The sequence below is a fragment of the Acinetobacter indicus CIP 110367 genome (assembly GCF_000488255.1).
Taxonomy (GTDB): domain Bacteria; phylum Pseudomonadota; class Gammaproteobacteria; order Pseudomonadales; family Moraxellaceae; genus Acinetobacter; species Acinetobacter indicus.
Map to the genome: position 1 here is coordinate 1 of NZ_KI530755.1, position 230,686 is coordinate 230,686.

The following is a 230,686-nucleotide window of genomic DNA, read 5'->3' on the forward strand; positions in this document are numbered from 1 at the left end:
TTAGCTAGTTGGTAGGGTAAAGGCCTACCAAGGCGACGATCTGTAGCGGGTCTGAGAGGATGATCCGCCACACTGGGACTGAGACACGGCCCAGACTCCTACGGGAGGCAGCAGTGGGGAATATTGGACAATGGGGGGAACCCTGATCCAGCCATGCCGCGTGTGTGAAGAAGGCCTTTTGGTTGTAAAGCACTTTAAGCGAGGAGGAGGCGCTCTAGGCTAATACCCTAGATGCGTGGACGTTACTCGCAGAATAAGCACCGGCTAACTCTGTGCCAGCAGCCGCGGTAATACAGAGGGTGCGAGCGTTAATCGGATTTACTGGGCGTAAAGCGCGCGTAGGTGGCTAATTAAGTCAAATGTGAAATCCCCGAGCTTAACTTGGGAATTGCATTCGATACTGGTTAGCTAGAGTATGGGAGAGGATGGTAGAATTCCAGGTGTAGCGGTGAAATGCGTAGAGATCTGGAGGAATACCGATGGCGAAGGCAGCCATCTGGCCTAATACTGACACTGAGGTGCGAAAGCATGGGGAGCAAACAGGATTAGATACCCTGGTAGTCCATGCCGTAAACGATGTCTACTAGCCGTTGGGGCCTTTGAGGCTTTAGTGGCGCAGCTAACGCGATAAGTAGACCGCCTGGGGAGTACGGTCGCAAGACTAAAACTCAAATGAATTGACGGGGGCCCGCACAAGCGGTGGAGCATGTGGTTTAATTCGATGCAACGCGAAGAACCTTACCTGGCCTTGACATACAGAGAACTTTCCAGAGATGGATTGGTGCCTTCGGGAACTCTGATACAGGTGCTGCATGGCTGTCGTCAGCTCGTGTCGTGAGATGTTGGGTTAAGTCCCGCAACGAGCGCAACCCTTTTCCTTACTTGCCAGCATTTCGGATGGGAACTTTAAGGATACTGCCAGTGACAAACTGGAGGAAGGCGGGGACGACGTCAAGTCATCATGGCCCTTACGGCCAGGGCTACACACGTGCTACAATGGTCGGTACAAAGGGTTGCTACACAGCGATGTGATGCTAATCTCAAAAAGCCGATCGTAGTCCGGATTGGAGTCTGCAACTCGACTCCATGAAGTCGGAATCGCTAGTAATCGCGGATCAGAATGCCGCGGTGAATACGTTCCCGGGCCTTGTACACACCGCCCGTCACACCATGGGAGTTTGTTGCACCAGAAGTAGGTAGTCTAACCTTAGGGAGGACGCTTACCACGGTGTGGCCGATGACTGGGGTGAAGTCGTAACAAGGTAGCCGTAGGGGAACCTGCGGCTGGATCACCTCCTTAACGAAAGATTGACGATTAGTAAGAATCCACAACAAGTTGTTCTTCATGACGATGTATCTGAGGGTCTGTAGCTCAGTTGGTTAGAGCACACGCTTGATAAGCGTGGGGTCACAAGTTCAAGTCTTGTCAGACCCACCACTAACGACAAGCAAGCAATTGCAGAGCGAATAGAAATCAGAACATTGACTTAAATGATAAGCTGGGGACTTAGCTTAGTTGGTAGAGCGCCTGCTTTGCACGCAGGAGGTCAGGAGTTCGACTCTCCTAGTCTCCACCATAGATTATAGAGCTTAGTAAGTTTATGCTTATTAATCTCTGTGATTTATCACAGTTGACTGCAGTCCGACGAGGATGCAGTGAATCATTAACAGATTGGCAAAATTGAGTCTGAAATAAATTGTTCACTCAATCAATATACGTTAACGCGTTGTTATGACGGGTTGATGAACGTAGATTGAATTGAGAACTAGCAAATTAACTGAATCAAGCGTTTTGGTATATGAATTTAGATTGAAGCTGTACGGTGCTTAAGTGCACGGGACTTCGAACTGTAGATTAAATAGATAATTGATTATTTATTTAATTGTCTTAATCCTACTTGTAGGGATTAACGACTGTTTGGGGTTGTATAGTCAAGTAATTAAGTGCATGTGGTGGATGCCTTGGCAGTCAGAGGCGAAGAAAGACGTGATAGCCTGCGAAAAGCTCCGGGGAGGCGGCAAATATCCTTTGATCCGGAGATGTCTGAATGGGGAAACCCACTTACCATAAGGTAGGTATTGCAACATGAATACATAGTGTTGCGAGGCGAACGAGGGGAAGTGAAACATCTCAGTACCCTTAGGAAAAGAAATCAATTGAGATTCCCTCAGTAGCGGCGAGCGAAAGGGGAACAGCCCATTAAGTTATGTGTGTTTTAGTGGAATGCTCTGGGAAGTGCAACCATAGTGGGTGATAGTCCTGTACACGAAAGGGCACACATAATGATGACGAGTAGGGCGAGGCACGTGAAACCTTGTCTGAATATGGGGGGACCATCCTCCAAGGCTAAATACTCCTGACTGACCGATAGTGAACCAGTACCGTGAGGGAAAGGCGAAAAGAACCCCTGTGAGGGGAGTGAAATAGATCCTGAAACCGCATGCATACAAGCAGTGGGAGCCGACTTGTTCGGTGACTGCGTACCTTTTGTATAATGGGTCAGCGACTTACATTCAGTAGCAAGGTTAACCGCATAGGGGAGCCGTAGGGAAACCGAGTCTTAATAGGGCGTATAGTTGCTGGGTGTAGACCCGAAACCAGGCGATCTATCCATGAGCAGGTTGAAGGTTGGGTAACACTAACTGGAGGACCGAACCCACTGTCGTTGAAAAGCCAGGGGATGACTTGTGGATAGGGGTGAAAGGCTAATCAAGCCTGGTGATAGCTGGTTCTCCCCGAAAGCTATTTAGGTAGCGCCTCGGACGAATACCATTGGGGGTAGAGCACTGTTTCGGCTAGGGGGTCATCCCGACTTACCAAACCGATGCAAACTCCGAATACCGATGAGTACTATCCGGGAGACAGACTGCGGGTGCTAACGTCCGTAGTCAAGAGGAAAACAATCCAGACCGCCAGCTAAGGCCCCAAAATCATAGTTAAGTGGGAAACGATGTGGGAAGGCATAGACAGCTAGGAGGTTGGCTTAGAAGCAGCCACCCTTTAAAGAAAGCGTAATAGCTCACTAGTCGAGTCGGCCTGCGCGGAAGATGTAACGGGGCTAAAACTATGTGCCGAAGCTGCGGATGTATACATTGTATACGTGGTAGGGGAGCGTTCTGTAAGCCGATGAAGGTGGATTGAGAAGTCTGCTGGAGGTATCAGAAGTGCGAATGCTGACGTGAGTAACGACAAAACGGGTGAAAAACCCGTTCGCTGAAAGACCAAGGGTTCCAGTCCAACGTTAATCGGGGCTGGGTGAGTCGACCCCTAAGGCGAGGCCGAGAGGCGTAGTCGATGGGAAATTGGTTAATATTCCAATACTTCAGTATAATGCGATGAGAGGACGGAGAAGGTTAAGTCAGCCTGGCGTTGGTTGTCCAGGTGGAAGGCTGTAGGCATGCATCTTAGGCAAATCCGGGGTGCTCTATGCTGAGAGCTGATAGCAAGCTAGTTTACTAGCGAAGTGGCTGATACCATGCTTCCAGGAAAAGTCTCTAAGCTTCAGTTACACTGGAATCGTACCCGAAACCGACACAGGTGGTCAGGTCGAGTAGACCAAAGCGCTTGAGAGAACTCTGCTGAAGGAACTAGGCAAAATGGTACCGTAACTTCGGGAGAAGGTACGCTGTTGACGGTGATGGGACTTGCTCCCTGAGCGGTTGACAGCCGCAGAAACCAGGCCGCTGCAACTGTTTATTAAAAACATAGCACTCTGCAAACACGAAAGTGGACGTATAGGGTGTGATGCCTGCCCGGTGCTGGAAGGTTAATTGATGGGGTTAGCGTAAGCGAAGCTCTTGATCGAAGCCCCAGTAAACGGCGGCCGTAACTATAACGGTCCTAAGGTAGCGAAATTCCTTGTCGGGTAAGTTCCGACCTGCACGAATGGCATAATGATGGCGGCGCTGTCTCCAGCAGAGGCTCAGTGAAATCGAAATCGCTGTGAAGATGCAGTGTACCCGCGGCTAGACGGAAAGACCCCGTGAACCTTTACTGCAGCTTGACATTGAACTTTGACCTTACTTGTGTAGGATAGGTGGGAGGCTTTGAAGTTGGAACGCCAGTTCCAATGGAGCCGTCCTTGAAATACCACCCTGGTAATGTTGAGGTTCTAACTCTGTCCCGTGATCCGGGACGAGGACCATGTCTGGTGGGTAGTTTGACTGGGGCGGTCTCCTCCTAAAGAGTAACGGAGGAGTACGAAGGTGCGCTCAGCGTGGTCGGAAATCACGCGTAGAGTATAAAGGCAAAAGCGCGCTTAACTGCGAGACCCACAAGTCGAGCAGGTACGAAAGTAGGTCTTAGTGATCCGGTGGTTCTGTATGGAAGGGCCATCGCTCAACGGATAAAAGGTACTCTGGGGATAACAGGCTGATACCGCCCAAGAGTTCATATCGACGGCGGTGTTTGGCACCTCGATGTCGGCTCATCTCATCCTGGGGCTGAAGCAGGTCCCAAGGGTATGGCTGTTCGCCATTTAAAGAGGTACGCGAGCTGGGTTTAGAACGTCGTGAGACAGTTCGGTCCCTATCTACCGTGGGCGCTGGAAATTTGAGAGGATCTGCTCCTAGTACGAGAGGACCAGAGTGGACGAACCTCTGGTGTACCGGTTGTGACGCCAGTCGCATCGCCGGGTAGCTATGTTCGGAAGGGATAACCGCTGAAAGCATCTAAGCGGGAAGCCTACCTCAAGATAAGATTTCCCTAGGAATTTATTCCTCTAAAGAGCCGTTCGAGACTAGGACGTTGATAGGTTGGGTGTGGAAGCATAGCGATATGTGAAGCTGACCAATACTAATTGCTCGTGAGGCTTGACTATACAACACCCAAACAGTTGTTGTATCAAGCTGAATTCTAAACTAATCCTTGATTTAGTTAATGCGACACAATAAAATTCAGACCCAATAGCCAATCCGTTAATAACTCATTTGGAACAAAGTAAGGCATTACATGCAAAAGCATCAAGCTTAAGCAAAGTAACTAAGACCCGAACAAGTCCATAACAGTTGTGCTGGCGACAATAGCAAGAGTGAACCACCTGATCCCTTCCCGAACTCAGAAGTGAAACCTCTTAGCGCTGATGGTAGTGTGGGGTTACCCATGTGAGAGTAAGTCATCGCCAGCTCATTAATTCAAAATCCCCCTAGCTTAAACAGCAGGGGGATTTTTTTATGCAGAAAATTTGTGTGCTTAATAAAGCAAAATAAAACTTATGTCTAATGAGAATAATATATAAAACTTTAATTATTAATAGGATTGTAGACTAATGTTCAATTCTTATTTTCTGTAAATTGTGTGAAAGTTGCACCATCTACTCCACTAGCAAAGTGTGGATGAAGAAGGCTCGAAATGAGGGTCTTCATTATGGGTTGCTATGGAAGTTCACTGAAACACAGACTCACAGGAGGTGAGGAATGACACATCAAACTATTAACGTAAATGATGTCATTGATCACGCAAAATTTAAACCATTTCATTTTAATGTAGTGGCATGGTGTCTACTGATCATTTTATTTGATGGTTATGATTTAGCCATTAATGGTGTGGTATTGCCTTTATTAATGGACGAGTGGGGCTTAAGTGCGGTGCAAGCCGGTATGCTGGCCAGTACTGCATTGGCAGGGATGATGTTCGGTGCCATGATTTTCGGCTCATTGGCCGACAAAATTGGCCGTAAAAAAGTCATCATGATCTGTATTGTGTTATTCAGTGGTCTGACCTTCGCAGGTGGCTTTGCTTCTAATCCGACAGAATTCGGTATTTTGCGCTTCCTGGCCGGTTTAGGGATTGGTGGGGTGATGCCTAACCTGGTGGCTTTAACCTCTGAATACGCGCCAAAGAACATGCGTAGTACGCTGGTGACCACCATGTTTAGTGGTTATGCAGTGGGTGGGGTGATGGCAGCATTATTGGGTGCCTGGTTAACCCCAAGCTTTGGCTGGGAAATCATGTTCTTTATTGCCGGTATTCCACTGTTGCTGTTGCCAATTATCTGGAAATTCCTGCCTGAATCGCTGATGTTTATTGTGAAAGAGAACAAGCAGGAACAGGCGCGTCCAATCATGGCCCGCTTGGCCCCAGAAGTGCAGATTAGCAATGAAACCAAATTTGAACTGCATCAGGTCGATGTGCCGGAAGCAGCCAACGTGGTAAGCCTGTTCAAACGTGGCCGTGCGTTAAACACCTTATTGTTCTGGTTAGCGTTCTTTACCTGCTTGCTGACCATGTACGCCTTAAGCAGCTGGTTGCCTAAACTGATGATGGCGGCAGGCTATTCAATGGACAATAGTCTGATGTTCATGATGGTGATGAACGTGGGTGCCGTGGTTGGTATTGTCGGCGGTGGTATTCTGGCTGACCGTTTCCATCTGAAACCGGTGTTGATGTTCCTGGGGATTATGGGCGCGATTGTGATGAGTCTGATGGGCTTCCAGTCAAACCAGTTCTTGCTGTACATCTTGGTATTCTTGGCGGGTGCAGCGTCAATCGGTTCACAAATGTTGCTGTATAGTTATGTGGCGCAATACTATCCACTGGCAGTACGTTCAACCGGAATTGGCTGGTCATCTGCAATTGGCCGTATGGGTGCGATTGTTGGACCAATCCTGATTGGTGGCTTACTCGGTATGAACCTGCCAGCACACTTCAACTTTATTGCTGTCGGTTTACCGGTATTGATTACCGCAATTGCCGTGGCGCTGATCATGAGTGAAGATGAAGCAGAACAGATTAAAGCAGGCAAAGCGGCGATTGCCAAAGCCTAATTGGTATTAAATGAAAAAAGCCTCCATAGATTGGGGGCTTTTTTTATGGCATTAAGAAAACAAAAACCACAGATAAAAAGAAACCCCATCATCCTGACGGGGTTTCTTCGTATTTCGTGCTTTAGGTATAACTCCTGTCGTACCTCACGATCCTGGTGCGCAAACTAATTATTGTTGTTTTCCGTTTGGGAAACGTCCTGTTTCCTGATGAATTTAGAATACGAAAATTCTGGGTTTGCTCCTAGCCTCAATTGTCTTCATTCGGTGTAAGCCAAAACGGACAAAGTCCGGCAGGTTACGCAAGTGTTCTTGGTCAAAACTGGCTTTGGGCTACAATCAAAGTATTGTCTGTTCTGTTTTAGGAAATGTCATGGCAAAACTACAACAATATTTGACCTGGCCTGCGGCATTGCTCATCGCAGGATTAACCACCGGATGTAATGCCCAGACCGAGCCTGCCAATTCAGCGAAAGCCGCCCAAAGCAGTGAAACTAGCAAGACCAGCCAGTCTTATCAGCTGGAACGGGTGGCGCGCTTACAGGAACCGTGGGCGATGGCTGAGCTGCCCGATGGCCGCTTGTTAATTACTGAAAAGCGTGGACGACTCAAATTGTTTAACCCGAGCAATAAACTGCTGCTTGAGGTTAAAGGTGTCCCCAAAGTTGCCTATGGCGGGCAGGGCGGTTTGGGTGATGTCGCGCTGCATCCACAGTTTGCCCAGAATCGCTGGGTCTATTTAAGTTATGTAGAAGCCGGCACGGGTGGTTATGGTGCGGTGGTGGCGCGTGCCGAGCTGGATTTAAAAGATGCGGCTCAGCCACAGCTAAAAAATATACAGCAGATCTGGGCCCAAGTGCCGAAAGTTCCGGGGCAGGGGCATTATGCTCACCGGCTGTTGTTTGATCAGGCCGGCTATTTGTGGGTCAGTTCGGGAGAGCGACAAAAGTTCGATCCGGCACAGGACCTGAACTCCAATTTAGGGAAAATTTTACGTTTAAATGCAGATGGCAGCGCTGCGCCAGATAATCCGTTCCGTGCTCAGGGCCAGATTGCGGCACAGGTATGGAGTCTGGGGCATCGGAATCCTTTAGGTATGGCGTTTGACCCGGCGGGGCAGCTGTGGGTGATTGAGATGGGACCCAAAGGCGGAGATGAGCTGAACCGGATTGAAAAAGGCGCCAATTATGGCTATCCGCTTGTGTCCAATGGTGATCATTATAGCGGTCAGCCAATTCCGGATCATGCGACCCGGCCAGAATTTAAAGCGCCAGAACTGGACTGGACCCCGGTCATTTCACCTTCGAGTTTAATCTTTTACCGTGGCGATCAGTTTCCACAGTGGAAAAATAAGGCCATTGCCGGAGGATTGTCGTCGCAGACGATTATTGTGATTGATACCCAGGCTCAACCGGTACGTGAAGTACAACGGCTGGACATGAAGCAGCGTATTCGCGGGGTGATTGAAGCGCGTGATGGTCATTTATGGGTCATTGAAGATGGCAAAGGTGCCAGCTTGCTGAAAATGACAGCCAAATAATGAATTCGTAGATAATAAAAAGCCCCGACGTCCTGTCGGGGCTTTTTAGATTCAGTTCTCAGATATCACTCCTGTTATATCTGTGCGTGCATCCTGCATGCGGCTTATGATTATTGTTTTATGCAACGAGACCTCCTGTCCCGGTATGGTTTTAATATACGTCAGGCGATCAGAACCAACCAGCCGTAAAACCCGACAAGTACTGTACGCTCAGGCGTACAACAGCGATTGATTTAAAATAGCGCATCATCCACACCAACCAGAAAATAAAGGACTGAAATAAAAGAAGCCCGAACATCCTGTCCGGGCTTCTCTGGATTCATTATTCCGGTATAACTCCTGTCGTACCGATCAGCATCCTGCTGTTGTTGCTTTTATTGTTATTGTTTTGATTTAAGAGACCTCCTGTCTCTGTATGTAGGTACTATAAAATGAAAGCGCGCCGCACCCTAGTCGCAGTTCACCACAGCTGCTGTAAGAAAATGCTTACAGGGCTGCTGCCGTTATGAGCTGACATATTGAATCAGCTTGTCGACCACCTGTTTCAGGGTCTTGTCATCAAATTCATTTGGTTCAAAGCTTTCGCTACGGTTACGGCTAAAAATATCGCGGATTTCCACCACTGCATTGCTGTCAATCAGTCCCAGCTGGGTGCCGACCTGACGGATCTGGTCAATCGAGCGTGATCCATTGGTGGCACCATAGCCGATATAAGCCGCCGGTTTGCCTTGCCACTCTTTGCCCAGATAATCCAGCGCATTTTTCAAGGCCGGGCTATAGCCATGGTTATATTCGGGGCTGATAAAAATAAAGGCATCGCCCTGGGCAATTTTGTCGGCCCATTCCTGTTGACGCGGCTGGTCATAAATACCGCTTAGCGGCGGATTCGGACCGGCAAATAGTGGCAGGTTCCATTCTTTTAAATCGACCAGCTCGGTCTGCACGGTACTAAAGTTATAGCTTTTAATGGCCTGCTGTACCCAGTGTGCGACTTTAATGGCGGTACGTCCCTCGCGTACACTGCCAACAATAATCTGAATATTCATGTTTTATCCTGTGTTGTTTTTGCTGTAGGGATCAAATTAACGTGAATTGCGTTAGCCTGAATAGAGTCAGTTTGTATCTGCCTCATGAAAATGGCATAAAAAAAGCTCCCGAAGGAGCTTTTCAAAAATATGGAACTTTTATTTCAGTTGAATGCCTTGCTGGCCCGCTGGGGTGACTTTAAAGATTTCCACTTCAAAGGTAATGTCTTTACCGGCCAGTGGATGGTTAAAGTCGACTTCGGTGATGTCATCATTGACCGATTTGACCACGCCATACAGGCTTTGTTTGGCCTTATCTTCAAACTCGATCATGTGGCCTTCAACCGGACGCTGTTCAAACTTGACGGTGTCAAAGGTTTGGACATTTTCCGGGTTCCATGGACCAAAAGCCTCTTCGGGCGGCAGGCTCACGGTACGACGGTCACCAGCACGCAAGCCAAACAGGGCTTTTTCAAAACCCGGTAACAGGCTGCCATCGCCCATCACCAGACTGACCGGTTCGGCACGGCTACGGGTATTGTCAATTTCCGGGCCGCTTTCAATGGCCACAGAAAAATGAAGTTCAACTTTAGAACCCGCTTCAATACGGGTGTCTTCGTTCGGATTGATAAATTCAGTCATGTTGCGCCTGCGCACGTTGAATACGGTGTTTTTCCAGGAAAAACGTATCAATAAGAAGCAAGATGGTGCCTAAGGTAATGGCACTATCTGCAATATTAAAGGCAGGGAAGTGGCTGTTGTTGTAGTAAACATGAATAAAGTCGACCACATAGCCCAAAGCGACCCGATCAATCAGGTTACCAATGGCCCCGCCCAGAATCAGGGCAATGGCCAGCGGTAATACCAGCATGTTCTTTGGCATACGCATCAGCCAGAACACAAAGATCACGGAGACCAAACCTGCCAGTGAGGTGAAGAAATAGCGTTGCCAGCCACCCGCATCGGACAAGAAACTAAAGGCTGCGCCATAGTTATGCAGTAATGTCCAATTTAAAAAGGGCAGCACAGGCACCGGATCTGCATAATTCAGATGGGTGACTGCAATCCATTTGGTCCATTGATCCAGAATAATCGCCACAATAGACAGTCCGATCCACCACAAATTGTGCGGATAGAACTGGAATAAGCCCTTTTTCGGTTGTGGATTAGGCATATTTTCTCTCTTCGCCTTGGCCTGTCGGGAGGTTAATAATACAACGACCACATAAACCTGGATGTGCAGGATGTGTATTCACATCTGGCAGGACGTGCCAGCAGCGTACACATTTCTCGCCATCTGCGGCAGAGACTTTCACGTTCAGACCGTCAAGATCAGAAGCTTCGCCTTGTGCTGCATCAAACTCATTCACAATCACCTGAGAAGTAATCAGGACAAAACGCAGTTCATCGCCCAGTTTATCCAGCACCGCTTTCAGCTCGGCATTGGCCCACAGCTCCACTTTGGCAGACAGGTTAGAACCGACAGTTTTTGCAGTACGCGCCGCTTCAATAAACTTGTTCACGGCAGATTTTACGGTAATTAAAGTCTGCCATTCGCTTTCAGCCAGCACGTTGGCTTCAGAGGCCACCGGCAGCTCATACCATTCAGCGGTGAATACATATTTCTCTGACTGCTCAGGAATCAGTGGCCACGCTTCTTGGGCAGTGAAGCTCAGGATTGGCGCCATCCAGCGTACAAAGGCCTGTACCAGGTGATACAGCGCAGTTTGTGCAGAATGACGTGCTTGCGAGTCCGCTTTGGTGGTGTACTGACGGTCTTTGATGATGTCGAGGTAGAAACCACCCAAGTCATTAATACAGAAGTTGGTCAAGGCGCTGGTGACGATATGGAAGTTCATATCTTCATAGGCTTTCTTGATGGTTTCTTGTACTTCAGACGCACGTTGCAGGATGTATTGATCTAGCGCAATCAGCTGATCCACCGGCAGGGCATCAGTCGATGGTTTAAAGCCGTTTAAGTTGGCCAGCAAGAAACGCAGCGTGTTACGAATACGGCGGTAACCGTCTGAGGCACGGCTAAAGATTTCTTTACCGGCGGTCATTTCATAACGGTAATCCGCAGAGGCAATCCAGAAACGTAAGCCGTCTGCACCCATGTCTTTAATGATGTCTTGCGGGGTAATGATATTCCCGAGTGACTTCGACATTTTGCGGCCTTTTTCATCGACCACGAAACCATGCGTTAACAAGCCTTTGTATGGCGCACGTTCATTGATCGCAATCGAGGTCAGCAGTGAAGACTGGAACCAGCCACGGTGCTGATCCGAACCTTCAAGGTACAGATCGGCCGGATCTTGCAGCTCTTCACGTTCACGCAGCACGGCATAGTGGGTTGTACCCGAGTCAAACCAGACGTCTAAGGTGTCACGTACGGCGTTGTAGTGTTCAGCATCATCACCAATGAAGTCTTTGGCTTCACGGTTATACCAGCCATCAATACCTTCCTGTTCGATCAGTTTAGCCACTTCTTCGATCAGTTCAGGGGTACGTGGATGCAGTTCGTTGGTGTCTTTATGCACGAAGAACGGGATTGGTACGCCCCAGGTACGCTGACGCGAAATACACCAGTCCGGACGGCCTTCGATCATTGCCTGAATCCGGTTTTTACCCCAATCTGGCACGAAGCTGATCTCGTTTTCAATTGCATTCAGGGCGCCTTGGCGTAAACCTTTGGCATCCATGCTGATAAACCATTGTGGTGTGGCACGGAAGATAATCGGGGTTTTATGACGCCAGCAGTGCGGATAGCTATGCTTGATAGGATGATGTGCCCACAATTTGTTGGCTTCGCCCAGCGCGGCAATAATTTGCGGATTGGCTTTATAAATATGTTCACCAGCAAAAATTGGCGCAGTCGGTAAATAGACACCGTTGCCGCCCACCGGGTTGTCGACTTTCAGGTTATATTGCAGGCCGACTTTATAGTCGTCTACACCGTGGCCTGGTGCAGTATGCACGGCACCTGTACCGCTGGCATCGGTGACGTGTTCACCCAGAATCACCGGCACTTGACGCTCAGTAATTAACGGATGTTGCAGCACCAGATTTTCCAGTTTGCTACCGGCAAACTCGGCCAGCACTTCAACCGAGCTGAAGCCATAACGCTGGGTCGCAGATTCTACCAGTGTTTTTGCCAGAATAAAGTTTTGCTCGGCCTGTTCTTCACCACGCGCCTTGACCAGTTGATATTCAAGTTCGGCATGTAATGCCACGGCTTGGTTGGCTGGCAGGGTCCATGGGGTGGTGGTCCAGATCACGATATCGGTTGAGTCTTTAACGTCAACACCCAAACGTGCAGACAAATCAGCTAAGTCAACCACTGTAAAACCGACGTCAATTGCATCGGATTTTTTATCTTCATATTCAACTTCAGCTTCTGCCAGCGCTGAACCACAGTCCAGACACCAGTTCACTGGCTTCAGGCCTGGCTCGATATGACCGGCTTTGGCAATGGCACCCAGAGAACGGACAATATCTGCTTCCTGCTTGAAGTTCATGGTCAGGTATGGGTTGTTCCAGTCGCCGAACACGCCCATACGGATAAAGTCTTTCTTTTGTAGTTCGACCTGGGTGTAGGCATATTCACGGCAGGCTTTACGGAAGGTCGAAGCATCAACTTTGACGCCGACTTTGCCAACTTTTTCTTCAACTTTCAGTTCAATTGGAAGACCGTGACAGTCCCAGCCTGGCACATATGGCGCGTCAAAACCGTCCATGACACGACTTTTAATGATGATGTCTTTCAGGACCTTGTTGACCGCGTGACCAAGGTGGATTTGACCATTGGCATACGGAGGGCCGTCATGAAGCACATATTTTTTCTTGCCGATACGCGATGCACGAATCTGCTGATAAATGTCATCGGCATACCACTCTTCTAACCATTTCGCTTCACGTACTGCGAGGTTTGCTTTCATTGCAAAGTCAGTACCTGGGAGGTTCAGTGTGGCTTTATAGTCCACTGCATTTTCAGGAGTTTGCTTATCGCTCATGCAAGTTGTCTTCCAATTTAATCAGCCATTTGACTGACACGTTTTACAGTAAAAATGTGAGTTATTCAAAAGGGAATTTTGGGGTGCTGCGGCGAAACTCAAGCAGTTTCTCCACATCATCATCAATTCCAGCTTTTAAGGCTTCAAGCGAAGGATAGTCCTTTTCGCCATGTAAATAGTTTAAGAACGTCACCCGCATTAACAGGCCATACAGATTAGCAGAAACCTCGGGGAAATGTACTTCTAATCGCCATTCCGGATGGTCCTGTTTGATGGCTGGTCGGGTGCCGACATGACCGGCGCCAAACAGCGCGGTCGGGTCATAGCCGGCAATTCCCGGCTGGTTCGGATTCTCTGCCTGAACTTTGGCTTGTAAGGATTCAGTTTCACAGAGCACTTCCACGCCATAAATCCCGTTCAGGCAGGGTTTATGCCGGTTCAGACGGACATTAATGGTTGGAAAATCAATGGTCCGGCCAATCTGGTCGCCGTATTGTACCCGGCCAGTAATGCTATACGGGCGCCCCAGCAATTTGGCTGCCAGCGCTAAATTGCCGGCCTGCAAGGTCTGACGGATCCGGGTCGAGCTGACCCGTTCACCATCGGCCAGAATAGTGTTTAAGTTGGTGACCTGAAAGCCGTATTGCTGCAAAAACTCGCTATTGCCCTGACGGTTTTTGCCAAAATGGAAGTCATCACCCAGCACCAGACTGTGGGCATTGAGTTTATATTTGAGTATGTCGGCAAAGGCTTCGGCGCTTAAGCTACGGAAATAATTATCAAATTTAGCAACCGCGATATAGTCCACGCCCAGCTCGGTTAAGTATTCGACTTTTTCTCTTAAGGAGCTGATGCGTGGCGGCGCTTCATAGCCTTTAAAAAATTCCAGCGGCTGTGGCTCGAAAATCATCACCAGGGTTTTCAGCTGCTGGGCTGCTGCCAGCTGTTTTAGCTGGGCAATCATGGCCTGATGTCCCAAATGCACGCCGTCAAAATTACCGATGGTAACGGCAGTTTTTTCCAGTTGAAAATCAGGCGCTAAAGCATTCAGACGGAGGAGCTGCATGGGCAAAGAATGACGTTATACATTAAGAAAGGCTATATATTGCCATATTCTCACACATTCGTCTTGTTGTTCTGTTTTTATGCAAAATTTTTCTTGCTCATTTTTGACCGGTGCCACAGCACTGGCGGGTTTTTATCAGGAGCGAATGAAAATGGAAACGCGTAGCCAGTACTGAAAAGCTGCATAGATATGAAAAAAAGTGGAGTCGTTGGAAGACCTGTCATTTCAGGGATAGCTTTTATTTTTCTGCCTTTTGCTTTCTAATGTGGCTCCCAGCAACTGCGGTAGAGAAGCAATAATGTCGGATCTGGCCTTAATTATGGCATTGCCAAGTGAATCCAAAGGTCTGTTTGAACAGGCTGGCATCGAGGTGCATTATAGTGGTATTGGCAAGATTAATGCTGCCTTTAAAGCCTTTGAGGTAATTCAGAAAACTGGCTGTAAAACCCTGTTAAATTTAGGTACGGCCGGCAGCTCCTATTTTAATGCGCATGAGCTGGTGGAAGTGACCCAGTTTGTACAGCGTGATATGGATGTATCGCCGTTGGGTTTTCAGGTCGGAGTGACGCCCATGGATGACGATCATCCGGCGGAAATTCATTTGCCGCAGCATTTTTCCCATTTACCGGCTGGTATTTGTGGCACCGGTGACAGCTTTGAAACTGGTACACCGAAAGTGGCCTGTAATCTGGTGGATATGGAAGGCTATGCGTTGGCCAAAGTCTGTAAAAAACTGGATGTACGGCTGATTTCCGTCAAATATATTACCGATGGCGCCAACGATACGGCACATCTGGACTGGGAAGAAAATCTGTTGCTGGGGGCGAAAAAATTATTGTCGTTATATCAGCAGAGTGGTTTTTAGTTCGGCGACCATAGCAAACTATGGTCGTATGCCAAAATCATGCTCAATCGTCGATTGATTCTGAGGGAGGTGCGGTATTCAGTTCTGGACGCGGCACAATACCATAAAGCATCAGATGCACGGTATGCTGGATAATGCGCTGCTGCATGCTGCGGTTGCGCAGGGTTTTGCCGGTGACCATTTCCATTTGCGTCGCGAAGTCTGCATAGTTCTGGGTCAGGGCCCAAATATTCAGAATCAGCAGTTCAGGGTCAATATCTTTGGAGATTTTGCCTTGTTCCTGCCAGTTGCTGATGACTTTGGCTTTACGCTTGACCAGTTTTTTCAGCGGACCTTTCAGGATTTCCAGAATATGCGGGGCACCCTGAATCACTTCCAGCGCAAACAGGCGTGAAGCTTTTGGCTGGGTGCGAGACACTTCAATCTTTTGCAATAAGTAGTTGGTGATCGCTTCTTCAGGTTCAAGCTCGGCTTCCAGCATTTGCAGTGGCGCCAGCCATTTCTGTAATACAGTGGTCAGCACTTCTACATATAACGCTTCTTTATTTTCATAGTAATAGAAAATATTCGACTTATGCATTTCTGCAATCTGAGCGATTTCATCTAAGCTCGCCCCATTAAAACCGTATAAGGAAAATACGTCGAGTGCTGCGTTCAGCAACTGATGTCGTTTTTGAGTACTCTTTTTTTGTTCCATTAGCAATTAAAAAACAATGAAAAGGGGGAATCACGAATTGTACGTCAAATCATCAGTTTTGTGCATCCTCGTCTATTGCAAATTATGATAAATGCAGCAGAATTTTGTAGATTAACTAATAATTTACCCAGGATTGTTAAATTTAAGCCCTATAAAGCACACTTTTTGAGTCTGGCGAAAAATATAACTGAAGGCTTGATTTCAAAGATTTTTTATTCTTTTATTTTAAATGAAAATATAAGACATAGTTTATAGAAATAATCCTACATCTCTTTGGGCCTATGTCACAAAAGTTTCATAAACCGAGATGAAGTTTTACCGTTATTTAAAACCTACTCAAACCTACTCAATGTGGGTTTGATGTTTAATTCCTACTTCACCATCAAGAACCTAAAGCATTTGCTTTAGGGATTACCTCAATTCCATAGGCTGTCACGGTGTAACTCACCGCCTTAATCACCACTTATGCAGTGATTAAATCTTTATCCGCATATCGCAGGATATTAATTGATGCATTAACATCACGATTTTGGATGGTTTGGCAAACTAAGCACTTCCACTCTCGCGCAGAAAGTGTGAGAGATTGATTTAATTCACCACAGCACGAACACATTTTACTACTTGGGAAGAATCGACCAACCGAAAGTACCGATTTTCCATGCTGTTTGGCTTTATAAATCAACTGCCTTTTAAACTCATAAAAACCCATATCGGATATAGCTCTTGCGAGTTTACGATTCCTCAACATGCCTTTAACATTCAAATCTTCAATTGCAATCACATCAAAACGTGTTACCAAATCCGTTGTGACTTGATGAAGATTATTCTTGCGTAGACAGACAATTTTATAGTGCAGGCGAGATAGCTTGGCTTTTGCTTTTTCTCGATTCTGACTACCTTTTTTCTTACGACTAAAAGACTTGTTGAGTCGTCTTAGTTTTGCAAGCTGTCTTTTAAGTGGTGCGTTAGAAGGAATAACCTCACCATTTGAAAGGGTGGCAAGATTAGAGACACCCAAATCAACACCGATACTTAAACCTGTTTTCGGTTTAAGCTTTTCGATCTGGGTGAGTTCGACAGCGATTGATACAAACCACTGACCACCTTGTTTAAATATTTTGGCCGAGAGAATTTTACCCTTATAGCGCAGATTCTCAGTCATTTTCACCCAACCCAAATTAGGGATTTTAATAGACCGACCCTTGACGCTAAATTGATCATTTGATAATGAAAAACGGTCATCCTTGCCTTTTTTTCTTGGCTTGGGGTATCCTGATTTGCCGTTAAAAAATCTATCAAAAGCACTACCCAACTGCTTAATCGCCAACTGTGGTGCGCACTTAGTCACTTTCTTCATGAAAGGATATTTTTCAAATTTAAAAGTGTTTAGGTGTTTTCTTAATTTACTCTCTTTAGGTCTATTAAGAAGCATTTCATTCACCGCAACATCATAATACTCACACTGATCTCGATATTCCTTATCAGCCTTGTATTGTCGCTGCCACTCTCTTAAAGCCCAATTATACGACAAACGAGCAACACCACTTGCCTGAGCAAAATGGCTTGCTTGTTTATTATTGGGCATCAATTCAATGATATGCCCTCGTATAAATCGACTCATAGTGCTTCTTTGACCGCCTGTATTAACTTTTGGTTCTTTTTACTTCGGCTTCCATATAATCGTGCTGAAAATACAGTGATAATTTCCAGGACATCTTGAGCCAGTTCATCCTCAAAACTCAAATTTTCACCCTGATTAATAATTACAATTTCAACATTCCGAGCTTCACATAAAGCAAAAACCAATTCAGCACCAAAACGTAATAATCGATCTTTGTGGGTTAAAACCAATCGACCAATTTCATTATTAATAATTCCATCCAAAAGAGCCTTAAGCCCTTTTTTGTGATAATTCATCCCTGAGCCTAAATCACTAATAATCTCAAATGTCCATCCCTGCTTGGCACAGTACATTTCCAAAACTTGTTTTTCTCGCTCAAGATCAGCCTTTTGATCGTGACTAGATACTCTTGCATAAGCAATAGTTTTTCGGCTGTTCTGGATTGATAGATCATGGATAAGTTCAGGTGTGATCTTGCTTAGATCGTAACGTCTGTGATTTTTTGGGGTTCTATCTGCGACTAAAGTGCCTTCCTCATCCCATCTTCTTAGGGTTTGGATGGAAACACCCAGTGTTTTAGCTGCAACACCAATACTAACATATCTACTCATTTGTAGATAATAATATAGAAATAAGTAGATTTCAATTAGCAGTTATTAACCCTTAAATTGAGCCGGAATTTAAGGGTAAAGCTGCGGGGGCAGGCTCAGACCAAAATTAATCCTCATGTGGCCAAGACTGCATCTAGCACCTGCTGCTCCAGTTCGGCAAAGGCAATACTTTTTTGCCGCGGGCGCGGTAAATTGACCTGAAAGGTTTTGGCAATATGACCACGATCGAGCAGAATAATCCGGTCGGCCAGCTGTACCGCTTCACTGACATCATGGGTGACTAAAATGGCAGTAAAGCCCTGTTCGGTCCAGAGCCGTTCAATCAGCTTCTGCATTTCCAGACGGGTCAGGGCATCCAGTGCACCTAAAGGTTCATCCAGCAATAAAATCCGCGGTTGATGCGACAGGGCACGTACCAACGCGGTACGTTGTCGTTGACCGCCAGACAGTTGCGAGGGCCATAGCCCGGCTTTGTCTTTCAGACCGACTTTTTCCAGCAGGGCGCTGGCATGTGCGTACTGGTCTTTGCCCAGACCAAGCTGCACATTCTGCTCGATGCTGCGCCATGGCAGCAGACGCGGGTCCTGAAACATCACCCGGATATCATCCGAGGTAATGCCTTCGCGGATATGCCGTGCCGACTTAAATTTGATTTCGCCGTAGCTTGGTTTTTCCAGATCGGCAATTAAACGCAGCAGGGTGCTTTTGCCACAGCCACTGCGTCCGACAATGGCCAGAAATTCGCCCGGCTGAATATGCAGATCCAGGTCTTGCAGCACCTTCACCGAACCATAAAACTTGTGTAACTGTTCAATCAGGATTTCCGCACCTGCCACCGCCTGCGGCTGAATATCCGGATTGCTGCGCAGTTTCGGGCTGCTGTGCTCGGCATGCAAGCCAGCAATTAAATTACTCATCTTCGCTCACTCCTTATTTCTGGTAGCCGGCATGCCAGCGCAGTAAATAGCGTTCCAAAGCCACGGCCAGTACGTCGGCCAGTTTACCCAGCAGGGCATACAGCAGGATGCCAACCAGCACGATATCGGTCTGTAAAAACTCACGCGCGTTCATAGTCATATAGCCAATCCCGGACTGGGCGGAGATGGTTTCGGCGACAATTAGCAGCACCCAGACCAGACCTAGAGAAAAGCGCAGACCGACCAGAATCGAAGGCATTGCACCCGGCAAGATAATTTCCTTATACAGTTGCCAGCGGCTCAGGCCGTAGCTTTTGCCCATTTCAATTAGTTGTGGATCGACCGAGCGAATGCCATGATAGGTATTAATATAAATGGGAAAGAACACACCAATCGCGACCAGAAATAATTTGGCTGTTTCATCAATCCCGAACCAGAGAATTACCAGCGGAATCAGCGCCAAAGCCGGAATATTGCGGATCATCTGCAAGGTGGTATCCAGCAGGGTCGAGGCGGTTTTGGAGGAGCCATTTAACAGACCCAGCAGCAGGCCCAAACCACCGCCAATCAACAAGCCGAGGAGGGCACGTCCGGCACTGACCTGAACGTGCTGCCACAGCTCGCCACTGACCAGTAAGCCCCAGAAGGCACTAACCACTGCCGTTGGTGCCGGTAAAATCCGGCTTTCCAGCAGGCCGGTACTTGAGGCCAGTTGCCAGAAAGCAATCAGTAATAATGGCACCAGCCAGGGCAGCATCCGCTGCCCAAATGATGTTCCACGTGAAACTTTGGCCTCTGCCAGCTGCTCCAGGGAAATGGTTTTACTCATCAGGCCGGCTCCTTCAGCTGTTTGCTCGCCTGGCTGTCTGCGGCGACATAGTTATTCGCAACAATTTCCCCAAACGGTCCGGTCAAATTCGGTTGGGCCAGTTTCTTGCGGGTTTCCAGCGGCAACAGCGGGAACACCAGTTCGGCAAAACGGATGGATTCTTCCAGATGCGGATAGCCGGAGAAAATAAAGGTGCTAATACCCAGGTCGGCATATTCCTGAATACGGGCCGCCACTGTTTCAGGGTCACCGACCAGTGCCGTACCGGCTCCACCACGTACCAGGCCTACGCCTGCCCAAAGATTTGGGGAGACTTCCAGTTTGCTGCGATCGCCATTGTGCAGTTCAGCCATACGGCGCTGACCGACGGAATCCATCGCTTTAAACTTGGCCTGTGCTGCGGCAATGGTGGCATCATCGACATACTGGATCAGCGCGTTGGCTGCTTGCCAGGCTTCTTTATTGGTTTCACGTACAATCACATGCAGACGGATGCCATAGTTTAGACTGCGGCCTTTGGCCGCGGCTTTGGCACGTACCGTTTCAATTTTTTCTTTTACTGCTGCCGGCGGTTCGCCCCAGGTTAAATAGGTGTCGACCTGATCGGTGGCCAGCTCAATGGCTGCATCGGAAGAGCCACCAAACCAGAGCGGTGGATATGGTTGCTGGACTGGTGGATAGAGCAGCTTGGCTTCATCGACCTGTAAACGTTCGCCGTGGAAGCTGAACGATTCACCTGTATGCGAGCGGGTTAAAATTTCACGCCAGATGGTGGTGTATTCCGCAGCCGTTTGATAACGCGTGGCATGATCTTCATAGACACCATCACCTTTCAGTTCCTGTTCATCACCGCCCGTGACCAGATTCAGTAACACCCGGCCGCCAGATAAACGGTCAAACGTCGCCGCCATACGCGCTGCTAAAGCCGGTGTGGTCACGCCTGGACGCAAGGCCACCAGAAATTTCAGGTTCTGGGTCGCATCAATTAAACTGGCTGCAGTAATCCACGGATCTTCGCAAGAACGGCCGGTTGGAATCAGCACACCTTCATAACCTAAATTGTCCACTGCCACTGCAATCTGTTTCATATAGGCATGATCGACCTGACGGCCACCTTTGCTGGTACCTAAATAGCGGCTGTCACCATGGGTGGGAATAAACCAGAAAATTTTCATATTATCGTCCTTTATTTCAATGGGATTACTCGGTCATCGATCTGCAGTTGGAGCCGTCCAGACAATGGGCTGGACCTCAATCGGTTTTGGAATCAGCTTGAGCTGATAGAACTGGTCAGCAATTTTCTGCTGAGCCTGAATGACCGTCGGATTTAAGCTTTGAATCGGTGATGGTTTCAGGCGGCGGTCAAAGGCGTTTTTGGCGACCGCCGGGTCCAGGCCGGTATTTTTCTGATAAATTTCTAGGGCCTGAGACTGGTGTTTAACAATCCACTGATCCGCGGCATTCAGGGCCGTCAGAAAGCCGGTGGTGGCCTGTGGATGTGCGGCAATAAATTTGGGATTGGCCACATAAAACGAATAGGTCTGGTCAAACTCACCGGTCTTGATCAGCGGGCGGGCCTGTCCATGCAGTTCAGCCGCAGACAGGAACGGGTCCCAGATGGCCCAGGCATCAATCGACTGCTTGTCAAAGGCAGCACGTGCATCGGCCGGTGGCAGCCAGATTGGCTGAATATCTGACCAGTTCAAGTTGGCTTTGGCCAGCACTTTGGCCAGAAATTCATGGGCATTGGAGCCTTTTTGCAGGGCAATACGTTTGCCTTTTAAATCCTGCAGGGTCTGTATGGCACTTTGCTGCGGTACCACTAAGGCCAGCGAATGGTCGGCATAGACTTCATAGCCGACATAGTTCAGCTCCTTGCCAGCCGCCTGGGCAAAAATGGGCGGGGTATTCCCCACTGAACCATAATCGACTGCGCCAACGGCCAGGGCTTCCAGCATTTGGGGTCCGGCCGGAAATTCTTTCCATTCAATTTTGGCTCGTGGGAACTGCTGTTCCAGCAGTTTTTCATCACGTGCCACCAGTAAATTTAAGGAAGATTTCTGGTAGCCAATAGAAATGGTTTTCACCGCCTGTTCAGTTGAGTTGTTGTCTGTTACCGCCTTGTGGGCTTCCGGTTTCTGGCAGCCGCTGAGACCCAGTCCCAGCGTGGAAATGCCCAGCAGCGCCCAGGTTGTTAATTTACGCATCTTTTATTCCTCATTCTTGTTGTGTCGACTGCGTATTCAGCAGGGCCGCCTGAATCTGAATTTGCTGTGGAATCAGCTTTTGCTGATAAAAGGCATCAGCTACATATTGCTGTTCTTTGGCCACGTCACTAGAGATGGCCTGTACGCCAAAGCCCATACGGGAAATTGAAGTTTTTAAGACCTCGACATCCAGGCCGGTCGGTTTTTGCAGTAGTTGAGCCGCTTCATCCTGATGCTGGGCCACCCATTGTGTGATGCTGTTCAAGCTTTGCACCACGGTGTCTAGAACCTGCGGATGCTGCTCGGCAAACTGACGATCCGCCAGATAGAACTGATGGTTGCTGACCAGATTTTCGCCGGTGGCAATGACCCGTGCGCCAATCTGATGTTCGGCTGCGGCAAAGAATGGGTCCCAGATCACCCAGGCATCCACCGAACCACGTTCAAAGGCTGCGCGGGCATCGGATGGGGGTAAATACACCACTTGAATATCGTGCAGGCTAAGCTGGTTGGCTGCTAACAGCTTCAGCAGCAGATAATGCACATTGGAGCCTTTGTTCAGAGCAATGCGTTTGCCTTTTAGATCCTGCACCGACTGAATGGCCGAATCTTTAGGCACAATTAAGGCCTCAGCTAGCGGCGCTTTAGGCTGGTTGGCCACATAGACCAGTTTGGAATTGGCTGCCTGCGCAAAAATGGGCGGTGCTTCGCCGGCTTCACCAAAGGCCACACTGCCGACATTTAAACCTTCCAATAATTGCGGACCGGCTGGAAATTCTACCCATTTCACCTGTACACCCTGGGCTTTTAGGGCCTGCTCCAGTTCACCGCGCTCTTTGACAATCGGTAAAATGCCGTATTTCTGGAAGCCGATATTCAGGGTAATGTTGTCCGCGTCTTTGGGGCTGCTACAGGCAGTCATGAACATGGCACCCGCCACCACGGCAGATAAAATAGCGCTTTGAGTTGAAAAAATACGGCGTAGGCTGCTCATGAAAATACCTGCTCTCGGAAATTAAAAAAATTCAAAAGTGGAGAATGAGAGCTACCTTAAAGATTTTTCTTTTTCGAAAAAAATAACAAATCAGGAATTTCTAATCAGGAAAAAAGATAAATAAAGATGTGCAAATCTTATGCATAAATCTGATTTATAAAATGGATAATCTATTAAAAGTTAAAATATTAAGTAGTTGTATTTAAAATATTTTTATTAAATTGAAGGCGCAGGAATAAGCTTATACTAATTCCTGCTAATACCAGATGCAGCACAATTGGGCCAGCTGCAGATAAGCATATGCCAAATTGAGCTAAAGCCGGCCTTGAACAGACTAGGTGAGTGACTTTTTACAGACCAGTGAATTACGCTGGTAGTTGTATAAGGCTTGGCGGGCATTGGGTAAGTCATCGACACTGGCCGGCTCAAAGCCCTGTTCCAGAAACCAGTGCGCAGTGCGGGTGGTCAGAATAAACAGCTGCTGAATACCAAGGCTACGGGCTTTATCTTCCAGATAATGCAGAATCTGGCTGCCACGATTGGATTTACGATAGGCCGGATGTACCGCCACGCAGGCAATTTCCGCCGAGCGCAGTTCATTGTCGCTGACCGGTAGCGGATACAGCGCCGCACAGGCCAGAATGGTGCCATCACGTTCAATCACCGCAAACTGTTCAATTTCATTTTCCAGCCGTTCCCGCGAACGGTAGACCAGCACACCTTCTTCTTCCAGCGGGCGCAGCAGGCTGATGAGACCGCCGACATCCTGAATATTGGCGGTGCGCACTTCTTCATAATGGGCATCGGTAATCATGGTACCGGCACCATCGCGGGTAAACAGCTCTTCCAGTAATGCGCCATCAGAGGCATAGGAAATCAGATGTACCCGGTTCACGCCCTGAGTGGCAGCATCCTGTGCACCGCGTAAATGCAGGGCCATTTCCGGCTGGCTGGCCTGATACAGACCAATATAATGATTGAGCTGGGATGGGCGGATTTCACGTTGCAGCTGTCCCTGTTCATTCAGTAAACCCTGCTGTTTGCCCAAGAAAATCAGTTTGTCAGCTTGCAGGCGAATCGCGGTTTTGGTGGCGACTTCTTCAGCCAGTAAATTAAACACTTCGCCCGTTGTGGAATAGCCGGTCGGGCCGAGCACGACAATATTATGATTGTTCAGATGACGCTGAATGGCATCGGTATCGACACTGCGCACTTCGCCGGTCAGCTGGAAATCGACTCCATCGCGAATACCATAGGGTTTGGCGGTAATAAAATTACCTGAGACCACATCAATGCGGGCGCCGTACATCGGCGAGTTGGCCAGTCCCATCGACAGCAGGGCTTCAATCTGCAGGCGAATTGAACCGACTGCATTCATGACACAGCTTAACGATTCGCGGGTGGTAATGCGCCGTTGCTGATGAAACGGGGTGTCGATCTGGCTGGCCTGTAAATTCTGGTTAATCTGCGGGCGGGCACCATGCACCAGTACCAGCCGGATACCCAGTGAATGCAGCAGGGCAATATCGTGAATAATATGCTGGAAATTGTCATGCAGGACCGCTTCACCATCAAACATCAGCACAAAGGTTTTATTGCGATGGGCATTGATATAAGGCGCAGAATGTCGAAACCAGTGCACATATTGCAAAGTTGTGCTGTGTGATGTTTCGGTAGAATTCAGGTGCATGCCGGTCTCAATCAAGCAAAAGTCTTATAGCGGATTCTAATCAAAAAATACCGGGGCGTAAGCTGAAAAAATAAAAAAACACCTGAACGGGGTGGTTCAGGTGTAAAGAGGGAAGGGAAAATGAGACGAAACCCTTAGCCCATAATGCGAATAATCCGGTTGGTACGTTCGTTGATCATCACGTAATCGCCATTAATTTTGTACCACTGCTGATAACGGCCGGTGTTTGGTAAACGACGCGCTTCGCGGTCACTGACTTTATAACGGGACTGGTCATAGGCACGCGGTAAGGTCTGGCCCACACGCCATTCACGGCTTGGATTCACACGCACAACCGGACGTTTATGATCACGGTCCCAACGGCTATCCTGATGTTTGTAGTGGGTTGCCGCACGACGGTCATGATCACGATGATCAGGCGCAGCCATGGCTGTAGTAGCCATAAACGCACTTAAAGACAGGGCAATGGTGGTTAATACTTTTTTCATGACGCTCACCTTTGAGTCAAACTGTATATCTCTGGAATACGTCCAAATTAACCAGAAAGTTGAGATAAAGGATGAGAGCAATTGAGATGAATTGTGAAAATCATGAAGAAAAAGCGGAGAGCCTGAAAGCCGGCTAGCATCTGCCCTACAGCCAAAATAGCAGCTTAAAGAATTGCCGATATAAAAAAGCCCAAACCGATGTTTGGGCAACCGAGGAGTGAGACTGAAACGGTTGGAGTGCAGCTTAGAAAGACAGGATTTTAAGAATACTGTGGGTATCGGCATTGACCAGAATATAGTCATTATTGACCTTGTACCACTGCTGCTTGCGGTCCGGTTTAGGCAGGTTATGCTCTTTATATTCGACCTTGTAGCCATTGCCACGATAATGCTGCGGCATCACATAACCGGTTTGCCATTTATGCTGCTGTAAACGCTGATAGCCCCGTTCTTCACGCTGGCGGCGTTTTTCATAAACCTCTTTCGATTCACGATATTCACGATGTTTTTTGCCCTGACCGTGCTGACGTGACTGTTCATAGCCGCGTCCCGGATTGTCAAATTGAGGTGCAGCCGCAGTGATCCCGCTGGCCAGCAACGCACTGAAAGAGATCGCCATAACTGTCACTATCTTTTTCATGTGAAAAAACCTCGTTTATCGTCTTTTATTTCACTGTGTCTTACTGTACGAAAAAAATGCAGAGAAACTGTGAAGAAAGATCGTTAATTCTTTATCGAAAGCAGAGATATTTTGGATATTATGCTGGAAAAGTAACAGATGATGAAAGACTTATCTGTTGTCACGTGAACTGGTTATACAACATTGGGCGCAAAAAGCCTAGCCCGTATTGCCGGGATTCTGCCCGCAGTCAGTTCCATTGCTGGCTTAAGTCCTGCAAGGAGTCGATGGCATGGGCCAGACATTCGGCCTGCTGGCCATCTTCAAGTACAGCCAATAAGCTGGCGGGCAGTTGTAAGTGTTCAATGGAACGGATAATGTCATTTTTACGTTGCTGGTCGGCCATGTGCTGCTCCTTTCATTGATTCATTGCGGTTGAGTAGCAGTATAGGCCGGATGTTTCAATTTGAAAAACCGAATAATTTTATAAAAATGATTTAAAAATACGATTTATGGTCTGGTAGTGTATAAAATTTAGCAGCGCATAAAAAAGGACCCGCAGGTCCTGGATTCAAGCATGTGCTTAGTAGGCATATTTCAGGTCGGTATAGTCGGTCAGTGACTTCTGGATATGCGCCTGAATAAATTCGCGTACATCTTCGGCGCTCATTGGCTGGCCCTGTTTGGTAATCACATGCTCGACCGGGGCTTGGCCATCGACCAGAATCCGGTAGACAAAGTTTTTATAGACGGCATAGTCCTCGGCCTGTTTATAAATACCGGTGATATAGCTGTAGTGATGTTCAAAGTTCAGATCGGTATGCGAAAAGATAAACTGGTCAAACAGTTTCAGGTTTTGCCCGGTCTCGAGTGCCTGTAGTTCATCGAGAATACTGGCTTCAAATTTCATGCCGTATTTTTCAGAAATGGCTTGACCATTAATCAATAAAGACACCATGCCATCTTCATGGGTCGTTACTGTGATATTGCTAAAGTCAGACATGGGCATCTCGGGATAATCAGAAACAGGGCTTTAGTATCGGCAAATTTTGCTGAAATTCAAGCCGACTTAAGCCCAAACCGGTATATTTACGCAAAGTGGGAGCAATTACAGCTTTATGGATGGGCATAAAAAAGGAAGCACAGGGCTTCCTTCATGGATACAGCAAGGGCATTAATCCTGCGCATCAATACTCTGGCCGTTCATGTGCAGACTGTCATCGCCCATTAAATATAAATAGGCTGGCATGATTGATTCCGGTGTCGGCAAGGTTTTCGGGTCTTCATCCGGATAGGCTTTGGCGCGCATGGCGGTGCGGGTCGCGCCCGGATTAATGCAGTTATAACGGATATTCGGATGTACATTTTCCTGGGCAAACAGTTTGCTGACCGCTTCAATGGCAATTTTAGACACCGAATAGGCGCCCCAACGCTCACGTCCTTCTCGACCGACGCCCGAACTGGCAAACACCACCGAAGCATGTGCCGATTTTTCCAGTAAAGGCAGCAGTTCCTGGGTCATGACAAAGGGTGCACGCAGGTTGACGGCCATCACATCATCCCAGACATCAGCCGGATAATGCACCAGTTCGGTCCGTTCACCCAGAATGCCGGCATTGTGCAAAATGCCATCCAGACGGCCAAACTGCTTGTCGAGCGTATCGACCAGCAATTCATAATCACGCGATGACGCACTGGACAGCTGGAGCGGAAGAATGGCTGGCTGCGGCGCGCCTAAACCTTCAATTTCATCATAGATGACTTCCAGTTTATTCAGGGTGCGACCATGCAGGACAACGGTTGCGCCGTGCAGTGCAAAGCTGATCGCGGCTGCACGTCCAATACCGTCGCCCGCACCTGTAATCAGGATCACGCGATCTTTGAGCAGATCAGGGCGAGGTTGATATTCTGAATATTTCATGATCGACCTCCGTTTTTTGCTGTAATTATGAAGTGATTGAATGTTGTTGCTGTGACAGCATCTGGTGCAAGACCTGATGTAATTCTGTGACATTATTCACTATACAGTCTGCCTGCCAGGCTGTTAAGTCATCTTTGTGTTGTAAGGGTAAATAGCCATAAGCCGCCAGAATGGTGTACATGCTGGCATTGCGTCCGGCATCAATATCACGTGGATGATCGCCGACATAAATACACTGCTGCGGTTCCAGTCCCAGCTGTGCTGCGGCCAGATACATCGGTTCCGGATCGGGTTTGGTCTTGCTGACATCTTCCGGGCAGACCAGTACCGCACAGCGTTCGGTCAGGTTCAGGGCTTTTAACAGCGCTTCACTGAGCCAGCGTGGCTTGTTGGTGACAATACCCCAGGGAATTTGCTGCTGTTCCAGCTGCTCTAGCAGTGGATACATGCCTTCAAACAGGTCGGTTTCTACCGCAATATCGGCGCCGTAAAGGTCTAAAAAGCGCTGGCGATGGCCTAAAAAGACCGGGTCTTCCACTTCCAGCTCCGGATATACCAGCTTGACCATGGCGCGTGCGCCTTCAGAGACCTGGGTGCGAATCTGCTCGGCGGCGACAATGTCACAGCCTTTATCGCGGCACATGTCTTGAATAATACGGATAAAGTCGGCCGCGGTATCAATTAAGGTGCCGTCGAGGTCAAATAAAACCGCTTTCATTGGCCACCTTCATTCAGGGTATGCACCATATAGTTGACATCAACATTGGGCGCCAGCCAGTAGCGTTTGGTCAGTGGGTTATAGTGCAAACCGGTCATATCTTTCAGTTTCAGGCCGGCATTGCGAATATCGTGTGCCAGTTCGGACGGCTTGATAAATTTATGATAATCATGCGTGCCTTTGGCCAGCATGCGCAGCACATATTCCGCGCCAATAATCGCAAATAAATAGGCTTTCGGATTACGGTTAATGGTCGAGAAGAACACATGGCCGCCCGGTTTGACCAGCTTCTGGCAGGCCTGAATAATTGAGGCTGGATCGGGTACATGCTCCAGCATTTCCATACAGGTCACCACATCGTACTGGCCAGCCTGTTCTTCTGCCAGTTGCTCAACCGGAATCTGGCGATATTGAATATTTTCGACGCCTTCCTGCTGGGCATGTAAACGTGCCACATTCAGCGGCGCCTCGCCCATATCAATCCCGAGTACATCGGCACCACGGCGCGCCATGCTTTCCGAAAGAATGCCGCCGCCACAACCGACATCCAGCACTTTTTTGCCAGCCAGTCCGCCTGAATGTTCATCAATCCAGTTTAAACGGAGCGGGTTAATTTGATGCAAAGGGCGGAACTCAGAATGCTGATCCCACCATATAGCTGCGAATGCTTCAAATTTGGCAATTTCTTGCGGATCAACATTCAGTTGCGACATTGGTGTCACCTCAATCAAGTTATTATGATTTCAAAAAGTCTATGCTGTTTAGTGTAGCGTTTATTCTGGAAAAAGCGATAAAAGCCGTAAAAAAGTTCACAGAAGCAAAACGAAAACGGCATAATTGATTTATAGTGTTCGCATAAGCTAATCATAACGATTTATGAGGACAATAAGTTCAATGAAAAAGTTTCTTTTGGGTAGCCTTGCAACCGCAATGTTTGCAATTTCAGGTGGCGCATGGGCGGCCAATTTTGTTGAAGGCCAAGACTATCGCGTACTGGCCAATCCGGGCAAAGTCGATGTGCCGGGTAAAATTGAAGTCCGTGAATTCTTCTGGTATGGCTGTGGCCACTGCTTTACCTTGGAGCCGCATATGCAAGCCTGGCTGCGTAAGCTGCCAAAAGATGTGAACTTCGTGCGTACTCCGGCTGCCATGAACCAGGTCTGGGAAATGAATGCGCGCGGCTATTATGTGTCGGAAGCACTGGGCGTCCGTAAACGTACCCACTTGCCGTTATTCCATGCCATTCATGACAAAGGCCAGCAGATTTTTGACCAGAAATCCCAGGCCAAATTCTTTGTCAAATACGGTATTCCTGAAGCCAAGTTCAACAGCATGTTTAACTCTTTTGCGATTACCTCCAAAGTGGCACAGGCCAATAAACTGGCGCGCCAATACCAGCTGACCGGTGTGCCGGCAGTGGTGGTTAATGGTAAATATGTGGTGTCGGGCGATAACGGCAAAGTGATTCAGGTGGTGAATTACCTGGTCGATAAAGAACGTAAAGCCAAATAAAAGCCCAACATGATGTTAAAAACCCGCTGTTTAAAGCGGGTTTTTTAGTGCTGCGGTTTCAGGCATTGTGATGTTTGGTCGCTCCCAATGGCTGATACCACGAAACAGCAATTGCACCTGGATAATGGTCTGCTCGGTAAACTGGTGCTGCTGCTGACTTAAAGCCTCGCCTTCAAACTGGCGACTGAGGCCGATCCAGCTCATGGCCCAGTTAAAGGACAGGTTAATTAAAATATTGGCCAGTACTTTAAAGTCTTCCGGATGTTCAAAATGCTGCACGCTTTCCACCCGTTTCAGGTCATTGGCAAAATCATCAATTAAAAACTCGATTTCCCGGGCAATGGCCTGACGCACCGTGGCCGAGCCGCCCCAACGCTCGGCAATTAAAAAAATCCATTGCTGCGGATGCTGATCCACTGCTTGAAAAAACAGTTCAACGCTGGTCCGGGTTTTGGCATTGGGCAGATATAAATAGGCCTGACCCAGCTGATGCAGAATGCTTTTTAAATGCAGCGCCACCTGATCGACCAGTTCTGCGCCAAGTTCATCCATATCCTGAAAATGCCGGTAGAACGCCGTTGGCACCAGCCCGACATGGCGGGAAATCTCCCTTAAGCTGATGCTGCTAAAAGAGCGCTCGGCAGTACTTAAGGTCAGGGCCGCATCTAAAATGGCCTGACGACTTTGCTGCTTACGTTCTTCCCGAATCGACATGTCACATCCCTGATACTGTTTAAAAATTCATCTCTGTGGCTATTATAGAGCAGAATCGGCCCGGGCAGCAGCCATGCTGTTGCATTGGCTGTGCAGGGCCCGCTTTTCTGTGGCGAGATTGTGTAAAAGCCGACCCGGGGACAAAACCTGTGCGCTTGCATCTGCTATACTGGCCGACAATTTATTTGAGTCAAAATAAGGACAACTTATGCGTATCGACCAACGTACCCTAGATCAATTGCGTGATGTCAAAATTACCCGTAATTACACACGTTATGCGGAAGGTTCTGTCTTGGTTGAATTTGGTCATACCAAAGTGCTGTGTACTGCCAGTATTGATAACTCGGTACCGCGCTTTTTAAAAGGCAAAGGCCAGGGCTGGGTAACTGCAGAATATGGCATGTTGCCACGTTCTACCCATACGCGTAGTGACCGTGAAGCGGCACGGGGTAAACAGAGCGGCCGTACTCAGGAAATCCAGCGTTTAATTGGCCGCAGCCTGCGTGCCATGGTCGATCTGAAAAAACTTGGTGAAAATACCATTACCATTGACTGTGATGTAATTCAGGCCGATGGCGGTACCCGTACTGCCGCGATCACCGGTGCAGCGGTGGCGCTGGTCGATGCCATGAATGTACTGCTGGAAAGCAAAAAAATTAAACAGGACCCGTTAAAAGGTCTGGTCGCTGCTATTTCTGTGGGTATGTATCAGGACGAAGTATTGCTGGACCTGTGCTATGAAGAAGATTCAAACTGCCAGACTGACCTGAATGTAGTGATGACCCAGGCCGGTGAATTTATTGAAATTCAGGGCACTGCTGAAGATAAACCATTTACCCGTCTGCAATGTAATGCCATGCTGGAAATGGCCGAGCAGGGCATTCAGGAACTGATCAAAAAGCAGCAACAGGCCTTAGGCTGGTAAACACTGCAAGATTAGAACAATATATTTATAAAACGCATCTCCGGATGCGTTTTTTTGTGATTGAAGCAAACGTAACCAGCGGCTGTGCGCAGATTCATCTTCATAACAAAAACCAACATGCTGAAACCGAGCTTCATGGCTTACTAAAACTCGCAGTGATTTTTTTAAAACAGCAAAAAAGAGGGATGTACCATGAAATACTTGATGATCTTACTGGCGATGGGCGCCTTTGGTTTAAGCGCGTGTGATACGGCCAATGACCGTGATGGTGATGGCACCATGCTGAATCAGGACCGTGATGGCGACGGCCGTGCAGATGATTAAAGTCTTGCGGCCATCGACTCACCCTAAATGAATAAAAAAGGTGCCTCATGAGGCACCTTTTTTCGTTATCGACAAATATCGAATTGCGATTAAGCATTAAAACGCATGGATAAATCGACCGCTTTGACATCTTTGGTCAGAGCGCCCATAGAAATATAATCGACACCAGTGCTGGCCACTTCACGCAGGTTGGCAATGGTGATATTGCCCGATGCTTCCAGTTTGCAGCGACCGGCAACATGCTTGACTGCATCAATCATCTGTTGCTGGCTAAAGTTATCCAGCATCACGATATCGGCCTGAGCGTCCAGAGCCTGATTCAGCTCATCCCAGGTTTCAACTTCTACTTCCACCGGTTTGCCCGGTGCAATTTGATGGGCTTTGGCAATGGCCTGGGCAATACCGCCAGCAGCCATAATATGGTTTTCTTTAATTAGGAAGGCATCAAACAGCCCCAGACGATGGTTTTGGCCGCCGCCTACAGTGACCGCATATTTTTGTGCAATCCGCAGACCCGGCAAGGTTTTACGGGTATCCAGCAGTTTGGTGTGCAGGCCATCGAGCTGTTTCACATATTCGGCGGTTTTGGTGGCCACGGCCGATAAGGTCTGGACAAAGTTAAGGGCAGGGCGCTCTACGGTCAATAAACTGCGTGCAGAACCGGCCAGCTTTAAAAAGGCTTCATTGGCCGCCACGCGATCACCATCCTGTTTCAGCCATTCAATCTGAACGCTTGGATCGTACTGCTGGATTAAGGCATTCACCCAAGGCTGACCAGCCAGCACCATGTCTTCACGGCTGATAATGGTGGCGGTGGCCTGTTCATCTTCCGGGGTAAGTAAAGCGGTAATATCTGCCTCGCCAATATCTTCCTGCAGGGCCTGCTGAATATTGATCTGGATAGATTGCTCCAATAAAGATTGTGGTATGCTCATTGCCTGTCCTTATCTCTTTACCCATGAAAATTGCGCGATATATTAGCACTGTTCGGCTGGCCCGATGCGCTTTTTCGCGGCTTTTTTGTCTGATTTGAGATTTTCAGCTGAAAGTTTAAGGATGGGCTAAATTTTTATACTGAAAAAAATATCAGGATCATTCTATGCAGCAGGCGGCTTCTTTTCAGGTCATCCAGGGACAGTTAAAAGGTGCGCGGCAGGTGCCTTCACCGAATTTTAACCAGCGTCCGCAGCAGACCGAAATTCAGCTGGTGGTGATTCACAATATCAGTTTGCCGCCATCACAGTTTGGCGGCGGTTATATCGAACAGTTTTTTCAAAACCGGCTGGACTGGTCGGCGCATCCTTACTTTCAGACCATTGAAGGGATGCAGGTCTCGGCGCATCTGCTGATTTTGCGTAGCGGCGAAGTGCTGCAATGTGTCAATTTCAATGACCGCGCCTGGCATGCCGGACGTTCCAGTTATCTGGCCAAGCCGGAATGTAATGATTATTCCATTGGTATTGAACTGGAAGGCAGTGATGATCTGCCCTTTGAAGCGATCCAGTATCAGGTACTGGCGGAAGTGGTGTCGGCCTTGCAGCAGGCCTATCCGAAAATCCAGCGTCATCTGGCTGGACATTCCGATATTGCCCCGGGGCGCAAGACCGATCCGGGACCTTATTTTGACTGGAGCCGGTTCCGGTCTTTACTGCGTGACTGCAACAGCAGGATAGAAGCAGCATCTTCATCAATTCATAACGAAACTTGTGCTTAGGTTTCTTTACAATAGCGGCTAAATTTTTATTTGGGTGGTTCCGATGGCGCTTTGGCGATCGACCTTTATTGTCAGTGCGATGACCATGCTGTCCCGGGTGTTGGGACTGGTGCGGGATATTGTGTTATTAAATGTGTTTGGTGCGGGAAAGGATTTCGATACCTTTGTGGTGGCCTTTCGTATCCCGAACTTTTTCAGGCGACTGTTTGCTGAAGGGGCATTTTCCCAGGCCTTTATTCCGGTTCTGACCGAATATAAAACCAGCCGCACCCATGCCGAAGTGCAGATTCTGATTAGCCGGGTGTTTGGCTGTCTGGCCTCGGTGATGAGTCTGCTGACACTGGCTGCTATGGTGGCGGCGCCGGCGGTGATGTACGTTTATGCGCCGGGTTTCCATAGCGATCCGGAAAAATTTGCGCTGGCCACGGACATGTTCCGCCTGACCATTCCCTATTTGCTGTTTATGTCGCTGACCGCTTTTGCCAGCAGCATCTTAAACAGTTATGGCTCCTTTACCACGCCGGCCTTTGCACCGGTGCTACTAAATCTGGCCATGATTGCCGGAGCCCTGTGGCTAACGCCGTATATGGCCGAGCCGATTATGGCCTTGGGCTGGGCGGTGATTATTGCCGGAGCCTTGCAGCTGGCGATCCAGATTCCGGAATTATGGCGTAAAAAGCTGCTGATTCCGCCAAAAATCGACTTCAAGCATGAAGGCGTTGAGCGCATCATGAAGCTGATGCTGCCGGCCCTGTTTGGGGTGTCGGTGACCCAGATTAACCTGTTGCTGAACACCATCTGGGCGTCATTTATGCAGGATGGTTCGGTATCGTGGCTGTACAGTGCCGAACGGATGACCGAGTTGCCGCTGGGCCTGATTGGGGTGGCAATTGGTACGGTGATTTTACCATCCTTGTCGGCGCGCCATGCCGAGCAGAATCAGGAAAAATTCCGTGGCATGATGGACTGGGCGGCGAAAATTATTGTGCTGGCTGGTGTGCCTGCCAGTATTGCACTGTTTATGCTGTCGACCCCAATTATTCAGGCCCTGTTCCAGCGCGGCCAGTTCACCTGGGAAGATACCCAGATGACGGCCTTGGCCCTGCAATGTATGAGTGCCGGGGTCATCGCCTTTATGCTGATTAAAGTTTTTGCTCCGGGCTTTTATGCCCAGCAGGATACCCGCACCCCGGTTCGGGTCGGTTTAATGGCGGTGGCAGCCAATGCCATTTTAAACGTGGTGTTTATTGGGCTGTTTAAACTGATTGACTGGGAAGCCGAGCACATGGCGCTGGCACTGGCATCTTCAGGTTCCGCGCTGGTCAATGCCGGTATGCTGTATTTCTATTTGCATAAACGCGATATTTTCCGTTTTGGTGGGCACTGGAAAAAACTGCTGTTCCAGTTTGGCACGGCCAATGCGGTGATGGTGGCTGCCTTATGGTACGCCTTGAGCTGGTATAACGGTGATGTATCGCAATGGATGCGTGTGCTGGAAGTACTACTGCTGTGTGTGGTGGGTGTGGCAGCTTATGCTCTTGGTCTGCTGGCCACTGGTTTTAGACCGCGTCATTTAAAACCTTAATTACTGAGAGCTGAGCGCGAAAGTTGTTTAGCTCCTATAAAAGAACCCTTTGAGCCGTTGAGTCTCAAAGGGTTTTTTTATGGGCTTTTATTGAAAGATGAGGCTGCATGAGCAGCACAAGCATCTTTATTTATTGATCACTTCCAGCAGTTCGACATCAAAAATCAGGGTGCTGTTCGGTTCAATCGCATCGCCAGAACCAATCTGGCCATAGCCCAGATTCGCCGGAATAAAGAAGCGGTATTTAGCCCCTTCACGCATCAGTTGCAGGCCTTCGGTCCAGCCCTGAATGACTTGTGTGACCTGAAACTCAGCCGGTTGCTGACGCGCCATCGAGCTATCAAACACGGTGCCATCAATCAGGCGGCCTTCATAATGCACGCGTACTTTGGAGCTGGCTTTCGGTTTTTTTCCGGAACCGGATTGCAAGACCAGATATTGCAGCCCCGATGAAGTGACTTTCACCCCATCCTTACGCGAGTTTTCCGCCAGAAAGGCCTTGCCAATCATGTGATTGGCTTCGGCGCGCTGTTTAAGCTCAATCAGCTGTTTGGCTTCGGCCTGCTTTTTGAACTGCGTCAGAATACGGGCCATGTCTTCATCGCTCAGGCTGGCTTGCTGGCCCAGTGAAGCAGCTTTTAAACCGGCCACAAAGGCATCCAGATCCATACCTTTTAAGGTGTCGACATTGCTGCGCCCCATTAAATAACCAAAGCTGTAGCCCACCTGCTGTTCAGTGGAGCTTTTGGTGGTCACCGGTTGAGCCAGTGTGGCCGCGCTACACAGGGCGAGGCCGAGCAGGGTGATCGTTTTTTTCATATTATGCGTCCCTAAACAACGAAGGAGAGCCAGGCTCTCCTTGTTTTTATTTTACTTCAATCAGCTCAACATCAAAGATCAAGGTGCTGTTTGGTGGAATCATGCCCGGCACGCCCTGTTCGCCATAACCCAGTTGTGACGGGATATACAGCGTGGCTTTCGAGCCTTCTTTCATCAGTTGCAGACCTTCGGTCCAGCCTGGAATCACCTGGTTTAACGGGAACTCGATTGGTTCACCACGTTCAACCGAGCTGTCAAATACTTTGCCATCGACCAGTTTACCGGTGTAGTGTACTTTTACCACAGAGCTGGCTGTTGGCTGTTTGCCATTGCCTTGCTGGGTAATTTTATATTGCAGACCTGATGCGGTGGTTTGTACCCCTGCCTGTTTGGCATTTTCAGTCAGGAAGGCATCGCTGGCCGTTTGTGCCTGCTGGGCCTGATCAGCCTGTTTTTGTTGCAGTTCCTGCTGGAACTGTTCATAGGCCTTTTGTAATTCTTCTTCAGTATAGGCTGGCTGCTGACGCGCATGACCTTCACGGACACCGGTCACAAAGCTGTTAATGTCCAGCTCTGGTGGAGTTTGATGGGCAACTTCATAGCCTAATGCATAGCTGATTTTTTCAACCGCAGACGCATTTGCAGATGCTTTTGAGGATACAGTGGCAGGGTGTTGAGTTGCATAATAAACAGGAACAAGTGCAGCACCGCCTAAAATTACAGCAACAGCAATGGGTAAGGCTTTACTCATAGGTTTTCTCAAATCATTTTATCGTGTCAAAGCTGCTTTCATGTTAGCAGACTTTTTGAATCAAACCGCTGACATCAATCATTCGGTTTGGCTAATTAATATATGCGCATCGTTAAGCATATGCCATAACAGACTGAATATCTAACACATTTTTTATACAATCGGGGCCAGCCGCAGAGGCGGCCCAATTTATTCGTGAGTAATTGTATCTATTATAGATTTGGCTTCAAAGCAGATTAAAAATCTGCTTTCAGCACCACCCGGTAACGCGCCCGGCCAGCATGTAAATGTTCAATTGCCTCGTTAATCTGCGACATCGGGAACACTTCAACCTGCGGCGCCAGCTGTTTGCGGGCGGCAAATTTCAGTAACTGGCGCAAGGTCGATGGTGAACCGGTCGATGAACCTGTCACCGCTTTGCCACCACCAATTAACGCACCAGCCGAGACCTGTAACGGCTCTAAGGTCAGGCCCAGCATATGCAGCGTACCATTTGGTGCCAGGGCAGACAGATATACCGGCCAGTCCAGGCTAACATTCACCGTACTTAAAATCAGGTCAAACTTGCCGCGCTGGGCTTTCAGGGCAGCGCTGTCACGGCTATTCACCACATGATCGGCGCCCATGGCTTTTAACTCTGCGGTTTTCTCCAAGTTGGAACTGAAGGCCGTAATTTCACAGCCCCAAGCTTTGAGCAGTTTAATGGCAATATGCCCAAGGCCGCCAATTCCAATCACCCCGACATGATGCACCGCCTGAATCTGGTGCTTAATGATCGGATCAAATACGGTAATACCGCCACAGAGCAGCGGGCCGGCACTTTCCGCATCCAGATCATCCGGTAAGGGAATGACCCATTGCCAGCCGGCGCGGACCTTATCGGCAAAACCGCCGGCATGTCCGACAATGGTGGCGACACTATCGCCGGTACATTGCACCTGCCGGCCGGACAGGCACGGATCACAGTGCTGGCAGCTTTCAGCCGTCCAGCCAATGCCAACGCGCTGGCCCACAGATAATCCTTTGGCTTCACTTCCTAACTGGACAATGGTACCAATAATTTCATGCCCGGCCACCACCGGATAGACCGAAGAACGCCAGTCATTGTTAATCACCGATAAATCGGAATGGCACAGGCCACAATATTCCACCTGAACTTCGACCTGATGCGGCAACAGTTCGCCAGCATCAAACTGATATGGCACCAGCGCTTCGCCGGGTTGCATGGCGGCATAGGCACGAATGGTAGTGTTGCTCATGATGAGTGCTCCTCGGCTAAAGGGGGAAGAGATTTAAAGGCGCAGTGATCTTCATGGTCGTTGACCATGCCGACGGCCTGCATAAAGGCATAACAGATGGTGGGGCCAACAAATTGAAAGCCCTGCTTTTTTAAAGCTTTAGACAGTGCCACACTGGCTGCAGTATAGGTCGGGGCGCTGCGATAATCGGGCACGGTATGCTGCTCGGGCTGATGATCGACAAATTGCCACAGCCAGTCGACCAGATTGATACCTTGCTGCTGCAGCTGGAGCCAGGCCTGAGCATTGGTGCGGATGGCTGCGAGTTTGGCCGGATGCCGGATTAATCCGCGATCCTGTAATTTGTCCTGCAAGGCCTGATCAGACAACGCGGCAATATCGGCAATGGAATATTGAAAAAAATGCTGACGGTAACATTCGCGTTTTTTGAGCACGGTAATCCAGGCCAGACCGGCCTGCTGGCCTTCCAGACATAGCATTTCAAACAGCTGCGCTTCATCGTGAAGCGGGCGGCCCCATTCCTGGTCGTGGTAGGCGATATAGAGCGGATCTTCGGAGCACCAGCCGCAGCGTGTTCGATCCATAGATGATGCTCCTGTACGGGTTTAAAGCTGGAAATGAACCCATTGATCCTGACGGTTATCCCAGTAAGACAATTCCGCCTGAGGCAGATCGGCAAAGGCAATCCAGACATCCTTGCCGGATTTATCGGCATAGCCGGTGCTGATCAGAAGTGCATCTTCAGTAATTTCCATGATCCAGCCCTGATGACTCTGGCCGTTCAACATAATTTTCTGTTGATTCCCGGATTCGGCAAATTCGACCAGTCGATTGATCAATGCTTCTGACATGTACACTTCCTAAAGCAAACTAACGTAAATAGGGATAGGGATTGACTGCACCGCGACCTTTGCCATTTAAATACAGGCCATAATGCAGATGCGGCGCGGTATGGCGGGCGTTGCCGCTATTGCCGACATAGCCAATTAGATCGCCTTTCTTGACATAATCTCCGACCTTCAGGCCACGTTTATGCCGGTCCAGATGGGCATAATAATGCCAGCTGCCGCCCGGTCCCAGAATCCATACCACTTTACCACCCAAATTGTTATTGCGTAAGTCGGCAATGAGGCCTTCGGTGGCGCTGTACACCTTGCTGCCGCGTGGTGCCAGAATATCAATGCCTTCATGCAGGCGACCGCGACTGCGTGACGCGCCCCAGGTATCTTGCAAGTGCTGACGTTTGACGCCCTGTACCGGCACTGGCAAGCGGGTTTTAAGTGGCATGTGCTGCAGTTTTTTGACCATGGCCGGCGGTAGGGGCGCCGCAGGTTTTTTCGGTGCCGAGGTACAGGCTGCTAGCAGAATCAGACTGAAGAAAACACAGCAGAGTGAAATCGAGCGAAGCACAGCATCTCCCTGATGATTATTATGTCGATGGTATTCGAATTCCAGTCTTTGACTATGTCATAAATCGGCGGCCGAGATCAATTTTTTCATGGCGGTCGGCAGTCCACGTGCAGTAGCCTGTGCCGGCGTCATCCATTCGGCGTCCAGCTCAATCGCCAGATGTTCCTGCTGGTCCGACTCGACCGGAATTACACTGGCATCCAGCAGCCAGGTAAAGTGGGTAAAGCTGTGTGAAATCTGCAGCTGCTGTTGTCGCTGTTTCAGACCCAGACGCTGACAGAGCGCCTGAAACTGCGCTGGATCATCAATAATCGGCAGGCACCATAATCCGCCCCAGAGGCCGCTATTCGGCCGCTGCTGCCACAGCCACTGGCCATCACTGTGTAAGAGCAACACCTGGGCCTGTCTTACGGGTACGGCTTTTTTCGGTTTTTTAAATGGTAATTCGGCTTCTAGGCCCTGCTGGTGGGCCTTGCAGCGCTGCTGCATCGGGCAGTACAGACATAAGGGTTTTTTCGGGGTACAGATGGTGGCACCGAGGTCCATAATCGCCTGGGTGTAGTCATGATTACGCTCGGTCGGACACAGCTGTTCTGCCAGCTGCCACAAGGCCCGTTCATGTACCGGTTTGGACAGATCATCTTCAATGGCAAAAAAGCGCGCCAGCACCCGTTTGACGTTGCCATCCATAATTACGCCGTATTGTCTGAGACCCAAAGACATCAGTGCGCCTGCGGTCGAGCGGCCAATGCCGGGCAGGGCCATCCACTGTTCCAGATTTTCCGGAAAATGTCCTTGCTGGGCCACTATGCCGGCCGCTTTATGCAGATTGCGTGCCCGGGCATAGTAACCGAGTCCGGCCCAGTATGGCGCCACTTCATCCCAGGAGGCACGGCCTAAGCTTTCCACATCGGGAAAACGCTGAATAAAGCGCTCGAAATATTGCAGCACGGTTTTGACCTGGGTCTGCTGCAGCATGATTTCCGATACCCAGACTTTATACGGGTTATCGGCCACCTGCCAGGGCAGGTCATGGCGACCGTGTACATCAAACCAGGAAAGCAGGGCATGGGAAAAAGAAAAGGCAGACATGAGAACCGGAACTGTTAAGCAGTCGCCTAGTATACCCAAATCTTGCCGATGCAGCAGGCAATAAAAAAGGTGATGCCGCGGCATCACCTTCTGTTTTGGTAGCGGCAAGGCTTAGATGCTGCCGCTCATCCCCCAGCGTTGATCCAGCTTGAGGATTTGACCTTCATAGCGCGGAATAATGTGGATATGCAAATGCTGCGATGGGCTGCCAAACACATCGCCATCGTTAAAACCGACATGAAAGCCCGCCGGTTGATGGCGCAGCTGTAATTCATTCCGCGCCAGTTCCAGCAGCGACATCAGGCTTTTACGTTCTTTGTCGGTAACATCAAAAAAAGAACTGACATGACGTAGAGGGATAATGACACAGTGGCCTTTAGACAATGCGTTCGGTTCGGGTAGAATCACGCCATAATCATTTTTGGCAATGACATCATATTCATCAAAGTTGCAATATGGGCAGTCTTGTTCGGTCATTCTTCTATCCTCTATTCAAATTCATTAATCTTTTTCAATATATATGGCCTCATGCCAGAATCAGGCCAAACGGCGTTGTAATAATTGGTACATGGCATCCAGGCTTTGCTGTTCTGCTACCGGGCTATAGCCGAGGTCGACGCCATTGGCTTTGGCACGTTCATCGGCCAGCGGGTTACTAAAGCCGTGCTTGGCATCTTCAAACACAATCACGTCATGTTCTACCTGGGCAGCGTGCATTTCTTCACGGAAGCTGGCCACATCATCCAGCGTTACCATGCTGTCCAGTTCACCATGCAGCACCAGAATTTCTGCCTGCACCTTGCCTTCCTGCGCTGGTTCTCTGGCCGCCAGAATGGCATGGAAAGTCGCAACGGCTTGCAGGTTGGCGCCTGAACGGGCCAAATCCAGCACCACTTTGCCGCCATAACAGAAGCCAATGGCTGCCAGTTTAGCCTGATTTACTTCCGGTTGGGCAGCTAAAGTGTCCAAAGCCGCAGACGCACGAGTCACAATTGTATTCGGGTCTTCAAAGGTCTGGCTCATCCATTCATTGGCCTGGGCAGCCGTGGTGGTATTTTTCTTGTCGCCATACATATCAATGGCCAGGGCGGCATAACCATGTTCTGCCAGTTCGCGGGTACGCTGTTCAATATATTCATTTCGGCCCCACCATTCCGGTGCCACAATCACACCCGCGACTGGTGCATCGGTTTCGGGTGCAGCAAAATAACCGACCAACTGGCTACCATCTGCCGCCGTATACTGAATTTCGCGAGTTTTGATTGCTAAAGTCATGCGTCCAATCCTTGTGTTTTTTGAAATAATTCGATTAAAACATAAAAATGAGACAGCGGTTTGAAAAACATTTCAATGGGCCTAAACAAATGTGAGAAAATATTTTTAAGTTATTTTTCAAAGAATAATCTGTCTGTATCTGCTGTCGGTCTAAACACAGGCATAAAAAAAGAAGGATTTGCATCCTTCTTTTTTGTGAGGGTCAGGGTATAAGAAACTATACCTTGCCGCGGGACAGGAAGCCGACAATTGCCAGAATAACAGCAATAACCAGCAGAATGACCGCGAAATCTTTAGATAAACCAGCGACACCACCGAAACCGAGTAGACTGGCAATAAGTGCGATTACAGCGAAGATAATGGCCCAACGAAACATAATTTTTCTCCATGTGTTTTTATACTTCTTGATCAAGTATAGGGGCAAGTCGCTGATTTGATTGTTTTGCTTTTGTTTATTAAGTGTTCAACTATTTATTTAAGTCTATGATTCTATTGTATCTATGACATAGCACATGCTTTTGTAGAAGACTGTTATAATAGACCGGTTATTTTGTAGTGTTGTGCATCATGTCTGATCAGCTTCGTCCCCAATTCTGGAAAAATTATCCGTTAACAGCCTTAACCCAGGCAGAATGGGAAGCGCTGTGTGATGGCTGCGGCTTATGTTGCCTGGTTAAACTGGAAGATGAAGACAGTCATGAAGTCGCTTACACCAAAGTGGCCTGCAAGCTGCTGGATTGTACGACTGCCCGCTGTTCGGACTATCCGAACCGGCAGCAACAGGTGCCGGACTGTATTCAGCTGACGCCGGAAAAGCTGGACAGTATTCACTGGCTACCGCCAAGCTGTGCCTATCGCCGTTTAAAAGAAGGTAAAAACCTGCCGTCCTGGCATTATTTAAATACCGGTTCACGTCAGAGCGTGATTCGCGCCAAAAAATCGGCCGCTGGCCGCTGTATTTCTGAAACGGAAGTCAATGAAGAAGAAATAGAAGACTATATTGTGCGCTGGGTACGTTAAGTTTTTAGGCCGTCTGTATCTTTAAGAGCAAAATTGGCGATTTAAACCTGATAAAATAACTGCCTACATTTAGACTCAGTTTGCCGCAGCAAGCGCTAAAAAATCGGCTATTGAAATACTTCATTTTGCCATAACATAGTACACTCAGCCGCAGCTTTGTACAGAAAACCTTCTATGTCAGACAGCCATATTCCACTTCCTGAACGTTTGCGCCCGCGCGATCTGTCGCAGATTATCGGTCAAGATCATCTTCTGGGGGAGCAGGCCCCGTTACGTCAAATGATTGATCAGGGCCATTTGCCTTCGATTATTTTCTGGGGACCACCAGGCGTTGGAAAAACCACCATTGCCTTGTTGCTGGCGCAGGCGGTTGATCGTCCTTTTGTCAGTCTGTCTGCGCTCAATACCGGGGTTAAGGAATTACGTGAAGTGATTGCCGATGGCGGCGATTTACTAACGCCGGTGGTGTTTATTGACGAGATTCACCGCTTTAATAAATCCCAGCAGGATGCCTTATTAAATGCAGTCGAGAAGGGCAAAATTACCCTGATTGGTGCCACCACGGAAAACCCGTCTTTTGAGGTGAACAGTGCCTTGCTGTCGCGCTGCCAGGTCTATACCTTAAATGCACTGAGTGCCGAGGCCATCCAGCAGCTGCTGACCCAGGCCGTCCAGAATGATAGCTTCTTAAAAGAACGTTATATCCAGATTGAAGAGTTTGAAGCACTGGTGCAGTTTGCGGCGGGTGATGCACGTAAGGCGCTGAATTTACTCGAGCTGATTGCCGGCACCTTTGAGCCGGACACAGAAAACAGTATTAACAATGCCCTGGTCGTGAAAGTGGCGCAGCAGAATATTGCCCGTTACGACAAATCTGGCGAGCAGCATTATGATCTGGTCTCGGCCTTTATTAAGTCGATTCGCGGCAGTGACCCGGATGCGACTCTGTACTGGATGGCGCGCATGCTCAAGGGTGGAGAAGACCCGCTGTTTATTGCGCGGCGTATGCTAATTGCTGCCTCGGAAGATATTGGCAATTCCAACCCAAATGCCTTGTTGCTGGCCGGTGAATGTTTCCGCGCAGTGCAGGTGATTGGTATGCCGGAAGCGCGGATTATTCTGGGCCAATGTGCAGTCTATCTGGCCACCAGTGCCAAAAGTAACAGTACCTATCTGGCCATTAACAAGGCGCTGGACTTGGCGGAAAAAACCGCCAATTTGCCGGTACCGTTACATTTGCGTAATGCGCCGACCAAGCTGATGAAAGAGCAGGGCTACGGGGTGGATTATCTGTATCCGCACAATTATCCGGAGCATTTTGTATTGCAGGATTATTTGCCGCCAGAATTAAAAGGCACCAAGCTGTATGAATCGGCGCGCAATAAACGCGAAGTTGAAGCCGAGCGTTTACAGCAGCGGCGCTGGATGCAGCAGCAACAGTAGCAATAAAAAAAAGCCCAATTCAGAGGGATGAATTGGGCCAAACTGGATGTTAGATTGGGAGAGAACATCCGCGAGGATTAACGAAACTGATCGGCAGTCACTGTAAAATTTACCGTGTCTTGCCTATGTGCTTAAGCATAGGTCAAAACTAAAAATATGTAAAAACGATCATTTTTATAAGTTGAATTTGTTTTTTCGATTGAGAGTGAGAAAACTCAGCCAATAAAAAACCGGATCAGCTGATCCGGTTTTTTTATCGTTCATCTTGGAGATGATCAGATATTGTCGAGGTTGATGCCTAAACGTGCCGCAACTTCTTCATACGCTTCAACCACACCGCCTAAACCTTGACGGAAACGGTCTTTGTCGAGTTTTTTCCTGGTGTCTTTGTCCCATAGACGGCAGCCGTCTGGAGAGAATTCATCACCCAGCACGATACGGTCGTGGAATACACCAAATTCAAGTTTGAAATCGACCAGAATCATGTTGCCGGCATCAAACAGGGCTTTTAGTACATCGTTAACTTTGTAAGTCAGTTCTTTCATTTGTGCCAGCTGCTCAGCAGTCGCCCAACCCAGCGCAATCGCTTGAGATTCATTGACCATTGGATCGCCTAAGGCATCATCTTTAAAGAACAGTTCAAATGTTGGCGGGGTCAGTTCCTTGCCTTCTTCGACACCGAGGCGACGGCAAAGAGAACCAGCTGCATAGTTACGGATTACGCATTCAACCGGAATCATGCTCAGCTTTTTCACTAGCACTTCATTTGGGGTTAGCAGTTTTTCAAAATGCGTTTCAATACCGGCTTCAGCCAGTTTTTCCATAATAAAGGCGTTAAAACGGTTGTTCACCTTACCTTTACGATCTAGTTGTTCGATCTTTTCGCCATTGAACGCAGAGGCATCGTCACGAAAGACTAAAATCAGGTGGTCTTCACTATCTGTGGTATAAACAGATTTCGCTTTACCAGTATAGAGCAAGGTTTGTTTTAACATGAGGGAACCTTTTTCAGAAAAAAATGCCTAGTAATGTCTAGGCTGGCCAATTTTGGTAAATCTGGGCCAACAGGTCTGCAGCTTTTTCTTTGTCTGCAAAACTGTTGTCGGCGTTGAACACAGCCAGGTTGTTACTTGTACCGACAGAGGTGAGTCTTAAGACGTAGGTCTGTTGATCGACCGAGATGGTGACTTCGTAACGGTTTTTGCTCTGACCAATAATGCTATGGTTCAGGCTGCTGAGTGTGGCAAGCGTATACTGCCAAATTGTAGCAGAATTTCCATCTATTTTGAGCAGTGGATTTTGATTTCCATCTACAACCGGTTGTGGACGACCTGGCGCGGTGTTGTCCTGTACAGCAGCGGCCTGAGTTGGCTCTACGGCTGGAGGACGAGGAAGTGCGAAACGGTTGCCACGGCTGTTTTCCAGCTTCGGTGCATGTTCAATGGCCAGTGGGTCAACCGTTGGTGCAGGATACAATGGCGTTGCTGGTCGGGCCACAGCACCTTCAGGATATTGTAAGGGCGCAAGGGTGGTGGTGTCTTTATAATCCAGAGAGCCATTGCTGATGGCTAAAGAACTACAACCTGCCAAACTTACCACTGAAAGTGCAGCGATTAAACCAAAACGTAATTGCATAATATTGTGCTCTTATTAAATGACACCCGAAGCCTGTAAAGCTTCACGTAACGGTGCGCGATATTGTTCTGCAAGTGGCGTTAATGGCAGGCGGATGCCGGTACCAATTAAGCCCATTTCATGAAGTGCCCATTTCACCGGAATTGGGTTTGATTCACAAAATAGAATATTGTGTAAATTTGCAACTGTATTGTTACGTGCTTCAGCGCTGTCATTGTCGCCGGCAATGGCTGCGGCACAAACTTCGCTCATGACTTTTGGTGCCACATTGGCCGTAACCGAGATATTGCCTTTGGCACCAGCCAGCATTAACTGATAGGCAGTGGCATCATCACCTGAATAGACAGTCATGTCTTTACCCGCCAGACCGGCCAATAATTCACGGCCACGTGGTACATCGCCAGTGGCATCTTTAATGCCCACAATTTGTGGAATGTCGGCCAGACGAATAACTGTTTCATTGGACATATCAACGCCAGTACGGCCCGGAACGTTATACAGGATTTGTGGCAGATCCACTGCTTCGGCAATAGTCTTATAATGCTGATATAACCCTTCCTGGGTTGGCTTGTTATAATATGGCGTGACGAGAAGTGCGGCATCGGCGCCGAGTTCTTTGGCTTCTCTGGTCAGTTCGATCGCTTCATGCGTTGAGTTTGCACCAGTACCAGCAATCACCGGGATACGTTTGTTGGCCACGCGAATGATTTCTTTAATCACACGTGTATGTTCAGCCATGCTTAATGTAGAGGCTTCACCTGTCGTGCCCACGGCCACAATACTGTTTGTGCCTTGTTCTATGTGCCACTCAACCAGCTTCTCGAGACCTTTCCAATCTACGCTGCCATCTTCTAACATTGGGGTGACGATTGCGACAATTGAGCCTTGAATGGTCTGTGCTTGCTGAGTCATTTTGAAAAAATATCCTATTTTTCCATCCACAAAAGTTCGTAGAAACAGAAAACGTGGATGGTTGCAGTATTTTGATTTGAGTCAGAATTCAATAAGTCATGATTGAATAATGCTTATGCAAATTATGACTGATTCAGTGTGTCAGAACAATATCCGTAAGTCAAAGCCAATATCAACTTTATCCGCTGCTCAAAACAGTCCGGTATAAGGCATAAGTTGGTGCTTTTACAGCAGCTCCGGTTCATCTTCGACTTTAGAATGAACTGGTGAGTAAGCACAGGTCTATAGAAGCTGTCCGGACAGCAATTTTGCCTGGAAAAAGCAGTAAAAAGCTGTGAAAACCAGGTAAAAGGGTCGGAATTAAGATAAAAAAACACTTAAACTAGACCTGAAAATTATTTGAACAGGCTTTTTTTTAATGCCATTTCCTGCTTAAAACTTTACTGAATGATTTTTTTCAGATCTAAATAAAAATAATAGTTTTGACTGTCTGTTTATTTATATCCTTTGATATTTATATGAATTTTATTGTTTTTTTAAAGTGATATTCCTCAATTAAGTCTTTCTAAAACTATATGTTTGCGTGTCTTAAAATAAGAAATGTCTATTAATTTTTTGCCAGACCGGGGCTTTATTCCACTTATTGGTAGTTAATTCAGAGGACATCCTCATAGATGATGGCGGTCTTAACCTTTTATAAACACTGATTGAAACAAGGATTCTCCAATGGAAAGATCAGATAATCGACATGCGATTGTGACAGTAGCCATCTGTTTCTTGATTGCGGTCATTGAAGGCTTGGATATCCAGGCAGCAGGTATTGCCGCAGCTGGTATCCGTGAGCATTTTGGCCTCGATAGCTCGCAATTGGGGGTGTTTTTTAGTGCAGGGATTCTGGGCTTATTGCCTGGTGCACTGGTTGGTGGACGCGTGGCAGACCGTATTGGCCGTAAACAGGTGCTAATCTGGTCGACTGCCGTGTTTGCGGTCTTTACTTTATGTACCGTATGGGTCAACAGCTTTAACTCATTGCTGGCGGTACGTTTCCTGGCCGGTGCCGGTCTGGGTGCAGCCATGCCAATTCTGATTACGCTGGCCTCTGAAGCGGTATCACCACAAAACCGTGGCCGTGCCGTAGGTCTGATGTACTGTGGTATGCCAGTCGGTGCTGCGATTTTATCGTTAATTGCCAGTACCGATTTCGGTTCTAACTGGAAAAACATTTTCTACCTAGGCGGTTTATTACCTATTATCGTCATTCCAGTGATGATGTGGTTATTGCCAGAATCAAAGGAATATTTAAAAGCCAAAGATCAGGCTGCGAATACGACAGCAGAAGCTACGCCACAAGGTTCGTTTAAAGATCTGTTTAACTCGAACAACCTGCTCCGTACCATGTTCATCTGGGTCAGCTATTTCTTCACCCTGATGGTGGTGTACATCATGCTGAGCTGGTTACCGTCGCTGTTCCAGGAACTGGGCTTCTCGCGTAAAGAAGGCGCAACTGCACAGTTCTACTTTATGGTCAGCGCGACGATTGGTACCGTTATTTTGGGTATGCTGACCGATCGCTGGAAAAAAGCCTATGTCATTCTGTTGATGTACGGCGGTATTCTGGCCGGTCTGCTGGCACTGAACGCTGCAGGCTCGTTAACCCAAATGTATCTGGCCTCTGCGCTGGTGGGTGCATTCGTCATTGGTTGTCAGGGCGTACTGTATGCCTTCGGAGGTATCGTGTATCCAACTGAAGTGCGTGGTACTGGTATTGGTGTGGCATCTGCCGTGGGCCGTGTTGGTGCGATGCTTGGGCCTGCGATTGCCGGTTCACTGTTAACGGCTGGCTTTGGTGCAGCAGGGGTGATCTCTGCCGCGATTCCATGTATCGTGATCTCTGCCATCTTTATGTTACTGCTGGTGCGTCGTATTCAAAACTAAACACGCATTGTAACGACCCCTTCAGACAGCCCGCATATGCGGGCTGTTTTGTTTTCACCGTGCAGTCCAATGATTCCACTGCAACAAAACCATCCATTTGGTATATGCTAGGACGCTGACAATAAGCGAAACATGGATAGGTGTTATGCAAGCGCAGACGGCATTGATCGTAGTAGATGTACAAAATGGATTTACGCCGGGCGGTAATTTGGCCGTCGCTGATGCCGATCAGATTATTCCGATCATTAACCAGCTGGGACAGGTCTTCGACAATATTGTCCTGACCCAGGACTGGCATCCGCAGAATCATATTTCTTTTGCCGACAATCATCCGGGCAAACAGCCGTATGAAGTGGTGATGCTGGAATATGGCGAGCAGGTGCTGTGGCCGGCACATTGTGTTCAGGGCACCACCGATGCCGAACTGCATCCGGCGCTGGACTTGCCGCAGGCGCAGCTGATTATCCGCAAAGGGTTTCATGCGCAAATTGACAGCTATTCGGCCTTTATGGAAGCAGATCAGAAAACCACCACCGGCCTGGCCGGCTATTTAAAAGCGCGTGGCATCGACACGGTGTTTATTACCGGCATTGCCACCGATTTTTGCGTGGCTTGGACCGCCATAGATGCCTGCAAGCTGGGCTTTAACACCTTTGTCATTGCCGATGCCAGCAAAGGCATAGACCTGAAAGGTTCATTGCAACATGCCTGGCAGGAGATGCTGGCGCATGGGGTGAAACGGGTCTATAGCAAAGATGTGCTGAGCCTGTTACAGCCTGCTGCACAGCCAAGCCTGGCCTGATTGGCCCGAATCATTCATTCAGAACGTGCCGAGGTCTATGGTGTTAGGTTTTAGCCAGTTTGTACAGAAAACTTTTGCCCTGTGGGTGCTGCTGTTTGCAGTGATTGCCATGTATCAGCCAGAGGCTTTTGTCTGGTTAAAAGCCTATATTACCTGGATGCTTGGCATCATCATGTTTGGTATGGGCATGACCATGTCACTGCAGGATTTTAAAGGCGTGCTGCAAAGCCCCAAAGCAGTCGCGATTGGCGTGGCTGCGCAGTTTATGGTGATGCCGCTGTTGGCCTATCTGTTATGTGCCTTGTTCCGGTTACCGGCGGAAATTGCCATTGGGGTGATTCTGGTTGGCTGCTGCCCGGGTGGTACGGCTTCCAATGTAATTACCTATATGGCCAAAGGCAATACCGCCTTGTCGGTGGCCTGTACTTCGGTGTCGACCTTGCTGGCGCCGCTGCTGACCCCGGCAATTTTCTTTGTGCTGGCCAGCCAGTGGATTGAAATTGATGCCTGGTCCATGCTGAGCTCGATTTTACAGGTGGTACTGTTCCCGATTGTACTGGGCCTGCTGCTGCGCGCGCTGTTTAAAACTCAGGTGGAGCGTTCCATTACCCTGATGCCGCTGGTTTCGGTGGTGGCGATTGTTGCCATTGTCGCGGCAATTATCGCCGGCAGCCGGGCACAGATTCTGGAAAGCGGCTTGCTGATTTTAGCGGTGGTGATGCTGCACAATGGCCTGGGCTATTTACTCGGTTTCTGGGCAGCGCGTTTATTTAAATTGCCCTATGCCGACAGTAAAGCGGTGTCGATTGAAGTCGGAATGCAGAATTCTGGCTTGGGCGTGGCCTTGGCGGCGGTGCATTTTGCCGCGTCTCCGGTGACCGCCGTGCCGAGTGCCATCTTCAGTTTATGGCACAATATTTCCGGACCGGCACTGGCCACCTATTGGGCCAGCCGGCAGCGCCAATAAAGGACAGCTGTCATCCGGCTGTCATCAAGGCAAGGATGCCTTAGTATATTGAATATGCTGTCTTTTTACTTAGATAAAAAACAAAAAAATGATAAAAAACAGATTTTTATTTTGAACAAATTTGGGCTAATTTTCATCATTTGGTCATTTTTGTAACACAACTGTCATATTCAATTTCTAAGATGCCCTCACAGAGGCGGCACAAACAGACTGTTGTAAGACAGCATAGAGTGAGATATGAGCGATTTTCAGCATTCATCCATGACCTATTTCAATCGGGAACTGGCATTATTCGAGTTCCATCAACGGGTATTGGCCCAAGCGCTGGATGAGCGTCTGCCGCTGCTGGAACGCTTAAACTTTCTGATTATTTTTTCCCGAAATCTGGATGAGTTTTTTGAAATCCGCGTGGCGGGTTTAATGAAACAGCTGGATTTAAATGCCCTGACCCGCACCCCGGATGCAATTCCGACCGAACTGGTGCTGGCACAGTTATCTGAAGAAATTCATGCGGCGGTCGAGATGCAATATCGCACCTTAAATCAGGACATTCTGCCGCAGTTGCAGCAGGCCGGGATTCGTTTTATCCAATATTCACAAATTCAGGACAAGCATAAACCCTGGATTGCCCAGTATTTTGCCAAACAGGTCCAGCCGGTACTGACCCCAATCAGTCTGGACCCGTCACATCCGTTTCCGCGACTGGTCAATAAAAGCCTGAACTTTATTGTCAGTCTGGAAGGTAAGGATGCCTTTGGCCGTGAAATTGAAATGGCGATTGTGCCAGCCCCACGTTCCTTGCCGCGCTTAATTGCCTTGCCGCCTGAAGTGGCCGGGGAAGGGGAGGAACAGATTTTCCTGACGGCAATTATCCAGCAGCATATCAATGACCTGTTCCCAGGCATGAAAGCCACCGGCTGCTATGCTTTTCGTGTGACCCGAAATGCCGACCTGATTCTGTCGGAAGATGTCGATGATCTGGCGGTGGCCTTAAAAGATGAGCTGTCATCACGCCGTTTCGGCCGTGCGGTGCGTCTGGAAATTGAAGATGACTGCCCGCAGAGTATTATTGACTACTTGCTAGATGAGTTTGATCTGGATCAGCAGCAGCTGTATCAGACCAGTGGCCCAATTAACCTGTCGCGTCTCACCACCAGTTTTGACCGTCCGGAACTGAAATATCCGATTTTTAGTCCGGTGATTCCGCCGGTATTTCGCAAGCAGAAACCAATTTTTGAGGTGCTGAAAAAGCAGGATGTATTGCTGCATCATCCGTTTGATTCTTTTCAGCCGGTGATCAGCCTGCTCAAAGAAGCGGCCAAAGATCCGCATGTGCTGGCAATTAAACAGACCCTGTATCGCAGTGGTCCGGACTCGGAAATTGTGCAGGTACTGGCTGAAGCGGCGCGTAATGGCAAGGAAGTCACTGCGGTCATTGAACTGCGTGCCCGCTTCGACGAAGAATCCAATATCATGGTTGCCAACGTGCTGCAGGAAGCCGGTGCGGTAGTGGTGTATGGCATTGTCGGCTATAAAACCCATGCCAAAATGATTCTGGTGGTACGCCGCGAGCAGGACCAGCTGGTGCGTTATGTGCACTTGGGCACCGGTAACTACCATGCCGGCAATGCGCGCATGTACACCGACTACGGCCTGATGACCACCCAGCCGGATATCTGTGAAGATGTGCACCGCATGTTCCAGGAACTGACCGGCATGGGCAAAATGGCCAAACTGAAAAACCTGCTGCATGCGCCGTTCACCCTGCACACTGAACTGCTGAAACTGATTGAACAGGAAATTGAATTTGCCCAGGCCGGCAAAGCCGCGCAGATCATGATTAAAGTCAATGCCCTGACCGAGCCACAACTGATTGCGGCGCTATACCGTGCCTCTCAGGCCGGGGTGCAGGTTGATCTGATTATCCGTTCGATTTGCTGCCTGATTCCCCAAGTGCCGGGCATGTCAGACAATATCCGGGTGCGTTCGATTGTCGGTCGTTTCCTGGAACATACCCGCGTCTATTATTTTGAACATGGCGGCGAGAAAAAACTGTTCTGTGCCAGCGCTGACTGGATGGGACGTAACCTGTTCTCACGGGTTGAAACCTGTTTCCCGATTCTGGACAGCAAGATCAAGAAATGTATTGTCGAAGATGGTTTACGCAGCTATTTAAATGACAACCAGAATGCCTGGGAATTGCAGTCCGATGGCCACTGGCAGAAAGTGCAGCCGGAACCGGAACAGCCCCTGCACAGTGCACAGGCCTATTTACTGCAAAAAAAGCTCCTCAAACTCTAAGCCTCTATCAAAAAATCCTGACACGGGTCAGGATTTTGATCAGACGACAGCGGCTGCTGCGTCTTAAGACGCTTTAGAGTGCTTGCCACGTAAAATTTCAGTTCTTAACTGCTGGGCCAGTTCGGCCGCTTCACTGTCCATGCCATTGACCATATAGGCATGCCGGGTCAGCACATTGGTCGGGTTTGGCATACTGACCAGTTCATAATGATCGGACAGGGTTTTCAGTAATTCATGCGGTAAATGCACCGCATTTTCCTTAGCTGACAGCTGGCTGACCAAGCGTTCTGCCGCCTGCACCGAAGACAGCTGCATGGCATCGACCGGGCTGGACAGTGCACTGCGGGTTTGCAGCACAAAGCGTTTTTCTTCACGGTAGCGTTTATACAGCACTTCAGACAGCAGCTGGAACACGGTGCCAATCATCGCCAGACACGATGCCGCATTCGGTTTATCGGCCGACATGCTTAAGGTGGCGCCATCTTCATGGAATGGTTGTACCGTGGTGATATCCTGCTGGCTAAGTTTATAGTGCTGCACACACAGCTCGATGCTCTTGTTCAGGAAAATCTGGCATAGATTAAAATACGGCACCGAAACGGTTTTGTTGACCGTATCCATCAACTGTTTCGGATCATAGAACTGGATGTTTAACGAAATGGTATGCGGATCAACCGGGGCCGGTTTGTTTTCTTTCAGTTTTGGTGCGGCTTTGGCCTGTTGCTGCGCCTGTGCAATCGCCAATGCGGTATTGTGTTTTTCCTGCTCCAATGCCTGGGTCAGATTCTGGATTTCGTGTTTCAGACGCGATTCATTGTTGATACGCGTCAGATATTCTGAACGGCTTGGACGGGCAATCGCACGATAGGCCAGCCACAGCAGGGCATGAATAAACAGCGAACTGAGAATCGCCATCCACTGGGTACGCAGAATTTCGCCAATACTTGGTTTGACCAGGGTCACTTCAATGGTGCCGACTTTCTTTTCGTTTTGCAGCGCATCGCGTACAAAGACTTCACCCTGACGGGTTTTGGCCAGGCCACCGGTGGCCAGCACCTGATTGTTGGTATTCAGAATGCGAATTGAGGCAATACTCGGGTTGGTGGCATAACGATCGGCCAGAAGCGCCAGTGAAACGGTATTGGCCGGTTCCAGCTCGGACAGGCTGTCTGTGACCAGCTGGCTGGTGATCAGCTGGCCTTGACTGGCCCGATTTTCATTGAGCTGGTGAGTCGTTGCCAGTACCAGTAAAAAGGTATGCAAGGCAAAACTTATGGTCAGTAGGCTAGCAAATAGCCCTTGTCTAGGCGCATTCAACGTAAACTTCCAAAGTAATTCTACTTAAATTCGATTATGATTCTAACAATAGTTGTAGCTCAGACCCGAGTCAATTCATGCGAGAAATCATTCTTATATCATTTTTAGGACCTGACCAACCGAATCAGTTTACTCGATTAATGCAGGTTCTGTCCGCTCATTCCTTACAAATCTTAGATGTCGGTCAGGCGGTCATTCATAACCAGTTGACTTTAGGTATTGTCGTCTCATCAGATGACCAGACGGCTACCGCATTAGCCATGAAAGAGATCCTGATTTTAGCACATGATATTGGCTTAACTGTGCGCTTTAAACCGATCTCTGCAACAGAGTATGAACAATGGGTCAATGAAGGTGGCCGTACCCGTTACATCGTGACGGCTTTGGCGCCAGAACTCAATGCCTCTCATCTGCAGGCAGTAACACAAATTGTATCCAGCCAGGGTTTCAATATTGAGACCGTGACCCGTCTGTCTGGCCGTCCGGCAGCAGATGGTTCCAGCCAGGGGCCAAAACGTGCCTGTGTGCAGTTTGGTTTAAGCGGTCAGATGCTCGATGCCGCAGCCATGCGTGCCGCCTGTTTAAGCCTGTCCAACGCGCTAAGCGTCGATGTCGCGGTACAGGAAGACAATGCTTATCGCCGTAACCGTCGTTTGGTCTGCTTTGACATGGACTCAACCTTAATTGAGCAGGAAGTGATTGACGAACTGGCGATTGAAGCCGGTGTCGGTGCACAAGTGGCTGAAATTACCGAGCGTGCCATGCAGGGCGAGCTGGATTTCCAGCAAAGTTTCCGTGCCCGTGTGGCCTTACTAAAAGGTCTGGATGCGTCGGTTCTGCCAAAAATCGCCGAGCGTTTAACCGTGACTGAAGGCGCCGAGCGTCTGATTTCGACCTTAAAAGCCCTGGGCTATCGCACTGCGATTCTATCGGGCGGATTCCAGTACTTTGCCGAATATCTGCAGGACAAGCTGGGGATTGATGAAGTACATGCCAATATTCTGGATGTCGAGCATGGCGTGGTAACCGGGGAAGTGAAAGGCCATATTGTGGATGGTGCGCGTAAAGCCCTGTTGCTGCGTGAACTGGCCGAGAAAATGGGTATTTCTCTGGAGCAGGCCATTGCGGTAGGTGATGGTGCCAATGACCTGCCAATGCTATCCATTGCCGGTCTGGGGGTTGCTTTCCGTGCCAAACCGCTGGTACGTGAAAATGCCAATCAGGCGATTTCCAGCGTTGGCTTGGATGGTGTTTTGTATCTATTAGGTGTCCATGATAAAGACCTGAACCGGGCTTAAGCACAGCACAGGTTGAATCAAGCGCAGCATAAGGGCTGCGCTTTTTTTATGCAAAATCAGTGAACAAGGGCAAATGTTCATTTTTTGACTGAATCGAAATCTGCTTTAAAAACATTGAAAAAAATATTTTTCAGGGCAGTTTTGCAGGTTGTTTTTTTGTAATGACACGCGAAAGAAGGAGTAGCCTTATCTTCAGAAATCTTTAAAATTAAAAAAGTGTAATGACAATATAATATTGCGACAATGTGTGTCGCGTGGTCAAAATTTAAGTCTTTTTTTATCCAGAAAACTACTCATAATGCTTCCATAGATTTGAAATTGGCCTTGCCATTCATTTACAAGTATTGAAGATGGCATGGGGACTCGACAAGATCCACATCCATTTTTGGACGGAGGTTTTTATGTTAACAGCGAATTTAGCAACTATAGTCGGCTTGAGCTTGGTAGCGGCTGCTTTGATTGCTGTTTTCTTTTCGCCTTATCGTCGTTGGTTAAGCTTCATGTTGGCCGGTATGGCATTCTGGGGTATTTTGGAAACGGTCCGTTTTAGCGTACAAACTGTTTTTGAACTGCCTGTGACCTACAGCTATCTGTCTGCATTAACCCTGGCGATGATTGTTGTGACATTGCTTTTGCTACGCGAAGACCGTCGTGCAGAGCGTGCATTGGCCAAAAGACGTTATATCGAACATACCCCAGTGTATGAAGATGACCAGCAGCAGTATTCCAGCCGTTAATTCTATACAGATAAGACGTCCAAAAAATGTACAGTCATGTACATTTTTTTTTACTTTCGATAATGATTGTTATACAAAGCCTTGCTGAAAAATCAGCTGTTTATGTTAGGATGAAAAGCAATCTAACCCAACAATTACAATAGGCTCGGACGTCATGAAACTTTCCTCAATTCCTGTCGTGAAACTCCCTCTGGTTGATGTCAGCACGGATCCGCTTGATTTACTCGTGACAGGTTTGGCTTTGCGTATGAAGCAGCTTGCCCGTACCAGCCCTAAATTTATTGAGTTGGTTCATGAGCGTCAGTTCCGCATCCAGATTGGTACCGATACCGGTTTTGCCCGCCAGATTATTGTCAATAATGGCGACATTGATACCGTGTCGGGTGATGCTGAAAAAGCCGATTTTATTTTGCAGTTCGCCGACAGCGAGCAGGGCGTGAAAACCCTGATGAAAGGCGATCCGACTGCCTTTATGACCGGCATGCAAAATGGCACCATTAAAATGGAAGGTGATTTTGGTCTGCTGGTCTGGTTTAACCAGGTGGCGAAACTGGTACCACCAAAGCTGCCGAAACCGGTCAAAGAAAAAATTAAAATGGCGCGTCAGTTTATTAAGCAGAAAACTGGTAAATCAATCTGATTGCTGCGTCGAAACGCCCAAGAAAAAGGTCTTCCAGTGGAAGACCTTTTTTATGCACCAAGCATTGGCTTATTCAATTTCCAGCTGAAAGGTCACCGGCCCGTCATTGACCAGATGCACTTTCATATCGGCGGCAAAAATACCGGTTTCTACCTGTGCAAACTGGCTTTTGGCATAGTCCACCAGCTGATCATACAGTTCTTTGGCTTGCGCGGGGGGCATCGCCGGGCCAAAGTCAGGGCGTAAACCTTTCTGGGTCTGGGCCATCAGGGTAAACTGCGATACCAGTAAAATACCGCCGCCGGCCTGGCTGACATTCCAGCCCATCTTGCCCTGTTCATCATCAAAAAAGCGATATTTCAGGATTTTATCAATCAGCTTTTTGCCTTTGTCCAGATTATCGTCTTTGCCCAAACCTAAAAAAACCAGAATACCGTGCTGGATCTGGCCGGTGACTTCTCCCTCTACCACCACTTTGGCTTCAAGAACCCGTTGTAATAATGCGCGCATACGAATGAACTGTCTGACTGTGTTGATGGGGAGAGATTGTAGCAAATTGTGATCCAAAACAGAGAACGTCGGCTTTTTGTTGATTTAATCTCTTAAAACCAATATGGGATTGATGTTTTATCTAATAAAACGATTCTGGTTATAAAAATATTCCGTTTTCACAATTTTGTCATGATTGCTATTTTTTGCCTGCAGGAAAGGGAAAGTATAAACAAGAGGTGATGGAATGGTGAAACATTCATTATGGGTTGCGATGCTGGCAACCATGACATTGAGCACACAAGCAGCAGTACTCACCAAAGACAATGGCGCAGCCGTAGGCGATAACCAGAACTCGATCACTGCCGGTGAAAACGGTGCCGTGTTACTGCAAGATGTACAACTGGTGCAGAAACTGCAGCGTTTTGGGCGGGAGCGTATTCCTGAGCGGGTGGTACATGCCCGTGGCACGGGCGCTTATGGCGAATTTGTGGCGACCAAAGATTTATCTGACTTAACCGTGGCCTCACTGTTTAAAGCCGGTACCAAAACACCGGTGTTCCTGCGTTTTTCTACGGTCATTCATCCCAAAGGTTCGCCGGAAACCCTGCGTGATCCGCATGGTTTTGGTCTGAAATTTTATACGGAGCAAGGCAACTGGGATTTGGTCGGCAACAATCTGCCGGTGTTCTTTATTCGTGATGCGATGAAGTTTCCAGATTTCATTCACGCCATGAAGCCAAGTCCGGTGACCAATGTACAGGACCCGAACCGGATTTTTGACTTTTTACAAAGCCAGCCGTGGTCGGTAAATATGCTGACTTATGTCTATTCCAACCTGGGAACACCGCTGAGTTACCGGCATTTAGATGGTTTTGGGGTACATGCCTTCAAGCTGTATAACGCCAAAGGCGAATATAAATATGTGAAGTTTAACTTCCGTACCCAGCAGGGCGTAAAGGGCATGAATCTGGAGCAGACCCGTGACATGCAGGGCAAGGACTTTAACCACCTGACCAATGATCTGTATAACAATATTTATGCCGGCAACTATCCGAAATGGGATTTATATATTCAGGTCCTTGATCCGAAAGACCTGAACAATTTTGACTTTAACCCGCTGGATGCCACCAAAATCTGGCCAAACGAGTTAATTCCGGAAACCAAAGTCGGCACATTAACTTTAAACCGGATGCCGAAAAACTTCTTTAATGAAACCGAGCAGTCGGCCTTTGCACCGGGCAACCTGATTCCGGGAATTGAGCCCTCCGAAGACCGTTTGCTGCAAGGCCGTATTTTCTCCTATTCAGATACACAGCTGTACCGTTTAGGGGTCAATCATCAGCAGATTCCGGTCAATCGTCCGCGGGTGCAGGTCAATAACAATAATCAGGAAGGCTTTATGAACATCTCAGAGCGGGATTCTGAGGTGAATTATGAACCAAGCCTGAAACAGCCAAAACCGGCCGCAGCAGTGGCACGTGCGGTGGCTACGCCACTTGCAGGTACAGTGCTGCAACAGGCCATTCAGAAACAGCAGCCGTTTAAACAGGCCGGTGATTTATACCGTTCTTATTCTGCTGTAGAGAAAAAAGACCTGATCCGTAACCTGGCGGTAGATTTGGGCGCGGTAAAAGATGCTGAAACCAAGCACATCATGCTGTCTTATTTCTACAAGGCCGATGCCGATTACGGCACCCGCCTCACCGCGGCGGTCAAAGGCAATCTGGCCACAGTCAAAGCCAAGGCGGCCAAGCTGCAGGACTAAACTTTTTTCTAGCGCTGTTATAGAAGAAGCTGCACAGCGTTAGACCGTACTGGTGACGGGTGCGCTCGACGTCACCTCTTGAAAGTCCTGTAAAACTCGCATCCCTTTCCTGCACCCTGGGGGAGTTTTACAGGCACCTCTTTATTTTTGCCGATTCAGACAGGAGCAGCAAGATGCGTATTTTCACCATGCTCTGTGCCGGACTGTTCAGCCTGGGAGTAGTCACAGCACCGGCCTGGGCACAAGCAGATTCATCCTCGGCCACAAGCCAAACCGTAGCACCATCTGCCGCACAAGAGCTGATTGATCTGTTTTTTGCGGCCGCCCGCAGTGGCCAGCATGACGTGATTCAGGAATTTTTACAGCACGGTTTTCCGGTCGATGTCCGTAATTCGGCCGGTTTTACGCCATTAATGATGGCGACGTATTATGGCCATCAGCCAATTGTCAGCACCTTGCTGGCCTATGGCGCCGACCGCTGTGCACGTGACCAGAAAGGTCATACCGCGCTAATGGCAGCCATTGTAAAAGCCGAGTGGGGTATTGCCCGGCAGTTACGTCAGGTCGATTGTGATGCTCACGCGGTCCAGACCGGCCAGCTGACTGCCGAAGAATTTGCCCGGGTATTTGGCCAACAGCAGCAATTTCAGAAGCTGAGTGAGGACTAGCCGAGCGCCAGGTTCTTACCCAATGGTCGATACAAAAGGTTAAATATCGCTGTAAAAATTATGCTTTAATGCAAGGAGTACAGCAAAAACGAACTCTTATGGCACCAATCATCCACTCTTTGCTTGATACCGACTTGTACAAATTTACCATGCTACAGGTGGTCTTACATAAATTCCCGCAAACCCACAGTGTCTATCATTTCCGCTGCCGTAATCTGGAAGATACGGTCTATCCACTGGCGGATATTCTGGATGATTTAAATGCACAGCTGGATCATTTGTGCCGCCTGAAATTTAGCGAAGATGAACTGCAATATTTGCGCAGTTTACGCTTTATCAAAAGCGATTTTGTCGATTATCTGGAACTGTTCCAGCTCAAGCGCCGTTTTATTCGTGCCGGCATCGACAGTGAAGGGCGTCTGGATATTGTGGTAGAAGGCCCGATGGTTCAGGCCATGATGTTCGAGATTTTTGTGCTAGCCATTGTCAATGAGCTGTATTTCAGCCGTATTCGCAGTGATGAGGTGCTGGCCGAAGGCGAACGCCGTCTACAGGCCAAAGTGGCCTTGGTACAGCAATATGCCGCTGAGCAGAATCCGGAAGATCCGCCGTTTCTGGTTTCGGATTTTGGTACACGCCGCCGTTACAGCTTTGCCTGGCAAAAGCATGTGGTGCAGCAGATTAATGTTGCCGCGCCGGGCGTATTCCGAGGTACCAGCAATGTGCTGCTGGCCAAACAGCTTGGCATTACTCCAATTGGCACCATGGCGCATGAATTTTTACAGGCCTTTCAGGCGCTGGATGTGCGTTTACGTGACTTCCAGAAAGCGGCGCTGGAAACCTGGGTACAGGAATATCGGGGTGACTTGGGGATTGCCCTGACCGATGTGGTCGGGATGGATGCCTTCCTGCGTGATTTTGACCTGTATTTTGCCAAACTGTTTGATGGCCTGCGCCATGACAGTGGCGATCCGTATAGCTGGGGCGACAAAGCCTATGCCCATTATAAAAAGCTGAAAATTGACAGTAAAACCAAGATGCTGACCTTTAGTGATGGCCTGACCCTGGAAAAAGCCTGGGCGCTACACAACTACTTTAAAGACCGCTTTCAGGTCAGTTTCGGGATTGGCACCAACCTAACCAATGATATGGGACAAACTCCGCTGAATATTGTGTTAAAGCTGGTGGAATGTAACCGTCAGTCGGTGGCCAAAATTTCCGACAGTCCGGGCAAAACCATGACCGACAACGACACCTTCCTCGCTTATTTGCGTCAGGTGTTTGATATTCAGGAATAAGCAAAAATACAGACCAGGTCCAGTGCAAAGGCTGGACCTCGTCCTCTCCCTGGTGGCGGGTTGAGCTCTATCCATTTTTCTGCGCAAGGAATGCAGAAATTCAGGATAATCCTAAAAATGACTTGTGCTAACATCAGGGACAAGGATAGTGATAAAACATACAACCACGATGAATGATGCCACGATCAATTTCGGTCTGTTGATTGAAGCCGAAGACCTGGTGCCCTATTTAGGCAGTGAAAAATTACGTATTGTCGATTTAAGCCGCAACTCGGTCTATGAACAGCTGCATATTCCACATGCGCTACATGTAAAGCCAAAACTATTGCTGCGTCAGGAAGAGTATGCTTCGGGTTTATTGCCGGAGCAGGACGGCCTGGAAGAACTGATCCGCTATTTAAATATTTCCCCTGAGCATCATGTGGTGGCCTATGACGATGAAGGCGGAGCCTGGGCCGGGCGTTTGCTGTGGAATTTACATTGTTTAGGTTTTGAAAACACTAGCCTGCTCAATGGCGGGATTCATGCCTGGCTGGCGGCCGGTCTGCCGACCTCGTCGGAGCTGCCGAGCTTTGCGCCGGTTGAGCATTTGGTGCCGGTACAGCTGAATGATCAGTATCAAATTCAATATGATGCGTTATTAGAGCAGGTACAAAGTGCTGAACTGCAACTCTGGGATTGCCGCACTGCAGAAGAATATAGCGGACAGCGACTGGCGGCGCGACGCGGCGGTCACATGCCGGGCGCCCGACATTTCGAGTGGAGTACTGCCCTTGACCGCGAAAATCATTTAAAATTGCATCCGCTAGAACGCACGCAGCAACGTCTGGAACAACTTGGCTTTGATTTAAGCCAACCGGTGGTGGTGTACTGCCAGTCTCATCATCGTTCCGGTCTGGCCTATATTCTGGGCCGTTTACTGGGTTGGCCAATCCGGGCGTATGCAGGTGCGTGGAGTGAATGGGGCAATCGCCTCGACAGTCCTATCATTACCGGAGAGTTGCCGTCTTGAGCCTCACATCTCGTTTAAAAAAACAATTATTTATTCAGGCCCAGCGCGTGGTACCCCAGCACCAGTTGTCTCGTGTGGTGGGTAAAATTGCTGCCAGTGAACACCCGATGGTGAAAAACGCAGTAATTCAGGCATTTAAAATGCAGTACGGAATTGATATGTCGATTGCCGAGCAAGGCAATGCCCTGAAATTCAAATCCTTTAATGAATTCTTTACCCGTGCCTTAAAAGATGGGGTGCGTGTGGTCGATGCCGATCCGAACAGCATTGTTTCTCCGGCTGATGGCGCGATTTCCCAGCTGGGTAAAATTGAAGATGGTGCAATTTTTCAGGCCAAAGGCCAGAACTTTACGGTTGAAAACCTGATTGCCGATCCACAGCTGGCCGAGCCGTTTAAAAATGGCCAGTTTGCCACTGTGTATTTATCACCGCGGGATTATCACCGGGTGCATATGCCATTTGCCGGTACCTTAACTGAAACTCTGTATGTACCGGGCGAGCTGTTTTCAGTGAACCAGACCACGGCAGAACATATTCCGGGACTGTTTGCCCGTAATGAACGCATGGTCTGCCTGTTTGATACCGAGATGGGCCGGATGGCGGTGGTGCTGGTGGGTGCCATGATTGTGGCCGGTATTGAAACGGTTGCCACCGGCAAGGTCAAACCATCGGGCCGTTTGGAGCTGAACCAGCATGACCTGTTCCTGGAAAAAGGCGCCGAATTAGGCCGTTTCTATCTCGGTTCTACCGCAGTGATTTTATTTGAACAGGATAAAATGCAGTGGGATGCGCAGTATCAGGCCAATTCTCTGGTGGAAATGGGCAAAGCCATGGGTCATCGCCTCTAAGCTGTTTGTATTGAAATGAAAAATGCCCGGATTAATCCGGGCATTTTTATGGGTATTCGGTTTAAAGGCTATACAGCCGTTCTTTGGGAAAGACGGCCTTAAAGGTTGAGCCGCTATTTTCTTTGGACTCGACTTCTAAATGGGCATTGTGCTGCATCAAGACATGCTTGACGATGGCCAGCCCTAAACCGGTACCGCCGGTCTGACGGCTACGCGCGCTATCTACCCGATAAAAACGTTCGGTTAGACGCGGCAGGTGTTTCGGATCAATGCCGATGCCGGTGTCCTGCACACTAAAATAGCCATGCTCGCCATCATCATGCCAGCCAATGGTAATGGTGCCGCCTTTCGGGGTGTATTTGATGGCGTTGGTAATTAAATTGCTAAAGGCACTGGCCAGTTCCATATCGGAGCCAATCAGGTCGCAATGACTGTCGATATCCAGATTCAGGGTATGGCCATAATCAATATTGTAGGCATGCGCATCATCAAACAGCTGGTTCATCAGACTTGGCATGTCAATAATCTGGTTTTTAGCAATGGTCTTTTCATTTTCCAGACGCGACAGCAGCAGCAGGTCATTGACCAGCGCATTCATACGCCGGGTTTGCGACTGCATCTGTTCAAAGGCACGTTTCCAGCGCGGATTCATGTCTTCCTGGTCGGTAAAGGTTTCAATATAGCCACTCAGTACGGTCAGCGGGGTGCGTAATTCATGCGAGATATTGTCGACAAAGTCTTTGCGCATCTGTTCCAGATTGTGCATCCGGGTCATGTCATGTGCCACCAGCAGGCGGCTTTCGCCACCAAAGCGGGTCATTTTGACCTGTACATAGTGTTCATCCAGCACGGTCGATTTGATTTTCAAGCCATCTGGCGCCTGATCAATATGATGAAAATATTCAATAAATGCCGGTTGGCGCAAAATGGTTAAAATATTGCGACCACGATCCAGCGGCTGAATGCCGAGCAGGCGCTCTGCTGCCGGGTTCCACCATTCGATCTGATGGTTATCATCAATCAGCACTACCGCTTCGGCTAGGGCCACTAGTGACGACTGGGCGCGGTCAATCAGCCCGACCATTTCGGCCTGGACAATACGTTCCTGACGCTGCGAGCGGTAGACATTAAATAATAAAGCCCCCCAAATGCCATGCAAATTGGGGGGAACATCATAGGGACGGTTGGCAATCCAGTCATTGACCAGATAGAGGGAGCGCATTTGGGTGGCGAAAAACGCCAGAAAGCCAATAAAAATACAGATCCAGAACTGTTCGATTCCGAGACCAATAAAACCTGCAATTACTAAAAAAAAGATCAGTAAACGGAGATCTTGTTTGGCAAAAGTCCACAAACTGCTGTAACGGACATTCTTGTGGTCACGGGCCAGTTCGGGGACAGGGTATGGTTCATACATAAAAAGCGATTAACCTAAGGCGACATCCGCACGGGTTGAGAAACGGTATCCAGTGCCACGAACCGTTTGTACAAAGCGGTCTGCGCCAAATGGCTCCAGCACCTTGCGTAAACGACGAATATGCACATCAATGGTACGATCCTCAATATATACGTTGCCACCCCAGACCTGGTCAAGTAGTTGTGCACGGGTATAGGCACGTTCCGGATGCGTCATAAAGAAGGCCAAAAGACGATATTCGGTTGGACCCATGTCCAGAATGTTGTCGCCAAAGCTGACGCGCTGGCTGACCGGATCTAGAATCAGGCCGTTGGCATCAATGGTTTTTTCACCATTCAGGGCATTGGCACGGCGCAGTACTGCTTTGATGCGTGATACCAGCTCACGGGTAGAAAACGGTTTGGTCATGTAGTCGTCGGCACCGGCATCCAGACCCTGAACCTTGTGGTCTTCTTCACCGCGTGCAGTCAGCATGATCACCGGAATTTCCGCCAGGTTTTCATCACGTTTTAAACGACGACATAAATCAACACCGCTGACACCGCCAGGCATCATCCAGTCCAGCAAAATCAGTGCCGGGCGTTGATCGACGATCATCTGATGCGCCTGTTTGGCATCTTCGGCCTGTAAGCAATGAAAGCCGGCCATATCCAATGAGGTATGGATCATCTCTCGGATTGGAAGTTCATCATCGACAATTAAAATGTAGTCATCTTTCACAACGCAATACCCTATAAGTGAACGGTGAACCGTTTATATTTATGACAGGCTTATTACAAAGATTAATTATGACAGTATCATTGCAGAAAGGGCAGACAGCGCTATTTTCGCAATGTTTTGTGACAATTTTTTGTACAGAATGGGCTGAATCCGGAATTCATTTAAAAAAATTTAAATAAAAGATTCAAATATTTAATTTTTCTTGCAGTTTGATGACAGGGATTCAGGCTTTTTTGCTACTTTCTGGCTCCGCTTCGGAAAAATGTTCGAGCAGGGAAATGAACACCACGCTACAGGCGCTGAGCACTTCATCCATTGACTGCTTAAAGCCGCTCATGACCCAGCGGATGGCAATTTGGGTGACATAACCGTTCAGGCCGCTGGCAATTAATGACAGTTCGCGTTCTGAATGCTGCAGGTTTGGCATCATTAGCATGACAAAGGCCTGAATCATGCGGTCAAAGCGCGCCATGCTTTCCTGAATGGTGGCCTGGTTGTGCAGTTCCTGTACCAGCATGGCATCAATATAAATAATCCGAGCCATCTGCGGGTTGTCTTTGAGCGTAGTCAGCAGGGCAGTTAAACCGGCTTCAATCATTTTTTGCGGATTGGTCGAGGCCTGCATGATGGCCTGCATCACATTGTGTTGCAGTGCATCAATCAGCTGTAAAAAAATGGTCTGGAACAGGTCTTCACTTTTCTTGAAGGATTCGTAGAAATAGCGCTCGGTGAGTTTGGCCTCGGTACAAATATCTTTCACCGTGACCGCAAAAAAACCATGCGTGCCATAGGCGTGCAGGCCGGCTTCAATCAGTTTTTCCCGGCGTAGCTGTTTGCGCTCGCTCAGCGATAATCCTTTAAATTGGCGCTCTTTATTTTGGGTATTCTGCGCATTTGGGGGAGCGGGGTGTTGTGCTTCGGTCATAGTAAAAAGGCCAGTTCACATCCTATATTGCTATAGATTAACAAGATTTTGCGCTAAGTGCGAAGTTTGGCATTCAGATTTGAACGCAGCAGACAGAAATCTGCGGGCTTTTGCGTTGACAATGATTATTGTCAAAATTATATTTGAGTGGTGAAATTGAAGTGCGCTGCCGTGCCTGAGGGACGCAGCCAGACCATCCATAAAAAGGAAGCGGAATGAAAAATTTTAAAAATAAAGTCGCGGCGATTACCGGAGCAGGTTCAGGCATTGGCCAGCAGCTGGCCGTCTTATTGGCCCAGCAGGGCTGTCATTTGTCTTTAAGTGATGTCAATGAAGAAGGTTTGGCTAAAACCAAAGCCTTGCTGAGTGATTATAACGTGCGAGTGACCACGGCGCAGGTGGATGTGGCAGATCGGGCGGCCATGAAACACTGGGCTGAACAGACCGTGCAGGATCATGGCTCGGTCAATATGATTTTTAACAATGCCGGGGTGGCCTTAGGATCGACCGTTGAAGGTGCCTCTTATGAAGACCTGGAGTGGATTGTCGGGATTAATTTCTGGGGCGTGGTGCATGGCACCAAAGAATTTTTACCGTATATCAAACAGACTGGTGATGGTCATATTGTCAATATTTCCAGCCTGTTCGGGATTACTGCGCAGCCGACCCAATCGGCCTATAACGCGACCAAGTTTGCGGTACGTGGCTATACCGAGTCGTTACGTCAGGAACTGGATATCCAGAACTGTGGCGTGAGTGCGTTGTGTGTGCATCCGGGCGGGATTCGGACCAATATTGCCAACGCCGCGAAAATGAATGACAGTCTGAGCAGTCTGGGCATGAATTCAGAAAAGTCGATACGCTCCTTCAATAAATTATTGCGTTATCCGGCAGAGCATGCAGCACGCGATATTCTGGATGCGGTTTTAAAAGATAAACGCCGTTTGTTGATTGGCAATGATGCCAAAGCTATTGATTTAATTCAGCGGATTGTCCCAAGTGGCTATCAGCGGGTGATGGCGGTGGCAACCCAGCTGGGCAAAGGCCGTAAATAAATTGTATTTGAAAGAAGCCTGCGTTAAGTGGGCTTTTTTGTGGCTGTTCAGCACATTTCATTTTTTATTTATCTGAAATTCAGAATAAAACTGTCAAGTTTTTGACAGATTTGAATAAGCCGTTTTGACATCATCAGCTCATCCCGAGAGGAAACCTTTAAAAACATCAAAAGAGAAATGAAGGAAATTTAACATGAGCTATGACTATCAACACATTCAGGTCAAACCGATTAATGGCCGTATTGGCGTTGAGATTCAGGGTATTCAATTATTTTCGCAATTGGCACAAGCGGTGATTCAGGAAATTAATCAGGCGCTATCTCCTGCCGTCAAATCAACACCTCAATAGTCTTTTTCTTCCAGACAAACTGATAATACAGGCCTTGTAAAATACACAGACTGACAAAGGCCAGCGCATAGGCATACCAGATGCCTTGTAATCCCCACCACTGACTGAACAGATAAGCACACGGCACTTCAATCAGCAAAATTGTCAGCACATTAATAATCATTGGCACCGTGACAGTCCCGCTGGCGCGCATAATCGAAGCGAAAATGGCACTGGCACCAAAGAACAAAATTGACCACAGCACAATAAACAGCAGCTGCTGGCCCAACTCGACCACCTGCGGGTCGGTAATAAACAGCGCCATTAAATATTTTGAGAATAAATAGGCCAGTACCACCAGCATCCCGGTAATCATCAGGTTCATACCCAAAGCAGTACGGGTGACTTTGGCCAGTAAATCGGACTTGCCGGCCCCAATCGCTTGCGCACCAAAAATAGAGGCGGCAATGGCAATCGATAGCGCCGGGAACTGAATATAGTTCAGCACCTGATTCACCGCACCATAGGCCGCCGTAGCTTCAGCGCCATAACGGTTGACCAGCCCGACAATCACCAGACCGGCCACCGACGTGGTCACCATCTGAATGCCGGTCGGAATACCCAGACGTAAAATAATCTTGCTCAAGATCGGTTGATGGCGAATATTTTTCAGCAATTGCCAATCCGGTCGTAGCGGATGGTTTTTCTTGTTCAGATACACTGCCAGGAAAGTCAGCACTGCCAGATAACCAATAATGGTGGCAATGGCCGGGGCAATAATCCCCAGACGTGGAAAACCAAAATAGCCGGCAATCAGCACCGGGGTAATAAACAGCCCGATCAGGCTGGTCATGCCTAAGGCAATTAAGGGGGTAATACTGTCGCCCACGCCGCGTAAAATGGAGGTGTAAATAATATAGACAAACAGCAGCGGGCTACCGGCCAGCATCCATTGCACATAGGGCAACGACAGATGCATCACCTGCGGATCGGTACCGAGCGCCAGCAGAATGGATTTGGCGAAAATCACGCCTAAAATGGCAATGATGGTGCCGCCAATCAGGGTCATAAACAGGGTCGAGCCGACCACACAGCGTACTTTTTCAATATTCTGCGCACCCCAGGCCTGCCCGACCAGCACGGTTGAACCGGCTGACAGCCCGATCACAAAGGCCATCAAACAGAACAGAATCGGGAAGAATACCGCCACCGCTGCAATGGCATCGACACCCATCATCTGGCCAACAAAGACAGTGTTGATGGTGCCAGACAGGTTTTGCAGAATATTGGTGGCAATCAGCGGCAGCAGGAAAATCAGGAAGGTTTTCCAGAGCTTGTGTTGATTCACCAAAGGTTGATGCTGCGGCATGAGCAATCCTGTAACCGGTTTATGATCGTGTGCATGAATGGCTTTACCCTAGCATGAGCCTGTAGCAAAAAGCCTTAGCAATTGCGTAACTTAGCTGATCTTACGTACTCGTGTTAACAGGCCGAGAAAATTTCTGCGGCCCGATCCAGCGTTTCATCTTTTTTGGCAAAACAGACCCGAATCAGGCGTAAATCATCCGGCGGGGTCTGATAAAAAGCAGAAATCGGAATTGTGACAATCTTGTGCTGCTCGGCCAGATACTGGCACATCTGCAGATCGTTTAAATCCGGGCGGATGGCGCGATAGTCCAGATTCTGGAAATAGGTGCCTTGCGCGGGAATCCACTGAAAACGGGAGTGCTGGATACCGGCCTGAAAGCGGTCGCGTTTGGCCTGATAGAACGCGGCCAGTTCAGTAATATGCTCCGGATGCTGCTGCATAAATTGTGCCAGCGCGACTTGCACCGGGGTCACACCACAGAAATTGGCAAACTGATAAACCTGCCGGAACAACTGCATCAAAGCCGGTGAAGCCATGCAATAACCGGTTTTCCAGCCGGTGACATGAAAAGTTTTACCAAAAGAACCAATCACAAAACTGCGCTCGTGCAGAGCTGGAAAATCAAGCGCTGAATAATGCTGCTGGCCGTCATAGACCAGATGTTCATAGACCTCATCGGACAGTACGACAATATTGCGATCCTGAATCAGCTCAATCAGGGTATGCCAGTCCTCGGCTGACCACAGCGTACCGCTCGGGTTATGCGGAGTATTGACGATGATCATACGGGTACGATCATGAATGGCATCTTTGACCTGATTCCAGTCGACCTGAAAATGGGGCGGCTGCAAGGCCAGATGGATAGCTTTCCCACCAGCCAGTTGCACGGTGGGGGCATAACTGTCATAGCTGGGATCAAAAATAATCACTTCATCCCCGGCCTGCACCACCGCCTGAATGGCACAGAAAATGGCAATGGTCGCGCCGGCGGTAATGCTAATTTCGGTGTGAGGATCAAACGAACGGCCAGTCTGTTGCTGCTTTTGCACAGCCAGCTGTTCTCTGAGCAATAACAGTCCATCACCGGGTGGATACTGGTTCTGGCCCTCTAATGTCGCCTGACACAGGGCCTCCAGCAGGGCCGGTGGGGCCGGAAAATCGGGGAAACCCTGTGACACATTCAGGGCATTCAGGCGCTGAGCCAGGGTGGTCATGACACTAAAAATGGTCACACCAAGCGCAGGAAGTTTAGATTGAAGTTCAAGCATGACCATTGACTACCGTTATTGTGTATGCACATCGCATGATAAGCCGCCATCCGCCAGCAATTGAAGCGGTGAGCGAAAAAAACTGAATTAAATCAATTCGACCAGCGCCCGGATAATCCCCAGTGCCAGACCAATAAAGGCCCCCACCACCACGCCATTGACCCGGATCATATGCAGGTCGCCGCCGACTTCGTTTTCAATTTTGCCAATCATCTCGCGTGAATCCCATTCATGAATCCGCTCGCTAATAAAACGGATCACTTTTTCACTGTACTGGTCAGAGAGATTGACGGCGATGCCGCTCATTTTGTCATTCAGCAACTGGCGTACGGCGCCGTTACTGATAATGTTCTCACCGACCTGCTGAATGGCCACGCGCAGGTTTTCCGCAATACCGGAATCGGGTTTTTCCAGATCTGCCCGGATTGCATCACACAAAATCACCACTGCACCACTAATAAAATTCAGCACTTGCGGACTGTCCAGCAAGGCATTTTTGGTCTGGTTCAGGCGTTGGCTGGCGGCACTGTCCTGATCGGCCAGCTGTTGCATCAGCTGATGCGCCATATCTTCCACTTTTTGTCGCCACGGATGATCGGGATCGGCCAGCATCGAATCGACCCGTTCCAGTAAAGAGTCGATGGTGCGCTGCTGTACATCAATACCAATCCAGCTGGCACCTCTGGCCAGACGCCACACGCCCAGTTCTTTAAACAGGGTGCGGGTCAGCTCGCGGGTTTCTTCCGGATGTTGCAGCATCCAGTCATGCGCCAGATCCAGCCCGCGTTGCAGCACATCCTGATGGAAATCATTTTCCAGCACTGCGCGCAGCATTTCACTGGCCAGATAATTAATGTCAGTATTTTTGACCCATTGCACGCTGTTGTTCTGGATAAAGCGGCCAATCTGTTCCTGCCCGACAAATTCAAAAATCTTCGGTACGGTCTGTTGAATCAGCTGGCTGACCTGCTGGTTATTCTGCGGATTGGCCAGCCACTTGCCCACCGCCAGCGATACATCGGTATTGTGCAGGCTGCGCTGTACAATTTGCGGCGACAGGAAATTTTCCTGAACAAAACGTCCCATCGACTCGGCAATACGGTCTTTGTTGCGCGGAATAATTTCGGTATGGTCCCGCAGAAACTTGGGAATGGGCAGCCGGCCAAAGGGATTGCGAAACAGCACAGTAATCGCATACCAGTCAGCCAGCCCGCCGACCACGCCAGCTTCAGCCGACAGCATCAGAATATGAATCAGCCAGATATAGTCAGGCAGCAGTTTGGCCAGCACCATTAAACAGATCCAGGCCAGCACGGCCGTGATCAGGGCCATGGTAGCAAAACGCTTGCTGCGTTGCAGGTTTGGAGAAGTCGGTGCTGGCGCTGTCTGCATGCATGTTTCCCTAGTTTGAAGTGGCTACCGGTGGCTGTAACACCTGACCGCCTGGACTGAGCCCGTATTTTCCACCCAGTGACTGCAAGATCAGGCGAGCATCAAAGGCATCACTTGGGGCACTTTTTTGATCTTTATAACATTGAATCGTATAGGAAACCTGAATCGGGTCAACATTAATGACCTGCGGGTAGTCATAAAATGGGTCAGGCCAGAAAGCCGGATGGCGACGGTAATAGCCATACGGATAAAAGCTCGGTGCCGGATAGACCACAGCCTGACGCGGTGGCTGCTGGCTGCGGTTACTCGGATCATCCAGCACTTTAAAGAAGGTATGGCCCTGTTGCAGCGTGGTTTGCGCAGCTTTGACCAGGGTAATTTCTTCGGCGGTGCCAAAGCTCATGTTGGGGCGGGCCTGAAAACTGATGCGATAGGTCTGGCTGTTCAGCGGCGTCACCGAATATTGACCCAGCTGGTCAAAGGTCAGCGGCTTGGATGGTGTGGTGGCACAGCCGCCCAGCAGCAGACTGAGCCCGAGGCCTAAACCAAGAATTAGATGTTTCATGCTATTCTCCTGTGAAGATACTGCAAGGGGAGAATGAACCGCGTTTTAATTAAAAACTGCTGTTCGGTTGGGTCAGGAACTCCAATTCTTCTGCGCTTGATTGGCGTCCCAATATTTGATTCCGATGCGGATAACGGCCAAAGCGCTCAATAATCACTTTATGTTTCAGTTCATAGCCCAACACGGTGGGGTCATTCAAACTTTCAAACAACGTTAATGCGACTTCGTGAATACGTTTGGATTCACTGTGCATAAACGGCATATATAGAAAACGACGTTCGGTTGGGTTTAAGTCCTGATCCAATTTTAAGTGAATCATTTCTTGTGCCAACACCAAGGCCATTCCATCTTGGGCAAAGGCACGCGGGTCATTACGGTATAAATTACGTGATAATTGATCTAAAACAATGATTTCAGCCAAACGACCTGCGGGTGTTTCGCGCCATGTCCATAGTTCTCCTTGTGCCGCTTGTTGCAGTACATCGGTAAATTTTTCTGCAAGCACGGCATCAAACTCTGCGCTTTTGACAAACCAGTTCGGTTCCGCAGCAGGAGAAAACCAAAAATCTAAAAAATCCTGATAATTCATACGCTTTATTATTTACCTCTGTTCTTTTGATTATAAAATCACAAATTTCACATGTCTTATAGAGCAACTTTGTGATAAAAAATTGCCAAAAATAAAGTTGTGGGTTTGTTTGAAAACTATACAGGATGTAATGTGCCGGCACTAAATCGCGTTATACTGATATAAACCGATGATTTTCTTTAGTAGTTTTTTGCGATAAGCGAGATTGTAATGAGTCAACCCGAATCGACCTCTCAAGATACTTTAACGACTTGGGTGGATTCTTCGCTACTGCGCGGCATGTTGCGTGGTATTGAGCGTGAAAGCCTGCGTATGCAAAGCAATGGATTTCTCTCTCAGGCAGCCCATCCGCAGGGCTTGGGTTCGGCACTGACTCATCCGCATATCACCACCGATTATTCCGAAGCATTAATGGAGTTTATTACTCCGCCGCAGGACAGTATTCCGGGCGCACTGAATTATTTAAGCGATATTCATGCCGTGGTGCACCGTCAGCTGGAACATGAAGAAAAACTCTGGCCACTGTCAATGCCGTGTATGCTGGATGATGCCGAAGAACGCATTCCGCTGGCGCAATATGGCAGCTCCAATATTGGCCGTTTCAAGACCTTATACCGTCATGGTTTGGGGGTACGCTATGGACGCCGGATGCAGACCATTTCCGGGGTACATTATAATCTGTCTTTCCCGGATGCCTTATTTGAAGCGCTGCAACAACAAGAAAGCGATGAGGCACTCAAAAATCTGAGCCTGCAGGATTATCGCAGCCATCGCTATTTCGGTCTAATCCGTAATTTTATTCGCCTGACCCCACTGGTGATGCTGGTGGTCGGTGCCAGTCCATCGGTGTGTCAGTGTTTTATGACCGGCCGTGAACATCATTTGCTGCCACTGGTACGCGGCACGCTGTTCCTGCCGTATGCCACCGCTTTGCGTATGGGCCGTTTTGGCTATCAGAACTCGGCGCAAAAACAGCTCGGAATTCACTATAACAACCTGAGTGGTTATTTAGAGGGTCTGCAAAAAGCCGTCAAAACCCCGTATCAGCCATTTAGCCGTTTGGGTCTGAATGATGCACAGGGTGAGCCGATTCAGATCAATGATCACGTGCTGCAAATTGAAAACGAATACTACAGTCTGGTGCGTCCGAAACAGGTGCCTCAGGCGGGTGAAACCCCATCGCAGGCGCTGGCCAATCGGGGTGTTGGCTATGTGGAGTTACGCGCAGTCGATGTCAATCCGTATAGCCCGATCGGGATTGATGAACACACCGCCGGCTTCCTGGAAGTGCTGGCACTGTACTGTCTGCTGAAAGACAGTCCGGCGTTATTGGATGATGAACAGGACATTATTGAGCGCAATCAGGCCGAAGTCGTGAATCGTGGCCGTGCGCCAAATGCCACCATTTTAGCAGATGGCCAGTCCTATCCGATTGAAGACTGGAGCCGTAGTCATGCTCAGGCCATGCAGCCTTTGGCTGAACTGCTGGATCAGGCCTATGCCACCACGCTGTACAGTCAGGGTCTGGCGACCATGCTCGGCCGGATTGATGAAGTCGATGCGACGCTATCCGCGCAGGTGATTGAAGATACCTTACATCAGGGCGGCACCTGGAACTTTGGCAGCCATATGGCGCAGCAACATGCTGACGTCTATCAGGCGCATGTATTAAGCCCGGAAACGCGGGCCTATTTTGAAGAAATGGCCCAGCAATCATTGCAACAACAACAGCAACTTGAGCAGGAACAGACCTTGAGTTTTGAGCAGTTCCTGACTCAGTACCGATAAAAATAGAAAGAGGATTGACCATGCAATGGAGTTATCGCTTCGTGAGTGGTGTTTTGTTTTGTGCCAGTGTGGTGGGGATGGCCTTCGCCCTGTATCTTGAGCATGTGCAAGGTCTGGCGCCGTGTCCATTATGTGTTTTCCAGCGTGTCGGCCTGATTGGTCTGGGGATCATTTCCCTGATCGCGCTGCTCCACAACCCGCTTTCGGGGGCGTTTAAACGGCTGTATGCCTTTTTGGGCAGCTTAAGCATTTTATGGTCGGCCGGTGTTGCCGCGCGGCATGTCTGGCTGCAAAACCTGCCGCCAGATCAGGTGCCAAGCTGTGGCCCGGGACTGGATTATCTGGTTGATGCCTTGCCAATGAAAGCCGTACTGCAACAGGTGCTGTCTGGGTCTGGTGAATGTGCAGTGATTGACTGGACTTTTCTGGGCCAATCCTTGCCGGTCTGGTCGTTAGTGTTCTTTATTGTGCTAACGATTATTAGTATCTGGCAGTTAATCCGTACCTATCCCTATACTGCGGCCAAAACCAAGCCGGTAAAAAAGAAATAATATTGTCTCCAGATCAATAACAAACAGGAGGGCGATGACCCTCCTGTTTTAATTGTAGCGCATCAATTTTTAAGTCAGGGCAATGCCTTCAATACTTTCTAAATTGACAATATATTCACGTACCTGTTCATTGACCCGGTCATCATTTTCAGGATAAAACCATTTCACAATCTGCTCGGCCACGCTGGAATGGTACTGAATTTCCATATGATTTAGACCATAAAATACCGCCTTATGCGATTCTGGCAGTTTGAGCTGAAAACGCGGGTTCGGATGTTCACCCAGCGCACTTTTGACACTGACCAGATAATCGCCAATCACTTTGCGGGTGCGGTTGCGCTTGTTTTCATATTCAATGGTGCCGGCCACCAAAAAGGCATTGATATGCGAGGGAAACGGCGCCGGTTTGCGGTTATCATCAATTTCACCAATTCGCGCTTCATTGTGTTCCCAGTCATCATCGCGCACGCTGCCATAACGTAAATCCAGAATGCCGTTACTGCGGATATTCACCACATGCCCGACAATTTTCATAAACGGGAAACGCCCCAGTTTGTCCTGCAAGTGAAAGCCGAAACGCTCCAGCGCTGCACCATGATGCGGCGAACCCAGACAGACCAGGTTATCGACCATATGAATCCACTCATGTAAATCCTGCTTGCCATAAAACAGGGCACTGCGTGACACCAGCCCGCCCATGCTATGTCCAATCAGGCTGATGCTGGTGATATTCGGATTGCGCTGAATCAGATCTTCCAGGGTATTGGCCAGACTATGACCATTGGCGGAAATACGCCGTCCGGTATTGTAATTTAAATACAGCATGGTGTTGCGCTGGCGCTGTGCCAGCAGTTTTTCGCCAATACCACCATATTGCTGATGTGACCAGTCCAGATGGTTCATACACAGGCCATGCACAAACAGAATCACCTGTTCGGTTAGCTCGCCTTTTTGCACACTGCCGTAGTGGTCATAAATGGTCATTGGCAATGCCAGCGGATTTTGCTGATTCAGCAAATAATCACCCAGTACACCATTTAAAATACCAACCAGCACATGCATATACGGTGTCAGCGGCTTGTCATGTAAACGTGGAAAACGGTCAATCACCTGACGCAGGCTGGGCGCCAGCAGGTAGTTGCTATAGTTTTGCAGCGTATCAAAAGACAGGCTGTACAGCTTGCGAATGGGCGACATATTCTGGAATTTTCGGGAGTGCTGTTCACTCATGCCAAACAGGCTCAGCAAGACCTCACGCTGAATGGTCTGCACCAGCTCTTTGACCACCTGATGCACCGGCATACTTAACAGCTGCGCCAGACCTTCCAGTAAATCGGCCTGGCTGGGCGGTGTGGTGTCCCATTTACAATAAGTTTCATGCAATGGCGTTAAACTTGGCATGTGCTACTGCCCCCTAACAATAGTGTCGCGGCTACTTTCTTTTTCGTTGGCTTCACGGTATAAATTTCTAAGCTTAATTTTATATCATTCATCCCGAACAACTTTTACAATAGCGAGGATGACGCCCCAGTTTTAATTTTTTTGTCTAACAATTATTTGTGACATACAAATTAAAACATGAATGTGATCAAAGTCTCAAAAAAGTAAATACAACAATGAACATGGATAACATCCGATTAGCACAATGAATTTAATTTATTTGCATGGTTTCAGGAGCAATCCCTTTTCTGCCAAAGGCCAGCTGTTGCGGCAAGCGCTGGCACAGCGGAGTGACATTCAGGTGCATCTGCCCGATCTGAATGCGCCGCCACGCGAGGTAATGCAGCACTTATCTGCACTGATTGAGCAGCTGGATCAGGTAGCGCTGGTCGGCAGCAGTCTGGGTGGCTTCTATGCGACACAACTGGTCGCACGCTATGCGGTTCCGGCTGTGCTGATTAATCCGGCTATGCGACCATGGCAGTTGTTTCAGGAACTGTTTGGCGATGCGCAGATTCCGCTGAAAGTGCATGAACACTGGACGCTGGAGCGGCTACATTTACAGCAACTGGAACAGATGGCAGTGCCTTTTGTTGAAAAGGCAGACAAAATTTTAGTGTTATTGCAGCAAGGCGATGAAGTTTTGGATTATCGTGACGCACAGCGTTATTATAGCCAGGCCCAGCATAGCTCTCTGATCATGACCGAAACCCGCGGCAATCATGGGATGGACAACTTTGCGCTAAAAATACCTATGCTGCTGCAGTTTTTATCGGATTCCCTAAAATAAGGAAACAGTACAACGTGTCTCAATATACGGCTCAATCTCTTGAAGTTTTATCTGGTCTCGATCCGGTCCGTCGCCGTCCGGGTATGTATACCGACACCTCGCGTCCGAACCATTTGGCGCAGGAAGTGATTGATAATGCTGTCGATGAGGCACTGGCCGGACATGCCACCAAAGTTAGCGTGACCGTGTATAAAGATGGCTCGCTGGCAGTAGAAGACAATGGCCGTGGGATGCCGGTGGATATTCACCCGGAATATGGCCAGAGCGGAATTGAAATTATTTTGACCAAGCTGCATGCCGGCGGCAAGTTCAGTACCGATAACTACCAGTTTTCCGGTGGTTTGCACGGGGTCGGGATTTCTGTGGTGAATGCCTTGTCGACCCGGGTAGAAGTGGATGTACAGCGTCAGGGCAATCTCTACAAAATGGCTTTTGAGCAGGGCGAAGCCACTGGACCACTAGAAGTGCTGGAAGGCAAAGCACCAAAACGTGCGTCAGGCACGCTGGTGCGTTTCTGGCCGGAAGCCAAATATTTCGATTCGCCAAAATTTGCCTTAAAAGCCTTAAAACATAATTTAAAAGCCAAAGCGGTTTTGGCGGCTGGCCTGCAAATCAATTATATCGACCAGATTAATGATGAAAAAATCACCTGGCAGTTTGAAAATGGCCTGGTCGATTATTTAATGGATGAACTGGAAGACCGCGAGATTATTCCGGCGCCGGCCTTTGTCTCTTCAGGCAATGCAGAACGCGCCAGCGCAGAATTTGCGATTTGCTGGAATGTTGAAGGCGGTGAAAGCATTCAGGAATCTTACGTCAACCTGATTCCGACCGCGCAGGGCGGTACCCATGTCAATGGTTTGCGTTCCGGTATCACCGATGCCATGCGCGAGTTCTGTGAGCTGCGTAACCTGTTGCCGCGTAACTTGAAACTCTCGGCCGAAGATGTCTGGGATGGAGTGAACTATATCCTGTCGCTAAAATTCCAGGAGCCACAATTCTCCGGTCAGACCAAAGAGCGTCTGTCGAGCCGTGAAGCGTCCGGAATTGTGCAGAATATTGCCAAAGATGCCTTTGCCTTATGGCTGCATCAGAATTCAGATATAGCGCTGCAACTGGCAGAAATGGCCATCTCCAAAGCCGGTCGCCGTTTAAAAGCAGCCAAAAAAGTCGAGCGTAAAAAGATTGTGTCGGGTCCGGCGCTGCCAGGCAAGCTGGCCGACTGTGTCGGTCTGACCCGTGAAGAATCGGAACTGTTTATTGTCGAAGGGGATTCTGCGGGCGGTTCGGCCAAGCAGGCACGTGACAAGAATTTCCAGGCCATCATGCCGATTCGCGGTAAAATTTTAAATACCTGGGAAGTGTCTTCTGATGAGGTGCTGGGCTCTCAGGAAGTGCATGATATTGCCATTGCGATTGGGGTTGATCCGGGTTCAGATGACTTGTCTGAACTGCGTTATGGCAAAATCTGTATTCTGGCCGATGCCGACTCCGATGGTCTGCATATTGCCACCTTGCTCTGTGCGCTTTTTGTCAAACATTTCCCGGCTTTGGTAGAAGAAGGGCATTTATTTGTGGCCATGCCGCCATTATTCCGGATTGATGACAATAAAGATGTACATTACGCACTGGATGAAGATGAGCTCAACGGCATTTTAAATAAATGCAAAAGCAAAAATCCGCAAATCACCCGCTTTAAAGGCTTGGGTGAAATGAACGCCAGCCAGCTGCGTGAAACCACCATGGACCCGGATACACGCCGTCTGGTGCAACTGGATCTGGATGATATTCATGTCACTGCCGGTTTGCTGGATAAACTGCTGGCCAAAAAACGCTCCGCAGACCGGAAGCAGTGGCTAGAGCAAAAAGGCAATCTGGCTGATCTGGTGGTTTAAAACCTTAAAACTTTCATCATTTTAGAAAACCTGCCCGTCTTGGTGCAGGTTTTTTTATATCGCTGATTTTTTCTCCAAAATGAGGCAATCCGGCTGGATAGGGTTGCACTTTTTTTGTTCACTTTTGCGCCTCCTTAGCCTTCAATATCTCTAAAAACTCTAGAGCGCACTCTGCTTGGGTGTATGTGGTGCTGATCAGTGCAGCGTAGCTGAAGGGCTATGCTTCATTTTTTATATTAATATAAGTAACTAATTTTTATGATTTAAATCTTACTTGTCCCGTCTAGATCTGCCTGTCAGTTTTGCGTTTGGCATAGAAATTGAATTATCCGCTGCAGTCATAGAACAACAGGCACCATGTTCAGGTGCTGCATAAGTGTGGAGAAATTCATGAAGTTCCAGCGCAATCTGTTTTCAAAAAGTATGTTAGTGGCCAGCATGGCCGGGGTTGTGGCGCTCAGCGGCTGCTCAAAATCGACCGAAAGTAGCGACAGTGCCAGCACAGCCCAGCCAGCGGCCAGCACCGGTGAGACCATTAAAGTCGGCATCCTGCATTCCTTGTCCGGCACCATGGCCATTTCAGAAACCTCGCTGAAAGATACCGCGCTAATGGCAATCAATGAAATTAATGCCAATGGCGGGGTGCTGGGCAAAAAGCTGGAACCGGTGGTGGTTGATCCGGCCTCTGATTGGCCACTGTTTGCGGAACAGGCGCGCCAGCTGATTACTCAGGATAAGGTTGCGGTCATTTTTGGTGCGTGGACTTCAGTATCACGTAAATCGGTACTGCCGGTGGTGGAAGAGCTGAATGGTCTGCTGTTCTATCCGGTGCAATATGAGGGTCAGGAACAGTCGAAAAATATTTTCTATACCGGCGCAGCACCTAACCAGCAAGCGATTCCAGCAGTGGAATATCTGATGAGTGAAGAGGGCGGTCAGGCCGAACGTTTTGTGCTGCTAGGAACGGATTATGTCTATCCACGGACCACTAACCAGATTCTGCGTGCTTTCCTGAAATCAAAAGGCATTGCCGATGCCGACATTATGGAAGAGTACACCCCGTTTGGGCACAGCAACTATCAGACCATTGTCAGCAATATTAAAAAATTCTCGGCTGGGAAAAAGACTGCGGTCATTTCCACCATCAATGGCGATTCCAATGTGCCGTTCTACCGTGAACTGGGCAATCAGGGCATCAAAGCTTCTGATATTCCGGTGATGGCGTTCTCGGTGGGTGAAGAAGAATTACGCGGTATTGATACCAAGCCACTGGTCGGCCACTTGGCATCGTGGAACTACTTTATGTCGGTAAAAAATCCGGTCAATACCGAGTTCACCAACAAAATGAAGCAGTACGCAGTCGATTATAAACTGCCAAATGCCAACAAGCTGGTGACCAATGACCCGATGGAAGCGACCTATGTCGGCATCAATATGTGGAAGCAGGCGGTAGAAAAAGCCGGCACTACCGAGGTGGATCAAGTCCGTGAAGCGATGGCTGGTCAGGAATTTAAAGCACCGTCTGGTTATACCTTAAAAATGGATGCGTCAAACCATCACTTGCATAAGCCGGTCATGATCGGGCAAATCCGTGCCGATGGCCAGTTTGATATTGTCTATAAAACCCCGAAAACCCTGCAGGCAGAACCTTGGAGTCCTTATCTTCCGAAGTAAGTTTGACATCACGCCTGCTGCTTCGGCAGCAGGTTTTTTTTCGATTTCTCTGCCTTCTTATAAAAAAGAGGACACACAATAGGGGGATATAAAATGAATATTCGCGTGAATATCGCCGCTATTTTTCTGATTTTTGCCCAAGTTTTATCGATACAGCTGGCTCAGGCCGAACAGCCGCAAACACAGACAGCCGTTGCTGTGACACAGGCCGATGCCATCCAGCAATTTGTGCAAGGTGATTTCGCCAGCCGCCGTGCCTTACTGAACCAGTGGCCCGGCAGCCTCGAACAGCTGGATCAGCTTGCACAATATGTTGAACAGCAGCAGCTCTATAGCGGCGCCAATGGTCAAACCTATATTCTGGAATCGGATGAGCGTTTACTGCATTATCCGGCACTGGAGCCGGTCGGCGACTGGCCAAGTGATCTGGCGCAGGTCACGCTGGTGAATACCTTGCAGAAAGCGCTGACCTTTGCGCTGGCGCATTCAAAAATGCAGTCAGAAGATGCGGCTGAGCGCCTTGAAGCTGTCGATATTTATGAAAGCAATCTGTCTGAATTACAGCTGGCGCAGATCAATCGCCTGTATTTACAGGAACGGAATAATAAGGTGAAGGCGCGTCTGGCCCAGCTCAAAGCACGGCTGGATTATCAGCAGCCAGATGTGCTGGTGAAAATTCAGGCCGCCCAGGTACTGGCCGATTCCAACCGTCCCGATGTACTGGCCATGGTGGAGCAGGAGCTGCAACAGCCGAATCTGAATCCGGAACTGAAAGCCGTGTTGCTGGAGGCCAAAAGCGCCATTCAGACCCGCTTACAGGCGAGTGAATGGGCCGGGCATCTATTTTCCGGGCTCAGTACCGCCAGTATTTTGCTGCTGGCGGCGTTAGGACTGGCCATCACCTATGGTCTGCTCGGAGTCATCAATATGGCGCATGGCGAGCTGATCATGATTGGCGCTTATACCACCTATGTGGTGCAAAGCCTGTTTAAAAGCCATTTTGGCAGTTATCTGGACTGGTACCTGATCGTGGCGATTCCGGCAGCCTTTCTGGTCAGCGCTTTAATTGGCATGCTGATTGAACGCACGGTAATTCGTCCGCTCTATGGCCGTCAGCTGGAAACCCTGCTGGCCACCTTTGGGGTGAGTCTGATTTTAATGCAATTGGTGCGGATGATCTTTGGCGCACAAAACGTGGAGGTGTCCAATATTGCCTGGCTGTCTGGCGGCATTTCCATTAGCCCAAGCCTGATGCTACCGTATAACCGTATCGCAATTATTGTCTTTACCATCGCCGTGCTGTTGTTACTGGTCTATTTACTCAATAAAACCCGTTTTGGTCTGTTTGTGCGGGCTGTAACCCAAAACCGTCAGATGGCACGTGCCGTCGGAATTCGTTCCAGCCGCATCGACATGATGGCTTTTGGTCTGGGTTCTGGTCTGGCTGGACTAGCCGGTTGTGCCTTGGCGCAGGTCGGAAATGTCGGCCCGGATTTGGGGCAGAACTACATTATTGATGCCTTCCTGGTGGTGGTAGTTGGCGGGGTTGGTCAGGTCTGGGGTGCGGTACTGGCAGCACTGGGTCTGGGTATTAGCGGGACTGCGCTGGAAATTGGCATGGGCGCTGTACTGGCCAAAATTATTCTTCTGGTTCTTGTGATTTTGTTTATTCAAAAACGCCCACAAGGTCTGTTTGCCATCAAAGGCCGTTTTGTGGAGTAAGCGCATGAAGATCACACATTTACTTTCCGATAAACCCTATAGCGGGGCAGCCATTGCCGCCTGTTTTGCGATTTTACTGCTGTTGCCGTGGCTGCATCTGTTGCCGAGTGATTCGGCACTGCATCTGTCGGCTTATTGGGTCACCCTGATTGGCAAAATCATGTGTCTGGCACTGGTGGCTTTGGCCTTGGATCTGGTCTGGGGCTATGCCGGTATTTTAAGTTTGGGTCATGGCCTGTACTTTGCTCTGGGCGGTTATGCGTTTGGCATGTACCTGATGCGCCAATCCGCGGGTGATGGGCTGCCAGACTTTATGCGTTTCTTAAGCTGGACCGAGTTGCCGTGGTTCTGGGTTGGTACGGAACATTTCCTCTGGTCGCTTGCACTTGTTGTTTTAGTGCCGGGCATCATTGCCTTTGTGTTTGGCTTCTTTGCTTTTCGCTCCAAAATCAAGGGCGTGTATTTCTCGATTATCACCCAGGCCATGACCTTTGCTGCCGCACTACTGTTTTTCCGTAATGAAACCGGTTTCGGCGGCAACAATGGTTTTACCGGCTTTAAAACTATTTTGGGCATGGATATTACCTCGGCACCGATGCGGGCCAGCCTGTGTTTTATCACCGCGCTGGTGCTTCTGCTGTGCTTTATCGGGTTGCGTCATCTGATGAATCAGCCTTATGGCCGTGTGCTGGGTGCAATTCGTGACAGTGAAAACCGTCTGCAATATCTGGGCTATCGCACGCTGTGGTACAAGCTGTCGGCCTGGGTACTGTCTGCGGTGATCGCGGGTATTGCCGGGGCGCTGTATGTGCCACAGGCCGGCATCATCAACCCGAGTGAAATGAACCCGGTCAACTCAATTGAAATGGCGGTCTGGGTCGCAGCGGGTGGTCGTGGCACCTTAATTGGGCCTTTGCTCGGCGCGGGTGTGATTAACGCGGCCAAAACCTATTTCACCGCTGCTTCCCCAGAGGCGTGGTTACTGATTTTAGGGGCGCTGTTTATTGTGGTGACCATCTTCCTGCCGAAAGGGATTATTGGTCTGTTTGACCGTTTTAAAAAGGAGCGGAGCGAATGAGTGAACTGTTGCAAGCTCATGGTGGCCATGCTGCTGAAGGTTATGGCCGCCCCAAGGAACAGGGCGCAGATTTTAGCCACGGTATTGCACTGTATTTGGAAAAAGTCAGTGTCTGGTTTGATGCCTTTCGTGCCTTAAACGACTTGTCTTTGTATATCGAAGAAGGGGAATTACGTTGCATCATTGGACCCAATGGTGCCGGTAAAACTACGTTAATGGATGTGATTACCGGTAAAACTCGTCCAACGGAAGGCAGTGCCTTTTTTGGCCAGACCTATGATCTAGCCAAGATGAGCACTGAACAGATTGCCGAGGCCGGAATTGGACGCAAGTTCCAGAAACCCACAGTATTTGAAAATTTTACTGTCATAGAAAACCTGCTGCTTGCCGCCCCGAAAGATAAACGGGTGAAAAAAAGCCTGTTTAGCAAGCTCGATCCCGATGCCCAACAGGCACTGGAAGAATCGCTAGCACAAATCCGCTTACAGGAATTGGTGCATAAACCGGCCGGATTGCTGTCGCATGGCCAAAAGCAGTGGCTGGAAATTGGCATGCTGTTGATGCAGCGCCCCAAGCTGATTTTGCTGGATGAACCGGTGGCCGGTATGACCGATGCCGAAACTGAACGCACCGCGGAGCTGTGTCTGGAACTGAAGAAAAATCATACCTTGATTGTGGTTGAGCATGATATGAGCTTTATTGACACCATCAGTGAAAAAGTCACGGTGCTGGCACAGGGTGCCATTCTGGCAGAGGGGACATTGGCTGAAGTTCAGGCCAATGAAGATGTGATTGAAAAATATTTGGGACGTTAAGGAGACCGCGATGCTAGAAGTCAAAGACGTCAATCAGTTTTATGGGGGCAGTCATATCCTGCGCGATGTATCGTTTCAGGCTCCGGTCGGTGCATGTTCAGTGGTGCTGGGGCGTAATGGCGTGGGCAAAACCACCTTGCTGAAATGCTTGATGGGCATTTTGCCGATTAAATCCGGGCAGATTCTGCTGGATGGCAAAGATATTTCCAAGCTTAGTCCGGAGCAGCGCGTGCGTGAAGGTTTAGCCTATGTGCCACAAGGCCGCGATATTTTTTCGACCTTAACAGTTGAGGAAAATATCCTGATCGGGATGGCGAAATTTAAAGGCGCGAAAACCCGGAAAGTACCGGAACATCTGTATGAGATTTTTCCGGTTCTGGATGAAATGAAGCAGCGCCGCGGCGGAGATTTATCCGGTGGTCAGCAGCAGCAACTGGCAATTGCCCGCGCGCTGGCTTCTGAACCGAAGGTATTAATTCTGGATGAGCCAACCGAGGGTATTCAGCCCTCGATTATTAAAGATATTGGCCGGGTGATTCGTAAACTGGCTGATGGTGGAGAAATGGCAATTGTGCTGGTCGAACAGTTCTATGATTTTGCCGAAGAGCTGGCCGATGGCTATACCGTGATGGCGCGTGGCCAGGTGATTGCACAAGGTGCCGGCAGGGAAATGCCGGAGAAAGGGATTCGGGAGTTAGTGGCGATTTAATTTCCCTCTCTCAAAGGAAGGTTGGAGGGATTTAACAAGTCAAAGCCTCCCTGAGCAAGAGATCAGCACGGCTTGATCTTGCAGAGTAAGCAGGGAGGTGTGGAGGCTTTAATTTCACCTCTCCCTGACTCTCTCCGAAAAGGAGAGGGAAATTTTCATTCAATTTCCGTATTTTCATTCCATAAAAAATACCCGCCATACTGGCTGGATCTGAACTCACCCCCGCTACTTTTACCCTGTTCAGTTAAAAAGTGTTTGCCATTTTCGTTTAAGGTCAGGAAGCCTTTTGCGGTTAATTTCTCCAGTACATCTGCGGTTTTCAACTTATGTTTTGCAGCCAGTTTGGAGGTGGTGAGTTTGGTTAGTGTCGAGCTTTCTTCGCCACGTTCTGCTTCTGCCACCACAGCATCCGCTTTCACTTCATCGAGGCTAATCCGGACTTCATCACTAATCCGAATAATGCGCTGCGCTTCTTCATAGGCATCTTTAAACACTTCATCATCTTCGTATTTGCGAACCAGAATCCCCATTTCATTGTTATTAATCTGGCTGAATTCATATAAATTCAGGCTGGAAATAATACATTCCGATTCATTTAGATAGCATTTTGCATGCAGGTTCTTGCAGAAGCTTAAGCGGACATAATCCAGTTTTTGCAGCCACTTAATTTCCTCTGGATGCAGGTCGCTTTTGCCATACACAATACGGATGTCAATTTTGAGCCGATCTTTATCTTCGAGTAATTCTTTAATCCGGTCATTGAGGCGTAAATAGGGGCTAATCAGAATTAAACGCTCTTTGGCATTCTTAATCAGTTCTTCTAGAAAAAAGTTGGTTGCACTGGTGTTTAAAAACTTGGCCATAAAAATCCCCGTGTCATTCTTATTGATGGCTTAGATCATAGTCTAAGTATAGGTAAAAATTAAACAAAAAAAAGAGCACTGAAATCAGTGCTCTTTTAGATGGATGCTGAGCGTTTAGCTAAAGAACCAGTATACGAACAGCGCAATAATGAAGGTACACAGGATGTTTAATACTATCCCGACACTCATCATTTCACGCTGTCTGATATGACCGGACCCAAACACAATTGCATTTGGCGGTGTTGCTACAGGCAACATAAAGGCACACGATGCACCAATACCAATAATAATCACCAGAATTTCTTTTGGCATACCCATCTGGTCGGCAATGGCGGCAAAGACCGGTACCAACAGTGCAGCAGAAGCGGTGTTACTGGTAAATTCAGTCAGGAAAATAATGAAAATGGTCACCACAAAAATAATTACCAGCGGTGATGCCGTACCAAATACATCCGCAACGGTTTGACCCAGTACCAGCGATGCACCTGAATCTTTCAGCATGGCACTTAAGGTTAAACCACCACCGAACAGCAGTAATACACCCCAGTCGGTATTTTCAGAAACCTGTTTCCAAGTGGCTGTACCTAAAATCACCACCAGACAGGCGGCGACCAGTGCAGTCCAGGTATCCGGAGATGAAATACCAAAGTTCTCGCTGAGTTTTTTGCCAAAAATCCAGGCAATTGCGGTACAGATAAACAGAATCATGGTCGCGATACGGGTTCGGTTCCATGGAATCACTTCAGTTTCAAAATGAATTTTCTGGTTCAGTTTCGGACGCAACACCAGATATAAACTGACTAGCATGGCCGGCAGTAAAATCAGCATCATCGGCAAACCGATTTTCATCCAGTCAGCGAAGTCATAGTCCAGTGCTTTGGCAGCAATTGCATTCGGTGGTGAACCGACCAGCGTTCCCAAACCGCCAATACTGGCCGAATAGGCAATCCCGAGCAGAATAAAGACGAAGGTAGAGCGCTCTTTGGTTGCATCCAGGTGCGACAGCAGACCCAAAGCCAGCGGGAGCATCATCGCTGCGGTGGCGGTATTGGAAATCCACATCGACAGTGCAGCTGTGACGGCAAAAATGGCCAGCACTGAAATCCCCAAATGCCCGCCAGACATGGAAATAATCCACATCGCAATTTTACGGTCCAGTTTCTGGATATGTAGGGCAGTGGCCAAGGCAAAACCACCAAAGAACAGGAAAATGACCGGGTCAGCAAAAGTCCGCAGCGCCTGCGTGGTGGTCATCGGTACCAGTTCTTTGCTGGCATTTTCAATCGGCATGCCAAGCGCTACGGCCAGCACCGGCACCAGCAGCGCGGTAATGGTGATATGCACCGCTTCAGTCAGCCATAAAATCCCGATAAACAGCAGCAGGCTCAGGCCTTTATTGGCATAATCATCATAGGGCAAAATATGGTAAAAGCCCCAAGAAAGCAGGGCGGCAATGACAATAATAATCCAGCCTTTGACAATGCCTTTCGGCGCGGCCTCGACCGGTGGTTTTAACGTATCTGTATTCATATACGATCCTTTTATAGATTTATAGGAATTAGAGTAATCGGCCTATTATTTAATATTTTTCAAGCAGGGGGGCAAAGTATAAATTGATTATTTTGCAGCTAAGTGAAGATTAAACCACAAAAAAATGCGGGTTTTGACTGAGGAGTTGCACAGCTTGCCACAGGGCTGAGCCGCCGAGCACGGCCAGTAAGCTGAGAATCAGCCAGCGAAATTTCTGCTGGGAAATATGGGCACGTAACTGGCCGCCAGCCCAAACCCCGAGCAGCGACACCACGGTTAATAAGCCCAGTAAGGACCATTGTTCAGATTTAAATTGCAGCATCACCGGGTAAAGCAGCAGCAGCTGAATCAGTTTACTGACCGCAAAATTCAAGTTGCTGATCAGCACAATTTCGGTTTTGCTGTGTTCGGTACTCAGCAGGTACATCATCAGAAAGGGTGCCATGGCATTGGTGGCTCCGCCGATCACACCGGCCAGCAGACCAAACAGCAGCATGTTTTTCAGACTGGCCTGAATGCGCAGGGGCTGGCTGCGAAACTGATCCAGCACATACCATAAAATAAACAGCCCCATCAGCAGTTTGAGATAGCCATCATTTAGATGTAGCAGTAACTGCACACCGAATACACTTCCGATCAGACTGCTGATAATCAGGCCCCAATATTGACCGGAATAATAGCGCAGCGCCTGAAGAAAGCTGCGTTCGGGGTCGCTATTGAGTAAAAACAGATTCAGGATCAGGCAGGGTAATAGTACAAAGGCTACCGTGGTCGACAGCGGGTACAAGGTGGAGATGGCCGCGGTACTGACCATAGGAAAGCCGAAGCCGCTGATCCCGTGTAACAGGGCAGCAATGATACAAAAGATCAGAACCATCAGGTCGGCTTTAGACATGCGTATTTCAACGGACTGGCAGAGTACTGACTAAAACATGCACATACTGGGCTTGTAAAGGGCAAGCCGGCTTATTTTTTATACCAAATGGAGAATTAAATCTGGGCAGAAACAATCTGGATGGGTGAGTTGAATTCATATACATCGCAGTTGGGACCAGAGCCAATCCGGTCAATCACGGCAAAATCGCTGGGTGCCTCCAGCGTCAGCAGGGGATGATGCCAGGTCCCGGCGCGGTAATTCACGCCTTGTGAACCATCGCTAATAAATGCTTGAAGCTGGCTGATGTCCGGCTCATCTGTATTTAAACCCGGTGCCACCACCACCAAAAACGCTTGCCCCTGCATCGGAATAAAAGCCTGCGAGCCTTGAGGATGGCGCTCCAGCATTGCTACCTGAAACGGTATTTGGGTACTCTGGATATTGCGGAAAATACTAATGCCTGCTTGTGCTTCACCAAGAATTTCCGTCATGGCCAGCGCATGATAACGCTCGGTTTGGGCATGGTTAATATGAAAATAGTCATGTCCCTGACAGCTAATCACTTCACCAAAAGGGGCAAAATTGTCCAGGGTCAATGCTTGAATCTGAATGGTATTTTTCATGTTGTTTGAGAGTTCCAGGGCGGGTATTTTTATGGTCATCATCAACTGGTAGAGATGGAGGTCGCTGTCAGCCTGTGGAGTGGGCCAACAGCGACGCTGGTGCGTTAGTCCACCAGTGTGCCCCAGAGGCGAATCCGGCTGATACCGCCGTCGGGAATCATATTGACCCGGATATGCGAGATTTTATCGTGCTTTAAAATCTGCTCGATAAAGGAATGCACATGGTCCATCTGCATGGGCTGCGCCTCCAGTAAAAATGGCCAGAACATGCTTTGTGGAATCAGTTGCGGATCGGTGGCATCTTCAATATAGACGGCCTGAATCGACACTTCTGCCGGGTAGTTGCCCTTGAAATGGGCGGTGTCGATATCAATTTTTTCAATCTGGCCGGCCTGTCCCAAAGCCAGAATACACCAGTCAAAGCCGGGCGTGCGTCGGCGTTTGGTTTCCCAGCCATCGCCCATATTGATGCCACGACCCGGATTAATCAGATTGCGTGGATGGCCAAAGTGGGCATCGCTATAGGCAATTACCCGGCCGCCGTTTTCAAGCGCCAGTAAATCCAGTGTACCCTGATGATCTGTGGTCTGAATTTTCACCTCGCCATATACGCGAAAACGTGCCACACCGCCATCGGGGAAAATATTCAGACGCACATGGGTATAGACCGCATCAGAGCTGACTTCAAACAGATGATGCTGGCTGGGTCCCAAAATACTGTTGGCTAAAAGCGGCTGCCATTCGGCCTGCTCCAGATTACCTTGCGGCGCATAGCCGGCTTCGACACTGGCTGAAGCGGGATAGTTACCGCTAAAAAAGGTGGTATCAATATCCAGCGCCTGAATTTTGCCAGCCACACCTAACTGGACAATGGCCCAGTCATAACCGGCATGGCGCTTGCGGCGGGTTTCCCAGCCGTCCATCCATTTGCCATGATCATCAAATTTATCTTCCACAAATACTGGTGCTGCAAATTGCAGCATACGCTGCGCATCGGCAAAAAAATCATCTGAACATTCAATAACTTTTGCACCAATACGGGTATCTGCCAGGTTGGTTAGTGTTTGAAGCTGGGACGGTAGGTCAAATGTTGGTGCAATTAAAGTGGCCATAATTCTCTTCCATTTATTGTTCATTCACAGCAGGCACGGCCGTGCATCGAAATCAGGCAGTGGCGCCAGATTTGGCTTGTACAGCAGGCCTATTGCTACGGGTAGAAGCACAGCCTGTGCCAACTTCTGGCCATGCGACCCAGGCTAAGCATGAAATGGCACGTTTTTCGCTTCAGCTGTTCAGTTTTGACAGGCAAGCCTTGGGAGGAAAAATGAAAATTACAATTATTGGTGCAGGTATTGGCGGATTAACCACAGGGATTGCACTAAAAAAGTTTGGCCATGAAGTGCGTATTTATGAACAGTCCGAGCAGATTCTTCCGGTGGGCGCGGCCATTTCCCTGTGGTCCAATGGGGTGAAATGCCTGAATTACCTCGGGCTGACCGAGCAGGTGGCCGAGCTAGGCGGGCAGATGGATCATCTGGCCTATGTCGATGGCCTGAGCGGTGATGTGATGACCCAGTTCAGCCTGACGCCGTTAATTGAAGAAGTCGGGCAGCGTCCGTATCCGGTGTCGCGCGCGGAACTGCAAAATATGCTGATGGATGCATTTGGTCGTGAGCACATCTATTTAGGCAAGAAAATGGTGGCACTCCAGGAAGATGGTTCACAGGTGACGGTCAGCTTTGCTGATGGCACACAGCTACAAACCGAACTGCTGGTCGGGGCCGATGGTACCCACTCTTTAACCCGCGCCTATGTACTGGATGAAACCGTCGCGCGCCGTTATGCCGGTTATGTCAACTGGAATGGTCTGGTGGAGGTGTCCGAACAGCTGGCCCCGGCCGACCAGTGGACTACCTTTGTCGGAGAAGGCAAGCGCGCTTCCCTGATGCCGGTGGCCGATCAGCGTTTTTATTTTTTCTTTGATGTGCCGCTAGCGGCCGGACTGGAGAATGACCGCAGCCAGTATAAAACACTGTTAAAACAGTATTTTCAGGGCTGGTGTCCGCAGGTGCAGCAGCTGATAGACTCGATTGATGAACAGCGCACCAATCGCGTGGAAATTCATGATATTGAGCCTTTCGCCAATTTTTATAAAGGCCGGGTGGTGCTAGTGGGAGATGCCGCACATAGCACCACGCCAGATATTGGGCAGGGTGGTTGTCAGGCCATGGAAGATGCTATTTATCTGGCGCGTGCCTTACAAATTAATACCCTGGGTATGCAGGATGCCTTAAGCCGCTACCAGAATAAACGTAATGAGCGCGCCAATGAGCTGGTGCTGCGCGCGCGTAAACGCTGTGATGTTACGCATATGAAAGACCAGCAGGTGACGGAAGCCTGGTATGCCGAACTGCGCCAAGAGCAGGGGCCACATATCATGAAAGGCATTATCAGCAATATAGTCGGTAATCCGCTGGATTAAACTTTCTGTGCAGGATGCTTTTCAAGAAATACAGGTCAATCGGCTGGTGTTGATGCTGTCTGCTCTGGTGCTGGATCCAGAATGAGTTGCATTAGTACCAGATCACGCCATTGACCAAATTTTTTTCCAACTTGGGGCATATAGCCGCAATGCTGAAAACCTAATTGCTGATGCAAGGCCATTGAACCGCTATTGTCATGGTCAATGGCGGCCACCATCACATGAACCTGATGCGCCTGCGCATGTTGAATTAAGGCTTGCATCAACTGTTTGCCCAAACCCTGCCGGCTGAATTGACGGTCAATAAACACCGAATGTTCGACTGTATGTTTAAAACCGCTGATGCTGCGGAAGGTAGAATAATCGGCATAGCCGGCAATTTGTCCGGTGTCCAGATGTTCGGCCACCAGCAGCGGAAAATTCTGTTTTTGTAATTGCTGGAACCAGTGCTGGAAATGTGCCAGATCAAAGGGCTGTTCATTCCAGGTGTTTACATGCTGTAGCACTTCCGGGTTATAAATCGCCTGAATGGCAGCAAGATCGTGTTCGGTGGCAGGACGAAGATGAAAGCGCATAAGCAGCACATCAGGATAGGAATGAGCGCATTATCATGCCGCTGCGGGCATAAAAAAAGCAAGACCGGAGTCCTGCTTTTTTATGTCATGTAAATGACTTAGAAGTGGTATTTCACCAGCGCGCTGACATCATTCTGGTCTTTACCTTTCTGGCCATATTTGTTGTTCCATACTGAGTGTTCAATACCCACGTATAAACGTGTTTCTGGAGAAATGTGTTTACCCACATTCCATTTGTACTGAGAAGTCCAGTTTAATTCGCTGGCATGAGTATCTTCAGCTGTTGACCAGTCCAGGAAGGCATCAACCAGGAAGTCTTCATTGCCCAGTTTAAATGGTACAGCATAGGTGATGGTCATTTGATAATCATCATCTGTCGTATCATTATCAGCACGATAGAAGTTGATGTTCGCATATTGGGTATATGGAATATCTAAAGCAAAGCCAACGCCATATAAGAAGTTGTTGAACTCAGGGTTGCCACCGTGCCCTGCGTTGTGCTCCCAAGTTGTTGCGACTAACACGTCTTTCACTGGACCAAATGCCAGATTTTGACCAGTCACTTCGCCTAGGCTTAAACGTGGTGCCAATTCAAAGTAAGTTGAATCGTCATTGTTGCCATCCCATTGCTGGTCAACAAAGAAGAATACATCTGCATATTTCAGTTTAGCTGCGTATTCAGCAGTTAAGGTGGTACGGTCTTCAGTGCCTAACTCGTAGTTTTCACCATAAAGACCAGTCAAGCTAAAGTCTTGCCATACAATAGGACTCGCCTGAGTGAAGGCAGCAGCGGTTGAGAATGCACAAAGTGCAGCAAGTTGCGTAAGTTTCATAACGGTGTCTTCGTCTTCCCCAAAAAGCGTGTCAAGGATACAGGTTATTAAGCAAAAATAAAGCCAAATTTAACTTTTTATTGGCAATTTTCCGACCAAATTTAGCTGCCGCGATAGGTCGAATAGGCAAAAGGACTGATCAATAACGGGATGTGATAATGCTGTGTCGCCTCCTTAATCTGGAAGTAAATCACCACTTTAGGAAAGAAGCTGTCCAGGCCTTTTCGTTCAAAATAGGCCGCAGTATAAAACTCCAGACTATATGAGCCTTCCGGACAGTCGGCCAAAGCAAAATCGGCGGCCGTGACCCGGCCATCGGTATTGGTTTCGGCTTCGGCCAGTAACTGTTGTTGCTGGTTAAACAGTCGGATTTTCACGCCGGCAGCCGGTTGACCCAAATGGGTATCTAAAATATGGGTGCTGATCATGACTGAAGCTCCTGGCTTAAACGCAGTAAGGCAATGTCTGAAAGTTGCTGCTGCACAATGCGCTGTTCAGTGTCGGCATCATTCAGCAGGCGATACTGTAAGGCTTGCAGAATATCTTCACTGCTCAAGCCAAAGGCTTTAATCAGGAAAATAAATCCGAATTTTTTTTCATAGGCCAGATTACCCTGTAAAAGTGCCTGCTGGGTGTCGCTATTGAGCTGGACCGCGGCCTGTTCCCGGGCTGAAAATACCTGCTCCTGTGCGGTGAGTTGCTGCTGCGCCTGTTTCTCACCAATTCGAGGATGATTTGCGAGTGCGGCCTGAATCTCAGGCCAGCTCCAGTGGCTGGCCTGCTGCCGGGCAAATTCTAAAAGTTGCTCGATACTCTCAAAAGGCCGTTGTTGGGTTATAGCAGTTGCCCATGTCGGAATATGTACACATTGCTGCAAGAATTGGTGAATCTCAGCTTCAGGGGCCTGATTAAATTGATCCAGTTGCACAGTAAGGGTCTCATCATTACATTTAATTTTGTTGCTAAAAGTGCAATATCAGTGCCAAATTTCAGTGAAAAGCCAATTTTTTACTGAGATGGTTAAAGCTGCACAAGGCTGGTGCGAGTTTTCTTTATTTGACGGGTTCTGGTGCGTGATGGCGATACCAATGCGCAGCAATATCACCGCGGCGGCAAATCCAGACCTGTGGATGCGATTGAATGTAGTCTAAAAAGCATTGCAGGGCTTTAAAGCGTCCCGGGCGCCCCAAAAGACGGCAGTGCATACCAATCGAGAGCATTTTGGGTGCAGTTTCCCCTTCGGCATAGAGCACATCAAAAGCATCTTTCAGGTATTGATAAAACTGCTCGCCGCTATTAAAGCCGCTTGCAGCGGCAAATTTCATATCATTGCTGTCGAGGGTGTAGGGAATAATTAAATGCGGCCGTGACTGGCCCTGGGCATTGGTCAGCGTCTGCCAGAACGGTAAATCATCGCCATAATAATCACAGTCATACTGAATTTGCGGGAATTCGGCCAGTAACTGGCGGGTATTGGGACTGTCGCGGCCGGTATACCAGCCAATGGGTGCATGACCAAACAGGGTTTCTAAGACACTGATCGCCTGATCCATATGCTGGCGTTCAGTGGCCATATCCATACTCTGATAATGCAGCCAGCGTTGCCCATGCGAGACCACATCATAGTCGGCCTGCTGAATGGCCTCGACCACATACGGGTTCCGCGCCAGCGCCATACCGACCCCAAAAATGGTCATCGGTAACTGACGCCGCTGAAACTCCTGATGAATGCGCCAGAAACCAGCCCGCGAGCCATATTCATACATCGAATCCATCGACATATGTCTGGCTGGAAAGCTGGCCGCGCCGACAATTTCGGATAAAAACTGCTCGGAGCCGGCGTCGCCATGTTCAATATGATTTTCGCCGCCTTCCTCATAATTCAGCACAAATTGCACCGCAATACGTGCCTGATTCGGCCACTGCGGATGTGGCGGCTGGCCATGATAGCCAATTAAATCACGTGAATAAGGGGCAGAGCGGATTGAGTCAATCAGTGCCTGACCACGCAAGTAAGCAGTTGTCACAACAGGTTATCCTTTTGCTAATTTTTATCAAATATTGCTTGCATATTTTTGAGTTAGGCCCGATATTCAAAGTATAAGGACACGGTTCTGCAGACTCAAAAGTGTTCATCGTTCAATGTGGAGGGTAGCGTCCAAATTAGGTTGAAGATGTTCAATATGCTGGAAAACAGCAAGCGACAAACGTGCCAAGATAAAATAGTTTTGCACAAAAAAGATTCAGAAAACGAAAGAAAGAGAGGATGAGATTATGAATATTGAAATCCGTACAGATAAGAACATCCAAGGTAGCGAACGATTAATTAGTTACGTACGTGCAGAGCTAAGTGATGAATTTAAACGCCATAGTGAGCGTATTACCCATTTTTCCGTACATTTAAGTGATGAAAACGGGGACAAAGGCGGAGATGATGACATCAAATGTATGATTGAAGCACGCCCGGCCGGCTTGAAGCCTGTGGTGGTCAATCATCGTGGTCATAATGTCGATACCGCAATTCATGGCGCCATTGACCGTTTAAAACGTAGTCTGGAGCATGTCTTTGAGAAAAAAGAACATCCGCGTGGTGGACAGCCGGGTCGAGTTGACCTAGATACCGATGTCGACGAATAAGACAGGTATTGGCTGAAAAGCAGAAAAGCCCCAGTATCGGGGCTTTTTTTATAGCAAATTCATGCGACAAGATTACATTTCGCTTAAACAATTTTCACTGAATTGGGCATAATAGAACGAAATTGATTTGATTGAAGAGAGCTCTCTGCATGTTAACGGCACAACAACAACGCTTGGTGCAAGCCATAGAAGAACTAGATCAGGCCCAAGTGCAACAACTTTTGGCCGCGGGGCTTGATCCGAATTTTATTGATCCTGAAAAAGGCCCGGTAATTTCAGTCTGGTCCGATGGCCTGTTTCAGTGGTGGGAAGCCATTTGCGAGGCCTATGAGGCGGGCCAGCCGCACAATGAAGCACAAAAACAGCAGGATTTGGCCGTCCATATGGAAATTCTGGACGCGTTAATTCAGGCCAAGGTCAATTTGCATTTGTGGGATGCGGAAGAAGTCTATGGCCCGTTATGGGACGCCGCCAGTGCCGCCTGTGCACCTGCGGTAAAGCGCCTGCTTGAAGAAAACGTCGATCCAAACCGTAAAGATGAAGATGGCCTGACCATTTTGTCATCCATCAGTGATTTATTCTTTGATTGCGACTTTGATGAAATTAACTGGGCTGAAGCCTTGCCTGAAGAACAGCAAACCTTAGAACTGCTCCGTGCCCATGGCGCGAAAATGACCAAAGAATTGGCTTAAAATTGAGATAAACACTATGTCAGCATTGAAATTATTGGGTGTGATGGTGGCGACTGCAGTCAGCAGTCAGGTCTTTGCCGCCGAGTTTGCATTTGACCGTCCGGGTGTGGGCATGAGCACCGGAATTACGCCGGTCGGCCAGTTGGCCTGGGAGCAAGCGCTGGCCAATGCGCACTATCAGAAAACCAAAGATGACAATGGTCTGACGCAGGAAATCACTCAGCTGCACGCCGATACCTTGTTGCGTACCGGTCTGGCAGACAATCTAGAATTACAGCTGGGCTGGCAGGGTCCGGGCTGGAGCCGGGTAAAAAGTGCTGGCCAGTCGGTTGAAGAAGATGGTCTGGGGGATGTCAGCATTGGTCTGAAACATGCCATTGATTTAGATGATGAAAAACTGTCGATGGCGGTGCTGGCCGAAGCGCAGATTGCCACCGGGAATGATGGTTTTAGTGCCGAAGAGGATATTTACAGCCTTAGCTCGGCAGTGGCCTATGCCTATAATGATTTACTGACCACCTCAATTAGCATGCGTTATGAGTGGCAGGACAACAATTGGGCTTTGCAGGCAGTGCCGGGGATTCAATATCAGCTCAGTGATAAATGGGCCGGGTTCTCCGAGTTTATTTACCACAAAGCAGAAAGCCAGAAGGTGGAATATGCCTTGGGTTCAGGCCTGATTTATGCCTTAAATGCGCGTACCCAGCTGGATGCCAGTGTCGGTGTTGATTTAAATGGCGCTGATAAAAGTTATCATGCCGGTTTAGGTGTGGCCTTCCTGTTCTAAGTGCGCTCTGGTTATGGCGCTGTAGAAAGCGGGGGAGTAGAGTCTCTCGCTGACTGCTAGAGAGCTGCAACTTATTCTGCTTACGGTCTGTTCACAGGCCGTTTTTATATCTGGTTTAGCAGCAGAATTGCTACAGATCTCGACACAGGCGCTGGCAGATCACGCTATCATGATGGTGATGATCACAGCGGATAAGCGCGAGGCCTGTCCGCCCATTAAACTTTAGCTTTTAAGTCGCTTTGTATAGGCTTTGGCGCCATATCCCTTGATTTCATCAGGTGGCACTGCCCAGCGATCGTGAATATTAAAAACAACAACAGGAGGATGAGTCATGATGGAACTGTACATTGCCAACAAGAATTACTCCAGCTGGTCCATGCGGCCGTGGCTGGTCCTTACTGCTTTTGAACTGCCGTTTCGTGAAGTGCTGTTACCTTTTCCTAAAGAACGCGGCACGGGCCATTTTAAACAGGATGTACTGGCAATTAACCCGAATGGCAAGGTACCGGTCTTGGTACATGACGGGCTAATGGTCTGGGATTCACTGGCGATTTGTGAATATTTGGCCGAACAGTTTCCGGAGCGCCAGCTATGGCCGGCTGGTCGGGCACAGCGGGCTCGGGCACGCGCTTTGGCTGCTGAAATGCATAGCGGTTTTCAGGCACTGCGTAACCATTGCGGCATGAATATTCGCGCTGATCTGGCAGAAGTCGGACAGACGTTATGGGCTGAGCAACCTGATTTACGTGACGATGTAGCCCGTGTCTGTCAGATCTGGTCTGAGCGTCCGGACCCAGGCGGTTTTCTCTGTGGTGATTTCTCGATTGCTGATGCCTTTTATGCACCGGTGGTCTGGCGTTTGAAAAGCTATGCGCTGCCCGTGAATGAAGACAGCCAGTATTATATGCAGACCATGCTGCAACATCCGGCAATGCAGGCCTGGGAACAGGCCGCGAAACAGGAACAAGACTGGGTCAATTATCTGGAGCCTTATCAGTCTGAACCATCCTCTAGCTAAGTCTTAAGAGGCTGCTGGTTCCAGCGGCTGATACAGCACCACCTGATTACGGCCATAGGCTTTGGCCTGATACAGGGCCTGATCGGCCTGACTGAGCAGCTTTTCATAAGGGGTATTGTGGTGCGATAAGGCAATCCCGAAGCTGGCGGTAAAATGGATCGGCTGGTTATGTTCATCATACAGTTCAATCTGGGTGATGGCCTGCCGGCAGCGCTCGGCCACCTGTTTGGCCTGGTGCGCAGTGGCCTGTTTCAGGACCAGAATAAATTCTTCGCCACCAAAACGGCCCAGCACATCCTGCTCGCGGATATGGCCGGCCAGCACATGACAGACTTGGACCAAGGCTTCATCGCCTTTATGATGGCCATGCTCATCATTAATCTGCTTAAAATGATCCAGATCGACCAGAATCACTGCATAACTGGGTGCCTGTTTGTGGTTCAGTTGTTCCAGACACTGGTTGATACTGCGCCGGTTAAAGGTATTGGTGAGCGGATCGACCTGACTTAAATGTGCAATCAGCGCCTCCCGATAGCGCCACTGACTCAGCAGAATTTCAAACAGCACCAGGCAGGTCAGCAGAATCGGCACAATAAAAAACAGCATCGACAGCACCCAGAAGCCATTTTTATAAGGAAAGTCGGTTAATAAAAATAAAGGTGCATAGGTTAACTGGCCGAAAAAGCTTAAATAACCGCAGCTGACCAGATACAGTGTGGCCGGAATTAAGGCCGAATAGACAATTCTGCGTTCAAACAGCACCAGACCGACCGTGGGTAGACTGATATAGGTCACCATAGTGGCCGGACTCAGCACCCCGACCAGATAGCCATCGCGGCACAGACTGACCACAAAGGTGGCCACCGCAATATAGGGCATATAGCGCCGGGTCCAGTCCTGTTTGCGAAAGTAGTGGCAGATGCCAATCATGCCAATAAACACGAACAGTCCGAATAAATTAATGACCAGCTGCTGTTTTAACAAGGCCAGATTGACCCAGCGCCACAGTTCCGGGGTGAGTAATACCACACTTTTCCAGATGGCCCAGATCACGTGCATCAGGCTGCCCAGAAACAGCATCAGAATACATTTGTTTAACGTGCTCCAGTTCATCACCACTTCTTTTTCGAGTAAATAACGGGTGACTTTGTATTTAAATGTGGGCACAGCACTGTGCGCAATGCGACTTTTCATGCGTGAATCACGACCCCAAAAATGAGCGTCTAAAGTCTCATTTTTATACAATTATTTTAATAAAACCTAACATATCATGATTTTAGAGAATTGGTAATGGCTATTTTTTGTACTTTTCGGGAAAATATCGTTGCATGGGTGCAACAGTGTGTGTTGTTTAAATCACTTATTTCTATTTTAAACTGCAGTAAAATGGCGCTATTGAAAAAATCACAGTTTAGGATTCTCTCCCATGAAAATTTTGCATATCGACTCGAGTATTTTAGGCGACGCTTCTGTATCACGTCAGTTGTCTAAAGCTATTGTGAACCAGCTACAGGCGAAAAATACAGCGGCCCAAGTTGACTATCTGGATCTGGCTGAACAGACCATTCCGCATTTAACCGCTGAAATTTTAATGGGACAAAATGCCGAGCAAAGCGCTTTAGGCGAACAGATTCTGCAACAATATCTAGATGCTGATGTCGTGGTGGTGGGCGCAGCCATGTATAACTTCGGTCTGCCATCGACTTTAAAAGCCTGGATTGACCGGATTAGCGTGGCAGGTCGTACCTTTAAATACACCGAAAATGGCCCGGTCGGTCTGGCAGGTGACAAGAAAGTGTATATCGCCAGCAGCCGCGGTGGTGTCTATGGCGAACAAAGCCCGGTTGATTTCCAGGAAGCATTCCTGAAAACCGTGTTTAACTTTACCGGTGTCAGTGATATTGAAGTAGTACGTGCTGAAGGGGTTAGCATGAGCGATATTAAAGATCAGGCGATTACTACGGCATTAGACCAGATTGCCAAAATCTAAGCTTTACGGCGCTGCATTAATCACAAAAAAAGGTCAGTTTCTACTGACCTTTTTTTATGGTGTTTTAATCTCGGTCCTGCTGATGGGCAAATTCGGCTAAATCGGCCAGCGCCATTTTGGCTTCATCAAACCACGGTGAGAACATAATAAAGTTATGCCACATACCGGTATACAGTTTAAAACTGACCTTCACGCCCGCCTGTTCGGCCTTGTCACGAAAACGCTGCGCATCATCCAGCAGCAGTTCTTTAGAACCCACCTGCACCAAGGTTGGTGGTAAATCGGTTAAATCATCAAATAGCGGCGAAACACGCGGATCACCACGATCGACCGACGGTGGCACATAGTATTGAATCCCGGTTTCCAGAGTTTCAATCGACAATAAGGCATCGTGTTTGCGGTTATAACGAATTGATTCACTGGTCAGGGTTAAATCCAAAAATGGTGAAAGCAGCATGAGGCCGCTGACTTGCGGTAACTGTTCATCACGGATTTTTAAGGCTAAGGCCAGCGCCAGATTGGCGCCGCAGGAATCTCCTGCCAGCAAAATATCTTTGGCCTGTACGCCCTGATCCAGCAGGGTCTGATAGACATCAAAAATTGCTTCTAAGGCTTCCGGGAATGGATTTTCAGGCGCCAGCGGATAATCGATATGAATCACCTGCATCTGGGTGCGGGCGGCCAGTTCAGTCAGAAATGGGCGATGGGTATTTAAAGACCCTAAATAAAAGGCGCCACCGTGAATATAGAAAATCAGCTGGGTGGCTTCATCTTGTGGCTTGATTTCTTCGGCTTTCAGGCTAGCCAGACGTAAAGCGCGGACTTCGACAGTTTTATTGGTCGGAAACAGCCGGCACATCTGTTCGAGGGCGAAACGCAGCGGATTATGCGGTAAATTATATTGGCTTGGCAGGCGGATGGTGGTTTTTAAAAAGCCTTCTGTGAAAATTTGTTTCAATAACGGGTTGATCTTCATTGTTCTTCCATCTTGTTCTTGATTTTGGCCTGTGCTTGCGTATTTACCAACACAATTTACAAGGTTACACTAAATGGTCACATTCAAAAATTGCAAATTTGTAGTGACTTTTTAATACTAAGGCTGTCTAACACTAGACTAGGGAATCAAAAAAAATGAAAAAAATTGCACTGGCATTAGGATTAATGGGTTTAACAGCTTTGGCGAATGCTGCTGATCCGCTAAATGGTACTGTCTGGAAAACAATTGATGACAAAACCAAGCAAGCAAAAGCAACCGTCAAATTTACCGAGCAGAAAAATGGCACGTTAACTGCAACAATTCAGTCCATTTTAACGCCGGGTGAAGAAAATGCCTGTACAAAATGTGAAGGACCTTACAAAAACAAATCCTTGAAAGGTTTAACCATTGTACGTGGTTTAAAGAATTCGGGTGGTACCAACTATGACAGCGGTTCAATTCTGGATCCGCAATCAGGTAAAACCTACAAGTTAAAAGGTCAACTGGCTGATGGCGGGCAGAAATTACAATTGCGTGGCTATATTGGCGTAGCAGCGCTGGGTCGTAACCAGACCTGGGTTCGTGTGAAATAAGCCAGCCAATAGAAACGGATTAAACCAGAAAGCCTGATGCAGATGCATCAGGCTTTTTGATTTTTAACGGATAAGTAAAAGGTAGATAAAAAGAATTTATCCGTTTAAGGCGCGATAGGCGGTTTCATCAAAACCAACAATAAAGCCGTCTGCGGTGGCCAGCACAGGACGTTTGATCAGGCTGTTGTGAGTGCGTAAGGCTTCAATTAAATCTGCTTCGCTGGACAGGGCTTGTGCCTGTTCCGCTTCCGACAGTTTGCGCCAGGTGGTGCCTTTTTTATTCAGAATTTTGTCCTGACCTTCAGCATCCAGCCAGTGTTTTAGCGTTTCTGCATCAATCCCCTGTTTTTTATAATCATGAAATTCATAAGCCAGGCCCAGTTCATTGAGCAGATCAAAGGCTTTTTTCATGGAGTTGCAGTTTTTAATACCATAAATTTTAAGCATAAAGCGGATTCCAGCAAGAAACACAATGCTCAAGAGATTAACCAAAAAATTGGTTTTGCACTATAGCGGGTATAAATATTGAGTTCATGGTTCTGAAATTAAACCGTCATTAAAATGCAACGCTACCGCGCCATAATAGTGGCAGAAAAACAAGACAACACTTGAGAAGAATTATTCGTACTAAGAAAAAAACGAAAAGCAAAGAGCCAATATAAAAAATAAAAGCCCAGATGTAGAAAACCCGCATTTAATCATCCTGATTATGCGGGTCTCACTACAACGTCCGATGTCACATCCTTGAAACAAAGACCATCATGGCTTTGTTTATTTGCATCCTACGGCTTCCTGTCCCTTTGCTGTCATCCTGACACTGTCCCTTTGCCGTGCTGCAATAATGCGCCGATTTAAAAAGCAGATAAAGGTCTGAATGACGACAAAATATGTCGGAAATAAACCTCTATTGAGTGAACAATTGTTCACTCAATAGGAAGGTTTTTAGTTGAGTTTATAATCAATAATCACCGGGGCGTGGTCGCTATACCATTCCTCTTTGTAGACCCAGGCATTGACGGTACGTGCTTTCCAGTCCGGTGAGCAGGCATGATAGTCAATCCGCCAGCCAACGTTCTTGGCACGCGCTTGGCCACGGTTCGACCACCAGGAATACAGTTCGGCTTCTTTGCGCACTTCACGGAAGGTGTCGACATAGCCCAGATCATCATAGATATGATCGAGCCAGGCACGTTCATGCGGTAAACAGCCGGAAGATTTCTGGTTGCCTGACCAGTTTTTAATATCAATACGTTTATGCACGATATTGTAGTCGCCGCAGACAATGATCGATTTATTTTCATCGCGCCATTGTTTCAGGATTTTTGTATATTCTTCGAGGAAGTGGTCTTTACGGGCTTGTGCTTCTTCACCCGATGAACCCGATGGCAGATACAGTGAGCAGATATGCACCGGATAACCCAGCCCTAAATCAAATTCTGCCGTGACAAAACGGCCTTGGGAGTCGGCCAGTTCAAAGCCTAAACCATCCTGAATAGACACAAATGGCAGGCGGCTGTAAATGGCGGTGCCGGCATAGCCCGGACGTTCAGCTGCGAACAGATGGGTATACCAGCCTTCCGGTTTGAATTTATCAGTCCACTGCGCATGGGTCAGACGGCTTTCCTGAATGCAGATGACATCAGCCTCTGATTTTTCCATCCACTCCAGCAGGCCTTTACTGACCGAAGAACGCAGGCCATTGACGTTAATTGAAACCACACGAAGAATTTTTTGATCACTCGGATAGCTACTCTTTGGTATCATGCGCAGGTCTTACCTCAATTTATGAATTTTGGAGCACCTCATGTCAACGCAAGCGACATTTAACCCTCAAGCTTTTATCGAACTCGCATTATCACGTGGTGTGCTTAAATTTGGTGAGTTTACTTTAAAATCGGGTCGCGTGAGTCCTTATTTTTTTAATGCCGGTTTATTAAATGATGGCGAAGCCTTGTCATTACTGGCGTCAGGCTATGCAGCCAAGTTAACAGAATGTGAAAATGTTGATGTGATTTTTGGCCCAGCCTATAAAGGCATTCCATTTGTGGCGGCAACGGCGGTGGCTTTATCGCAAAATCATAGCGTGAGTGTGCCTTGGGGCTTTAACCGTAAAGAAGCCAAAGATCATGGTGAAGGTGGCGTATTGGTCGGTGCATCGGTTGAAGGTAAAAAAGTCTGGATTATTGATGATGTGATTACCGCAGGTACAGCAATTCGTGAAGTGGTGACCATTTTAAAAAATGCGGGTGCCACAATTGCCGGTGTACTGGTCGCGCTAGATCGTCAGGAAAAAGGGCAGGGTGATTTGTCTGCGATTCAGGAAGTTCAAAAAGAGCTAGAAATTCCGGTACATGCCTTAATTACCATGAAAGATTTGATGAATTATCTAGATGCCAAAGGTGAAAAAGAGGCTTTGGCGAAGATGGAAGCCTATCGTGTGAAGTATGGGATCTAATAATTAATACAATGTATTGATTTTTAATAAAGCTCTATCCATGATAGGGCTTTATTTTTATAAAAAACAAAAATGAATCTAGATTGGAATTTAATGATCGCAAGTTTTTCAGCTATTGCTGCAAGTGCAGCATCGATAGCGACTTTTTTGGGTTGGAAAGAAAATAGGGAACTTAGAAAAGTTCAAACCGAACCATTGATAGACATTAAGTTAGAACCTGTTGAGTACAGAATCCATTTTTTACGTTTAAAAATTACAAATGTAGGAAAAGGAGGAGCTCATAACGTAAAAATAAAATTATTTCCTGAACCTTCACTCGATGCTTCTTTTTTAGTTACTGCTCAAAAAGCTATTAAAGTTTTTATGCAAAGAGATTTTATGATTAAGGGGGTCAATTATTTAGCGCCGAATGATTCTAAATATACGGACTATCTAAGTTTTACTGGTTTAAATCCTAAAGAGTTAGATAGTGAATACTTCTTTAATCTTATTTTTAATGCTGAGATCAGATATGAGGATTTAAAGGGAAAGAAATATAAGAATACATATAAAATTGATACTTCAGAACTAAAAATTTATAAATTAGGAGAGAGTTTTGAAGAAGTTCTTCCCAAAGCATTAGCAGGAATTCAAAAGTCTTTAGAAAGTATGAGTAAAAATATTAATAGGCAAACTGCATTTTTAGATAAAAAATCAAAAGCAGAAGAAACTCATTGGAATGAATATGAGCTAAAACAAAAGTTGAATTATATGAGCTATGTAAAACGTCGCAATAAAGAGTTAAATATCGATCAGGATGCATATCTTTTTAAAAAAATAGAACGTAGATTGTCTATTCATGAAGTAAGAAGGAAAAATAAATAAGGTAGTGTTCAAAAATCTGTGTCATTTCAATAAACTGAATCAAACAGGAAATGACACATCATGGCAAACAACTTTGATTTCGAAGCAGCTTTAAAACAATTACAATCAGGACAACCCCTCACTGGTGAAAACGGTATCCTGACACCACTAATCAAACAGCTGACAGAAGCGGCTTTAAATGCTGAAATTGAAAACTATCTGGAAGAAAATCCTAAACCATCCAATCGCAGGAATGGTTACTCTCGCAAGACCGTAAAATCATCCTCCGGTTCATTTGAACTGGAAACACCTCGTGATCGCACTGGTGATTTTGAGCCTCAACTCGTCAAGAAAAATCAAACCAAACTCTCTGAAGAGATCGACAGTAAAGTCATCTCACTGTTTGCGCTCGGCATGAGCTACCGTGATATTCAAAAACATATTGCCGATATGTATGCACTGGATATTTCCGAGGGTGCCATTACCAATATTACAGACAAGCTAATCCCCGAATTACGTGCCTGGCAACAGAGGCCGCTTGATGCCGTATATCCCTTTGTGTGGCTCGATGCCATCCATTACAAGATCAAGGATGAAGGCCGTTATGTCAACAAAGCCGTTTATACCGTGCTGGGATTAAATACCGAAGGCCATAAAGAACTGCTGGGTCTTTACCTATCAGAAAGTGAAGGTGCTAATTATTGGCTCAGCGTACTCACAGATTTGCAGAACCGTGGCATACAAGACATTCTGATCGCCTGCGTTGATGGGCTTAAAGGCTTCCCTGAAGCAATTGCTGCGATATTTCCGCAGACAGAAGTGCAGTTATGTATTATTCACCAAATCCGCAATAGCTTGCGTTATGTGGCCAGTAAGGATCAAAAAGCCTTTATGGCTGATCTGAAGCCTGTTTACCGAGCAGATACCAAGCAGGCAGCTGAAATGGCGCTAGATGAGCTGGAAGCCAAATGGGGGGATAAATACGAGAAAGTCATTCGTTCATGGCGTGAAAAATGGCATTTACTCAGTGCCTATTTCAAATATCCGAAAGCGGTTAGGAAGCCAATTTATACCACCAATGCGGTTGAAGCAGTACATCGCCAATTCAGAAAACTGACCAAAACCAAGGGGGCTTTCCCGAATGAAAATAGCCTGCTGAAATTGCTGTATATTGGCATTCAACAGGCTTCTGAAAAATGGACAATGCCGGTGACAAACTGGGGGCAAACCATCACACAGTTATCGATTTACTTTGAAGGCAGGCTCGATGATATAATTAAACTCTAGCCAATTCGGCTGACACAGAATTTTGAACGCTCTCATAAATAACAAAATCATCCTTCCTCACACTTCTTACACTCCAGCATCACCCCTAATTTTTCTTTGCGTCCTTGCTCCGTCATCACCCAGGGCCGGTTCTGCCACGGTGGATTATGCCGCACATGCTGGCCATGACCACAGGCCAGCTCTGCGACCCAATGATTTTCTTCATCTAAATGATATCCCACAATTGGCTGTTGCATGGGCAGCTTCCTGAAATCAGCAAATATAGCGCTGCAAAGCTTTACTCAAATTCAGAAAAACAGGCAGCGAATCTCCGTTATACTCCACATTATAGCAATTTTAAAAGAGCAGTCATTATGCGCGTACTTGTGGTGATGGACCCGATTGAAACGGTGAACCTGAAAAAAGATTCCACCATGGCCATGCTGTGGGCCGCGGCACGTCGGGGTCATGAGCTCGGTTATGCACTACAACAAGATTTATATATTGATCAGGGCAAGGCTTTCGGTCTAATCAGCCCGTTAAAAGTCTTTGAAGATTACAACCATTATTATGAGCTGGGCGAAAAACAAAAAGAATCCATCGCAGCCTATGATGTGGTGCTGATGCGTAAAGACCCGCCGTTTGATATGAACTTTGTCTATAGCACCTATATTCTGGAACAGGCAGAGCGTGAAGGAGCGTGGATTATTAACAAGCCACAAAGCCTGCGTGACTGTAATGAAAAACTGTTTGCGACTCAGTTCCCGGAGCTACAGGTGCCGACTTTAGTGACCTCTCAGCAAAGCCTGATTCGTGAATTTATTCAGCAACATGGCGATGTGATTGTGAAACCGCTCGATGGGATGGGAGGTATGGGCATTTTCCGTCTGTATCAGGATGGTGTGAATATTGGCTCCACCATTGAAATTCTGACCAATAACGGCACCCAGCCAATTATGGCGCAGCGTTATATCCCGGAAATTGTAGAAGGGGATAAACGCATTTTAATGGTCAATGGCGAGCCAATTCCGTATTGTCTGGCACGTATTCCGCAAAACGGCGAAGTGCGTGGCAACCTGGCCGCTGGTGGTCTGGGTGAAGCACGTCCATTGACCGACAATGACAAGGCAATTGCTGCCAAAGTCGGGCCATTTTTACGTGAAAAAGGTCTGGTATTTGTCGGTCTGGATGTGATTGGTAACTATGTCACTGAAATTAACGTGACCAGTCCAACCTGTATCCGTGAAATTGATGCCCAGTTCGGCACCTCAATTGCCGATACCCTGTTTGATGTACTGGAAGCCGGTCGTTAATCTATCTTTCAAAAGAGTCACCTTGGGTGGCTCTTTTTGTATTCTTAAGCGAGATTTGAGCTTGAAAAACTGCGTTGAGCAAGAAAATTATAGCGATTTTGTAAATCAAAACCAGTCGACATAATTCAGTGAAAAATGCAGGTAACTTAACAATTTCGGTGAATTAATAATAAAACTAGTTTAAACTTTCAAAACTGTTGAAAAAAACAATGAGCCGCTTGGTGAAAAAAAGTAAATAAACTTTCAAGCTCATACGATTGTGATTACAATTGAGCGCTTATAAAGAACTTTCATTAGCCATATTTGGATTGAAGAATTAGACCGTGACTGATGCAGCGCAAACCAAGCCTAAACATGTGATGATGATGGCCGCAGGCACTGGTGGCCATGTGTTCCCAGCCCTAGCCGTGGCAAAAGAACTCCAGCAGCAGGGAATCCATGTGTCCTGGTTAGCAACGCCTACAGGCATGGAAAACCGTTTATTACAAAACCAGAATATTCCGATTTATCAGATTGATATTCAAGGCGTGCGCGGTAACGGGCTGGCACGCAAACTGATGGCGCCTTTTAAAATTCTAAAAGCCACCTTAAGCGCCATGCAGTTAATGAAAAAACACAAAGTAGAGGCTGTCGCCGGCTTTGGTGGCTATGTGGCTGGACCGGGTGGTCTGGCCGCACGTCTGCTTGGTATTCCGGTCATTATTCATGAGCAGAATGCAATTGCCGGCTTTACCAATACCCAGCTGTCGCGTATTGCCAACATTGTTTGTCAGGCGTTCCCGGATACGTTTCCGGCCAGCACTAAAATTGTCACCACTGGCAACCCGGTGCGTAAAGAAATTAGCGCGACTCTAACCCCATCCTGGCGTTATCAGGAACGTGAAAAAGCAGGTTTGCCGCTGCGTATTTTAATTGTTGGCGGCTCTTTGGGCGCGCAGGCACTGAATGAACGTGTCCCTGAAGCCTTAAAACAGCTGAATGTACCTTTAAATGTGTATCATCAGTGTGGGCAAAATCATGCAGACAGCACCCGAGCGCGTTATGCCAACAAGCCGGACAGCTTAATGGTTGAAGTGCAACCCTTTATTGAAGATATGGCACAGGCCTATAGCGATGCCGATCTGATTATCTGCCGGGCCGGCGCACTGACGGTTACGGAAATTGCAACCGCGGGTGTGGCTGCGGTATTTGTGCCCTTGCCAAGCGCTGTGGATGACCATCAGACGGCCAATGCACAATTCCTGGCCAAGACGGGCGCGGCAAAAATCTGTCCGCAAGCCAGCATGACCCCGGACAGCTTAAAAGAACTGTTAATGCCGTTGATGAACCGCCAACTGCTTTCTGAAATGGCCAGCAAGGCGCGTCAACAGGCACAACCTAATGCAACCCAACATGTGGTTGCTTTAATTCAAGATTTGTAAACCGAGTAAACTATGTCTCCATCTATCCCTGCTGATCAAGTAAAAGAACTGATTAAAGTGCCTGAAATGCGTCGTATCAAACATATCCACTTTGTCGGGATTGGCGGCGCCGGGATGTGTGGCATTGCCGAGGTATTAAAAAACCAGGGCTATGATGTTTCCGGTTCAGATATTAAAGCCTCAAAAACTACAGCCCAGCTGGAAGAAAATGGCATTCGGGTGTTTATTGGTCATAGCGCAGATAATATTCAGGGCGCCAATGTACTGGTAGTCTCTACTGCAATTGATCCGGAAAACCCGGAAGTTAAAGCCGCTATTGAGAGCCGTATTCCGGTGGTGCGCCGTGCTGAAATGCTGGGTGAGCTGATGCGTTATCGTCACGGGATTGCCGTGGCCGGAACACATGGTAAAACCACCACCACCAGCCTGGTTACCTGTATGCTGGCAGAAGAAAATCTGGACCCGACTTACGTGATAGGCGGTTTGCTGAACCGTACCGGGGTTAATGCTGCACTGGGTGCGAGCCGTTATATTGTGGCTGAAGCCGATGAATCAGATGCATCTTTCCTGCATCTGGAGCCAATGGCAGCGATTGTCACCAATATTGATGCCGACCACATGGATACTTATGGCGGCAGCTTTGACAAGCTAAAAGATACCTTTATTGAATTCCTGCACAAACTGCCATTCTATGGTTTGGCAGTGGTTTGTGGTGATGATGCCAACATCCGTGAAATTATGCCGCGCATTGCCCGTCCGGTGCTAACCTACGGCTTTAATGAAGACAATGATATTCGCGCAGTCGATGTTGATCAGGACGGTATGCGTACCCACTTTACCGTATTGCGTAAAGACCGCGAGCCACTGCGTGTTACCGTGAATCAGCCCGGTCTGCACAATGTACTGAATGCCTTGGCCGCCATTGGTGTGGCGACCGATGAAGGTGTTTCTGATGGTGCGATTTGCCGTGCACTGGAAGGCTTTAGTGGTGTAGGTCGCCGTTTCCAGGTGCAAGGTGAATTTGAACTGGACGGTGGCAGCATCAAACTGGTCGATGACTATGGTCACCATCCTAAAGAAGTGGAAGCCACCATTAAAGCAGCGCGTCAGAGCCATCCGGACCGCCGTCTGGTGATGTTGTTCCAGCCGCACCGTTTTAGCCGTACCCGTGACTGTTTTGATGACTTTGTTGAAGTGTTATCGCAGGTCGATCAACTGCTGTTGCTGGAAGTGTATCCTGCCGGTGAAAAAGCCATTGTGGGTGCCGACAGTCGCAGTCTGGCACGCAGTATCCGTCTGCGTGGTCAGGTTGAACCGATCCTGATTGATCCGGTTGAAGGCAATCTGGAAACACTGGTACAAAAAGTGTTACAACCGAATGATTTATTATTGACCCAAGGTGCGGGTAATGTAGGAGCAATCTCCATCGAGCTTGCTCAAAATAAATTGTATTTAAAATAATCACCCAAAGTGATATTTGAATTTGGTCGCTCAGTGTAAAGTTTAAGGATATAAACGTGTCAAATGCTTCAAAGTTCGGCAAAGTTGCCGTGTTATTTGGTGGAAAATCTGCCGAGCGTGGGGTGTCTCTGGATAGTGGACAGGCAGTGCTCGATGCGCTGCTGCGCGAAGGCGTTCAGGCAGAAGCGTTTGACCCGAAAGATCGTAGTGTGACCGAACTGGTCAACTATGATCGTGCCTTTATTGTCCTGCACGGCCGCGGCGGTGAAGATGGCCAGATTCAGGGTGTACTGGAATGGCTGAATGTGCCGTATACCGGTACTGGCGTACAGGGTTCAGCCATTGGCATGGACAAGGTCAAAACCAAACAGGTCTGGCAAGGTTCCGAGCTGCCAACAGCGCCGTATCGTATTGTCACCAAAGATTCAAACCCGGCTGATATTGTCGCTGCATTGGGTCTACCGCTGATTATCAAGCCGGTACATGAAGGTTCCAGTATTGGCATGAGCAAAGTCGAACGTATTGAAGACTTTGCTGAAGCGATTGCCAAAGCCACCGAGCATGATGCAGTGGTGATGGCTGAAAAATGGATTACCGGTCGCGAGTTCACGATTGTCTTACTGAACGGTCAGGCCTTGCCGGTGATTCGTCTGGAACCGCCTAAAGATGTGGCGTTCTATGACTATGAAGCCAAATACAACCGTAATGATGTGCAATACGGCATTCCATGTGGCTTAACCGAGTCGGAAGAGCAGCAGTTACAGGTCTTGGCCCTGCGTGCGTTCCAGGCGGTAGGTGCCAGCGGCTGGGGCCGTATTGATGCAATGCAGGATGAACAAGGCAATTTCTGGCTGCTTGAAGTCAACACTGTACCGGGCATGACCAGTCACTCACTGGTGCCAAAAGCCGCGCAGGCGGTGGGCTACAGTTTTGATGCCTTGTGCGTGGCAATTCTTGAACAAACCTTAACGGATGCGACCCACTAAGCCATGGCTCAACTTCCTGCTTCCATGCGCCGTAAACGCGCAGCGATTACCTCGATTCACGATAAGCCACCGACGCGTAAAGAAAAGCTGACGAACCTAGGTGGATGGGTATTGCTGTGCGTGGCGATTGTGGTATTGGCAGCAGGAATCTATGGTCTATATAAAGTCATGACCGATGCACGCGTGGCTGAACTGGACGTGGTCGGTACTCGTTCCAATGCCGAACTGCGCCAGGTCATGACCCATGTTTCGCCAGTGGTCACAGATAACTATTTTACTTCCGATCTGGAACAGATTCGTGATACCGCACTGGAACTGTCCTGGGTCGATCGGGTGGTGGTGTCACGCGCCTGGCCGAATGCCATCCGTTTACGGGTCATGCCACGCCATGCGATTGCGCGCTGGGGCACCGGACGTTTACTCAGTGACAGCGGTGATGTGTTTTCGGAAGTCACACCCAAGAATAATCAGCATCTGCCGTTATTACATGGCCCGATGCATCAGTCCAAAATGATGATGCGTCGCTATAATGAAATTAACCAGTTATTTTTACCGGTGAATCTGCGTTTAAAAGAGTTATATCTCACCGACCGGATGACCTGGTTTATGCAGTTTGATTCTGGCCTGCGGGTGATTGTGGATCAGGATCAGACCATGAGTAAATTGCAGCGTCTGAGTCATCTGGCGCAAAGTGACTTCAAGCCGGTATGGTCCAGGATTTCTGCAATTGACCTGCGTTACCGCAATGGTCTGGCGATCCAGTGGAAAAACTCGGTGGCACCAAAAATTGCCAATGGTCATTTTGTTGTAACGATTGATGACACAAGCATTGCGAATGCAATAGCAGCAAAGCCATAATACTTGGCTTTAAAAATAGAGGCATTAAGCCATTAATTAAACAAACATGTGATGGTAGTAAATAAATGAGTGAAGCTGTTCCCTCGGTTGTTGCGATTGACATTGGGACACACAAAGTTTCAGTTTTGATTGGTAAGGTACACGCGCCAGACAATATCCAAGTGATTGGTATGGCTACCGCTCGTAACCGAGGCATGAATAAAGGAAAAATTGTAAGTCTCGATAAAGTCATTACAGCCATTAAAAATGCCGTTCAAGAAGCAGAAGATATGGCGGAATGCCGGGTGCATTCAGCCTGGATTTCTATTCCAAGTGCAGAATTAAAAAGTTTTTATGCTGCGGGGCGTACCCCGATTGAAAATAGTGACCACACAATTACAACAAGTGAAGTGGTTCGTGCCTTAGATCTGGCCAAAGCCAGCCATTTAACTTCAGATCATTATCTGGTCAGCGCGGTGCCGTTGGGCTTTGATCTGGATGATTCCGGTGAATGGGTACAAAACCCGATCCGTATGTCGGCGCATAGCATGACCGGTCATTATCAGCTGATGATGCTGCCGATTAGCACCATGCAGAATCTGGACCGTGCCTTAAAAGGGGCCAATATTGGTGTAGAAAAAATGGTGGTGTCGCATCTGGCCACCGCTGAAGCCAGTTTACTGAAAGATGAAAAAGAATATGGCGTGTGCCTGGTTGATATTGGCGCCGGTACCACCAATATTGCGGTCTATCTGGATGGTCGTCTGGCGCTGTCACAAACCCTGCAGCGTGGCGGTGAGCATGTGACCCGTGATATCGCGGCGGTATTGCAGACCACCACCGAAGAAGCCGAGCGGATTAAACTACTTTACGGTTGCGTCGATTTAAAAGTGGTCAAACCTGATCACATGATTCAGATTCAGGGCATTGATGGTCCGCAAACCATCAGCCGGATTGAACTGTCGGAAATTATTATTGCGCGTTATGAAGAAATTTTTGCGCAAATCCGTCAGGAACTGGAAAACAGTGGCGCCATTCATGGCTTATATCATGGTGTGGTGCTGGCTGGTGATGCCTGTCAGATTGAAGGCATGGTCAGTCTGGTACGCCGCACCCTGGGTGTGTCTGCGCATTTGGGCAATCCGCCGGTACAGGTTTATGCCGATGAACCGCATCAGGCTGCCTTGCGCCGTTCGCAGTATGCAACCGCAGCGGGCGTGCTGATGTATAGCCAGAGCTACAGTCAGGACACCATTGTCGAAACCGAAGACCCGGAGACCTTATCGGTCTGGGCGCGTGTAGGTCGTGCCTGGTCAGGACTCAACGAAAAACTGAAATCAATTTTTTAGTTGATTTTTTAGGGAATATTGTTAGGAAGTTGTACGGATTATCGCTTGTACTTGACAAGGCAGCCGTTGGACAGCATTCTTAAAAACAATTTTTTATTAAGATCAAGGCAGTATACGGGCTGAAGTGACTGCCAATTATGAATTAGGAAAGCTAAAGGTCATGGCCTCATTTGAATTTTTTGAAGATGATCAAACCGATAACAACGGTCAAGCCCGTTTCACTGTATTTGGTGTAGGTGGTGCAGGCGGTAACGCCGTACAGCATATGCTGGAATCAGATATCCAGGGTGTGAAATTTGTCTGTGCCAATACCGATAAACAGGCACTGGACCGCATGAATGCACAGTGCAAAATTCAGCTGGGCGAGCAAAGTACCCGTGGTCTGGGCGCAGGGGCTAATCCGCAAGTGGGTCAAACCGCTGCTGAAGAAAGCCGCGAGCTGATTCGCCAGCAGTTAGAAGGCACCGATATGGTGTTTGTGACTGCCGGTATGGGCGGTGGTACCGGTACCGGTGCTGCACCTGTTGTCGCTGAAATTGCCAAAGAAATGGGCATTTTAACTGTCGGTGTCGTAACCACACCGTTTAACTTTGAAGGTAAACGCCGTCTGCAATCTGCAGAAAAAGGTATTGAAGCTTTAGAGCAGCATGTTGATTCCCTGATCATCATTCCAAACCAGCGCTTGTTAAAAGTATTCCGCGACATTTCCATGAAAGATGCCTATAAAAAGGCAGATGACGTGCTGTTAAATGCCGTGCGCAGTATCTTTGATTTAGTGGTACGTCCAGGTCACATCAACCTTGACTTTGCCGATTTGAAAACGGCCATGAGTACCCGTGGCTATGCCATGATGGGTGTCGGTCTGGGGCGTGGTGAAAACCGTGCCCGTCAGGCAGCAGAGCAGGCGATTCGCAGTCCATTACTCGATAACGTGACCATCATGAATGCCAAAGGTATTCTGATTAACGTGACCGGTGGTGATGACGTGACCTTTGGTGAAATTGAAGAAATTACCGATGTTGTCAACCAGATTGTCGATCTGGATGAAGGCCAGGTATTCTACGGTACCGTATTTGATCCGGATGCGCGTGATGAAATCAGCGTGACCGTAATTGCCACTGGTTTGACCCGTAATTCAGCCGATGCGGTTGAGCCAGTCAAGCGTTCTTCAGTGGTGCAGTCTGCACAGGCAACCGCTCAACAGCCGGTTGAAGAAGATGATGTTCCGGCCATTCAGCGTCAGGCAGAGGCAGCGCCGGCCATCAATGCGACTGCAGGCAGCAGCAATAATTCGCGTCCAACGCCAATGAGTATTCAGGAATATCTTAAAAATCAACAACGTAAATAATTTTTACGATATAGATTTTTATTCCAAAACTTGTAAAAGGTAGCCAAATGGCTACCTTTTTGTTTTTTATCAATGGCTAAATATGCTAACGTATAGCGGTTTTATATACAGATGAATTGAGAGCATGTTGAAACAACGTACCCTAGAACGTGTCGTGAAAGCGAGTGGTATAGGTCTGCATAGTGGACAGAAAGTCATGATTAACTTTGTGCCGCACCATGCTGACGGGGGAATTGTGTTTCGCCGTATTGACCTGAATCCACCGGTCGATATTCCGGCCGATGCCATGCTGATTCAGGAAGCCTTTATGTGCTCGAATCTGGTTCAGGACAATGCCAAAGTCGGCACCATTGAACACATTATGAGTGCGCTGGCAGGTCTGGGAATTGATAACCTGATTATCGAAGTATCCGCTTCTGAAGTGCCAATTATGGACGGCAGTGCCGGTCCCTTCATCTATTTATTAATGCAGGGTGGCTTAAAAGAGCAGGATGCGCCAAAAAAATTCATCAAGATTTTAAAACCGGTCGAAGCGCTAATTGATGATAAACGTGCCATTTTCACCCCGCATGACGGTTTCCAGCTCAATTTCACCATCGATTTCGATCATCCCGCCTTTAAAAAAGAATATCAGTCTGCCACCATTGATTTTTCTACCGAAACCTTCGTCTATGAAGTCAGTGAAGCACGCACCTTTGGCTTTATGAAAGATCTGGATTATTTAAAAGCCAACAATCTGGCCTTGGGCGCCAGCCTTGAAAATGCCATTGGGGTCGATGACACCGGTGTGGTCAATGAAGAGGGCCTGCGTTTCTCGGATGAATTTGTTCGTCACAAAATATTAGATGCGGTGGGCGACCTGTATTTGCTCGGTTATCAAATTATTGCGAAATTTGATGGATATAAATCGGGTCATGCACTGAATAACCAGCTCTTGCGGAATGTGCAAAAAGATCCAAGCAGCTATGAAATTGTAACATTTGATGACATCAATCAATGTCCAATTCCGTATGTGAGTGTGACATAAGTCATTGTCTTTCCTTGGTGATGTTATAATGTAACATCTAAAAAAGTGAACTAATTCTCGTTTTTATCGGTTTTGTATTTTTTAGATTGGCGCAATGTTACTTTTTATTGCTTGCCAAACGTAACAAAGCTTGGCTAAGCTTAGGGTCGCTCACAAAGTCAGCAGCACCGCGAAGCATTTCCTGGGTTTCTGTACTGAGTGTTCTTGAAGATTTTTCCTGTTTTGGGGGCGTTTGCAACTGCGGTTTTAACCGGACCTGAATCTTGTGTAAATCTTGAAGTTCTGCCAATTGTGATAGCTGAGCAACATACTGTTTTTGCAAATAGGCCAGTTGACTCACCATCGCCTGATTGGTGCCAGTAATGGTAAGAATCCCTTGCTGATAACAAACAACCTGCCAAAGTTCGGGTTGGGGCAACAAGGGTTGAATAATTTGAGTAAGTTTCTGCCAGGCAGCAACTTGCGTTGAGAGAAACGTTAGGTTTCCTGTTTTTATGTGTTTTCTTGTTTGGCGAAAGACGTTACAAGGCTCGGACATACATATTTCCTTCATGTTTATGTCTTAATCTTATGCGCTCCTTTCAGTGAAGATCAAGGAAGAGATCACCAAGGAACTCTGAGTAAGAACAGTTTTTATGAGGTTTTTATGCATACGCGACGTATTTTATTAGCGTTTTCTTTGGCGGCTTCTGCGGCGTCAGTGGCTTTTGCTGATCTGGTTGACTTAAACAGCCAAAATTCATCGACAGACCGTATTGAAGAATTGACCCGCACCCTGGCACAAGGGACCTATAGCGAGTCACAAGACATCAATATTCCGGCGCAAACTGAAATTAATGTCAAACTGCGTGAAAAAACGGTTGAATTAAACAACGAATCTTTAGCGAAAAAATACGGTTCAGCGTCTTCTGCGAAATCTTATAGCGCTAATCCATATAGCTGGTTAGTGGCGCATCCTTTACCAAATGCCCGTGTAAGCTCAAACTATGGCGGTCGTACCATGAATGGTCGTGCTGAACGTCATTCAGGTTTAGATTTAGCAGCGCCAAGCGGCACACCAATTTATGCCACTGGCCCGGGTATCGTAACTAAATCAGGTTGGGGTACAGGTTATGGTCAATATGTTGAAATTAACCATGGCAATGGCTATTTAACCCGTTACGCTCATGCATCACGCTTAATTGCACGTGTCGGCGATCGTGTTGCTGCAGGTGAGCATATTGCAAACGTGGGTTGTACAGGTCGTTGTACCGGTCCTCATTTACATTATGAAGTAGTAAAAGACGGCGTTCGTAAAAACCCATCGACTTACCTGGCAATGCTGCCTTAACAGCTTGCGGCTTTTGCTCAAAAGGCCTAATTTTTGAGCACGTCATGCATTAAGACCTTATAACGATTATATTATCACTCAAAAGAATATTGTCTGTATATTAAACCGCCGCTATTGGCGGTTTTTTGTTATTTTGGGTAATAAAACGTCAATAGATATTTTTTCTCGAAATACTAGTCTAAAGTCGTATTCACCGATGGCCATACCTTTAGAAAGCAGAAATATGGTACATATAAACCATATAATTAGGATTCAGGAATGACCGACTATGGCGTATTATGGTGATACCGACGCGCAGGAAACCCAAGAGTGGCAGGACGCGTTTGATTCAGTTTTGCAGCACATGGGAACCGAGCGTGCGGCATTTTTATTAGAAAAACTTTATCAACGGGCAATCGCGAAACACGTTCCCATTCAGCGTCTAAATACGCCTTATTTAAATACCATTTCCGTTGAAGAGCAACCACCAATGCCGGGTGATCAGGATATGGAACGTCGTATCCGCGCCCTGATTCGCTGGAATGCACTGGCGATGGTACTGCGTGCCAACAAAACGGGCGATGACCTTGGTGGTCACCTGGCCAGTTTTGCCTCTTCTGCCACCCTTTATGATGTCGGCTTTAACCATTTCTTCCGTGCCAATAGCGATAACTTTGGCGGCGACATGATCTATTATCAAGGTCACTGTGCACCAGGTATCTATGCACGTTCTTTCCTTGAAGGCCGTCTGACGGAAGAGCATTTAAATAATTTCCGCCGTGAAGTGGGTGGTAAAGGTCTGCCATCTTACCCACACCCATACCTGATGCCAGACTACTGGCAGTTCCCGACCGTATCCATGGGTCTGGGTCCGATCATGTCAATCTATCAGGCGCATATTCAAAAATACCTGATGAACCGTGGCCTGATCAAAGAAGAAGACCGTAAAGTCTGGGCTTATCTGGGCGATGGCGAGATGGACGAACCGGAAAGCCTGGGTGCAATCTCGCTGGCCGGTCGTGAAAAGCTCGACAACCTGATCTGGGTGGTGAACTGTAACCTGCAGCGTCTGGATGGCCCGGTACGTGGTAACGGTAAAATTATTCAGGAACTGGAATCACTGTTCCGCGGCGCAGGCTGGCGTGTAATTAAAGTGGTCTGGGGCCGTCATTGGGACCCGCTACTGGATAAAGATAAATCTGGCGCGCTGAAAGCAGTGATGGAAGAAGCGGTTGATGGTGACTATCAGCGTTATCAGGTGAAAGGTGGTGCTTACACCCGTGCGCACTTCTTTGGCCGTTATCCGGAAGCTGAAGAGCTGGTGAAAAACTTAAGCGATGAAGATATTGATAATCTGAACCGCGGCGGTCACGACCCGTACAAGGTATTTGCCGCCTATACCGAAGCGACCAAAGCCAAAGGTCAGCCAACCGTGATTCTGGCCAAAACCGTAAAAGGCTATGGTCTGTCTGAAGAAATTGAAGCGGTGAACAAAACTCACCAAATCAAGAAAATGCAGCTTGAATCACTGAAATATGTACGTAACCGTTTCAACCTGCCATTTACCGATGAGCAGCTGGAAGAAGTGCCATTCTATCGTCCAAGTGAAAACTCGCCTGAAATTAAATATATGAAGGCGCGTCGTGAAGCACTGGGCGGCTACTTGCCGGCACGTCGTAAAGATAGCGAATCTCTCGCGATTCCTGAGCTGTCGGTGTTTGATGCAGTGCTGAAAGGTTCAAACGGTAAAGAACAATCGACCACCATGGTGATGGTGCGCCTGATCTCTGCGCTGTTAAAAGAAAAAGCCATTAAAGACCGCGTAGTGCCAATTGTTCCAGATGAAGCGCGTACCTTCGGTCTGGAAGGCATGTTCCGTCAACTGGGTATTTATGCCGCACATGGCCAGAAATATACCCCGGAAGACCAGGAACAGTTGATGCATTACCGTGAAGCCAAAGACGGTCACATGCTGCAGGAAGGGATTAACGAAGCCGGTGCAATGAGTGCCTGGGCGGCGTTGGCGACCAGTTATTCGACCAATAACCTGCCAATGATTCCGATGTACATGTACTACTCAATGTTTGGTTTCCAGCGGATTGGCGACATTGCCTGGGCAGCCGGTGATGCACAGGCGCAAGGTTTCTTGCTCGGTGCAACCGCAGGCCGTACTACCCTGAACGGTGAAGGTTTACAGCACCAGGACGGTCACTCGCACATTTTGGCCAATACCATTCCAAACTGTGTCTCTTATGACCCATGTTTCGGTTATGAACTGGCGGTTATCGTCCATGACGGTTTACAACGCATGTATGTCAATCAGGAACGTGTATTCTATTACCTGACGGTTATGAACGAGAACTACGAGCATCCTGAAATGCCGCAGGGCGTTGAAGAAGGCATCAAGCGTGGTATGTATCTGCTTGAAGAAGATGAGAAAGCCACGGTTCAGCTTCTTGGTTCAGGTGTAATTCTGCGTGAAGTGATTAAAGCCGCGAAAATCCTGCGTGAGGAATACCAGATTCACTCCAATGTCTACAGCGTGACCAGCTTCAACGAACTGGCGCGTGATGGTATGGCATGCGAAGAATATAACCGTCTGCATCCGCTGGCGGAAGAAGCCAAAGAGCCGTGGGTATCGAAACAGCTGCGTGGTACTGACGGTATTGTGGTATCTGCAACCGATCATATGCGTGCTTATAGCGAACAGATCCGTGCTTATTTGCCAGATAGCCGTCCGTTTGTGGCGCTGGGTACAGATGGTTATGGCCGTTCGGATACACGTGCCAACCTGCGTAGCTACTTTGGTGTCGATGCCGCGCACATTGTGGTGGCGACCTTGAAGAAACTGGCCGATGAAGGCGAAGTTGATGCGCGTCTGGTCAAAGATGCCATTTCAAGCTTTGAGCTGGATACCGACCGTCCGGTCGCGTGGGCACCACAGGCTACGCCTGAGCTGCACGCTGTGGCTGACTACAAAGAGGAGAACTAATCATGCACATTACGACTCCTGATATTGGTGTAGATAAAGCCACCGTGGCTGAAATTCTGGTCAAAGTCGGCGATAGCATTGCGGTCGATGACAGTATTGTGTTGCTGGAATCCGACAAAGCCTCTGTTGAAGTGCCAAGCACTTCAGCCGGGGTGGTGAAAAGCATTCTGGTCAATCAGGGTGATGAAGTCGCAGAAGGCGCGGTGCTGATTGAACTGGAAGCCGAAGATGGAACGTTACAAGCCGTTGAACCACAACTGGCTGATGCACCGCAAAAAACGTCTGAAAACACCCCGACCTCATTGTCTGATCAGGACATTATTGCGGAAGTGAGCAGCCATCAACCTGCGGCAGCCTCGCAAAACCAGACAGCAGCGGCTGGCAGCGCTGTAACCGTTGAAGTGAAAGTGCCGGATATTGGTGTAGAAAAAGCGCTGGTTGGTGAAATTCTGGTTCAGGTCGGCGATCAGATTGATGTCGATCAGAGCATTGTGGTGGTGGAATCGGACAAAGCCACGGTGGAAGTGCCAAGTACGGTATCGGGTACGGTGGCCTCTATTGAGATTCAGGCTGGCGATAGCGTCAAAGAAGGTGTGGTGATTCTGACCGTGGCCACGGCAGAGGCAGCACCAGCAGCTGAACAGTCGCAAGCTCAAGCCGAACAGCAACCCGCTGCTCAGGCGGCGCCTGAACCCAAAGCTGAACCAGCAGCGCCAGCTTCTGCAGCACCGGCGGGTGATGTCGAAGTGAAGGTCCCGGATTTAGGGGTTGATAAAGCCGCGGTTGCAGAAATTCTGGTTCAGGTCGGTGATACGGTCGAAAAAGATCAAAGTATTATTGTGGTGGAATCGGACAAGGCCACGGTTGAAGTGCCAAGTACCGCCGCGGGTGTAATCAAGGCGATTCATGTCGAGCTGGGCCAGAATGTGTCAGAAGGCATTGCCTTGGTGACCATTGAGGCGGAAGGTCAGGCAGCACCTGCAGCACCGCAAGCAGCAAAAGCTGAAGCGCCAGCACAAAAAGCCGCACCTGCTGCGCCAGCCGCACACGCCTCAAGCGCTGTACCGAGTACACATACTGCAGACAAGCTCACCAAAGAGCAAAATGCAGCGAACTCGAAAGTATATGCTGGTCCTGCAGTGCGTAAACTGGCACGTGAACTGGGTGTCATCCTGGCCGATGTCAAAGCTTCCGGTCCACATGCACGGGTCATGAAAGAAGACTTGGTGGCCTATGTGAAGTCGCGTCTGACAGCACCGCAAACTGCTCCGGCGGCCGCAGCGGTGGCAGCAGCACCATTGGGCTTGCCGAAATTGCCAAGTTTCGATGCGTTTGGTGGTGTGGAAGAGAAAGCTTTAACCCGCTTGCAGCAAGTGTCTATTCCGCAGCTGTCTTTAAACAACTACATTCCGCAAGTAACCCAGTTTGATGCAGCAGACATCACCGAACTGGAAGCATGGCGTAATGAGCTGAAAGGCAACTTCAAGAAAGAGGGCATCAGCCTGACCATTATGGCCTTTATCATTAAGGCAGTGGCGTACTTGCTGAAAGAAGAGCGCGAGTTTGCCGGTCACTTGTCTGATGATGGTAAGTCCGTGCTGCTCCGTAATGAAATCCATATGGGGATTGCGGTAGCGACACCAGATGGCCTGACGGTACCGGTACTGCGTAATCCGGATCAAAAATCAATTAAGCAGATTGCAGTTGAATTGGGCGAGCTGGGCCAAAAAGCGCGTGACAAGAAACTGTCACCGAAAGACCTGCAAGGCGCCAACTTTACCATTTCCAGCCTTGGCGCAATTGGCGGCACCGCCTTTACGCCGCTGGTGAACTGGCCGCAAGTGGCAATTCTGGGGATTTCTCCTGCCACCATGCAACCGGTCTGGAATGGCGAAGGCTTTGATCCACGCTTAATGCTGCCGTTGTCGCTGTCTTATGATCACCGTGTGATTAATGGCGCAGATGCAGCCCGATTTACCAACAAGCTGACCAAGCTGCTCAAAGATATCCGGACTTTGTTAATCTAAAACTCCGCTTGGTGTTTCTCTGTGACGGAGAACGTGCAAAGTTGAAAAAACCCTGCTTCGGCAGGGTTTTTGCTTTTGGTACTTGAGTTTTTTCTGTGGCCGATTACAATAACAGCACTTCATTGGGGAGTAGCCGCTTTTTACGCAAAGTAAAAAGGTGATGGTCAACATATTTGCTCAACAGGGCATGGTCATCATAGCAAAGAACCAAAATGCTTTTCTCAAGCTTTCTTTTGTTGGCAAGACCTTTGATTTATCACTCTGCAGATTTGGCTAGCAGGAGGGATAGGTCATTGGTATGTGTGCTAGCCAGAGAAATCCATCATGTATGAATTCCTGATCTCAACTGCAATTGTCGCTTTGGCCGAAATGGGTGATAAAACCCAGCTGTTGGCCCTGTTACTGGCGGCCCGCTTCCGTAAACCGCTGCCAATTCTGCTGGCGATTCTGGCCGCTACCCTGATCAATCACGGTTTATCTGCAGCCTTGGGACAATGGATTACCACCATTTTAAGTCCTGAAATTCTGCGCTGGATTCTGGCACTCGGTTTTATTGGAATGGCGATCTGGATGCTGATTCCGGATCAGCTGGATGATGAAAATGAAAGCATCAACAAATGGCAGAAATACGGGGTGTTTGGTGCTACCTTTATTCTGTTCTTCCTGGCAGAAATTGGTGATAAAACCCAGATTGCAACCGTGGCACTGGCCGCGCGTTTCGACAGTATTTTCTGGGTGATGATTGGCACCACCTTGGGGATGATGATTGCCAATGCGCCGGCAGTATTTATCGGCAATAAAATGGCAGAGAAATTACCGGTATCCTTGATTCATAAAATTGGTGCACTGATTTTCCTGATCATTGGGGTCAGTACCTTGCTGCAATATTATTTCTTTTAAAGGCTGCTACTGATTTTGGCCCAATCTTCACGATTGGGCTTTTTTATGGCCTGAACCTGACCTGTGCTTCTACAAAATAGTTGAAAGTTAAATTGTATATTGATTGTAAGTTGGCGGAATACCCTTTATTTTATAGGGAATTAAAAATTTAATGTAAAGATAAGATTTTTTGGGGACAAGGTATGGCGTTCGATCGCACCACATCACAAGTATTATTTGATAATGGCACGCATAAATGTATCAGTTTCACCAGTCTGGTCAAAGGTGAGGGTGTACAGGCCAACCAGTTTCTGATTCTGGACAATGACCGTGCCGCAGTTCTGGACCCGGGCGGTGATTTGACCTATGTGCCGCTGACCATGGAACTGAATAAATATACCCGCCTGACCAATCTGGACTATGTGATGGCATCGCATCAGGACCCGGATATTATTACCTCAATGCCGCGCTGGCTGGTGTATACCGATGCCAAAGTGGTGGCTTCGAAACTGTGGGCGCGTTTCTTGCCGCACTTGAACTCGGCCTTTATGAGTGACCGGATGAAAGGCAACTGGCTGGAGCGTCTGATTGAACTGCCTGATCATGGCCAGGTGATTCCATTGGGACAGGCATCCATTGTCGCCATTCCTGCGCATTTCCTGCATTCAGTCGGTAATTTCCAGTTTTATGATCCGGTGGCCAAAATCCTGTTTTCCGGCGATATGGGCGCTTCAATGGTCGAAGATGCGTCCAAGCCGTTAGAAAACTTTGCCGCGCATATTCCAAAAATGAAAGCTTTTCATCAGCGTTATATGTGTGCCAATAAAGTCATCCGTTTATGGGTGAATATGGTGCGTCAAATGGATGTTGAAATGATTGTACCGCAGCATGGTACCGCGTTTGTGGGCAAGGAACGGATTAACCAGTTCCTGGACTGGATTGAAACGCTGGAATGTGGTGTCGACCTGATGGATGAGTCGGTATTTACCTGCCCGACTTAAGCCAAAAAATCGCGTAAAAAACTGAAAAAATAACTTGAGTGTAAAAACAACATTTTTTATATTTTCTTCCCCAAAAAAACTCTTTTTTGATGACGAGAATTTTAACAATGTTGTCTCAAGTTGCTTCCTCAGATGCGTGTCTTAGCTGCGGCGCATGCTGCACCTATTTTAGAGTTTCATTTTACTGGGCAGAAGGCATTCCCATGCCTGAGCATTATACTGAACCGGTAAATGCACTCTATTCATGCATGAAAGGGACCAATCAGGCCAATCCGCGTTGTATTGCGCTGGAGGGAACGGTCGGACAACAGGTCAGCTGCTCTATGTACGAGCAGCGCAGTTCCAGTTGCAAAGAGGTACAGATTGCCGATGAGCAGTGCAATAAGGCACGCCGTGCGCATAACCTGATTCCTTTAGTGCTGGTCGAAGCGGCCAATGATGGCCAGGACCCGGATTTTGACCGGGTCAGTTAAAGACTTCAGCATCCAGATGCTGTTATCGTAGAAAAGCAGGCCATGGCCTGCTTTTTTCATCAGCAAACTCATCCGAATTGTCAGGATGTGCGGAATAAATAATTATTTATGCAATAACAAATGAAATTTATAGCAAGATTTGTTTATAATAGCGCACGGAAATTACCAGTGAGACTGTTATGTTGACCATCGTTCAAGAAGCGCTAACCTTCGATGATGTCTTATTACTCCCTGCCTACTCAACTGTCCTCCCAAAAGATGTCTCTCTAAAGACACGTTTAACTCGCGGCATTAATCTGAATATTCCTCTTGTGTCTGCAGCCATGGATACGGTGACTGAATCCCGTATGGCCATTGCAATGGCGCAAAATGGCGGTATTGGTATCCTGCATAAAAACATGGATATCGCAGCGCAGGCGGCTGAAGTACGTCGTGTGAAAAAATTTGAAGCCGGTATGGTCAAAGACCCGATCACTGTGACCCCAGAAACCACAGTACGTGAACTGATTGCCTTAACTCAAGCCAACAACATCAGCGGTGTTCCTGTGGTGAAAGATGGCAAAGTGGTGGGCATCGTCACCGGTCGTGATACACGCTTTGAAACCAATCTGGAGCAGCCGGTCAGCAACATCATGACCGGTCAGGACCGTCTGGTGACGGTGCGTGAAGGCGAATCAAAAGAAAATATCCAGGCACTGTTGCAACAGCACCGTATTGAAAAAGTACTGGTGGTGGGTGAGAACAACGAACTGCGTGGTTTAATTACGGTCACCGATTTCCGTAAAGCAGAACTTTATCCAAACAGCTGTAAAGATGACCTCGGTCGTTTACGCGTAGGTGCTGCAGTCGGTACCGGTGTAGAAACCCCAAGCCGTGTAGAAGCGCTGGTTGAAGCTGGTGTGGACGTGATTGTAGTCGATACTGCACACGGTCACTCTGCCGGTGTAATTGAACGCGTACGCTGGGTAAAACAGAACTATCCGCAAGTGCAGGTCATTGGTGGTAACATCGCAACGGGTGATGCTGCGCTTGCGTTATTAGATGCGGGTGCAGATGCAGTGAAAGTCGGTATTGGTCCGGGTTCTATCTGTACCACCCGTATTGTGGCCGGTATTGGTATGCCGCAAATCTCGGCGATTGACTCTGTAGCGAATGCATTAAAAGAACAGATTCCATTGATCGCAGATGGTGGTATCCGTTTCTCTGGCGATATGGCCAAAGCGATTGGCGCAGGTGCCAGCACCATCATGGTTGGTTCACTGCTCGCTGGTACTGAAGAAGCACCGGGCGAAGTTGAATTCTTCCAGGGCCGTTACTACAAAGCATACCGTGGTATGGGCTCATTGGGTGCCATGGCGGGTGCAACCGGTTCTGCAGACCGTTACTTCCAGGACTCTAAAGCCGGTGCTGAAAAACTGGTGCCAGAAGGTATTGAAGGTCGCGTACCGTACAAAGGCCCAATGGGTAATATCGTGCATCAGATGATGGGCGGTTTACGTTCATCAATGGGTTATACCGGTTCTTCAACCATTGAAGACCTGCGTCAGAATGCCAAATTCGTGAAGATTACCGCAGCCGGTATGTCTGAATCTCACGTGCATGATGTGACCATTACCAAAGAAGCACCGAACTATCGCGTTGGTTGATTTTTGGTAATTCGCCTTATAGAAAAGCCGTCATAAATGTGACGGCTTTTTTAATTTTGGTGTAAAGTAAGCGTGTTGAAACAGGATGATGAAAATCACCATAACCCTATAAGAAGTGAGTAAGACATGAGTTATTTTGGAACCGATGGTATACGTGGCAAGTTTGGGGAGCTTCCAATTACACCAGAGTTTGCATTGAAACTAGGTTTCGCGGCAGGTAAAGTTTTAAAAAAATACAGCAAGAAAAATAAACCGATTGTGGTACTGGGCAAAGATACCCGTCTGTCAGGTTATATTCTGGAATCGGCGCTACAGGCTGGTCTGAACGCTGCCGGTATTTATGTACATTTACTGGGGCCATTGCCGACCCCCGCGATTGCACATTTAACCCGTGCCTTACATGCCAGTCTGGGCATTGTCATTTCTGCATCGCATAACCCGTATTTTGATAACGGGATTAAATTCTTCTCCAGCGAAGGCAAAAAACTGCCGGATGAACTGCAGGAAGCGATTAATCAAGAACTCGAAAATGAAATTCAGATTGAAGATAACGCCAATCTGGGTAAAAGCTTCCGCGTTAAAGACTCTGCCGGACGTTATATCGAATTCTGTAAATCGACCTTTCCTTATCACTTTGATCTGAACCATTTAAAAATTGTGGTCGATTGTGCCAATGGTGCAGCCTATAACGTCGGTCCGGCGGTATTTAAAGAACTGGGTGCCAAGGTCATTCCGCTATATAACACCCCAGATGGTCTGAATATTAATGAAGATTGTGGTTCGACCCATCCGGAACAGTTACAGCAGGCGGTGGTAGAACATCAGGCGGATTTGGGCATTGCCTTTGATGGCGATGCTGACCGGGTAATTATGGTCGACAAAAATGGTGAGCAGATCACCGGTGATCATATCCTGTATATTCTGGCGACACAGGCTAAAAACAAACCGGCAGGTATTGCCGGAACCGTCATGAGCAATATGGCACTGGAACTGGCGTTAGAAAAAGCCGGAGTCGAGTTTGTTCGCGCCAAAGTTGGTGACCGCTATGTATTGCAGGCGCTTGAGGAAAATGGCTGGAATATCGGCGGTGAGCCATCGGGCCATGTCCTGACTCTGGATAAAAGCACCACTGGTGATGCGATTATTGCTGCATTACAGGTCTTAACCGTCATGGTAGAGCAGGGCAAAGCCCTGCATGAACTGGTTGCCGATTTTAAACTGTTCCCGCAAGTGCTGGTGAATGTACGTTTAGAGGCCATGTTTGACCCGTATGCCGTGCCCGCTTTAGTGGAAGAATTTGGTAAAGCAGAAGCGCAGCTGCAAGGCCGTGGCCGTATCCTGATTCGTAAGTCAGGCACTGAACCGGTGATTCGTGTAATGGTCGAAGGGGATGACCAGCAGGAAGTGACCGTACTGGCCAACCATCTGGCCGATGCCGTGCGTCATCATGCGATTGCTGCCTAAGGGGAGTATAGATGTCTGATTTAATTAAAGACTTAAGTGAATTACGTTTAAGCTATCAAAAAGGCGAGCTGCATGAGTCAGCCGCTTTGGCTGATCCTCATCAGCAGTTCTTAAACTGGTTTAATCATGCACTGGAAATCAAACTGCATGAACCCTATGCCATGTCTTTGGCCACAGCCAATGCGCAGGGCCGTCCGCATGTGCGTACCGTGCTACTGCGCGGTGCAACCGAACTTGGTTATGACTTTTATACCAACTATGACAGCCAGAAAGGCACCGACTTACTGGAAAATCCTTATGCGGAATTGCTGTTTTACTGGCCGGAACTGGAACGCCAGATTCGGGTTAGCGGCCGGGTGAGTAAAATTCCGGAGGAAGAGTCGCATCTGTACTATAACAAGCGTCCACGTGACAGCCAGATTGCGGCGCATATCAGTACCCCGCAAAGTGGTGTGATTGCCAGCCGTGAAGCGTTGCAACAGCGTTTTGCACAGCTTGCTGCCCAGGTGGGTGAGCAGGATGTACTGAGCAAGCCGGAATTCTGGGGCGGTTATCGTCTGGAACCGGATTATTATGAATTTTGGCAGGGGCGCCCGAATCGTTTACATGACCGTTTAAGTTATGAAAAAACCGATGGGGCATGGACACTGCAACGATTGATGCCTTAAATGTCGAATATACAGATTAAACAACGACCTTTTCTGACACGCCCTGAAAGTTTTCAGGGCGTGACGCCGTTGATTGCCCAGATTTTGGCGCGACGTGGTGTGCAATCCGAGCAGGAACTGGAACTGAAGCTGAAATACTTGCTGGCGCCGACCATGAAAGGGCTGGATCAGGCCATTCAGCTTCTGGATCAGGCCATTGACGAGCACAAAGAGATTGTCATTGTCGGTGATTATGATGCCGATGGTGCCACTAGTACCGCCTTAATGGTACTGGCCTTGCGTGAATTGGGTGCCAAAGTGCAGTATCTGGTGCCGGACCGGTTTAAATATGGGTATGGCCTGACTCCGGCAATTGCCGATCTGGCCTTTACCCGTTTTCAGCCTGATTTATTAATTACCGTTGATAATGGTATTTCCAGTCATGCCGGCGTGGAACGGGCGCAAGCACATGGTATGCAGGTTATTATTACCGACCATCACCTGACTACCAAAGCCACACCAGCGGCGGATGCCGTCGTCAATCCAAACCAGCTCGGCTGCGAATTTCCAAGTAAAGCCTTGGCGGGCGTCGGGGTAGCATTTTATGTCTTGGCCAACCTGTCCAGCTATCGTAAAAAACAAGGCAAATCCAGTTCCAACCTGACCCAATATCTGGATCTGGTGGCCTTGGGCACCTATGCCGATGTGGCCAGTCTGGACTATAACAACCGTATTCTGGTGGATGCCGGACTGAAAAAAATCCAGCAACATCTGTGTCGGCCGGGAATTTCAGCACTGCTGGATATAGCCGGACGAGAGGCAGCCAGCCTAAAAGCCCAGGATTTAGGTTTTGTGTTGGGACCACGGATTAATGCCGCGGGCCGAATGGAAACCATGGATATTGGTATTGAATGTCTGCTGGCCAATGATGCACAAACTGCTTATCGCTTCGCTGAACAGTTAAACCAGTTAAATGTAGAGCGTCGTCAGGTTGAAGGGCAGATCAAGCAGGAAGCATTGCAGGAACTGGAAAAAATCCAGCTCGATGCTAGCGAACTGCCTGCGGCCTTAATCATGTTTGAGCCGCACTGGCATCAAGGGGTGATTGGTATTGTCGCAGGTCGGCTGAAAGAACAGTTCCATCGCCCGAGTATTGTGTTTGCGGCTGATGAAGATGGTATTCATATTAAAGGGTCGGCACGTTCCATTGATGGTATTCATATCCGTGATGCGATTGAACAGGTAGCCGAGCAGTATCCACATTTGGTCAGCCATTTTGGCGGACATGCGGCCGCGGCCGGACTGACCATTCAAAAAGCCCATTTTCAGGAATTTAGGCAGATTTTTGAACAGCTGATTGCCAGCATGGACCCTGAGCTGTTTCAGGCCACCTTATGGACCGATGGCGAATTGCCGGTAGAAGATTTTCATCTAGACACTGTGCATACCTTGCAGCACTTGGCGCCGTGGGGGCAGAAATTTCCACCGCCAATTTTTGAGGGACAATTTCAGATTGTAGATTATCGCTGGTTAAAGGATAGCCATTTAAAGCTGCGTCTGGCTTTAAATAACGGGCAGGTATTAGATGCAATTGCTTTTAGCGCCAAAGATAAATTTGCATTTGACCCAATGCAGGATAGCGTGCATTTGGTTTATGAACTGGAACGCAATGAGTTTAATGGTAACGTCAGCTTACAGCTGCGGATTTTGCACTTACAACAATAAAAAACCGCTCCAGTGAGCGGTTTTTTACTTTTAATCTAAAAGATTAGAAGCGGAATGTACCGTTGATACCAATTGAGTCTGCACCATCAGTTGTTGTGTAATTTACACCTGCAGCAATTGCTGGAGTAAAGAATTTTTGAGCACGAACTGAGAATACAGCATCAAAATCATCTAAAGTCGCATCATTTACTGATACACCGACACTTAAGGTTGGATCAATATAAAGATCAGCAGCTACACCATACGCTGTTTCATCACCGAAACCAGCTGCAGCTTCGAAGTTTGCATAATGGTTGCCTACTAAAGTTACATATTTAGCGCGTAGCGTCACAGCAGTATCGTCAGCTAAGGCAGTAGACGTACTCAGAGTATTAATAAAACCTTTTTTAGCTGCTTGTTGAGCATCAATATTTTCTTTTGAAACGCCAGCAGCTAAAAGTAAGCCATTGATAGGTAAATAACCTGCTTCAATAGCATAACCAGTATTGTCATCAGATGCTGTGCCGAACTCTGTTTCTACAGTAACTTCTGCACGATTGATGCTACCTGCAACATAGAATTGAGAATTCGGAATAAAGAATTCACCATTGATACCTACCGTATCAATTTCAAGTTCAGCACCTTCATCTTCAATGCTAGCATTTGCATACGCTAAACCAATGTTACTTGCTTTACCTAAAAACGCTGCCTCGGCAAGCGGAGAATTTTTAACTTGAACCCCATTTAAATAGTATTTTCCACCAATAGAAAATGTATCTACATCACCTAAGTTGTCGATATCTGTATTTTCATATCCAGCGTTGATTTCAGCTTGATAAGCGTGTGCAGTTCCTAGGCTGGCAATAAGTGCTGTAGCAAGAGCAAGTTGTTTAAGCATTTAGAGTTCTCTCTTTGTTATAAAAATATGACTGTTTGATGAACAGTTGTAACAAATTGTACAGTTTATATTCGCTCAGTCAATGTGCAAAAACTACCTAAATGCTTCTTATCAGTGCAAAAAACCCATCCGAAGATGGGTTTTTTTACGATTTATGCGTTTTTATACAGATTAGAAGCGGTATTTCGCTGCTACACCAAAGCGGTTGTAGTCGTTGCTACCTGCTTCACCGAAACCGACACGACCTTCAAGGCTGACTTGTGGGGTGAAGAATTTACGGGCATTGATACCAAACTCGCTGTTGTCGTTCAGATCATTGTTGTAATAATCTGCACCGATACTTAGGGTTTTATCAATGTAGTAATCTGCTGCTAAGTTATATTCGTCCAGATCACCGAACGCTGCACCGGCTTCAAGGTTAATGTCTTTACCATTGCTTAAAGTGGTGACATATTTGGCACGTAAGGTAGGGTCTACACCGTCATCATGGTCATTGTCCCAACCTTTCACACCTGCGGCAATTAACAGACCTGGTGCTGGTAAATAACCCACTTCGGCACCATAGGTGGTCAAGTCATTGTCGAAGTCATCATTGTCTTTTAAATCATGACCATTAACATTACCGCTCAAGTAGAAATCTGAGTTTGGTACAAAGTACTCAGCACCTACGCCATAACGATGCGCTTCACCATCACCTACTTCATCATATTGATATTGCGCACTTACGTTGCTGGCACGATCAAGGAAGGCTGCTTCTGCCAAAGGCGCATTACGCGTTTGAACAGGGTTAAAGTAATAGGTACCATCTACACCAAAAGAACCACTTGTGCCGCCATGATCTGGATCAATTAATCCTGCAGAAGCACCAATTTCAGCTTGGTATGCATGTGCTGTACCTGCGACTGCGAATACAGATAAAAGTGCTGAAGCAATTGCTAGTTTTTTCATGGATCTTACCCCTCTGAAATCAGGTTGACTGTTTAATTTTTTGTTACAACTTCAGTCTAGGCCAAATAAAATTTTGGTCAATCCAGCAAAAGTTACCGCATTGTTTCAGCTGTAATATTGTGTAATTGATTAATTTTAAGATATTGATAAATAAGAGAAAATAATTAATGTTTTGTTTTATTAAAAGTATGGAGATTCTGTGAATTTAGGTCAATTTGTATAATTTTTGCGCTGTATTATAAGTTATGATGTGGCTTTGTAAAACCCTTTTGCGAAAGATGAAAAATTTCATTTTTATCAATTCGAAAGCCCAGAACGGGCAATTAAACCGAATTTTAACGTGGTTTTTTTGATTTTTCTTCTAGTTTGCTGGTTTCTGTTGGTTCGGTTCATCACGGCCGTCTAAGTTTATATCCATCATTTTAGCTAAGCGGATGCAGGCGCCTCTTACTCCTGATTGGCTCTATGCTACAATACACGGGTTTTATCGATATTTTTTGAGAGCATTCACGTGGAAATTAATCCTTATCTAAACCAGCTAAAAGACTTGAACGAACGTGGTCAAACACTACGGGGGTATCTTTGACTACGATCTTAAAAAAGAGCGTTTAGAAGAAGTTCTCCGTGAATTGGAAGATCCGGCCATCTGGAATGACCAGAACCGCGCCCAAGCCATGGCCAAAGAAAAAGGCGAGCTTGAGAACGTCCTGAATGTATTAGACGGTCTGGCAACACAGCTCGAAGATGCACAGGCGATGCTGGATCTGGCGGTGGAAGCCGATGAAGAAGCCATGCTGGAAGATGTGCAGGCCGAATTGAGCGCCGCTAAAGAAGAGCTGGCAAAACTTGAATTTCGCCGGATGTTTAACAATCCAATGGACCCGAACCCGTGCTATGTCGAAATTCAGGCCGGTTCTGGCGGTACCGAAGCACAGGATTGGGCTTCAATGCTGCTACGTATGTATATGCGCTGGATTGAGCGTCATGGCTTTAAGGCTGAGCTGATGGAAGAATCAGACGGTGATGTGGCTGGGATTAAATCTGCGACCATTCGTGTGGAAGGCGAGTATGCCTATGGCTGGTTGCGGACTGAATCGGGTGTCCATCGTTTGGTGCGTAAGTCACCATTTGACTCGGGTAACCGCCGTCATACTTCATTCTCTGCAGTGTTTGTTTCGCCTGAAGTAGATGACAATATTGAAATTGAAATCAATCCGTCAGATGTCCGTACCGATACCTATCGTGCATCGGGTGCCGGTGGTCAGCACATTAACAAAACTGACTCTGCCGTGCGTTTAACCCACATTCCAACCGGTATTGTGGTGGCCTGTCAGAACCAGCGTTCACAACATGCCAACCGTGACCATGCCTGGAAACAGTTACGTGCCAAACTCTATGAACTGGAGATGAACAAACGTAACGAAGCTGCGCAAGCGCTTGAAGACTCGAAGTCTGATATTGGTTGGGGAAGCCAAATTCGCTCTTATGTATTGGATGATTCACGTATTAAAGACTTGCGTACAGGCGTGGAAACTTCAAATACAGGTGCGGTTTTAGATGGTGATTTAGACAAGTTTATTGAAGCTAGTTTAAAACAGGGTCTATAAGTTAGGGTCTGTCAGATCCTAATGAGCCTGCCCAATTTAGTGAAGTTGCTTAAAAAATTTATATAAATCGTAAAAAATCGATATTAATATCGAAAAAATACGATATATTAAGGACAGCTGCTGAATTGGGCTTATATTTACGAATATGTGTCTGAATGATGGATGTCGATTTAATTTTTAAAGCCTTAGCCAATCCTACCCGTCGGCAAATTTTAGAATGGTTAAAAGCACCAGAACAATTTTTGTCGATCGATGAGTGTGGCGACTTTAAGCGTGGCGTATGTGCAGGACACATTGAGCGTTTGGGCAATGTGTCGCAATCGACCATGTCAAATCATTTATCGGTACTGCAACAGGCAGGTCTTATTCGTGCAGAAAAATACGGACAATGGTCATATTTTTCTCGAAATGAAGCACTCATTCAGCAATATGTCGAATATTTAAAACACTCACTTTAACTGTGAGATTAGAGGCAAAAATGGCTGAATTAGACTCTCCTTTGGTTTTGGGTGATCTTCATCTTAAAAACCGTGTCGTGATGGCACCTTTAACCCGCAATCGTGCCAGCGATGATCGTATACCTACGCCAATGATGGTTGAATACTATGCGCAACGTGCAAGTGCTGGCCTGATTATTTCTGAAGCCACAGTGATTTCTGAAGAAGCCAATGGCTATTTAAATACTCCAGGATTGTTTACCGATGCTCAGGTCGAAGGCTGGAAAAAGGTCACTCAAGCGGTTCATGACAAGGGCGGTCTGATTGTTGCCCAGCTTTGGCATGTTGGTCGTGTATCGCATCCGGATCTGTTAAATGGTGAAACACCAGTCTCTGCAAGTGCAGTACAACAAGCGGGTCATGTCAGCTTGTTACGTCCAAAACGTCCATACGTTACGCCACGTCCTTTGGAAGTTTCTGAAATTCACGCGATTACCGAGCAATATAAACAGGCAGCGATACGTGCCAAAGACGCCGGTTTTGACGGGGTAGAACTGCACGCGGCCAATGGCTATTTAATTGACCAGTTCCTGCAAAGCAAGACCAACCAGCGTGAAGATCAGTATGGCGGTTCAGTTGAAAACCGTGCCCGTTTCCTGCTGGAAGTGGTGGATGCCTTGATTGAAGTCTGGGGTGCCGGTCGTGTGGGTGTACACCTTGCACCGCGCGGTGATGAGCATGATATGGGCGATGATGATCCACGTGAAACATTTGGCTATGTGATGCAGGAATTGGGTAAACGCCAGATCGCGTTTTTCTTTACCCGTGAATATTTGGCAGAAGACAGTATTTCCGAGTATATGAAACAGCGTTCAGGTGGTGTTCCCTACATTGCCAATATGCGTTTAAGCCGTGCCGATGCGATTGAACTGCTGGCTTCGGGCAAAGCCGATGCCGTGTCTTTTGGTAAGGCTTATATTGCCAACCCGGATTTATATGAACGTCTGCTGGATGATGCACCGCTAAATGATTTGCAGCTGGAAACCATGATTGGGGTGCAGGGTGCAGCAGGCTATACCGATTATCCAACTCTGGCTGAAAGCGTGGTGAATGCCGACTAAAGCAGCCGCGTTGTTGCTTTGCTTTTTTATTTGGAGCCATATCCATTAACATGCGGATAGGGCTCTGTTATATTCTCAGGGCAAAAAATCAGTTTGAGGCATCTCTTTGGCTACTCCGTTTTGGTATAACGCAGCGTTATCTGTTCTAAAACCGTTGTATCGGTCGCGTATTAAAAAGCGGGCCGAGAGTGAAGCGCAGTATCAGCAGGAAATTGTAGAGCGTTTCGGGCCATTTCAGCCGCCGAAAAATCTGCAGGCGATCTGGTTTCATGTGGTCTCGGTGGGAGAAACCAACGCGGCCCAGCCTTTAATTGAACATTATTTAAAAGCCGGTCATCCGGTGCTGGTCACCAACACCACCAAAACCGGACAGGCACGGGCTAAATCTCTCTTTTTAAAAGCACCGTATGAGGCGCTGTTTCAGGCAGTGTATTTACCAGCCGACCAGAAACATCTGATTGCCGATTTTTATCAGAAATATCAGCCGAAATTATTATTGTTGATGGAAACCGAGCTGTGGCCGAACCTGATTGATCAGGCCAAAAACTTCCATGTGCCGTGCCTGTTGCTGAATGCACGGCTGTCCGAAAAATCGGCCAAAGGCTATGCCAAAGTCTCCGGCCTGACCCGGGCGATGTTGCAGGGTTTGACGCAGCTGTTGGTGCAAGATCAGGCCTCACATAGCCGCTTTGTAGCACTGGGTGCAGTTGCTGAACAGACCCAGGTGGTGGGCAGTATTAAATTTGATATTAGTGCACCGCCTGCTTTTATTGAACAGGCCAACATGTTGCAGCAGGACTGGCAGCTGGCAGGCCGTAAAGTGATCACACTGGCCAGCACCCATGCTCCAGAAGAAAAAGATGTGCTGGCCGCGTTAAAACCAGCCCTGATGGCAGATCCGGCACTGGTTTGTATTGTGGTACCGCGCCATCCGGAACGTTTTGATGACGTCTTTCACGCGGCACAGGCCTTGGATTTGCGTACCCAACGCCGCAGTTTGGGACAAACTATTGAAGCGGATACCCAGGTCTATCTGGCAGATTCAATGGGTGAGATGTGGCTATGGTATGCACTTAGCCAAGCTTGTTATGTCGGCGGTTCTTTAAATGAACCGGGTGGTGGGCATAATATTCTGGAGCCGATTGCGCTGCATGTGCCGACCATTCTGGGCAAGAATTATTTTAATTTTCAGACCATTGTTGATGAGTTTCTCGACGCTCAAGCGGTGGTGGTGGTAGAGAATGCTGAACAAGCGGCACAGACCATGCTGGAGATCTTATCGGATTCCTCCAAAGCACTGGCTTTAAATACCGCAGCACAAAAGATTATGCAGCAGAATCAGGGTTCACTGGCAAAGCATATTTCGGTGATTGATCAATATCTTTGATGCTATTCTGATGGGTAAAGAAGCTGATTTTCATGGATTTACGAGATCAGATTCAAACCGGGCCTTCTCTTTATAGATTTAATACCAGGAGCTCTGCTTTCTTTTACTTTTGTTTCGGCAAAAGGAGTCCTGCCTCGGACCGTTGTGGATGACGTTTCCGCCTATCCAGTGATGGATTTGTTGAGTTATTTTTTTATGAATATTGTCCTTCTTGATCCTCGCCAAACTGAATCTGAACTGTGGTCGATTAGTTCAACGCGGCAGTTAGCGCATTTGCAACAGCATCTGGATATTCAGGTTGGTGATACCCTGAAAGTTGGGATTCGTGAAGGCAAACGGTATCTCACGGAAATTATCGAAATTACAGAAAAAACGGTTCGTCTTAAACCGTTAAAAGAAGAAGCTGTGCCAGCGAAATTGCCAGTAACGTTAATTGTGGCTTTACCACGTCCGAAAGTGCTGCGCCGTTTAATTATGGATGCAGTCACAGTCGGGGTGGAAAAAATTATCCTGATGCATAGCTATCGGGTCGATAAAAGCTACTGGCAGACGCCATTTTTACAGCAGCTGGAGCATTATATTGAACTGGGGCTGGAGCAGGCTGGCGATACCATTGCACCAAAAGTTGAACTGTACAAACGCTTTAAACCCTTTGTTGAAGATATTTTACCGGGTCTGATTAGCGCCGATTGTCCCGCCTATGTGGCACATCCCTATGCAGAGATGCGCATGCCTGCTGCGATTCAGCATCCCTGTAGCATTGTGATTGGGCCGGAAGGTGGTTTTATTCCTTATGAGGTCGATCTTTTGATACATAACGGCTGCCAGGCGGTGAGTCTGGGCAACCGGATTATCCGTACAGAAACCGTGATTCCGTATGTGCTGGGACGTTTATTTAGCCTCTGAGCTGTCTGCCACGGAAGGATCACCGCGATAGACTTTCACTTCCTGCACCGGGTAAGGAATAGAAATGCCTTGTTCGGCAAAGCTTTGAATGACTTCTTCCTGGATTTTACTGATTGATGCCGCGCTATTGGTTTCGCTGGTGTTGATCCACCATTGCACGCGTAAATTGACCGAGAAATTGGCCAGCGCATCGACATTAACGCTAAATTCCGGCTGGGTCAGAATGGTCGGGTCACGTTTCAGAATGCACATCACCAGATCTTTGGCTTTCTGAATGTCATCTTCATAGCCAATGCCGACCACAAATTCGCAGCGGCGGCGTGGAAAGGCAGTATTGACAGTAATGGCGCTGGTATAGACCGTGGCATTGGGAATCACAATGCGGCGACCATCGGCCGAGCGTAAAAAGGTGGCGCGAATCTGGATATCTTCGACCGTACCTTCTAATCCATTCACCAGAATGCTGTCGCCAATCTTAAAGGGCTCACCCAGTAAAATCAGCACGCCGGAAAGCAGGTTCTGGAAAATATCCTTAAAGGCAAAGCCAATGGCAACCGAGCCAATCCCGAGGGCACTCATCAGCTGGCTTGGGGTAAAACCAGGAATGGCAATCACCAGACCAATTAAGAAACCGAAGAAGATAATCACCGAACTGCCAACCCGGTTCAGTACCAGCACCAGATTTTGCCGGGTATAACTGCGGTTGGATAAGGTTTTTTTCACAAAAAATTTAAACAGCTGGGCAATCAGCCAGAAAATCAGAATCACGCCAAGCGCGATCAGGAAATAGGGCACACGCTCCCAGAAGCCTTCCATGATTTTATCAATAGCAGAATAGGCATCATTGTATTTATGGGTATGTTCAATGACTTTCTGGGTGGTTTTTTCCGTGGCCTGTTGAATCAGCTCGGAAGTTTCTTGGGTGACTTCGCCCAGTTGGGTTTTTTCTTCAGCCACGAATCTGCCAGTCCTCAGCAATAAAATTGTATTTTGCCTGAAATCCGCCCGGATTTTAATAAACATTCTGCAAGCGTGCTGCCGATTTTTGCAAAGTACACTGCGGTTTTGACTGCAAGCGGGTGGTTTTTATAGATAAAGCTACTGCTCTTATACTGAAAAGTACGACAAAGACATTGAATCTGCTGGTGTATCTGTGCTTAAAATTAAATCAATCGCTACGACCAAAGCATGATTGTGGTGGAGAAAAAATAAGCGTCATACTGCTGATATGCAGAAATAAAAAATCAAGAATGTGGCATACATCGCGTGATGAGATGAGAGAAGATCAAGGAAGTATAATATGAATGAGATCTATCCTGTACCCGAAGAATTTAAGAAAACTGCGCGTACCAACGAGGCAGAATATTTCGAACGTTATCAGCAATCCATTGAACAACCCGACGAGTTCTGGGCCGAGCAGGCCAAGCGTCTGGACTGGATTAAACCGTTTACCCAGGTCAAAAATACCAATTATGATCCGGACAATTTCAAGATTGAATGGTTTGCCGATGGCCAGCTCAATGTCAGTGCCAACTGTCTGGACCGGCATTTAAAAGAACATCCTTATAAACCGGCAATTATCTGGGAAGGTGACCACCCTTCACGGCATAAAATTATTTCCTACCGCGAGCTGTACGATGAAACCTGCCGCTTTGCCAATGTGCTGAAAAAAAATGGCGTCACCAAAGGCGACCGCGTAGTACTGTATATGCCAATGGTGTCCGAGGCGGCCATTGCTATGCTGGCCTGTGCCCGGATTGGTGCGGTACATTGTGTGGTGTTTGGTGGATTCTCTCCAGATTCGCTGGCCAGCCGGATTGAAGACAGTCAGGCCAAACTGGTGATTACTGCGGATTCGGCCATGCGTGGCGGCAAGCCGATTTATTTAAAGGCCAATGTCGATCAGGCCCTTACTGTGGCCGGTACAGAGTCGGTGCAGAATGTGATTGTGGTCCACCGGACCGGTAACCCGATTGAAATGAAAGCCGGGCGTGACCTGTGGTATCACATGGAAATCATGACGGTCAATGAAATTTGCCCGCCTGAGCCAATGAATGCTGAAGATCCGTTATTTATTTTATATACCTCTGGTTCGACCGGTAAGCCGAAAGGAGTGCTGCACACCACCGGCGGTTATCTGACCTATGTCAACAGCACCTTCCGTGAAGTTTTTGATATTAAACAGGATGATGTGTTCTGGTGTACCGCTGATGTCGGCTGGGTGACCGGGCATTCCTATGTGATTTACGGGCCATTATCGAACGGCACCACCACGGTGATGTTTGAAGGGGTGCCGCAATATCCGACCTGGGCGCGCACCGGACATTTGATTGATAAACACAACGTCACGATTTTATATACCGCACCCACTGCGATTCGCGCCATGATGCGTGAAGGTGACAGCTTTGTACGGGAAAGTGACCGCAGCAGTCTGCGTCTGCTTGGTTCGGTCGGTGAACCGATTAACCCGGAAGCCTGGAACTGGTACTACACCGTGGTCGGTGAAAGCCGCTGCCCAATTGTGGATACCTGGTGGCAAACCGAAACCGGCGGGATTCTGATGTCGCCGCTGCCAGGGGCAACACCACTGAAACCAGGCTCGGCCACGCGTCCGCTGTTTGGGGTACAACCGGCTCTGGTTGATGCTGAAGGCAATGAGCTGGAAGGCGAAGCCGAAGGTAACCTGATTATCAAGGATTCCTGGCCGGGGCAAATGCGCACCATCTGGGGTGATCCGGCTCGCTTTATTGAAGCCTATTTTGCCACCTATCCGGGCAGTTACTTTACCGGAGATGGCGCGCGCCGCGATAAAGATGGCTATTACTGGATTACCGGCCGGGTCGATGATGTCCTGAATATTTCCGGACACCGTTTGGGCACGGCTGAAATTGAAAGTGCGCTGGTGGCACATGATGCGGTGGCCGAAGCCGCGGTGGTAGGCATGCCGCATGATATTAAAGGTCAGGGCATTTGTACCTTTGTTACCTTGCAAGCCGGCGTGACAGAAAGTGATGAGCTGCGTACCGAACTGGTCAACTGGGTCCGGAAAATTCTGGGGCCGGTGGCCACTCCAGATGCGCTGCATTGGGCGCCGGCTTTACCAAAAACCCGTTCCGGTAAAATCATGCGCCGGATCTTGAGAAAAATTGCCGCCAATGAGCTGGATAGTCTGGGCGATACCTCAACCCTGGCAGAACCACAAGTGGTAGATCAGCTGATTGCCACGGTGCAAGCCAGCCGTTAAAAAATAAATATTAAAATACCGCCTCTCGCAGGCGGTATTTTTATGCTGAAAGCCGTGTAGCATAGCTGGACACGATGCGAGCACAACAGCCAGCTCCACCCACGACAAAACCATTGATCAAGGATATGATTTTCAGATGAACCCGACTACGGCCACTGTTTTAGACCCGCTTGAAATTGCCCGGCAACTGGCTCACCAGTTTGCCCAGACCGCTGCTGAACGTGACCGGCAGGGCGGTAATCCCAAAGCGGAGCGTGATCTGATTCGCCGTAGCGGGTTGTTGAGTTTATCAATCCCGACAGAATATGGCGGGCAGGGTGCAACCTGGCCGACCATATTTAAAACGGTCCAGATTTTGGCACAAGCGGACAGCTCCTTGGCGCATGTCTATGCATTTCATCATTTACTGATTGCCACCGTGCAGCTGTTTGCCCAGCCCGCACAATATCAGCACTGGTTACAACAGACAGTTCAGCAGCAGCTGTTCTGGGGCAATGCCCTGAATCCGCTGGATCGGCGTACCACGGTCACACCGGTTGCAGATTCTGAATATCTGTTTCAGGGCGATAAAAGCTTCTGCTCCGGTTCGGTCGATTCAGACATGTTGCTCTGTTCCGGTTATGATGCGACCGGCAGGCTTTTGATTGCGGTGATTCCGAGTACCCGGAGCGGCGTTCATTTTCTGGGTGATTGGCACAATATGGGACAGCGCCAGACCGATAGCGGCACGACCCATTTTGAACAGGTGCGTGTTCATCAACATGAATTGCTGCTGAATCCCGGACCGCTAAGTACGCCTTATGCCAGTTTGCGGCCACTGATTGCACAACTGATTTTTGTGCATCTGTTTTTGGGTGTGGCCGAAGGGGCATTTGAAACCGCGATTCAGAGCGTGCAAGGTCAAAAAGCCTGGTCCAAATCTCGGGTCGAGCAGGCGGTGGATGACCCGTTTATTCAACGGCATTGTGCCGAGTTTTATCTGCAGCTAGAAAGTGTCCGGCTTTTGGCAGATAAAGCCGTGCAGAGTGTGCAGCAGGCTTGGCGCATCGGACCGGAACTCACGGCTGAACAGCGCGGTGAAGTAGCGGTGGCCATTGCTACGGCCAAAATTGCCTCGACCAATACCTCTTTATATATTACCGAGCAGATGTTTCAGGTAATGGGCGCACGGGCCACCACCGCCCAGCTGAATCTGGACCGTTTCTGGCGCAATGTGCGTACTCAGACCCTGCATGATCCGGTGGATTATAAATATCAGGAACTGGGTGAATGGGTGCTGACTGGCAAAGTGCCAGATCCCAGTTTTTATTCTTAGGACTAAAACCGCTTCATTCTCATTTCATTGAGTCAGATAAAATGAAAAAATCCCTCAAGCCGAGTCTTGAGGGAAAAATAAGGGGCCTGTTGTTGTGTTTATTTGATCCGGCATTGCAGCGATGTTTCGCTGCAAGCTTGCGGATCCAGGCTGCTGCAAGCCTGAATCCGCAGGATCAATGGCCAAGACTTCACTCGGAAGAAGGGAATGCCAGCGGGTCAGCCAATTACGCGACTTGCGGTTTGACCTTGTTCTGATGCAGACGCGATTCTGCTGCATCCAGACTAGGTACTGCAGCAGAAGGTAGTACTTCATCCTGCTCAATCTGTTTATTAATGCCCAGGTTCTGGTTGGCCTGCTGGGTTTTACTTTTCACCACTTCGGCGCGCTGGCCTTTGGCCGGTGCCCATTCCAGAATGGGCAGGGCGCGTGCCACAGCCAACGTAATCCGGTCACGCAGGGCCTCGCTATAGATGGTGTATTCCAGGGTAAAGTCACGGTCTGTGGCATAGACACCAATAGGCAAGGTTTGCGCCTGGAAAAAGCTGAATAACGGACGCAGCTGATGCTCCAGTACCAAGGCATGGCGATCACTACCCCCCGATGCCGCCAGTAATACCGGTACATCTACCAGCGCAGTCTGTTCGACAAAATCAAAGAAATGTTTGAATAGACCGGTAAAGGAGGCGCGATATACCGGTGTACCGACAATTAATGCATCCGCTGCTTCAACGGCAGCCAGATCATCCTGCACGCGCTGTGGTAACTGCTTGCGGTAAATGGCACCGCCCAGCAAAGGGGCAATTTCACTGAATTTAATAAAATGCACCTGAATCGGGGTGGCTTCGCCCAGTTCATCAATAATGGCTTGCACCAAAGCTTCGGTTTTAGACGGATGATTTAAGCCGCCCGATACTGCGACAATATTGAGCGGTTTGGTTGAATTGAAAACAGACATAGGCTTACCTGAATTGTGGTTGATCTCGGAATGTCTGTTATTAATCAATAGTTGAATTACCCTGTAAAATAAGCAAATACAGAAAAGTTATCTGTTTTTCAGATAACTTTAAAATGAGCAATTAATAACCAAATTTAATGAAATAAATAATTGAAATTTATACTTATATGCGACTCAGATAAGCATCTGAATCAGGCTGATAAATGTTATATCAAAATCAGATTTCCTATCTCAGATTTAAGAAAATGTAAGAAAATATGAATAATCGGACAAAAAATCTCGTTTAAGCCAAAAATAGTTCACTCTTGCATATCCTTAACCGCATTTGTATGGGTAGAATAGGAGCCATTGTGCACAAGATCTCTCACGTCACTTATGAATATTTTAATCGTTGATGATCATCCGCTGTTTCGTCATGCTTTAATTCAGGCTGTACGCTATAGCTTACCGCAAGCTCAAATTCATGAAACTGCTGCAGTCAATGAATTCTATGAACGTTTAGAAAAAGGACCTGAACCTGATCTTGTTCTCCTCGATTTAAATTTGCCAGGCGCTTCGGGTTTCTCGGCGCTGGTGCATGTGCGTGCACAATATCCTTCAATTCCGATTATTGTGGTGTCGGCACATGAAGAAGTGTCGATTATCCAGCGTGCCATTGCGCACGGTGCCATGGGCTATATTCCAAAATCTGCCCATCCAAGCCATATTGGCGAAGCGATTCGTCAGGTGCTGGAAGGGGAAATCTGGTTACCGCCAAACCTGCCGGCCAATGTCAATTTTGACCCGCGTGCTGCCGATGAAACTGCACTGGCAGAGCGGATTCAGTCCTTAACGCCGCAGCAGTTCCGTGTGTTGATGATGGTGGCTGAAGGCTTGCTGAATAAACAGATTGCCTATGAACTGGATGTTTCTGAAGCGACCATTAAGGCACACGTGACGGCGATTTTCCGTAAACTGGGCGTACAAAACCGTACCCAGGCGGTATTGGCGATTAATGCGCTGAATATTGAAGAAAAGAAAATCTAAATATTGAAAAATATATAAAAAGGACATCAAATGATGTCCTTTTTGTTTTGCAGATCGGCTAAGGCTTAAGCCAGACAATCCTGTTTTGGTGTGGCATCGGTACAGAACAGCGGATTCAAAGCGCATTGCAATTCATCAATCTGTTCCTGAGTCACATAGTCCTGAGATTTTAAGTAGTCGGCAATACGGTCATCGCGCAGGCTTAAAAATGCCGGATCATAGACGCCTAAATCGACAAATAGCGCGGCAGTTTCCAGACTGTTAAAACGGTCCAAATAGACATCATTGCCATACATCAGGAAGATATGATCTTCATGGGAATGAATATCCACACCTAAACGCTGTGCCAGTTCATGCGGCGGGGTTTTGATAAACAGTAAATCGGACAGTTCATCAAACTGGCTGGTATCGAGTTCGGTTTTATCGGTTTTGACTTTGCCGAGCCAGGCTTTAAATACCAGGACCGCACCACCGCGCAGCAGCATGCTCCAGATCTGGTGACGGGTGGTGGCACCAAGACAGTCACATTCAGTTTCCAGCGAACGCAGCAGTTTCTGTTCCTGTTCAGACAGTTTTTCAAACAGGCCCAGTCCTTGTGGTTTATAGGCTGCCGGACTAAATACATCAAAATGTAGTTCATCAAAGACCTGTAAGGCCAGCGGTACAGCAGTTTGATAAATGGTATTCAGGGCTTCAATATGCGCATGTTCTAATTTGCTGTGCTGAAACAGGGTTTTCCAGTCGATGGCCGGCAACAGGGCATTGGCGCCATACTGACGGTGAAACTGTTGGTTCTGCTCATGACCTTGCTGTACTGCGCTTGAAAGACTCATCAAAAAACTCCTCTAGGCTGGATGATGATCAGCTCCGGACAGGACGTTCAGGGGCTCATCTCCAGACTAAACACTGATCTTTTCTTTTTAATGTCTTTTTTATGCGCGTATTGCCACATATCAGATATACGACTAAAGTCTAATGTGTATTTTTTAATCAAAAAATAATTTTAAAAATCATAAGATTAAAATTTTGTAACCAGGTATACAGCTGTACACTGAGATTTTTGGTAGCCTTTGCCATAGTAAATAATTCAATGGAATTTTCTGCCAATGGCTGTCAGGCAGATAGCGCCTGTTTTGAGCAGTTTTGCCTAGCGGGCTGCAATAAATCGCCATTTTCAGGCCCAAAATACAAAACCTCTTTGTTACCGAAGCCGCAAAGAGGTTTCAAAATATGTCAGCCTAAGCTGAAATTTTCAGACCGGATAACCAGGCTCGCAAGGAGGCCGGTTTCAGCGGTTTTTTCAGCAACACGATATTCAGCTCTTTTAGACGCTGCGGTAATTCCGGATCCGAATCGGCGGTAATTAATGCCACTGGTACATTTTCCTGACGGTTGGCCAGAATAAAGTCCAGACCGACTTTATTGTTATTTAAATGCTGATCGACCAGCCAGACCTGAATATTTTCCTGCTGGATAATCTCCAGGGCCTGTTCCGGTTCGGTGGCTTTAAAGACCTGATAGCCCCATTTGCCCAATAAGGTCGCCATGCCTTCTAAAATGGTTTCATCATTATCCAGACACAGAATTTTATAGGCCTTGGTTTTCAGCGGTACGGCCTGAACCGGTGCAGCCACGGCTTTAGGTGCATCCACCACCGGTACTTCAATCATGAAGCAGGAGCCCTGTCCGAGAGTGGAATAGACATAGACCGGATAATCCAGCAGGTTGGTCATACGCTGCACAATGGCCAGACCGAGGCCCAGACCCTGTTCACCCCACGGCGAGGTATGGCCGCAACGTTCAAATTCCTGGAACAGTTTAATGCGCTGTTCTTCGGCAATGCCGGGACCGGTATCCCAGACCCCGATGCGGATATGCTGCGGACGCTGTGCAGAACGTAATACCCCGACCACGACTTTGCCTTTGGCGGTATAACGCAGTGCATTGCTGACAAAGTTTTGGATAATCCGGCGAATCCATTGCGGATCGGTGTCAATCCAGAACTGGGCATCATGCACGGCAAACTGGATGCCACGCTGTGCAGCAATGGATTTAAATTGCAGTTCCAGATCACTGAGCAGGTCATGCAGTGGATAAGGCTGACGTTTTGGCTGAATAGTGCCGCCTTCTAAACGGGCAATATCCAGCAGTGCAGACAGCATGCTTTCAGCCCCATGCAGCGCACGATCCAGCTGCTGCAAGGTTTTACGGTCATCATCCGACTGGATGCTTTGCTCTAGCGCGGTACTGAACAGACGGGCTGCGTGCATCGGTTGTAATAGGTCATGACTGGCCGCGGCAATAAAGCGGCTCTTGGACATATTGGCCTTGTCGGCCTGTTCGCGCGCCAGCTGCTGTTCGGCCAGGGCATCGGCCAATTGCTGGGTACGGTCTTGTACACGTGCTTCAAGGACCGCTTCATTTTCACGGAAGGCGGTAATATCGGCAAAGGTGGTCACGAAGCCACCGCCTTCAATCGGATTACCGCGCATTTGAATCACGCGGCCATCTTTACGGATACGTTCAAACTCATGCGCACTGCCGACTTTCATCCAGTGAATCCGTTTACGCACGTGTTCTTCCACCGAGCCCGGGCCACATTCGCCGCGCTCGGCGTTATAGCGGATCAGGTCGGCAATTGGACAGCCGACATAGACAATATCTTTTGGATAATCAAACAGTTTCAGATATTGATTGTTCCAGGCCACCAGACACATGTTTTCATCGACCACGCTCACCCCTTGGGTCATGTGGTCGATCATGGTCATGATCAGGTTCTGGTTAAAGCGCTGCCATTGGGAGGCCTGGTCAAGAATATTGGCGACCTGACCTAGCGCCAGACCATTGTTGACCATCGCCGTGGTGAGCAGGGTTCGCGCCGATGCCGCGCCAATGGTGCCGGCCAGGTACTGTTCGGTAAAACGCCACCACATGCCGTTGGCATTGCTGTTTTCATTCAGCACCACATTATTCTGTTCACTGAACTGCCGGAAGGCCTGCATGGTTGGCTCATCGCCGGTAATGCGTTTGGCCAGCGTAATCAGGTCACCGACTTTTAAACGCGCCACATCCTGATGCGAATAGCTGACTTCATTGCTGGTGGTGTGCGATGGCAGCGGCTTGGTTTCATAGTAGAAGAAACTTTCAGCCTGAATCTGTTCAGCCACACTCGGGCGGAATATGCGCGATACCCAGACATACAGCAATAGGTTCAGACCAAGTGACCAGACCACACCATGTGTCAGCGGCGCAAATGATTCAAAACCTAACAGCGCTTCCGGACGTAAGCCATTAATACCAAATGGCCCCACAGTTAAATAATACTGGGTAATCGCCGAGAACTGTTCTGGCAGACTGCGTAAAACCGTTGGCCAGAGCAGGGTATAGGCCCACATGATAAAACCGACAATCAGGCCGGCATAGACGCCCTGTTTACTGCCGCCGCGCCAGTACAGCCCGCCAATCAGGGCAGGGGAGAACTGCGCTACCGCACTAAAGGCCAGTAAACCGAAGACCGAAAGCTGGTCAATATCATTAAAGAAATGGAAGAACAGGAAGCCAAGCAGCATCACCGCCAGAATACAGATGCGGCGGGTGAATTTCAGCACCAGTGGCAACCGTTTGTCATGACGCGAAATCAGGCCCGAGCGCCACAGCGCCGGCATGATCAGGTCATTACTGAGCATGATCGACAGCGCCACTGAAGACACCAGCAACATCCCGGTTGAAGCCGAAAAACCACCCAGGAAGGCCAGTAAGGTCAGCCATTCCTGATTATAGCTGAGCGGTAAGGACAGCACCGCGACATCCGGAATCATCAGATATTGCGGCGCGGCATGTAAGGCCCAGCTGGCAATTGGAATAATCGCGATGGTGGTTAAAATCAGATAAACGGCAAACCAGCGCCGTGCCCCGCGAATATGTTTTTCATCGCGTAATTCGACCACCGCCACGTGGAACTGGCGTGGCAAGCAGATAATCGCCAGTGCGGCCAGCAGGGTTTGCACCCAGAAAGTTTCCGGTACGCCCAACAGCTGCACTTCATGGAAGGTCTGGGCCACATCATTGCTGATCTGCTTCAGGTTATCGGCCGATTCAAAGACAAAGAAACCGGCCACACAGAGCAGGGCAAACAGCTTGACGAAAGATTCAAAGGCCACCGCCAGCATTAAACCGCCGTGCTGTTCGGTGTTGGCAATTTGCCGGGTGCCAAACAGCATCGCCAGAATTGCCAGCAGCGCGGTTAAAAACAGTACACCATTGGTGGTACTTTCGACATGGGTGGTCTGATCCAGAATTACGGCAGCACTTAAGGCAATTGCGCGTAACTGCAGGGCCAGATAGGGAATAATCGCAATGACTGCCAGAATGGTCACCAGCGAGGCCAGGGCACCACTTTTGCCATATCGCGCTGCCACGAAGTCGGCAATCGAGGAAATGGCATGATGTTGCCGGACCCGACCCAAACGGCGCCAGATGTCATAGCCAACCGCCACGAACAAGAGCGGCCCTAAATAGATCGGCAGGAAGATAATGCCTTCACGCACCGCTGCACCAGTGGCCCCGTAAAAGGTCCAGGATGAACAGTAGACGCCCAAGGTCAGACTGAACAGCAGCATACGACCGCGCGTACTGAGGCGGCTCGCATGTTTTTCACCAAAAAATGCACAAATAAAAAGTAATGCAATATAAAGGGCTAACACCCCGATAATCAGCCAGCTGTTCATAATACCCGCGGTGTATTTATCTCGCGTTATAATACTCTATTCGTGAACGCATCAGTTTGAATTGCTCAAAATTTAACGACCAAAGTCTAAATTACAAGCACCCTATAAACTTGTTAGTTTTCATCATGAATATAATTCGAATTAAAAATTACGCCTAAGGCTGGGCGTTTCAAGGAGTAAAACTATGGATGAGGCTCAAGTAGATCGAATTCTACACAATCCAAAATTCAAAGAAATGGTTGCAAAAAAGCGTAATCTTAGCTGGACGCTTACCGCAATCATGTTAATCGTTTATGTCGGCTTCATGTTGTTAGTTGGCTATAACAAAGAGTTTCTATTATCTTCCATTTCTGGTGGCGTGACGACCTGGGGTATTCCACTGGGTCTGGGCATCATCGTGTTATCTTTCATTTTGTGTGCAGTGTATTCCTATATTGCGAATAACAAGCTGGATCAACTGAATGAAGAAGCAATGCGTGAAGTAGAAGCAATTGCACAACAAAAAGGACAAGACTAAGATGAAATGGACTTCATTGAAGGCGCAAGCTGCTGCAGCTTCAGCGTTGATGATGTCAGGTATGGCTTTTGCCGCACCTGATCTGGGCGCAGCAGAACAACAAGCCACCAACTGGCCTGCAATTATCATGTTCCTGATCTTTGTGGGTGCGACCCTGTTCATTACCAAATGGGCGGCGAAACAAACCACCAATACCAAAGACTTCTATACTGCCGGTGGTGGTATTTCAGGTTTCCAAAACGGTCTGGCTATTGCCGGTGACTATATGTCGGCTGCGTCTTTCCTGGGTATTTCCGCCATGGTGTTTATGTCAGGCTTCGACGGCTTGCTGTACTCACTGGGCTTCATGGTGGGCTGGCCAATCGTATTGTTCCTGATTGCAGAACGTTTACGTAACCTGGGTAAATACAACCTGTCTGACGTAGTTTCCTTCCGTTTATCAGAAAAACCGGTACGTACCCTAGCAGCATTCAGCTCGCTAGTCGTTGTCGCGTTCTATCTGATTGCACAGATGGTGGGTGCAGGTCAGCTGATCAAACTGCTGTTCGGTCTGAACTATAACATCGCGGTTGTGCTGGTTGGCTTATTGATGATGGCTTATGTCATGTTCGGCGGCATGCTGGCAACGACCTGGGTACAGATCATTAAAGCGGTACTGTTACTGTCTGGTGCAACCTTCATGGCCTTCATGGTAATGAAAGGCGTGGGCTTCAGCTTCACCAACATGTTTGAACAATCAATTCAGGTGTTCTCGAAGGTACATGACCTGAGCCTGGCTGATGCAGCCAATATCATGGGTCCAGGTAGCCTGGCATCTAACCCGATTGATGCGATCTCACTGGGTCTGGCATTAATGTTCGGTACTGCAGGTTTGCCACACATCCTGATGCGTTTCTTCACGGTAAAAGATGCCAAAGAAGCACGTAAATCTGTTGTGGTTGCAACCGGCTTTATTGGTTACTTCTACCTGTTAACCTTCATCATTGGTTTCGGTGCGATCCTGTATGTGGCTAATAACCCGCAATTCCTGGATGTTGCGAAAATGGCAGTTACTGGCAAGTTAGAACTTGTTGGTGGTAACAACATGGCTGCGGTGCACTTGTCTGATGCAGTTGGTGGCGACTTGTTCATGGGCTTCATTTCAGCAGTAGCATTCGCAACAATTCTTGCGGTAGTTGCTGGTTTGACATTGTCTGGTGCTTCAGCAATCTCACACGACTTGTATGCTAACGTATTCAAGAAAGGTCAAACGACTCCTGAATCTGAGCTTCGCATGTCTAAAATTGCAACTTTAGGTTTAGCGATCTTCGCGATGATTCTGGGTATTCTGTTCGAGAAACAAAACGTTGCGTTCATGGTCGGTTTAGCATTCTCTGTAGCAGCATGTGCAAACTTCCCAGTACTTGTACTATCTATGTTCTGGAAAGGCTTAACGACTCGCGGTGCAGTGATTGGTGGGGTAGCAGGCTTAGTTGCAGCAGTCACCTTGATTGTATTGTCTAAAGCAGTTTGGGTAGATACGCTTCAAATTTCTGACACACCAATCAACCCATTCAATGGTCCTGCGATCTTTGCAATGCCACTTTCATTCTTCTGCTGCTGGTTGTTCTCTATCACTGACAACTCTGCGCAAGCACAAGCTGAACGTAAAGCATTCGATGCACAGTTCGTACGCTCACAAACGGGTATTGGTATCTCAGGTGCATCTGATCACTAAGATGAGCAGGTATGCCATAAAAAAGCCCCGCAAGGGGCTTTTTTATGGCTGCGGTTTTTGCTTGCTGGCCCAGTAGGCCTGTAGTTTGCGATATAACGGTGATTCTTTTTCAAACCAGGTGGCTTTGGCATTCAGTAACAGCTTGGCGACCAGGTAGGCACCCGTGACCTGACCGACCACCGGTAGACCCAACAGCAGACCAATAAAGGCAATTTTACTGACCTTGATGCCAGATACTTTGGCCGCCATCCATTTAAATTCTGACCAGCTGATTTCCTGCTGCTGATAGCGCCGGAACAGTTCATAAATTGCCAGTGAAACACTGGCCACGGAGATGGCCGGAAAGTAGTCCCAGAAATGTTCATCATTCGGGTCTTTGGCGGTGACAATCACATCAATCGCATCTTCCACACTCTGGGTCAGCTCTTTGGTGCTGAGACCAGAACTTTCCAGACCCAACTGTGTCGCGATTTCTTCAGTGGTAAGCAGCGTTTCTTCAGGAGGGGCAGCAATCCAGTCTTTTCCGGTGCCAGTACCTTCGATGACTTTTAGTTGCAATTGCCAGCTTTCACCACTGTGCTGATCGGCCAGAAGCACATCAAAATCGGTATGGTCGCGCTGGTCCAGATACGCGGCATACAGACTGTCGCCATCTTCATGGTCCAGCCGTACAAATTCCATGTCATGCAACATGCCTTTGACCGTCGATACCAGCCCGACAATCTGCTGTTCATCAAAACCCTGTAAATAAGCCTGAATATCTTCCAGAGGGGCGTTTGCCAGTTCAGCATGGCTGCGTCTTAATGCAGCCAGTACCGCCTGATCCGCTTCAGTCAGTTGCGGCGTGCGCGCGTTCCAGGCCAGTTTGGCCAATACGGTGGTGATGGCCAGTGCATCAAAATTTTTACGGAGATAGTGAATCGGAGAGGACGATCGGGTCATGGCTTAATCCTCTGGCTGTTGCAGCTGCTCTGCCTGAGCTTGTCCCTGCTTTTTCCCTTGCTGGAATGCCTGTTTCCATACCGCTTTAATGCGTTCCTCACTGAGCTTTTCATTGCGGGCTTTATGAGAAAAATACAGATCGGCCACTTTCATAATCGCAAAAGTCAGGCCGTAGACCAGCGGAATGGTCAGCAGGCCGCCAAAGCCAAAGGTCACGGTTTTCCAGACCCCCAGTGCAATCTGCTGCGCGGCGATGCCCAAACCGACCAGCCCGATCAGTTCTTTGACCCAGTCCAGCGCTTCATTGTCGGTCAGTTTAATGCCGTGAATGGCAGCAATCCGGCTGGCAAAGTAGCCCTGTAAAGGCGTCAGAATCAGAATATCGGCAAAAGGCAGGGGCTGAATGGCGACACCGGCACAGGTGGCACAGGCCAGATGGGTGATTTTGGCAATTTTTTTATCCTGAGAAAGGTCATCCCGGAATTCAATCTGGGTGATTTCTTGACGTACTTTTTCTGTAATTTTCATACAAAGGAGTGATCTGTCTGCGCTTTTAAGCATGCTATGGTAATCAGAACAAAAAAGAAAGTGATGTCCGCATTACACCAAGATACCCAGGATGTGCCCATGCAAGCATTCATTGATTTATGGAAAGGATTCCGGCTGTTGCCTTCGGCCTGGCTGCTGTTAATGCAGTTTTTTATTCTCGTATTGTCGCTGCTTAGCCATCATGCCACCTATCGCGTGCTGATCTGGATGCTGGGTGTGGTGGTATTGCTGTTAATTGCCAAAGTCATTCGCCAGACCCCGATGTTTACTTTTTTAGGGCTGAGCTTTGTCACGGGCGCCTTGTTCTTTTCTCTGCTGATTGTGCTGGGGGTTAATAACCCGACCGTGCTGGTGATTAGTCATGCCTTTGAAGCCGCGGCCTATTTAAGTGCGGCCTATGGTTTGCTGCGTTATATGTTTGAAGACCGTTACCTGACTCGCGATGAACTGTTTGCCGCCGGCGCAGTATTCACCTTAATTGCCTGGGCGTTTGCCTTTGTTTACAATATTTGCCAGATACTGGATCCTTCCAGTTTTTATCATCCGACCCAACCAGATTTACAAAGCTGGCTGGATCTACTGTTTCTGAGTTTCAGTTTGCAGTCTGCCACCGGCCTGTCTGACCTGATGCCGATTGGTCCGGCAGTACGGGTGATTGCCATGCTGCAAATGTTTTGCGGGGTGATGTATCTGGCCTTAATTGTTTCCCGGCTGATTGCCCTGCAATACATTCGTCATTTGCCCAGAAATAAAGATTAATCATCGGCTTGGGCTATTGTGTTACAGCAGTTCAATAGTGTTTCTGCTGCGAGAGGACTAAGCTGTGCGCGAGTTTAAGCTCACGACACTCATCTTTTGTTCACCTTTGCGGTGAATGCTGCCCGGACCTAAAGCGTCTGTCTATCATCTTTAAAAATAAAATGGGGGAGTTATGCCTTCCGAAAAATTGCCCTGGTGGGGCAATATCAATCCGAATGTATTTATCAGTACGGTCGCGGTTATTGCGATTTTTCTGGCGGTGGTGCTGTTGGCGCCCAATAGTTTTGAACTGCTGACCCAGCGCATGAACCAGTGGATTACTGATTCTTTTAGCTGGTTCTATGTACTGTCAGTGGCGGTATTCCTGATTCTGCTGATTTATATTGCACTGTCCGATATGGGCAAAATCAAGCTCGGTCCGGACCATAGCCAGCCGGAATATCATCAGGGTTCCTGGTTTGCGATGCTGTTTACCGCCGGGATGGGCATTGGCCTGATGTTCTTTGGCGTGGCTGAACCGGTGATGCACTATGTCTCGCCACCGGTCGGTGAGCCGGCCACCATCCAGGCAGCGCAGCAGGCGATGCGTATTTCTTTTTTCCACTGGGGTATTCATGCCTGGGCCATTTATGCGCTGGTCGGGTTGGCACTGGCTTATTTTGCTTACCGGCACAATCTGCCGCTAAAAGTCCGTTCGGCCTTGTATCCGCTGATTGGCTCAAAAATTTACGGCCCACTCGGAGATGGGATTGATACCTTTGCCACGCTTGGCACTGTCTTTGGAATTGCCACCACTTTAGGTTTTGGTGTGACCCAGATCAATTCGGGGCTGAATTATTTATTCGGTATTGAGCAAAGTGCCAGTACCCAGATGATCCTGATTATTGTGGTCAGCAGCATGGCGTCTTTGTCGGTGTTTTTTGGCTTGGACAAAGGTATTAAACGGCTGTCAGAGCTGAATCTGGTGCTGGCGGTGGTGCTGCTGTTATTTGTATTTATAACGGGGCCGAGTATCTATTTACTACAAACCACCATTCAGAATATTGGTCAGTATGCCTCGAATCTGTTTCATATGACCTTCAATTTATATGCCTATCAACCGAGTGGCTGGATTGGGGGCTGGACCATCATGTACTGGGCCTGGTGGATTTCCTGGTCGCCATTTGTGGGACTGTTTATTGCCCGGGTGTCCAAAGGACGCAGTATCCGTGAATTTATTGTGGGAGTAATGCTGATTCCAACCGGTTTTACTTTGGTCTGGATGGGTTTTATGGGCAATGCCGCGCTGAATAGCATTTTGCATGAGGCGAACCTGCAACTGATGACCGCGGTACAGCAGGATTCCTCGGTGGCCCTGTTTGAGTTTTTAAGTAATCTGCCTTTTGCTTCCATCATGAGTCTGCTGGCGACCCTGCTGGTGATGCTGTTTTTTGTTACTTCGGCAGATTCGGGTGCGCTGGTCACAGATTTTCTCACTGCAAAAACAGAACATTCTCCGGTCTGGCAACGGCTGTTCTGGACCGTGTTGATGGCGGTGCTGGCGATTATTCTGCTATTGGCAGGTGGCCTGAGTGCGCTCCAGTCGGCCACCATTATGAGTGCCTTGCCATTTACCTTCATTCTGCTACTGATGTGCTGGGGCCTGCTCAAAGCCCTACGGCTAGATGTCACCAAAATGAACGCCTTGCAGGAAGCTCGGATTACGCCGCGTGCCATTCATAATCCACGCAGCTGGCAACAGCGTCTGGGGCTGATCATGCATTATCCGCATAGCCAGGCCGAGGTGGAACAGTATATTCAGACTCAGGTACAGCAGGCTTTTGAGAATATTCAGAAGGAGTTCCAGAAGCGGCATCTGACTGTGTCGATTGATTCGCTAGCAGATGGCCTGCGTTTAAAGGTCGATCATCAGCATGAGATTAACTTTATTTATCAGGTGGTGTCCCGTGAAACTGTGCCGCCGAGCTTTATGCCAGAAGTTACGGCCGATGCACCATTTTATCAGGCCGAGGTATTTTTAAGAGAGGGCGGGCAGAACTACGATGTAATGGACTGGACCCAGGAAGATTTACTGCAGGATATCCTGGATCAATATGAACGGCATTTATATTTCCTGAGTATTGTACGTAGTCCGGAATAATCATTTCTTTCAAACAAAAAAAGACGCTCATAGAGCGTCTTTTTTACATCAGTTTCTAAATCAGATTAGAAACGGAATTTAGCATTTAAGCCAACAGTTTGAGTATCTACTGCTGCATTTTCAGCGTTAGCATTTACATAGCTTGCGCCAACTGCAACTGCTGGAGTGATGAAGTAGTTTACGTTTGCACCCCAAGCTGAATCAATTAGGAAATCACCGCTAGTTTCAGCATAAGAAGCACCTACGCTAAGAGCAGGCGTTAAGTAAAGATCAGTTTTCAGGTTGTACGCTGTGCTTTCACCGTAAACAAGGCCAGTTTCAAAACCGATTGCCATGTTTGTACCATCAATTGCACCCACGTATTTAGTACGTGCAGTAATAGCATCTTGATCTTCATTGATTGTTAATGCTTCACCAACGGCTTTAACTGCACCATTTGCAAGTGTACCGAAGGCATCAACAGCCATTGTGTCAGCAATGCTGGTATAACCTACAGCAACCAGAAAGTTTGGTGCTAGCAATGCACCCACTTCTAATGCATAGCGGTCGCCATTGTCATCAGCAGTAAATTCATTTTTGCCATCGTTGTGCGTGTGGCTATAAGAAGCGCTTGCATAGGCTGGAACGAATTTTGTCGGAATGTAAGCTTCAGCTTTAGCACCGTAAACATGAGATTCTACATCTGAACGACCACCTTCACGTGGCGCATCGTATTGACCATATTGGTAAGCTAAAGAAAAGTTAGATGCTTGGTTTAAAAATGCAGCTTCAGCTAAAGGCCCTTTAGTTGAATCAACATTTTTGAAGTAGTAAGTACCTTGAACTGCACCAGTAAAGTTTTGATCGTTTTCAGTTGTATCTAGGAATTCTGATTGACCTTGAACTTCAAATTGGTACGCTTGAGCACCGGTCATGGCTAATAATAAAGCTGTGGCTAAACCGAGTTTTTTCATGATAGTTACCAGTTTTGTTAAAAATGGATTAAACAATAGGCATTGTATTGTAACAATTTATTAAGTCAATGAAGACAAAGGAGATTATTTAGTTGAGTAATTGCTCTAAAATGTGCATGGGCGAAAAAGTAGTCAATTGATAAATCTGTTGTCAACCTAAAAAGTGTATAAAGAACAAGCGGCTAAATCTCATTTGCGAAAGAAAAGTGTTTGCTGCCTCACTTTTCTTTATAGTTAATATGAATTGATTCAATATAAATTATCTATAAAAGCAATCTAATAAAAATGTGAAAAGCAGCGCATAAAGCTTAAAAAATGAAACTTAAGACCAGGATTATGTAGCTGAAATTGATAATGCTTTACTTTTTTTCTACGTTTTCTGGTTTTTATAGGTCTAAATTCGCTGACTATTAATACTGGTTAAACTAAAAGTAGACTATTTTAATAGGCTTTACAAAAAGTGTGATGAGTATCATAATGGCTAGATAAAGTTATACCGTTTGGTCGGCTTTATCGAAATTGTGATTTCGGTCATGATTTTTCTTGATGCAGGACTAGAGGTTAGAGGAACTGCACTGAGATTCTCCACAAAGTTTTACTTTTTATATGCCCAGCTTTCCCCAAGGCTGGGTTTTTTTTATGCCTGAATCCTGTAGTCAGGATTAAAAACCGCTTAAGTATAAATTTATGGTGCACTATATTGGTGCAATATTTCTTGAATTAAAAAGCGCTATTGAATATATGACCATAAAAAAATCCCGGTTTTCAACGAAAACCGGGATTTTTTAGCCAAAATTTGCGGGAAAATTTAAAATTCTGCTGAGGAATATCTAAAGTCGCCCCAATGCGGTGCATTATGCACTTATTTGATGCAGCTGTAAAATGTTTTCTTTAATTTTTTATACAATTTTTAAAACCTTATTTTTATTATATAAATCATTGGCTTATATTTAATTTTTAAGAGAATGCAATCTCGGTTGCCCTTCAAAAAAAATAGAAACTTACTCTAATTTCGTCGGTTTTTATTCAATTTAATCAATAAATTTGTTAACCTTGTCACAATTTTTTAGTTATCTTGCTGATTTATTCGACTTATAGTTGAATGAACGCTACCGCTGTCCTGTTATTTTTTCCTCAGCAGTGTGGTCATCCGCTTCAGGTCGTTGCTCTGCCTTTGTTGATTCAATACGTTCAGTTCATGCTCATGGTAGTGAGGTTATAAACATGTCCCATCGCTTGCATTCAGAGAATACTAAGCAGCGTCTGTTTATTTCTATGCTCATTATCATCCTGTCGATTCTGTTTATTTCGGTTCCGGTGACGCTGAAGAGTTATCGCTCTTATCAGCAGTCCGATGTGGTGCTGACCGAAATTTCAGTCTTACGTCATGTGGCCGATCTGGCCAATGAGATTTCACGCGAACGTGGTCCGGCCAATAAGGTCATGTCCAGTACTCCAGATGAACTCAGTGCCAACCTGAAAGAGCTGACCCTGTTTCGAGAGCGGGTCGATCTGCAGATTGAACACACCATGCAATTGTTAAATAGCGCCGGTTTTGCTGCACAGGCCAATGCCTTGACCACCGATTTAAAACCGGCTTTGGCAAAAGGACGTGCTGCGGTGGATGCCTATGCTGCACAACCCTATGCCCAGCGCAGTTCAGCACAGCTGGATCAGGCCATTCAGGCCATGTTTCGTGCCTGGGATGAAGTCTATGAGGTGCTGAAGCATGTCATGATGCAGTCGGAAGGCAAAAAGACCATGCTGTCGGAGTCCTATAGTCTGATTCTGGTACTGGCCGATTTACGTGATCAGGCCGGACGTCTGGCCTCGACGATTATGGCGGCCGTGACTTTTAAAGAACCAATTCCTGAACTGAACCTGGCTTATTCCTTACAGAGCCAGCGGCAATCTTATTATTTATGGGATCTGATCAACTCGATTCAGCCTGAACAGCACAAAACGCCTGAATACCTGGGACTGCATCAACAGGTTAAACAAAAATATCTGGATCAGGGGGTTCCTATTGTCAGCCAGCTGATTGAAGAAAGTCTGCATGCGCGCCCGTATTCGTTAAGTGGGACTGAACTGACCCTGAATATTGTCGATAAATTTACGACGGTGGTGAATCTGCAGAAATATCTGCTGGATTATAGTGTCTGGCTGGCCCAGCAGGAGCGTCATGCTGCCTGGCAGCAGTTTATTCTGACGCTGTCGGTGTCGATTATTTCTTTGCTGGCGGCGCTGTTTACCATGGTCTATGCGCGTTTTAAGGTATTTAAACCTTTAATTGAAGCGCGGGATCTGATTTTAGAGTTATCTGAAGCCCAGCCGCAGACGGCCACAGCTCCAGATTCCTCACCCACCTCTTTATTTGCTGCGCTCAAGCAGTTGCAGACACGTTTGGCTGAACGGGATTTGCTGGAATTCCAGCTACGCAATATGGCCAATACCGATACCCTGACCGGGGTTTCCAATCGTCTGGCGCTGGAAGAATATATTCAATATCTGAATCAGAATCCGGACAAGCTCCATCAAACCGGTTTAATTATTATTGATATTGATGACTTTAAAGAGGTCAATGATCAGTATGGGCATATTGTCGGTGACCGGGTGATTCAGGGAATTGCCGAAGTGTTAAAACACAGTGTGCGTTCATCTGATCTGATTGTGCGTTATGGGGGCGATGAATTCCTGATTCTGATTGAGCAGATTGATCTGGACGGGGCCTTGAGTATTGCCGAGAAATTACGTCAGGAAATTAGCCAGAATGTTCTGACCCTGCCGGGACTGGACACGCCGTTAAATATTTCTGTCAGTGCCGGGGTCGCCGCAGATGCAGGCAGCTGGATGGAACTGTTTGGCCGGGCAGATCACTCCTTATTTAAGGCCAAAGAGAAGGGGCGGAATAGGGTGGAAAGTATGCTCTAAACCGTAAATTAAAATAGAAAAATATTTTAAATATATATCTTGATATTTTTCAGGTGAATCTAATAACAAAGAAAAGGGCTCCTCAGAGCCCTTTCATTTTATTTTAACATCGGTTTCAGGAATTTTCCGGTATGGGAGGCTTTCACTTTCACCACCTCTTCCGGGGTACCTTCGGCAATAATCATCCCGCCGCCGGCACCGCCTTCCGGGCCTAAATCCACAATCCAGTCTGCGGTTTTAATCACATCCAGATTGTGTTCAATCACCACAATGGTATTTCCCTTGTTGCGCAGCTCATGCAGGATGTCCAGTAGTTTGGCAATGTCATGGAAATGCAGGCCAGTAGTCGGTTCATCCAGCACATACAGGGTTTTACCGGTATCCCGCTTGGCCAGTTCGCGTGCCAGTTTGACCCGCTGCGCCTCACCGCCAGATAAGGTGGTGGCTGACTGACCCAGACGGATATAGCCTAAACCGACCTGATTCAAGGTTTCCAGACGGCGGTGAATCACCGGAATGGCATCAAAGAAATGCATGGCATCTTCGACCGTCATTTCCAGCACATCGGAAATATTTTTGCCTTTGTAATGCACTTCCAGGGTTTCGCGGTTATAGCGTTTGCCATGGCAGGCATCACATGGCACATACATATCTGGCAGGAAGTGCATGGCGACTTTAATCATGCCATCACCTTCACAGGCCTCGCAGCGTCCGCCTTTAACGTTAAAGGAGAAACGGCCTGCCGCATAACCGCGGCCTTTGGCTTCAGGTGTCTGGGCAAACAGTTCACGAATCGGGGTAAACAGACCGGTATAGGTGGCCGGATTGGAACGCGGGGTACGGCCAATCGGACTCTGGTCAATATCTACCACTTTATCCAGAAATTGCAGTCCTTCAATGGTGTCAAACTTTTCCGCACTGAGCGTGGTGGCGCCATTCAGCTGGGTTGCGGCCAATGGCAGTAGGGTACGGTTAATCAGGGTTGATTTGCCCGAACCGGATACCCCGGTAACACAGGTCATCACGCCTAAAGGCAGGGTCAGATCGACATTTTTCAGGTTATGGCCACAGGCACCCATCAGCTTGATCTGTTCATCCGGTTTAGGTGGCTGAGTGCGCTGTTTTGGTACTTCAATCTTGAGCTTGCCCGACAGGTATTGACCGGTCAGAGAGTTGGCATTGGCCGCCAGTTCCTGATAGGTCCCTTCGGCAATCACATTCCCGCCATGTACGCCGGCGCCTGGCCCGATATCAATAATATGGTCTGCGGCGCGAATCGCATCTTCATCATGTTCGACCACCAGTACAGTGTTGCCCAGATCACGCAGGCGAATCAGGGTTTCCAGCAGGCGGTCATTATCACGCTGATGCAGACCAATAGACGGTTCATCCAGCACATACATCACGCCCATTAAACCGGCACCAATCTGCGACGCCAGACGGATGCGTTGGGCCTCACCACCCGAGAGCGTTTCGGCAGAGCGTGACAGACTCAAATAGTTCAGGCCGACTGAGACCAGAAAGTGCAGACGTTCACGGATTTCCTTAAAAATCTTGTCGGCAATTTCGCCTTTGGCACCTTCCAGATTTAGGTTCTGATAGTAATGCTCGGCGTCACCAATCGACATTTTGGTAATCTGGCTGATGGTTTTGTCTTTGACTCGCACATGACGCGAAATTTCATTCAGACGTGAACCATCACAGGCATCACAGGCGGCATTGGAGAGATACTGCGCCAGGTCATCGCGGACATAATTACTTTCCGTTTCACGATAGCGGCGTTCCAGATGTGGCAAAATTCCTTCAAACGGCTGTACCCGGTTGTGACGACGACCACGTTCATCGACATAGCTCAGGTCAATTTTTTCCCGGCCACTGCCGTAGAGGAATTTTTTCTGGGTGTCTTTGTCCAGTTCATTCCAGGGCGTATCCAGCGAAAAATCATAATGATCGGCAACTTTTTGCAGCATGCCATAATAATAAGGACGCTGACGGTCCCAGCCACGAATTGCACCCTGGCTTAAAGAAAGTTCCGGATTGGGAATGAGCTTGTCGGCACTAAAATGGCTTCGTGTGCCCAGGCCATCACAGACCGGACAGGCACCAAACGGATTGTTAAATGAAAACAGGCGCGGTTCCAGTTCGGCCACGGCACGGTCACATTCCGGGCAGGAGTGTTTGGCCGAGAACACCCGGTCCGGATGTTCACCTTTCATCCACGATAAAATCGCAATATCTCCACCTAAACGTAAAGCGGTTTCAAAACTTTCGGCAATACGGTTGCCCAAATCATCCCGGACTTTAAAACGGTCGACCACCACTTCAATACTGTGTTTTTTCTTTTTGTCCAGTTCTGGCGGCGGATCAATCTCCATGATTTCGCCATCTACCCGGGCACGAACAAAACCCTGGCTTTGCAGTTGTTCAAACAGATGGGTATATTCGCCTTTACGTTCACGTACCACGGGTGCTAACAGCAGCAGGGCGGTACCTTCTTCCAGACCTTTAACCACATCGACCATTTCAGACACGGTCTGCGCCACCATCGGCAAGTCATGTTCCGGACAGTAGGGCGTACCCACGCGTGCATAGAGCAGACGTAAATAGTCATAAATTTCGGTAATGGTGCCGACGGTAGAACGCGGGTTGTGACTGGTCGATTTCTGCTCAATGGCAATGGCCGGACTTAAGCCTTCAATCGAGTCGACTTCCGGTTTTTCCATTTGTGACAGGAATTGGCGCGCATAGGCCGAGAGCGATTCGACATAACGGCGCTGCCCTTCGGCATACAGGGTATCGAAAGCCAGGGAAGATTTACCTGAACCGGAAAGTCCCGTAATCACCACAAACTTGTCGCGTGGAATATCAAGGTTCACATTCTTCAGGTTATGGGTACGTGCGCCTCGAATACGGATATGACTTTGGCTCATGCAATGATCCTAGAAAATTCATTTAAAACCTCTATATGATAGCGCATGAAAAATGTTCAAGTGCAGGCTTAAGGTATTTCTACGTCAAATTATGTCGGTTGATTGCAAATAAAGGCCAAGATCTGAAAACGACAAGGATAAAAAATTGTCAGGATAAAGAATGTAGGGATCAAAGCGCACAAGAATGAAAGAGAGCTGTCGGCCCTTGTGCAAGTCTGCTGATCTTGCACCAGGGCGAGTAATCAAAGATTAGTTGCTGCTGTCCAGTCCCGGCCAGTTACGCTGTGCATAGGCACTGTCCCAGAACAGCCATTCCAGTTCAGCAGCACGGGTATAGGCCTGACGCATTTTCGCCAGTGTGTCTTCATCACAGCGCTCGGCCACGCGGTCAACCGTGGCAATCACATTGCGCACTGCGGTATGGAATTCTTCGCCGGCATAGGTATCGACCCAGGCCTGATACGGGTTGTTGGCGGCCGAGTTACCGACAATATCTTTACCGACTTCGGCATAAATCCAGAAACATGGCAATAATGAGGCCAGCACCACCGGATAGCTTTCTGACCAGGCAGTGGCAACCAGATAACTGGTGTAATGATGGCAGGCCAGGGTCAGCGGTGTATTTTCAAACTGTTCTTTGCTAATGCCAAAATCCTGCATAAAGCCGTTATGTAGCGAACGTTCCACCACAATCGCCACCTTGGCGGCTTCGGCAAACTGGATCACATCATCAGCATCAAAGGCTTTGGCAGCACACACCGCCAGCGCGCGACCATAGGCCAGTAAATAATGCGCATCCTGAATCACATAGTGGCTAAAGGCCTCACGACTTAGGCTGCCTTGCGCCAGCTCCTGGTTAAAGGGCAGGGCCAGGGTGTTTTGATACAGTTCTAAATTCTGTTGCCACAATTGTTCAGAAAAACGCATGTCCGGTTCCTGTAAAGCATCAAGATCAATGCCCAAAGACTAGCATACTTGCGCCGCAAAGATGAGCGGCTTTGATTTGTATCAGAATAAACAAAAAAGCATACGAAGTGTTTTGGCATCGTCATGAAAAAGCGTCATAATAGCGGCCATATCTCTATCGCCGAGGTCCTGCATCTCTTCAGCAGGATGCACGCGGCGCATTCGGTGTAATTCAAGTTTAATATTTACCGAATTTCTTTATCTAATAATGTCATAGGTCGATTTGTCATGATGAAACATTTTGGTTTCTCTATTGCATTTACGATCGTGTGTCTCGGTTTGTCTGCTTATTGGGGCTATACCCACGGCCCGGAAGCAGGCCTGAAAACCATGTTCACAGCACTGACCATTACGGCCATTCTCGCCATTATGGAAGTGTCGTTATCGTTTGATAACGCGGTTGTTAACGCATCAGTCCTGCGCGGTTGGGACCATTTCTGGAAAATGCTGTTCCTGACGGTCGGGATTCTGATTGCCGTATTCGGTATGCGTTTAATTTTCCCGGTGGTGATTGTTGCCGTCACAGCCGATATGGGCATGATGGAAGTGGTGCAGCTGGCACTGAATAATCCGAAAGAATATTCGGCCAAATTAATGGCGCATCATCCTGAAATTGCAGCATTTGGTGGTGCCTTCCTGTTAATGGTGTTCCTGAACTTCTTTCTCGATGATGAAAAAGACACCCACTGGTTCCGCTGGATTGAGCGCCGTTTATCCAATCTGGCCAGCGTACCGGCCATGTCGGTCTTTATTGCGCTGGTGGCCTTGCTGATCATGGCGGCCAATGTGGTCGAAGATAAACGTCTGGTGGTGACCATGGCCGGCATCTGGGGTATCGTGATCTATATTGGCGTACAGGTATTGAGTCATTTACTGGGTGGCGAACCTGAAGTCGATGAAAATGGCAATGCAATCCGCCATGATGAAAATGGCGTACCGACCGGTGTGGTGAAAGCCGGTATTGGTGGCTTCTTGTATCTGGAAGTGCTGGATGCCTCGTTCAGTTTTGACGGTGTGATTGGTGCTTTCGCGATTACTTCGGATGTGGTGATCATCATGCTGGGTCTGGCGATTGGCGCGATTTTCGTGCGGTCGATGACCATTTATCTGGTAGAAAAAGGCACCCTGGATGCTTATATTTATCTGGAACATGGTGCGCATTATGCGATTGGTGCACTGGCCTTTATCATGATTGCCAGCGGAACCGGTTTACACGTCCCGGAAGTGGTCACCGGCCTGATTGGTGTGGCCTTTATTGTCTGGGCGGTATTTGCCTCAATTCAATATAAAAAACGTCAGGCACTGCACTAAGTTGCAGTCTGATCGGAAGAAGGTGCAAGCAATTGCACCTTTTTTTATGACTGGTAGTTCAGATGCAGAATATTGTGCTGAATATCGCAGCATCTGCAGCATGAATGATGTAGGATATTCGCATACAAAATTGTTGCACTTAGCCTATTGATATGATGAATGCCTTAGAACGCCGTTCAACTTTTGCCTTAAGCAGTATTTTTGCCTTACGCATGTTGGGTCTGTTCATGATTATTCCGGTTTTCTCGGTGGCAGGGCAATCCTATCAATATGCAACCCCGACCTTAATTGGTCTGGCGGTTGGGGTGTATGGTTTGACCCAGGCCATCTTACAGATTCCATTTAGCCTGATTGCTGATCGCTATAGCCGTAAACCGCTGGTGGTGCTTGGACTGTTACTGTTTGCTTTAGGCGGTGCCATTGCTGCAATGTCAGAGACCATTTATGGGGTCATCATTGGCCGGGCCATTGCCGGTGGCGGCGCAGTCTCTGCCGTGGTGATGGCTTTACTGGCCGATGTCACCCGGGAAGAACAGCGCACCAAAGCCATGGCCATGATGGGCATGAGTATTGGTTTATCCTTCGTGATTGCCTTTAGTGCCGGGCCGTGGCTGACCGGACTGGTTGGTATTTCCGGGCTATTCTGGGTGACCACCATTATGGGACTGGTAGCAATTGCCATGTTGCTGCTGGTGCCTAAAGTCACGCGCTATCATCGTAATTTCCAGCAGGGCTATTTGCTGCAACTCAAACAGGTGCTAAAAATGGGCGATTTAAACCGCCTGCATCTGTCAGTTTTTACCCTGCATTTACTGCTAACGGCGATGTTTATTTATGCACCACCGCAGCTGATTGAATATGCCGGTTTGCCATTGTCCAGCCACGGCTGGGTGTATTTGCCGCTGCTGGTGCTGAGTCTGTTTTTTGCCTTCCCCAGTATTATTCTGGCGGAAAAATATCGCAAAATGCGCGGTATTTTCCTGACCGCGATTGGTGGGATTATTCTTGGCCTGATCGTGATGATTTTTGGTTTTGAATCTAAATATATCCTGCTGATTGGACTGGGCTTGTTCTTTATTGCCTTTAACGTGATGGAAGCGCTGTTACCATCCTGGTTATCGAAGGCGGCACCGATTCAGTCCAAAGCCACTGCAATGGGCGTCAATGCCAGCAGCCAGTTCCTCGGTGCCTTCTTTGGCGGCATGATTGGCGGGCAACTGTTACTGCTGAATAACACGGCGATGGGTTGGAGTATTCTGACCGCAGTTGCTATAATTTGGCTGCTGATGAGTTTTGGTCTGGCCCAGCCGCGTTATCTGTCGTCGATGGTATTTCGCCTGCCTGAGGCCAAACAAACGGATGAGTGGACTTCTCAACTTTTGGCCATTCATGGTATTGAAGAAGTCGTGGTGATGTCTGAACAGCAAGTTGCCTATATAAAAGTCGATAAACAGCAAATTGATGATGCTGCGCGACAACAATTAACGCACTTGTTGGGTAAAGAGGTAGCCATTTAAGCATAACTCTTATAAAGTAAATAATAGAAACAAATAGGAAGAATACAGCTGATGCGTGGTGTAAATAAGGTCATTTTAGTTGGTACTTTAGGTCGAGATCCAGAAACAAAAACTTTCCCGAATGGTGGCTCGCTTACTCAATTTTCCATTGCCACCAGTGATGCGTGGACCGATAAAACCACCGGTGAGCGTAAAGAGCAAACCGAATGGCACCGTATTGTGCTGCATAACCGTTTAGGTGAAATCGCGCAGCAATACTTACGCAAAGGTTCAAAAGTCTATATTGAAGGTTCATTGCGTACCCGTCAGTGGACCGATCAGAATGGTCAGGAACGCTACACCACAGAAATTCGTGGCGAGCAAATGCAGATGCTGGACTCTGGTCGTCAGCAAGGTGAGCAGGGCGATAATGGTTTTAGCCAGCCACGTTTTAACAATAACCAGGGCGGTGGTTATAGCAATAACAACCAGGGTGGCTATGCGCCGCAAGCTCAAGGTGGTTTTAACAACAATAATGCTGGTGGTGGCTATGGCAACCAGGGCGGTTATCAGCAACCGAAACCAGCTCCTGCTGCAACACCTGCACCTGCAGATTTGGATGATGATTTACCGTTCTGACACCTACTAGAGACTATGTTTTGTAAAGTTTATAAAATTATTCTTTATTAGTAGTTAGTTACAAAAGAAATTTACAGATACTAGAAATGGTTCTGTAAATTTTTTTACTTATGATCTATGATATTTAATACTTAGATATTTTGTTAAATATAACCATGATGTCTGTTAAAAGATTTGTAATGAGTAGTGGTGAGAGATTCGCTGTTCTTTTGAATAGTGATGGTGTTCCTATGACTTATCCAAATTTATATATGATCATTCATTGGCACTGTTGCAAATAGAGATTTGAGTCGATGATGTTCCCTTTAAAAAGTACTTAGAGACCGAAAACCCTGTTGATTAGACACACTTCACCCTGAGGCTGACCATAATAAAATGACGATGCTTGTCCTTTACGTAGTGCACGCATGACTTCAATACCTTTAATTGTGGCATAAGCCGTCTTCATAGATTTGAATCCTAATGTGGCCCTGATGATCCGCTTTAGCTTGCCATGATCACATTCAATCACGTTATTTTTATACTTAATCTGCCTGTGCTCAAGGTCTGGTGGACATTTACCTTCCCGTTTTAACCGTGATAAAGCACGTCCATATGTGGGTGCTTTATCCGTGTTGATCACTTGTGGAATTTGCCACTTCTTCACATTATTTAAAATTTTTCCAAGAAAACAATATGCTGATTTGGTATTACGTCTAGAAGAAAGATAAAAATCAATGGTATCGCCACGTTGATCGACTGCACGATACAGATAAGACCATCGTCCATTCACTTTTACATAGGTTTCATCAATATGCCACGAGCTCAGATCTGTAGGATTACGCCAATACCAGCGTAAACGTTTTTCTATTTCAGGAGCATAACGTTGAACCCAACGGTAAATAGTCGTGTGATAAACATTCACACCCCGTTCGGCCAGCATTTCCTGCAGTTCACGATAGCTAATGCCATATTTACAATACCAGCGCACAGCCCAAAGAATGATTTCGCCCTGAAAATGCCGACCATGGAAAGGATTCATATGCTGCACCTTTAGCTAAAACAGTCTTCAGCTTATTATTCGTGGTTATTTGCAACAGTGCCCTTACTTCAAAGCCAAAATTTTTCGGGCACCATTAAGTACGAATAAAGAAACCAGTATGCCAATGATTAAGTCTGGATAAGCTGATCCCGTCCACGCCACGAGTACACCCGCAAATATAACGCCCATATTTACGACAACGTCATTCGCCGAGAAAATCCAACTGGCTTTCATATGTGCGCCATCTTCTCGATGACCAGAAATAAGATATAAGCATGTCACGTTAGCTATAAGTGCGAGCAGGCCAATAACAATCATGAGCGTTGATTCTGGCTCGCTTCCAAACATGAATCGTCTAATGACATCAACAATCACGATAACAGCAAGTAATAACTGAATCCAACCTGCGAAATGGGCTGCTTTTATTTGATATTTCGCAGCTTTTCCGACGGCATATAGCGCAATACCATAAACGGCTGCATCGGCAAACATATCTAGAGAATCAGCAATCAATCCTGTAGACGCAGCAATAATACCGCTGATGAATTCTATAAAGAAAAGTAGAGCATTAATACCTAATAACAGTTTAAGTACTTTAGCTTGTCTCACAGGATCAGGTTCATTAGGTATATCGCCTGAAGAAAGCTGTGTTTCATCAAGTTTCGCCCCAAAACCCAGTCCTTCGAGTTTAGCCGTAATTTGCTGAATCCCTTCATTATGGAAGACTTTCAGTTTTCGATTGGGAAGATCAAAAGTAAGACCTTTAACTGCTTCAATATCTGCAAGAGCCATACGGACCATTTGCTCTTCAGCAGAGCAATCCATTTTAGGAATGGTGTAGGTACTTGTTTGCTTAGCCTGTTGATTGCTTATATAAGTTTCAGTCTTCACAAGCTTTGCACCAAAACCCAAAGCTTCAAGTTTGGTGGTTATATTTTCATCTTTTTGATTATGTAGAACCTTTAAAGAACGGTTAGGTAAATCAAAGATGAGTTTTTGAACACCATCAATTGAAGATAGCGCCATACGAACCATCTGTTCTTCCGCAGAACAATCCATTTTGGGAACTAAGTATTCACTCATGTAGTGCGAATCTTTTAAAATATCTTCAGTGCTTAAATTTTCTTTGGGATCAGAACCATAACAGGATTGAGCGGTATCTTCACAACTGTTTGAAGTGTTACAGCAAGGAGATGAAGATTTTTTTTCTTCCTCTTCACCACAACAGCTAAGCGTATTATCACAATTCTTTGAATTGTTTGCTTCTGCAATTGATGGATGATTTTCTTGTTGAGATTTCTTATCTTCGCATGGTGTTTCTTTACTACATCCACAACCACTCATAATTATACCCATTAAAAAAATTATAAACTTTGAATATTAGAATCCCTATAGTTACTATAGAGTCAAGAATCTTTGGAAATACTAACTCAATGCATTTAAAAATTGGTGAACTCTCTAAAAAAACCTCATGTTCAGTATTAACAATTAGGTTTTATGAAAAGGAAGGTTTAATTCCGGAACCGGAAAGAACGGAAGGAAATTACCGCCTTTACGATGTAGGCTATGTTGAGCGAATTAAATTTATTTTGAATTGCCGAACTTTAAATATGAGTTTGAATGAAATTCGTCAATTACTTACCTATAAAGACAAACCTGAGAAAAATTGTTCAGATGTGAATGAATTAATTGACTTACATGTCAGTGCTATCAGAGAAAATATAATCAAGCAACAAAAGCTTATTGAACAACTATCTGATTTAAGAGGTACTTGTGATGGTTTATGTACAATTGACCAATGTGGAGTTTTAAAAAATCTAGCTTGATTATCTAGACCTATGCTTTTTTCAAAAAATCGGCACTGTTGCAAATAACCACGAATGGTAAGCTGAAGACTGTTTTAGCTAAAGGTGCAGCATATGAATCCTTTCCATGGTCGGCATTTTCAGGGCGAAATCATTCTTTGGGCTGTGCGCTGGTATTGTAAATATGGCATTAGCTATCGTGAACTGCAGGAAATGCTGGCCGAACGGGGTGTGAATGTTGATCACACGACTATTTACCGTTGGGTTCAACGTTATACGAATCTAAAAATGGGAGCCTATAGCTCCCATTTTTATTGTTAAACATTGAATCCTATATGTTTTCCTGTTGGAAGCTCTACATCAATACGGAGCTTCCCACCCATTGCCTCAACATACTTTTTCATGGTTGAAATCTTAAGATCATTGCCACGATTTTCTATTGCTGAAAGCGATGGCTGTTTTATTCCCAAAGTTTCAGCAAGCTCTTTTTGAGAAATTTCGAGTTCTTCACGAATAAGATGAAGCTGATTTTCTAGCAGTAATTCATCAGCCATTTTTTGAATACGGGCTTGGCTCTCTGGAGAGCGGCTAGCTAACAATTCTTGCAGAGTCTTAGCCATTAGATTTATCTCCTAGGGTAGTGAGATGAAGTTGGTATTGTTCATCTGCAATATCCAGCATGTCTTTATAAAAACGCTTTTTACCGCCTTTATCAGCAATACATAGAACAATAGCCTGTCGTAAGGGATCAAATGCGAAGAAAGCTCTTAAGGGTCTACCGCGATGTTGAACACGCAGTTCTTTCATATTGGTAAATTTAGACTCATACACAGTATCTACTAAAGGACGGCCTAAACTCGGTCCCTGCTGCTGTAGAACAACCAGGGCAGCTAGGACCTTCTCTTGTGTAGGTTCATCTTGCTGTTCAAGCCACTGATTAAATAGATCTGTCGTAATGACAGTCCACATACCACAACCAGAATATAGATTATAGTCTATATTTTAGGGGCATTATGTTTGTTTTGCAAATGAGAAAGGATAGGCAATAAAAAACCCCGGCATCCTGCCGGGGTTTTTCATATTGGGTTGCTAAGTATGACTCCTGTCTTACCTCACGTTCCTGGTGCGATCTTTCTTATTCTTGTTGTTTGGAACATCCTGTTCTCTATGGCTTCATCATAGGAAAATTCACCTCTCCTGGACAGCCGTAAAGAACCAGAATTTACGTAAGCCCAGGCGTACAAAATAGCCTAAATTTTATTCACAAAAAATGTGGATAATTTTAAGCATTCAAGCATTGATAAAATTTAAAAAATCGCAAAATCGACTACTTTTTAAACAAATTTATTGGCAAGAACTATCAAAACCGCTCATAAAAAAGCCGACTTGTTTCAAAATCGGCTTTTTTATGGTTTTTAGATTTTTATGCTTTGAATAAGTATCTGATATTTATATTAATATACAAATGTATTGCGTATAATCGCCATTATGTTAAATAGAGGTTTGTTCTTGCCATTTTTGAAGCTCATTTATAAAGTTATGAAATACTTCCATAGGTTCTAATGACGAATAATTTTCTAGTGCTAAATATAATTCATCATCATATGAAATGAGTAAATTATTCAAATTTTTATCTTCTAAATATTTTGAAATTAAAGTAATTTTTTGAAAAAAAGGATAAATAGCCTCTTTTGACCGAATGGAAGTAAGGTGACTAAGAACATACTCATTCAGTAATGAATGGATTACATTATTTCTCGTATTTATATCAAGATCAGTGATATGTATCTTTTTAAAATACTCAATAACCTCTTGAAGATCCGCTAAAAAACATACTTCTAAAGCTAGCTCATCTGAAGGATTAATTTCTAAAGTATCTAAAGCCCATTTTTGAATTTCTTCTGGGGATTTCAAATATAATTCTAATTCGACTTTAAATTGAATTTTATTGGCGTCACTCATATTTTTTATTTAATTTCTCTAAAATTAACATAATACACGTTATATGAAGCTCTAAAAATGAGTTTATTATACTGATTTTTATATATTTTTTAAATTTTAAAACCTAGACCAGTGTCTAGGATTTTTGATTTCGTACAACAACCATTATATTAAATAGAGGAGTTACTCTGTTGAGTTTTCACAGTTTAGTAGCATACATTTTCCGTCAATTTTACCAACTAAGCTTATAGGTTTAGATGTTTCTCCATCATCAAAAGATATCTCAACTAATAAGTTTTGATCCTCGAAAGATTCTAATTCTTTAATTAATTGTTTGATGCTTTTACCCTGTATTACCCACTCTGGCTGTTTAGGCATATTACTCCCAGCTATTAAATATCTCTAAAATTAATATAATACACGTTATGCGAAATTAGAAAAATGAGTTTATTGCACTGATATTTATCTGTTTTTTAAATTTTAGACCTGGGTTGGTGCCCAGGTTTTTTTTGTTATTCACCAATTAAAATGTCTATGCGAAAAACCATTTAAAATGTCCTGTTTTTAACCACAAGAGTCAAGCACAGGATTTAAATTTCTTTGTTCAATAACAGCTTTCTGAGCTTTACGGCTCGGCATACTTTTCTTGGCACGGGAACGTTTATTCTGTTTCTCCAATTCTTCATGTTGTTGCTGGATATGCGCCAGGACTGAACCTAACCGTTTATTCTCAACAATCTCATTTTGCTGCAGCCCAGCCAATTTATTGAAGATGCTGTAGTTGAGCTTTCGTCCTTCATGCATGAGGGCCACAGTGCCATCCGGATACTCCAGAAATGAAATGTATTGCCCAGCAAGCTTATGATTCAGCTCTGTCGGTTCAAGCAGATAAATACATTTGTCATAGGTAATCGTCAGGTTCTTGGTGACCTTACGCGGTTCCTGCCAGGTAAAAATATCATCCAGTTCAAGATCAGATTCGGTTAATGGTCGATGCAGGTTCTTTGAGTTTCGCGCACATTTGGCGAACTTCTGATTGAACTGCTCAATAAAGCAGGGCAACCAGGCATTAGCTTGCTCAATCGAGCTGATACCTTCCAGACGCATCTCCTTGATCAAACGGTCCTGAAGGGTTCTATTCGCTCGCTCTACGCGACCTTTGGCCTGGGGTGAATTGGCGAAGATAATATCAATGTTTAACTCATTCAGAATCCGCCCAAATTGCGTGATCTGGCTGTCTTGCCTGGATTTCTGGTTGACTCTAAATACCGAGTGTTTATCGCTATAAAAGGCCAAGGGCTTGCCGTATTGCTCAATGTAGGCTCGGGTTGAAAGCATATAGTCAAAGGTCGTTTCCGCCTCACAAAAGCGCAAATGCAACAGCTTGCCAGTAGCATCATCGATATACACCAATAAACAGCACTTAGCAGCGCGTCCTTCGAACCAGTCATGATATGAGCCATCAATCTGAATCAGTTCACCGAAGCAATCACGGTTATAACGTGGCTGATATGGACGCTTCAGGCGCTTGGATCGAGGAATCCACAGGTCATTGGCCGTCATCCAGCGCCGAAGCGTTTCTACCGGGATATTCAGGTCAAACATGCTGCTGAGCTTCTCATGCGCCAAGGTGGGTCCAAAACCCAGCAAATGTTCAGCAATAATGGAAAGGCACTTTGATTTTAACAAGTCATCATGGCGACGATGGCCAGGTTGACCACGACTGGCATGTGCCATACCTGAGACACCATCTTGATTGAGCTTCTGCAATAACCGGGTAATTTGACGGGTTGAAAGATTGAGGATTTCAGCAGCACGGACTTGGGTAATACGTTGATCTCGAACGTCTTGCAGAACTGCAAGCCGTTGAATTTCTTTGTCAGACATAGTGATCAGCATCTATATTTATATCCAGTCCATGGTGATAAAAACCATCATAAACTAGACATTTTTATTGGTGAGAATATAGACATTTTGAATGGGTTCTAACATTTTTATTGCGTATAACAACCATTATGTTAAACATAAGTTAAATGGAGTAAACAACTCAAATTTTGAACCAACTAAGAAGCTTTTAAAATATCATTAACTATATTGTTGGATAAGCTATTAGTTATATGCTTAAAAAAAACGTAATTGAGCCAGTAAATTCACATTTTCTTTATTACCTTACCGTGTATATTGAATAAGTTTTTATGAAACAATGAGTAAAATATGCTTAAAAAGCTCGGATTTACTATAATTTTATGCATTCCTATGGCTACTTTTGCTGCTGAAGATAGACAACAAAAAGGACAAATCAGTAAACCTCAAGGTTTAAGTTTAGGCATAGGTGCAGTTGGTAGTAACGGTATATATGTAGGGGAAAAAACTGAAATCACTCCTATACCTGTGATTTCATATGAAACTGAGGATTTTTTTATTCGTGGTTTATATGCAGGTGTAGAACTCTACAAAGATAAACTTCTTACCGTAAATGCGATTGCTAACATCAATATGATGAATTTAGATGTCGATGACTTAAGCACAGAAAAATTAGCTGCTAAAAATATTAGTAAATCACAATTAGAAGATCGTGATCGTAGTGTAGATTTAGGTTTAGAAAGTATTGTACGACTACCTTATGGCTTATTTTCACTACAAGCTGTCAATGATGTTGGTGGTGCTAGTGAAGGAGCAGAACTTCGCTTTAATTATCAATACTTCTGGAGAATAAATCCTAAAGTCACTCTTATGCCAAATGCTGGAGTAGATTGGCTATCGGATAAAAGAGCAAATTATTATTATGGTATTTTAGACAGTGAAGTTGCTCGTGGTGTTGCAGCATATAAACCAAATCATGTCTTTATTCCACATGTATCTTTAGGTGCAAGTTATGCACTGACAGATAAAGTCAAATTAAGTGGTGTAGCAATGCAAAAGTTTTTACCAAGTAAAGTTCAAGATGGGCCATTAGTTGATAAAAGTGGACTCACTAATTTTTATATGGCACTGACATATAAATTTTAAGTATTGATATTTATTTTTAATAAAACGATTTTGCTAATCAATCTGAAGCCTAGACTCATTCTAGGCTTTTTTTATGTAATCACTTTCAATTAGTCATCATCAAGTATTTCGGTAATCCCCCCTAAAAATAATAGGATCTAAAAGTAGAATTTTCTCTTAAGATACGAGCAGGAGATTCTGCATGAAAACATCTAAATTTACTGACAGTCAGATCATGTCCATCTTGAAACAGGCAGAATCTGGCACACCTGTAGCGACCCTTTGCCGTGAACACGGCATGAGTAATGCTACCTTTTATAAATGGCGTGCCAAATATGGTGGTATGGATACATCATTAATGGCTCGACTGAAAGAGCTAGAAGCCGAAAATACCAGACTTAAAAAGATGTATGCGGAAGAGCGATTAAAGGCCGAAATCATCCAGGAAGCGATGGCAATGAGCAGCACTGCTGCGCAAGGGTAAAGCCATCTTGCCGGCGTAAGATGGCACAACAGGCAGTTGCCCAGCATGCCATTAGTATTCGTTTGGCTTGTAAAGCATTTGGCATTAGTGAAACCTGCTACCGCTATCAAGCCAAACTCAGCGATGACAATGCACTCATTGCTGAACAGCTCATTGAACTCACTGAGGAAAATTCCGATTGGGGCTTTGGTTTGTGCTTCTCGTATTTACGGCATGTTGAGAGTTGCTGCTGGAATCACAAGCGGGTTTACCGCATTTACTGTGAGTTGGCACTGAATCTGCGTATTAAACCGAGAAGAAGACTAAAACGGCATGCGCCTGAACCATTGAAGGAACCAATCCGAGAAAATCAGGTTTGGTCATTAGATTTTATGCATGATCAGCTTTCCGATGGTCGCAAGTTTCGATTATTGAATGTGATTGATGATTACCGCCGCGAAGGCCTAGCCATTGAAGCAGGGTTCTCATTGCCCACAATCAGGGTTATTCGTACGTTGAATCAATTGCTGGAGTGGAGAGAAAAACCGTTAGTGATCCGATGCTATAATGGTCCCGAATTTATCAGTCACGAATTTGTGCGCTGGGCTACTGAGCACGGTATTCGTATTGAATATATTCAACCGGGTAAGCCACAGCAGAATGCGTATATTGAACGCTATAATCGGACCATACGTTATAGTTGGCTGAGCAAGCATTTATTTGATACTTTGGATGAAGTACAAGATTATGCAACAAACTGGTTGTGGCATTACAACCATGAAAGACCACACCAAGCAAACAAAGGAAGGCCACCTCTAATGGCTGCTTAACCTCTACTTTTAACTTCGGTTATTTATGGGAGGATTACCACCCCTCATATACTGTAGATAAAGTAGGCATTCCAAATCGTAAGAATATTGCTAAAGCATTAGATACTTACAATGCGTATAGCCCTCAAGTTAAAAAAAACTTACATAGCTATATCCAAACCTTGGGCTTACCTATGGATGCAAATGGTAAATACACGATTACAGACGAAGAGTCCTTAAAGAATTTTGTATATGCCATCTAAGAGCGTTTTTACACAACACAAGCATCTACAGAAAAGCGTTTAGCTCAGGCTTATGTTCCAGTTTAGTATATTTATTTTTCATAGCTTCCGAATTAACACTAAATTTCAGTGAGATAAAAAGTGTAAATTTTTAAGTATTTTTTATTGAATTTTTACAAAATACAATACATAATTCATTAAGTTTTTGAAATATATATATATTAATTATAATTTGGTATGTATATACTTTTTAAGGCCATCATCTAAAGCAGAAAATAAATAAAAACCCTTTGTTTTGACAAAGGGTTTTTTATTGCCTGTGTGAAAAGTAGGATCGATCAATTGAAGAAAACGATAAAAACTTCAATTGAGACAGAATATTTAGATCTATATTTCCGATTATTTTTATAAAAAAGTACTGTTTTACCGATTTATCTCAGTTTTGTATTCTAGTTTCACAAGATAAGCAATCCCCACAACGCACTGAGGAATACAGAATGAGTTTAATCAATACCCAAGTGAAAGCCTTTAACGCTACTGCTTACCAGAATGGTCAATTCATTGAAGTGTCTGAGCAGGACATGATGGGTAAATGGTCGGTGGTGTTTTTCTATCCTGCAGACTTTACCTTTGTCTGTCCAACCGAATTAGGCGATCTGGCTGATCATTATGCTGAATTCCAGAAAATGGGTGTTGAAATTTATGGTGTATCAACCGATACCCACTTCACCCATAAAGCCTGGCACGATACTTCAGACGTGATTGGCAAAATCCAGTATCCACTGATTGGTGATCCAACCTGGACTCTGGCAAAAAACTTTGAAGTGTTAATTGAAGCTGAAGGTCTGGCTGACCGTGGGACCTTCGTAATTGACCCAGAAGGTACCATCCAGATTGTTGAAATTAACGCTGGCGGTATCGGCCGTGATGCCCAGGAACTGCTACGTAAAGTCAAAGCAGCGCAATATGTCCATGCACACCCAGGTGAAGTTTGCCCGGCAAAATGGAAAGAAGGTGAAGCAACGCTTGCACCGTCAATCGACCTGGTCGGTAAAATCTAATCCAGTTGTATTCATCTTCTGATGAAAATCCAGAACTCCGGTTCTGGATTTTTTTTGTCTGTTGAAACAGAAACCAGCAGAATCCGGATACGCCCGGATGATTCTATTCTTGCAATGCAGTATGCCAGATTTGCGCTAGCTGGCCGCACTACAAAGGCTTAACATGAAACGATCAATTCTCCTTGCAGGCGCAGGACAGTATGAAAAAAATAATTGGTTTATATCGAAACAAAAACATGCACTGGGTCGGTGATGGTTTTCCGGTACAGAACCTGTTTGCTTATGACCGTTTAGGTCAGGCCATCAGCCCGTTTTTAATGCTCGACTATGCTGCGCCTTATCCGTTTGAGGCAACGACAGCGCAGCGTGGTGTGGGTTCACATCCGCATCGTGGCTTTGAAACCGTGACTCTGGCCTATCAGGGCGCCGTCACCCATCAAGATTCGGCCGGTGGCGGGGGCACCATTCAGACGGGTGATGTGCAGTGGATGACAGCCGGTGCCGGCGTGGTGCATGAAGAGTTTCATTCTGCCGATTTTGCCGAAGCCGGTGGACTGTTTGAAATGGTCCAGCTCTGGGTCAATTTGCCAGCCAAAGACAAAATGACCGCACCGCGTTATCAGGCCATTGCCGCTGCCGATATTCCCCGAATTGAACTGGACGATGCCGCCGGACACCTCCGGGTGATTGCCGGGAACTATTTAGGTCACACCGGGCCGGCACAGACCTTTAGTCCGGTCAATGTCTGGGATGGTAGCTTGCATAAAGATGCGCAAACCTTTGTGCATGTCCCGGTGACTCACAATGTCCTGCTGGTGGTGCTAAAAGGTGAGCTGCTGGTGAATGGCAATCAACAGGTGCAGGACAGTTCTATCGTGATGTTTGCCCGCGATGCCGAGCCGACCATTCAGTTGCAGGCGCAGCAGGAAACACAGTTTTTAATTCTGACCGGTGAGCCATTAAATGAGCCAATTCAAGGCCATGGTCCTTTTGTGATGAACAGCAAACAGGAAATTATTCAGGCCTTTGAGGACTTTCATTCTGGTAAGTTTGGCCAAATTCCGCCGCAAAGCTAAGCATTCAGCGATCCTGCTGCGAAAAGAAAAAAGCCTCTGATAAAAATCAGAGGCTTTCTTGTTATTGCGCTGTTAAGTTTCTTGTTTTATCTCATTTGTATCATTATCTGTAATGATTTTATGTGATGTGGTTGTCATTCTTGTGTGGAGCGTATACTAGCGGAAAGCACGCACTTTGTAAAACAACTATTCTAAAACTGGTTAATTTATACCTATTGTTTTTAAATGATTTTTAAAAATTAATAAATAAAATTTCAGGTATTTCTTATATTTACACGGGGCTTGAAAATACGTTAAAAAATGTAACAGAAGTGGCATTTTAGAACTTTATTACACTTTGTAAAAAGGGTGAATCTGGTAGTTTTTAATAGCTCATTTTGGCAAGGCATGGTTCATAATTTCGGTCAATGTTTTCATTAACGGATAAGACGTTTTGGATATTGCAGTCATCGGTAGTGGCATGGCTGGGCTAGCTACCGCAAGAATTCTTAAAGATGCAGGGCATAACATTACAATTTTTGAAGCTCTGCCTGGACGTGGAATGGACAGCCACAGTACTGAGTTTGAAGGCGGTTTAATTGACGCACCGCTGCGGGTCATGAATCCGCATTTGTGGAAAAACACGCTCAGTTTAGCCACCTATCTGGGTATTCCGACCTTCCCGGTACGGACCTATATGGCCTGTAGCTGGTTATTTGAAGACCGGACCGAAACCTGGTTAACCACCTCGCGTACGCGTATCGGGAATTTCCCGATTATCAATAACCGTAAAGGCTTGCAGCAATACGGCTGGCGTCTGGTTAAAGGCATGTTGCAGTTAAAAACGGCAATTGCCAAATTCTTCCGGTCGAAGAATCAGGACATTACCCTGGCTGAGTTCATCAACCAGAATGAAATTGAAGAAGTGTTCTGGCATGGCGCGGTAATGCCGGTGTTGTACACCATCTGTACCTGTAACCCGAAAACCATTGGCGAATGGCCAGCGAAGCCGCTGTTGACCTTCTTGCGTCAATTGACCGATGGTGATGCGCTGTTGCGTATTCAGGGTGGCACTCCGGCGCTGGTGAATAAGCTGATTGAAGGTATTCATATCAAGAGTGGTTCACCCATCACCCATATTAGCCAGCAAGATGATCAGGTCTATGTCAAAAATGCCGAAGGCGAAACTGCGGTATTTGACCGTGTGGTGGTGGCCACCCCAACTACCAATATCGAGAACTTCCTCGATCGTGAACAGTTTGCCGAAGATATTGCCTTGTTAAAGCAGTTCAAGTTTGAACAGGGCGAACTGGTGATTCATACCGATAGCACAGTGATGCCGCCAAAACGCAAAGACTGGTCGGTACTGAGCTATATGATGGACCGCAAGTTTACCCGTCAGCAATTTACTGTCTGGCTAAACTCGATTGAGCCATCGCTGGTCGGTAAAACGCCGGTGTTCCAGACCTGGCGTCCGGTCACGCCTATTGATCCGAAGAAAGTCATTTCTTCTGTCACCCTGACCCGTGCGGTGGTGGATTCAAAAACCGTGGCACTGAACAAAGAATTGCAACAGCGTCATAAAGTCGCTGATCGCAAGGTGTTCTTCTGTGGTTCATGGTCATGTGACGGCTTGCCAATTTTAGAATCAGCCGTGACTTCAGCCATGCATATTGCAGAAATTTTTGGTGCACCGTTGCCGTTTGTGGGCTTAAAACCTAAAGTAGAGGTTGCTCCCCAACTCGGCTATTAATCTATGCGCTGGCTTCAGGCAATTTTTCGACAGGCTCCTTCCCATAAATATGCAATCAATGCAGCGCTTTTGGGAGATCCTGCCGAGTTGCCCTGGAGCAATCTGGGCTACTGGCACTCATCTGCACAGGACTATCCGGCGGCGTGCCAGCAGCTGGCCGATCATTTGGCCGAAGCCGTTCAGTTGCAATCCACAGATCGGCTGCTCGATTTAGGCTGTGGACAGGGCGCCAGCCTGTTGCACTGGCAACAGCATTATCAACTCTCAAATATTACCGCCGTTGAACTGCAAACGACCTGTGTCGAGCAGATTCAAGCGCGCTGGCCAGAGCTGCCCATCTATGCGCAGTCTTTTTTAAATTTAAAAAATCTCATACCTCTGGCGCCATTTGATGTGGTGCTGTGTATTGATGCGGCCTATCATCATGCTTTGAATTCATTTCTGGATGCCGTGCAACCGGTTTTAAATTCAAAAGGCCGTCTGGGTTTTCACACCCTGATATTGTCACCGCAGTTTTTAAAATCAAATACATTACAACAGCATTCTTATCGCGCTTTATTAAAGGCGGCGGATGTGTCGTTGCCGGAACTGAAAACCGCAGTACAACTGGAGCAGTGTTTGCAGGAACGCGGTTTTACCCAGATTCAGATTGAAGATTTATCTGCACCAGTGTTAAACAGATTTGCCGAATATATCCAGCAGCTGCACTGGCCGCAGCACAGTCCAGGTCTGGACCGGATCAAGATTGCCATGACCGCAAAGCTGTGCCGACGTTTATATAAAGATGGCTTGGTGAGATATGTGCAAGTGACCGCACACACGCAATAAAGCAGAAAAAATAGCGCCATAAAAACAACAAAGGCCCACTAAAATAGCGAGCCTAAGAAAATGGTGCCGGCACACGGATTCGAACTGTGGACCTACTGATTACAAGTCAGTTGCTCTACCAACTGAGCTATGCCGGCATTGTGGAGTTGCATTTTACAGATTTTTAATTCGGGCGCAAGCGAAAAAATAAGCAATTAAAAGTAGGCGACAGGCGCTGTTTTATTTTTATCCAGCTCTTGTTTTCGCGCTTAAACATCGTGGAAGAGGCAAGTTTCTGCTCAAGACAACAATAGCTCACGTTCAGGGCGAGCTATTGTTTTGAATTTAAAATAAAGGGGGTTAAGTGCCGCAGAGGCGTGCTACTTGCTCCTTAAAATACGGTCTAAATCTTGTGCACATTCTTCAAGGGTAAAAGCCATATCGAGTTGCATTTGTGGTTTGAGTTCGTTGGCGAGAGATCTCCACTGCTCAATAAGTTTAAGGGCTTTTTGAATTTTATGTCGATTGAGGTCTTTGGCGATGGTGGGGGTATAACCACCACGTTTGGCATTTTTAATTTGTTTGACATAATTTGCGCTGTTATTCATGCTCGCTCCCGAATAGCAGTTTTTTGACTGATTGGCTTTAAACATCTTTTTTGGCACGATTAAATGAAGAATATTTTTTAAGTTAATAGTTTTAAACAGTTGTTTATTTTGCCTATTGTTCTCCTTGTTCTGTTTAGGTCTGTGTTTAACATAGCACAATGCTTGCTGCTGCAAAGCTTGCGAATTCTATGCCACTTTTTACTGTTTTAGCATGAGATGATGACTTTTTGTTGACATCTGTGGTTTAAAAACAGGTTGGAACTGTGGCAGGCTGTAACTTTCACATATATGCGGGCAGGATGGCATAACCCGAAGATCATGCTTAACAACCCAAGAGATGAACGGGGAGTCAGAAAAGTTGATGCTATTTTCAGCAAAGCTCGAGATGGTGCTGGAAAAATAAGCGCTTCAAGTCAATGAATTTATCAATATAGTTTTGAATTTGATAGAAAAAGTCTATCTCAGGTTTCCTATTTTATCTGTGTTAAAAACTTGACCATCCATTTAAATTTTAGGGAAGCAGATGCGATAGATGCTCTGCTTTTTCAACTATAAATTTAAATTCAAAAGCTGATGAATTTAAAACTTAGCGGATGTATTCAGGCTCAAGTTTTTAAATTCAAAAAAATAAAAGTACTGTTGTTATTTTAAAATCTAATCCAGAAACAAGCAGATAATTTCACTGTCTGGAATTAAATAATTTTGAAAAAGCAGAAAAATCGAAGCATAAAAAAAGACCCAAATTTTACAATTTGAGTCTTTTTAAACATTCTGGCGGTGAGAGAGGGATTCGAACCCTCGATACGCGTCAACGTATACACACTTTCCAGGCGTGCTCCTTCAGCCACTCGGACACCTCACCATAGGCCGTGGATAATACCCAAAAAAAGTCACTCTGCCAAGCTGAAACAATTGATTTGCGGAAAAACTTTTGGGCTGGTGCTATTATGCGCAAAAATACGGTCTATCCATGAAGACATTCTATGCAAAGTACTGCAAAAAAAGCCGCCCTGCCTGTGATTACCCTCGCGGCACTGGGCGTAGTTTTTGGTGACATTGGAACGAGTCCACTCTATGCCTTGCGTCAATGTTTCCTGACCGCACATCTGGCCATTTCTGAAGGCAGTGTTCTGGGGATTTTATCGCTGATCTTCTGGTGCATGATGCTGACCATCAGCTTTAAATACGTCACCATCATCATGCGCGCAGACAACAACGGCGAAGGCGGGATTATGTCGCTGCTGGCCTTAAACCTGCGTACCACCCGTATTTCCGAACAGAAGAAAATCTACCTGATTGCACTGGGCTTTATTGGTGCATCGCTGTTTTTTGGTGATGGGATTATTACCCCGGCCATTTCGGTGCTGTCGGCGATTGAAGGGCTGAGTATTGCCACCCCGATGTTTAACCAGTGGCTGATTCCCTTATCTATCGGGATTCTGGCTGGACTGTTTCTGGTACAGCGTCATGGCACTGGCATCATGGGCACCTTCTTTGGGCCGTTGACCCTGCTCTGGTTCCTGTCGATTGGCGGGGTGGGGCTGTGGAGTATTATCCAGACGCCGTATGTGCTGGCGATGATCAGCCCGCACTGGGCCATTAACTTTGTGCTGAAACAGCCTTATGTGGCCTTTTTAACCATGGGTGCAGTCATTTTGACCATGACCGGTGGTGAAGCGATTTATGCCGATATGGGGCATTTTGGCCGCTTGCCGATCCGGATGGCCTGGTTTGTGATTGTGCTGCCATGTCTGTTATTGAATTACGCCGGACAGGGCGCCTTGTTGCTGCGTGATCCGGACGCGATTACCAATCCTTTCTATCTGCTGGTGCCGGACTGGGGTCTGTATCCGATGATTGCGCTGGCCACGGCTGCGGCGGTGATTGCCTCACAGGCGGTGATTACTGGCGTATTTTCGATGGTCAATCAGGCTATTCAGCTGCGTTATTTGCCGCGTTTATCGGTCAAACATACCTCAGAAGTGGAACAGGGCCAGATTTATCTACCGTTCATTAACTGGGTACTGTTTGTATCGGTGGTGATTCTGATTCTGCTGTTTGAAAACAGTGCCAATCTGGCCAGTGCCTATGGCGTAGCGGTGACCATGACCATGCTCTGCGGCACCATTTTAATTTCCATTCTGGCCTATGGTTTCTGGCGCTGGCCGGTGTGGAAAGTGCTGCTGTTTGCACTGCCTTTTTTAATTCTGGATCTGATTTTTGTCGGTTCAACCTCACTGAAAATTGTCGCCGGTGGCTGGGTACCAATTTTAATTGGTGCCATTGTATTTACCCTCCTGATGACCTGGAAAGATGGCCGTGCCTTGCTGATTCATCATCTGGAAAAAGATGCCTTGCCGATTGAGCTGTTTATTAAAAGTATCAGCATGGGCAATGACACCAAATTTGTGCCGGGCGAAGCGGTATTCTTGACTGGTACGCCGAATATCGTGCCACATGCGATGCTGCATAACATCAAGCACAATAAGGTGTTGCATGAGCGCAATATTATGGTGACGGTGGTGACGCGCGATATTCCGTATGTGCCGCAAGAAGAGCGGGTGCAGATTGAACGGCTAGATGAACGTTTTTACCGGATTTTTATCTATTACGGTTTTAAAGATCAGCCGAATATTCCGCGCGCGTTAAAGCAGGCCTATGATGAATTGGGCTTTGAATTCGACATGATGCAAATGAGCTTCTTTATTTCACGTGAACGCATTATCAGCACAGTCGGCGAAGGCATGGCACCGTGGCGGGAAAAGCTGTTTATTTCGATGCAGCGCAATACCAGTCCGGTCAGTGACTTCTACCAGATTCCGACCAACCGGGTTGTGGAGCTGGGCAGTCAAATCCAGATCTGATGCAACGGCGTGGTCTCAACGCAACTGCAATAAAAAAACCAGAGCATAGCTCTGGTTTTTTTGGAGGATAAAAGCCTAAAATGGGTCTTTAATTGGCTTCATTCAGGCTTGGTGCTTCAGGTAGGGCTTGAACAGGCGCTTGCATCTGCTCAGCATCAGCTTCAGGTGCGGCCTGAATAGCAGGGTCTGCCATTGGTGCTGCTTCTGGTGCAGCGGCTAAGGCTTCCTGGGTAACATCGGTTTCGGCTTCTATACCATTCACCGGCGCTTCAGCTGAGGAATCCATCATGGGTGCTGCATTCTGGGCGGCTTCCGCTGCAGGTGCAGTCAACTCTGCTGCGGGTGGTTCAGTAATAGGCTGTGCGCCCTGGGCCAACGGATCAGTTGACTGGCCAGCCGGTACCGGTTGTGAGGTCAGCGCTGATGCATCGGGTGCAACCGCTTGTACCGGAGCATCATGGCCTGGTACCTGGGCGGGTGCATCTGCCGGAATCACATCCAGCTGCGGATTGGTCGGCATCGGCTGAACCACTTGCGGATTGGCTTCAGAGACAATGCGCACCTGACCGCTGGCCACGATATCCTGCAATGAACCCGGCTGACCATTAACCGTGGTCACCACTTTGGCTTTCGATAAGCTTTCCAGGGTATCACCCGGTTGAATGGGAGGTTCGGCAAAGGCAGTTGCACTCATTAAACCGGTAATCAGGCCGGCACCCAGTAATTTGGAATACATAGATTCCTCCATCAAATTTTTATCACACGATTTTTTCGTGAACTACCTTGGCATATAACACTGGCCTGACACAACGCAGCACACTGAAAGCCATCCAGACTTATCATAAACTGTGTTAAAACTCTGACAGACTGTTACACAGTCACCGCCTGTACAGCGGTTTATTGTCTAATTGTTAAGCGAACAACAGCCAGAACATATACAAGCTGCAGACCCCTTGTTAAGCTCGGCCAATATGTGATTCTTATAGTTTTTAGCAGTGTAATGGCCAGAAAAAAGCGCAGTACAAATCCGCCTCTCTTTCCCTTTTTTCATCAAGGAAGTTTAAAAGTTGTTTTAGGTGTGGTGGCCGCTGGCAGTTTCGCGATTGCCTTTGGACAGGAAAAAATCAGCCAGTGGATGTCCTTGACACCAAGCACTTCGAATAGTGCCTGTCTGGAACAATTTTACCGTGATGTGCCGCCGTATTTAATTAAAGACAGTCTGCGCAAAGACAGTTATCCGCTGTGCTTTAATGGTTTTAACGTGATGTATTCCGGCGTGTCCAAAACCCCGCTGTGGGTGGCTGAAAGTCTGACCCCGGCGCGTTTAAGCCAGAAAATTCCCCGTGAAGACAGTTTCCATGAAGAAGAGCGGGTGAAAGAGCAGCACCGCGCGACCTTGGCGGATTATCGCGGTTCAGGCTATGACCGCGGACATATGGCGCCAAATGCCGATATGTCCAATAAAGCGGCACAATACGACAGCTTCTCGCTGGCCAATATGGTGCCACAAGCGCCGAAGAATAATCAGCAGGTCTGGCGTGAACTGGAAGAAGCCACCCGTGCGCTGGTGACCAAGCATAAACAGGATGTGTATGTCATCACCGGGCCGACTTTTAGTGGCAAAAAACTGAAAGCGATTGGTAATGGGGTGATTGTTCCAACCTCGGTGTATAAAGCCATTTACTTACCTAAAACCGGCGCAATTGGCGCCTACTATGCACCGAATGACAATTCCCTGCAGGTCAAAGTGGTCAGCGTCTGTTATTTAGAAGAACAGTTGGGCATTAACCTGTTTCCGCAGCTGACCGAAGAGCAAAAACGCAATACCTATAAATTGCCGCTGACCGCCAACGCGGTAAAAGCCAATAAACCACTGGAATATTCGCATTGGGATGCAGAAAGCCAGTGTGCTGAAGATGTTGCTCCGGAGCAGCTACAGGCCTTACAGCGTCAGTTTAAATCGGGAGGTAGCACGGCCACTGCCAGTGGTACAACCTTGGATGCCGAAACCCAGGATGCCATCATTAAGCAGTTGATTGAGGCCTTGTTGCACTATATCTTACAGTTAATGAATAAAAGCTGATCAGCACATATAAACGGCAGGATGAGCAATTGATCCTGCCACAACAACCAGCATTACGGCCGAGGTGGGTATGTTTAAACCGTTTCAACATGGGACAGAATCTCATGCCATTCATGATCTGACTGTCGAGAATGATCTGGACTGCGTGAATGTCTATGGCAATTTACAGCTCACCAAGGACCAGGCGGGTCTGGCTGCGGCTAAAGCCTTGCAGGCACTGCTGAATGAGGTGGTTGCGGCTCTGGAAAAAGAGCCAAATCTGCCTGAAAAAGTCCAGCGTACCGAAGTACGGGAAATCGAAAATCCTTTTCTTTGACATTCTTCCTGTCTTAGAGGACAGGGTTTTTACGCTCTAACTAATAAACTGTTCATTTAAAATATAAAAAAGCCCACCGAAGTGAGCTTGTAGGACGTGCAGCAAGATTAGTCCTTCTTGCCAACCACTTTATAAATCACCGCGCCAATTACCGCACCAATCATTGGTGCAACCCAGAATAACCAGAGCTGGCTTAAGGCGGCAGTTTCTGCAAAGAACGCTACACCGGTACTACGGGCCGGGTTGACTGAGGTGTTGGTGACCGGAATACTGATTAAGTGAATCAGGGTTAAGGCCAGACCAATTGCAATTGGCGCAAAACCGGCCGGCGCACGCTGATCGGTAGCGCCTAAAATAATAATCAGGAAAAAGGCGGTTAAGACAATTTCAATGATCAGCGCTGAAACGAGTGAATATTGCCCCGGGGATAATTCACCAAAACCATTGCTGGCAAAACCACCGGTGCCGCTAAAACCGGCCTGACCCTGGACAATCAGGTATAAAATCCAGGCCGCGACGACAGCACCCAATACCTGGGCAACGATATACGGGAGCAGTTCTTTGGCTTCAAAACGGCCGCCGGCCCATAAGCCCAGACTCACCGCCGGGTTAAAGTGACCGCCTGAAATATGCCCCACGGCATAGGCCGCGGTTAAAACGGTTAAACCAAAGGCAATCGATACGCCAACAAAGCCAATGCCCAGTTCAGGGGAAGGCTGCAGCCAGCACGGCACTACCACAGCCGCCGAATACCAGCCAGAAGGTCCCCAGAAATTCTGCACAATATTTATTCATTTTCATGTCTTCAGAATTTTATTTATGTGATGAAAATTATAAAGTGTGAAATATATCACACTATTTTTGTAAAATACTCTTTTTTTATACGCTTCAAATTAAACTAAAAAGATGAAAGATTGATTAAGTTGTTCTGACGCCATTGCTGTGGCGTGTGCTGGGTCCATTGTTTAAAGGCACGCTGAAAGGCACTCTGTTCCGAATAGCCGAGCAGCAGGGCAATTTCCTGTAGGCTTAAATGTGGATCTTTTAAATATTGTTCGGCCAGTAAGCAGCGTACTTCCTGAATCCGTTGTTGATAGGTGGTGCCTTGCTGCTGTAAATGCCGTTGTAACTGCCGTACTGACAAATTCAGCTGCTGGGCAATATGTTCAATCTGGTACATATTGCGTTGTAAACCGGTCAGAATCGCCTGCTGTAAACGGTGGTCAATCTGGGTGGAATTTGGCAGTTTTTCCAGCAGAGCCTTGGCCTGTTGGAGCAATAAATGCTGTAAGGTCTGATCCCCCTGATAAAAGGGTTTGGACAGCTCCTGCAACGGCATTAGCACCTGGGTTTTTTCCTGGGAAAAACGTACCTTGCAATGAAAATACTGCTCATACAGCGCCACATGCCGTGGCGCCGGATTCTGGAAATGTACTTCATGCAGGCAAATATCCTGAAACTCCATAAAATGTTTCAGGAACTCCACCATCAGCGCAATGGCAATTTCATTGGTCAGTTGCGTGGTCATGGTCGGCGGCAGGTCAGCCCAGCGAATGGAGAGATAATTACCTTGCACTTCCACCTGTAACGGACTGCCGTCGTAGACCAGCCGGTGAAAGTCATGATAGCGTTGCAACGCTTCGCCCAGATTGTCACAGGACAGGGCAATATAGGCAATAATGCCCAGATGTTTGGGCTGCACCAGTGCGGCAATTTCCAGTCCCAACGCCGGACGCTGTAGCTGCTGTTCCAGTTCGGTCAGCAAGTCGCGCCAGAGAATATAATCAAAACGTTCCTGATGTTGAACCTGCTGTAATTTTTCTGGAACCGGCAGCTGTTGTGCTTGATAAAAGTCGTACAGCAACTGGGCCAAGCCGCCATAAATCGAGCCGGTATAATCCTTTATCCGTTGCATAGCTTGTCATTTTATTCTTGTCGTGATTTGTCAATCATATTCAATTTTTCCGTCAATATCTAGCCTGTGCCGACGCTTATAGTGAAGGAAAAGCACAGGAGGACTGGAGCATGTTAAAAGGATTTATTGCAGGTTTATTGGTGGCCAATGCCTTTGAACGGGTGGCACATAAATATGTATTACATGGTACCCATCGGCCGGGGCAGCCGCGTCACAGTCCGGTGCCACGCAGTATGCGTTCGCATTGGGAGCATCATCGTGAGGTGCGGAAAAATCAGTTTAATGATGAAAGCTATGTGATTGGCTGGTCGCACTGGCGCAATAAAAACGAGATTATCTCGCTGGCTGCTGCCGCGGGTGTGTTTGGGCTGGTGTTCTTCCCGATTTCCAAAGGCATGATGGCCGGCAGCATGTATAGCGCCCTGAATTATTACTATATTCACCGCCGTGCCCATTTGGAGCCAGAGTGGGCCAGAACAAAAATTCCCTGGCACTATGACCATCATATGAACAGCAATCAGGATGCCAATTGGTGTGTGACCAAGCCCTGGTTTGACTATATTCTGGGCACCCGGGTTATATCTTCACCCGATTTGCAGGAGCAGAATCCGCTCGGGATTGCCTTGCCACAGCCGCTGTCAGCACTGTTAAACCGCGGCGCGGAAAAATTCTTCCCGGCCAAATGGGTCGACCGGAATGAAAAGCCATCCCCAGATCTTGAGCCACTACCTAAAGCCAGTTAATGAGAGGGTTGTTTATCTGCTGAGCAAATTCATCGTTGATTGGCCCAAAGTCAGTATATTCGCGGAACAATAATACTGGATCAATTATGTGATAGAGATCAAATAAAACTGATTGAAAACAACTGCTTTGTAAGCTGTTGTCGTGAATTGTCAATAAAATTGGCGTTGATGGTCAATATCTGTTCAGGGAAGTTTTCTATAGTAAAGAAGCTGAAGATAGCGGCAGAACTTCTGCCTACATCGAAGGTGATTCTGTTGAAATATGTACGTTTTAATGCCAAGCGCTGTAGCAATTCTTGGTTTATAGGGAGTCTTCAGGACTCCTTTTTTTTATCTTCATTTTTTATTTGTTTTGCTTTGCCGCATAAAAAAAGAGTGTATGACTACACTCTTTTTCAGTTCTGAAATTTTTGAGCCAGCGGGCTTAAAGGCGCATTTCAATACCTTGTGCCGCCAAGTATTGCTTGGCTTCCGGAATGGTGTGCTGACCAAAGTGGAAAATTGAGGCCGCCAGAACTGCATCGGCGCCGCCTTGTAAAATTCCGTCTGCCAGATGCTGTAAATTGCCAACACCGCCAGAAGCAATGGTTGGAATATTGACGTGGTCATTAATGGTTCGCATTAGTGCCAGGTCATAACCGGCTTTGGTACCATCGGCATCCATAGAGGTAATTAGCAGTTCACCCGCGCCGTAATCAGCCATTTTCACGGCCCATTCAATTGCATCAATCCCGGTCGGTTTGCGGCCACCGTGGGTGAAAATTTCCCATTTGTTGTCGCCGGTTTTTTTGGCATCAATCGCCACCACAATACATTGTGCGCCAAAACGTTGTGAGGCTTCCTGCACAAATTCCGGATTAAACACCGCAGCCGAGTTAATGCTGACCTTGTCGGCACCGGCATTCAGTAATAAACGGATATCTTCGACCTTACGCACGCCGCCGCCCACAGTCAGTGGAACAAACACGGTTTCTGCCATACGCTCAACGGTACGGTAGGTGGTGTCACGGCCATGATGGGTAGCGGTAATATCTAAAAAGGTGATTTCATCAGCGCCCTGTTCGTTATAACGACGCGCCACTTCAACCGGATCACCTGCATCACGAATATCCAGAAATTGCACACCTTTCACCACGCGGCCGTTATCTACGTCTAGGCAAGGAATAATACGTTTAGCAAGCATAATTTTTTCCAGTCATTTCAGCTGATTATGAAACTCACCCACACAAGCGCTACACCTTGGCAGATGGACACGCTATTCTATCAAACTTATGTAAGATTTTTCGCAGGTTTTCTATGTCGGTTTATACGCCTTTGACTTTAAAGGAAGTTCAGGATTTTGCAGCCCCTTATGGACTTGAGGTGGTCGATCTGATTCCGATTCAAGGCGGTATTCAAAATACCAATTACTTTTTGGTGGCTCAGGACGGTACACACTATGTGTTGACCGTGTTTGAAGACATGGATGAACAGGCAGCCGGTGAACTGGTGCCGGTACTGGAACATTTGGGTGAGGCAGGTTTAGCTGTGGCGGTGCCGCTCAGTTATGCTGGCAAGGCCATCCACTCGATTAAACAGAAACCGGCCCAGATTGCGCCGCGTTTAATCGGCGAGCATCCAATGCCAGCCAGCATCGCTCAGGTGGAAGCCATTGCCGTGGCACAGGCCAAAATGCATGTGGCCTTAAAAGATTTTCCTTTAAAACGCGCTTTTGTCCGCGATCATGCGTACTGGCTGGCGGTATCCCAGGAAATTAAACCCAGCTTGAGCGAGGCCGATAAAGTTCTGCTCAGCAAATTGCTGGGGCTGTATGAAGCGCTTACCGCGATTTATCCGGACCGTCCAAAAGGGTTTATCCATTCCGATTTATTCCGCGACAATACCCTGTTTGAAGGCGATCAGCTGCAGGGCATTCTGGATTTTTATGAGCTGAATCAGGATGAATGGCTGTTTGATATTGCCATTACCTTAAATGACTTCTGTACCGAGTATCCGCAGGTCAGCCTGAATGAAGACAAAGCCATGGCCTTTTTAAAAGCCTATGACCGCATTCGTCCTTTAACCGAAGATGAAAAAGCCTGTCTGGAGCTGTATCTGGCAATGGCTGCTGGCCGTTTCTGGATGATGCGTTTACAGGTGGCACAAAAAAATGCTTTGCAAGGACGCAGCGGTGACGCAATTTTGCAGAAAAATCCGCTCGAGATGCGTAATATGTTGATTGAACGCTTAAAGTTCGTCACAGCTTAAACATAAAGGGTAGGGAAATGCGCGATCAGGGCCGGTTAATTGAATGGTTTGATGACAAGGGCTATGGCTTTATTCAGCCCAATGATCCGGACAAAGACCGCGTATTTTTGCATATCAAGGATTTTGCCCGTCCGGGGCCGCGCCCGATTGTCGGTTGTGCACTGGATTATCAGGTCATTTTAGATGAACGCGGCCGCTATCGGGCCCAGCAGGTGGTGTATTTAAAAGCCTCGCAGGTCAAGCCGCGTGCTGATGTGGTGAGCAAGCCGCGGCAGCGTCCTGCGGCCAAACGTCCGGCCATGCAAATCCTGTGTGTGGCCTATATTCTCGTGCTGGCGGTACTGACCCTGACCGGTTTATTGCACGGCCTGCTGCTGTTATTGATCAGCCTGATGAATGCACTCAGCTATTGGCTGTATGCACAAGACAAGGAAGCGGCCCAACTCGGTCACCGCCGGATTCCGGAACAGAGCCTGCATCTGGTTTCGGCTCTGGGGGGCTGGCCGGCGGCCTGGCTGGCACAGGAAAAAATGCGACATAAAACACAAAAACAACCTTTTCGTAAAATTTATTTTTGTACAATTGGCTTAAATATTCTTTTGATTTTATGGTTTATTTCTCCTTTTAATCTGTTGACGCTCTGAGCATAGCGGGGCGGGGAGTGCAGGACAACAATATGAATACTTCCATTGACCGTGACCCGAATCGTAGTCTGACTTTTATTCTGTACCTTATGTATATCGTGGCGATTTTTAGTGCCGGCTTGCTGGCAATCGTCGCGCTAATCATCAATTATGTAAAACGCGGCGCGGTACGCGGTTCGATTTTTGAAAGCCACTTTACTTGGCAAATTCGCAGCTTCTGGTGGTATCTATTCTGGAATATTGTGGCCTTTGTGCCGTTCTTTTTTATTTTCTTTATTGATGAAGACCCGAACCGCTTTGCCCAGGTCATTTTTGGTGCTTCGGCCTTCTGTCTGGCGGTGATTGGCCTGTCTTGGCTGTGGATTGTCTATCGGGCTATTCGCGGTATTATGCGCCTGAATGATAATGAGCCGATGTATTCTTAAATATCTGAATCATCAGACCGATCTTCCCAAAATTTAGTCCGGAAGATCGCTCGCTGATGGCGTGTGCTGCTGTTTCTGACGCAGAAATTTTGGTTTCCATTCACTGATAATCACGCCCAGCACCACCAGAAAACCACCGACCAAAGCCATAAACGGTAAACGCTCGCCGGCCAGACGGCCAAACAGCGACGCCCATACCGGTTCGCCAGCATAAATAATTGCCGCCTGTGCAGGGCTGACTGCACGCTGTGCCCAGTTCATCACCAGCTGAACCAGTGCACTGGCCAGACCTAAACCGCCCGCCAAGAGCAGCAGCATCCAGGAAAATTGTGGTAGTTGCTGCTCACCGACCAGTGGCATGGCAAGAAAGGCAAACAGGGAGGCGAACAGCAGTTGAATCACCGTGACCCGTTGCAGATTGACCCGTCCGGCAAAATGGCTGATCAGGATAATTTCCAGTGCAATCGCAATGGCGCCGAGCAGGGTAATCAGCTGACCAAAACTCAGCTGTAGCTGCCCCAAACCATTGCCGGTCAGTAAAACCAGCCCGATAAAGGCACAGCTAGCGCCCAGCCAGATCATGATATGCAGCCGTTTCCGGAACAGCAGCCACAGTAAGATCGGCACCAGCGGCACATATAATGCGGTTAAAAATGCCGATTCACTACTGCTAATGGTTTGCAGCCCCACGGTTTGCGTACCATAACCAACGGTCAGGCTGGCCCCAATCAATGCACCGGCCCAGAGTTCTTTGGCTTGCACAGCGCGTAAATGCGGCAGTGAAATCAGCGCGACCGCCAGTGCAGCGGCGGCAAAACGGCAGCCGACAAAAAACATCGGGCTGGCATAATTCAGCGCCAGCTTGACTGCCACAAAGGTACCGCCCCACAGCATGGTAATCATGATCAGAGCCAGTTGCGGCGCTTTGCTGTTAAGTGTAGTTTTAAGGTTCACAGGGGCATCAGACATGGCAGATCAGCGAGTATTCAAAAAAAGACATCAACCCGGTGAGGGCATAAAAAAAGAGGCCCGAAGACCTCTTTCTGATAGCAGCACTTAGAGGGCTTGCTCATCGAGCAGCAATTGCGCTTCACGCAAATTCAGGCTGCCTTCATAAATGGCACGACCGGTAATCGCCCCTAAAATGCCCGGTTGGCCTTTTAAGTTACGGACATCATCCAGATTGGTCACGCCGCCTGAAGCAATCACTGGTAAACCTGAATATTGCGCCAGATTGACAGTCTGCTCGACGTTTACGCCTTGCATCATGCCGTCACGGGCAATATCGGTATACACAATGCTGGAGACACCGGCATCGGCAAAACGTTTGGCCAGATCGGTGGCTTTCACTTCAGTCACGTTGGCCCAGCCATCGGTCGCGACCATGCCATTCATGGCATCAATGCCCACAATGATATGCCCGGCGAATTTTTTGCAGGCTTGTTCGACAAATTCTGGCTCTTGAACGGCTTTGGTGCCAATAATCACAAAAGATACGCCTGCATCGAGGTAATGTTCAATGGTTTCAAACGAGCGAATACCGCCACCAATCTGAATTGGCAGGTCTGGCTGTGCTTTGGCAATGGCCTCGACCACCGGTTTATGGATTGGGGTACCTGCAAAAGCGCCATTTAAGTCGACCAGATGCAAGCGACGCGCACCTTCATTGACCCAATGCTGTGCAGTGGCCACCGGATCATCAGAAAATACGGTATCGTCTTCCATACGACCTTGTTTTAAACGGACACATTTTCCATCTTTCAGGTCAATTGCAGGGATGATCAGCATGCTTTCGCTCCTTGCTTCATCGGTTGAATTTCTTGCCGCCCATCTTAGCAATAAACGAAAATTTTCTAAATGCCATATTTGCATGCAAAAACAAAAACAGCCTGTGCTGTGTCAGGCGGTAAATAGGGAGATCAGGAAAATCGGGCGGCCTGTGTAGCTTGATCTTCAGAGCGGTTTAGGGCGGGGTTTTAGATGGCCGGATTCTGAGTTTGAGCGAGGTATTGGGAATCTGTTTCGGCAACAGGCCCAAACGCAACAATTCTTCAAAGACCAGAACCGGGGCATAGGCATCGGCGGCGGCATATTCCATTTGTGCTGTGCTTAATACCGGATTGGCCCAGTTCGAGGTGCTGAGCCGTTTGCTTTTGGGAAAATAGACCTGAAACAGCAGCGCCATGGCATGTTTTAATCCGACCGGGTTTTTAAAGCCAAAGCTGTGAAAGCATTTGGACAGTTCCAGCACACTGTTCAGTTCTACGCCTTTTTTGCGAAACAGATGGGCATCATTTTTCAGGCCAAAGCCGACTTTAATCTGGTCACGGTTGGCGAAGATTGGCTTAAGAAAGTTCCAGATTTCCTCATTCATCTGAAATAGATAGGCCCGATCTAGTGTGGCCAGCTGAATCAGGTGCGGGCCATCCGACACTTCGCCACTTTTAAAAATCGGTTTGGATTCCGAATCAAAGCCGAGTACCGCTGCAATATTCAGTTCATGCGCATAGTGCTGACATTCGGCCAGCGTTTGAATCAGATGAATTTTAGAGGGTGGCAGACTTTGAAAGCGCGGCAGCTGTTCCAGCTGGCTGGAAGAGGGCATATGGGGTGATGTTGAAGATAAGCTCATGCCATCTTTTCCTTGGGCTGGCGATAAAAATAAGGCCTGAATTGTCAGGCCTTATTTTAAGCAAGCGGGACCTTTTAGGCCAGTACTGCACCAAAAATGGCAAAAGCAAATAGCAGTACCAACAGAATAATATAAATCCAGGCCAGCGCCGCTTCCCAGCCAGCCGTAGCACGTGGTGGACCATAGCTGTTAACACGTTGATCACCCGGGGCGAAAAACAGATACAGCATCAGCAACAGGTTGGCCACTGGAACCAGCATCAGTAACGATAGCCAGCCGGTATGGTTACGGTCATGCAGACGGCGGATGGTGAAAATAAACATCAGATATAACACCCCCAGATAAATCAGTGCGCCCAGCACCAGCGGGGTGAGCGGAATGCCGCCAGCAGGATCAATATTCATCAGCCCGGGAAAGAGCAGGGTCAAAACCAGAAAAACCGGAATCATTAACAGTGCAATCAGGCAGTTCCAGGCCAGATAGGAGAAACGTCCAAAACGCCCCGCCGCGCTGAGTGCCGAATCTTGTGTCGTGATGTGTTGGGTATGAGTGGTGCTATGCATTTTTGAATTACCTGTTTTATTTTTATTGAGTTGTATAAAAAGCAGTCAAATATTACTAAAAATTGCTTAAAAAAGAAAGAAATAAAAAATAGGTGAAAACAAAGCCGGGACGAACCCGGCTTTATACATCTTGCGCAACAGAGGAAGGGTGTTAAATCTTCCAGTCGACAAAGTTCTTTAACAGTTGCAGACCAGCAGTATGGCTTTTTTCCGGGTGGAACTGGGTCGCGAACAGGTTGTCTTTGTGCAGGGCGGTACAGAATTGCAGCCCATAGTCACAGGTCGCTGCCACAATTGTGCTGTCTTTCGGCTCGACATAGAAGCTGTGCACGAAATAGAAACGTGCATCCTGTTCAATGTTGTTCCACATTGGATGGCTCGGGTCAACCTGATGCACCTGGTTCCAGCCCATGTGTGGCACTTTTAGACCTTCAACCTCCGGGAAGCGTTTTACCACCCCTTCAAAAATACCCAGTGCATCGGCACCGCCATTTTCTTCGGAATGTTGCATCAGCGCCTGCATACCCACACAAATGGCCAGTACCGGTTTATTAAACACCGCCTGACGCACGACCTCATCGATCCCGGCTTCATGCATGCCTTGCATACAGTCACGCATGGCACCGACACCCGGAAACACGATTTTATCGGCCTGGGCAATCAGTTTCGGGTCATTGGTGACATCCACCGTAGCACCGACGTGTTCCAAGGCTTTGGCGGCAGAGTGCAAATTCCCCATGCCATAATCAAGAAGGGCAATACGGGTCATTACAGGGTACCTTTGGTCGATGCCACAGTATTGGCAGCACGTGGATCAATTTCACAGGCCATACGCAGTGCGCGCGCAAATGCTTTAAACACACTTTCAATCTGGTGGTGGCTGTTTTTGCCTTTCAGGTTGTCGATGTGTACGGTCATTAGCGAGTGGTTCACAAAGCCCTGGAAGAATTCAGAGAATAAATCGACATCAAAACGGCCAATGGTGGCGCGGGTAAATGGTACATCCATAAACAGGCCTGGACGACCAGATAAATCCACCACGGCACGGCTTAAAGATTCATCGAGTGGGGCATAGAAGTGACCATAACGCTTTAAGCCTTTTTTATCGCCCAGTGCCTGTGCAAAGGCCTGACCCAGGGTAATACCACAGTCTTCTACGGTATGGTGGTCATCAATTTCCAGATCGCCATCACAATGAATATCAATATCAAACAAACCGTGTCGCTTGATTTGATCCATCATATGGTCTAAAAATGGAATACCAGTGTTGAGTGTGCCTTGACCGGTACCGTCGAGGTTTAAACGAACTCGAATTTTGGTTTCGTTAGTGTTTCTTACCACTTCACTGATACGCTCTGTCATGGACACGTTCCTCAAAAAACGTTAAAAATGATGGATGTAAAAATGTTTCGCTGCGACGAAGTCCCAGCATATTAGATTGCTCAGGAGGGTTAATCAATGCCTATTACCGTACATGCTTATACTTCACTGGAAAATGATGAAGTGCGCAGCCAGCTTGAGCGACTGTATGACACCAGTCCAGAGTTTGGTGATGGCCAGGATGCGGTAGAGCAACTCGAGCAACATCTGAACCAGTATACCCTACTTTATACCGCAGAATTTAATACAAAATTAATTGGTGCAATTTGGTGTACCGGGCAGGGCGAAAGTAGGACCCTGGAATATATTGTGGTGCATCCGGCCAATCGTGGTCGCGGTGTGGCCGAGCGTCTGGTCAGTGAAGTCTGCCGCATGGAAGAAGCCAAAGGCGTGAATCAGTTTGAACCGGGCTGTGGCGCAATTCACCGCTGTCTGGCACATCTGGACAAGCTCTAAGCGAGTTAAAATGAAATTCAAGAGAGGCTAATCGCCTCTCTTTTTTTATCTGCTGGCCTGCAAATGGCTGGAATCGCGGGCGTTTCACTTAAAAAATAAGCAGACAGTGTACAAAATGCTGTAAAAGTAAACAAATGCTTGAATTTATGCAAAAGCTGCTTGACGGCACCGGATGGAGATTGTTTAATACGCGTCATCGGCGTGATAGCTCAGTTGGTAGAGCAACGGATTGAAAATCCGTGTGTCCCCAGTTCGATCCTGGGTCTCGCCACCATATTTAAACGTTTTCAATCCCTGATCCCATCAGGGATTTTTTTTTGGGTAAAAAATACTCGATTAAATAAAAATGTCATGATTTATATTGACTAATTTCCCCAGATGCGGCTTAATACACGGCATCGGCGTGATAGCTCAGTTGGTAGAGCAACGGATTGAAAATCCGTGTGTCCCCAGTTCGATCCTGGGTCTCGCCACCATATTCAAAAATCCCCTGCATTGCAGGGGATTTTTTTATGGCATTTAAAAATGGCAGCATGATCTTTCATCTTTCATCTTTCATCTTTCATCTTTCATCTTTCATCTTTCATCTTTCATCTTTCATCTTTCATCTTTCATCTTTCATCGTTCATCGTTCATCGTTCATCTTCAAGATTCACTGGGTCTGATCAGATCGGGAACACAGTTACGCTAATAACAGCTCAATAACACGAATCCTGCTGAATAAGATTGCATTCTGGCGCTTAATAGAGAGACATGTTTCATTACTGTTCAGGAGGCCGTGTATGACGCGCTTTCAGATGTTCTCCTCGACTGTAATGATTATGCTGGGAATCGGCTCAACGTCGGTCTGGGCGCAACCCGAGCGTCTAGCAACGCTTCAGGTCATGGCAGAACCTGAACTACGTCAGGAAGTGGGCTTTATTCCGTATCAGGAAGATCGTGCAAAGCGTAAGGCATTACAGCACCGGATCATGTAAATTCAGCAGGACACTCAAAACCGGGTCATTGACCCGGACCCGCCTGTTCTCATTACCATGCCGGCCAAAGAACCGGTCAATATGGATCACCTTTCTCCCGCGTTGCAGCAGCATATTCTGGCGATTGCCGCCGGTCTGCAGTCGGATAACCCGCTACGTGGCCTGGAAACCCTGCTGGCGCCATTTCGTGGCCCGGATGGACAGATCCAGCTTGATTTACCCAATGTTTCGTTAGGCGTGGTCGATTATGAGATGAATCTGGGCAATAGCTTGTTCCCCGATATTAGCTCACAGTTACGCAACCCGACCCGATAATAGATGACGTGACAGGGGAAACTGTCCAGCCATAAAAAAACGCTCCAGAGGAGCGTTTTTTTAGATCTGATTCAGGCCGAGATTAAGCCGTTTTTACCGCTGCTTCTTGGGCCAGCATGTGACCATTTTCTTCGAAGTTGCTGTGCCAAGCCAACGCTTCACGTAACAGGTGAGGAGTGTGGCCGCCTTTTGCACATGCGCGGTCGAAGTAGTCGTTTAATGCATCACGGTACATTGGGTGTGCACAGTTGTCGATAATCGCACGAGCGCGCTCACGCGGTGCCAGACCACGAAGATCGGCAAGACCCTGTTCAGTCACCAGAATGTCAACGTCGTGTTCTGCATGGTCAATGTGTGATGCAAATGGAACAACAGATGAAATGTCGCCACCTTTGGCAATAGACTTGGTCACGAAGATGGCCAGGTGTGCGTTACGCGCGAAGTCACCTGAACCACCAATACCGTTCATCATTTTGGTGCCGCATACGTGAGTGGAGTTCACGTTACCGTAGATATCGAATTCAAGCGCAGTGTTGATGCCGATAATACCTAAACGACGTACCAGTTCAGGGTGGTTTGAAATTTCTTGTGGACGCAGAACCAGTTTATCTTTGTACTGTTCCAGGTTGTTAAATACTTTCTCGCCGTATTTCGCAGACAGGGTAATAGATGAACCTGAAGCGAACTTCATTTTACCGGCATCAATCAGTTCGAAAGTACAGTCTTGCAGTACTTCTGAGTACATGATCAGGTCTTCGAAGTTTGATTCTTTCAAGCCGGTCAATACTGCGTTAGCGATTGAACCAATACCTGCTTGTAAAGGACCGAGGTTTTTCGGTAAACGGTCTTCAGCTACTTCTTTTTCAAAGAATGCGATCAAGTGGTTGGCAATTGATTGAGTCTCGTCATCTGGTGCAGTGACAGTTGATGGAGAGTCATGTAATTCGCTGTTAAATACGATACCAACGATTTTTGCAGGATCGATGTTAATCGCTTGAGTACCGATACGCTCGTCAACTTTGGTCAACGGAATTGGTTGACGGGTAGGACGATAGGTCGGGATATAAATGTCGTGTAAGCCTTCAAACGCCGGGCTTAAGTTGGTGTTAATTTCAACAATGACTTTTTCAGCAAAAATTGCAAAGCTTGCAGAGTTACCTACAGAAGTGGTTGGCACGATGCCGCCATCTTCAGTAATTGCAACGGCTTCAATTACCGCTACATCTGGCTTTTTCAGCTGCTGGTTACGCATTTGTTCAACTGTTTCAGACAAGTGCTGATCGATGAACATGACTTCGCCTTTGTTGATGGCTTTACGTAAAGTGTTATCCACTTGGAAAGGCAGACGACGTGCCAGTACACCGGCTTCAGTCAGTTGTTTGTCGAGATCGTTCCCTAAGCTCGCACCAGTAATTAATGTAATTTTTAGAGGATTCGCTTGTGCTTGTTTCACTAAAGCCAAAGGAACAGCTTTCGCTTCACCGGCACGTGTAAAGCCACTCATACCAACAGTCATACCGTCTTGGATGAATTGAGCAGCTTGCTCCGCACTCATAACCTTGTCATGTAGGGAAGCTAAACGGATGCGATCTAGGGACATGGTTTACTCTCGTTTGAAAAATCAGAACTGATGGCGATTGTACCCATCAAAAAAGCCATTTTGCATACCTGTTAGGCTAAGGTCTAATTTTTTCAAAAAATGCAGGTATAAATATATTTGATGATTTTTATCTTGTTGAAAATTCAACAATAAAAATTAAAAGCCAAATCTTCACCAGGAACTGGTTGATCAATGTTTAAGCATGATTTAGAAATGTTCTGTAATACTTTGCTTAATTTTTTCCAGGGTGCTGCTGTTGTTTTTTTCATCATCTGGCTGTTCGGGCAGCGGTAAAGAGATGATGACTTCCAGTCCACCGTGCTCGCGATTGCGAATAATCAGCTCGCCTTGGTGAATATCGACAATCCGTTTCACAATGGCCAGACCTAAACCGCTACCTTGGACGGTACGTGCGGCATTCCCACGCACAAAAGGCTGCATTAAAGATTCAATCTGATCTTCAGGAATGCCTTCACCATGATCGGCCACACTAATGCAGATAAATTGTTCCTGCACTTTGGCAGACAGCTCAATCGGTTCAGTGCCATAACGCTTGGCATTGTTAATCAGGTTGCCAATCAAGCGTTTCAGCGACAGGCTGCGTGCCTGCAGAATTGGTAATTCTTCCGGGCTAAAGCGAATGTCCAGCGGTTTAAACTGGATCACCAGTTCCTGTAACAAGGCATTTAAATCGGTATCTTGCAGTTCTTCATCCGAGCCATCACGCATATAGGAAATGAACTGGTCCAAAATGGCGTCCATATCTTCGACATCGTAAATCAGGCCTTCTTTTAAAAAGTCTTCATCCGGCATCATTTCTGCACTCAGGCGAATCCGGGTCAGAGGCGTGCGCAGGTCATGCGAAATTCCGGCCAGCATAATCCGGCGGTCACGCTCGGTCTGTTCCAGGGTAAAAATCATCTGGTTAAAAGCCTGATTCACCTGACGGATTTCTAGCGGCCCGTGGTTGGTTTCCAGATAAGGCGCTTTGCCGGTTTGACTATAGGTGTTGGCCGCTTCCTGCAAACGGCGTAATGGCCGGTTCAGCTGACGCACTAGGGTCAGAATAATAATGGCAGACAGCAGTGGAATGCCGAGCAGCCAGCCAAACACCAGTTCCGGACTGTAGTTGGCATAGGTTTTTAATGGTTCACGGACCCAGTGGCCGTTCATTTCCGGCGTTTGAATCCAGATGCGTGGGCTGGGCTTGAACTGGAAATACACGGTTACATCATCGGCTTTGAGTTCATTGGCCAGTTTTTTCTCAATTTGTCGGGTAAAGAACTCGGCAATAACCTTGTCGCGGACATTTGGATATTCCTTGGGATCGGTAATGTATTCAATCCCGACCCGGTTTTTTAGCCAGGCATCGACATCGACTTCGGCATCATTATGGAAAATCCGTAATTCCGGATTGTTCAGAATTTCCAGTTCAACTGCCAGATAACGGGCATGTTGCTGGATTTCCGGCAGATACAGGGTGCGCCAAAAGAACCACAGGGACATAAACAGACTGAAAATCACCACAAACAACACCAGCACGGTGGTCCGCATGGCAGCCGAGCGCGGTTTGATTTTATCCAGAAAGCGTTCCCACGGCGTGCGTTTGCGTTCTGAATAGGTTTCAAAGTCGGTAAAGTCTTGTGGATCGATGGGGTCGAGTTTCACAATGAGTCCTTTTTAAAAAGGGAAAGTTCTCCCCCAAAATTGGATACGCGTTAGGTCATCCGCAACTGTTTGAGGCAGGACTCAAGTAAATTACTTATGTTTCTGCGAAATATTGGTTGAAATGACGGAATTTGCCGAGTTTTGCGGATGACAATGGTTTTGCTTACTTTTGCCGAAACAAAAGTAAGGCGAACCGCAGGTTGTATCCCATCAGTGGGGAATAGACCGTAAGACTCCGTCATAGATTCGATGAGTGAGCTTTATTCCGCACCATCTGGAACAAAGACATAACCCACACCCCACACCGTTTGAATATAACGCGCACGTGCCGGGTTTTCTTCAATCAGGCGACGTAAACGAGACACTTGCACATCAATCGAACGTTCCATTGCACCCCATTCACGGCCACGCGCCAGATTCATAAGCTTGTCGCGGGTCAGCGGTTCACGAGGATGTTGTACCAGCGCTTTTAACACTGCGAACTCGCCTGTAGTTAAAGTCACGACTTGACCTTCACGGGTCAGGGTACGGGTCGAAAGATCTAGCGCCCACGGTCCAAAGCTGACCACTTCCATCTGCTGGCTTGGTGCGCCTGGGACTTCACGTACCTGACGGCGTAATACGGCACGAATACGCGCTAACAGTTCGTTCGGGTTAAACGGTTTTGGCAGATAGTCATCGGCACCTGCTTCAAGGCCGGCAATACGGTCTGAGTCGCTGCCGCGTGCGGTCAGCATGATAATTGGCGTATCAATACTGGACTGGCGTAAACGGCGGCAAATGCTCAGGCCATCTTCAACCGGCAGCATGAAATCGAGCACGATCAGGGAAAACAGCTCGCGTTGTAACAGGCGATCCATTTGCGTAGCATCATGGGCAGTTTTGACCACGAAACCTTTATCTTCCAGAAAACGCTGTAACAGCGTACGCAAACGCACATCATCATCGACAACGAGAATGCGTTCAACGCGGTCAGTTTCGGTATGTACGGCATCTGTATTTTCAGCAGGTACAACTAAACTCATGATGTGCTCCTTTATTCTTTATTGTGGTCGTATGCAAAGCTTTCACTGACTTTGAGTATACGATTCATCTGTATGCCTTGACTATGCTCTAAAGCAACAAATATTGCAGTTAAAATCAAGACATAGATACCAAATATATACATCTATGATAGAAGATAAATCCCACAATTTGGGGAAGAAAAGGCCCTGAAATGATGAATTTACCACAAAAATGTGAAATATCTGCGAATTGGCAAGAATCGCCATCTGTAAATTTCATAAAACAATTGTGGATTTTATGGGCCTGGTCTTTATAATCATGCCATTTAGTACTTATCCTTGTGGGATCAAACACGATGACTGACTTAGTTCAGCAGTTGGCAAAAGAACTTGCCGTACGTCCAAATCAGGTAGAAGCTGCCATCAAACTCATTGATGAAGGTGCCAGTGTTCCTTTTATTGCACGTTACCGTAAAGAAGTAACGCAGGGCTTAGACGATACGCAACTTCGCCAGCTCGATACACGTTTAGCGTATTTGCGTGATTTGTTTGAACGCCGTGAAAAAGTGATTGAATCACTAAAAGAACAAAATAAATTATCTGATGATTTATTGGCACGTGTGAATGCGGCTGAAACTAAAAATGCCTTAGAAGAAATTTACGCGCCGTACCGTCCAAAACGTACCAGCAAATCTTTTAAAGCCAAAGAAGCCGGCTTGGGTCCAATCGCAGAGAAAATCTTTGCAGAAGCGATTGATCCAGTAGAAGCGCTTGCCGGCTTTAGCCATGAAGATTATCCAGACCTGGAAAGCCAGCTCGATGCCATTCAGCACATTTTAATTGATGACTGGGCGCAAAATATTGCACTCACCACAGAACTGAAAGCAACCTTCGCCAAAACCGCCGTGCTGAAAAGTCTGGTGGCCAGTGATGAGAAAAAAGAAGTTGGTAAAAAATTCCGTGATTACTTCGATTTCTCTGAAAGCCTGAACAAAGTACCATCGCACCGTTTGCTGGCCATGCTGCGCGGCCGTCAGGAAAACGTGCTGGGCTTAAAAGTTGATGGTGAAGATGAAGCGCCACTGGCACGTATTGAAACCGAATACAACTTAGATACCGTGCAGCCACAAGCGCGTCAGGACTATTTGAAGCAGACCGCAAAACTGTTCTGGCTGGGTAAAGTCCGTCCGACCATCGAGCATTCATTGCTGACAGAAAAACGTCTGGCGGCTGAAGCAGAAGCAATGCAGGTGTTTGCTGAAAATCTCCGTCATCTGCTGCTGTCTGCACCTGCTGGCGCACGTACGACGCTGGGCGTTGACCCGGGCATCCGTACCGGTGTGAAACTGGCGGTAGTGAATGAATCAGGCGATGTATTGGCGCACAGCACTATTTATCCATTTGCACCAAAAGATGATAAGGCAGGTTCATTAACGGAACTGGCGCGTCTTTGCCGTGAATTTAACGTCGATTTAATCGCGATTGGTAACGGTACCGCAAGCCGTGAAACTGAAGCGCTAGTGGCTGAAATGATGGCCGCGAATTCTGACCTGAAACTGACCCGTGTATCAGTGTCTGAAGCAGGTGCTTCGGTTTATTCAGCTTCTGAACTGGCTTCACAAGAACTTCCAGAACTGGATGTGTCGATTCGCGGTGCAGTATCCATTGCCCGTCGTTTACAAGATCCATTGGCAGAGCTGGTGAAAATTGATCCGAAATCAATTGGTGTGGGTCAGTATCAACACGATGTGAACCAGACTGGTTTGGCCAAAACCCTGGAAGCAGTGGTGGAAGACTGTGTGAACTCGGTAGGTGTGGATGTGAATACGGCATCTGCAGCAATTCTGGGTTATATCGCCGGTCTGAACAAATCTATTGCTCAGCAAATCGTGGACTTCCGTAAGGAAAATGGCCGTTTTGATAATCGTCAGGCCCTGAAAAAAGTGCCACGTTTAGGTGAGCGTACTTTTGAACAGGCGGCAGGTTTCTTGCGTATTCAAAATGGTTCTGAGCCACTTGATGCCTCTGCGGTGCACCCGGAATCGTATGCGCTGGTGTCTAAAATTGTCGAAGCCAAAGCGACCACAGTCAAAGATATTATTGGCAATACTGAAATTATCCGTCAGGTCAATGCAGAAGAATTTGTAGACGACCAGTTTGGTTTACCAACCATTCAGGACGTGCTGAGCGAACTTGAAAAGCCGGGCCGTGACCCGCGTCCGGAATTCCGTACCGCTAAATTCCGTGATGATATTACCGAAGTATCACAATTGTCTGAAGGCATGCAGCTAGAAGGTGTGGTCACCAATGTCACCAACTTCGGTGCCTTTGTGGATGTCGGTGTGCATCAGGACGGTTTAATCCATATTTCTGAACTGGCCAATGAATTCGTGTCTGATCCGCATAAAGTGGTGAAACCGGGTCAAATTGTTCAGGTGCGTGTTTTAACGGTAGATGTTGAGCGTAACCGTGTGAACCTGTCGATGCGTCCGGAAGGTGCTGCTGCAGCGAAAGCGCCACGTCAGCCACGCCGTGACCAAAATGAACAGCGTACTGAACGTAAGCCGCAGGGTAAACGTCCGCAACAGGCGCGTCCGCAGGGTGATCGTCCTCAGGGCAAAAAGCCGCAAGCGGCAAAACCACAAGACAATAAGATTGGTGGTTTAGGTGCATTGTTATTGCAAGCCGGGATTAAAGGTTCGAAGTAATCTTTAGCTCTGAAAAAACCTCCCAATTGGGTAATGCCAGTCAGTTAAGAGATTGACTGGCTTTTTCTTGGGTATTTTTGAGGTTTTCCTTTTACAATCCTTGGATAACTCCTCACTCTTCTCTCAGGTATAACATACCGATTAGATTTCTCCATTAAACTTTCCAGATGTTTGGGTAGATTACCTGCAGAAGCCAAAGAGTCGAATCTGAGTAAATTAAGAAGGGCAATAGATGCAATATGAAAACTGATCCTCAACGGGCTTACTTTGGCACGTTGAGCCATATATTTCATTTGTCTTCTTAGAACATTATAAGCAATCAAGACACCCCATAATTCTTGATAAATTAAGTCTGGCTGTTTGCTCCTTAAGTGCTTACCTTCCTGTAAATTGCTTTTAATTTCTCGGTAACACATTTCAATTTCCCAACGCTGAGCATATAACTTTGCCAAGGCTATAAGTGGGTATGTCTTTGAATCTAATAATGAAGTAATGTAACGGCGGATTTTTCCTGCCTGTTCAACTTCAATTAAACGTGCTTCCCAGTAATCTCCTAATGCTGGATTAAGTTTTTTGGCTCTTGCTGATATTGGCATCCTGATATGAAAATCATGTGGGGAATTCCGTTTAATTATGTCATAACGTAAATTATCTTTAGCTCGCATAAGCCAATGGCTTGATTCTCCACGTGTTTGCCAGCCTATTAAAAAATCAGCAGAGAAATAAGCTCGATCAAACAAAGTAATACTTTGTGCTGGAGGAGATAATTGATTTGCTAATGTGAGTTCACCTTGATCCATACTGCCTATTTGGGCATCTATGATTTCATGAGTATTGGTATTCACTAGACACGTGGCTCTAACTTGTGGGTAAGGTGCTACAGCAGTTTTACCTTTAGATGAGCCAAAATGATTAAAATTCTCCTTGGTCAGTGGCATAGACCAAACCACCCCGTCAACAGCACATACATTAAGACCTTGAAAGCTTGAATATTGTTGTTGTGATTCATCAAACCATGCTTGGCTGATTAAGGAGAATAAGGCAGCTAAGGGTTCTCGACCTAAACGTTGTCGAGCTTGGACAGCTGCACTAGGAACACAATAATCTGTTGTACCAAACACGAGTTTTAATTGTTCTACCACATAGCTGATGGGTTGATTGCGAAACAAGGCAAGCCCAAGAACAAGCCAAACCACGTGCTCAGCAGGTAATTTTCTCCTTCTGATCGATGCCTTACCTGTTTGATGCAGAGATGTTTCAATCCAATTTAAGTCAATAAGTTCACAAAAATGGCTAAGTGATGGGAGAGCATGTTCAAGAGTGGATTCTAAATGTTCAGATAAAGACATAAAAAAATGAGCGTATTTACATACACTCATTTTTACTACATTTTACTAAAATTTGCTTAACTGACTGGCATTACCCAATTGGGAGGTTTTTTTATTGCCCTATTTAATTGACCATCGGCACAATCCAGCTACATAAAATCAGCATAATACCCAAATGCCCCAGCTTGCGGGTAAAACTCACCAGTGGCGTAGGCGGCTGTTCCAGCTGTTTGGCATATTCCTGCAAACTCAGCTTATTGGCAGCTTTACTGGAAAATAAAAACACACCTAAATCAATACAGATCAGAATCGTGCCCACATCGGCAATCAATTCCATCAGCTCATAATCCTGATGATATAGCGCCATCGCCACCTGATAGCCCAGAAACAGGGCAAAGGCAAAACACCCATATTGCAGAATAAGGGAAAAGGTCCGCATAGTCTTACTTTAACTGTTCAAAATGAGGGGTTTTATAACATAAAAAGACCTGTCATTAGACAGGTCTTTAAAAAGGATTATTTTACCAGTGTTCACCCGGGAACAAACGGGCATACGCTTTTTGTACCCAGTTCAGCTTTTGTGGCTGACCCACCGAAGCCGATGAACTTGGGAACAGGTTATAACCAATCGACATCAGCTTGTTGTTAATATCCGGTGCAATCGCATAAGTAATTGAAGCCAAACGGCCTAAATGTGTGGCAATTTTCTTCGGACGTTTCACAATGGCATAGCAGATTAAATCGGCCGCCTGTCCCGGTGAAAGGGTAGGAACATATTTATACATCTTGGTCGGTGCGATCATTGGAGTGCGCACCAGCGGCATATAAATGGAGGTAATTGCAATATTGTGTGAATGTACTTCGGCCGATAGACAGCGGCTAAAAGCATCCAATGCGGCTTTAGAGGCAACATAAGCCGAGAAACGGGTCGCGTTGGCCAATACGCCAATCGAGCTGATGTTAATAATCTGGCCGCTACGACGTACCATCATTTGTGGCAGGATATTCATCACCAGACGCACGGCACCAAAATAATTCAGCTGCATGGTGCGTTCAAAATCGTGGAAACGGTCCAAAGATTCATGCACGGCACGACGGATTGAACGTCCGGCATTGTTAACCAAAATATCAATATGATCGACAGACGCTAAAATATCTTTTGAAGTCTGGTCAATGGCTTCCCAATCGTTTAAGTCACATGGGAAAATAGATGCTTTGCCGCCTTTGGCTTCAATCTCTGCTTTGACCTGCTCCAGGGTTTCCTGGGTACGTGCCACCAGCAGCACATGCGCTCCCGCCTCTGCCAGACGATAAGCGGTGTTCAGTCCGATACCACTGGATGCACCGGTAATCAGTACGGTTTTTCCATTTACTTTTTTCTTGAAAAGTTTCTCTAGTTTTGCCTTCACACTCGTATCCCTGCTTGATTAAAAGATCAGACTCAATGGTCTTTGTTATTTGAATTTTTGCGCCCAATCTCATTGGTTCGGGCTGTTATGATGGGCATTATAATAACCGAAGTTTAAAAAAAAGCTATAAAATAAGTGCTTGAAATTGAAAGTTATTTTAGAGTAATTGCTCTAATGGGGTGTTTTGGTGGATTGGTAAATTCTGCTTAAAATTTTTCGACAAAGCAAGTCCTTGTTTCTATGTTTAAAAAGCAAAAAGTCTGCCATTGCAGCGCAAAAGCAGACCGTTTGTCGTGAAATTGCAATAATTAGACGCTAGCCAGTGCCTGCTCCAGATCAGCAATCAAATCATCAATATGTTCAATGCCAATCGACAGGCGCACCATATCTTCACTTACCCCCGCCGCTTTCAGCTCTTCATCATTTAATTGTCGATGCGTTGTTGTAGCCGGGTGGCAGGCCAGACTCTTGGCATCGCCAATATTGACTAAACGGGTAAACAGTTGCAGCGCATCAATAAAGCGGGTGCCGCCTTCACGGCCATCTTGCACACCAAAGGATAGAATCGCAGACGGTTTGCCTTTAACATATTTTTGCGCCAGCGCATGTTGTGGATGATCTTTTAAGCCGGCGTAATTGACCCATTTCACTTTAGGGTGCTGCTGCAAATAATCCGCCACTTTTTGGGCATTTTCGGTATGACGTTCCATGCGCAGGCTTAAGGTTTCCAGTCCTTGTAGAATCAGGAAAACATTATGTGGGCTAATCGCTGCACCAGTATTGCGTAGCGGCACCACGCGGGCGCGGGCAATAAAGGCCGCTTCGCCCAAGGCTTCGACATAATTCACCCCGTGATAGCTTGGGTCAGGGGTATTTAGAGATTTAAAACGTTCAGGATATTTGCCCCACGGGAATTTACCGCTATCGACAATAATTCCACCAATCGAAGTGCCATGACCGCCAATATATTTGGTCAGCGAATGCACCACAATATCGGCACCAAAATCAAAGGATTTTTGCAGCACCGGTGTGGCCACCGTGTTATCCACCACCACCGGAATGCCATATTCATGCGCAATTTGGGAGATGGCTTCTAAATCAATAATATTGCCGAGCGGATTACCAATGGATTCCACAAAAACCAGTTTGGTTTTGTCATCAATTAGTTCGCGTAAGGCTTCCGGGTTCTGATAATCAAAGAAACGGACTTCGACGCCCTGTTTGGGCAACGTATGTGCGAACAGGTTGTAGGTACCGCCATACAGGGTTGAAACCGATGCAATATTATCGCCGGCTTCGGCCAGAGTCTGAATGGTATAGGTAATTGCCGCCATCCCCGATGCGAGTGCCAGCGCACCAATCCCGCCTTCGAGCGCTGCCACGCGTTGTTCCAGCACTGCCGTGGTCGGGTTCATGATACGGGTATAAATATTGCCTTGTACTTTTAAATCGAACAGATCGGCACCGTGCTGGGTATTGTCAAAGGCATAAGAGGTGGTCTGGTAAATGGGTACTGCCACAGCTTTGGTGGTCGGTTCAGGGGTGTAGCCAGCATGAATGGCCAAAGTTTCAGCTTTATACGTCATTTTTCGTTCATCTTTCGTGAGTTATATTTTGATCAAGTGTAGCAGGTCTATTTATGAAATAAAGAGGGAAATATCTGCAATAATTATCTTTAAATTTCATAAAGACGCCCTCATTTTAAAATTTCAACGGCGGATAAGGCTGCAATGTATGCCTGAATTTTGGGCACTTTAAAGAGTTGTAACAAAGCGTGGAAGATGAGGCCGATCCCTTATCTTTTTCTGGCTTTCAGGTATAATAGCCGATTATTTTTTCGCTCATTTGAGTAGGGGTGGCGGTTTTGCCCCCGAAATTGGTTTTTCTATTGAGGAGTCCTACGTGGCCCAATATATTTATACGATGAACCGAGTGTCGAAGATGGTTCCGCCGAAGCGCGAAATCTTAAAAGACATCTCTTTATCATTTTTCCCAGGCGCAAAAATTGGTGTGCTTGGTCTAAACGGTGCAGGTAAATCGACCTTGCTTCGTATTATGGCGGGCGTAGATAAAGATTTCTCTGGTGAAGCACGTGCACAGCCAGGAATTAAAATCGGCTACCTTGAGCAAGAACCACCGCTCGATCCAACCAAAGACGTTCGTGGTAACGTAGAAGATGGCGTACGTGAAGCGCTTGATGCATTGGCGCGTCTGGACGAAGTATTCGCTGAATATGCAGCTGAAGATGCAGACTTTGATGCGCTTGCAAAAGAGCAGGAAAAGCTGGAAGCCATTATTCAGACTTGGGATGCGCACAACCTGAATAACCAGCTGGAGCAAGCCGCAGCGGCATTAAACCTGCCAGCATGGGATGCAGATGTGACTAAGCTTTCAGGTGGTGAGCGCCGTCGTGTGGCACTGTGCCGTTTGCTATTGTCTAAACCAGACATGCTGCTGCTGGACGAACCGACGAACCATTTAGATGCTTCATCTGTAGCCTGGTTAGAACGTTTCTTAAAAGACTTCCCGGGCACCATCGTGGCGATTACGCACGACCGTTACTTCCTTGATAACGTTGCCGAGTGGATTCTGGAGCTTGACCGCGGACATGGTATTCCATATCAAGGCAACTATTCGTCTTGGTTAGAGCAAAAGAACGCGCGTTTAGAGCAAGAGCAGAAGCAGGAAGAATCTTTTGCGAAGGCATTGAAAAAAGAACTTGAATGGGTTCGTTCAAATGCTAAAGGTCAGCAAAAGAAAAACAAAGCGCGTATGGAGCGTTTTGAAGAGCTGAACTCACGCGAATTCCAGCAGCGTAACGAAACTTCTGAAATCTACATTCCACCTGGTCCACGTTTGGGTAACAAGGTGGTTGAGGTTGAAGGCATCAGCAAGTCATTTGGTGATCGTACCCTGTATAAAGATTTAACCTTCACTGTACCACCTGCAGCAATTGTCGGTATTGTGGGTGAGAACGGTGCAGGTAAAACCACACTGTTTCGTATGATGACTGGTGAAGAGCAGCCAGATACCGGTACGGTAACACTGGGTGAATCGGTTAAAGTCGCTTACGTGGGTCAGATTCGTGACACGCTAGATGACAACAAAACCGTGTGGGAAGAAGTGTCTGGCGGTTTAGACATCTTACGTATTGGTGAATACGAAATTGCGTCACGTGCTTATATTGGTCGCTTTAACTTTAAAGGCCAAGATCAGCAAAAACGTGTTGGTCAATTGTCAGGTGGTGAGCGTAACCGTTTACAACTGGCAAAAATCCTGCAAATGGGCGCTAACGTCATCCTGCTCGATGAACCGTCAAACGACCTGGACATCGAAACTTTACGTGCGCTTGAAGATGCAATTCTGGTCTTCCCGGGTACCGTGATGGTGATCTCGCATGACCGTTGGTTCCTGGACCGTATTGCAACGCACATCTTGTCATTCGAAGGTGAAACCCCTGAATTCTTCACTGGTAACTATGCGGAGTTCGAAGAATACCGTCGTAAACGTGATGGTGATGACCTGATTACCAAGCGTCAGAAATATCGCAAAATTGGTGGTTAATCCCATCTAAATAAAAAACCAGCCTTCTGATCTGACCCCAAAAAGTTGGACGGTTTGATTAAGCAGCTTTTAAGGACTGAGTTCTGTATTCTACAGGACTCAGTCCTTTTAATTTAACCTTGATTCGTTCATGGTTGTAATAATGAATATATTCTTTCACGGTCTGTTCCAACTCTTCAACTGAATTAAATTCCTCACCATAGAAACATTCTGATTTAAGTATTCCAAAGAAGCTTTCCATTGAAGCGTTGTCCAGACAGTTACCTTTACGCGACATACTTTGAATAAGCCCGTGCTGTTGAAGCTGTTGCTGATAAAATCTCATTTGATATTGCCAGCCCTGATCTGAATGAATAATTGGCTTATCATTCGAGCTGAGCTTGGCGATAGCATCTTTCAACATATCTTTAACTAAACCAAACAGTGGTCTACGTTGGAGCTGAAACGCAATGATTTCACCATTAAACAAATCCATGATGGGTGACAGATAAAGTTTTTCACCGCGTACATTAAATTCAGTTACATCTGTTACCCACTTCTGATTGGGCTTGTCTGCCTTGAATTGACGCTGCAACACATTCTTAGCAATTTTACCAATTTGCCCTTTATAAGAGCGATACTTTACAGCTCTAATACATGATCTGAGCTGCATGGACTGCATCAAGCGTTGAACACACTTATGGTTAATGGTAAACCCCAAATTCTTCAAGGCAAGTGTAATCCTGCGATACCCGTATCGTCCCTTATGTTTATGATATATCGCCTTAATTTGCTGTTTAAGGTCACTATATTTATCTTCACGCTTTGATTGCTGCTCATGATAAAAGTAAGTGCTTCGAGCCATTCCCGATGTACGTAACAAGTGCCTTAATTGATAGCTTTGCCTTAATTCAGATATGAATCTTGCAGCCGTTGCTGTTCGGCTTTTTCCTGTTCTTTGCGCTTCTGAATCAAGGCTCTCCGCTTTTTTAGATAAGCGACCTCTGCCCGTAGATACGCCAATTCCTCAAGTAACTGTTCTTGAGTTTTATTTCGATCTTCTTGTGAGGTTTTAATTCTAGGTCGCTGTGGCTTTGGCATCTGTTTGGGTCGTCCTTTGGGCTTAGATTTTAAGCCATCTATACCGTGTGCCTGATATTTGCGCAACCATGTAGAAAGAGTTCCAACTTCTTTTAATTTAAAAAATCTTAAAGCATCGATAAGTGACAAGCCATCATTCAATATTTTAAGAACAACTTTAAGTTTGAACTCTGTAGAGTAGGTTATGCGATGAGATTGAGGTTTCAAGCCGTCTTCGCCAAGAGTCTGGTATATAGCAACCCATTGTCGAATAGTAGCTCTGTCTAATTTATATTTATTAGCTGTTTTTCTAAACCCATCATCATTTTTATTTGATAAATAATTTTGAACAACTTCAAGTTTAAACTGTTGAGAATATTTAGCCATAGAAAAGCACCCTTCAAATTGGACTAAGAGTGTCCAACTTTCGGGGTGCAGATCACTTCGGGCTGGTTTTTTTATGTAGTTTGAACAAAACTAAGAGCGCATTCTCGCTCTTTTAAGGGCGAGTTAGCTCTTTTTTAATGACATGGACTTTTTAGCATTTTTTTCTGACGTTGGTGTTCTTTGTTCTTCAATGTATTTTTTCACTACATCCAAACTTGCGCCACCACAGGATACAGCGCAGTAACTAGGCGACCAAAAGTGATTGCCCCATAGTTTTTCCTTAACTTCATCCCAAAATGAACGCCTTAAAACATAAGAACTTTTCCCTTTCAGTTTTCCAACTAGGTTGGAAACTGAGTGCTTTGGATGAACACTTACAAGCAGGTGGATGTGATCATCTTCACCATTAAACTCAATAAGCTCACAATCCATTTGCAAACAGGTTTCTTCCATAATCTCTTTTAGGGAGGAAAGCATGTCTTTTGTTAATACATCTCTTCTGTATTTCGTAACAAATACTAAGTGAACAATGTTTTTATAAATGCATGATCTACCTGTTCTCCACTCGTACATCTTATCCTCATACTAGATTTACTTTAACCTTATTTTAAGCTAAAATAACCTCAACACCTAGAGGTTTTTCAATTGCTAACAGGCATCCAATTAAGAGCATACCCAACACAACATCAAAAGCTGATTTTAAGTCAGTGGATGGGTTGTGCTCGTTTCGTTTGGAATGCCAAATGCGATGAGGATAAATACTTTCGAGGATTTGCCCGTAAGTTTGCAACTTTTGATCACTATTATGAAACCCAAGATCAAAAATACGCTCACTTTAAATCAGATGAGATTAGTTCATGGCTTGCAAACTGCCCTAGTACAATACAAAAGAACTCAACCGTTAATTGGTACAACACACTCAAAAAATCTATTAAAGGTTTATGTGGGCGACCAAAACGTAAAAAGAAGACAGATAAAGGTTCGATTCATTTAACCTCTGATTTATTCGAGTTTCGCACGGAAAGAAATAAGCGCAAGCTATATATCGGTGGTAAAAAATTTAATATAGGCTCATTAAGTTTTAAGGCTCATGCTAACTTCAAAGAACCGAAATCCCTTTATATTCGCAAAGAGCGTGGTCAATATTTCGTTTCTTTCTGCTATGAAGATGGTGTTGAGATTCAAGAGTTTGACGGTAAGAAATTCGATGCTAAAAAATACGCCAAAAGACAGTTAGATCATTTGCAGGGCATGGACGAAGAACAACTACAAAAAATAGTGGTGGGTATAGATCGTGGTGTCACAATCCCTGTTCATGCAGGCTATGAAGAATTCGATTTCTCTAAAGAACAAAAGAATCATTTAACAAAAGCAGATCGCTACATTAAGCGACTGCAAAGAAAACTCGCTCGACAAGTAAAAGGCTCAAACCGAAGAGCTAAGACTAAACATCGAATTGCGGTGCATCACTCTAAGAAAGCCAATATTCGCAAGGACTTTGCTCATAAGACAAGTCATAGCCTAGTTAATGGTTTAGCTAAGGTATTTATCTTTGAAAAATTAAATACCAAGAGCATGACTAAAAAGCCTTTACCAAAGATCGATGAATCAGGTCGATTTATTCCTAATAAGGCTAAAGCTAAAGCAGGGTTAAACAAATCTATTCTGAACGTGGGTTGGCATAGAATTGCATCATTCCTAGCTTACAAAGCAGTTAAGCTAGGTAAAGCGGTATTTACCATCAATGCTTCTTATACAAGTCAAGAGTGCGCTTTATGCGGTCACACTCACCCCGACAATCGCAAAAGCCAAGACAAGTTTAAATGCGTGAGTTGTGGACACATTGACAATGCAGATCACAATGCATCAGTTGTTATTAAGAACAGGGCGATTAATTTAATTTTAGACAGTGGAACGCTGTTGGATGACAATCATTTGTCATCTAGTGGGCGCAGAGGTGTTCGTAAGACGACTAAGGGTGTTAAAGCCCTTTTTCGCAGTACCAATGAAGCGTCAAAAGAGATGTGTGCAACTTAGGTTGCACTACGGAAACTCGGTTGCTTTAGCTCCGAGTAGTTCATTCAATGAGAAAAATCAGATTTCCCACTCATGGTTGCATTCGCGGCATTTCCATTTCTTCTGGTTTTGCATAAAAGCCTGCATTGAAATTTTAAAATCTGGCAAATCACGATAGAACATGAAGCCGGCAATTAAACAGATCACAAAGACAATTACGGTTGCTGTTTGCAGGGTGGTGCCCGCACCATCCCCAAAAATCCACATGGCAATACTAATCAGCACCAGCAGCAATAAAATAAAAATAGCTGGAATCAGAAATACCAGGCTTTTTGGCACCACCGGACGTGGAGCTGCTTGGCCTGCTTGCGCAACAGGCATGATTTTCGGGCTTTGACACTTCGGGCAACGGTATTGCATTACAACTCCAAAATTCTAATCTGTGGTTTATTTTAATCGGAATACATCAGAAAGCAAAAAAGCACAGCAAAATAAAACAACAGGCAATAAAAAACCCAAGTCATAATGCTTGGGTTTTTTATCAGATCACTTTAAAAGTGAGCTTAAATATGGCGTCCCTACGGGGATTCGAACCCCGGTTACCGCCGTGAAAGGGCGATGTCCTAGGCCTCTAGACGATAGGGACTTATTGAGGCAACACAATTATGAAACCATGGTGGAGCCAAGCGGGATCGAACCGCTGACCTCTACAATGCCATTGTAGCGCTCTACCAACTGAGCTATGGCCCCAGTCTGTGTGAGCGCTATATTATGAAGATAATGCTCACACGTCAACAAAAAACTGCATTAACTTGCATCAACTGCATCATTTTTCGGCAATTTTAAGCTTTCATTGAGTTTTTCCCAAGCTTTTAGCTCTTTTTTGCTTGGTCCGCCCACAATTTCCAGCGCATGGCGCAGGCGGGCAAAAGTTAAATCCGGACCAATAGTGACCATGGTCTGCATCACTGGCGTAGAGGCAGTTGAACCGGCAATGGCAATAAAGAATGCCGGCATAAAGTCGCGCAGTTTAATTTCCATTTGTGCGGCTAGGTCCATTAAGGTCTGGCTCACGGTGTCATTGTTCCAGGTGAACAGACTTTCCAGACGCCAGATGGCAAACTGCAAGCTTTGACGAACCTGTTCTTCAGACAGTTTTTTATTTTCAAACTGTTCTTTTGAAAGTGTCGGGAAATGGTTGAAGTAGTGCGCAGACCAGTTCACGGCTTCAGATAATAAGTTGATACGTGGCTGAATCGCGGCAGCAATTTCTTCCAGTTTGGCACGATCAGCTTTCCAGGCTAACAAGGTATCCAGCAGTTCAGCCGGAGAAAGGGCTTTAATCCACTGACCGTTGAGCCAGTTCAGTTTTTCCACATCAAAGATTGGACCGCCCAAAGACACACGGTTGATGTCAAAGTGTTCAATCATTTCCGCCAGGGTGAATTTTTCACGCTCGTCTGGCATTGACCAGCCCATGCGGCCCAGATAGTTCAGCAAGGCTTCTGGCAGTACGCCAATGTCTTTATAGTAGTTGATTGAAGTCGGGTTCTTGCGTTTTGACAGTTTGGATTTGTCCGGGTTACGCAGCAGCGGCATGTGGCACAGTACTGGCATATCCCAGCCAAAGTATTGATACAGCAACTGATGTTTTGGTGCTGATGGGATCCATTCTTCACCACGAATGACGTGGGTGATTTGCATTAAATGGTCATCGACCACGTTGGCTAAATGATAGGTTGGCAGGCCATCAGTTTTCAGCAGAATCTGCATGTCGACTTGCGCCCAAGGAATTTCCACTTCACCGCGCAGCATGTCGTTAAATTTGCAGATGCCTTCGGTTGGAATTTTCATGCGGATTACATGTGGTTCGCCTGCCGCCAGACGACGCTGAACTTCTTCGGCAGAAAGCTGTAAACCGCGACCGTCATAACGTGGAGATTCGCCACGTGCTTGCTGTTCAGCACGCATCTGGTCCAGTTCTTCTGCAGTTGCGAAGCAGTAGAAGGCATGACCTTTTTCAACCAGTTCCAGCGCATACTGTTTATAGATGTCCATACGCTCCGATTGACGGTATGGCGCATGTGGGCCACCCACGTCTGGACCTTCTGACCAGTTCAGGCCTAACCAGCGCAAAGAATCAAGAATCATTTGTTCAGATTCAGGGGTCGAGCGCAGCTGGTCGGTATCTTCAATACGCAAAATAAACTCGCCGCCATGCTGTTTGGCAAAGCACAGGTTAAACAAGGCAATATATGCAGTGCCTACATGCGGAAAACCGGTAGGAGAAGGAGCAATACGGGTACGAACAGTCATAATCAGTAATGAGTCAGAATGTAAATTGGAATCTATTATAACGAAAAAGCCTGATCACTTAATGCTTTATTCTGCATTCGATGATCAGGCTGCAACAGCACGCGGCTTGAGGGGGAGTCAGTCGCGCGCAGGTTCAGTTCAATCCGGTCAATTAAGACTGGTTCGAGCTGAAGAAGGATTGTACAAAACGGCTAAAACGCTGGTTTTGTGAAGCAAAGAAATTCTGGGTTGGCGCTGCTTTAATTGACGTCATCATTTTCAGGTCATTATCGGCTTGCAGCTTGTCTGTTTTGGTGGTGCCTAACTGTTCTTTTTGCTGCAACAGGGCTTTTTCAATGAGGGAAGGTTTTGCTGGCGTCATTTTCACCGCAGTATGGGTATTTTTAACCACTGCCGTATGGCTGGTTTGCGCCATCAGGCCCAATCCTAAACTTAAACACAGTACATAGACTGACTGTTTCATCCTGATACTCCCCCAAACTGGTTTTGGATTTAATTTTTTTACGTTGTGGCTACTATATAACCACAGATAAAATGTAAAAAGTAAGAACTGCATCACACTTTTTACAAAAATATAAAAAATGTCAGGCTGCTGGTTACTTCTATTCACATTTCGCTGTTGAGTACATGTTTTAGCAAATAACTGTGAAGAGAAAGTGAAGATCAGCAACAAAACTTATCTTATATCATATTTTTTTATATATAGTTATGCAAGTTTCGCATTTTACTGATATGTAACTGGGTATTTAGGTGAATGGATCAAGCGCGGGCTATCTCATCTTAATCTTGCTTTAAATCAGGACATCTCGTTAAGCGTTTGAAAGCCGGGTTTATTCATATTTTTGAATATCTATTCCATAAAAAGCTATAACCTGATTTTGGCCCATCGGTTATGCTGCTTTTTAAAAGAAAAACAAATGATTAAAAGAAAAAATTGCCCATCTTAAAACGAAAGTAAAAATTTTTCTGAATTGCGATTTATGATTTTATTTCATATAGTTAGCATTAATGTAGATAACCTATTTGTGCTGTCATGAAATCTCAAATTAAAGCTTTATTTTCAGCGGCTTTGCTGGCAACCGGCCTTGCGGCAACGGTCAATTCTGCCCAGGCAGCGGATCGTCAATTTCTGAACGTGTCTTATGATGCGACACGCGAATTCTATGATGAATTTAATGCCTCATTTGGTGATTACTGGAAAAAACGCACCGGTTTAAGCGTGAATTTCAAGCAGTCCCATGGCGGTTCAGGCAAACAGGCGCGTTCAGTGGTCGATGGCCTGAAAGGTGATGTGGTGACTCTGGCACTGGCCAACGATATTGAAGAAATCGTCAGATCGGGCCAGATCCAGCCGGGCTGGCAAAAAGAGTTCCCGCATAACTCGGCACCATATACCTCAACTATCGTATTTATGGTGCGTAAGGGCAATCCAAAGCACATCAAAGACTGGACCGATTTAACCAAACCGGGTGTACAGATTATTACCCCAAACCCGAAAACCGGTGGTCTGCCACGTTGGGTATACCTGTCTGCATGGGGCTATGCATTGAAACAGCCGGGCGGCAATGAAGCCAAAGCCAAAGATTTTGTCAGCAAGATGTATCACAACGTTAAAGTGATGGACTCTGCAGCACGTGCCTCAATGACCACTTTCGCAGAACGCGGCATTGGCGATGTACTGCTGACCTGGGAAAACGAAGCGCTGGTGACCCTGAAAACACTGGGTAAAGACAAGTTTGATATTGTTTATCCATCGATGTCGATTTTAACCGAGCCTTCAGTGGCAATTGTTGACCGTACCGTAGAGCGCAATGGCAACAAGTGGCTGGCAACCGGTTATATCAACTATTTATATTCACCGCTGGGACAGGAAATGGCAGCCAAACATTTCTATCGTCCACGCAATGAAAAGGTACTGGCCAAGTATGCGCATCAGTTCCCGAAATTGAAAACCTTCACCATTGATGAAGTATTTGGTGGCTGGGCCAAAGCACAGCAAACCCACTTTGCGAACGGCGCCATCTTCGACCAGATTTATAGCAGCAAGCGTTAATCATCTGCGGACTGGTTAAAAAATAAATTCAAAAAGCCTCCTTGTTGATCTGACCCCAAAAAGTTGGACGGTTTGATTAAGCAGCTTTTAAGGACTGAGTTCTGTATTCTACAGGACTCAGTCCTTTTAATTTAACCTTGATTCGTTCATGGTTGTAATAATGAATATATTCTTTCACGGTCTGTTCCAACTCTTCAACTGAATTAAATTCCTCACCATAGAAACATTCTGATTTAAGTATTCCAAAGAAGCTTTCCATTGAAGCGTTGTCCAGACAGTTACCTTTACGCGACATACTTTGAATAAGCCCGTGCTGTTGAAGCTGTTGCTGATAAAATCTCATTTGATATTGCCAGCCCTGATCTGAATGAATAATTGGCTTATCATTCGAGCTGAGCTTGGCGATAGCATCTTTCAACATATCTTTAACTAAACCAAACAGTGGTCTACGTTGGAGCTGAAACGCAATGATTTCACCATTAAACAAATCCATGATGGGTGACAGATAAAGTTTTTCACCGCGTACATTAAATTCAGTTACATCTGTTACCCACTTCTGATTGGGCTTGTCTGCCTTGAATTGACGCTGCAACACATTCTTAGCAATTTTACCAATTTGCCCTTTATAAGAGCGATACTTTACAGCTCTAATACATGATCTGAGCTGCATGGACTGCATCAAGCGTTGAACACACTTATGGTTAATGGTAAACCCCAAATTCTTCAAGGCAAGTGTAATCCTGCGATACCCGTATCGTCCCTTATGTTTATGATATATCGCCTTAATTTGCTGTTTAAGGTCACTATATTTATCTTCACGCTTTGATTGCTGCTCATGATAAAAGTAAGTGCTTCGAGCCATTCCCGATGTACGTAACAAGTGCCTTAATTGATAGCTTTGCCTTAATTCAGATATGAATCTTGCAGCCGTTGCTGTTCGGCTTTTTCCTGTTCTTTGCGCTTCTGAATCAAGGCTCTCCGCTTTTTTAGATAAGCGACCTCTGCCCGTAGATACGCCAATTCCTCAAGTAACTGTTCTTGAGTTTTATTTCGATCTTCTTGTGAGGTTTTAATTCTAGGTCGCTGTGGCTTTGGCATCTGTTTGGGTCGTCCTTTGGGCTTAGATTTTAAGCCATCTATACCGTGTGCCTGATATTTGCGCAACCATGTAGAAAGAGTTCCAACTTCTTTTAATTTAAAAAATCTTAAAGCATCGATAAGTGACAAGCCATCATTCAATATTTTAAGAACAACTTTAAGTTTGAACTCTGTAGAGTAGGTTATGCGATGAGATTGAGGTTTCAAGCCGTCTTCGCCAAGAGTCTGGTATATAGCAACCCATTGTCGAATAGTAGCTCTGTCTAATTTATATTTATTAGCTGTTTTTCTAAACCCATCATCATTTTTATTTGATAAATAATTTTGAACAACTTCAAGTTTAAACTGTTGAGAATATTTAGCCATAGAAAAGCACCCTTCAAATTGGACTAAGAGTGTCCAACTTTCGGGGTGCAGATCACTTGTGAGGCTTTTTGAATATTTGGCAAAATCACAAAACGGTTTTCTCTATGAAAAGTAATATTTCTGTACAAAAAGTCGTTTGGAGCTTTGTCAAAACAAGGTAATAATGTGCAGTTAAATTTTGGCTGTATTGATTGAATCCCTATGTCGCATATTTCTGTATTACTCCACGAAACTGTTGATGCCTTGCTGGCAGAACGCAATACAGGAATTTATGTCGATGGCACCTTTGGCCGCGGCGGGCATACCCGTTTATTGCTGTCCAAATTAGATGAACATGCGCGTGTATATGCCTTTGATAAAGACCCACAGGCCTTAGCGGTTGCAGCAGAACTGGAACAGCAAGATCCGCGGTTTAAAATTATTCATGCCAGCTTTGCCGATTTAAAGCAGGAACTGGCCGCACGTGGTATTGAACAGGTTGATGGGGTGATGGCTGACCTGGGCGTATCGTCTCCGCAGCTGGATCAGGCTGAACGCGGTTTTAGCTTTATGCAGGATGGCCCGCTGGATATGCGTATGGACAACTCGCAAGGTGAAACCGCGGCAGAGTGGCTGCTGCAGATTGAAGAAGAAGCACTGGCCAATATTATTTTTAAATATGGCGAAGAACGTTATAGCCGCCGTATAGCTAAAGCCATTAAAAACGCCGGTTTGATTGAAACCACCGGCCAGCTGGCCGAAATTGTAAAAACTGCCCATCCAAAATGGGAAAAGCATAAACATCCGGCAACGCGAACATTTCAGGCCATTCGTATTGCTATTAATAAAGAATTAGAAGATATTGATATTTTCTTGCCTCAGGCCGTGGAAGTGCTGAAGCCTGAAGGCCGTCTGGCGGTCATTAGCTTCCACTCTTTAGAGGACCGTTTGATTAAACAGTTTATTCAAAAAGAATCAAGCTTGGCAGAAGATACCGGTTGGGGGCTGCCGCAAGTACAACAAGATACCCGCCGTTTAAAAAAGATTGCTCGTATCCGTGCGAGTGAAGAGGAAGTCAAAGCCAATCCGCGTTCACGCAGTGCGTGGCTGCGTGTGGCTGAAAAGTTAGCTTGAACAGGCGAAGAATGAAAACCAAAGCAGTTGAAAACAATACAGAACAGTCACGACTGAAAAAAATGGTCGTCTATTTGATTTTGTTGGCCCTGGTGTTTATCAGTGCGCTCATGGTGGTCTTTCAGGTGTTTGAATATCGACATGATTATCGTCAGCTCAGTTCTTTTATGCGTGAGCGCGATGATCTCAATGCCGAGTGGGGCCGTCTGCTGATTGAACAGCAGACCTTTGGTGCCACCGCCCAGATCGGGACACGTGCCGTAACCCAGTTACGCATGTATTCACCACCCACCGCACAAACTGTGGTGATTTCATTGCCGACGACTTCAGAACAGAAACAATAGGGCTGGCTGTACATGGTAAATTCGCGTAAGAAGCAAACAGGTAAAAAACAGCAGTCTGTTACCCAAAAAAGCAGTTTAAATGTCGATATGTGGCGCTTCTACCTGATGTGGGGAACGGTGCTGCTGGTCTTTGTGGCGCTGGTCTGCCGGGCCTTTTATGTGCAGATTATCAATCATGATTTTCTGCAGAATAAGGCCAATGCCAATATTCTAAGAACTGAAAAACTCAAAGCCATGCGCGGCGTGATTTACGACCGGCATGGCGTGCCTTTGGCGATTAGTACCCCCATCATGAAAGTGGTGATTGATCCGCGTGATTATTTTGAGGCCAAAGAGCTGTATGACGACACCATGGCCGAGCTGGCCAAAGACCCGAATAACCGCAAACTCAAGCGTCAACTGCCCAATAAAAACCTGAATCTGGATGAACTGGCCGATGCGGTGGGCATGGACCGTCAGGAATTGCATCAGAAAATGCATGAGCGTCCGCGTTCGCGTTATCTGGTGCTGCAAAAAGAAGTACCGCCACAGCAGGCGGAGCTGATCCTGAAGCGCAACTTCCAGGGTGTCTATACCGAGAAAAACTATAAGCGTTATTATCCGCAGCCACAGCCGAATGCCCAGATTATTGGCCTGACCAATAGTGAAGGCACCGGGATTGAAGGTCTGGAAATGCAGCTGAACAGCCGTCTGGCTGGGGTCGATGGCGAACAGCAAATTATCCGTGATAAACGTGGTAACCGGGTTAAAGATCCGGAAGTGATTAAAGAAGTCGAGCACGGTGAAAATATCACTTTAAGTATCGACTCGCGCCTGCAATACATCATGTATCGTGAACTGACCGCTGCCGGCGTGGCCAATAATGCCCGTTCTGCCACAGCCATTGCAGTCGATGTGAAAACCGGTGAAATTCTAGCCATGACCAGCTGGCCATCGTATAACCCGAATGACAAAAAGGGCCTGGAGAACAAAGATGCCATGCGTAACCGCGGGGCAGTCGATTCCTTTGAGCCGGGCTCGACCATGAAGCCATTTACCGTGGCCATGGCGCTGGAAAGTGGTAAATATTCGGCCAATACTGTGGTCAATTTAGGGGGTGGTTCGATGCGTGTTGGTAACCATACCATCCGTGATACCCGCAATTATGGCAATTTGACCCTGGCTGGCATTATCCAGAAATCGTCTAACGTCGGCGTGGCGAAAATTGCCCTGTCTTTGCCCTATCCAACCTTGCCCACCTTCTATAAACGCTTGGGCTTTGGCCAGCGTTCGGCTGTGAAATTCCCGGGTGAAAGTGCCGGTCTGATTCTGCCGCCGAGTAAGTGGAATGTCTCTGAAGTCGCAACCATGTCCTATGGTTATGGCCTGAATGCAACCGTGCTGCAGCTGGTCGATGCCTATGCCATGATTGCCAATCAGGGCAAAAAACTGCCGCTGAGTCTGTATAAGTTGGAAGGCGAAGTGCAGGGCGAGCAGATTCTTGACCCGAAAATTGCCGAGCAGGTTCTGCTGATGATGGAAGCGGTGACTTTACCGGGCGGTACGGCGCGTCAGGCCAATATTCCGGGTTATCGTGTTGCCGGTAAAACCGGTACCGCACATAAATTGCGTGCCGACCGCAAAGGCTATTCGCAAAATGAATACCGCGCCCTGTTTGCCGGAATTGCACCGGTCAGTGACCCGCGTCTGGCCATGTTTGTGGTGGTAGAAAACCCGACCGGTCAATACTATGGCGGTCTGGTCGCTGCGCCAGTGTTTGCACGGGTGATGCAGGAATCCTTACGTTTAATGAATGTACCTTTAGATAAACCTTTAGATACAGCACAAATCCAGTAAATAGGTGATGAATGTCCATTACATTTCAAGATCTTTACACCGTTGAGCATGTTGCTGGATGGAGGTCACAACCCTTTGCAGGCTTCAGCTTAGACAGCCGCAAAGTTACAGCAGGGCAAATTTTTATTGCCCTGACCAGTTTTTCGCAGCCTGAAAAAACCGTCCAGTTTGCCGAAGCAGCGTTGGCACGTGGCGCGTTGGCCATTATTGCAGAAACCGATTTGGGTCTGCCGAATCAGCTGATCGTACCGGAGGTACGTCACTTAATGGGGCAGTGGCAAAAACAGTATCTGCATGCCACGCAGCCGCTGCAGGCTGCACGTATTCTGGCGGTTACCGGTACCAATGGCAAAACCACCATCGCCCGTCTGATGGCAGAACTGCTGATGTTACAGCGCAAACCGTGTGCGGTGATGGGCACCACCGGCAATGGCATTTTGCCGAATCTGGAAGCCTCTTCGCATACCACGCTAGATGCCTTACAGCTCCAGCAGGCCCTGCACAGCTATGCCCAGCAAGGCGCTGAATTTGCGGCAATTGAAGCCAGTTCACACGGACTGGAACAGGGTCGTTTAAATGGCTGTAGCATTGAAATTGCCGTGTACAGCAACTTAAGCCGTGACCATCTGGATTATCATGGTACGCTGGAGGCCTATGCTGAAGCCAAAGCCGCACTGTTCCGTTTTGCCAGCTTAAAAGTGGCGGTCATTAACCTGGATGATGCCTTTGCTGAAGTTATGCTGACCGCCGCGCGTCAGAATCCGGCACAACCAAAAATCCTGACTTATTCCACCACGCAAGCGGCGGATTATCAGGTGCAGAATATCGAATACAGTCTGGCTGGTGCGCAGTTTGAACTGATCAGCGCCCAGCAGCGTTATCGTGTACACAGTCCGTTACTGGGCCATTTTAATGTGGAAAATCTGGTGGCCAGTCTGATTGCCGTTGAGCAGGCCGGATTTGACTTGTCGGATTTAATTGCCAGCGCGCCACAGCTGCAAGGTGCACCGGGACGGATGCAGGTGATTCGTGATGGCGAACGTCTGTTTGTGGTCGATTATGCGCATACACCAGATGCCTTGAAACAGGTGTTAATTACCCTGAAACGGCATGTATCGCAGCAGCTCTGGGCTGTCTTTGGCTGTGGCGGCGATCGTGACCGCGGCAAACGTCCGTTAATGACCCAAGCCGCGCTAGAGCAGGCCGATATCGCCTTGCTCACTTCGGACAATCCACGGACTGAATCGCCTGACCAGATTTTTGCTGACATGCAGCAGGGCATTGATTTTAGCGGCCACAGCTATCATGAAATCCGTGATCGTCGTGAAGCGATCAAGTTTGCGGTGAAGCAGGCCCAGCCGGGCGATATCGTGGTGATTGCCGGTAAAGGTCACGAAAATTATCAGGAAATTGATGGGGTGCGACACTGGTTCGATGATGTCGTTGAAGTTCAGGCTGCAATTGATGCCCAGCATCATGCTACCAGCTCTGCCTATCCCGCCTAATCAGGAATTTTTATGCATACTTCAACCACCAGTACTGCGGTCCTAACGCCGTGGAGCGCAGCGCAGTTACAACAGGCTACCCAGGGTTATTGGCTGAATGGTCGTACGCCAAGCACTGAAATTAAACGTATTTTAACTGACTCCCGTCATGCTGAAGCCGGCGATGCTTTTCTGGCACTGAAAGGTGAGCGTTTTGATGCCCACGATTTTGTGGCGCAAGTGGCAGCCAGCGGCTGTCAGGTAGCGATTGTCAGCCAGCCAGTCGATGCTGATATTTTTCAGTTGGTGGTGCCGGATACCCGCTTGGCACTGGGCCATTTGGGCGCTTATCGTCGTGCTCAATATCCCGACCTGAAAGTGATTGCCTTGACCGGCAGCAGCGGCAAGACCACCACCAAGGAAATGCTGGGCAGTATTCTATCGCGTCTGGCACCGACCTTAATTACCCGCGGTAACCTGAATAATGATTTAGGCGTACCGATGATGTTGCTGGAGCTGCGTCCGGAACATCAATATGCGGTGATGGAGCTTGGAGCCAGCCATCAGGGTGAAATTGATTACACTTCGCAGCTGGTACAGCCACAGGTAGCGGGGATCATTAATATCGGGACTGCACATCTGGGCGAGTTTGGTGGTCGTGAGGGTATTTGCCGGGCCAAATCTGAAATTTATGCACATATTGTGGCAGATGGATGTTCGATTGTACCGGCCGCAGATGATTTTGCTGACTCGATCCGTCAGGCAGTTCGCACTGAACAGCAGCTTAGTTTTGGTAACGGCGGGGAGGTGTTTGCCACCGACATTGAACTTCAGCCCCAATCGGCCCGTTTCCAGTTGCATACCCCGCAAGGCGTGCGTGCAGTCGATTTACCATTTGCTGGTGAACATAATATCCAGAATGCCACAGCCGCAGCGGCATTTGCGCTGGCGATTGGCATTGGTCTGGATGATATTGTTGCCGGACTGGAACAGGCCCAAGGTGCCAAGGGTCGTCTGAATTTTATTCAGCACGGTGCGCATCTGTTGATTGATGATACCTATAATGCCAACCCGACCTCAATGCGGGCGGCCGGTGAAGTGCTGGCGCAGCAGGAGGGGATTCGGGTCATGGTCATCGGTGATATTGGCGAGCTGGGTGCATCGGCGGCAATTGAGCATTATAAGCTCGGCCGCGATCTGGTGTCGCTCAAAGGCCTGAACTTTGTGGTGGCGGTGGGCGAGTTTGCTCCGGCCAGCCAGGAAGGGGCACGCAGTACCCAATACGGCAAAAAACTCCAGGCCTTCCTGAATCAGGAACAGGCCTTGCCATTTTTAATTAGTCTAGTCGAAACACATCAACCTCAGTCCATGAGTTTCCTGTTCAAAGGTTCTCGTTATACCCATATGGAAACGTTGATGACTGCATTGATGGAGAAACTTTAAATGCTGTTATGGTTGTTTGAACAGCTTGCGGGCTATCACAGCTCGTTTCAGGTGGTTCGTTATTTAACATTACGTTCATTGCTGAGTGTCCTGACAGCGCTCGGGATTGGTCTTTTGCTTGGACCAGTGATGATTCGTAAGTTACAGGCATTAAAATACGGTCAGGCAGTCAGCTCGTTTGCGCCAGAAGGGCATGCAAAAAAAATGGGTACCCCGACCATGGGTGGTGTGCTGATTTTACTGTCGATTGGGATTTCGACCCTGCTCTGGGCCGATCTTTCCAACCCTTATGTCTGGATTGTACTGGCGGTTATGGTAATCTTCGGTGCGGTTGGCTGGGCCGATGACTGGATTAAAATCCGCTATAAAGACAATGCCGGACTACCGGCACGCAAGAAGTTCTTCTGGACTTCGGTGGCCTCTTTGGGCGCAGGTATTGCGCTGTACTATATTGCCATACAGCAGCCGAACCCGGCGCAAACCGCCGATATGCTGGATGTCTTAATTCCGTTCTTTAAAGATTTCAGCATTCCGTTATCCATGATTCCACTGGGTATTGGCTTTATTATTTTCACCTATCTGGTGATTAATGGTGCTTCCAATGCGGTGAACCTGACTGATGGTCTGGATGGTCTGGCGATCATGCCAATTGTACTGGTTGCGGCCGGTTTAGGTGTATTTGCCTATCTGGCCGGTGATGTGCGCTTTGCCGATTATCTGCATATTCCTTATGTCAAATACGCCTCTGAACTGGTGGTGATCTGTGCCGCCATGATTGGTGCCGGTCTGGCCTTCCTCTGGTACAACGCGCATCCGGCGCAAGTCTTTATGGGTGATGTCGGCGCTTTATCGTTAGGCGCGATGCTCGGCACAATTGCGGTGATGGTGCGTCAGGAAATCGTCTTTGCGATTATGGGTGGGGTGTTTGTGGTTGAGGCGATATCGGTCTTCCTGCAAATCGGCTCACTGCGGATGCGTAATAAACGCGTGTTCTTAATGGCGCCGCTGCATCATCACTATGAAAAGAAAGGCTGGCGTGAAACCCAGGTGGTGATTCGTTTCTGGATTATTACAATTATGCTGGTGGTTTTAGGCTTAATGACCTTAAAATTGCGCTAAGCAAATTGAACTGAAAAGTCGGCGCTTGCCGGCTTTTTTTATGGCAGCAAGCTTGGGAGAAAAACATGAACCTGCTGATGTGTCCTGTCTGTCGTCAGCCCTTAAGCCTGACCGACCGAACATGGCGCTGTGACAACAAGCACAGTTATGATGTGGCCAAACAGGGCTATGTCAATTTGCATGTGGTGCAACATAAGCACAGTAAAAATCCGGGCGATACTCCGGAGTCTGTACAGGCGCGCCGGGCATTTTTAAGTGCAGGACACTATGCACCGCTGCAGCAGGCGGTGGTAGAGAAAATTCGCAGCCTGCGTATTGAAAACCTGCTTGATATTGGCTGTGGGGAAGGCTATTACACCAACGCCATGCAGGCTGAAGTGCTGCAATGTGTGGGCGTCGACATTGCCAAAAATGCAGTACAAGTGGCCGCCAAACTGAATAAAGACGTGACCTGGGTGGTGGGAACCGGTGCGACTTTGCCGGTTTTGGATAAATCAATTGATCTGTGTACCAGTCTATTTAGCCCGATTCCAAAAGCGGAAATTCTGCGGGTGCTGAAACCGGAAGCTTATCTGATGGTGGTAACCCCGGGACCGCAGCATCTGTTTGCGATGCGCGAAGCCTTGTTTGAAGAAGTTAAAGTGCATGAACCACAGAAGTTTGTGGAACAGCTAAAAGATGTGTTTGAGTTGGTCAGTGAAGATGTGGTTGATGCAGCAATGTGCTTAAATCAGAGCGATTTAAAACATCTGATTGCGATGACGCCATATGCCTATAAGGCCAAACCGGAACGCCGTCAGGCGCTGGAGCAGCAGGATCAGTTCCCGCTGAATGCGCAATACCAGATATATCTGTTTCAGAAAAAGTAAGTCCTAAAAAAGCCCTCAACTGAGTAATGCCAGTCAGTTAAGAGATTGACTGGCTTTTTCTTGGGTATTTTTGAGGTTTTCCTTTTACAACCCTTGGATAACTCCTCACTCTTCTCTCAGGTATAACATACCGATTAGATTTCTCCATTAAACTTTCCAGATGTTTGGGTAGATTACCTGCAGAAGCCAAAGAGTCGAATCTTAGTAAATTAAGAAGGGCGATAGATGCAATATGAAAACTGATCCTCAACGGGCTTACTTTGGCACGTTGAGCCATATATTTCATTTGTCTTCTTAGAACATTATAAGCAATCAAGACACCCCATAATTCTTGATAAATTAAGTCTGGCTGTTTGCTCCTTAAGTGCTTACCTTCCTGTAAATTGCTTTTAATTTCTCGGTAACACATCTCTATCTCCCAACGTTGAGCATATAACTTTGCTAAAGTTCGAGCTGGATATGTCTTTGAATCTAATAATGAAGTGATATAACGGCGGATTTTTCCTGCCTGCTCAACTTCAATTAAACGTGCTTCCCAGTAATCTCCTAATGCTGGATTAAGTTTTTTGGCTCTTGCTGATATTGGCATCCTGATATGAAAATCATGTGGGGAATTCCGTTTAATTATGTCATAACGTAAATTATCTTTAGCTCGCATAAGCCAATGGCTTGATTCTCCACGTGTTTGCCAGCCTATTAAAAAATCAGCAGAGAAATAAGCTCGATCAAACAAAGTAATACTTTGTGCTGGAGGAGATAATTGATTTGCTAATGTGAGTTCACCTTGATCCATACTGCCTATTTGGGCATCTATGATTTCATGAGTATTGGTATTCACTAGACACGTGGCTCTCACTTGTGGGTAAGGTGCTACAGCAGTTTTACCTTTAGATGAGCCAAAATGATTAAAATTCTCCTTGGTCAGTGGCATAGACCAAACCACCCCGTCAACAGCACATACACTAAGACCTTGAAAGCTTGAATATTGTTGTTGTGATTCATCAAACCATGCTTGGCTGATTAAGGAGAATAAGGCAGCTAAGGGTTCTCGACCTAAACGTTGTCGAGCTTGGACAGCTGCACTAGGAACACAATAATCTGTTGTACCAAACACGAGTTTTAATTGTTCTACCACATAGCTGATGGGTTGATTGCGAAACAAGGCAAGCCCAAGAACAAGCCAAACCACGTGCTCAGCAGGTAATTTTCTCCTTCTGATCGATGCCTTACCTGTTTGATGCAGGCTTGTTTCAATCCAATTTAAGTCAATAAGTTCACAAAAATGGCTAAGTGATGGG

208 protein-coding genes, 8 tRNA genes, 3 rRNA genes, 4 pseudogenes and 1 riboswitch (1 of these 224 cut by a window edge) are annotated in these 230,686 nt (G+C 47.2%); of the genes and pseudogenes, 113 read left to right on the forward strand and 110 right to left on the reverse strand.

Features of this window, described 5'->3' with window-relative positions; genetic code table 11:
* The 7 genes from P253_RS08555 to P253_RS08585 all read left to right on the forward strand — a co-directional run.
* Positions 1-1,300, forward strand: a 16S ribosomal RNA gene (locus tag P253_RS08555); the annotation flags it as partial.
* 61 nt (positions 1,301-1,361) lie between these two features.
* Positions 1,362-1,438 (forward strand) — tRNA-Ile (locus P253_RS08560).
* A 63-nt stretch (positions 1,439-1,501) separates the two neighbouring features.
* Positions 1,502-1,577, forward strand: a tRNA-Ala gene (locus tag P253_RS08565).
* A 353-nt stretch (positions 1,578-1,930) separates the two neighbouring features.
* Positions 1,931-4,820, forward strand: a 23S ribosomal RNA gene (locus tag P253_RS08570).
* Between the two features lie 191 nt (positions 4,821-5,011).
* Positions 5,012-5,126 (forward strand): 5S ribosomal RNA (gene rrf, locus P253_RS08575).
* 289 nt (positions 5,127-5,415) lie between these two features.
* Positions 5,416-6,765, forward strand: coding sequence for an aromatic acid/H+ symport family MFS transporter (locus tag P253_RS08580; RefSeq protein ID WP_016658670.1), 1,350 nt, complete (start codon positions 5,416-5,418; stop codon positions 6,763-6,765).
* A 370-nt stretch (positions 6,766-7,135) separates the two neighbouring features.
* Complete coding sequence (locus P253_RS08585) at positions 7,136-8,302, forward strand: PQQ-dependent sugar dehydrogenase (RefSeq protein ID WP_016658671.1); 1,167 nt, start codon at positions 7,136-7,138, stop codon at positions 8,300-8,302.
* 503 nt (positions 8,303-8,805) lie between these two features.
* On the opposite strand, the gene P253_RS08590 is transcribed toward P253_RS08585, so the two are convergent.
* From P253_RS08590 to ribF, 5 genes are all read right to left on the reverse strand, one after another.
* A complete protein-coding gene (locus tag P253_RS08590) occupies positions 8,806-9,348 on the reverse strand; it encodes an NADPH-dependent FMN reductase (RefSeq protein ID WP_005181039.1) in 543 nt (180 codons plus the stop codon).
* Between the two features lie 138 nt (positions 9,349-9,486).
* A complete protein-coding gene (locus P253_RS08595; protein WP_005181033.1) occupies positions 9,487-9,969 on the reverse strand; it encodes an FKBP-type peptidyl-prolyl cis-trans isomerase in 483 nt (160 codons plus the stop codon).
* Positions 9,962-10,501 (reverse strand): signal peptidase II, encoded by a 540-nt coding sequence (lspA, locus tag P253_RS08600; RefSeq protein ID WP_005181030.1) that lies wholly within the window; start codon positions 10,499-10,501, stop codon positions 9,962-9,964. The genes P253_RS08595 and lspA overlap by 8 nt, the downstream gene beginning before the upstream one ends.
* Positions 10,494-13,340, reverse strand: coding sequence for an isoleucine--tRNA ligase (ileS, locus tag P253_RS08605; protein WP_016658672.1), 2,847 nt, complete (start codon positions 13,338-13,340; stop codon positions 10,494-10,496). Before ileS ends, lspA begins: the two co-directional genes overlap by 8 nt.
* Before the next feature lie 61 nt (positions 13,341-13,401).
* Positions 13,402-14,406: a riboflavin biosynthesis protein RibF gene (ribF, locus tag P253_RS08610; protein WP_016658673.1), complete on the reverse strand. Its 1,005-nt coding sequence runs from the start codon at positions 14,404-14,406 to the stop codon at positions 13,402-13,404.
* Between the two features lie 298 nt (positions 14,407-14,704).
* Here ribF and P253_RS08615 point away from each other — a divergent pair, with 298 nt between their 5' ends.
* The gene (locus P253_RS08615) at positions 14,705-15,271 is read left to right on the forward strand and encodes a 5'-methylthioadenosine/S-adenosylhomocysteine nucleosidase family protein (RefSeq protein WP_005181021.1); all 567 of its coding nucleotides are present in this window, start codon (positions 14,705-14,707) and stop codon (positions 15,269-15,271) included.
* Positions 15,272-15,314: 43 nt separating this feature from the next.
* On the opposite strand, the gene P253_RS08620 is transcribed toward P253_RS08615, so the two are convergent.
* From P253_RS08620 to ubiG, 16 genes are all read right to left on the reverse strand, one after another.
* On the reverse strand, positions 15,315-15,968 hold the full coding sequence (locus P253_RS08620; protein WP_005181018.1) for a TetR family transcriptional regulator C-terminal domain-containing protein: 654 nt from the start codon (positions 15,966-15,968) through the stop codon (positions 15,315-15,317).
* Positions 15,969-16,431: 463 nt separating this feature from the next.
* Positions 16,432-17,589, reverse strand: a complete 1,158-nt coding sequence (locus P253_RS08625; protein ID WP_016658674.1) for an RNA-guided endonuclease InsQ/TnpB family protein — start codon at positions 17,587-17,589, stop codon at positions 16,432-16,434.
* Positions 17,586-18,200: an IS607 family transposase gene (locus P253_RS08630; RefSeq protein WP_016658675.1), complete on the reverse strand. Its 615-nt coding sequence runs from the start codon at positions 18,198-18,200 to the stop codon at positions 17,586-17,588. Before P253_RS08630 ends, P253_RS08625 begins: the two co-directional genes overlap by 4 nt.
* Positions 18,201-18,313: 113 nt before the next feature.
* Positions 18,314-19,117 carry an ABC transporter ATP-binding protein gene (locus P253_RS08635; protein WP_016658676.1) on the reverse strand — a complete coding sequence of 268 codons (804 nt, stop codon included), beginning with the start codon at positions 19,115-19,117 and terminating at the stop codon, positions 18,314-18,316.
* A 13-nt stretch (positions 19,118-19,130) separates the two neighbouring features.
* Positions 19,131-19,946 carry an aliphatic sulfonate ABC transporter permease SsuC gene (gene ssuC / locus P253_RS08640; protein ID WP_005181008.1) on the reverse strand — a complete coding sequence of 272 codons (816 nt, stop codon included), beginning with the start codon at positions 19,944-19,946 and terminating at the stop codon, positions 19,131-19,133.
* Entirely contained in the window at positions 19,946-21,121 is a 1,176-nt protein-coding gene (gene ssuD, locus P253_RS08645) for an FMNH2-dependent alkanesulfonate monooxygenase (protein WP_016658677.1), read from the reverse strand. Before ssuD ends, ssuC begins: the two co-directional genes overlap by 1 nt.
* A gap of 33 nt (positions 21,122-21,154) precedes the next feature.
* Positions 21,155-22,153: an aliphatic sulfonate ABC transporter substrate-binding protein gene (locus P253_RS08650; protein WP_016658678.1), complete on the reverse strand. Its 999-nt coding sequence runs from the start codon at positions 22,151-22,153 to the stop codon at positions 21,155-21,157.
* A 10-nt stretch (positions 22,154-22,163) separates the two neighbouring features.
* A complete protein-coding gene (locus P253_RS08655; RefSeq protein WP_016658679.1) occupies positions 22,164-23,147 on the reverse strand; it encodes a sulfonate ABC transporter substrate-binding protein in 984 nt (327 codons plus the stop codon).
* A gap of 334 nt (positions 23,148-23,481) precedes the next feature.
* Positions 23,482-24,837, reverse strand: a complete 1,356-nt coding sequence (gene argA, locus P253_RS08660; protein WP_016658680.1) for an amino-acid N-acetyltransferase — start codon at positions 24,835-24,837, stop codon at positions 23,482-23,484.
* Positions 24,838-24,971: 134 nt separating this feature from the next.
* Positions 24,972-25,325 carry an RcnB family protein gene (locus P253_RS08665; RefSeq protein ID WP_016658681.1) on the reverse strand — a complete coding sequence of 118 codons (354 nt, stop codon included), beginning with the start codon at positions 25,323-25,325 and terminating at the stop codon, positions 24,972-24,974.
* Between the two features lie 244 nt (positions 25,326-25,569).
* Complete coding sequence (locus P253_RS08670; RefSeq protein WP_005180983.1) at positions 25,570-25,965, reverse strand: RcnB family protein; 396 nt, start codon at positions 25,963-25,965, stop codon at positions 25,570-25,572.
* Between the two features lie 229 nt (positions 25,966-26,194).
* On the reverse strand, positions 26,195-26,350 hold the full coding sequence (locus tag P253_RS15890) for a hypothetical protein (RefSeq protein ID WP_005180980.1): 156 nt from the start codon (positions 26,348-26,350) through the stop codon (positions 26,195-26,197).
* Between the two features lie 177 nt (positions 26,351-26,527).
* Positions 26,528-26,947, reverse strand: a complete 420-nt coding sequence (locus P253_RS08675; RefSeq protein WP_005180979.1) for a hypothetical protein — start codon at positions 26,945-26,947, stop codon at positions 26,528-26,530.
* A 171-nt stretch (positions 26,948-27,118) separates the two neighbouring features.
* Entirely contained in the window at positions 27,119-27,865 is a 747-nt protein-coding gene (locus P253_RS08680) for a YciK family oxidoreductase (RefSeq protein WP_016658682.1), read from the reverse strand.
* 25 nt (positions 27,866-27,890) lie between these two features.
* Positions 27,891-28,583 carry an HAD family hydrolase gene (locus P253_RS08685; RefSeq protein ID WP_016658683.1) on the reverse strand — a complete coding sequence of 231 codons (693 nt, stop codon included), beginning with the start codon at positions 28,581-28,583 and terminating at the stop codon, positions 27,891-27,893.
* The gene (ubiG, locus tag P253_RS08690; RefSeq protein WP_016658684.1) at positions 28,580-29,296 is read right to left on the reverse strand and encodes a bifunctional 2-polyprenyl-6-hydroxyphenol methylase/3-demethylubiquinol 3-O-methyltransferase UbiG; all 717 of its coding nucleotides are present in this window, start codon (positions 29,294-29,296) and stop codon (positions 28,580-28,582) included. Before ubiG ends, P253_RS08685 begins: the two co-directional genes overlap by 4 nt.
* 181 nt (positions 29,297-29,477) lie before the next feature.
* Between ubiG and P253_RS08695 the strand changes: the two genes are divergently transcribed.
* On the forward strand, positions 29,478-30,095 hold the full coding sequence (locus P253_RS08695) for a thiol:disulfide interchange protein DsbA/DsbL (protein ID WP_016658685.1): 618 nt from the start codon (positions 29,478-29,480) through the stop codon (positions 30,093-30,095).
* Positions 30,096-30,125: 30 nt separating this feature from the next.
* On the opposite strand, the gene P253_RS08700 is transcribed toward P253_RS08695, so the two are convergent.
* Positions 30,126-30,809 (reverse strand): TetR family transcriptional regulator, encoded by a 684-nt coding sequence (locus tag P253_RS08700; RefSeq protein ID WP_016658686.1) that lies wholly within the window; start codon positions 30,807-30,809, stop codon positions 30,126-30,128.
* 208 nt (positions 30,810-31,017) lie between these two features.
* On the opposite strand from P253_RS08700, the gene rph reads away from it, so the two are divergent.
* Both rph and P253_RS16060 read left to right on the forward strand, forming a co-directional pair.
* On the forward strand, positions 31,018-31,734 hold the full coding sequence (gene rph, locus P253_RS08705; RefSeq protein WP_005180961.1) for a ribonuclease PH: 717 nt from the start codon (positions 31,018-31,020) through the stop codon (positions 31,732-31,734).
* A 192-nt stretch (positions 31,735-31,926) separates the two neighbouring features.
* Positions 31,927-32,058: a hypothetical protein gene (locus P253_RS16060; RefSeq protein WP_005180959.1), complete on the forward strand. Its 132-nt coding sequence runs from the start codon at positions 31,927-31,929 to the stop codon at positions 32,056-32,058.
* A gap of 89 nt (positions 32,059-32,147) precedes the next feature.
* Here P253_RS16060 and nadC read toward each other — a convergent pair whose 3' ends face one another.
* A complete protein-coding gene (nadC, locus tag P253_RS08710) occupies positions 32,148-32,993 on the reverse strand; it encodes a carboxylating nicotinate-nucleotide diphosphorylase (RefSeq protein ID WP_016658688.1) in 846 nt (281 codons plus the stop codon).
* Between the two features lie 164 nt (positions 32,994-33,157).
* On the opposite strand from nadC, the gene ampD reads away from it, so the two are divergent.
* Positions 33,158-33,772 (forward strand): 1,6-anhydro-N-acetylmuramyl-L-alanine amidase AmpD, encoded by a 615-nt coding sequence (gene ampD, locus P253_RS08715; protein WP_016658689.1) that lies wholly within the window; start codon positions 33,158-33,160, stop codon positions 33,770-33,772.
* A 43-nt stretch (positions 33,773-33,815) separates the two neighbouring features.
* Positions 33,816-35,357, forward strand: coding sequence for a murein biosynthesis integral membrane protein MurJ (gene murJ, locus P253_RS08720; RefSeq protein ID WP_016658690.1), 1,542 nt, complete (start codon positions 33,816-33,818; stop codon positions 35,355-35,357).
* A gap of 126 nt (positions 35,358-35,483) precedes the next feature.
* On the opposite strand, the gene P253_RS08725 is transcribed toward murJ, so the two are convergent.
* From P253_RS08725 to P253_RS15485, 10 genes are all read right to left on the reverse strand, one after another.
* Positions 35,484-36,176, reverse strand: a complete 693-nt coding sequence (locus P253_RS08725) for a BamJ family beta-barrel-assembly machinery protein (RefSeq protein ID WP_016658691.1) — start codon at positions 36,174-36,176, stop codon at positions 35,484-35,486.
* A 46-nt stretch (positions 36,177-36,222) separates the two neighbouring features.
* Positions 36,223-36,927 (reverse strand): BamJ family beta-barrel-assembly machinery protein, encoded by a 705-nt coding sequence (locus P253_RS08730; protein WP_005180950.1) that lies wholly within the window; start codon positions 36,925-36,927, stop codon positions 36,223-36,225.
* Positions 36,928-37,163: 236 nt separating this feature from the next.
* Positions 37,164-38,186 carry an NADPH-dependent aldehyde reductase Ahr gene (ahr, locus tag P253_RS08735; protein ID WP_005180948.1) on the reverse strand — a complete coding sequence of 341 codons (1,023 nt, stop codon included), beginning with the start codon at positions 38,184-38,186 and terminating at the stop codon, positions 37,164-37,166.
* Positions 38,183-38,770, reverse strand: a complete 588-nt coding sequence (locus P253_RS08740) for a DNA-3-methyladenine glycosylase I (protein WP_016658692.1) — start codon at positions 38,768-38,770, stop codon at positions 38,183-38,185. The genes ahr and P253_RS08740 overlap by 4 nt, the downstream gene beginning before the upstream one ends.
* A gap of 21 nt (positions 38,771-38,791) precedes the next feature.
* Complete coding sequence (locus P253_RS08745; RefSeq protein ID WP_005180946.1) at positions 38,792-39,037, reverse strand: hypothetical protein; 246 nt, start codon at positions 39,035-39,037, stop codon at positions 38,792-38,794.
* Between the two features lie 19 nt (positions 39,038-39,056).
* A complete protein-coding gene (locus P253_RS08750; RefSeq protein WP_005180945.1) occupies positions 39,057-39,596 on the reverse strand; it encodes a M23 family metallopeptidase in 540 nt (179 codons plus the stop codon).
* A gap of 57 nt (positions 39,597-39,653) precedes the next feature.
* Positions 39,654-40,688 (reverse strand): A/G-specific adenine glycosylase, encoded by a 1,035-nt coding sequence (mutY, locus tag P253_RS08755; protein WP_016658693.1) that lies wholly within the window; start codon positions 40,686-40,688, stop codon positions 39,654-39,656.
* Positions 40,689-40,799: 111 nt separating this feature from the next.
* The gene (locus P253_RS08760; RefSeq protein ID WP_005180943.1) at positions 40,800-41,165 is read right to left on the reverse strand and encodes an HIT family protein; all 366 of its coding nucleotides are present in this window, start codon (positions 41,163-41,165) and stop codon (positions 40,800-40,802) included.
* Positions 41,166-41,225: 60 nt separating this feature from the next.
* Positions 41,226-41,963 (reverse strand): dienelactone hydrolase family protein, encoded by a 738-nt coding sequence (locus tag P253_RS08765; protein ID WP_016658694.1) that lies wholly within the window; start codon positions 41,961-41,963, stop codon positions 41,226-41,228.
* Positions 41,964-42,180: 217 nt separating this feature from the next.
* Positions 42,181-42,339 (reverse strand): DUF1328 domain-containing protein, encoded by a 159-nt coding sequence (locus P253_RS15485; RefSeq protein ID WP_005006601.1) that lies wholly within the window; start codon positions 42,337-42,339, stop codon positions 42,181-42,183.
* A gap of 191 nt (positions 42,340-42,530) precedes the next feature.
* Between P253_RS15485 and P253_RS08775 the strand changes: the two genes are divergently transcribed.
* Together P253_RS08775 and P253_RS08780 are read left to right on the forward strand one after the other, a co-directional pair.
* Positions 42,531-42,983 (forward strand): YcgN family cysteine cluster protein, encoded by a 453-nt coding sequence (locus P253_RS08775; RefSeq protein ID WP_016658695.1) that lies wholly within the window; start codon positions 42,531-42,533, stop codon positions 42,981-42,983.
* A gap of 174 nt (positions 42,984-43,157) precedes the next feature.
* The gene (locus tag P253_RS08780) at positions 43,158-44,426 is read left to right on the forward strand and encodes a replication-associated recombination protein A (protein WP_016658696.1); all 1,269 of its coding nucleotides are present in this window, start codon (positions 43,158-43,160) and stop codon (positions 44,424-44,426) included.
* 275 nt (positions 44,427-44,701) lie between these two features.
* Here the strand turns inward: P253_RS08780 and purC are convergent, their stop codons facing one another.
* The 3 genes from purC to dapA are packed head-to-tail and all read right to left on the reverse strand — an operon-like array spanning position 44,702 to position 46,973.
* A complete protein-coding gene (gene purC / locus P253_RS08785) occupies positions 44,702-45,421 on the reverse strand; it encodes a phosphoribosylaminoimidazolesuccinocarboxamide synthase (RefSeq protein ID WP_016658697.1) in 720 nt (239 codons plus the stop codon).
* A 37-nt stretch (positions 45,422-45,458) separates the two neighbouring features.
* Positions 45,459-46,061 (reverse strand): hypothetical protein, encoded by a 603-nt coding sequence (locus tag P253_RS08790; protein ID WP_005180933.1) that lies wholly within the window; start codon positions 46,059-46,061, stop codon positions 45,459-45,461.
* A 15-nt stretch (positions 46,062-46,076) separates the two neighbouring features.
* Positions 46,077-46,973 (reverse strand): 4-hydroxy-tetrahydrodipicolinate synthase, encoded by an 897-nt coding sequence (gene dapA, locus P253_RS08795; protein ID WP_005180931.1) that lies wholly within the window; start codon positions 46,971-46,973, stop codon positions 46,077-46,079.
* A gap of 726 nt (positions 46,974-47,699) precedes the next feature.
* Between dapA and mhpT the strand changes: the two genes are divergently transcribed.
* From mhpT to ppk1, 4 genes are all read left to right on the forward strand, one after another.
* Positions 47,700-48,908: a 3-(3-hydroxy-phenyl)propionate transporter MhpT gene (gene mhpT, locus P253_RS08800; RefSeq protein WP_005180930.1), complete on the forward strand. Its 1,209-nt coding sequence runs from the start codon at positions 47,700-47,702 to the stop codon at positions 48,906-48,908.
* Between the two features lie 145 nt (positions 48,909-49,053).
* A complete protein-coding gene (gene pncA / locus P253_RS08805; RefSeq protein ID WP_005180927.1) occupies positions 49,054-49,710 on the forward strand; it encodes a bifunctional nicotinamidase/pyrazinamidase in 657 nt (218 codons plus the stop codon).
* A 37-nt stretch (positions 49,711-49,747) separates the two neighbouring features.
* On the forward strand, positions 49,748-50,677 hold the full coding sequence (locus P253_RS08810; RefSeq protein WP_034598041.1) for a bile acid:sodium symporter family protein: 930 nt from the start codon (positions 49,748-49,750) through the stop codon (positions 50,675-50,677).
* 237 nt (positions 50,678-50,914) lie between these two features.
* Positions 50,915-52,978 (forward strand): polyphosphate kinase 1, encoded by a 2,064-nt coding sequence (gene ppk1 / locus P253_RS08815; protein ID WP_016658698.1) that lies wholly within the window; start codon positions 50,915-50,917, stop codon positions 52,976-52,978.
* Positions 52,979-53,041: 63 nt separating this feature from the next.
* Here the strand turns inward: ppk1 and P253_RS08820 are convergent, their stop codons facing one another.
* Positions 53,042-54,295, reverse strand: a complete 1,254-nt coding sequence (locus P253_RS08820) for a hypothetical protein (RefSeq protein WP_016658699.1) — start codon at positions 54,293-54,295, stop codon at positions 53,042-53,044.
* Positions 54,296-54,372: 77 nt separating this feature from the next.
* Here P253_RS08820 and serB point away from each other — a divergent pair, with 77 nt between their 5' ends.
* The 3 genes from serB to P253_RS08835 all read left to right on the forward strand — a co-directional run bounded on the left by serB (position 54,373) and on the right by P253_RS08835 (position 56,970).
* Positions 54,373-55,593 (forward strand): phosphoserine phosphatase SerB, encoded by a 1,221-nt coding sequence (serB, locus tag P253_RS08825; RefSeq protein WP_005180917.1) that lies wholly within the window; start codon positions 54,373-54,375, stop codon positions 55,591-55,593.
* 401 nt (positions 55,594-55,994) lie between these two features.
* Entirely contained in the window at positions 55,995-56,330 is a 336-nt protein-coding gene (gene aciT, locus P253_RS08830) for a ciprofloxacin tolerance protein AciT (protein WP_005180916.1), read from the forward strand.
* Between the two features lie 154 nt (positions 56,331-56,484).
* On the forward strand, positions 56,485-56,970 hold the full coding sequence (locus tag P253_RS08835) for a hypothetical protein (RefSeq protein WP_016658700.1): 486 nt from the start codon (positions 56,485-56,487) through the stop codon (positions 56,968-56,970).
* Positions 56,971-57,039: 69 nt separating this feature from the next.
* Here P253_RS08835 and dtd read toward each other — a convergent pair whose 3' ends face one another.
* Entirely contained in the window at positions 57,040-57,480 is a 441-nt protein-coding gene (gene dtd, locus P253_RS08840) for a D-aminoacyl-tRNA deacylase (RefSeq protein WP_035363358.1), read from the reverse strand.
* 226 nt (positions 57,481-57,706) lie between these two features.
* Between dtd and P253_RS08845 the strand changes: the two genes are divergently transcribed.
* The 5 genes from P253_RS08845 to asd all read left to right on the forward strand — a co-directional run bounded on the left by P253_RS08845 (position 57,707) and on the right by asd (position 63,053).
* Positions 57,707-59,227, forward strand: a complete 1,521-nt coding sequence (locus P253_RS08845; protein ID WP_016658702.1) for a catalase — start codon at positions 57,707-57,709, stop codon at positions 59,225-59,227.
* A 173-nt stretch (positions 59,228-59,400) separates the two neighbouring features.
* A complete protein-coding gene (locus P253_RS08850; protein ID WP_016658703.1) occupies positions 59,401-59,895 on the forward strand; it encodes an ankyrin repeat domain-containing protein in 495 nt (164 codons plus the stop codon).
* A 98-nt stretch (positions 59,896-59,993) separates the two neighbouring features.
* The gene (gene pncB / locus P253_RS08855; RefSeq protein ID WP_035363359.1) at positions 59,994-61,193 is read left to right on the forward strand and encodes a nicotinate phosphoribosyltransferase; all 1,200 of its coding nucleotides are present in this window, start codon (positions 59,994-59,996) and stop codon (positions 61,191-61,193) included.
* Positions 61,194-61,362: 169 nt separating this feature from the next.
* Positions 61,363-62,205, forward strand: coding sequence for a sulfurtransferase (locus P253_RS08860; RefSeq protein ID WP_005180899.1), 843 nt, complete (start codon positions 61,363-61,365; stop codon positions 62,203-62,205).
* Complete coding sequence (gene asd / locus P253_RS08865) at positions 62,202-63,053, forward strand: archaetidylserine decarboxylase (RefSeq protein WP_005180897.1); 852 nt, start codon at positions 62,202-62,204, stop codon at positions 63,051-63,053. The genes P253_RS08860 and asd overlap by 4 nt, the downstream gene beginning before the upstream one ends.
* Positions 63,054-63,114: 61 nt before the next feature.
* Here the strand turns inward: asd and phoR are convergent, their stop codons facing one another.
* The 3 genes from phoR to P253_RS08880 all read right to left on the reverse strand — a co-directional run bounded on the left by phoR (position 63,115) and on the right by P253_RS08880 (position 66,115).
* The gene (gene phoR, locus P253_RS08870; protein ID WP_016658705.1) at positions 63,115-64,470 is read right to left on the reverse strand and encodes a phosphate regulon sensor histidine kinase PhoR; all 1,356 of its coding nucleotides are present in this window, start codon (positions 64,468-64,470) and stop codon (positions 63,115-63,117) included.
* Between the two features lie 9 nt (positions 64,471-64,479).
* Positions 64,480-65,190 (reverse strand): phosphate regulon transcriptional regulator PhoB, encoded by a 711-nt coding sequence (gene phoB / locus P253_RS08875; protein ID WP_005180894.1) that lies wholly within the window; start codon positions 65,188-65,190, stop codon positions 64,480-64,482.
* 223 nt (positions 65,191-65,413) lie between these two features.
* Complete coding sequence (locus tag P253_RS08880) at positions 65,414-66,115, reverse strand: TetR/AcrR family transcriptional regulator (RefSeq protein ID WP_005180893.1); 702 nt, start codon at positions 66,113-66,115, stop codon at positions 65,414-65,416.
* A gap of 215 nt (positions 66,116-66,330) precedes the next feature.
* Between P253_RS08880 and P253_RS08885 the strand changes: the two genes are divergently transcribed.
* Together P253_RS08885 and P253_RS15895 are read left to right on the forward strand one after the other, a co-directional pair.
* Positions 66,331-67,170: an SDR family NAD(P)-dependent oxidoreductase gene (locus P253_RS08885; protein ID WP_016658706.1), complete on the forward strand. Its 840-nt coding sequence runs from the start codon at positions 66,331-66,333 to the stop codon at positions 67,168-67,170.
* 193 nt (positions 67,171-67,363) lie between these two features.
* Complete coding sequence (locus P253_RS15895) at positions 67,364-67,519, forward strand: hypothetical protein (protein ID WP_016658707.1); 156 nt, start codon at positions 67,364-67,366, stop codon at positions 67,517-67,519.
* On the opposite strand, the gene P253_RS08890 is transcribed toward P253_RS15895, so the two are convergent.
* The 5 genes from P253_RS08890 to P253_RS08910 all read right to left on the reverse strand — a co-directional run bounded on the left by P253_RS08890 (position 67,500) and on the right by P253_RS08910 (position 72,681).
* Positions 67,500-68,867, reverse strand: a complete 1,368-nt coding sequence (locus tag P253_RS08890; protein ID WP_016658708.1) for an MATE family efflux transporter — start codon at positions 68,865-68,867, stop codon at positions 67,500-67,502. The two genes, P253_RS15895 and P253_RS08890, sit on opposite strands and share 20 nt — an antisense overlap.
* Positions 68,868-68,980: 113 nt before the next feature.
* Positions 68,981-70,135 carry a methionine aminotransferase gene (locus P253_RS08895; RefSeq protein WP_016658709.1) on the reverse strand — a complete coding sequence of 385 codons (1,155 nt, stop codon included), beginning with the start codon at positions 70,133-70,135 and terminating at the stop codon, positions 68,981-68,983.
* A gap of 87 nt (positions 70,136-70,222) precedes the next feature.
* Positions 70,223-71,527 carry a DUF445 domain-containing protein gene (locus P253_RS08900; protein WP_016658710.1) on the reverse strand — a complete coding sequence of 435 codons (1,305 nt, stop codon included), beginning with the start codon at positions 71,525-71,527 and terminating at the stop codon, positions 70,223-70,225.
* Between the two features lie 10 nt (positions 71,528-71,537).
* A complete protein-coding gene (locus P253_RS08905) occupies positions 71,538-72,092 on the reverse strand; it encodes a CC0125/CC1285 family lipoprotein (protein WP_005180882.1) in 555 nt (184 codons plus the stop codon).
* Positions 72,093-72,141: 49 nt separating this feature from the next.
* On the reverse strand, positions 72,142-72,681 hold the full coding sequence (locus P253_RS08910; protein WP_005180881.1) for a DUF924 family protein: 540 nt from the start codon (positions 72,679-72,681) through the stop codon (positions 72,142-72,144).
* Between the two features lie 210 nt (positions 72,682-72,891).
* Between P253_RS08910 and gshA the strand changes: the two genes are divergently transcribed.
* Positions 72,892-74,469, forward strand: coding sequence for a glutamate--cysteine ligase (gene gshA / locus P253_RS08915; protein WP_016658711.1), 1,578 nt, complete (start codon positions 72,892-72,894; stop codon positions 74,467-74,469).
* 20 nt (positions 74,470-74,489) lie between these two features.
* Entirely contained in the window at positions 74,490-75,020 is a 531-nt protein-coding gene (locus P253_RS08920) for a disulfide bond formation protein B (protein WP_016658712.1), read from the forward strand.
* Positions 75,021-75,089: 69 nt separating this feature from the next.
* On the opposite strand, the gene P253_RS08925 is transcribed toward P253_RS08920, so the two are convergent.
* Positions 75,090-76,421 carry a PGAP1-like alpha/beta domain-containing protein gene (locus tag P253_RS08925; protein WP_016658713.1) on the reverse strand — a complete coding sequence of 444 codons (1,332 nt, stop codon included), beginning with the start codon at positions 76,419-76,421 and terminating at the stop codon, positions 75,090-75,092.
* Positions 76,422-76,665: 244 nt separating this feature from the next.
* Here P253_RS08925 and P253_RS08930 point away from each other — a divergent pair, with 244 nt between their 5' ends.
* From P253_RS08930 to urtE, 7 genes are all read left to right on the forward strand, one after another.
* Positions 76,666-77,250 carry a YqiA/YcfP family alpha/beta fold hydrolase gene (locus P253_RS08930; RefSeq protein WP_005180877.1) on the forward strand — a complete coding sequence of 195 codons (585 nt, stop codon included), beginning with the start codon at positions 76,666-76,668 and terminating at the stop codon, positions 77,248-77,250.
* A 14-nt stretch (positions 77,251-77,264) separates the two neighbouring features.
* Positions 77,265-79,145: a DNA topoisomerase IV subunit B gene (gene parE / locus P253_RS08935; RefSeq protein WP_005180875.1), complete on the forward strand. Its 1,881-nt coding sequence runs from the start codon at positions 77,265-77,267 to the stop codon at positions 79,143-79,145.
* Positions 79,146-79,535: 390 nt separating this feature from the next.
* Positions 79,536-80,819 carry an urea ABC transporter substrate-binding protein gene (gene urtA / locus P253_RS08940; RefSeq protein WP_016658714.1) on the forward strand — a complete coding sequence of 428 codons (1,284 nt, stop codon included), beginning with the start codon at positions 79,536-79,538 and terminating at the stop codon, positions 80,817-80,819.
* A gap of 93 nt (positions 80,820-80,912) precedes the next feature.
* Complete coding sequence (urtB, locus tag P253_RS08945; protein ID WP_016658715.1) at positions 80,913-82,541, forward strand: urea ABC transporter permease subunit UrtB; 1,629 nt, start codon at positions 80,913-80,915, stop codon at positions 82,539-82,541.
* Between the two features lie 4 nt (positions 82,542-82,545).
* Positions 82,546-83,619: an urea ABC transporter permease subunit UrtC gene (gene urtC / locus P253_RS08950; RefSeq protein ID WP_016658716.1), complete on the forward strand. Its 1,074-nt coding sequence runs from the start codon at positions 82,546-82,548 to the stop codon at positions 83,617-83,619.
* Positions 83,616-84,434, forward strand: coding sequence for an urea ABC transporter ATP-binding protein UrtD (urtD, locus tag P253_RS08955; RefSeq protein WP_016658717.1), 819 nt, complete (start codon positions 83,616-83,618; stop codon positions 84,432-84,434). Before urtC ends, urtD begins: the two co-directional genes overlap by 4 nt.
* A 10-nt stretch (positions 84,435-84,444) precedes the next feature.
* Entirely contained in the window at positions 84,445-85,143 is a 699-nt protein-coding gene (urtE, locus tag P253_RS08960) for an urea ABC transporter ATP-binding subunit UrtE (protein ID WP_016658718.1), read from the forward strand.
* Between the two features lie 155 nt (positions 85,144-85,298).
* Here urtE and P253_RS08965 read toward each other — a convergent pair whose 3' ends face one another.
* From P253_RS08965 to alc, 5 genes are all read right to left on the reverse strand, one after another.
* Positions 85,299-86,006 carry a phospholipase D family protein gene (locus P253_RS08965; protein WP_016658719.1) on the reverse strand — a complete coding sequence of 236 codons (708 nt, stop codon included), beginning with the start codon at positions 86,004-86,006 and terminating at the stop codon, positions 85,299-85,301.
* 114 nt (positions 86,007-86,120) lie between these two features.
* The gene (locus P253_RS08970) at positions 86,121-87,536 is read right to left on the reverse strand and encodes an SLC13 family permease (RefSeq protein WP_016658720.1); all 1,416 of its coding nucleotides are present in this window, start codon (positions 87,534-87,536) and stop codon (positions 86,121-86,123) included.
* 109 nt (positions 87,537-87,645) lie between these two features.
* The gene (locus tag P253_RS08975; RefSeq protein ID WP_016658721.1) at positions 87,646-88,431 is read right to left on the reverse strand and encodes a sulfite exporter TauE/SafE family protein; all 786 of its coding nucleotides are present in this window, start codon (positions 88,429-88,431) and stop codon (positions 87,646-87,648) included.
* A gap of 95 nt (positions 88,432-88,526) precedes the next feature.
* Positions 88,527-89,036, reverse strand: coding sequence for an ureidoglycolate lyase (locus tag P253_RS08980; protein WP_016658722.1), 510 nt, complete (start codon positions 89,034-89,036; stop codon positions 88,527-88,529).
* A gap of 104 nt (positions 89,037-89,140) precedes the next feature.
* Positions 89,141-90,148 carry an allantoicase gene (gene alc / locus P253_RS08985; RefSeq protein WP_016658723.1) on the reverse strand — a complete coding sequence of 336 codons (1,008 nt, stop codon included), beginning with the start codon at positions 90,146-90,148 and terminating at the stop codon, positions 89,141-89,143.
* Positions 90,149-90,360: 212 nt separating this feature from the next.
* Here alc and hpxO point away from each other — a divergent pair, with 212 nt between their 5' ends.
* Positions 90,361-91,518 (forward strand): FAD-dependent urate hydroxylase HpxO, encoded by a 1,158-nt coding sequence (hpxO, locus tag P253_RS08990; protein WP_035363436.1) that lies wholly within the window; start codon positions 90,361-90,363, stop codon positions 91,516-91,518.
* Between the two features lie 35 nt (positions 91,519-91,553).
* On the opposite strand, the gene P253_RS08995 is transcribed toward hpxO, so the two are convergent.
* The 5 genes from P253_RS08995 to puuE form a co-directional block, all read right to left on the reverse strand.
* On the reverse strand, positions 91,554-92,093 hold the full coding sequence (locus P253_RS08995; RefSeq protein ID WP_016658725.1) for a GNAT family N-acetyltransferase: 540 nt from the start codon (positions 92,091-92,093) through the stop codon (positions 91,554-91,556).
* Positions 92,094-92,191: 98 nt separating this feature from the next.
* Complete coding sequence (locus P253_RS09000) at positions 92,192-92,926, reverse strand: outer membrane protein OmpK (protein ID WP_016658726.1); 735 nt, start codon at positions 92,924-92,926, stop codon at positions 92,192-92,194.
* Positions 92,927-93,027: 101 nt separating this feature from the next.
* A complete protein-coding gene (uraH, locus tag P253_RS09005) occupies positions 93,028-93,354 on the reverse strand; it encodes a hydroxyisourate hydrolase (protein WP_005180851.1) in 327 nt (108 codons plus the stop codon).
* Positions 93,351-93,854: a 2-oxo-4-hydroxy-4-carboxy-5-ureidoimidazoline decarboxylase gene (gene uraD / locus P253_RS09010; protein ID WP_016658727.1), complete on the reverse strand. Its 504-nt coding sequence runs from the start codon at positions 93,852-93,854 to the stop codon at positions 93,351-93,353. The genes uraH and uraD overlap by 4 nt, the downstream gene beginning before the upstream one ends.
* A gap of 124 nt (positions 93,855-93,978) precedes the next feature.
* Positions 93,979-94,953 (reverse strand): allantoinase PuuE, encoded by a 975-nt coding sequence (gene puuE, locus P253_RS09015; protein WP_016658728.1) that lies wholly within the window; start codon positions 94,951-94,953, stop codon positions 93,979-93,981.
* 247 nt (positions 94,954-95,200) lie between these two features.
* Here puuE and P253_RS09020 point away from each other — a divergent pair, with 247 nt between their 5' ends.
* The 4 genes from P253_RS09020 to P253_RS09035 all read left to right on the forward strand — a co-directional run bounded on the left by P253_RS09020 (position 95,201) and on the right by P253_RS09035 (position 98,060).
* A complete protein-coding gene (locus tag P253_RS09020; protein WP_005180845.1) occupies positions 95,201-95,563 on the forward strand; it encodes an HPF/RaiA family ribosome-associated protein in 363 nt (120 codons plus the stop codon).
* Positions 95,564-95,712: 149 nt separating this feature from the next.
* Positions 95,713-96,255, forward strand: coding sequence for a hypothetical protein (locus P253_RS09025; protein ID WP_005180844.1), 543 nt, complete (start codon positions 95,713-95,715; stop codon positions 96,253-96,255).
* A gap of 16 nt (positions 96,256-96,271) precedes the next feature.
* Positions 96,272-97,042, forward strand: coding sequence for a transporter (locus tag P253_RS09030; RefSeq protein WP_016658729.1), 771 nt, complete (start codon positions 96,272-96,274; stop codon positions 97,040-97,042).
* A 331-nt stretch (positions 97,043-97,373) separates the two neighbouring features.
* Positions 97,374-98,060 carry a glutathione S-transferase family protein gene (locus P253_RS09035; protein ID WP_005180842.1) on the forward strand — a complete coding sequence of 229 codons (687 nt, stop codon included), beginning with the start codon at positions 97,374-97,376 and terminating at the stop codon, positions 98,058-98,060.
* A 3-nt stretch (positions 98,061-98,063) separates the two neighbouring features.
* Here the strand turns inward: P253_RS09035 and P253_RS09040 are convergent, their stop codons facing one another.
* On the reverse strand, positions 98,064-99,254 hold the full coding sequence (locus P253_RS09040) for a GGDEF domain-containing protein (protein ID WP_016658730.1): 1,191 nt from the start codon (positions 99,252-99,254) through the stop codon (positions 98,064-98,066).
* A 232-nt stretch (positions 99,255-99,486) separates the two neighbouring features.
* On the opposite strand from P253_RS09040, the gene P253_RS09045 reads away from it, so the two are divergent.
* The gene (locus tag P253_RS09045) at positions 99,487-100,050 is read left to right on the forward strand and encodes an FMN-dependent NADH-azoreductase (RefSeq protein WP_005180838.1); all 564 of its coding nucleotides are present in this window, start codon (positions 99,487-99,489) and stop codon (positions 100,048-100,050) included.
* A 64-nt stretch (positions 100,051-100,114) separates the two neighbouring features.
* Here the strand turns inward: P253_RS09045 and P253_RS09050 are convergent, their stop codons facing one another.
* The gene (locus P253_RS09050; RefSeq protein WP_016658731.1) at positions 100,115-101,026 is read right to left on the reverse strand and encodes an alpha/beta hydrolase; all 912 of its coding nucleotides are present in this window, start codon (positions 101,024-101,026) and stop codon (positions 100,115-100,117) included.
* A gap of 155 nt (positions 101,027-101,181) precedes the next feature.
* Between P253_RS09050 and P253_RS09055 the strand changes: the two genes are divergently transcribed.
* A complete protein-coding gene (locus P253_RS09055; RefSeq protein WP_005180835.1) occupies positions 101,182-101,619 on the forward strand; it encodes a DUF2147 domain-containing protein in 438 nt (145 codons plus the stop codon).
* A 96-nt stretch (positions 101,620-101,715) separates the two neighbouring features.
* Here the strand turns inward: P253_RS09055 and P253_RS09060 are convergent, their stop codons facing one another.
* On the reverse strand, positions 101,716-102,066 hold the full coding sequence (locus P253_RS09060; protein ID WP_016658732.1) for a Spx/MgsR family RNA polymerase-binding regulatory protein: 351 nt from the start codon (positions 102,064-102,066) through the stop codon (positions 101,716-101,718).
* 495 nt (positions 102,067-102,561) lie between these two features.
* Positions 102,562-103,383 carry an exodeoxyribonuclease III gene (locus tag P253_RS09065; RefSeq protein ID WP_016658733.1) on the reverse strand — a complete coding sequence of 274 codons (822 nt, stop codon included), beginning with the start codon at positions 103,381-103,383 and terminating at the stop codon, positions 102,562-102,564.
* A gap of 40 nt (positions 103,384-103,423) precedes the next feature.
* Between P253_RS09065 and pyrE the strand changes: the two genes are divergently transcribed.
* From pyrE to P253_RS09080, 3 genes are all read left to right on the forward strand, one after another.
* The gene (gene pyrE / locus P253_RS09070) at positions 103,424-104,074 is read left to right on the forward strand and encodes an orotate phosphoribosyltransferase (protein ID WP_005180830.1); all 651 of its coding nucleotides are present in this window, start codon (positions 103,424-103,426) and stop codon (positions 104,072-104,074) included.
* Positions 104,075-104,167: 93 nt separating this feature from the next.
* Complete coding sequence (locus tag P253_RS09075) at positions 104,168-104,938, forward strand: hypothetical protein (protein ID WP_016658734.1); 771 nt, start codon at positions 104,168-104,170, stop codon at positions 104,936-104,938.
* A 60-nt stretch (positions 104,939-104,998) separates the two neighbouring features.
* On the forward strand, positions 104,999-106,204 hold the full coding sequence (locus P253_RS09080; protein WP_004911237.1) for an IS256 family transposase: 1,206 nt from the start codon (positions 104,999-105,001) through the stop codon (positions 106,202-106,204).
* 47 nt (positions 106,205-106,251) lie between these two features.
* Here P253_RS09080 and P253_RS09085 read toward each other — a convergent pair whose 3' ends face one another.
* Entirely contained in the window at positions 106,252-106,440 is a 189-nt protein-coding gene (locus P253_RS09085; protein ID WP_016658735.1) for a DUF3565 domain-containing protein, read from the reverse strand.
* Between the two features lie 117 nt (positions 106,441-106,557).
* Between P253_RS09085 and gshB the strand changes: the two genes are divergently transcribed.
* The 8 genes from gshB (at position 106,558) to lpxC (ending at position 115,925) form a co-directional block, all read left to right on the forward strand.
* Positions 106,558-107,496 (forward strand): glutathione synthase, encoded by a 939-nt coding sequence (gene gshB, locus P253_RS09090; RefSeq protein ID WP_016658736.1) that lies wholly within the window; start codon positions 106,558-106,560, stop codon positions 107,494-107,496.
* A gap of 323 nt (positions 107,497-107,819) precedes the next feature.
* Entirely contained in the window at positions 107,820-108,917 is a 1,098-nt protein-coding gene (gene murG, locus P253_RS09095) for an undecaprenyldiphospho-muramoylpentapeptide beta-N-acetylglucosaminyltransferase (protein ID WP_016658737.1), read from the forward strand.
* 12 nt (positions 108,918-108,929) lie between these two features.
* A complete protein-coding gene (gene murC, locus P253_RS09100; RefSeq protein WP_016658738.1) occupies positions 108,930-110,378 on the forward strand; it encodes a UDP-N-acetylmuramate--L-alanine ligase in 1,449 nt (482 codons plus the stop codon).
* Positions 110,379-110,434: 56 nt separating this feature from the next.
* Positions 110,435-111,364, forward strand: a complete 930-nt coding sequence (locus P253_RS09105; RefSeq protein WP_016658739.1) for a D-alanine--D-alanine ligase — start codon at positions 110,435-110,437, stop codon at positions 111,362-111,364.
* 3 nt (positions 111,365-111,367) lie between these two features.
* A complete protein-coding gene (locus P253_RS09110; RefSeq protein WP_005180814.1) occupies positions 111,368-112,222 on the forward strand; it encodes a cell division protein FtsQ/DivIB in 855 nt (284 codons plus the stop codon).
* Positions 112,223-112,287: 65 nt separating this feature from the next.
* Entirely contained in the window at positions 112,288-113,550 is a 1,263-nt protein-coding gene (gene ftsA / locus P253_RS09115; protein ID WP_005180811.1) for a cell division protein FtsA, read from the forward strand.
* A 160-nt stretch (positions 113,551-113,710) separates the two neighbouring features.
* Entirely contained in the window at positions 113,711-114,898 is a 1,188-nt protein-coding gene (ftsZ, locus tag P253_RS09120; protein WP_005180810.1) for a cell division protein FtsZ, read from the forward strand.
* Between the two features lie 124 nt (positions 114,899-115,022).
* On the forward strand, positions 115,023-115,925 hold the full coding sequence (gene lpxC / locus P253_RS09125; protein ID WP_016658740.1) for a UDP-3-O-acyl-N-acetylglucosamine deacetylase: 903 nt from the start codon (positions 115,023-115,025) through the stop codon (positions 115,923-115,925).
* A gap of 97 nt (positions 115,926-116,022) precedes the next feature.
* Here the strand turns inward: lpxC and P253_RS09130 are convergent, their stop codons facing one another.
* On the reverse strand, positions 116,023-116,463 hold the full coding sequence (locus tag P253_RS09130) for a DciA family protein (protein ID WP_016658741.1): 441 nt from the start codon (positions 116,461-116,463) through the stop codon (positions 116,023-116,025).
* A gap of 108 nt (positions 116,464-116,571) precedes the next feature.
* On the opposite strand from P253_RS09130, the gene P253_RS09135 reads away from it, so the two are divergent.
* The 10 genes from P253_RS09135 to recJ all read left to right on the forward strand — a co-directional run bounded on the left by P253_RS09135 (position 116,572) and on the right by recJ (position 130,088).
* A complete protein-coding gene (locus P253_RS09135; RefSeq protein WP_005180807.1) occupies positions 116,572-117,255 on the forward strand; it encodes a M23 family metallopeptidase in 684 nt (227 codons plus the stop codon).
* Between the two features lie 268 nt (positions 117,256-117,523).
* A complete protein-coding gene (gene aceE, locus P253_RS09140) occupies positions 117,524-120,226 on the forward strand; it encodes a pyruvate dehydrogenase (acetyl-transferring), homodimeric type (protein ID WP_005180803.1) in 2,703 nt (900 codons plus the stop codon).
* Positions 120,227-120,228: 2 nt separating this feature from the next.
* Positions 120,229-122,253, forward strand: a complete 2,025-nt coding sequence (locus P253_RS09145; protein WP_016658742.1) for a 2-oxo acid dehydrogenase subunit E2 — start codon at positions 120,229-120,231, stop codon at positions 122,251-122,253.
* A 112-nt stretch (positions 122,254-122,365) separates the two neighbouring features.
* Positions 122,366-122,507: riboswitch (yybP-ykoY riboswitch) on the forward strand.
* 70 nt (positions 122,508-122,577) lie between these two features.
* Positions 122,578-123,153, forward strand: coding sequence for a TMEM165/GDT1 family protein (locus tag P253_RS09150; RefSeq protein WP_016658743.1), 576 nt, complete (start codon positions 122,578-122,580; stop codon positions 123,151-123,153).
* Positions 123,154-123,335: 182 nt separating this feature from the next.
* Entirely contained in the window at positions 123,336-124,133 is a 798-nt protein-coding gene (locus P253_RS09155) for an oxygen-binding di-iron domain-containing protein (RefSeq protein WP_016658744.1), read from the forward strand.
* Between the two features lie 107 nt (positions 124,134-124,240).
* Positions 124,241-124,606: a YkgJ family cysteine cluster protein gene (locus tag P253_RS09160; RefSeq protein WP_075167288.1), complete on the forward strand. Its 366-nt coding sequence runs from the start codon at positions 124,241-124,243 to the stop codon at positions 124,604-124,606.
* Positions 124,607-124,785: 179 nt separating this feature from the next.
* Positions 124,786-126,252, forward strand: a complete 1,467-nt coding sequence (guaB, locus tag P253_RS09165; protein ID WP_005180795.1) for an IMP dehydrogenase — start codon at positions 124,786-124,788, stop codon at positions 126,250-126,252.
* Positions 126,253-126,378: 126 nt separating this feature from the next.
* A complete protein-coding gene (gene glmM, locus P253_RS09170) occupies positions 126,379-127,716 on the forward strand; it encodes a phosphoglucosamine mutase (RefSeq protein ID WP_005180793.1) in 1,338 nt (445 codons plus the stop codon).
* 11 nt (positions 127,717-127,727) lie between these two features.
* Positions 127,728-128,384 (forward strand): pyridoxamine 5'-phosphate oxidase, encoded by a 657-nt coding sequence (gene pdxH / locus P253_RS09175; protein WP_005180791.1) that lies wholly within the window; start codon positions 127,728-127,730, stop codon positions 128,382-128,384.
* Entirely contained in the window at positions 128,385-130,088 is a 1,704-nt protein-coding gene (recJ, locus tag P253_RS09180) for a single-stranded-DNA-specific exonuclease RecJ (protein WP_016658745.1), read from the forward strand.
* A 43-nt stretch (positions 130,089-130,131) separates the two neighbouring features.
* Here recJ and P253_RS09185 read toward each other — a convergent pair whose 3' ends face one another.
* Positions 130,132-130,965 carry a putative porin gene (locus P253_RS09185; RefSeq protein WP_016658746.1) on the reverse strand — a complete coding sequence of 278 codons (834 nt, stop codon included), beginning with the start codon at positions 130,963-130,965 and terminating at the stop codon, positions 130,132-130,134.
* A 171-nt stretch (positions 130,966-131,136) separates the two neighbouring features.
* Complete coding sequence (locus P253_RS09190) at positions 131,137-131,913, reverse strand: putative porin (protein WP_016658747.1); 777 nt, start codon at positions 131,911-131,913, stop codon at positions 131,137-131,139.
* Between the two features lie 511 nt (positions 131,914-132,424).
* Between P253_RS09190 and prfB the strand changes: the two genes are divergently transcribed.
* From prfB to P253_RS09215, 5 genes are all read left to right on the forward strand, one after another.
* Positions 132,425-133,520 (forward strand): peptide chain release factor 2 gene (gene prfB, locus P253_RS09195; RefSeq protein ID WP_155757092.1). Its coding sequence is split into 2 segments (ribosomal slippage): positions 132,425-132,496 and positions 132,498-133,520, totalling 1,095 coding nucleotides; the frame shifts between segments, so codons are not numbered across the junction.
* A 158-nt stretch (positions 133,521-133,678) separates the two neighbouring features.
* Positions 133,679-133,978 carry an ArsR/SmtB family transcription factor gene (locus P253_RS09200; RefSeq protein WP_016658749.1) on the forward strand — a complete coding sequence of 100 codons (300 nt, stop codon included), beginning with the start codon at positions 133,679-133,681 and terminating at the stop codon, positions 133,976-133,978.
* A gap of 20 nt (positions 133,979-133,998) precedes the next feature.
* Positions 133,999-135,078: an alkene reductase gene (locus P253_RS09205; protein WP_016658750.1), complete on the forward strand. Its 1,080-nt coding sequence runs from the start codon at positions 133,999-134,001 to the stop codon at positions 135,076-135,078.
* A gap of 106 nt (positions 135,079-135,184) precedes the next feature.
* The gene (locus P253_RS09210; protein ID WP_016658751.1) at positions 135,185-136,465 is read left to right on the forward strand and encodes a 3-deoxy-D-manno-octulosonic acid transferase; all 1,281 of its coding nucleotides are present in this window, start codon (positions 135,185-135,187) and stop codon (positions 136,463-136,465) included.
* Between the two features lie 195 nt (positions 136,466-136,660).
* Complete coding sequence (locus P253_RS09215; protein WP_023274417.1) at positions 136,661-137,371, forward strand: 16S rRNA (uracil(1498)-N(3))-methyltransferase; 711 nt, start codon at positions 136,661-136,663, stop codon at positions 137,369-137,371.
* Here the strand turns inward: P253_RS09215 and P253_RS09220 are convergent.
* On the reverse strand, positions 137,357-138,328 hold the full coding sequence (locus P253_RS09220) for a mechanosensitive ion channel family protein (protein ID WP_016658753.1): 972 nt from the start codon (positions 138,326-138,328) through the stop codon (positions 137,357-137,359). The two genes, P253_RS09215 and P253_RS09220, sit on opposite strands and share 15 nt — an antisense overlap.
* A 343-nt stretch (positions 138,329-138,671) precedes the next feature.
* Here P253_RS09220 and acs point away from each other — a divergent pair, with 343 nt between their 5' ends.
* On the forward strand, positions 138,672-140,615 hold the full coding sequence (gene acs / locus P253_RS09225) for an acetate--CoA ligase (protein ID WP_016658754.1): 1,944 nt from the start codon (positions 138,672-138,674) through the stop codon (positions 140,613-140,615).
* Positions 140,616-140,751: 136 nt separating this feature from the next.
* Positions 140,752-141,930 (forward strand): acyl-CoA dehydrogenase family protein, encoded by a 1,179-nt coding sequence (locus tag P253_RS09230; protein ID WP_016658755.1) that lies wholly within the window; start codon positions 140,752-140,754, stop codon positions 141,928-141,930.
* A 226-nt stretch (positions 141,931-142,156) separates the two neighbouring features.
* Here the strand turns inward: P253_RS09230 and msuE are convergent, their stop codons facing one another.
* On the reverse strand, positions 142,157-142,888 hold the full coding sequence (msuE, locus tag P253_RS09235; protein ID WP_016658757.1) for an FMN reductase: 732 nt from the start codon (positions 142,886-142,888) through the stop codon (positions 142,157-142,159).
* 375 nt (positions 142,889-143,263) lie between these two features.
* Between msuE and P253_RS09240 the strand changes: the two genes are divergently transcribed.
* On the forward strand, positions 143,264-143,914 hold the full coding sequence (locus tag P253_RS09240) for a response regulator (RefSeq protein ID WP_005180757.1): 651 nt from the start codon (positions 143,264-143,266) through the stop codon (positions 143,912-143,914).
* 65 nt (positions 143,915-143,979) lie between these two features.
* Here P253_RS09240 and P253_RS09245 read toward each other — a convergent pair whose 3' ends face one another.
* Both P253_RS09245 and P253_RS09250 read right to left on the reverse strand, forming a co-directional pair.
* Positions 143,980-144,747 carry a hypothetical protein gene (locus tag P253_RS09245; protein WP_005180752.1) on the reverse strand — a complete coding sequence of 256 codons (768 nt, stop codon included), beginning with the start codon at positions 144,745-144,747 and terminating at the stop codon, positions 143,980-143,982.
* Between the two features lie 405 nt (positions 144,748-145,152).
* Positions 145,153-148,641: a hybrid sensor histidine kinase/response regulator gene (locus P253_RS09250; protein WP_016658758.1), complete on the reverse strand. Its 3,489-nt coding sequence runs from the start codon at positions 148,639-148,641 to the stop codon at positions 145,153-145,155.
* A 184-nt stretch (positions 148,642-148,825) separates the two neighbouring features.
* Between P253_RS09250 and P253_RS09255 the strand changes: the two genes are divergently transcribed.
* Together P253_RS09255 and P253_RS09260 are read left to right on the forward strand one after the other, a co-directional pair.
* On the forward strand, positions 148,826-149,158 hold the full coding sequence (locus P253_RS09255) for a DUF485 domain-containing protein (RefSeq protein ID WP_005180745.1): 333 nt from the start codon (positions 148,826-148,828) through the stop codon (positions 149,156-149,158).
* Between the two features lies 1 nt (position 149,159).
* Positions 149,160-150,875: a cation acetate symporter gene (locus P253_RS09260; protein ID WP_005180743.1), complete on the forward strand. Its 1,716-nt coding sequence runs from the start codon at positions 149,160-149,162 to the stop codon at positions 150,873-150,875.
* A 42-nt stretch (positions 150,876-150,917) separates the two neighbouring features.
* On the opposite strand, the gene P253_RS09265 is transcribed toward P253_RS09260, so the two are convergent.
* Together P253_RS09265 and P253_RS09270 are read right to left on the reverse strand one after the other, a co-directional pair.
* The gene (locus tag P253_RS09265) at positions 150,918-151,817 is read right to left on the reverse strand and encodes a hypothetical protein (protein WP_016658759.1); all 900 of its coding nucleotides are present in this window, start codon (positions 151,815-151,817) and stop codon (positions 150,918-150,920) included.
* Positions 151,818-151,820: 3 nt separating this feature from the next.
* Positions 151,821-152,345, reverse strand: a complete 525-nt coding sequence (locus tag P253_RS09270; protein ID WP_005180740.1) for a DUF697 domain-containing protein — start codon at positions 152,343-152,345, stop codon at positions 151,821-151,823.
* Between the two features lie 99 nt (positions 152,346-152,444).
* On the opposite strand from P253_RS09270, the gene P253_RS09275 reads away from it, so the two are divergent.
* Together P253_RS09275 and P253_RS09280 are read left to right on the forward strand one after the other, a co-directional pair.
* Positions 152,445-153,125 (forward strand): ion channel, encoded by a 681-nt coding sequence (locus tag P253_RS09275; RefSeq protein WP_005180739.1) that lies wholly within the window; start codon positions 152,445-152,447, stop codon positions 153,123-153,125.
* 172 nt (positions 153,126-153,297) lie between these two features.
* Positions 153,298-155,265 (forward strand): BCCT family transporter, encoded by a 1,968-nt coding sequence (locus P253_RS09280; RefSeq protein ID WP_016658760.1) that lies wholly within the window; start codon positions 153,298-153,300, stop codon positions 155,263-155,265.
* 65 nt (positions 155,266-155,330) lie between these two features.
* On the opposite strand, the gene omp33-36 is transcribed toward P253_RS09280, so the two are convergent.
* Entirely contained in the window at positions 155,331-156,221 is an 891-nt protein-coding gene (gene omp33-36, locus P253_RS09285) for a porin Omp33-36 (protein ID WP_255209518.1), read from the reverse strand.
* A gap of 1,221 nt (positions 156,222-157,442) precedes the next feature.
* Between omp33-36 and P253_RS09290 the strand changes: the two genes are divergently transcribed.
* Entirely contained in the window at positions 157,443-159,149 is a 1,707-nt protein-coding gene (locus P253_RS09290; RefSeq protein WP_016658762.1) for a GGDEF domain-containing protein, read from the forward strand.
* 98 nt (positions 159,150-159,247) lie between these two features.
* Here the strand turns inward: P253_RS09290 and uvrA are convergent, their stop codons facing one another.
* Positions 159,248-162,079 (reverse strand): excinuclease ABC subunit UvrA, encoded by a 2,832-nt coding sequence (gene uvrA, locus P253_RS09295; protein ID WP_005180735.1) that lies wholly within the window; start codon positions 162,077-162,079, stop codon positions 159,248-159,250.
* Between the two features lie 249 nt (positions 162,080-162,328).
* Positions 162,329-163,006: a thiaminase II gene (gene tenA, locus P253_RS09300; protein WP_016658763.1), complete on the reverse strand. Its 678-nt coding sequence runs from the start codon at positions 163,004-163,006 to the stop codon at positions 162,329-162,331.
* Positions 163,007-163,273: 267 nt separating this feature from the next.
* Here tenA and P253_RS09305 point away from each other — a divergent pair, with 267 nt between their 5' ends.
* The 3 genes from P253_RS09305 (at position 163,274) to ssb (ending at position 166,491) form a co-directional block, all read left to right on the forward strand.
* Positions 163,274-164,356, forward strand: a complete 1,083-nt coding sequence (locus P253_RS09305; RefSeq protein WP_005180731.1) for a DUF475 domain-containing protein — start codon at positions 163,274-163,276, stop codon at positions 164,354-164,356.
* 152 nt (positions 164,357-164,508) lie between these two features.
* A complete protein-coding gene (locus P253_RS09310) occupies positions 164,509-165,873 on the forward strand; it encodes an MFS transporter (protein ID WP_016658764.1) in 1,365 nt (454 codons plus the stop codon).
* 51 nt (positions 165,874-165,924) lie between these two features.
* On the forward strand, positions 165,925-166,491 hold the full coding sequence (gene ssb, locus P253_RS09315; RefSeq protein ID WP_005180729.1) for a single-stranded DNA-binding protein: 567 nt from the start codon (positions 165,925-165,927) through the stop codon (positions 166,489-166,491).
* Between the two features lie 316 nt (positions 166,492-166,807).
* On the opposite strand, the gene P253_RS09320 is transcribed toward ssb, so the two are convergent.
* Both P253_RS09320 and P253_RS09325 read right to left on the reverse strand, forming a co-directional pair.
* Positions 166,808-167,512 carry an IS6-like element IS1006 family transposase gene (locus tag P253_RS09320; protein WP_016658765.1) on the reverse strand — a complete coding sequence of 235 codons (705 nt, stop codon included), beginning with the start codon at positions 167,510-167,512 and terminating at the stop codon, positions 166,808-166,810.
* Between the two features lie 63 nt (positions 167,513-167,575).
* Positions 167,576-168,856 carry a cation efflux transmembrane domain-containing protein gene (locus tag P253_RS09325; protein ID WP_005237495.1) on the reverse strand — a complete coding sequence of 427 codons (1,281 nt, stop codon included), beginning with the start codon at positions 168,854-168,856 and terminating at the stop codon, positions 167,576-167,578.
* Positions 168,857-168,945: 89 nt separating this feature from the next.
* Between P253_RS09325 and cadR the strand changes: the two genes are divergently transcribed.
* Together cadR and P253_RS09335 are read left to right on the forward strand one after the other, a co-directional pair.
* Positions 168,946-169,338, forward strand: coding sequence for a Cd(II)/Pb(II)-responsive transcriptional regulator (cadR, locus tag P253_RS09330; RefSeq protein ID WP_000550240.1), 393 nt, complete (start codon positions 168,946-168,948; stop codon positions 169,336-169,338).
* 93 nt (positions 169,339-169,431) lie between these two features.
* Positions 169,432-169,593 (forward strand): annotated as a pseudogene (locus P253_RS09335) (IS6 family transposase); the annotation flags it as partial.
* Positions 169,594-169,634: 41 nt separating this feature from the next.
* Here the strand turns inward: P253_RS09335 and P253_RS09340 are convergent.
* The 5 genes from P253_RS09340 to P253_RS09360 all read right to left on the reverse strand — a co-directional run bounded on the left by P253_RS09340 (position 169,635) and on the right by P253_RS09360 (position 173,157).
* Positions 169,635-169,937 (reverse strand): helix-turn-helix domain-containing protein, encoded by a 303-nt coding sequence (locus P253_RS09340; protein WP_001140620.1) that lies wholly within the window; start codon positions 169,935-169,937, stop codon positions 169,635-169,637.
* Positions 169,930-170,286 carry a type II toxin-antitoxin system RelE/ParE family toxin gene (locus tag P253_RS09345; protein WP_004668307.1) on the reverse strand — a complete coding sequence of 119 codons (357 nt, stop codon included), beginning with the start codon at positions 170,284-170,286 and terminating at the stop codon, positions 169,930-169,932. The genes P253_RS09340 and P253_RS09345 overlap by 8 nt, the downstream gene beginning before the upstream one ends.
* 522 nt (positions 170,287-170,808) lie before the next feature.
* Positions 170,809-171,279 (reverse strand): hypothetical protein, encoded by a 471-nt coding sequence (locus P253_RS09350; RefSeq protein WP_016658411.1) that lies wholly within the window; start codon positions 171,277-171,279, stop codon positions 170,809-170,811.
* Between the two features lie 162 nt (positions 171,280-171,441).
* Entirely contained in the window at positions 171,442-171,636 is a 195-nt protein-coding gene (locus tag P253_RS09355) for a hypothetical protein (RefSeq protein ID WP_004811689.1), read from the reverse strand.
* Between the two features lie 186 nt (positions 171,637-171,822).
* Complete coding sequence (locus P253_RS09360; protein ID WP_016658153.1) at positions 171,823-173,157, reverse strand: ISNCY family transposase; 1,335 nt, start codon at positions 173,155-173,157, stop codon at positions 171,823-171,825.
* A 315-nt stretch (positions 173,158-173,472) separates the two neighbouring features.
* Here P253_RS09360 and P253_RS09365 point away from each other — a divergent pair, with 315 nt between their 5' ends.
* From P253_RS09365 to P253_RS09395, 6 genes and pseudogenes are all read left to right on the forward strand, one after another.
* On the forward strand, positions 173,473-174,267 hold the full coding sequence (locus P253_RS09365) for a MipA/OmpV family protein (protein ID WP_016658412.1): 795 nt from the start codon (positions 173,473-173,475) through the stop codon (positions 174,265-174,267).
* 181 nt (positions 174,268-174,448) lie between these two features.
* Positions 174,449-175,539, forward strand: a pseudogene (locus P253_RS09375) (IS3 family transposase).
* Positions 175,540-176,257: 718 nt separating this feature from the next.
* Complete coding sequence (gene ahpC / locus P253_RS09380; protein ID WP_016658414.1) at positions 176,258-176,821, forward strand: alkyl hydroperoxide reductase subunit C; 564 nt, start codon at positions 176,258-176,260, stop codon at positions 176,819-176,821.
* Positions 176,822-177,021: 200 nt separating this feature from the next.
* Positions 177,022-177,897: a pirin family protein gene (locus tag P253_RS09385; protein ID WP_016658415.1), complete on the forward strand. Its 876-nt coding sequence runs from the start codon at positions 177,022-177,024 to the stop codon at positions 177,895-177,897.
* 433 nt (positions 177,898-178,330) lie between these two features.
* Positions 178,331-179,629 carry an FAD-dependent oxidoreductase gene (locus P253_RS09390; protein WP_034598019.1) on the forward strand — a complete coding sequence of 433 codons (1,299 nt, stop codon included), beginning with the start codon at positions 178,331-178,333 and terminating at the stop codon, positions 179,627-179,629.
* Between the two features lie 3 nt (positions 179,630-179,632).
* Entirely contained in the window at positions 179,633-180,457 is an 825-nt protein-coding gene (locus P253_RS09395; protein ID WP_005180656.1) for an SAM-dependent methyltransferase, read from the forward strand.
* Positions 180,458-180,518: 61 nt separating this feature from the next.
* Here P253_RS09395 and P253_RS09400 read toward each other — a convergent pair.
* The 3 genes from P253_RS09400 to P253_RS09410 all read right to left on the reverse strand — a co-directional run bounded on the left by P253_RS09400 (position 180,519) and on the right by P253_RS09410 (position 181,906).
* A tRNA-Thr gene (locus P253_RS09400) sits at positions 180,519-180,594 on the reverse strand.
* A 222-nt stretch (positions 180,595-180,816) separates the two neighbouring features.
* A complete protein-coding gene (locus tag P253_RS09405; RefSeq protein WP_005180651.1) occupies positions 180,817-181,044 on the reverse strand; it encodes a hypothetical protein in 228 nt (75 codons plus the stop codon).
* Positions 181,045-181,816: 772 nt separating this feature from the next.
* Positions 181,817-181,906 (reverse strand) — tRNA-Ser (locus P253_RS09410).
* Positions 181,907-182,027: 121 nt separating this feature from the next.
* Here P253_RS09410 and P253_RS09415 point away from each other — a divergent pair.
* The gene (locus tag P253_RS09415) at positions 182,028-183,908 is read left to right on the forward strand and encodes a potassium transporter Kup (RefSeq protein WP_016658416.1); all 1,881 of its coding nucleotides are present in this window, start codon (positions 182,028-182,030) and stop codon (positions 183,906-183,908) included.
* An 88-nt stretch (positions 183,909-183,996) separates the two neighbouring features.
* Here the strand turns inward: P253_RS09415 and P253_RS09420 are convergent, their stop codons facing one another.
* Positions 183,997-184,644, reverse strand: coding sequence for a hypothetical protein (locus P253_RS09420; RefSeq protein ID WP_016658417.1), 648 nt, complete (start codon positions 184,642-184,644; stop codon positions 183,997-183,999).
* Between the two features lie 264 nt (positions 184,645-184,908).
* On the opposite strand from P253_RS09420, the gene P253_RS09425 reads away from it, so the two are divergent.
* Both P253_RS09425 and P253_RS09430 read left to right on the forward strand, forming a co-directional pair.
* The gene (locus tag P253_RS09425) at positions 184,909-185,991 is read left to right on the forward strand and encodes a DNA/RNA non-specific endonuclease (protein ID WP_016658418.1); all 1,083 of its coding nucleotides are present in this window, start codon (positions 184,909-184,911) and stop codon (positions 185,989-185,991) included.
* A gap of 70 nt (positions 185,992-186,061) precedes the next feature.
* Complete coding sequence (locus P253_RS09430) at positions 186,062-186,307, forward strand: hypothetical protein (protein WP_005180612.1); 246 nt, start codon at positions 186,062-186,064, stop codon at positions 186,305-186,307.
* Between the two features lie 107 nt (positions 186,308-186,414).
* Here P253_RS09430 and aqpZ read toward each other — a convergent pair.
* Positions 186,415-187,102: pseudogene (gene aqpZ / locus P253_RS09435) on the reverse strand (aquaporin Z).
* 103 nt (positions 187,103-187,205) lie between these two features.
* Complete coding sequence (locus P253_RS09440) at positions 187,206-188,222, reverse strand: AraC family transcriptional regulator (RefSeq protein WP_005180609.1); 1,017 nt, start codon at positions 188,220-188,222, stop codon at positions 187,206-187,208.
* Between the two features lie 110 nt (positions 188,223-188,332).
* Here P253_RS09440 and P253_RS09445 point away from each other — a divergent pair, with 110 nt between their 5' ends.
* Positions 188,333-188,965, forward strand: a complete 633-nt coding sequence (locus tag P253_RS09445) for a sterol desaturase family protein (RefSeq protein WP_016658420.1) — start codon at positions 188,333-188,335, stop codon at positions 188,963-188,965.
* 424 nt (positions 188,966-189,389) lie between these two features.
* On the opposite strand, the gene hisF is transcribed toward P253_RS09445, so the two are convergent.
* Positions 189,390-190,148 (reverse strand): imidazole glycerol phosphate synthase subunit HisF, encoded by a 759-nt coding sequence (hisF, locus tag P253_RS09450; RefSeq protein WP_005180605.1) that lies wholly within the window; start codon positions 190,146-190,148, stop codon positions 189,390-189,392.
* Between the two features lie 113 nt (positions 190,149-190,261).
* Here hisF and P253_RS09455 point away from each other — a divergent pair, with 113 nt between their 5' ends.
* The 3 genes from P253_RS09455 to P253_RS09465 are packed head-to-tail and all read left to right on the forward strand — an operon-like array spanning position 190,262 to position 192,281.
* Positions 190,262-191,212, forward strand: a complete 951-nt coding sequence (locus P253_RS09455; RefSeq protein WP_016658421.1) for a homoserine kinase — start codon at positions 190,262-190,264, stop codon at positions 191,210-191,212.
* Positions 191,213-191,229: 17 nt separating this feature from the next.
* Positions 191,230-191,856, forward strand: a complete 627-nt coding sequence (locus tag P253_RS09460) for a DUF1294 domain-containing protein (RefSeq protein ID WP_005180601.1) — start codon at positions 191,230-191,232, stop codon at positions 191,854-191,856.
* A 32-nt stretch (positions 191,857-191,888) separates the two neighbouring features.
* A complete protein-coding gene (locus P253_RS09465; protein WP_016658422.1) occupies positions 191,889-192,281 on the forward strand; it encodes a DUF4870 family protein in 393 nt (130 codons plus the stop codon).
* Positions 192,282-192,314: 33 nt separating this feature from the next.
* On the opposite strand, the gene P253_RS09470 is transcribed toward P253_RS09465, so the two are convergent.
* From P253_RS09470 to hisB, 6 genes are all read right to left on the reverse strand, one after another.
* A complete protein-coding gene (locus P253_RS09470; RefSeq protein ID WP_005180595.1) occupies positions 192,315-193,250 on the reverse strand; it encodes a DMT family transporter in 936 nt (311 codons plus the stop codon).
* An 87-nt stretch (positions 193,251-193,337) separates the two neighbouring features.
* Positions 193,338-194,069 carry a 1-(5-phosphoribosyl)-5-[(5-phosphoribosylamino)methylideneamino]imidazole-4-carboxamide isomerase gene (hisA, locus tag P253_RS09475; protein WP_005180591.1) on the reverse strand — a complete coding sequence of 244 codons (732 nt, stop codon included), beginning with the start codon at positions 194,067-194,069 and terminating at the stop codon, positions 193,338-193,340.
* 175 nt (positions 194,070-194,244) lie between these two features.
* Positions 194,245-194,913, reverse strand: coding sequence for a 3'-5' exonuclease (locus P253_RS09480; protein ID WP_016658423.1), 669 nt, complete (start codon positions 194,911-194,913; stop codon positions 194,245-194,247).
* 74 nt (positions 194,914-194,987) lie between these two features.
* Positions 194,988-195,476, reverse strand: coding sequence for a DUF805 domain-containing protein (locus P253_RS09485; protein ID WP_016658424.1), 489 nt, complete (start codon positions 195,474-195,476; stop codon positions 194,988-194,990).
* Between the two features lie 151 nt (positions 195,477-195,627).
* Positions 195,628-196,245: an imidazole glycerol phosphate synthase subunit HisH gene (gene hisH / locus P253_RS09490; RefSeq protein WP_005180583.1), complete on the reverse strand. Its 618-nt coding sequence runs from the start codon at positions 196,243-196,245 to the stop codon at positions 195,628-195,630.
* Positions 196,245-196,838: an imidazoleglycerol-phosphate dehydratase HisB gene (hisB, locus tag P253_RS09495; RefSeq protein WP_016658425.1), complete on the reverse strand. Its 594-nt coding sequence runs from the start codon at positions 196,836-196,838 to the stop codon at positions 196,245-196,247. Before hisB ends, hisH begins: the two co-directional genes overlap by 1 nt.
* 96 nt (positions 196,839-196,934) lie before the next feature.
* Here hisB and P253_RS09500 point away from each other — a divergent pair, with 96 nt between their 5' ends.
* From P253_RS09500 to P253_RS15320, 5 genes are all read left to right on the forward strand, one after another.
* On the forward strand, positions 196,935-197,312 hold the full coding sequence (locus P253_RS09500) for a GNAT family N-acetyltransferase (RefSeq protein WP_016658426.1): 378 nt from the start codon (positions 196,935-196,937) through the stop codon (positions 197,310-197,312).
* Between the two features lie 198 nt (positions 197,313-197,510).
* Positions 197,511-197,586 (forward strand) — tRNA-Phe (locus P253_RS09505).
* A gap of 126 nt (positions 197,587-197,712) precedes the next feature.
* Positions 197,713-197,788, forward strand: a tRNA-Phe gene (locus P253_RS09510).
* A gap of 306 nt (positions 197,789-198,094) precedes the next feature.
* Positions 198,095-198,289 (forward strand): hypothetical protein, encoded by a 195-nt coding sequence (locus P253_RS15315; RefSeq protein ID WP_016658427.1) that lies wholly within the window; start codon positions 198,095-198,097, stop codon positions 198,287-198,289.
* 57 nt (positions 198,290-198,346) lie between these two features.
* The gene (locus tag P253_RS15320) at positions 198,347-198,604 is read left to right on the forward strand and encodes a hypothetical protein (protein ID WP_016658428.1); all 258 of its coding nucleotides are present in this window, start codon (positions 198,347-198,349) and stop codon (positions 198,602-198,604) included.
* Between the two features lie 82 nt (positions 198,605-198,686).
* Here P253_RS15320 and P253_RS09520 read toward each other — a convergent pair whose 3' ends face one another.
* From P253_RS09520 to ompR, 3 genes are all read right to left on the reverse strand, one after another.
* Positions 198,687-200,204, reverse strand: coding sequence for an acetyl-CoA hydrolase/transferase family protein (locus P253_RS09520; RefSeq protein WP_005180567.1), 1,518 nt, complete (start codon positions 200,202-200,204; stop codon positions 198,687-198,689).
* 207 nt (positions 200,205-200,411) lie between these two features.
* A complete protein-coding gene (locus P253_RS09525) occupies positions 200,412-201,872 on the reverse strand; it encodes an ATP-binding protein (RefSeq protein ID WP_005180564.1) in 1,461 nt (486 codons plus the stop codon).
* Between the two features lie 260 nt (positions 201,873-202,132).
* Entirely contained in the window at positions 202,133-202,897 is a 765-nt protein-coding gene (gene ompR / locus P253_RS09530) for an osmolarity response regulator transcription factor OmpR (protein WP_005180561.1), read from the reverse strand.
* A gap of 335 nt (positions 202,898-203,232) precedes the next feature.
* Here ompR and P253_RS09535 point away from each other — a divergent pair, with 335 nt between their 5' ends.
* On the forward strand, positions 203,233-205,584 hold the full coding sequence (locus tag P253_RS09535; RefSeq protein WP_016658429.1) for a Tex family protein: 2,352 nt from the start codon (positions 203,233-203,235) through the stop codon (positions 205,582-205,584).
* A gap of 44 nt (positions 205,585-205,628) precedes the next feature.
* Here the strand turns inward: P253_RS09535 and P253_RS09540 are convergent, their stop codons facing one another.
* The 4 genes from P253_RS09540 to P253_RS09555 form a co-directional block, all read right to left on the reverse strand.
* Positions 205,629-206,933 carry an IS4 family transposase gene (locus P253_RS09540; protein WP_016658430.1) on the reverse strand — a complete coding sequence of 435 codons (1,305 nt, stop codon included), beginning with the start codon at positions 206,931-206,933 and terminating at the stop codon, positions 205,629-205,631.
* Positions 206,934-207,036: 103 nt separating this feature from the next.
* The gene (locus tag P253_RS09545; protein WP_005180556.1) at positions 207,037-207,351 is read right to left on the reverse strand and encodes a hypothetical protein; all 315 of its coding nucleotides are present in this window, start codon (positions 207,349-207,351) and stop codon (positions 207,037-207,039) included.
* 82 nt (positions 207,352-207,433) lie between these two features.
* On the reverse strand, positions 207,434-208,321 hold the full coding sequence (locus P253_RS09550; protein WP_016658431.1) for an SDR family NAD(P)-dependent oxidoreductase: 888 nt from the start codon (positions 208,319-208,321) through the stop codon (positions 207,434-207,436).
* Between the two features lie 308 nt (positions 208,322-208,629).
* Positions 208,630-209,907: an O-acetylhomoserine aminocarboxypropyltransferase/cysteine synthase family protein gene (locus P253_RS09555; RefSeq protein WP_016658432.1), complete on the reverse strand. Its 1,278-nt coding sequence runs from the start codon at positions 209,905-209,907 to the stop codon at positions 208,630-208,632.
* 316 nt (positions 209,908-210,223) lie between these two features.
* Between P253_RS09555 and ettA the strand changes: the two genes are divergently transcribed.
* Complete coding sequence (gene ettA, locus P253_RS09560) at positions 210,224-211,885, forward strand: energy-dependent translational throttle protein EttA (protein WP_005180550.1); 1,662 nt, start codon at positions 210,224-210,226, stop codon at positions 211,883-211,885.
* A 58-nt stretch (positions 211,886-211,943) separates the two neighbouring features.
* On the opposite strand, the gene P253_RS15495 is transcribed toward ettA, so the two are convergent.
* Together P253_RS15495 and tnpA are read right to left on the reverse strand one after the other, a co-directional pair.
* Positions 211,944-213,331 (reverse strand): IS3 family transposase gene (locus tag P253_RS15495; protein WP_370670888.1). Its coding sequence is split into 2 segments (ribosomal slippage): positions 211,944-212,834 and positions 212,837-213,331, totalling 1,386 coding nucleotides; the frame shifts between segments, so codons are not numbered across the junction.
* 123 nt (positions 213,332-213,454) lie between these two features.
* A complete protein-coding gene (tnpA, locus tag P253_RS09575) occupies positions 213,455-213,904 on the reverse strand; it encodes an IS200/IS605 family transposase (RefSeq protein ID WP_023274418.1) in 450 nt (149 codons plus the stop codon).
* Positions 213,905-213,976: 72 nt separating this feature from the next.
* Here tnpA and P253_RS09580 point away from each other — a divergent pair, with 72 nt between their 5' ends.
* Entirely contained in the window at positions 213,977-215,368 is a 1,392-nt protein-coding gene (locus P253_RS09580) for an RNA-guided endonuclease InsQ/TnpB family protein (protein ID WP_016658436.1), read from the forward strand.
* Positions 215,369-215,425: 57 nt separating this feature from the next.
* On the opposite strand, the gene P253_RS09585 is transcribed toward P253_RS09580, so the two are convergent.
* The 5 genes from P253_RS09585 to P253_RS09605 all read right to left on the reverse strand — a co-directional run bounded on the left by P253_RS09585 (position 215,426) and on the right by P253_RS09605 (position 218,126).
* Entirely contained in the window at positions 215,426-215,767 is a 342-nt protein-coding gene (locus P253_RS09585; RefSeq protein ID WP_005180548.1) for a hypothetical protein, read from the reverse strand.
* Positions 215,768-215,917: 150 nt separating this feature from the next.
* Positions 215,918-215,993, reverse strand: a tRNA-Glu gene (locus P253_RS09590).
* 28 nt (positions 215,994-216,021) lie between these two features.
* A tRNA-Ala gene (locus tag P253_RS09595) sits at positions 216,022-216,097 on the reverse strand.
* 57 nt (positions 216,098-216,154) lie between these two features.
* Complete coding sequence (gltX, locus tag P253_RS09600; protein ID WP_016658437.1) at positions 216,155-217,663, reverse strand: glutamate--tRNA ligase; 1,509 nt, start codon at positions 217,661-217,663, stop codon at positions 216,155-216,157.
* 151 nt (positions 217,664-217,814) lie between these two features.
* Positions 217,815-218,126 carry a hypothetical protein gene (locus P253_RS09605; RefSeq protein WP_005180544.1) on the reverse strand — a complete coding sequence of 104 codons (312 nt, stop codon included), beginning with the start codon at positions 218,124-218,126 and terminating at the stop codon, positions 217,815-217,817.
* Positions 218,127-218,696: 570 nt separating this feature from the next.
* On the opposite strand from P253_RS09605, the gene P253_RS09610 reads away from it, so the two are divergent.
* A complete protein-coding gene (locus tag P253_RS09610; protein WP_005180543.1) occupies positions 218,697-219,716 on the forward strand; it encodes a sulfate ABC transporter substrate-binding protein in 1,020 nt (339 codons plus the stop codon).
* A 76-nt stretch (positions 219,717-219,792) separates the two neighbouring features.
* Here the strand turns inward: P253_RS09610 and P253_RS15500 are convergent.
* A protein-coding gene (locus P253_RS15500) for an IS3 family transposase (protein ID WP_370670888.1) occupies positions 219,793-221,180 on the reverse strand; the annotation gives its coding sequence in 2 pieces (ribosomal slippage) (positions 219,793-220,683 and positions 220,686-221,180; 1,386 coding nt in all).
* A gap of 201 nt (positions 221,181-221,381) precedes the next feature.
* On the opposite strand from P253_RS15500, the gene rsmH reads away from it, so the two are divergent.
* The 7 genes and pseudogenes from rsmH to P253_RS09655 all read left to right on the forward strand — a co-directional run bounded on the left by rsmH (position 221,382) and on the right by P253_RS09655 (position 229,388).
* Entirely contained in the window at positions 221,382-222,293 is a 912-nt protein-coding gene (gene rsmH, locus P253_RS09625) for a 16S rRNA (cytosine(1402)-N(4))-methyltransferase RsmH (RefSeq protein WP_005180541.1), read from the forward strand.
* 11 nt (positions 222,294-222,304) lie between these two features.
* Positions 222,305-222,637 (forward strand): cell division protein FtsL, encoded by a 333-nt coding sequence (gene ftsL / locus P253_RS09630; RefSeq protein ID WP_005180539.1) that lies wholly within the window; start codon positions 222,305-222,307, stop codon positions 222,635-222,637.
* Positions 222,638-222,649: 12 nt separating this feature from the next.
* A pseudogene (gene ftsI, locus P253_RS09635) lies at positions 222,650-224,481 on the forward strand (penicillin-binding protein PBP3).
* A gap of 3 nt (positions 224,482-224,484) precedes the next feature.
* Positions 224,485-225,978: a UDP-N-acetylmuramoyl-L-alanyl-D-glutamate--2,6-diaminopimelate ligase gene (locus P253_RS09640; RefSeq protein ID WP_016658439.1), complete on the forward strand. Its 1,494-nt coding sequence runs from the start codon at positions 224,485-224,487 to the stop codon at positions 225,976-225,978.
* A gap of 12 nt (positions 225,979-225,990) precedes the next feature.
* A complete protein-coding gene (locus P253_RS09645) occupies positions 225,991-227,400 on the forward strand; it encodes a UDP-N-acetylmuramoyl-tripeptide--D-alanyl-D-alanine ligase (RefSeq protein ID WP_016658440.1) in 1,410 nt (469 codons plus the stop codon).
* Entirely contained in the window at positions 227,401-228,519 is a 1,119-nt protein-coding gene (gene mraY, locus P253_RS09650; RefSeq protein WP_016658441.1) for a phospho-N-acetylmuramoyl-pentapeptide-transferase, read from the forward strand.
* Positions 228,520-228,584: 65 nt separating this feature from the next.
* Complete coding sequence (locus P253_RS09655) at positions 228,585-229,388, forward strand: putative RNA methyltransferase (protein ID WP_016658442.1); 804 nt, start codon at positions 228,585-228,587, stop codon at positions 229,386-229,388.
* A 37-nt stretch (positions 229,389-229,425) separates the two neighbouring features.
* Here P253_RS09655 and P253_RS09660 read toward each other — a convergent pair whose 3' ends face one another.
* Positions 229,426-230,686 carry the 3' portion of an IS4 family transposase gene (locus P253_RS09660; RefSeq protein ID WP_016658443.1) on the reverse strand. 44 nt of this gene lie beyond the right edge of the window, so only the last 1,261 of its 1,305 coding nucleotides appear in the window; its start codon lies off the right edge, out of view — the gene reads right to left on this strand; the stop codon is at positions 229,426-229,428.

Coding starts and splice junctions, on each gene's coding strand:
- P253_RS09420 (WP_016658417.1), bottom strand. CDS start 184,644: ATGTATTCCAAATTACTGGGTGCCGGCCTGATTACCGGTTTAATGAGT.
- guaB (WP_005180795.1), top strand. CDS start 124,786: ATGTTGACCATCGTTCAAGAAGCGCTAACCTTCGATGATGTCTTATTA.
- P253_RS09130 (WP_016658741.1), bottom strand. CDS start 116,463: ATGTCCGAGCCTTGTAACGTCTTTCGCCAAACAAGAAAACACATAAAA.
- P253_RS09075 (WP_016658734.1), top strand. CDS start 104,168: ATGATCGCAAGTTTTTCAGCTATTGCTGCAAGTGCAGCATCGATAGCG.
- P253_RS08780 (WP_016658696.1), top strand. CDS start 43,158: ATGTCAGACAGCCATATTCCACTTCCTGAACGTTTGCGCCCGCGCGAT.
- pyrE (WP_005180830.1), top strand. CDS start 103,424: ATGTCAACGCAAGCGACATTTAACCCTCAAGCTTTTATCGAACTCGCA.
- P253_RS08920 (WP_016658712.1), top strand. CDS start 74,490: ATGCAATGGAGTTATCGCTTCGTGAGTGGTGTTTTGTTTTGTGCCAGT.
- P253_RS09535 (WP_016658429.1), top strand. CDS start 203,233: ATGACTGACTTAGTTCAGCAGTTGGCAAAAGAACTTGCCGTACGTCCA.
- P253_RS09430 (WP_005180612.1), top strand. CDS start 186,062: ATGTTTAAACCGTTTCAACATGGGACAGAATCTCATGCCATTCATGAT.
- mutY (WP_016658693.1), bottom strand. CDS start 40,688: ATGTCTGCCTTTTCTTTTTCCCATGCCCTGCTTTCCTGGTTTGATGTA.
- P253_RS09360 (WP_016658153.1), bottom strand. CDS start 173,157: ATGCTGATCACTATGTCTGACAAAGAAATTCAACGGCTTGCAGTTCTG.
- P253_RS09445 (WP_016658420.1), top strand. CDS start 188,333: ATGTTAAAAGGATTTATTGCAGGTTTATTGGTGGCCAATGCCTTTGAA.
- ssb (WP_005180729.1), top strand. CDS start 165,925: ATGCGTGGTGTAAATAAGGTCATTTTAGTTGGTACTTTAGGTCGAGAT.
- P253_RS08910 (WP_005180881.1), bottom strand. CDS start 72,681: ATGAATTATCAGGATTTTTTAGATTTTTGGTTTTCTCCTGCTGCGGAA.
- mraY (WP_016658441.1), top strand. CDS start 227,401: ATGCTGTTATGGTTGTTTGAACAGCTTGCGGGCTATCACAGCTCGTTT.
- P253_RS09025 (WP_005180844.1), top strand. CDS start 95,713: ATGTTAACGGCACAACAACAACGCTTGGTGCAAGCCATAGAAGAACTA.
- urtD (WP_016658717.1), top strand. CDS start 83,616: ATGAGTGAACTGTTGCAAGCTCATGGTGGCCATGCTGCTGAAGGTTAT.
- P253_RS08740 (WP_016658692.1), bottom strand. CDS start 38,770: ATGGATCGAACACGCTGCGGCTGGTGCTCCGAAGATCCGCTCTATATC.
- P253_RS09605 (WP_005180544.1), bottom strand. CDS start 218,126: ATGAAACAGTCAGTCTATGTACTGTGTTTAAGTTTAGGATTGGGCCTG.
- hisA (WP_005180591.1), bottom strand. CDS start 194,069: ATGCTGATCATCCCTGCAATTGACCTGAAAGATGGAAAATGTGTCCGT.
- P253_RS09215 (WP_023274417.1), top strand. CDS start 136,661: ATGAATATTGTCCTTCTTGATCCTCGCCAAACTGAATCTGAACTGTGG.
- P253_RS08835 (WP_016658700.1), top strand. CDS start 56,485: ATGAAACTTTCCTCAATTCCTGTCGTGAAACTCCCTCTGGTTGATGTC.
- ahr (WP_005180948.1), bottom strand. CDS start 38,186: ATGAGCAACACTACCATTCGTGCCTATGCCGCCATGCAACCCGGCGAA.
- P253_RS09610 (WP_005180543.1), top strand. CDS start 218,697: ATGAAATCTCAAATTAAAGCTTTATTTTCAGCGGCTTTGCTGGCAACC.
- tnpA (WP_023274418.1), bottom strand. CDS start 213,904: ATGTACGAGTGGAGAACAGGTAGATCATGCATTTATAAAAACATTGTT.
- P253_RS09385 (WP_016658415.1), top strand. CDS start 177,022: ATGAAAAAAATAATTGGTTTATATCGAAACAAAAACATGCACTGGGTC.
- P253_RS08670 (WP_005180983.1), bottom strand. CDS start 25,965: ATGAAAAAGATAGTGACAGTTATGGCGATCTCTTTCAGTGCGTTGCTG.
- murC (WP_016658738.1), top strand. CDS start 108,930: ATGTCTCCATCTATCCCTGCTGATCAAGTAAAAGAACTGATTAAAGTG.
- P253_RS08765 (WP_016658694.1), bottom strand. CDS start 41,963: ATGACTTTAGCAATCAAAACTCGCGAAATTCAGTATACGGCGGCAGAT.
- P253_RS08595 (WP_005181033.1), bottom strand. CDS start 9,969: ATGACTGAATTTATCAATCCGAACGAAGACACCCGTATTGAAGCGGGT.
- ahpC (WP_016658414.1), top strand. CDS start 176,258: ATGAGTTTAATCAATACCCAAGTGAAAGCCTTTAACGCTACTGCTTAC.
- dapA (WP_005180931.1), bottom strand. CDS start 46,973: ATGACTCAGCAAGCACAGACCATTCAAGGCTCAATTGTCGCAATCGTC.
- P253_RS15895 (WP_016658707.1), top strand. CDS start 67,364: ATGAGCTATGACTATCAACACATTCAGGTCAAACCGATTAATGGCCGT.
- P253_RS08655 (WP_016658679.1), bottom strand. CDS start 23,147: ATGAGCAGCCTACGCCGTATTTTTTCAACTCAAAGCGCTATTTTATCT.
- serB (WP_005180917.1), top strand. CDS start 54,373: ATGCGAGAAATCATTCTTATATCATTTTTAGGACCTGACCAACCGAAT.
- P253_RS08775 (WP_016658695.1), top strand. CDS start 42,531: ATGTCTGATCAGCTTCGTCCCCAATTCTGGAAAAATTATCCGTTAACA.
- P253_RS08810 (WP_034598041.1), top strand. CDS start 49,748: ATGGTGTTAGGTTTTAGCCAGTTTGTACAGAAAACTTTTGCCCTGTGG.
- urtC (WP_016658716.1), top strand. CDS start 82,546: ATGAAGATCACACATTTACTTTCCGATAAACCCTATAGCGGGGCAGCC.
- P253_RS09290 (WP_016658762.1), top strand. CDS start 157,443: ATGTCCCATCGCTTGCATTCAGAGAATACTAAGCAGCGTCTGTTTATT.
- P253_RS08885 (WP_016658706.1), top strand. CDS start 66,331: ATGAAAAATTTTAAAAATAAAGTCGCGGCGATTACCGGAGCAGGTTCA.
- uvrA (WP_005180735.1), bottom strand. CDS start 162,079: ATGAGCCAAAGTCATATCCGTATTCGAGGCGCACGTACCCATAACCTG.
- ftsZ (WP_005180810.1), top strand. CDS start 113,711: ATGGCCTCATTTGAATTTTTTGAAGATGATCAAACCGATAACAACGGT.
- P253_RS09200 (WP_016658749.1), top strand. CDS start 133,679: ATGGATGTCGATTTAATTTTTAAAGCCTTAGCCAATCCTACCCGTCGG.
- P253_RS09205 (WP_016658750.1), top strand. CDS start 133,999: ATGGCTGAATTAGACTCTCCTTTGGTTTTGGGTGATCTTCATCTTAAA.
- argA (WP_016658680.1), bottom strand. CDS start 24,837: ATGCACCTGAATTCTACCGAAACATCACACAGCACAACTTTGCAATAT.
- P253_RS15315 (WP_016658427.1), top strand. CDS start 198,095: ATGACGCGCTTTCAGATGTTCTCCTCGACTGTAATGATTATGCTGGGA.
- P253_RS08970 (WP_016658720.1), bottom strand. CDS start 87,536: ATGAATACAGATACGTTAAAACCACCGGTCGAGGCCGCGCCGAAAGGC.
- P253_RS08725 (WP_016658691.1), bottom strand. CDS start 36,176: ATGAAAAAAACGATCACCCTGCTCGGCCTCGCCCTGTGTAGCGCGGCC.
- P253_RS09020 (WP_005180845.1), top strand. CDS start 95,201: ATGAATATTGAAATCCGTACAGATAAGAACATCCAAGGTAGCGAACGA.
- P253_RS09365 (WP_016658412.1), top strand. CDS start 173,473: ATGCTTAAAAAGCTCGGATTTACTATAATTTTATGCATTCCTATGGCT.
- P253_RS09065 (WP_016658733.1), bottom strand. CDS start 103,383: ATGATACCAAAGAGTAGCTATCCGAGTGATCAAAAAATTCTTCGTGTG.
- hisH (WP_005180583.1), bottom strand. CDS start 196,245: ATGACCCGTATTGCCCTTCTTGATTATGGCATGGGGAATTTGCACTCT.
- P253_RS09135 (WP_005180807.1), top strand. CDS start 116,572: ATGCATACGCGACGTATTTTATTAGCGTTTTCTTTGGCGGCTTCTGCG.
- P253_RS16060 (WP_005180959.1), top strand. CDS start 31,927: ATGAAATACTTGATGATCTTACTGGCGATGGGCGCCTTTGGTTTAAGC.
- alc (WP_016658723.1), bottom strand. CDS start 90,148: ATGGCCACTTTAATTGCACCAACATTTGACCTACCGTCCCAGCTTCAA.
- P253_RS08680 (WP_016658682.1), bottom strand. CDS start 27,865: ATGAAATATTCAGAATATCAACCTCGCCCTGATCTGCTCAAAGATCGC.
- P253_RS09310 (WP_016658764.1), top strand. CDS start 164,509: ATGATGAATGCCTTAGAACGCCGTTCAACTTTTGCCTTAAGCAGTATT.
- P253_RS08695 (WP_016658685.1), top strand. CDS start 29,478: ATGAAAAAGTTTCTTTTGGGTAGCCTTGCAACCGCAATGTTTGCAATT.
- hpxO (WP_035363436.1), top strand. CDS start 90,361: ATGAAAATTACAATTATTGGTGCAGGTATTGGCGGATTAACCACAGGG.
- purC (WP_016658697.1), bottom strand. CDS start 45,421: ATGTTAAAACAAACCTTGCTCTATACTGGTAAAGCGAAATCTGTTTAT.
- P253_RS09460 (WP_005180601.1), top strand. CDS start 191,230: ATGCGCGATCAGGGCCGGTTAATTGAATGGTTTGATGACAAGGGCTAT.
- dtd (WP_035363358.1), bottom strand. CDS start 57,480: ATGCGCGCATTATTACAACGGGTTCTTGAAGCCAAAGTGGTGGTAGAG.
- P253_RS09085 (WP_016658735.1), bottom strand. CDS start 106,440: ATGCAACAGCCAATTGTGGGATATCATTTAGATGAAGAAAATCATTGG.
- pdxH (WP_005180791.1), top strand. CDS start 127,728: ATGTCTGATTTAATTAAAGACTTAAGTGAATTACGTTTAAGCTATCAA.
- P253_RS08995 (WP_016658725.1), bottom strand. CDS start 92,093: ATGCGCTTTCATCTTCGTCCTGCCACCGAACACGATCTTGCTGCCATT.
- ssuD (WP_016658677.1), bottom strand. CDS start 21,121: ATGAAAATTTTCTGGTTTATTCCCACCCATGGTGACAGCCGCTATTTA.
- P253_RS09395 (WP_005180656.1), top strand. CDS start 179,633: ATGCGCTGGCTTCAGGCAATTTTTCGACAGGCTCCTTCCCATAAATAT.
- P253_RS09000 (WP_016658726.1), bottom strand. CDS start 92,926: ATGAAACTTACGCAACTTGCTGCACTTTGTGCATTCTCAACCGCTGCT.
- P253_RS08850 (WP_016658703.1), top strand. CDS start 59,401: ATGCGTATTTTCACCATGCTCTGTGCCGGACTGTTCAGCCTGGGAGTA.
- P253_RS08635 (WP_016658676.1), bottom strand. CDS start 19,117: ATGAGTAATTTAATTGCTGGCTTGCATGCCGAGCACAGCAGCCCGAAA.
- P253_RS09470 (WP_005180595.1), bottom strand. CDS start 193,250: ATGTCTGATGCCCCTGTGAACCTTAAAACTACACTTAACAGCAAAGCG.
- aciT (WP_005180916.1), top strand. CDS start 55,995: ATGTTAACAGCGAATTTAGCAACTATAGTCGGCTTGAGCTTGGTAGCG.
- P253_RS08895 (WP_016658709.1), bottom strand. CDS start 70,135: ATGCTTGAACTTCAATCTAAACTTCCTGCGCTTGGTGTGACCATTTTT.
- murJ (WP_016658690.1), top strand. CDS start 33,816: ATGGCGCTTTGGCGATCGACCTTTATTGTCAGTGCGATGACCATGCTG.
- P253_RS08790 (WP_005180933.1), bottom strand. CDS start 46,061: ATGCAATTACGTTTTGGTTTAATCGCTGCACTTTCAGTGGTAAGTTTG.
- cadR (WP_000550240.1), top strand. CDS start 168,946: ATGCATTTAAAAATTGGTGAACTCTCTAAAAAAACCTCATGTTCAGTA.
- P253_RS09050 (WP_016658731.1), bottom strand. CDS start 101,026: ATGAAGATCAACCCGTTATTGAAACAAATTTTCACAGAAGGCTTTTTA.
- P253_RS09110 (WP_005180814.1), top strand. CDS start 111,368: ATGGCTCAACTTCCTGCTTCCATGCGCCGTAAACGCGCAGCGATTACC.
- P253_RS09250 (WP_016658758.1), bottom strand. CDS start 148,641: ATGAACAGCTGGCTGATTATCGGGGTGTTAGCCCTTTATATTGCATTA.
- uraH (WP_005180851.1), bottom strand. CDS start 93,354: ATGATCAGCACCCATATTTTAGATACCCATTTGGGTCAACCGGCTGCC.
- P253_RS09485 (WP_016658424.1), bottom strand. CDS start 195,476: ATGCATAGCACCACTCATACCCAACACATCACGACACAAGATTCGGCA.
- P253_RS09325 (WP_005237495.1), bottom strand. CDS start 168,856: ATGAGTGGTTGTGGATGTAGTAAAGAAACACCATGCGAAGATAAGAAA.
- phoR (WP_016658705.1), bottom strand. CDS start 64,470: ATGTATGAACCATACCCTGTCCCCGAACTGGCCCGTGACCACAAGAAT.
- P253_RS09150 (WP_016658743.1), top strand. CDS start 122,578: ATGTATGAATTCCTGATCTCAACTGCAATTGTCGCTTTGGCCGAAATG.
- P253_RS08730 (WP_005180950.1), bottom strand. CDS start 36,927: ATGAGTAAAGCCTTACCCATTGCTGTTGCTGTAATTTTAGGCGGTGCT.
- P253_RS09055 (WP_005180835.1), top strand. CDS start 101,182: ATGAAAAAAATTGCACTGGCATTAGGATTAATGGGTTTAACAGCTTTG.
- P253_RS09270 (WP_005180740.1), bottom strand. CDS start 152,345: ATGAAAATTACAGAAAAAGTACGTCAAGAAATCACCCAGATTGAATTC.
- P253_RS09585 (WP_005180548.1), bottom strand. CDS start 215,767: ATGCAATACCGTTGCCCGAAGTGTCAAAGCCCGAAAATCATGCCTGTT.
- tenA (WP_016658763.1), bottom strand. CDS start 163,006: ATGCGTTTTTCTGAACAATTGTGGCAACAGAATTTAGAACTGTATCAA.
- P253_RS08890 (WP_016658708.1), bottom strand. CDS start 68,867: ATGCCGCAGCATCAACCTTTGGTGAATCAACACAAGCTCTGGAAAACC.
- P253_RS09455 (WP_016658421.1), top strand. CDS start 190,262: ATGTCGGTTTATACGCCTTTGACTTTAAAGGAAGTTCAGGATTTTGCA.
- P253_RS08685 (WP_016658683.1), bottom strand. CDS start 28,583: ATGAAAGCGGTTTTATTTGACCTCGACGGCACCTTAATTGATACCGCG.
- P253_RS08745 (WP_005180946.1), bottom strand. CDS start 39,037: ATGTCAGAAGCATTGATCAATCGACTGGTCGAATTTGCCGAATCCGGG.
- P253_RS09240 (WP_005180757.1), top strand. CDS start 143,264: ATGAATATTTTAATCGTTGATGATCATCCGCTGTTTCGTCATGCTTTA.
- P253_RS09080 (WP_004911237.1), top strand. CDS start 104,999: ATGGCAAACAACTTTGATTTCGAAGCAGCTTTAAAACAATTACAATCA.
- P253_RS09340 (WP_001140620.1), bottom strand. CDS start 169,937: ATGGCTAAGACTCTGCAAGAATTGTTAGCTAGCCGCTCTCCAGAGAGC.
- gshB (WP_016658736.1), top strand. CDS start 106,558: ATGCGCGTACTTGTGGTGATGGACCCGATTGAAACGGTGAACCTGAAA.
- P253_RS08965 (WP_016658719.1), bottom strand. CDS start 86,006: ATGGCCAAGTTTTTAAACACCAGTGCAACCAACTTTTTTCTAGAAGAA.
- P253_RS09405 (WP_005180651.1), bottom strand. CDS start 181,044: ATGAATAACAGCGCAAATTATGTCAAACAAATTAAAAATGCCAAACGT.
- P253_RS08975 (WP_016658721.1), bottom strand. CDS start 88,431: ATGTCTAAAGCCGACCTGATGGTTCTGATCTTTTGTATCATTGCTGCC.
- gltX (WP_016658437.1), bottom strand. CDS start 217,663: ATGACTGTTCGTACCCGTATTGCTCCTTCTCCTACCGGTTTTCCGCAT.
- P253_RS09415 (WP_016658416.1), top strand. CDS start 182,028: ATGCAAAGTACTGCAAAAAAAGCCGCCCTGCCTGTGATTACCCTCGCG.
- ssuC (WP_005181008.1), bottom strand. CDS start 19,946: ATGAGTAAAACCATTTCCCTGGAGCAGCTGGCAGAGGCCAAAGTTTCA.
- rsmH (WP_005180541.1), top strand. CDS start 221,382: ATGTCGCATATTTCTGTATTACTCCACGAAACTGTTGATGCCTTGCTG.
- P253_RS09255 (WP_005180745.1), top strand. CDS start 148,826: ATGGATGAGGCTCAAGTAGATCGAATTCTACACAATCCAAAATTCAAA.
- P253_RS09545 (WP_005180556.1), bottom strand. CDS start 207,351: ATGCGGACCTTTTCCCTTATTCTGCAATATGGGTGTTTTGCCTTTGCC.
- P253_RS09465 (WP_016658422.1), top strand. CDS start 191,889: ATGAATACTTCCATTGACCGTGACCCGAATCGTAGTCTGACTTTTATT.
- acs (WP_016658754.1), top strand. CDS start 138,672: ATGAATGAGATCTATCCTGTACCCGAAGAATTTAAGAAAACTGCGCGT.
- P253_RS09345 (WP_004668307.1), bottom strand. CDS start 170,286: ATGTGGACTGTCATTACGACAGATCTATTTAATCAGTGGCTTGAACAG.
- P253_RS08900 (WP_016658710.1), bottom strand. CDS start 71,527: ATGCAGACAGCGCCAGCACCGACTTCTCCAAACCTGCAACGCAGCAAG.
- P253_RS09230 (WP_016658755.1), top strand. CDS start 140,752: ATGAACCCGACTACGGCCACTGTTTTAGACCCGCTTGAAATTGCCCGG.
- ubiG (WP_016658684.1), bottom strand. CDS start 29,296: ATGTCGCAACTGAATGTTGATCCGCAAGAAATTGCCAAATTTGAAGCA.
- ileS (WP_016658672.1), bottom strand. CDS start 13,340: ATGAGCGATAAGCAAACTCCTGAAAATGCAGTGGACTATAAAGCCACA.
- P253_RS09035 (WP_005180842.1), top strand. CDS start 97,374: ATGATGGAACTGTACATTGCCAACAAGAATTACTCCAGCTGGTCCATG.
- urtB (WP_016658715.1), top strand. CDS start 80,913: ATGAATATTCGCGTGAATATCGCCGCTATTTTTCTGATTTTTGCCCAA.
- P253_RS09520 (WP_005180567.1), bottom strand. CDS start 200,204: ATGTCCCTAGATCGCATCCGTTTAGCTTCCCTACATGACAAGGTTATG.
- P253_RS09030 (WP_016658729.1), top strand. CDS start 96,272: ATGTCAGCATTGAAATTATTGGGTGTGATGGTGGCGACTGCAGTCAGC.
- P253_RS09540 (WP_016658430.1), bottom strand. CDS start 206,933: ATGTCTTTATCTGAACATTTAGAATCCACTCTTGAACATGCTCTCCCA.
- msuE (WP_016658757.1), bottom strand. CDS start 142,888: ATGTCTGTTTTCAATTCAACCAAACCGCTCAATATTGTCGCAGTATCG.
- pncA (WP_005180927.1), top strand. CDS start 49,054: ATGCAAGCGCAGACGGCATTGATCGTAGTAGATGTACAAAATGGATTT.
- P253_RS08665 (WP_016658681.1), bottom strand. CDS start 25,325: ATGAAAAAAGTATTAACCACCATTGCCCTGTCTTTAAGTGCGTTTATG.
- mhpT (WP_005180930.1), top strand. CDS start 47,700: ATGGAAAGATCAGATAATCGACATGCGATTGTGACAGTAGCCATCTGT.
- P253_RS08700 (WP_016658686.1), bottom strand. CDS start 30,809: ATGTCGATTCGGGAAGAACGTAAGCAGCAAAGTCGTCAGGCCATTTTA.
- P253_RS09645 (WP_016658440.1), top strand. CDS start 225,991: ATGCATACTTCAACCACCAGTACTGCGGTCCTAACGCCGTGGAGCGCA.
- P253_RS09440 (WP_005180609.1), bottom strand. CDS start 188,222: ATGCAACGGATAAAGGATTATACCGGCTCGATTTATGGCGGCTTGGCC.
- P253_RS09260 (WP_005180743.1), top strand. CDS start 149,160: ATGAAATGGACTTCATTGAAGGCGCAAGCTGCTGCAGCTTCAGCGTTG.
- hisF (WP_005180605.1), bottom strand. CDS start 190,148: ATGCTTGCTAAACGTATTATTCCTTGCCTAGACGTAGATAACGGCCGC.
- P253_RS08590 (WP_005181039.1), bottom strand. CDS start 9,348: ATGAATATTCAGATTATTGTTGGCAGTGTACGCGAGGGACGTACCGCC.
- ftsA (WP_005180811.1), top strand. CDS start 112,288: ATGAGTGAAGCTGTTCCCTCGGTTGTTGCGATTGACATTGGGACACAC.
- P253_RS09500 (WP_016658426.1), top strand. CDS start 196,935: ATGCCTATTACCGTACATGCTTATACTTCACTGGAAAATGATGAAGTG.
- P253_RS09640 (WP_016658439.1), top strand. CDS start 224,485: ATGTCCATTACATTTCAAGATCTTTACACCGTTGAGCATGTTGCTGGA.
- P253_RS08650 (WP_016658678.1), bottom strand. CDS start 22,153: ATGCGTAAATTAACAACCTGGGCGCTGCTGGGCATTTCCACGCTGGGA.
- aceE (WP_005180803.1), top strand. CDS start 117,524: ATGGCGTATTATGGTGATACCGACGCGCAGGAAACCCAAGAGTGGCAG.
- P253_RS09160 (WP_075167288.1), top strand. CDS start 124,241: ATGTTGTCTCAAGTTGCTTCCTCAGATGCGTGTCTTAGCTGCGGCGCA.
- P253_RS08925 (WP_016658713.1), bottom strand. CDS start 76,421: ATGCCAAGTTTAACGCCATTGCATGAAACTTATTGTAAATGGGACACC.
- urtA (WP_016658714.1), top strand. CDS start 79,536: ATGAAGTTCCAGCGCAATCTGTTTTCAAAAAGTATGTTAGTGGCCAGC.
- P253_RS09265 (WP_016658759.1), bottom strand. CDS start 151,817: ATGACCCGATCGTCCTCTCCGATTCACTATCTCCGTAAAAATTTTGAT.
- recJ (WP_016658745.1), top strand. CDS start 128,385: ATGTCGAATATACAGATTAAACAACGACCTTTTCTGACACGCCCTGAA.
- P253_RS08620 (WP_005181018.1), bottom strand. CDS start 15,968: ATGGAACAAAAAAAGAGTACTCAAAAACGACATCAGTTGCTGAACGCA.
- P253_RS09320 (WP_016658765.1), bottom strand. CDS start 167,512: ATGAATCCTTTCCATGGTCGGCATTTTCAGGGCGAAATCATTCTTTGG.
- P253_RS09060 (WP_016658732.1), bottom strand. CDS start 102,066: ATGCTTAAAATTTATGGTATTAAAAACTGCAACTCCATGAAAAAAGCC.
- P253_RS09425 (WP_016658418.1), top strand. CDS start 184,909: ATGGCCAGAAAAAAGCGCAGTACAAATCCGCCTCTCTTTCCCTTTTTT.
- P253_RS09045 (WP_005180838.1), top strand. CDS start 99,487: ATGAAAATTTTGCATATCGACTCGAGTATTTTAGGCGACGCTTCTGTA.
- P253_RS08860 (WP_005180899.1), top strand. CDS start 61,363: ATGAATGATGCCACGATCAATTTCGGTCTGTTGATTGAAGCCGAAGAC.
- P253_RS08880 (WP_005180893.1), bottom strand. CDS start 66,115: ATGACCGAAGCACAACACCCCGCTCCCCCAAATGCGCAGAATACCCAA.
- glmM (WP_005180793.1), top strand. CDS start 126,379: ATGAGTTATTTTGGAACCGATGGTATACGTGGCAAGTTTGGGGAGCTT.
- gshA (WP_016658711.1), top strand. CDS start 72,892: ATGAGTCAACCCGAATCGACCTCTCAAGATACTTTAACGACTTGGGTG.
- ampD (WP_016658689.1), top strand. CDS start 33,158: ATGCAGCAGGCGGCTTCTTTTCAGGTCATCCAGGGACAGTTAAAAGGT.
- P253_RS08625 (WP_016658674.1), bottom strand. CDS start 17,589: ATGAGTCGATTTATACGAGGGCATATCATTGAATTGATGCCCAATAAT.
- P253_RS08675 (WP_005180979.1), bottom strand. CDS start 26,947: ATGTCTGACTTTAGCAATATCACAGTAACGACCCATGAAGATGGCATG.
- P253_RS08760 (WP_005180943.1), bottom strand. CDS start 41,165: ATGACCGAACAAGACTGCCCATATTGCAACTTTGATGAATATGATGTC.
- nadC (WP_016658688.1), bottom strand. CDS start 32,993: ATGAGCATACCACAATCTTTATTGGAGCAATCTATCCAGATCAATATT.
- P253_RS09480 (WP_016658423.1), bottom strand. CDS start 194,913: ATGAGCTTATCTTCAACATCACCCCATATGCCCTCTTCCAGCCAGCTG.
- P253_RS08930 (WP_005180877.1), top strand. CDS start 76,666: ATGAATTTAATTTATTTGCATGGTTTCAGGAGCAATCCCTTTTCTGCC.
- P253_RS08630 (WP_016658675.1), bottom strand. CDS start 18,200: ATGAGTAGATATGTTAGTATTGGTGTTGCAGCTAAAACACTGGGTGTT.
- lpxC (WP_016658740.1), top strand. CDS start 115,023: ATGTTGAAACAACGTACCCTAGAACGTGTCGTGAAAGCGAGTGGTATA.
- urtE (WP_016658718.1), top strand. CDS start 84,445: ATGCTAGAAGTCAAAGACGTCAATCAGTTTTATGGGGGCAGTCATATC.
- hisB (WP_016658425.1), bottom strand. CDS start 196,838: ATGACAGAGCGTATCAGTGAAGTGGTAAGAAACACTAACGAAACCAAA.
- P253_RS09185 (WP_016658746.1), bottom strand. CDS start 130,965: ATGCTTAAACAACTTGCTCTTGCTACAGCACTTATTGCCAGCCTAGGA.
- P253_RS15890 (WP_005180980.1), bottom strand. CDS start 26,350: ATGGCCGACCAGCAACGTAAAAATGACATTATCCGTTCCATTGAACAC.
- P253_RS15485 (WP_005006601.1), bottom strand. CDS start 42,339: ATGTTTCGTTGGGCCATTATCTTCGCTGTAATCGCACTTATTGCCAGT.
- ompR (WP_005180561.1), bottom strand. CDS start 202,897: ATGAGTTTAGTTGTACCTGCTGAAAATACAGATGCCGTACATACCGAA.
- P253_RS09145 (WP_016658742.1), top strand. CDS start 120,229: ATGCACATTACGACTCCTGATATTGGTGTAGATAAAGCCACCGTGGCT.
- P253_RS08845 (WP_016658702.1), top strand. CDS start 57,707: ATGGTGAAACATTCATTATGGGTTGCGATGCTGGCAACCATGACATTG.
- pncB (WP_035363359.1), top strand. CDS start 59,994: ATGGCACCAATCATCCACTCTTTGCTTGATACCGACTTGTACAAATTT.
- P253_RS09350 (WP_016658411.1), bottom strand. CDS start 171,279: ATGAGTGACGCCAATAAAATTCAATTTAAAGTCGAATTAGAATTATAT.
- P253_RS08905 (WP_005180882.1), bottom strand. CDS start 72,092: ATGAAACATCTAATTCTTGGTTTAGGCCTCGGGCTCAGTCTGCTGCTG.
- P253_RS09655 (WP_016658442.1), top strand. CDS start 228,585: ATGAACCTGCTGATGTGTCCTGTCTGTCGTCAGCCCTTAAGCCTGACC.
- P253_RS09355 (WP_004811689.1), bottom strand. CDS start 171,636: ATGCCTAAACAGCCAGAGTGGGTAATACAGGGTAAAAGCATCAAACAA.
- P253_RS09190 (WP_016658747.1), bottom strand. CDS start 131,913: ATGAAAAAACTAGCAATTGCTTCAGCACTTTTATCTGTATTCGCAGTC.
- ftsL (WP_005180539.1), top strand. CDS start 222,305: ATGAAAACCAAAGCAGTTGAAAACAATACAGAACAGTCACGACTGAAA.
- P253_RS08980 (WP_016658722.1), bottom strand. CDS start 89,036: ATGAAAAATACCATTCAGATTCAAGCATTGACCCTGGACAATTTTGCC.
- P253_RS09245 (WP_005180752.1), bottom strand. CDS start 144,747: ATGAGTCTTTCAAGCGCAGTACAGCAAGGTCATGAGCAGAACCAACAG.
- P253_RS09305 (WP_005180731.1), top strand. CDS start 163,274: ATGATGAAACATTTTGGTTTCTCTATTGCATTTACGATCGTGTGTCTC.
- P253_RS15320 (WP_016658428.1), top strand. CDS start 198,347: ATGCCGGCCAAAGAACCGGTCAATATGGATCACCTTTCTCCCGCGTTG.
- rph (WP_005180961.1), top strand. CDS start 31,018: ATGCGTATCGACCAACGTACCCTAGATCAATTGCGTGATGTCAAAATT.
- P253_RS09155 (WP_016658744.1), top strand. CDS start 123,336: ATGGCGTTCGATCGCACCACATCACAAGTATTATTTGATAATGGCACG.
- P253_RS08615 (WP_005181021.1), top strand. CDS start 14,705: ATGTCGGATCTGGCCTTAATTATGGCATTGCCAAGTGAATCCAAAGGT.
- P253_RS09040 (WP_016658730.1), bottom strand. CDS start 99,254: ATGAAAAGTCGCATTGCGCACAGTGCTGTGCCCACATTTAAATACAAA.
- P253_RS08585 (WP_016658671.1), top strand. CDS start 7,136: ATGGCAAAACTACAACAATATTTGACCTGGCCTGCGGCATTGCTCATC.
- ppk1 (WP_016658698.1), top strand. CDS start 50,915: ATGAGCGATTTTCAGCATTCATCCATGACCTATTTCAATCGGGAACTG.
- lspA (WP_005181030.1), bottom strand. CDS start 10,501: ATGCCTAATCCACAACCGAAAAAGGGCTTATTCCAGTTCTATCCGCAC.
- P253_RS08580 (WP_016658670.1), top strand. CDS start 5,416: ATGACACATCAAACTATTAACGTAAATGATGTCATTGATCACGCAAAA.
- ribF (WP_016658673.1), bottom strand. CDS start 14,406: ATGCAGCTCCTCCGTCTGAATGCTTTAGCGCCTGATTTTCAACTGGAA.
- P253_RS09555 (WP_016658432.1), bottom strand. CDS start 209,907: ATGACGTATAAAGCTGAAACTTTGGCCATTCATGCTGGCTACACCCCT.
- P253_RS09275 (WP_005180739.1), top strand. CDS start 152,445: ATGCAAGCATTCATTGATTTATGGAAAGGATTCCGGCTGTTGCCTTCG.
- P253_RS09280 (WP_016658760.1), top strand. CDS start 153,298: ATGCCTTCCGAAAAATTGCCCTGGTGGGGCAATATCAATCCGAATGTA.